Raw genomic sequence first — 229,022 nt, 5'->3', positions numbered from 1 at the left:
CACCGACTTCACCACACCCGGGGTCCTGGACCGGCAGCTCGAAGCCATTGCCCTGGCCGAAAAGCAGTCCGAGGCGGACGTGTGGGTTATGGCCCCGATGATTTCGACGGCGGAGGAAGCGGCCCGGTTCGCTTCCATGTGCTCCGACGCAGGCATCAAAACGCCCGGCGTCATGGTGGAGGTCCCCTCCGCCGCCCTGACCGCTGAGGCGATCCTGCGCGAGGTGGGCTTCGCCAGCCTGGGCACCAACGACCTCACCCAGTACGCCATGGCAGCGGACCGGCAGCTCGGGCCGCTGGCCAACCTCAACACCCCCTGGCAGCCCGCCGTCCTGCGGCTGGTGGGACTCACGGTTGAAGGCTCCCGGGCCGAGGGAAACGCCAAGCCTGTTGGCGTCTGCGGCGAGGCCGCTGCCGACCCGGCCCTCGCCGTCGTCCTCACCGGACTCGGCGTGACCACCCTGTCCATGACGGCCCGTTCGCTGGCCGCTGTTGCGGCAGTGCTCAAGACCGTGACCCTGGCCGAAGCGCAGGAACTTGCCAAGCTGGCTCTGTCGGCGCCGAGCGCCACCGAGGCGCGGAACTGGGTCCGGGAGAAGCTGCCGGTCCTGGCTGAGCTGGGCCTCTAAGCCACCGGGTGCTGCGGGTCAGGCGGTAACGCCGAAGCCGTCCGGGGCCCGCACCCAGCTGCTGATGGCTGCCGCGGCCACGCCGGCCGCCGTGTGCTGGAAGACGTGCCCCTGCCCGGCGACTTCGGCCACGGCGCCGTTCCGTGCCGCCGCAGCCAGCCGCCGGCACCACGGCAGCCGGGCCACCGGATCCCTGGCGCCGCGGAGCACCAGGACCGGCTGGGCCACGCCGGCCAGCCGGTCCTCCATCGCATAGGCCATCATGACCGGCAGCTCGGTGAGGTACCAGCGTGGCCCGGCCCGGAAGTAATCGGTGAACACGATGCTGTTGGCGCCGGGGGATTCACTGAACATGGCGTCCCTGGTCAGCGCGGCGGCCTGCCGGGGCACACTCCGCCGGGCCGCGTCCACCACCGGCCCCATCAGCACCACCGCCGTAACGCGGTCGGGTGCCTGCAGCGCCACCTCAACGGCGAACTGGCTGCCCATGGAATGGCCCACCACCACAAAGGTGCCGGGCCTTTCGGCGGCCATGGCTCCGAGCACAAAAGCGGCGTAGTCCGCCGCCTGCAGCTGCCGCGGCGGCCGTGGAGTCCCGCCGAAGCCCGGCAGGTCGAACGAGTAGACGTCCGCGTCCCGGGCCAGTTCGCGGTGCAGCCGGGACAGATACCGGTGCGAAACCCCAATACCGTGCAGCAACACGTAGGCAGGCCTTTGCCCACCGCCGGCCTGCGGGCCGGCCGTTGCGTACAGGGTGCCGTGCAGTCCGCCGGATTCCACGGCCCGGCCGCCACTTAACGTCATCGGCCGAGCATACCGCCGGGCCCGGAAGGACGCCGGTAGGCTGATCCCATGGCACTGATAGCTCCCAGGATGACCGGCGCCCTGCCCCGTGACGATGCCGAGCGCCTGGCCCGCGCGCTGGAGGGAAGCGAGGACATCACCGTCTTTGTGGACGGCACAGTCCATCGGCTTCCGCCAGTGGCGGCCGACGCGGTAGTGGACCTGCTCCGGCGTTTTGGCAGGAGCGAGGCGGTGACTGTCAGCAGCGTCGAGGAGATGCTCACTACCTCCAAGGCGGCCGAACTTGCCGGCATCTCACACACGTACCTGCGGAACATGACGGACCGCGGCGAGATTCCGGTGGAGTACCGCGGCACCCACCGCAGGATCCCGCTGGCGGCGATCCTGGCCTGGGTGGACCAGCAGAAGCGGGATGCCGCCGCGGGCCCGGCCGCCTAGATCCGGGGCCGGCCCGCCCAGCGCCGCATCTTCAGCGCCGCCGAGAGTTCCAGCCGGGGCATCCCCTTGAGCGGATCAACACCCAGCAGCCGGCGGATCCGGCCCAGCCGGTTGTAGATGCTGCTGCGGTGCAGGTGCAGCCTGGCCGCCACGTCCTGCACGGAGCCGTCGTTGTCATAAAGCAGCTCCAGCACCGGGATCAATTCGCCGTTACGGTCGTGGTCCTCAAGCATCCGGAAGTACACGGAACCGGAGTCCGCCCAGGCGCCCACACCACCGCCGGCGGAGGCCAGGAGCTGGTACACCCCGGTGGAGCGGCAGTCCACCAGTTCCCCCAGCTGCGGATCAACCGCAGCGGCCTGCGCCGCCAGCCGCGACTGGCGGTAGGCCTCGGCCAGCCCCCGGGTCCTGCCGAAGCCCTCGCTGATGCCTAAGATGATGCGGTGGACCGGCCGGCCCGAACGCTTGGCCAGCTCCAGCTGGTAGTGCACCAGCACCTGCGCATGGTTGGCCCGGCCCGTTGACTCGCGGAACAGCAGCACCGAATGCGTCTCGGTGCCGGCGCTGAACAGCGCGGCGTCCACCCCCACTGTTGCCTGCAGTGCTGTGGAGCGGTGGATCAGGGTGGAGGCCAAAGAATCCGGACCGCCGGCCCAGCCGTCAGCGTCCAGGACGGTCACCACCTGCCAGGGTCCGCGGCCCTGGACTTCCTTCCAGCCCGCCACGGCAGCGACGGCGTTGGGCTCCCCCGCGCAGGCAGCCAGGAATTCGCGTTCCCGGCCGCGGCGGAATTCCGATTCGGCGGTGTTGGATTCGAGCAGCAGCCCGGACAGCGACTCCAGCTCATGGTTGACGGCCGGCAACTGGGTGAGGATCGCCGTCGGGCTTTCCTCCACTGAGTCCTGCTGGACCCAGAGGTACCCCACCCGGAAGCCGCGGACCATCAGCGGGACGCAGATGCGGCCCAGCATGCCCAGCGCGCGGTTGGCAGGGACCACCACCGGACGCACCGCGGTGGCGATGCCGTGGGAGAGCTGCCAGGCGCTGACGTCCGCCGGCACTTTTTTGCTGAGCAGGAAGTTGACCCGGACACGGTCGGCGTGGGACTGGTTGGAGCTGTAGGCGAGCAGCAAACCGTCGAGGTCCTCCAGGGAGAGGCCGCGGCCCAGTTTCTGCGCCACCTGTTCCACGAGCTGTTCCACACCCTGCTGCTGCATGGGCCCACAGTACTGCCTGCCGGGCCGCCGCAACGAACGGACATGAGGCGACACTTGCCGCCCCGGACCTCGACATGTGTCGAGCACAGGCCATCGAAAGTCCCGGAATGGCGGGGAACCATGGCATCGGGCACTGATGGTCAATGTCGGCTGGCTCACAACCGGATTTATCGTGGAAGTACATCAAATATCAGTACTTTCCGGCGAATCCCGCCGAGAACCTGGAGCTTCCCGTGATCATCGGCGTCCCCAAAGAAATCAAGAACAACGAGTTCCGCGTAGCCATTACGGCCGCCGGTGTCCACGAATTCCAAAGCCACGGCCACACCGTCCTGGTGGAGCGCGGCGCGGGCCTCGGTTCCGGGATCACCGACGAGGAATACGCCATTGCGGGCGCCGAGATCGTCACCGACGCGGATGATGTGTGGGGCCGTGCGGACATGGTCATGAAGGTCAAGGAACCCATCGCCGCGGAGTACCACCGGTTCCGTAAGGGCCTGGTGCTTTTCACCTATCTGCACCTCGCCGCGGAGCCGGAACTGACCCGCGAACTGATCAATGCCGGCGTCACCGCCATCGCGTACGAAACCGTCCAGGACGGCCGGGCCCTGCCGCTGCTGGCCCCGATGTCCGAGGTCGCAGGCCGGCTCTCCGTCCAGGTGGGCGCCGCGTCCCTGATGGCACCCGCCGGCGGCAAGGGCGTCCTCCTGGGCGGCGTCCCGGGCGTCCGCCCCGCCAAGGTTGTGGTCCTCGGCGCCGGCGTCGCGGGCACCAACGCCGCCGCCATGGCCCTGGGCCTGGGTGCAGACGTCACCATCATGGACATCAACATCAACCGCCTGCGCGAACTGGACGCCCAGTACCAGGGCCGGCTCAAGACCGTGGCGTCGAACAAGTACGAAATCGAGAAGTCCGTCATCGACGCGGACCTGGTGATCGGCTCCGTGCTGATCCCCGGCGCCAAGGCACCCAAGCTTGTCACCAACGACCTCGTGGCCCGCATGAAGCCGGGCTCCGTCCTGGTGGACATCGCGGTGGACCAGGGCGGCTGCTTCGAAGATACCCGCCCCACCACGCACCAGGAACCCACGTACCGGGTCCACAACACCATCTTCTACTGCGTGGCCAACATGCCCGGCGCGGTCCCCAACACGTCCACCTACGCCCTGACCAACGTCACGCTCCGGTACGCCGTGTCGCTGGCCAACCTGGGCGTCAAGGCCGCGTTTGACCGTGACCCCGCCCTCGCTGCAGGCCTGAACATCGCTGCAGGCCACGTGGCACACCACTCCGTGTCCGAGGCCCACGGCCTGCCGCTTACGGCTGATTGGCACGAACTGGTTTCCGCCTAGCCTGCCGAACCGGCCAGCTCCCTGGCCGCTTCAATAATTTTCAAGGTTTCGACGGCGTCTTCCGGGTCCACCGGCAAAGGCGCCGTCGAAGCTGTGCCACCGCCGGCCAGCCGGTCCGCGAGGAGCCGGTAGAACTCGGGGTACGCACCCCGTTCGGTGGGCAGCGCGGCCAGGTGTCCGTCCCGGCCCAGCAGCCCGGCCCACTCCGGGGCTTCCACGCCGTATCCGGCGTCCAGTGGGCTGCCGCCTGCGGCGATATATGGTTCCTGCGGGTCCACGCCGTGTTTGGTGAAGCCACCCACCGAGCCCAGGATCCGGAACCGCGGGCCCTGCTGGGCGCAGAGCATGTTCATGCTGAGGTGGCTGGTCACTCCCGAGCGGTGCCGGAGTACCAGGAAAGCGTCGTCGTCGACGCGCTCGTCCGAACGGCGCGCCAGCAGCTCGGCGTGGACCACCCTGGCCGGGCCGAAGAGTACCAGCGCCTGGTCGATCAGGTGGCTGCCAAGGTCAAAGAGCGTGCCGCCGCCATCCACCGCCGTGGCAGTGGCCTTCCAGGCCTTCGAAATGACGGGCTGCCACCGTTCGAAACGGGATTCGAAGCGGGTCACGGGACCCAGCGCCTCGGCTGCCAGGAGCTTCCGGACGGTCAGGAAGTCACCGTCCCAGCGCCGGTTCTGGAAGACCGTAAGGACCCGGCCCAGGCTGCGTGCCAGGTCCACCAGCTCCCGGCCTTCCGCGCTGGTGACCGCGAAAGGCTTATCCACCACCACGTCGAGCCCGGCCTCCAGCGCGGCCTTCGCGAGCGGGAAATGGGTGGCCGGCGGGGTGGCCAGGACCACCAGGTCCAGGTGGGCCGCACGCTCAAGGACCGCGCCGCCGTCGGCCACCACCTCCGCGGCCTGGAGCTGCCGCGCCGCAGCCTGCCGCTCCGGATCGGACGTGGCCACCACGGCCAGGGCGTACCTGGGGTCTGCGGCGATCAGCGGGGCGTGGAAAACGCTCCCGGAGAGGCCGTAGCCCACAATGGCAGTGCGGATGGGGCGGTCTTCGGGGATGCCGGTCATGGCCTCCACGCTACTCCCCCACGTTCCGGGCTTAAACGCAGACGCTCCCCCACTTCCAGCCCGTAAAGGCTGCGAGGTGGGGGAGCGTCGCGGAAAAACCCGGATCAGGTGGGGATTACTTCTTTTCCCAGCCCAGGGTGGTCCAGTCCGGAACCTGCGAGAGGCTCTGGAACAGGGACGGGCCGTAGTTGGCCAGGCCCGTGCGGACGAAGGAGATCTGCGGGCCGTTCATGACCACGCCCATGGAGAAGTACTTCGCCATGTGCTCCTTCTCAACTTCCATTGCCGCCTTGTTGCGCTCGGCGTTGTCCTCGATGGATGCGAGATCGGCGATCTTCTTGTCCAGCTCGGCGTCGCCCAGTTCGTTTTCGTTGGTCTTGGAGTCGTAGTACTGCTTGACGGCGTCCGTTGCGTCAGGACCCACGGTGTAGCCGGAGACGCTCATGTCGAACTCGCGGCCGCCAATGACCTTGCCAAAGTCGGCGGAGGCGCGCTGGTCGATGCCAACGTCCATGCCACCGGCCTGGAGCTGCTTCTGCAGGGTCTGGGTGAAGGCAAGCGTGGTGGGATCGTCGCCGAAGTTGCTGATCTTGAAGGCGGCGGGCTTGCCGTCCTTCTCCATGATGCCGTTGGCGTTGGGGGCGTAGCCTGCGTCGGTGAGCACCTTCTTGGCTGCGTCGGCGCCGGTTTCCTTGACGGGGTAGTTGTCCTGGTAGTACTCGGAGAACGGCAGCACCATCATGGAACCGGAGCTGGGCTCCTCCCAGTTCAGGCCGTTGAAGCGGACCTTGCGCAGTGCTTCGCGGTCGACGGCGGCGAAGACGGCCTTGCGGACGGCAACGTCGGTGATCCGCTGGGCGTTCATGTTCATGCCGCCGGCGAAGAGGCGCTGGCCGCGGCGGATGTCCGCGTCCTTGGTGCCCTCAAGCTGCTTGTACGGCGTGATGGTGTTGGCGGAGACGGCGTCGATTTCGCCGTTCTTGAAAGCGGCAATGGCTGCGCTGCTTTCCAGCTGGCGGAAGGTGACGTTGGCCAGGACCGGCTTGGCGCCCCACCATTTCTCGTTGGGGAGCAGGGTCACGGTCTTGGCCGCGGTGTCGTACTGGTCCAGCTTGAACGGGCCGGCCATCCACTCGGCGTGCATGTCGCCGTTGAAGCCTTCGTTGAAGATTTCCGGGGTATTCACGGCCGGGTGGATCAGGCCGAAGAAGAGCGAATCCACGGGGTAGACAGGCTGGGTCGTCTTGACGATGACTTCCTTGTCGCTGCTGCCGGCCTCGACGGACTCGACGAACTCGTACGCGCCGGAGCTGACGATGTCGTAGCCGGCGTCGGGGCTCTTGAGGATGTTCCAGGTGTTCTGGAACGCCTTGACGTCGATGGGGGTGCCGTCGTTGTAGGTGGCCTTGTCGTTGACCTTGATGGTGATGGTCTGCTTGCCGTCCTTCACCTCGCTGTCCACGGTCTCGCAGAAGTCGGTGTTGGGCGTGACCTTGCCCAGGAAGTCGACCTTCCAGCAGCCGCCGATGCCGCCGCTGTTCATGGCCACCGGGTTCATCGGGATCTGCAGGGCGGAGTTGTCCGCGCTGTTGCCGTTGTTGGAGAAACCGTTGAAGTCCGGGCCGATGTTGCCCAGCGGAAGGGTGACCTTGCCGCCCTGCTCAAGGTCTGCTGCCGGCTTCTCGTTGACGCTGATGAGCTTTGAGAGGTCGCTGCCCGACTCCTGCCCCTTGGCGGTTTCGGGGCCGGTGGACCCGCCGCCGTTGCCGCATGCCGTCAGCGTAAGAGCCGCAGCGATGGCTGCTGCTCCGCCGATCTTCGTCAGATTCCTCATGGTGTTCCCTTCGTTGGTGCGGGTGGTGATGCTGGTGATGGGTCGGAAAAATCTAGGGTGCATTGTGTTCCGCCGAATCGTGGACCACAAGCATTTCCTCGTCCAGTTCCCCGTCGGGGAAGAAGCAGGCGAAGCGCTGGTCGAGGGGTTCCGCGGAGCCGGCTTCCAGGACCTGGACGGCCGACGACGGCCCGGCGGCTTCCAGGGGCGGCTCCAGCGTGAGGCACTTTTCCTGCTTCGCCGCCGGCAACGCGGCAAAAACCGGGCAGCGGGTGGCGAAGTTGCAGCCCTTGGGGGCATCCAGGGGAGAGGGAAGGTCGCCCTTGAGGATGATGCGTTCCCTGGTGCGCTCCAGGTGCGGGTCCGGTACCGGGATGGCGGACAGGAGGGCCCTGGTGTAGGGGTGGCGGGGGTTATCGAACACGCGGTCCACCTCGCCCACTTCCACGATCTTGCCCAGGTACATCACGGCAACCCGGTTGGAGATGTGCCGGACCACCGAGAGGTCGTGGGCTACCAGCAGGTAGCTCAGCCCCAGTTCGGCCCGAAGCTTGTCCAGCAGGTTGATGACGCCGGCCTGGACGGAGACGTCCAGGGCGGAGACCGGTTCGTCCAGGACCACCAGTTTGGGGTTGACTGCCAGGGCCCGGGCGATGCCGATGCGCTGGCGCTGGCCCCCGGAGAACTGGTTGGGGAAGCGGTTCACGTGGTCCGGCTGCAGGCCCACGAGCTTCATCAGCTCCATGATCCGCTTCCGGATGGCGGGCTTGTCCATTCCCGCGTTCTGGAGGGGTTCGGCGAGGACCTCGTAGACGGTGAACCGGGGGTCAAGGGCGCCGGTGGGGTCCTGGAACACCATCTGCAGTTCCCGGCGCATGGCGCTCTTGGTCCGGGCATCAGTGGCTTTTTTGTTGCTGATGCCGCCGATCACCACCTCGCCGTCCTGGTCCTTATGGAACTCCATGATTTCCAGGAGCGTGGTGGTTTTGCCGGAGCCGGACTCCCCCACGATGGAGAAGCATTCGCCCTCGCGGATGTCGAAGCTCAGGCCGTCAACCGCTTTGACGGTGCCGATCCGCTTCTTCAGCAGTGCGCCCTTGGTCAGCGGGAAGTACTTGCGGACATCGTTGAGCTGGAGCACCGTGGCGCGTTCGTTGCGGGGAATCGCGTCGAAACGGGAAACGGGAACGGGCGGGGCGGAGAACACTTCGTGCCCGTCCACGTCCTGGCCAAGGGAGTCCGACTTGATGCAGGCGGCGCTGTGCGGGCCGCTGCCGGCCACGGGCAGCAGCGCCGGTTCGCCCTCGAGGCAGGCGTCGGTGGCCAGCGGGCAGCGGGGCGCGAAGGAGCAGCCGGTGGGGGCGTGGATGAGGTTCGGCGGGATGCCCTCGATGGGGATCAGGGATGATTTCTCCGAGACGTCCACGCGGGGCACGGCCCCCAGCAGGCCCAGGGTGTAGGGCATCCGCGGGTTGTAGTAGATCTCGTCCACCACGCCGGTCTCCACCGGCTTGCCGGCGTACATCACCATGATGTCGTCCGCCATGCCGGCCACCACCCCGAGGTCGTGGGTGATCATCACCACCGCCGCGCCCGTTTCCTCCTGGGCTTTGTGGAGCACTTCGAGGACCTGGGCCTGGATGGTGACGTCCAGGGCGGTAGTGGGTTCGTCGGCGATCAGCACGCGCGGGTTGTTCGCGATCGCGATCGCGATCATGACGCGCTGGCGCATGCCGCCGGAGAACTCGTGCGGGAAGGCCCGCAGCCGGTCCCTGGGGCTGGGGATGCCCACCATGGCCAGGAGCTCGACGGCGCGGGCCTCCTTGGCCTGCTTGCTCATGGCGGGGTTGTGGATGGTCAGCGCCTCGATGATCTGGGCGCCCACCGTGTATACGGGGGTCAGGGAGGAGAGCGGGTCCTGGAACACCATGGCGAGGTCGTTGCCGCGGTATGCGCACATGGCCTTGTCGCTGAGTCCCAGCAGTTCGCTGCCGTGGAGCCGGACGGAACCCGACACCTCGGCGGTGGGCGGCAGGAGGCCCATGATGGCCAGGGACGTGACCGATTTACCCGAACCGGACTCGCCCACAATGCCCAGGGTCTTGCCCGGCAGCAGGTCGAAGTCCACGCCGCGGACCGCATGGACCACACCGTTCTCGGAGTTGAACCGGACATTCAGGTCCCGGACGGACAGGACAGCGTCGGTGGGGGCGTGGAGGCCGGCCACATGCAGGCGCTCCACAGCGGACGGGGTGGGCTCGAAGGCTCCGGTGGTGGTTTCGCTGCTCATGGGGTCTTCATCTCCGCGCGGTTCTTCCTGGCAGTGGTCTTCCGGGCCTTGCCCACGGAACTGGAGCTGGGATCAAACGCGTCCCGCAGCCCGTCGTTCATCATGGCCAGCGACCCGGTGAGGAGGAACATCACTGCCAGGGGCACCCAGAACATCCAGGGGAAGGTCTGGACCTGTGAGGTGGCCGCGCCGATCAGCACACCGAGGCTGACGTCCGGGACCTTGATGCCGATGCCGATGAAGGAGAAGGCCACCTCGGCGAGGATGGCGCCGGTGACGCCGCGGGTGACGTCGAGGACCAGCAGCGAGCCGATGTTCGGCACCAGGTGCCGCCACACGATCCGCCCTGGCGGGACTCCCATGTACTGGGCGGCCTTGACGAAATCGCGCTGCATCAGGGACATGGACAGGGACCGGATGAGCCGGGCCGTTCCCATCCAGCTGAAGATCAGCAGGACGATGATCAGCAGCAGCCACGACGGCAGGTTCTGCTTGAAGTTGGCACCGCCGCCGCTGGTGGCCACGGCCACCACCAGCAGCGCGGGCATCATGATGAGCGCCTCCAGGACAAAGAGCATCACCTTGTCCACCTTGCCGCCAAAGTAGGCCATGGTGCAGCCGTACACGGCGGCGATCAGCACCGAGACCAGGCCAACGATCAAGCCGATCAGGATGGAGATCCGGGTCCCCTCCACGGTCATGGCGTAAAGGTCGATGCCGGCCTGCGAAGTGCCGAGGTAATGCTCCGCAGAAGGCGGCATGCCGATGTTGAAGGGGTCGATGGTCTCCTTGTCCCAGGTGGTGAAGAAGTTGCCCACAAAGGAGAACACCACCAAGGCCAGGAAGATCACCAGCCCGGCCACGGCCGTTTTGTTGCGCATAAAGCGGCGGAAGATGATGGTGGATTTGCCGATGACAACATCGGCGTTTTCCAGGTGTGCTTCCTCGGCAACTGCTGCGGGGTCTACGGCGTTAAGGTTGGTCATGGCTACTGCACCCGCACTCTCGGGTCTACAAGCGTGGTGGCGAAGTCCGCCAGGATGGCGCCCAGGGCGAAGATCACGGAGCCGTACGCAAGGGTGGCGGTGGCCGCGTTGACGTCCTGCAGCGAGATGGCGTCAATGCTCCAGGATCCGACGCCCGGCCAGGCGAAGATCTTTTCGGCGAAGAAGCCGCCGGCGAAGATGGCCGGGATGGTGAAGGCGATGCTTTGGGCCACGGGGATAAAGGACACGCGCAGGGCGTGCCGGCTGATGGCCTGGTTGCGGGTCAGCCCCTTGGCGCGCGCCGTTCGGACAAAGTCGGCGTTGACGTTGTCCAGAAGGTACTGGCGCTGGGCGATCTGGTAGGAGCCCCAGCCCACCAGGGTGATGGCCACCGTTGGTACTGCGTAGTGGCCCACCATGTCCACAAACTGCGCCCACCCGGGCTCCATGCCGGGGGTTGAGATGCCGGTGACGAAGAAGATGCGGTTGCCAACTGTTTCGTTGATGTTGATGGCGCCCAACTGCACCAGGAAGTAGGCGATGGGGGCCGGCACGATGTAGGCCAGGTAGCTGTATGACGTGATGACCCGGTCCTGGAACTTGTACTGGCGGGCGGCGGAGTACACACCCAGCGCGACGCCGATGATCAGGGTCAGCACAATCGAGGCGAGGAAAAGCCGGGTGGAGATCCACACGCGGTCCCCAAATTCGGCGTTGATGAAAGCGCCATTCGGGCTGCGGCCCCAGTCCCAGCGGGTCACGATGCCGGTGAGCCAGTCAACGTACCGCTCCCACGGGTTGAGGTCCGGGTCCAGGCCCTTGAGGCGCATGGAGTTGGCGACCTGCTCCGGGGTGGGGCGGGGGATGCGTTCCTGTTCCAGCAGCGCCGGTTTGAGGGAGCTGACGGCCAGGAAATATCCGGCGGAGGTGGTCAGGAAGATCATGACCAGGTAAGTGAAGCCGCGTTTGGCAAGGTAGCGGAGCATGGGGCGCTACTTCTGTTTCGCCGCCGGCCGTTGGACGGAAGGACACTGCGCGGGTGGCAGCTGGAGTGCCGGGATACGGGGCAAAACAACAATCACGTGCTGGATCCTTCCGTCATCCCCGGATGAGCGGGGGTTTGCTCCGCCTCACCGGGTTCTGTGCCAGCGGGTGGCTGGCGTCCCGCAGCCTTTGGGGCCGGTCCTGGTGGACTATGTTGCGGGTCACATTCCAGAGGAAACTATCACAGCCCGCGGCCCGGATTGCGCCGGGACGGCCCGAAAGCTACTGGCCCGTATCAGATTGTTATGAACATTCCTGTAAAGCTCATGTGACTGGACCGAGGGTCCGGAGCTGACGTAGCCTACGCCCCGCGTACGACGCGTGTGACAAGGTCCTGCCAGGAAGCCATCAGCCGTTCCGGCGCAACGCCGTGGACCCGGACCAGGTTCAGGAGCCGCTCAGGATCCAGGGTGGCAGCAAGGGAGCCGGCCATCAGGCCAGGCTCGGGGGCATAGCCTTCCTGCCGCAGCAGCATCTCAATATGCCGGTTCCACAGGGCTGCGGCGGGAACTTCAAAACGGCCCCGCGACGCCATTTCCGCAGCGAGAACCAGGTCCCCGAAATCCAGTACATACTGGATCCGCCCGATGCCGCAGGCGATCAGCCGCTCAAGGCCGGGCGCGCCCGGACCCAGGGGCGGCGGCCCGAACATAAACCGCGACTGAAAGTCGGTTTCTGAGTCGTTGAGCAGCGTCACCATCAGCCCGGCACGGCTGCCGAACCGCCGGAACACGGTGCCCTTGCCCACGCCGGCGTGCTCCGCCAGCCGGTCCATGGTTAGGCCGGCCACCCCGCCCTCCTCAATGAGTTCGCGGGCAGCCCTTAGGAGGCGCTCCCGGTTCCGGGCGGCGTCACTGCGCTCGGCAGCGGTGACCGGGGCCACTCCCGGCCGCATTGGGATGGAACTCACAGGTTCAGTCTAGTCCCCGGGAATATTAAACGGACTGTGGTCCGTTTACTCTGGATGAAGGCGTTCCGACGCCCCAGCTGTGCTGCGCCGCAACCCCCGCGGCCCGAACCCAAGGAGTCCCCATGTCCAAGAACACCGTCCTGACGCTCGTCGGCAGCCTCCGCGCCGAGTCCACCAACCAGATGCTGGCCGAAGCAATCCAACTCAACGCCCCGGAGCACGTCGCTGTTGTTATCCACGACAGCCTGGGCAACATCCCGTTCTACAACGAGGACATCGATGTAGAAGGTTCCGTTCCAGCCGCCGCCGCCGCGCTGCGTGCCGCTGCCGCAGAAGCCGGCGCCGTGCTGCTGGTGACCCCCGAGTACAACGGCACCATCCCGGCCCCGCTCAAGAACGCCATCGACTGGCTGTCCCGCCCGTTCGGCGCCGGCGCCCTGACCGGCAAACCCACCGCCGTCGTCGGAACCGCTTTTGGCCAGTTCGGCGGGGTTTGGGCCCAGGATGAGGCCCGCAAGGCTGCCGGCATCGCGGGCGCAAACGTCCTGGCGGACGCCAAGCTGGCTGTTCCCGGCTCGCTGGTCCGGTTCGCCGAACTGCACCCCAAGGACGACGCAGAGGTCGTGGAGCAGATCAAGGGCGTCTTCGATGCCCTTGACGCCGCAGTCGCAGCACCTGCCGCCTAGTACCTCGAGGCGGCAGCCCTGCTGTAACCAACTCTTGTCCCAACCGGTACCACCCGGAGATCCCCGGTCCCGCCGCCGGCCGTAACGTTAATCAACCGGAGCCGCCGCGCTGGACGGGCCGGAACGGAAAAGCGGTGCAGGATGCCAGGAACCGGGGGTGCCGGTCAGGGGAGGGGAACGCGGCAGTCGGCCGTCGCGGCCCTGGCGCTCTGCTGCTGGCTGGGCGCTTGCGCCCCGGCGCCGGGGGTTGTGCCTGCCCCCACCAACCCTGATGTTCCGGCCGGCCCGCCGGCGCCCGGGCCGCAGGCTCCGCCCTGGCCGCAGGCCCCAACCACATCCACGGCGGCGGCTGTTCCGTCCGCAGCTTCGGCGACGCCCGGCGCTCCTCCTGCCGCGCCTCCGGTCAGCCCGGCTCCTGCGCCCGGCACTGGCGGGTCCAGTCCCCCACCGGCGGCCACCCCTGGTGCCGCCGCCACCCCCTCCTCGGCGCCCCCTTCGGCCCCCGTCGCTGCACCCGTCCCCGGTCCCATACCGGCCTCCGGCACCAGTGCGCCTTCCGGACTGCGTACCGTCACCACGTACTACGTGCTGCTGGACGACGGCGGCCGGAACGGCGTCCGCTTCGGCTGCAATGACAGCCTGGTGGGCCTTTCCCGGCAGCTGCCGGCCGCCACTGCCGCGGCGCCGCTGCGTGCTGCACTGGGCCCCCTCCTCGGACCAGCGGAATCCACTGATGTTGGGGCAGCGTTGCCTGCGGGCACCTACAACGCCCTGGCAGGTGCCACCCTGACGCTCCTGTCCGGCCGCTTCGACGGAACCACCGTCACGGTGTACCTGGCGGGCGGGCTCAACCCCGGTGGCGTCTGCGACCTGCCCAGGCTGGAAATGCAGCTGACCCAGACAGCCGTGGCCGCCGTGGGTGCCGTCCGGGCCGAGATCTACATCAATGGCGTGCCCTTGGGGCAGGCGCTCCGCCTGGACCAAGGGGACGGAACCGCCGGAACGCCGCCACCGGGTGAATCATGATTCAACAGCTGTTACTTTTCAGGCAACACCCGGTTGTATCCTGAGGATGTGAGCCACGAAACACTTGATACCGCCGCGGGTGCGCTGCCGGCCGAAGCCATTGATGCCATCGAACGGGCCGCGACATCAGCCCACCGCCACCAGGAGCTGTTCTCTGAGCGGGCCGCCCACATCCGGCAGTCAGCAGTCCGGGACGTTTTTGATATCTCGCTCCGCGAGGGCCTGGTCTCGCTGGCGGGGGGCAGCCCCTACCTGCAGTCACTGCCGCTGGACCGGCTGGCCGCCACAGCGGCACGGATCATCGCCGAAGAGGGCCTCACCGCGCTGCAGTATGGTGCAGGCCAGGGCACTGCCGAACTCCGGGCCCAGATCTGCGAAGTCATGGCCGCCGAAGGCATCACCGACGCCCGCCCCGAAAACGTGGTGGTCACCGCCGGCTCCCAGTCGGCGCAGGACGTGGCCACCAAGGTGTTTTGTGACCCGGGGGACGTGGTCCTGGTTGAGGACCCCACCTACGTGGGCGCCCTGAACACCTTCGAGGCCTACCAGGTCCAGGTGGAAACCGTGCCAATGGATGAGCATGGCCTGGTGCCCGATCTCCTGGAGGCGCGCATCGCAGCCCTTCAGCTGGCAGGCAGGACCATCAAGTTCCTGTACACCATCCCCAACTTCAACAACCCGTCGGGCATCACCCTCGCGGCGGAACGCCGCCAGCAGATCGTCGATATATGCCGTAAAGCGAATATTCTGGTCCTGGAGGACAACCCCTACGGGCTGCTGCGGTTTGACGGCCGGCCACTGGCCCCGTTGCGGGCCGCTAACCCGGACGACGTCATCTACATGGGCTCCTTTTCGAAGATCTTCGCCCCCGGCCTCCGGATCGGCTGGGCCCTGGTGCCCGCCCACCTGCAGCGCCGGTACTACCTCGCGGCGGAGTCGGTGACCCTGTGCCCGCCGGCCTTGAACCAGATGCTCGTGTCCGCCTACCTGCGCGACTACGACTGGAAAGGCCAGATCGAGACCTACCGGGGGCTTTATGCCGAACGCTGCCGCGCCATGATCGAAGCCCTCGAGGAGCACTTGCCTGCAGGTGCCACCTGGACCTCGCCCGACGGGGGCTTCTTCGTGTGGGTCACCCTGCCGGCGGGCATAGACACCTACCCGCTGCTTTACAAAGCCATTGAGGCCGGTGTGGTGTTTATTCCGGGGGCCGCGTTCACGCCCTCGGATGAACCGTCCAACAAACTTCGCCTCGCATTCAGCGCCGTTCCCCCCGATGCCATTGCCGAAGGAGTACGCCGGCTGGCGCCGGTCCTTCAGGAAGCCATCGCGGCGCTGTAGCGTAGGCAGCACAAACCTGACACACCAAGCGAAGGAGCAAGGCGCATGAGCGGAATCATCGTTGTAGGGGTCGACGGCAGCGACACGGCCAAGCGGGCCGCAGAGTCCGCACGGGACCTGGCAGCCGCCCTGGGAGCCTCGCTGCACGTGGTGTCGGCTTTCGACAGCGACCGGACAGAGGTTTTCGGCAGCGGCAGCGACCAGTGGATCGTTTCCGACGCGGACGCCGCCGAACACGTGGCGCGGACCGTTGCGGACTCCCTGGGCAGCAGTGTCGCCGTGACCTACTCCGCAGCCCGGGGCAGGCCGGCAGATGCCCTTATTAAGGAAGCTGTGCGGCGGGAAGCACGCATCATCGTGGTGGGAAACCGGCGGATGCAGGGGATCGGCCGGGTGCTGGGCAGTGTGGCCAACAGCGTGGCCCACAACGCGCCGTGCGATGTGTACATCGCGAACACCTACGACGCCGACTAGCAGCATCCGCGGACGCTCCCCGCTGTGGCCATTGTCGCGGCGGGGGGTGTCCGTTCTCACGCCCGGATCGGGGTTTCCGCCCGGAGCGAACGATAAAATTGAAGCAGCCCCAATGGTGCGGACCAGACCACCAGCACCCGAAGGGGCATCCTTGATCACTCTCCAGCGCCGCCAGCTTGTAGGCCACGACATCCTCCTGGCCCGCCACGGCAACCACATCTGCTCCATGCGGGTGGACCGGAGCAACGGCACCGTGGTGGCGCTGCTCGACGACGGCAGCGTGGACACTGCCCCCAACACCATCTCGCCCGGCTTGCGGCTCCCCGAAACGGTGGGCAGCACCCTGCGGGACGACTGGAAGTTCCTGGCGGCCTGGGGTGCGGCAACTGCCGTCCTGGGAACGGTAATGACCATGGCGGCGGTGGCTATCGGCGCCACGCTGGATCCTTCGACGCTGGAGATGCTGGCCGCTTACCCGGCGTACTGATCCCGGCCGGGGCTGGCTAGCCCACCAACCAGCCCTGCAGGAGCCACCAGATCCCGGCCATCACCACACCGCCGAACAAGGTGCCCGCCACTACCTGCGCCAGGGTATGTGCCCGCAGGACCACCCGGGACCACCCCACGGCCGGGACCAGCAGCACGAGCGGCAGCCATGCCGGTCCCAGCATCAGCACGGCGATGACCGTGGACGAGGAAATTGCCGCCGCGTGGCCGCTGATTTTCCAGAAGGGGCTCACTGCCGCCAGGACCACCACGCCGCCCACCACGGCCAGGACCATGGCGGTGACACTGGGCGGAGCCCTGGTTGCGGCCAGCACCAACAGCCCCACCCCAATGGAGACCAGGGTCAGGACCAGCACGGGGGCGCGTTGCTTGCGGTTGCTGATGTGGTGGTCGCTGACACGTCCCAGCCGGACCAGGATGAGCAGCAGGCCCAGCGGAAGCAGGCAGACAAACACGGCCGCCAGCGCCCCGTAGCCCAGTGTTCCAGGCAAGCCCGGGGTGGTCAGCGGGCTCAGCAGAAGCTGTGCACTGACCACCACCGGCGGCTGGAGGATTTCGGTGATCCAGCGGGCAGCCCTGTTTTTTGCCCTGATGATTCCGGCGGCCGGCACCGCAGCTTCAGTCAAGGAGCAGCGCCGGCTCCTCCAGAATGGCGGCTACGTCCGCCATGAACCGGGCGGACAGGTCGCCGTCCACAACGCGGTGGTCGAAGGAACCACCCAGCGTGGTGATCCACCGGGGGATGACCTCGCCGTCCAGGACCCAGGGCTTCTGCTTGATGGTGCCGAAGGCTACGATCGCCACTTCGCCCGGGTTGATGATGGGAGTCCCCGTGTCGATGCCGAGGGCGCCGATGTTGGTCACTGTCAGGGTGCCGCCCTGCATTTCTGCGGGTTGGGTCTTGCCGGCCCGGGCGGTGGTGGCAAGGTTGTTCAACGCCAGCGCCAGTTCCTTCAGGGAAAGGTCCTGGGCGTTTTTGATGTTGGGCACCATCAGCCCGCGCGGGGTGGCGGCGGCGATTCCCAGGTTCATGTAGTGCTTGATCTGGATTTCGGCGGTGTCTGCCGCGCCGTTGTCCACCCAGGTGGCGTTGACGCTGGGGTTCCTGGCGGCGGCCCAGATGACAGCCTTGGCAAGGATCAGGAGCGGAGAAACCCTGACGCCCTCGAAGTCCCTGGATGCCTTGAGCCGCTTGACGAACTCCATGGTCCGGCTGGCGTCCACATCCACGAAGATACTCACGTGCGGGGCCGAGAACGCCGACTCCACCATGGCCCGGGCCGTGGCCTTGCGGACACCCTTGACGGGGATGGTTTCCACACGCTGGTCCTGCGGCTTGCCGGCCTTGCCCCAGAAGCCGTCTGCCTTGTCCAGCTCGGCATCGCGCTGCGACTGGTAGCTCACCAGGTCCTCCCTGGTGACCTCACCACGCAGCCCGGTGGCCACAACGTCCGCGAGGTCAATACCGAGGTCGCGGGCGATCTTGCGAACCGGGGGCTTGGCGAGGACACGGTTGACCAGGCCGGTGATGGTGCCACCAAGGGTGGGCCTGGTGTCCTCGGCTCCAGCGGGGGCGGCAGGCACCGCCACCGGGCCGGCCGCGGGCACGCTGGCCGGCGCCGGCGCAGTGGCGGGCGCGGGCGGGGCAGCGGGGCGTGCGGCCTGCGCAGGCGCCGCCGCTGTCTTGCGGGGGCGGCGCTTCACGGCGTCGGCCTTGGGGCCCGAACCCACCAGCGGACCGCCGGCCGGCCGCGCTCCCGGTGTTCCGGCGTCGTCCGCTGCTGCCGCGTCATCGCCGGCGTCCGCGGGCAAGGTGCCGTACATCAATTGGGCAGGAGCCTCGGGCGCACGGACATCGGCGGGGGTGGGGTCGCCTGCAACGTCATCGCTCACACTGATGATGGCGGTGCCAACATCGATGGTGACGCCTTCGGGCACCAGCAGTTCCCTGACGGTCCCGGCGAACGGGGACGGCAGCTCCACGATCGACTTGGCGGTTTCGATCTCGCAGATGACGTCGTTGACGGCCACGGTGTCGCCGGGCTTGACCTTCCAGGCGACGATTTCCGCCTCCGTGAGCCCCTCGCCGACGTCGGGCAGGTTGAACTTGTTTAAAGTCATGATGTCCTCAGTAGGAGAGGGCGCGGTCCAGCGCCTCCAGGATGCGGTCGATGTCCGGCAGGTAGTCTTCCTCCACCTTGGCCACCGGGTAAGGCATGTGGAAGCCGCCCACCCTGATGACCGGGGCTTCCAGCGAATGGAAGGCCCGTTCACTGATGCGGGCCGCGATTTCGCCGCCGATCCCGCCGAAGGTAGGTGCCTCGTGGGCCACAATGAGCCGGCCGGTCTTTTTGACCGATGCGGTGACAGTGTCGAAGTCGATCGGGGAGATGGAGCGGAGGTCGATCACTTCGACGCTGTGGCCGTCCTCTGCCGCCGCGTTGGCCGCTGCGAGTGCCACCGGGACCAGCGGGCCATACACCACCACCGTGGCGTCCGTACCCTCGCGGAGCACGTGCGCCTTGAACGGATCAGCGGAGGCGCCGGGAGACGTGGTGTCCACCTCACCCTTGAGCCAGTAGCGGCGCTTCGGTTCGAAGACAATCACCGGGTCCTGGCAGTCCACTGCCTGCTGGATCATCCAGTAGGCGTCGTGCGGGTTGGACGGGGTGATGATCCGCAGGCCGGCCGTGTGGGCAAACAACGCTTCCGGCGACTCTGAATGGTGCTCGATGGAGCCGATGCCACCGCCGTAGGGGATGCGGATCACCACGGGGACCGTTAGGTTCCCGTTGCTGCGCGAGTGCATCTTGGCCAGCTGCGTGGTGATCTGGTTGAAGCCGGGGAACACAAAGCCGTCAAACTGGATTTCGCAGACGGGCCGGTACCCGCTCAAGGCCAGCCCGATGGCGGTGCCGATGATGCCGGATTCCGCCAGGGGTGTGTCGACGACCCGGTCCGGGCCGAACTCGCCGATCAGGCCGTCAGTGACCCGGTAGACACCGCCCAGGGGCCCGATATCCTCGCCCATCAGCAGAGATTTGGGGTTCGCACCCAAAGTGGCGCGGAGGCCTTCGTTGATGGCCTTGGCGATGGTCATGGTGGTCATCAGTGGCCTGCCTTTGCTGCTGCCGGGCTGCCGGATTCGTCCGGGCCCGCGAACCCTGCACTGTATTCCTCGAACCAGGCCAGCTCCTCGGCCACCAGCGGGTGCGCCTCGACATAAGTGTTGGCGAAGGCGGTTCGGATGTCCGGCGTTTCCAGGTCGTGGGTGGTGCGCCGGACGTAGGCGGCGAGGTCGTCGCCGTCGGCCTTGACCTTGGCGAAGAAGTCGTCGTCCGCCATGCCCTCGGCGCGCAGGTGGATTTCCAGGCGGGCCAGGGGATCCTTGGCGCGCCAGGCGTCCTCCTCCGACGACGGCCGGTACTTTGTGGGGTCATCGGCGGTGGTGTGGGCGCCAACACGGTAGGTGAACGCTTCGATCAGGACGGGTCCGTGGCCCTGGCGGGCGTGTTCGAGCGCCCATTCCGTCACGGCGTGCACGGCGATGACATCGTTCCCGTCCACCCGGATGCCCGGGAATCCGTAGCCCTTGGCGCGGTTTGAGAGCGGCACCCGGGTCTGGACGTTGCTGGGCACGGAGATGGCCCAGTGGTTGTTCTGGCAGAAGAACACCACGGGGGCGTTGTACGAGGAGGCGAAGACCATCGATTCGTGCACATCGCCCTCGGAGCTGGCGCCGTCCCCGAAGTAGGCCATCACAGCCGCCTTGGGCAGCGCAGCCGCGTTCCCGGCGGCTGCCGCAAGCTTCTGGTCCCGCTGGATGCCCATGGCGTACCCCACGGCGTGCGGGGTCTGCGCCGCCAGGACCAGGGTGTAGAGGTGGAAGTTGGTGTCCTTGGGGTTCCAGCCGCCATTGGAGACGCCGCGGAACTGGCGCAGGAGCTCAGCCAGATCAACGTTACGGGTCAGTGCCACACCGTGTTCACGGTAGGTGGGGAAGATGTAATCCTGGGGCTGGCTGGCCCGGCCCGAGCCGATCTGCGCAGCTTCCTGGCCGGTGAGTGGCACCCACAGGGCCAGCTGGCCCTGCCGCTGCAGGGCGGTGGCCTCGACATCAAAGCGCCGAATGGCCGCCATGTCGGCGTACAGGCCGCGGAGCACGTCCGGCGTCAGTTTTGCCGCGTACTTGCTGAACACCGGGTCCGACCCGAGCGTTCCGTCGGGGCCCAGCAGCTGGACCATGTGCGCGGGGGGTGCACCCAGCACGGCTTCCGCATCAGCTTCGCGCTGATCGTCAACAGCTGTTCCGTCGAACTCGGTGGAAGGCAGATGTGTGCCCATACCGTCTCCTTGCTTGCCGCATCCAGGTTGGATGCAATGTCGCTGGGATATATGCCTTCACAGGAATACATTCCCGGTACGGCATATACATTGGCTTACTGATCCTAACTTTATCTTCAGTAGGTAGCGCCGCGGCCACTTGTTAAGCGCTAGGAACCCCGGGGCGCCTTTGTATAGTCCGCACAGAGCTGCAGGAAGCGGGTGTTGGCCTCGGCTTCACCGATGCTCACCCGGACACCCTCATCCGGAAACAACCGGACCGACAGTGCCCTTGCCGCCGCTTCCGCGGCGAAACCGGCACTGTCGGATCCCAAGGCCAGCCAGACGAAGTTGCCCTGGGCTTCCGGGACAGCCCAGTCCAGGTGCCGCAGCCCCGCAACCACACGGTCGCGTTCGTCCACCAGGGTTTGTACCCTTCCTACAACTTCGGGGAAATTCTGCAGTGAAACGACGGCTGCCTTTTCGGCGATCTGCGACACGGCAAACGGCGTGGCAGCCGCCCGGAGGTACTGCGTGATGCCGGGATTACTGACGCTGTAGCCCACCCTGAGTCCGGCCAGTCCATGGGCCTTCGAGAAGGTCCGCAGCACCACTACATTGGGATAGCCGCGGTAGAGGTCGATGCCGTCCACGGCCCCGTCCGACCGCACGAACTCCTGGTAGGCCTCATCGATGACCACCACCACGTCCGCAGGCACGGCACGGATGAATGACTCGGTTTCGGCTGCCTGGAGCGCCGGTCCTGTGGGGTTGTTGGGCGTGCAGAGCAGAATGACGCGGGTCCGGGCAGAAACGGCGGCCGCCATGGCCGCGAGGTCGTGCCGGCCGTCCGGGGTGACAGGGATGCGGACGCTTTCAGCACCGGCCAAACCAACACTGATGGGATAGGCCTCGAAGGAACGCCAGGCGTAGATCACTTCATCCGGCTTGCCGTCTTCGTTCCGGCCGGCAAAGGCGGCCAGGATCTGGTTCAGCGCTCCGAGGCTGCCTGCCCCGGTCACGATGTCGTCCGATGGGACGTCCAGGAAATCCGCGAGCTCCGAGCGCAGCCGGCTGCTCAGCGGATCAGGGTAACGGTTGACGTCCGATTGCTCCGCGATGGCCGCCAGGACGGCGGGCAACGGCGGCAACGGGTTCTCGTTCGACGAGAGTTTGTAGCTGTCCAGTCCTTCGACAACGGCCGGCGGTTTGCCGGCGGCGTAGCGGGGCAACCCGGCCACCACCGGACGCGGCGGGATAGCGCCGCCCAGGGACTCTGCTGAGGTCATGCCCTCCAGCCTACTTCTCCCACCGCCCCGGCCTGGGGCAATTGCTGCCCGGTCCAGCCCGTTTCCGTGCGGTGTGGAACCATGGAGGGCATGGGTTCCTTTCTCCTGCGGGTCATCGTCAACGCTGCGGCAATCTGGGTGGCCGGCTGGGTCCTTCCCGGCCTGGAGATCTCCAGCGGCGCGGCATCGGACGTCGTGGCAAAAACCGGCGTCACTGAAAACACCGACACCATCGGCATTGTCCTTGCCTATCTGTTCATCGGCGCCATCTTCGGGGTGGTCAACGCCTTTGTCCGGCCCTTGGTCCGCGTCCTGGCGCTCCCAATCACCATCCTGACCCTTGGCCTGTTCACCGTGGTGATCAACGCCGGCATGCTTTTCCTGACAGCCTGGATCAGCAGTTACACCCCGGTGCATTTCACCATTGACTCGTTTTTCTGGACGGCAGTCCTGGCAGCCATCATCATCTCGCTGGTCTCCCTTGTGGCGGGCATCCTGCCGGGCCTCAACCGGCGGTAAGATCCGGCCGGGTCCTTTCCTCACCTCCCACCCAGGCCACGCTCCCTGCTCCGCGGTTCCGTGGCCGGCGCCCGCCGCGGCAGCTCCCGGGACCGGGTGAGCTGGAACCTCGTAGCGGTGGCACTGCCGCCAGCTCCCAGCAGAACACCCAGCGCCGCAGTGGTGGACACCAGGGAAGGGTCGGAGCTGGCGGCGACCAGCCGCGCGCCGTTTTCGTAGCCGCTGAGGCTGTGGCCGGCACCCAGCCCGCCCTCCCCCGGGCCGGCAACGGGCGGGCTGCCAAGGGTTACGGTGACACGGTCCCGTGTGTCCGGGTTGGGGGTGCCGTCCGCGCCCGGCACCCAGTCTGCCCGGTGTTCCAGATGCAGGGACCCAACACCCGGCGGAGCGTTGATTCCCGCCACCGGAGACCCTGCCGTCAGCACGTAGCCGACGTTGTACTCGTGGCGGATCCGCGGGTCCGCCACGAGGTTCATGGCGTGGATGCCGCCCTGGCTGTAGCCTACGGCCACCACCGACGCGCCCGGTTCAGCGCCCGCCGCCCGGAGCGCCGACAGGATGGCGGCGTCGATTTCCGCCGAGCCGTAGAACATTCCTTCGGCTATGCCGGCCTCGTCGAACGGGTTCTCCCCTCCCATCCGGCTGCCGGCGGCCTGGGTGCCCGGAACCACCACCACGTACGTCTTGGCCGGACCGGCGCCCACGGCCAGGATCTCAATGAACCCGGCGCCGCGGGCGTCGATGAGCCGGACACGTTCCAGCAGCCCGGCCGGTGAGCTGTCCAGGGCCACGGACAGCGTTTCCTCCTGCCGGAGCTGCAGCGGCCTGGGCCGAAGGAAACCCATCAGCAGGTCCCGGAGCTGCGGTGCCCGGGCGATCCGGCGTCGGGTGTCCGCGGATTCCAGCCCCAGGGTGGACACCAGCCCTTCCACGGAGCTCCGGTCCGGTACTCCGGTGCCGGCCATGGTGGCCATCGAACCCCGGATGTCCGCAACGCCTGCGAACCCCAGGAACCGGACGGCGTCCGCCCGCCATTCCGCCAGTTCATACTCGCGCCGGCAGTCGCGGATGCGGGTACTGAGCTGCTGCATCTCCTGCCGGACAAGGCGGAGGCTCCACTGGCTGTTCCGCACCGCAGCGACATGCGGCGCCGCCGACCACGGCGCCGCACCAGCGATCACGCCCAGTTGCTCACCGATCCTGCCCACCTCCGTTTCCGCTGCCAGGAGGTCAGCTGCGAGGGAATCCAGCTTCTCCGCACCACCCGTCAGCTCCTCGAGCTGAACGGCTATCCCGCCGGCGCCGCCACGGATGGTCAGGTACCCGTCCCGGGCAGGGCCGGACAGGCCGATCCCGCCGCCCTCCGCCTGCGGGTAGCCGGACACATTGCCGGCGGCAAGCCTGCGCGCGGACATCACGGCCAGCCCGGGAACGCCTGGCCGGGGAGGCTTCCGCCGGCCAAAGTGGAGCTTCCGGACAACGGGACTTCCGGAACGAAGCGTGACACTGCCGCGCGGGCCTCCGCCAACCGTTCCAGGGACTGCGCCAGGGCGGCCGCCTGGATCGACACCGCCTCCCGGTACGCCTGTCCCGCCGGGGACTGCCACTCAAGCAGCTGGATATCCCGGCACCCGGCAAGGACCTGCTCAACACGCACCGAACAGCCCGCCAGCCGGGACACCAGGTGCCCCACCGCCTCCTGCGCGCCAGCTCCGGACCATGGGTCCGTCACCGCATCCGTGACCATTTTGTCCCTCCCTGCTCCGTACCCCACCTGCCTTGTGCGGCCTCGTACTGCCTGCTTTTTGACCCCTGCCTTGTGCCGCCGCCGCACTCTCTTTGCCGACAGGCACCACGCTACGAACGGCCGGCGCGCCGGCCAAGAACCGTTGCGGCCTATGTGGACAAGGTGCGAAGCCAGCAGCCACCCCTGACCGGGCAACCGCCCCTGCACGGGTAACAAGGAAGGCCGGCTTAAGCGCCGCACCAGGTTCGTGAAAGAATCAGCACATGCCTGAAACTGCCGCCACAGCTGACACCCGTACGCCCTCCGGACGACTCGCCCTCGCCGCGTCCCCGGAGCAGATCGCCCTGGGCCCGCTGGACGGCCGCTACCAGTCCGCCGTCGCGCCCCTCGTGGACTACCTGTCCGAGGCGGCCCTGAACCGTGACCGTGTAGCCGTTGAAGTTGAATGGCTCATCCACCTGACCAGCAACAACGTTCTTCCCGGCGCGGGTCCGCTGACGGCGGACCAGCAGGCAAAGCTCCGCGCCATCGTGACGGAGTTCAATGCCGCGTCAGTGGTTGAACTCGCTGAAATCGAGGCTGTCACGGTGCACGACGTCAAGGCCGTGGAGTACTACATCGGCCGCCGGCTGGACGGGATCGGCATCACCAACCTGACCGCCATGGTCCACTTCGGCTGCACGTCCGAGGACATCAACAACCTTTCGTACGCCCTGGGTGTCAAGGGCGCGGTGGAGGACGTGTGGCTCCCGGCCGCGCGCACGCTCGTGGCGCAGATCAGCCGGATGGCCGAGGAAAACCGGGCGGTCCCCATGCTGTCCCGCACCCACGGCCAGCCCGCCACCCCCACCACGCTGGGCAAGGAACTGGCCGTCATTGCGCACCGCCTCACCCGCCAGCTGGACCGCATTTCCAGCACTGAGTACCTGGGCAAGATCAACGGTGCCACCGGCACCTACGCGGCCCACGTCGCTTCCGTTCCGGGCGCCGACTGGCAGCAGGTGGCCAGGTCCTTCGTGGAAGGCCTGGGCCTGGCCTGGAACCCGCTCACCACCCAGATCGAAAGCCACGACTGGCAGGCTGAACTGTACGCCGACGTCGCACGCTTCAACCGCATCCTGCACAACGTCTGCACGGACATCTGGAGCTACATTTCCATCGGCTACTTCGCGCAGGTTCCCGTGGCAGGCGCCACCGGGTCCTCCACAATGCCGCACAAGGTCAACCCCATCCGCTTCGAAAACGCCGAGGCCAACCTGGAAATTTCCTCCGGGCTGCTGGACGTCCTGGGCTCCACCCTGGTCACGTCCCGCTGGCAGCGCGACCTGACCGACTCCTCCAGCCAGCGCAACATCGGTGTGGCCTTCGGCCACTCGCTGCTTGCCATCTCCAACGTGGCCAAAGGCCTGGAGCGCCTTGACGTGGCCGAGGACGTCCTTGCCGGCGATCTCGACACCAACTGGGAAGTGCTGGGCGAGGCCATCCAGATGGTGATGCGCGCAGAGGCGATCGCCGGCGTCGAGGGCATGGAGAACCCCTACGAGCGGCTGAAGGACCTCACCCGCGGACAGCGTGTGGACGGCGCCCGCATGCAGGAGTTCGTCCAGGGCCTTGGCCTGTCCGCTGACGCCGAAGCCCGCCTGCTGGCCCTTACGCCGGGCAAGTACACGGGTATCGCCGACCAGCTGGTAGACCACCTCAAGTAGGCTCCAGCGCCGGGGCAGTTGCCCGACGGCGGGACCGGACCTTTCGAAGGTCCGGTCCCGTTTTGCGTCCCAGTGCCAGACTGGAACCATGAAGCTGCTGCTGATCCGTCATGGCCAGACGCCCGGAAACGTCTTGGGCCAGCTGGACACCGCCCACCCCGGCCCCGGCCTTACCGAACTGGGCCAGCGCCAGGCCGAAGCCATGGCCCGGTCCCTGGCCAACGAGCCCATCGGGGCCCTGTATGCGTCCACCCTGGTGCGGACACAGCTGACGGCAGCACCCCTGGGCCACCGCCAGGGCCTGGATGTGACGGTGCTTGATGGCCTGCACGAGATCGAGGCCGGTGCCCTGGAGAAGCTGACCGACCACGAGTCCCACCTCCGCTACATCGGGACCGTGATTTCCTGGATCGCCGGGGACCTGGACCGCCGGATGCCTGCAGGCCCTGACGGCCACGCGTTTTTTGGGCGCTTTGATGCCGCAGTGGCGCATGTGGTCGACCTGGCGGAGCAGGCGGGCCACGGCACGGTGGCGATCGTCAGCCACGGCGCGGCCATCCGCACCTGGGCGGGCCGCCGGGTGTCGGGCGCCGGCCCCGACTTCGCCAACCGGCACGTCCTGGAAAACACCGGGATTGTGGCGGTGGAGGGCGGACCAGCGGACGGCTGGACGCTGGTCCATTGGGATGGCAGCCCGGTGGGCGGCCTGGCCCTGGCGGATCCCACTGCGGAGGATCCTACGGGCACCACCCTGGCCGGCGGCTAGGGAACAGCGCGGCCAAGCCGCGCCGCAGCGTCCGCGGCTTCCGCAGCCGTGGGCCGTGCGGCGCTGTCCATGGCGGTCAAAGACCTGAGGAATGCGCCCCATTCCGGGCCCAGGACGGCAGGGACCTCCGGGTCCCGGAGGGTCCTGGCAACGAGCGATTCGATGGCCGTACCGGGGAAGGCCTTGGTGCCGGTGAGGACTTCGAGCAGGACCAGCCCCATGGAATAGACATCCCAGGACGGCCGGGTGTTGGCCCCGGCGGCCTGTTCAGGACTCATGTAGTGGACCGTCCCGGACGAGATGCCGAGCTCCGCAGCGGAGCCCGCCGCCGCTGCGATGCCGAAGTCGATGATCCGGACCGGGCTCCGGCGCAGGCCACTCAGCATCAGGTTGGCAGGCTTGATGTCCCGGTGGACCAGGCCGCCCGCGTGCAGGTGGGCCAGGGCGCCGAACAGGTCCGCCGACCAACGGGCCACCTCGGCCGGGTGGTGGCCGCCGGCCTGCGCCGCCGCGGCCAGGCTGCTTCCATGGGCCAGCTCCTGCACCAGGAAAGGCCGCCCATGGTGGGGGCCGCCGCTGATGGTGCCTGCTGTAATAAAGCTGATGATGGCCGGGTGCTGCAGCGAGGCCAGGACGGCAGCCTCGTGCAGCAGGCGGTCCGGTTGCCCTTCGGGGCGGTGGAACCCGACCTTCACGGCCACATCCGGACCGCCCGCGGAGTCAACGGCCCGGTACACCTCAGCTGCCGCACCGCGGCCAAGCCGCTCGCGGAGGCCCAGGGTGGCGGGCAGGCCAGTTGATCGGCTGCCGGAGCTGCGGGGCTCTGCCGGCTGCAGCGGGACACGGGGCAGGGTCCTGCCAGGCCGGGCAGCCAGGGCGTAGGCAGGCAGGGCGGAGGCGCGCCGGCGGGCAGCCGGCACGGTGGTGCTCACGCGGACAGGGCGGTGGTGCGCCGGCGGGACGGGCCCGCAGACAACGTTTCCGGAGTGGCGGCGTCTCCACCAGGCAGCCGGGCATCCAGCTGGAACCCGCAGCTGCAGCGCCACACCGGGGGAAGGTGGACCGGGCCGCCGCCTGCAGGTCCAAAGGTGTAGTCCGCCGCTGTGGAGCGGGGCGTAAACAGGACCATGGCCGTACCGCAATGGACCGCTTCGCTGCCCGTCACCCCGCGGGGGCTCCAGGACCCGGTGATGTGACGGGGCGCAGGACGGCCGTTGTGCTGCATAACTTCCGGAAAGGCGACCAAGGTTTTCACAACTCCATCGGGAGGGATCCAGCATCTTGATCGTAAGCATACATATTACTAGCCAAACTAGCTAGTCGCTTCGGGGCCCTCCAGGGCTTCGGTCATCCGCTGCAGGAAGTCCACCACGATCCGGGCCTGGTCTGCGGTGAGGGTTTCCGCCACCGACATCATCCTGCGGTGCATGGCGCCGAGCGTATGCCGCACCTCCTGATCGGATTCACCCGTGGGAATGACAATGATGGAGCGTCGGTCCGAGGGGTGCGCCTCCCTGCGGACGTGCCCGCTGGCCACCAGGCGGTCGATCAGCGTTGTGGTGGACGCGCTGGTGATGCCCAGGAACAGGCTCAGGTCTTTGGGTACTGAGGATTTTCCCGCCGCCTGGGACCGGAGGAGGTACCGCAGGGCCAGGATGTCCGTCTCGCCCATTCCCATGGAGTCGCGGGTGGATTTGCGGACACCCGTTTCGGCTGTGCGATAGTCCCGCAGTGACTTCAGCACGGCAGCGCTGCTGTCCAGTTGCCCGTCGGGTCCGTACCAGTAGCCGGAGCCCTCATTACCCGCAGAAGCCATGCGAACATCTTAGTCCACCTGCTAACTAGGCAATCGAACAACAGGGACTTCGCGTTATCCGTCCGCTTACCCCCGTGAAACACCGGCGTAACCGCGCACTCGTAGCCTTGGTTTGCATAACCCTTTGGCGAATCGAGGCAGACATGCAGACCAACCCGCGGCTGAACATCAGGCAGGTGCCCTGGTCCAACCCCGTGGGTGCCGATCTGCGCCGGGCCCAGCAGGCGGAACTTGATGCCCGCTTCGGGACACCGGATCACGAACCCGGCCAGCCGCCGTCGGGCGCTGACTGTGCAGTTTTCCTGGTGGCCTACGACAAGGGTTCCGGGCAGCCCGTGGGCTGCGGCGGGCTGCGGATACTGGACACGCTGACGGCCGAAATCAAGCGGCTGTACGTCCTGCCGTACACGCGGGGCTCCGGAGTGGCCAGCTCAATCCTCGCCGCCCTGGAGGCGGAGGCGTTCAGGCAGGGCATCACGCGGATCAAGGCGGAAGCCGGATCGGCCCAGCCGGACGGGCGGAACTTCTACGAGAACAGCGGCTTCGAACCGGTCCCGAATTTCGGCGCCTACGCCGGCGTGGAGCACTCCTACTGCTACGCCAAGTCCATCAACGCCCGGAGCGCGGCGCACACCGCCATGGCCTGAGGCGGCGGCCAACGTCATAATGGGGGCCGCGCGGCGCCGTCAGCTACCCTCGCCGTATGGACCCCGCAGACATCACCTTCCGGACCCGCAAGTGGGTCCGGCCCGAAGACCTCAACGCCAACGGCACCCTGTTCGGTGGGAGCCTGCTCAAATGGATTGACGAGGAGGCGGCCATTTACGCCATCCTGCAACTGGGCAACGGCCGGGCGGTCACCAAGTACATTTCCGAGATCAACTTCGTCAGCTCTGCGGTCCAGGGCGACCTGATCGAAATGGGCCTGACGGCCACGCGCTTCGGCCGCACGTCACTGACCATGCGCGCGGAGGTCCGGAACATGATCACGCGGCACAGCATCCTCACCATCGAGGAAATCGTTTTTGTGAACCTCAGCCCCGCCGGCCGGCCCGAGCCGCACGGCTACACTGAAATCAAGTATGACCGGGACAGGATCCCCAACCACCACCTTACGGACACGCTCAGCCAGGACTGACGACGGCGGCCTGCCGCCTGCCATGGTGGGGGCGCCGGGGGCACTGTTGGGCGCCGGGGGCCGGCAGCCGCAGCCCCAGCCGTACCTGCTGAAAGGATCCTCTTTGTCCAAGCTTTACTTCCGCTATGGCGCCATGAACTCCGGAAAGTCCACCGGGCTGCTCCAGGCGGCGTTCAACTATGAGGAACGCGGCCAGCGTGTCCTCCTGGCCAAGCCGGACGTCGATACCAAGGGTGACACGGACATCGTGTCCCGGCTGGGGATGACCCGGTCCGTGGACTTCCTGATCACCCCGGGGGCGGACGTCCGCGCACTCTTCACAGCCCACGCTGCCGGCGACGATCCCGATGCCCTGCTCGAACACGTCGACCAGAAGCCTGTCGCGTGCCTGCTGGTGGACGAAGCGCAGTTCCTGAGCCCGGAACAGGTGGATGACCTGTTCCGGATTGCCATCCTGGACAGTGTTCCCGTGCTGGCCTACGGCATCCGGACGGATTTCCTTACCCACGCGTTTCCCGGGTCGCGGCGGCTCCTTGAAGTGGCCCACACGCTGGAGGAGCTCAAAACCATCTGCCGCTGTGGGCGGAAGGCTATTTTCAACACCCGGCGCGTGGGCAACGCGGTGGTGTTCGACGGCGACCAGGTAGCCATCGACGGCAAGGACGTCTGGTACGAGTCGCTCTGCGGCGCCTGCTACCTCGACGTGTCCGGCGGCCGGCTGGGTTCCTGACCTCCGCCGCCAACCCCGGTTTGCTATGTGGCCGACGGCCAGCCGGTGTAGGCCTCGGCCAGGTAGGCCAAGCCGTGCCGGGATGACACCACGGAGTTCAGCTCGCCAAGCTGGCGGGCCCGGGAGAAGTCGTCGGCATCCGCCGAAGTGTGCAGCATGGTGGTCATCCAGTAGGAGAACTGCTGCGCCTTCCACACCCGCTCCAGGGCCCGGTCACCATAGGAATCCAGGAGCAGCTCCGAGCGGGAGTTGTAGTGGCTGTCCAGGCCTTCGAATAGGACCTTGACGTCATGGATGGCAAGGTTCAGGCCCTTGGCGCCGGTGGGCGGGACCGTATGGGCGGCGTCGCCCACCAGGAACAGGTTCCCGTGGCGCATCGGAGCCTGGACGAAACTGCGGAAGGGCAGGACCATTTTGTCGATGACCGGCCCTTCGTTCAGCTCGAAGCCGTTGCCGTTGACCCGGCTGCGGAACTCGGCCCAGATCCTGTCGTCGTCCCAGTCCTGGACGTTCTCCCTGGGATCGCATTGGAAGTACATCCGCTGCACGGTTTCGGTGCGCTGGCTGATCAGGGCGAAGCCGTTGGCGGAATTGGCATAGATCAGTTCGTCGGAGCTGCGCGGCGCTTCGGCCAGGATGCCGAACCAGGCGAAGGGGTACTCGTGGAAGTAGCGGGTCCTGGCGGATTCCGGCACCAGGGATCGGCATTGGCTCCGCGAGCCGTCCGCGCCCACCACAAAGTCGGCCCGGAGTTCGTACTCCACGCCTTCCGCATCGGTGAAGTGGACCACCGGCTTGCCCTCGGGGTTGTGGACGGAGGTGTCCGTGACGCTGTAGCGGACGTCGCCGCCGTCGGCTTTCCGCCGTGCGGCCAGGTCAAGGAAGACGTCGGTCTGCGGGTACAGCCACACGGCCTCCCCCACGAGGTCCTTAAAATCGACGCGGTGGCTTTCGCCGTTGAAACGCAGCTCAATGCCATCGTGCCGGTCGCCCTCGCGCAGCACGCGGTCCGAAACCCCGCTGTCCACCAACAGGTTCACCGTCCCGTGTTCCAGGATTCCGGCCCGGACGGTCTCGGAGATGTCCCGGTGGCTGCGGACTTCGATGACGGTGGACTCAATACCGGTCTTCGCCAGCAGGTGCGAAAGCATCAGTCCGGCGGGGCCGGCCCCCATGATGGCCACCTGGGTGGTGATGATCGTGCGTGCTGCCATGGCTGTCTCGCTTCGCTGCGGGGCCCTTTGCCGGGGCCGGATGGGGGGCGTCTGGCTATCAGTGTGCCGCCGGAGGCGTGACTGCGGTAACACCTATTCCGTTCAACGGAACCAGGGTTCATCCCTTGCCAGCCGCCGGGCGATCCCCCTCGCGGCCGTCTGCAGCGCGGGAACCAGCGCCTGCAGCCGCATTTCCTGCAGCGGAACCACGATGCCAAGCGCGGCCACTGCGCGTTTTTTGCCGTCAATCACGGGCACGGCGATGCCCCACGTGTCCGGATCAACCACACCGGCGAGCTGCGCATAGCCCTGGTGTGCTGTTTCGCTGAGCAGCCCACGCATGGCGTCGACGGTTGTTTTCCCAGCGGGGTCCGCGAATTGGGCCAGGTAGTCGGCCTGCAGTGCCATGTCCTGGTGCGCCATCAGGGCAAGCCCGGCTGACGAGACGTGCACTGGCATCCTGCCGGCCACCTTGGCCCGGTTGGCCACTGATCCGCGGCGGGACAGCCGTTCCACAAAGAGCGCTTCCCAGCCGTCCAGGACCGCGAGGTTGACGTTCTGGTTCAGGACCTGCTGGATGTCCTCCATCAACGGCATGGCGGCCTGCCGGAGCGCCAGGGTGGGCGAATTCCGGTTCACCAGCTCCCACAGGCGCAGTCCCAGCCGGACCGTGCCGCCGGCGCCGGTTTCAAGCAGTCCGTGGGCCGCCAGCTGCCGGACCAGCCGGTGGGCGGTGGTGAGCGGAAGCCCGGCGCGGACGGCCAGGTCGGAGAGCTGGAGGCTGCTGGCACCCTCGGGGAAGGCGGCGATCACCCGCACCACCCGGTCCACCACCGAATCCCCCGAGACTGAATTGGCCATGGCCCATCGCTTCCATTGAATGGTAGAACTTGTTCCAGATTACACTCCCCGGTGATACAAATCTCACTAAGGGTTTGCACTGCCGCGCCCTCGGCCGTGCGCCGCCACCCTCCATTCACGATGTACCGAGGTTTGTAATGCCAATGACGCCAGCGCAACACCGATCGAAGTGGCCCGTCTGGCTGTGCTGGCTGGCGATGGTCCTGGACGGCTTTGACTTGGTGGTCCTGGGCACCGTCATCCCAACGCTGATCAAGACCCAGGACCTGGGGTTCGACGCCGTTGGCGCCACCTATGCCGCGACGATCTCGCTGGTGGGCGTGGGCATCGGGGCGCTCTTTATCGCACCGCTCTCTGACCGGTTTGGCCGGCGGCGGCTCCTGGTGGCCTGCGTGCTGTGGTTCTCCATTTTCACCATTGCTGTGGTGTTCGCCCCGAACGTGGCCGTCTTCGGCATTTTCCGCCTGCTGGCCGGCCTGGGCCTGGGTGCCTGCCTGCCCGCGGCCCTGGCGTATATGAATGACTATGCACCGGCTGGCACGGCCGGCAAGTCCACCACCCGCACCATGACCGGCTACCACGTGGGTGCCGTGGCCACAGCGTTCCTGGCCATCCTGGTGGTGCCGGACTGGCGGATCATGTTTGTGGTGGGTGGCCTCGCCGGTTTCGCTCTGGTGCCTTTCCTCTGGTTCAAGCTTCCGGAGACATTGCCTGCAGTCACCGTCGACGTCGGAGCCGGCTCCGGCGCTGCCGGTACCACCGGGAAAGCCGTGGAGGAACCGGCACCCACCACACCCGCAGCGCGCGCCAGCTTCCGGGACCTGGCCCGCAAGCCCTACCCGCTGGTGGCCCTGGCCATCGCTGTCGCGTCCTTTATGGGACTCCTGCTGGTGTACGGCCTGAACACCTGGCTGCCGCAGCTGATGGCCGCCGCAGGCTACACCGTCAGCACCGGCCTGGTGCTGCTCCTGGTCCTGAACGTGGGGGCCGTGGTCGGCCTGGTGGTGGCGGGCATCCTCGCCGACAAGCACGGCACCAAAAAGATCGTCCTGCTGTGGTTCGGGTTGTCCGCCGTGCTGCTGGCCATCCTCAGCGTCAAGATCCAGAGCGAGCTGCTGCTCAACGCCGCAGTGTTCGTCACGGGTGTCTTTGTGTTCAGCTCGCAGGTGCTTGTCTACGCCTGGGTCAGCCAGCTCTTCCCCGCCCGGCTGCGCGCAACTGCCCTGGGCTTCGCGGCGGGCGTGGGCCGGTTCGGCGCCATCATGGGCCCGGCCGTCACCGGAACACTGGTTGCGGCGGGGATCGCGTATCCGTGGGGCTTCTATGTCTTCGCGGCTGCCGCCGTCATCGCGGTGGTGGCGCTGGTGACCGTTCCGCACGCCATCGCACCGGCACCCGGCCGGGAAACCGTCGTCGGGCAGTCCCCAAACCAGCCGTAACCGGGCGCATCCGCCGGGGCACAAGTCCCGGCAGTCCTAGGCCCGGCGCAGGCGCCGCCACAGCGTGGGTGCCAGCACCACCGCAATGCCCACGGCCGCACCGATGATGGTTTCCACGATGCGGTCCCGGAGCAGGGTGGCCGGTGAGGCCGGGACCACCAGCAGGGTGGAGATCAGCGCCAGCGGAGTCACGAACAGCTGGGCCAGGAGGTACTGGCGGAGGATGAACATCTCCGCCCCGAACTGGCACAGCGCCATGACCAGGATCGTCTGCCATGGTTGCAGGTCCAGCAGTACAATCCCGGCCAGGAGCACCAGCCCCAGCCCGGTGCCGACAATACGCTGCACACCACGGCTGACGCGGTGCCGGGTGGTGTGCCCCACCAACGGGACCACGGCGGCCACCATGGCCCAGTAATTGTGGCCGAAGCCCAGCTGCGCCCCCACCCAGGTGGCCAGTGTCCCGGCCAGGCCGGCAGCCACCAGGTACCCCAGCCCTTCAAGCCAGGCAGCCCGTTTCTCCTCGGCGGTGCGGCGAAGGGGCCTGGGGCGGACCCACTGCGCGCGGTGGCCGGGCAGCGCGCGGGCCGAGAACCCGATCAGCAGGCAAAAGGCGGTGGTGAGGACGGCTACCAGCAGCCCCTGCCACAGCGGGGGCTGGTTGGGGATGGAGGCGATGGCCGCGAAGGCGAAGATGTGGAACAGCGACCCGGCCGGACGCAGCCGCTGCCAGGAGATGGCCACCGAGCAGGCTCCGGCAACCAGGGTGGTGGCCAGGACCAGGAGCCAGGTGGTGGTGGCCGCATCGAGGTTCCAGGCCGCGCCCATCCGCGCCGCGAGGGAGGCCAGGAGGATGACCACCAGCATCAGCCCGCCGGCCCGGAGCTGGAGGAAGAAACGGGTTCCGTGGGGTTCGCCGCGGCCGTAGATGCCGGTGAAGGCGCCGAACGAAGCGAAAATGGCCAGGTCCAGCCTGCCCAGGAGGACCAAAGTGAAGAGCGGAACGAAGACGCCTACCGCGCACCGGATGGCCGGGTGGTGGTCCTTGTTGCCGGGCGCGAGGCTGAACATTTCAGCGAGCATCTTCACGGGGAACAGCGCCTTTCCTGTGGGGCCGGGGGTGGTTTTTATGGGGGGCGGCCGCGCTGACGTTCCCTCAGCATCCTACGCCCGCACCCCCGGCCGGCGCCCGGCAAGGCTAACCTGCCGCCAGCATGCGGTGCAGGCTTCGCATGATCGGAACCGCCGGGCAACACCGCCGAAACAGCCCCCGGCAATCCTTGGACCATGGACATCCACGCTCGTCTTTCCCCTGCAGCTGCGCTCAGCTGCGAAGTCTGCGGCCTGATGCCCGAGCCGCCCAAGGCCCGCCTCACCCTCGCCAACGTGGCCATGATGCTTCCCATTGAACTGCTGGTCCATGCCCTGGTGGTGGGCACCCACCTGCCGTACCTGGCCAAGGTGCTGGTCCTGACCGTCACCGCCACAGTCCTGGTGATCTGGGTGGCGGAACCCTCCGCATCCCGGGTCCTGCGCAGCTGGCTGCACGCACCCGCACTTCGGCACCGGCGGCGGCTGGCCGCGGCACCAGCCCTGTGGCGGGCGCGGACCATGCTCCGGGATGAGCCTGGGGCCCTGCAGCGGGTCACCGCGGCATTGGCAGGACTGGATGCGAACATCCTCAGCATCCACGTCCATCCGGTGCCGTCCGGGGTCCTGGACGAGTTTGTCCTGTCTGCCCCCGGGGACATCGGCGAGCGCCAGCTGGTGGCGGCGCTGCAGGAGGCCGGCGGAATCAGTTCCCAGGCCTGGCCCACCACGTCCCTGGCGATGGCGGACGGGCAGACCCGCGCGCTGAGCCTCGCGGCCCGGATCGCCGGCGCCCCGGAAGAGCTGCCACTGGCGGTGGCGGAGCTGCTCCGGGCGCGGATCCTCACCCCTGCGGAAGCGCACCAGGGAACACCCGACGCCGGGACGCATCTGAAGATTCCCACCGCCTGGCACGGCCCCATTACGTTCGCCCGGCCCGGCGAACCCTTCACGCCCGCCGAATCGGCCCGGGCGCACCGCCTGGCTGAACTTGCCGAGACGGTGGCGCACCGGAACACCGCCTGCGTTCCCACGCCCAACTAGGTAGCAGCAAGTGTCGTTATGACGCCCCAAAACGACATCTTCTGCTACCTGGTTGGGGCGCGTGAGCCTACATCCGAATGGTCAGGGCACCCGGGTCCACTGTCATCAGGACGTGCTTGCCCTCGCCCTCGTGGTCGCCGTCCAGCTGGTAGTCCTCGTCGCTTTCCAGCAAAATTTCCACCGATTTGCCCTGGAAGTACTCCACTGCGGTGTCCTTGGTTTTTCCCTTGCCGATGATGCCGGCCAGGACGGAGAGCCAGCCGAGCTTGCCGTGGTGGGGCGCCAGGACCGCAATGTCCAGCAGCCCGTCGTCCACCTTGGCGTCCGGGAAGATCTCCAGGTTGCCCTGGACCTTGCCGCAGTTGCCCACCATGACGCTGCGGACCCCGCGCTGGGACACGGTCTTGCCGTCGATAACCACGCTGGCCTTGACCGGCTTGCCGGGGAGGTTGCGGATGCCGGCGTCCACATAGGCCAGCCAGCCCACCTTGTCCTTGAGGTCGGAATTGGTGTCCGCCATGATCGTGGCGTCGTAGCCCACTCCGGCCATGACCAGGAAGACCTGTTCCTTGTTGTCCCGCCGGGCCCGGACCACGTCGATTTTCCGTTCGGTGCCGGCCAGCGCACCTGCCATGGCGCCGTCGAAATCGGTCACGTCCATGCCCAGGTTCCGGGCCAGCAGGTTTCCCGTGCCCAGCGGCAGCAGACCCATGGGGGTCTCCCCGCCGGCCAGGACCTCGGCGACGCACCGCACGGTCCCGTCGCCGCCGGCGGCGATGACAATGTCCGCGCCCTTGGCGAGCGCTTCCTTGGCCTGGCCCACGCCGGGATCCTCCTTGGTGGTCTCCAGCCAGATGGGCTCACCCCAGCCGTTTTCCACGGAGTGCCTGGCTACCAGGCCTTTCACGTCGAAGTCCACCGGCTTTGAGGGGTTGACGATGATGGCGGCGCGCCTGGGGGAGGTGGTGCTGGATTCAGTCATGGTGTCCTCTGGGAGCGAAGGGAAGGGTGCTGCTGAAAGAACAGTAGCGCGGCCGGCCGGCTACAGCGCCTTTACCGCCCCCAGCACCTTGGCCAGGGATTCCTTGGCGTCGCCGAACAGCAGCGAGGTTTGCGGCTCGTAGAGCAGCTCGTTTTCGATCCCTGCGAAGCCCGGCCGCATGGAGCGCTTGAGGAACACCACCTGCCGGGCCGCCGCCACCTCCAGGATGGGCATGCCGTAGATCGGCGACCCAGGGGAGGTCCTGGCTGCCGGGTTCACCACATCGTTGGCACCCACCACCAGGGCGACGTCGGCGGTTTTGAACTCTCCGTTGATTTCGCCCATCTCCTTGAGCGATTCATAGGGGACATTGGCCTCGGCCAGCAGGACGTTCATATGCCCGGGCATCCGGCCGGCCACGGGGTGGATCGCGAATTCCACGGTGATGCCCCTGGCCTCCAGCGCCTGCGCCAGTTCCGCGGCGGTGTGCTGGCCCTGCGCCACGGCGAGGCCGTACCCCGGCACGATGATCACGTGCTGTGCGTACCCCAGCAGCACCGCCACGTCCTCTGGGCTGGAGGACCTGACCGGACGTTCGCTCACAACGGTGGATCCCGCCGTCGAGCCTCCCCGGAAGGCGCCGAACAGGATGCCCGCCACGCTGCGGCCCATCGCCGCGGCCATGGCACGGGTCAGGATGGTGCCCGACGCGCCCACCAGCGTGCCAGCCACCACCAGGAGCACATTGCCGAGCACCACACCGGACGCGGCGACGGCGAGGCCGGTGAACGCGTTCAGCAGGGAGATGACAATGGGCACGTCCGCGCCGCCCACGGGCAGCACCAGCAGGGTGCCCGCAGCCAGCCCGAGGACCAGCAGCGCTACCGCCAAGGCCGTTGATCCGGTGGCCATCACGACGGCGGCAGCAGCCACGGCGGCCACCAGCACCGCCGCCATCAGCACGGGCAGGCCCGGGAACAGGATGGGCCGGGTGGTGATCAGTTCCTGCAGCTTGGCGAACGTGACGGCGGACCCGGCGAAGGACACCGCTCCCACCAGGAGCGTAAACACGATGGCCAGCCGCAGCCAGGGGTCCGGGGCGTGGTCCAGCTCCAGGAAGGCCACCAGCGCGGCAGCACCGCCGCCCACCCCGTTGAACAGCGCCACCAGCTGCGGCATCTGGGTCATCTTCACCCGCCGGGCCACGGGCGCCGCCACGAGGGAACCCACCGCGATGGCGGCCAGGATCCAGGGGATGTTGGCCAGCCGGACGGACAGGAAAACGGTCACGACGGCGATCACGGCACCCAGCGCACCGATCAGGTTGCCGCGACGGGCCGACCTGGGCGAACTCAGGCCGCGGAGGGCAAGGATGAAGCACACCGAGGCGGCGAGGTACAGCAGGGAGGTCCACGCCGGAGACAGGAGGATCACGGCTGCTCCCCCTTCCGGCCGGCCCGGGCAGGACCTTTCCGGCCGAACATGTGCAGCATCCGGTCGGTGACCACAAAACCGCCCACCAGGTTGGCGGTGGCCAGGACCACGGCCAGCAGGGCCAGTGCCAGGAGCCAGGGCTCGGCGGCCTGGCCTGCCACGATGATGGCGCCAACCAGGATGATCCCGTGGATGGCGTTGGCGCCGGACATCAGGGGCGTGTGCAGGGTGCTGGAGACCTTGGAGACCACCTCAAAGCCGACAAACACGGCAAGGACCGTAACAGTCAGCAGGCTCATTCCGTCCATCACCGCTCCCCTTCCTGTCCGTTGCCGGTTTCCTGCCGGGCCGTACCCAGCAGGTCCGCCGTGGGCTGGTGCCGCACGGCGCCGCCCGAGGTCAGGCACGCCCCCGCCACCACCTCGTCGCCGAAATCAGGGGCCAAGGCACCGTCCCGGACCAGCAGGGCCACCAGGTTGGCGACGTTTTTGGCATAGAGGCGGGAAGAGTCTGCCGCCATGGCCGACGCCGGGTCCTTGAGGCCCACCAGCTGCACGTGGCCGGACCCGTCAGCGGTGGCGACTGCGGTGTCCTGCCCCGCCACCACCCCTTCGACGTTTCCGCCGGATTCGGCAGCCAGGTCCACCACCACGGAACCCGGCCGCATGCCCTGGACCATGTCCAGGGTCACCAGCAGCGGTGCGCGCCTGCCGGGGACGGCCGCCGTCGTGATCAGGACATCCGCATCCGCCACGTGGGGTGCCAGCAGCTGCCGCTGCCGGGTGCCGGCGTCGGAACTGAGCTGGCGGGCGTACCCGCCGGCGGCTTCCGCCGTTTCGAGGTCCAGCCTGATGAACGTGCCACCCAGCGATGCCACCTCGTCCGCTGAGGCAGGCCGGATGTCGTTGGCGAAAACGCGGGCGCCCAGGCGTTTAGCGGTGCCGATGGCCTGCAGCCCGGCCACTCCTGCGCCCAGCACCAGGACCCGAGCGGGCGGGACCGTTCCAGCGGCTGTCATATACAGGGGAAAAAACCGGGGCAGCCGGATCGCGGCTTCCAGGACGCAGCGGTAGCCGGCCACCAACGCCTGGGAGCTCAGCGCGTCCATGGACTGGGCCCGGGAGATGCGGGGCACCAGTTCCAGTGCGAAGCTGGTCACGCCAGCGTCCGCGAGCGCCCGGACGGTGGCCAGTTCCGAAGACGGCGAGGCAAAGCCCACGGTGATGGCCCCCGGCTTCAGGAGCCGGGCGGTGCCGGGCTCCAGGGGCCTGACGTGGGCCAGGAGGTCCAGGTCCGCCAGGTCGAGGTCCGGCACAATCCTGGCGCCGGCCTGTTCGTAGTCCCGGTCCGGGTGCCCCGCGGCCTCCCCGGCGCCGGCTTCCACCAGGACTTCGAACCCCAGTCCGGTCAGCTGCCTGGCGGTGTCCGGCGTTCCGGCGACGCGGCGTTCGCCGTCCCGGCGTTCGCGCGGTATGCCCAGTTGCACCGCAGCCTCCCTCGCTCAGTGGTGCTGCGGCGGGTCTGGCCAGGACCCGCCTGGAAGGCCGGGATCCGCGGCGGCGTCACTGCTGCACGTAGTTGGCTTGAGTCTAGGGCCAAGAAAGCCGCTGCGGGAGGCGTGCCGCCCCTGTGGCCTGCGGTTACTTTTGCGGGGCTACTTCCGGCGGGGCTGCTTTTCGCCTGCTTCCGGCTGCAGCCGGCCGCCGGCCAGCCGGAAGGAGTCCTGCAGCAGCTCTGCCAGCAGGGTGCCGTCCAGCCGTTCCAGCCGCACCAGGACCAGCTGCGGGGACCGGTCGTGGTGCGGCGTCCAGAAGAACGTGTCCGGGTCGGTGCCCGCCAGCGCTTCCCGCTCCGCCGTCTTGACGGTTAATACTCCGGGTTCCCAGAGCCGTGCCATCAGGGTCTTCGCGAACCAAGCGGGCTGGCCCCAGCTCAGCCGTTCGGTAATGCCGGGCAAGGCCAGTGCGGCCTTCCTGACGTGGTCTTCGGTCACCATTGACCGAGTCTGCCTGCGGGAGCGTCCGCCGCGCAAGGGCCCCCCGGGCTACCCTCGGGCGGTGAGGTCCGCTGAAACCCGCCGCGCGGTGGCGGTGATTTCCTCCGCCACCATGGCCAGGTAGGCGTCCGGATCCGGCCTGGCAGCGACAGACTGGGCCTGCAGCGAGACGTTGACGGCTGCCACCACTTTGGGCCCGTCAAGGACCGGCGCGGCCACGGACATCAGCCCGAGCTCCAGTTCCTGGTCCAGAACGCACCAGCCCTTGTCCCGGACGTCCGCCAGGACAGCCAGCAGCTCCGGGACCGTTCCCAGGGCGCGGGGGGTCAACGGGCTGATGTCGGCTGCAGCGAAGTATGCCTTGAGCTGGTCCGCCGGCAGGTGGGCCAGCAGCACCCGGCCCATGGACGTGGCGTAGGCCGGGAATCGGGTCCCCACCGTGATGCCGATGGTCATGATGCGCCGCGTGGACACCCGGGCCACGTAGGCGATGTCCGTCCCGTCCAGCACGGCCGCCGAGGTGGACTCCCCCAGCTTCAGGGACAGTTCCTCCAGGTGCGGCTGGGCCAGCTGCGGCAGGGACAGGCCGGACAGGTACGCGAAGCCCAGCTGCAGGACCTTGGCCGTGAGCGCAAAGGTTTTGCCGTCGGTCCGGATGTACCCCAGTTCCACCAGGGTGTGCAGGAACCGGCGCGCGGTGGCACGGGTCAGGTCGGTCCGCGCCGCCACCTCGGTGAGGGTCATCAGCGGGTGGTCGGGGCCGAACGCCCGGATCACCGCCAGCCCCCGCGCCAGCGACTGCACGTATTGGTCGCCGGCCTGCGGAGGAGGTGCTGCTGCGTCGGTCATGGTGTCCAATCCTATGCGTGCCGCCGGCGTGGTTTTCCGGTTCAAGGCACGGCGGCGGTGAGGGGTACGGGGACGAGTTCCTGGAGTTCGGCGAGGGTGCAGCCGAAGGTTTCGCGGACGGTGACGCCGTTGGGTCCGGTGAGGAACACGGCTTTGTCGGTGTACACCCGGGTCACGCAGCCCACACCTGTGAGCGGGTAGGTGCAGGCTTCCACGATTTTTGAGGCACCTTCGCGGGTCAGCAGGGTCATCATCACAAAGACGTCCTTGGCGCCGGTGGCGAGGTCCATCGCGCCGCCCACGGCGGGGATGGCGCCGGGCGCCCCGGTGTGCCAGTTGGCGAGGTCGCCGGTGGCCGAGACCTGGAACGCCCCGAGGACGCAGATGTCCAGGTGCCCGCCGCGCATGATCGCGAACGAATCGGCGTGATGGAAGTAGGACGCCCCCGGGAGTTCGGTGACGGGGATTTTTCCGGCGTTGATGAGGTCGCCGTCGATCGCGTCCCCTTCCGCTGCCGGGCCCATGCCCAGCATCCCGTTCTCCGTGTGGAGGGTGATGTTCTGCTCAGCCGTGAGGTAGTTCGAGACCAGCGTGGGCTGGCCAATGCCGAGGTTCACAAAGGAACCCGGCGCGATGTCCCGGGCCACCAGCCGGGCGAGGTCGTCCCGGCCCAGCGGTTCCGGAGCTGACTGCAGGGCCGCCGGCTGGTTGGTTTCGCTGCTCATGTTCAGGCCACCTTCACGATGCTGTTGACGTAGATGCCGGGGGTGACGATGTTTTCCGGGTCCAGCCCGCCGGTGGGAACAATATCGGAGACCTGGACGATGGTGTGTCTGGCCGCGGCGGCCATGATGGGCCCGAAGTTCCGGGCGGTTTTGCGGTAGACCAGGTTCCCCCGGCCGTCCGCGGTGAGGGCCTTGATCAGGGCCACGTCCGCGTGCAGCGGGGTTTCGAAGACCTGCCCGCGGCCGTCGATGATCCGGGTTTCCTTGCCCTCGGCCAGCATGGTGCCGTACCCGGTGGGAGTGAAGAACCCGCCGATCCCGGCACCGGCAGCCCGGATCCGTTCGGCCAGATTGCCTTGCGGGACCAGTTCCAGCTCGATTTCGCCGGCCTTGTACTTGGCATCGAAGTGCCAGGAGTCGGACTGCCGCGGGAAGGAGCAGATCATTTTCCGCACCCGGCTTTCCCGGATCAGCAGGGCCAGGCCCTGATCGCCCTGGCCCGCGTTGTTGTTCACCACCGTCAGGTCCGTGGCGCCGCAGTCCATCAGGGCGTCGATGAGTTCGAACGGCTGCCCGGCGTTGCCGAACCCGCCGATCATCACGGTGGACCCGTCCTTGATGCCGGCCACGGCATCCTGGACGGTGTTTACGAAGTTCAGCATTGCTTACGCCTTTCCAGCGGTAACGTTTTCCAGGACAACGGCCAGGCCCTGGCCCACACCGATGCAGATCGCCGCCACGCCCCACCGTTCGCCCGAGGCCTGCAGCGACCGGGCCAGGGTGCCCAGGATCCGGGTGCCGGAGGCACCCAGCGGGTGGCCCATCGCGATCGCGCCGCCGTGCCGGTTCACAATCGACGGGTCGATGTCCCAGGCGTTGATGCAGGCCAGGGACTGCGCGGCAAAGGCTTCGTTAAGTTCGACGGCGCCCACCTGGTCCCAGCCGATGCCCGCCTTCGCGAGGGCCTTGTTCGCCGCCTCCACCGGGGCGTAACCGAAGAACTGGGGATCGTTCCCGTGCGCGCCACGGCCCGCGATCCGGGCCAGCGGCTCCAACCCCAGCAGCCCGGCGGCAGCGTCGGAGCCGATCCAGGCCGCGGACGCACCGTCGGACAACGGGGAGGCGTTCCCCGCCGTCACCGTCCCGTTCTCAGACCGGAACACCGTCTTCAGGCCCGCAAGCTTCGCCGCCGAAGAACCGGCCCGGATGCCTTCATCCCGGACCAGGTCCGTGCCCGGCACCGGGGTGACGAGGTTGTCGTAGAACCCCTCGTCCCAGGCGGTGGCCGCCAGGTTGTGCGAGTCCGCGGCGAATTCGTCCTGCTGTTCCCGGGTCACGCCGTACTTCTCGCGGAGCCGTTCGGTGGCCTCGCCCAGCGAGATGGTCCACTCCTTCGGCATGGCCTTGTTCACCAGGCGCCAGCCAAGGGTGGTGGAGGCCAGCGTCATGTCCCCGGCCGGGTACGGCTTTTCCGTCTTGGGCAGCACCCACGGCGCGCGGGACATCGACTCGGCACCGCCCACCAGCATCAACTCCGCGTCCCCGGCATTGATCTGGCGCGAGGCGATGATCGCCGCGTCCAGCGAGGACCCGCACAACCGGTTGACCGAAGTCCCCGGAATCGAGACCGGCAACCCCGCCAGCAGGGAGCCCATCCGGGCAATGTTGCGGTTCTCCTCACCGGCGCCGTTGGCGTTGCCAAACACCACCTCATCGATCCGCTCCGGATCAAGTCCGGGGGCCCGCTGCACGGACTCCCGGATCACGTGCGCAGCCAGGTCATCAGGACGCACAGACGCCAAACCTGAGCCGAACTTGCCGAAAGGGGTGCGTACGGCGTCGTACACAAATGCCTGCTTCACGATGCTCCTCGAAAGATTCTGCGGGTGGTTTCCCAACTGGCTCGCAGTTGTTGTCGTTATGAGGGCTCAAAACGACAACAACTGCGAGTTAGTTGGGAAGGGGGTTAGTTGGGTGGGGTGGGCGCAGAGGGGTCCGTGGCCGTTTTGTCCATGTCGCGGAACACCTGCTGCGCCGTCTTGAAGGCGGTGTTTGCGGCGGGGACGCCGCAGTAAATGGCGGTTTGAAGCAGGATTTCCTTGATCTCGTCCCTGCTCAGGCCGTTGGTGAGGGCCGCGCGGATGTGCATGGCCAGCTCCTCCCAATGCCCGTGTGCCACCATCGCCGTGATGGTGACGGCGGAGCGCATCTGCCGGGACAGCCCCGGCCGGGTCCAGATCCCACCCCACGCGATCCGCGTGATCATGTCCTGGAAATCTTCGGTGAAACCGTCCTTGGCGGCGTTGGCGCGGTCCACATGGGCCGCGCCCAGCACCTCGCGCCGCACGGCCATGCCGCCGTCGTAAATTTCCTGGCTGGTGGCGTCCGGCTGCACCACGCCGGAGTGCTCCGGGCCCGCTGCGCCGCTCACTGGGCGCCGCCGCGGGATTCGGACCAGGTGATGAGGTTCCGCAGCAGCTCGGCGACGTGCCCCGGCGCCTCGGCGGGTGCCAGATGGCCCACGCCGCCCAGCGTCAGCGCACTGGCCGTTCCACCGCCGGCCGTGATGCCGGCCGCCACGTCTTCAGCGAACGACGGCGGCGCAACAGTATCCTCGGCACCCGCAACCGCCTGCGTGGGAACCGTGATGCTGCCCAGGTCGGCGCGGACGTCAAACGCGGCGAGGGCTTCGCAGCAGAAGGCGTAACTGAAGCGGTCGGCGTCGCGCAGGGCGTGCAGGAGCCTGCTGCTGAGCTCAGGCTGGCGGTCCATAAAGCCCGGGGCGAACCACCGCTCCGCGGAGCCTTGGATCATCACGGGTGTGCCCTGGCTGCGGACCGTGGCGGCGCGTTCCAGCCAGCCTTCCGGCGTGCCGAGTTTGGCGCCGCTGCACTGGACGGAAAGGCTTTTGAGCCGGCTGGCGTGCTTGATGCCGAGCTGCAGGCCCGTTGCTCCGCCCAGCGAGACGCCGGCGTAGTGGAAATCCTGGCCGGGGGCGATGGAATCGACCAGGCCCACCACGGCGTCCGCCAGCTCCGCCACGCTAAATGGTTCGGCGGCGGCGGGCGAGACCCCGTGCCCAGGGAGGTCCCAGGCCACCACATCCACGGTGGGTCCCAGCAGGGCGGCGGCGTCCGTCCACAGGACAGAGGACGTTCCCAGGGAGGAGCCCACCACCAGCAGCGGGTGCTCACCGAGGGGGCGCTGCGGAGAGAGCAGCACGGCTTTCAGGGTTGGTTCAGCCACGGGGGGCTCCAATCGCGTCGGGGTGGGGACGGTCTGTGCCGGCGAAATCCGGGTAGGCCGCCAGGATACGGTGGGCGATCCCGGCGGACTCGCCCAGGTAGCCGGCCGGATCCAGGAGCTCGGCCAGCCGGGAGTCCGGGAGGACGTCCTCGGGGACGGTTTCGCGCAGGTACCGGCGGTAGGCGGCAGCCTGGTCCGCCGCGGGAACCTGGAGGGTCCTGTCCACCACCGCCTGGAGCTGCTGTTTGCCGCCCAGGCCGTCCCGGTCCGCCAGCAGCGGCGCCACGGCAGCAGCCACACCTTCGGCCAGGAGCAGGGGCCCGGCGAGGTCGAGGTTGCGGCGCATGGCGGCAGGGAAGACCTGGAGTCCTCCGGCGAGTTCCTGCAGCTGGCCAACGGCGCCGAGGGCCAGCGCCAGCAGCTGCCGGAGCGCAGGCCATTCCGCGTGCCACGCGCCGTCGGGGCGTTCGTCGTTGAAATTGGCAGCGGCGAGATGGAGCTGGGCCGCCGGCTGCGGGGCCTGAAGGGCGGCGCTGCGCACCAGCACGGACAGGACGGGATTCTGCTTCTGCGGCATGGCCGAGGAAACGCCGCGGCCGGCGGCGCGGGGTTCGGCCACCTCCGCCACCTCGGGCCGGCTGAGGAACAGGACGTCCGCGGCGGTCTTGCCTGCGGCATCAAGCACCGCGGCCAGGGCGTTGCCCAGGGAGGTGACCGGCAGGCGGTTGGTGGGCCAGGGCGCGGCAGCCGGGGCCAGGCCCAGGTGCGCGGCGAGACTGTCCGCCAGGTTGAAGGGGGTGGCAGCGGAGTTGGCGGTCAACGCGGAACCGGCCGCGAGGGTACCCGCGGCACCGCCGAACTGGACGGGGAAGCCAAGGCCCGCGAGCTGCCGTCCCGCGGCGGCGAGACCGTGGAACCACTGTGCGGCCCGCAGCCCGAAGGTATAGGGCAGGGAGTGCTGCGTCAGGCTCCGGCCCACGCAGAGGGTGGTCGAATGCGCTGCCGACAGGTCCGCGAGGGCCGCTGTGGCCCGGCCCAGGTCAGCCAGCACGGCGCCGACGGCGTTGCGCGCCACCAGCATCAGGGCGGTATCCAACACGTCCTGGCTGGTGAGCGAGGCGTGCACGGCTGCCGCAGCGCCGACGCCATGGGTGTCCAGCGCTGTGACCTGGCGGCGGAGGTCCGCCAGCAGGGGGATGACGGGGTTGGCGCCGCCCTGGGCGCGCACCGCGATGTCCGCCACGTCGTAGCGTCCGGGTTCCGCTGCGGCAGCCACAACGGCGGATGAACCGGCGGGTGCCAGTCCCGCCTCTTCCAGGACCGCAGCCCAGCCGGCTTCGACGTCGAGGATCGCAGCGAGCACCGCCCGGTCCCCCGTCAGCGCCGCCACGGACGGCGCGGCGGAGACGGGGCTGAGCAGGCCTGCGTCGGCATCCAGGCTCACTGGAAGTCCAGGAAGACTGTCTCGTTGGCGCCCTGGAAGTGGATGTCCCAGGTGAGACCGCCGTCCGGGTCGCGGCGGGCGATCAGGGTGTCGCGGCGTTCCGGGTCAAGCGAGGCCAGCAGCGGATCGTTGGCCAGCGCGGCGGTGTCCTCCGGAAGGTAGATCCTGGTGAACAGCCGGTTGGTCAGGCCGCGGGCGAAGATGGCCACGGAGATGAAGGGCGCGGCACCGGGTTCGGTGGGGCCCGGGTTCACGGTGGTGAAGGTGAAGACGCCCGAGTAGCCCACGGAGCCGCGGCCCCAGCCGGTGAAGGTGTAGCCGTCACGCACCAGCGAACCGGTCTTCTGCACGATCCGGCCTTCGGCATCCGGCTGCCAGATTTCCAGGATGGCGTCAGGTACGGTCTCGCCGGCGCCGTCGTACACGGTGCCCTGGAGCCGGATGGAACCGGCGGAGCCGGGGGCGAGGAGTTCGTTGTCCTTCTCGAAGGGCAGGGCGTAGCCGTAGAACGGGCCCACGGTCTGGCCCGGGGTGGGGACCAGCGGGGTGGTGTGGTTGCTCATGAGTGTTATTCCTCGTCGCCTTCTGCGCCCAGCGCCTCGTTTTCGGTCCAGGTCCGCTTGGGTCCGGTCAGCACGATGTCCCAGTTGTAACCCAGCGCCCATTCGGGCTCGGTGAGGCTGTGGTCGTAGCTGGCCACCAGCCGGTCCCGGGCGTCCTGGTCCACGATGGTCTGGTAGATGGGGTCCAGTGGGAAGAGCTGGTCGCCGGGGAAGTACATCTGGGTGATGATGCGCTGGGTGAACTCCGTGCCGAACATGGAGAAGTGGATGTGCGCCGGCCGCCAGGCGTTCAGGTGGTTTTTCCACGGGTAGGCGCCGGGTTTGATGGTGGTGAAGCGGTAGGAGCCGTCCGGGCCGGTGATGCAGCGGCCGATGCCCGTGAAGTTGGGGTCCAGCGGGGCCGGGTGCTGGTCGCGCTTGTGGATGTAGCGGCCGGAGGCGTTGGCCTGCCAGATTTCCACCAGCTGGCCGGCCACGGGCCGGCCGTCGCCGTCCAGGACCTTGCCGGCAACAATGATCCGCTCGCCCTGGGGCTCGCCGTTGTGCTGGATGGTCAGGTCGGCTTCCAGCGCGTGCACGTCCTGGTGGCCGAAGGCCGGGGAGTACAGCTCGATGGTTTCCGGGTCCGCGTGGTGCAGGCTCTTAGTGGGGTGGCGCAGGATGCTGCTGCGGTACGGCGGGTAATCCAGCCGGGGCTGCGTCTCTGCGGGGGCCCCGTCCTTGAGCGCCTGCGCGTAGGCGCCGGCCAGGCCGTTGATCTCGGCGCTGAGATCCTGCTGGGTCTCCACGGCGCGGTCCGCCATGGTGTGTCCTGCCTTGGGTTCGGCAGCCGGGACAAGTTCGTCCGTTTCGGTGGTGGTGTGCGGCACGGCTGGCTCCTTTCTGGGTTGCGGATGGGGTGGTACGGGATGGGTGGGGACGGTCAGCTGCGGTGCAGGTGGTCGTACTGGACGGCATGCCGGACCGGGGCGTTGGGCGCCCCGTAACCGTCGTAGCCGCCGCGCCGTTCCACCATTTCGAAGAAGACGCTGCCAACGGTGGCCGTGTAGAAGTGCAGGAATTCGCCGTCGGCGTCCCGGTCGTAGAGCAGGTTCAGGTCCTGGAGGGTGGCCAGGAAGTCCGGGTCCAGGCCGAACCGGGCGTCGAGGTCCTCGTAATAGTTGGCCGGGATCTGCAGGAATTCCAGCCCCCTGCCGCGGGCGGCACGGGCGGTGCCCACCAGGTCGTCCACCGCGAAGGCGATGTGTTCCTGGTACGTGGTCCGGGCCCCGCCGCCTTCCTGCTGGATGAGGGGGGCCAGGTTCAGGACCAGGCGCACTGACCGGTCGGCGCTGAGCATGACCTGCGAGCGGACCAGTCCGGTGGGGCTGGGCACCTCGGCGAAGGGCTGCGGCTGCAGGGCCAGGGCGCTGGTATAGAAGAGGACAGCTTCATCGAAGTGCTGCCAGGGCTGGGCGAGGTTGATGTGGTCGATCACGGCCATGCTGCCGCCGGCCGGAACGTCCAGGCCTTCGCCGAATTCGCTGGTCCAGGCCGCTGTGCGGTCCGCACTGCCCTGGCAAAGGAACACCTCGGTGGAATCCGGCGCGGCGAAGCCCTGGAAGACCTCCTCGTTGGCCTGGCTCTTGCGGGGGACCGCGGGGGCCTTAAGCTGCTGGGCGCGGGCGGCGGCAATGACGGGGGAATCGACGTCGAACCCCAGGGCAGCAATGGCCGGTGCACTGCCTGCGGCCAGGTCCGGGGCTGCCTCGTTGATGACAACCCGCGCAGCACCCATGCTCCAGAGCTGCACGTCCTTGGTCCGGTGCCGGCCGTCGAAGCCGAAGCCCAACTGGCCCAGGACCGTCTCCAGTCCTGTGGTGTCAGCGGCGCGGACCTCGGCAAAGTTCCAGCCGGCGGGTTCGGCCACCTGCGGAAGGGTTGCCAGTTCCATGGGATAACGACGCCGGGGCACAGCCGGGGTGCCGGCATTGGCATCGAGCCACTTGGCGCCCTGCTCCTCGAGCCAGATGAGCGAGCGCATGCCGTCAACGGCGGTGCGTTCCACATCCGACTGGCGGAAGACGTCGTTGAAGATCTCCAGCGATACCGGGCCGGTGTACCCGGCACGGACCACGTGGCCCATGAACTTGGCCAGTTCGAACTGGCCTTCGCCCGGGAAGACCCGGTAGTGCCGGCTCCAGGACAGCACGTCCATGGCCAGCTTCGGGGCGTCGGCCACCTGGACAAAGAAGATTTTGGCAGGGTCCAGCGCCTCGATCGGGGCCGTGTCCCAGTTGCGGGACAGGATATGGAAGGAGTCCAGGCAGGTGCCCAGGTTGGGGTGGTCCACTGCCGTGACCAGCCGGTGCGCGTGTTCGTAGTCGCTGACGAACTTTCCCCAGGCCAGCGCCTCATACGCCACTTTGACGCCGTGGTCGCCGGCGAGCGCGGCCAGTTGGCCCAGCTGCTCCACCCGCAGGTCGTCGCTGTCGATGCTCGCCGTGGCCACGTTGGAGCAGACCAGGATGGTGTCCATGCCAAGCCGGGACATCAGCCTGAATTTAGCGCCCGCCCGGCGCAGGTTGGCGGCCAGCAGGTCCCCGGGGACACTGTCGAAGTCGCGGAACGGCTGATACAGGTCAAGGGTCAGGCCCAGGTCTGCGGCCATTTTCCGGATGTCCTCCGGCGGCAGCGGCGAGGTGACCAGGTCCTGCTCGAAGATTTCGATGCCGTCGAAGCCCGCGATGGCGCAGGCCTGCATCTTTTCCTTCAGGGTGCCGGAGAGGCACACAGTGGCAATTCCGGTGCGCATCAGGCAGCCACCTCCTCGGCGGCGACGAGCTGCAGGAAATGGCTGCGCATCCGGTCCGCGTCCGGTTCCAGGCCCGTGAAGATGCGGAAGGCGTCAGCCGCCTGGCCCACAGCCATCCGGCCGCCGTCCAGCACGGTGCAGCCCTTGGCGCGGGCGTCCCGGACCAGCTCGGTGTCGATGGGCCGGTAGACGATATCCGCCACCCAGTGCCGGGATTCCACCAATTCCAGGTCCAGCGGTGCGCCGGGGTGGGCCGCCATGCCCACGGGCGTGCAGTGCACCAGCCCGTCGGCGGCAGGCATCAGCTGCGGCAGCTCCGCCGTCATCCGGCCCGTGATGGTGCTGTCCGGGAAAAAGCCGGCCAGTTCCGCGGCGCGCTGGGCCGCGCGTTCCGGGTCGACGTCCACGAGGTCCAGGGTGCGGACGCCGGCGCTGAGCAGGGCGTATGCGACGGCGGAACCGGCACCGCCGGCGCCCAGCTGGACCACGTGTTCCAGGGCAGCGCCGGGGAGGCCCGCGGCCAGGGCGGCGGCGAAGCCGGACCAGTCGGTGTTGTGTCCCACGAACCGGCCGTCACGGATGACTACGGTGTTGACAGCGCCCAGGCGACGGGCATCGGGTGAGATCTCGTCCAGGTGCGCCAGGACCAGCTGCTTGCAGGGGTGGGTGATGTTCAGGCCGTTGAAGCCGAGGCTGCGGGCGCTCCGGAGCAGGCTGCCCACTGCTTCGCCGGCCAGGCCGAGTTCCAGGAGGTCGATGGGCCGGTAGAGGTAGCGGAGGCCCAGCAGATCGGCCTCGTGTTCGTGCATGGGCGGGGTGAGGGATGGCGTAACGCCATCGCCGACCAGTCCCACCAGGTAGGACTCGGTTCGAGAACTCATCCGTGCAGCTCCTTTGGTAACGACACCCGGTGCGCGGGCCGCTCAGCGGCCGGGACAGGGGGTGTAGGGATGACAGTACAGCATTTGTTCATTGGTCGCACTACTGTTCGAGATGCGAACTTCTAGGCCGGGGGTCAGCGTTGCGGAAGCCGGTCCGCGAGCTCCGCCGCGGCTTCCAGCAGCACCGGCAGGTGCGCCTCGAGCCCTTCGACGGTGAGCCTGAAAACGGGAGCTGCGGTGGCAAGGGATGCGAAGGCGTATCCCTGGGCGTTCAGCACTGGCACGGCCAGTGCCCGCATGCCGGCCTCGTTTTCCTCGTCCATCACGGCGTAGCCCCGGCGCCGGACCGCCTCGATCTCCGCCCGGAACGCGTCCCGGTCCACGATGGTCCGGTCCGTCAGCCGCTCCAGGGGAAGCTCTGCCAGCAGGTGCTCCCGTTCAGCATCCTCGGCAAATGCCACCAGCACCTTGCCGACGGCGGTCGCGGACAGGGAGCCCAGGTGGCCGGGGTCACTGGTGACCCGGAACGTCTGCGGGCCATCCACTTTGTTGACAGTGAGGTGGTGAATGCCGTCGCGGACGCTGAGGATGGTGGCTTCAGCCGTCCGGCCCGTCACCCGGCGCAGGATGGGCAGGGCGGTCCCGGCAAAGCCGTGGTGGTTGGATACCCGCTGCCCCAGCTGGAAGACCCGCAGGCCCAAGTGGTAGCGGCGGCCATCCGGCTCATAATCCACAAAGCCATCGCGGGTCAGTGACCCCAGGAGCCGGTAGGTGGTGCTGAAGGGAAGTCCGGCCCGGCGCGAGATGTCCGCAGCACTGGCCCCGCGGGGCTCATCGCCCAGCAGGACCAGGAGCCCCAGGGCCTTGCCCACCATGTCCGTGCCGCCCGGAACCCGGGCGCCGGCGGCCCCGGGGGGCTGGCCATCAGTGTCATCGCCGGCCAGCGGCTGGGCAGTTGTGGTTTGGTTCACACTCATAGGTCGATGTTGCCACAATGTGAGAGCTATTTCCAGAGTGTGATTATTTTTCTTGACAGGTAACGCAGCTCACAGCCATCATTGCTGTATCGCACCAGTAGCTCCCACCATGCGGCTACCACCTCCGGGATTTTCGGATTCCGGCCAGCACCTCGACGCGCCCGCACCAAGGCAGCGGCAAAATGCTTTTCACTTTTCCCCGACACTGTCGTCACACAAAGGAACGCCATGAGCCAGACACGCCCGTCCGCCGGAGAGGACACTGCCACCGCGCAGGGGACGCCCAAGAAGGCGGCCCTCGCCAGCTTCCTGGGCAGCGCCGTCGAATATTATGACTTCTTCATCTTCGGCTCGGCCGCCGCCCTGATCTTCCCCACCGTCTTTTTCCCGAGCGCGGACGCCAACGCCGCCATTATGTCGTTTGCCACCTTCGGCTTTGCCTACGTGGCCCGGCCCGTGGGCGCCGTCATCCTGGGCCACTTCGGGGACCGGGTGGGACGGCAGAAGGTCCTGATGTTCACCCTGGTCCTGATGGGGGCCTCGACGTTTGTGATCGGCTGCCTGCCGGACTTCAATACCGTGGGCTGGTGGGCGCCGGCACTGCTGGTGCTGGCCCGCCTCTGCCAGGGCCTGTCGGCCGCCGGCGAGCAGGCCGGAGCCTCGTCCATGACCCTGGAACACGCCCCGGACAACCGCAGGTCCTTCTTCACGTCCTGGACCCTCACCGGCACCCAGGGCGGCCAGATCCTGGCGGCACTCGTCTTTATCCCCGTCCTTGCACTCCCGGATGAGATCAAATTCGGCATCGGCTGGCGGATCCCGTTCTGGCTCAGCGCCATTGTGGTGCTGGTGGCCTTCTTCATCCGCCGCACCCTGCACGAACCGCCGGCCTTCGCCGAGGCGCAGAAGACGGCCCAGATCTCGAAGCTCCCGGTGGCCGACCTGCTCAGGGGCCACTGGCGCGATGTGCTCCGCGTGGTGTGCTGCGCGTTCATCGCAGCCGTCTCCACCGTGTTCGGCACCCTGGCCATCAGCTACGCCAAGACCGTTGCCGGCGTTGACGGCACCACCACGCTTTGGCTGGTGGTGGGCGCCAACTTCGTGGCCCTGGGAACGCAGCCCCTGTTCGGCCTGCTGGCGGACCGGATCGGCCGCAAGCCCATCTTTATCTACGGTGCAGTGGCCAGCGCCATCCTCACCCCGGTGTTCCTGCTCAGCCTCGAATCCGGAAGCGTCCCGCTGATGTTCCTCGCCGCCATCGGCTTCTTCTCCTTCGGATACGCCGCCTCCAACGCCGTCTGGCCCTCCTTCTACGCCGAAATGTTCAGCACCAAGGTCCGGTTCTCCGGCCTGGCCATCGGCACGCAGCTGGGCTTCCTGATGGCTGGCTTCGCTCCGGCGATAGTGGCGGCCATGGGCGGCATCAAGCCCGGCGGCTGGGTCCAGATCAGCATCTTCACCGCCGTGATCTGCGGTATCGCAGCGATTTCGGCCCTCACCGCAAAGGAGTCCTTCCGGACCCCCACCCGGCAGCTCGGCCTGAAATAGCCGTCCCACCGAACCGCCGCGGCTGCCCGTGGAGCCACCCTTGCATGGGGCGGATCCGCGGGCAGCGCCGGTTAGCGGGCCAGGACATGGATTCCCTAAAAGACAACAGGTGAGGCTAACCTAAGAAGTCTCCACTTTTTGCCGGGCCCCGCCGGCGTCACAGCAAGGCGGTTCCCCGTGCGCTCCTTCCCCCGTCCCCGCGTCCTCGTGGCCGCACTGGCCACCCTGGCCCTGGCCGGCTGCGGCTTCAGCGGCTCGCAACCGGGGCCGGACCAAGGCACGGCAACAGCAGACCCGGACCAGCGGATCGTTGTGGACAACTTCCGCGCCCCGGTGGCCAACTGGGCCCTGGAATCAGACGCCGCCTACATCCTGTCCCTGTCCGGCTGCCTTGAGACCCTGGCCAGGTACGACCAGGCGGAAGGCAAAGTGGTGCCGTCACTGGCCACCGAGTGGAAGCAGACCTCCCCGCTGGACTGGGACTTCACCATCCGGGAGGGCGTCTCCTTCCAGGACGGCACGGAGCTCAGCGCCGAGTCGATTGTGGCGGCACTGAACCACGTCCTGGACGCCAAGGTCCCCGCCCGCGCCTTCAACCGGACCATGATCAGCAGCGTCAGCGTTGTTGACGCCGGCACAGTCCGCGTCAGCACGCCAGCCGAAAACCCGCTGGTCCCGTACCGCCTGGCCAGCGTCAACACCGGCATCCTGGCTCCGGCCGCCTACAAGGAAACCGAGGTGGACCCGTTCGGCCACTGCACCGGACCGTTCACCCCAGTCTCCGAGAAGGCCAAGCAGTCGCTGACCCTGGACCGCAACGAGAACTACTGGGGCGGGGACGTCCAGCTCGCCGGCGCCGAAATCCGGTTCATCACCAATGGCGCTACCCGGGCGGCCCAAGTGCAGACCGGCGAAGCCGACATCTCCCTGTCCATCCCGGTCGCCAGCCTCGCCACCCTGAAGGGCGCTGCGGGCGTCACCGTGCTCGGCGCCGATTCGCCACGGACCGCCACCCTCTACATGAACAACGGGCGCGCCCCGCTGGACAACGTGGACGTCCGCAAGGCAATCCGGGATTCCCTGGACCTGGACGCCTTGGCCGCCAGCGTCTACGAAGGCGCAGCATTGCCAGCCACCGGGCCGTTCGCCCCCTCCGAACCCTGGGCAGGCGAAGGCCGGGAGCAGCAGAAACAGGACATCGAGTCAGCCAGGAAGCTGCTGGCCGGCGCCGGCTACACGGCAGACCGGCCGCTGGAGATCATCGCCATTGTGGAGCGCGCAGAATTCGCCGACGTCGCCGCGGTCATCCAGGAGAACCTGAAGAACATCGGCATCCCGCTCTCCATCCAGGCCAAGGAATACGCCTCGGCCGAACCGGACGTACTGGCCGGCAACTACGACATGCTGCTCAGCCAGCGGAACCGGCTGATCGACATCGCCGATCCCATCGGCTTCCTGACCGCCGACTACACCTGCAAGGGCACCTACAACCTGAGCCGCTTCTGCGACGCCGAGTACGACAGGATCATCGCGGACGCTGCCACAACCGTGGACACCACCGAACGGTACAAGCTGTACGCGGAAGCCGGCCGGATCCTCCAGGACAAGGCGGTGAACGCCTGGTTGGTCAACGAACAGGCCACCGACGCCGTCCGCACCAACGTCCTCTCCTACGTCCAGGACCCGCTGTCCCGCTATGTTCTGACGGCGAAGACGGCCAAGTCCGCCTCCTAGTCCTCCGGAACCGACCGAATGCTGCAGTTCATCACCAAACGAACGGCCACCTTGCTGGCCGCCGTTGCCGTGTCCTCCTTTGCGGTGTTCCTCATCCCCTACGTCACCCCGGGCGACCCGGTACGGAAAATCATCCGGTCCAGGGTCGCCGGGGACGCCATCGACGACTCGTCCGTCCAGGCCCTGGCCCAGAACCTGGGGCTAAACGAATCCCTGGCCACCCAGTACTTCCGCTGGCTTGGCAACTTCTTCAGTGGCGACATGGGCCTGTCCTACGTCAGCCGCACACCAGTGGTGGAGCAGGTCCTGCCCGCGTTGGCCGTCACCCTCAGCCTGGTGGCCATGTCGCTGGGGCTTGCGGCAGCCGTCGCCCTGCCGCTCGGCATCATTTCCGGTCTTCGCCCGGGGAGCATGCCGGACAAAGCCATCACGGGGGTCACCCAGGCGCTGATCGCCATGCCGGAGTACTGGGTGGCGCCTGTCCTGGTCCTGGTCTTCGCCCTCAAGCTGTCAGTGCTGCCCACGGCCGGCTGGAACGACCTGTCATCGGCAGTCCTTCCCGTCTTCACTCTTGCCCTGCGACCCATCAGTTTCTTCACCTCTGCGGTCCGCGCCGGCATCATCGACGCCGCGGCCGCAGACCATGTGCCGGCAGCCCGGGCGCGCGGCCTCAGCCACGCCCAGTCGATCATCCGGCACGTCATCCCGAACGGGATGGTTCCGCTCTCCACGCTGTTCGCCGTCTGGTTTGCCGGGCTGCTGGGCGGTTCCGTGATTGTGGAGGTGATCTTCGCCGTGCCGGGTATGGGCAGGCTGCTTTTCGACGCCGTCATCAACAGCGACATTCCGCTCGCGCAGGGCGGCGTGGTGGTTGTGGTGGCACTGGCCGTCGGCGTGACGACACTGGCCGACTTCGTCCATCGCCTTATCAGCCCCACGGTGGGAGGTTCCCTTGCGTAAACGGATGACGGTGACCACGGTTGCCGCGGCTGTCCTTGCCCTGATCGTCCTGGCCGTGCTGCTGGCGCCGTGGATTTCACCCTACCCGCCCGCAGAACAGCAGCTCGCGCAGTGGCTGGCGCCGCCGTCGGCGGATCACTGGCTGGGCACGGACAACCTGGGCCGGGACACGCTGAGCCGCATCCTGGAGGGCGGCCGGTTCTCCATGTCGGTCGCCGCGCTGGCGACGGTACTGACCTGCCTGGTGGGCGTCGCCGTCGGAATCATCAGCGCCCGCCGGCGTGGCTGGGTGGATGAATTCCTGACGCGCACCAACGATGTCCTGCTGGCCCTGCCGGAAATGGTGGTGGCGCTGTTCATCGTGGCCGCCCTCGGCACCGGGTTCTGGCCGCTCCTGCTGGCACTGACCGTCACCGGGTGGACGCCCTTCGCCAGGCTGGCCCGCACCCTTGCCTACGACGTTTCGGCACGGGGCTTCGTGGACGCGGCACGGGTGGTGGGCTGTTCGCCGTGGTTCATCATCTTCCGGCACGTCCTGCCGCACCTCGCCGCGCCCATCCTCGGCCAGGCGACGCTAAGATTCGGGCACCTGCTGATCAGCGTCGGCGCCCTCTCCTACCTGGGTCTGGGCGTCCAGCCGCCGCAGTCCGACTGGGGCTCCATGCTTGCCGCGGCCCAGCCGTTCGCAGACCGCGCACCGCTGGGAATCCTGGCGCCTGGCCTGGTCATCTTCACCGTGGCCCTCTGCGTGACGCTGCTGGGCCAGCGGGCCGCACACATGGCCGCGGCGCCGCTGCTCCTGCCCCAGGCGGCACATCAATGAGCGCACGCCTGGTCCTGGCCGACCTGGACGTGAGGCACGCGTCCGACGGCGGCCCGAACCCTCGGCGCCTGCTTTCCGGTGTCTCGCTCGCCGTTGAACCCGGCGAGTTTGTTGCGCTGGTGGGCAGTTCAGGTTCCGGCAAGACGCTGACCGCAATGTCCTGCCTGCGGCTGCTGCCGCCGAACCTTGAAATTGCCGGCGGATCCATCCGCTTGGGAGACCTTGACCTGACCCGGGCCACCGAAGCGGAGCTCAACAAGGTCCGCGGCGGCCGCTTGGGAATGCTGTTCCAACAGCCTAAACGGATGTTCAACCCCAACCGGACCATCGGCTCCCACCTCAAGGAGCCGCTGCGCCTCCATGCCGGGCTTCGCGGCGCCAAGGCCCGGGCCCGGGCTCTGGAACTGCTTGAGGAGGTTGGCTTCGCCGATCCGCTTCGCGGCATCCGTTCCCACCCGCACCAACTCTCGGGCGGGATGGCCCAACGCGCCATGACAGCCCTCGCGCTGGCCGGGCAGCCGGACATGCTGCTGGCCGATGAGCCGACTTCCGCCCTGGACAGGGTCCTGGAACGCCAGGTCCTGCAACTGCTGGACCGGGAACGGCGCGAGCGCGGACTGGGCATCCTGTACATCACCCACAACCTCGCCACCGTTGCCGCGTACGCGGACCGGGTCCTGGTCATGAACGCCGGCAGCATCGTGGAAGCCGGTCCGGCCGGCGAGCTGCTCACCCGGCCTGCGACGGACTACGCCCGCGACCTCCTGGCCGCAGCGCAGTTGGCACCGGTTTCCCGCCGTCGTCCGGCTTCGACAGAGCGTGAGGTCCTTGTTATGGATAAGGTGGGCAAGCACTTCGGGCCCAAGCGCGCCAGGTCCGCGCTTGAGGACGTTTCGCTTACCCTGCGGCGCGGCGAAATCCTGGGTGTCCTGGGCCAGTCGGGGTCCGGCAAAAGTACGCTGGCGAAAGCCATCGTGGGGCTTGAGGCACCCAGCACCGGGACCATCACGCGGCGGCTGGACGGCGCCGCCGCGCACCTGCCCACCGCCGTGCAGCTTGTCTTCCAGGAACCGCACAGCGCCTTCGACCCCCGGCTGACGCTGCGGGCCAGCCTGGCGGCCCCGCTCAGGCCGCACCGGTCACTGACGCCGGCCCAGCGGGATGAGCGCATTGCGACCGCCATAAAGGAAGTGGAACTGGACGCGGGCCTGCTGGACCGGCGTCCCGGCCAGTGCTCCGGCGGGCAGCTCCAGCGGGCCACCATCGCCCGGGCCCTCCTGCTCGAACCGCAGGTCCTGATCTGCGACGAAGCCACCTCCGCCCTGGACGCCCTCACCCAACGGACCATCTTGAACCTGCTGCTCCGCTTGCAGCGGGAGCACAACCTGTCCCTCATCGTCGTTTCCCACGACATGGATGTGGTGCGCTACATGTGCGACCGGGTGGCCGTGCTGCTGGCGGGCCGGGTGGTGGAAGTGGCCGAAACCCGCGACTTCTTCGCAGCTCCCCAGCATCCACACAGCCAGGCCTTGGTGGGGGCGTCCATTCCCTGCCGGGCCGACGGCCTGTGGACCATGCTGGATGCCAGGACCCACGCCGCCCGTGCCGGGCTCAGGGGCGAAGCCCCTGAGCGCTGACCGCCTACGGCCGCCCCGTCGCCAGCACCGCGGCCAGGTCGAAGCTGACGGGTTCCTCCAGCTGGGCATAGGTGCAGGAGGCGGGATCACGGTCCGGCCGCCAGCGGGAGAACTGTGCCGTGTGCCGGAACCTCTCCCCCTCCATGTGGTCATAGCGCACTTCCACCACCAGTTCCGGCCGGAGCGGCACAAAGGAGAGGTCCTTGCCCCCGCTCCACCGGCTGCCTTCCGCCTTGCGGGGCGTCCGCTCCCCTTCTTCCTGCCGGGCCCATGCCCACGGATGCTCCTCGAGGTCCGTGACCAAAGGCTGCAGCTCAGCAAACAGCTCCTGGCGCCGCTTCATCGGGAAGGCGCCGATCACGCCGACGCTCGCCAGCCCGCCGTCGTCCTTGTACAGGCCCAGCAGCAATGATCCGATGGCGTCCGGGCCGCTCTTGTGCACCCGGTAGCCGGCCACCACGCAGTCCGCGGTGCGTTCATGCTTGATCTTGAACATCACGCGTTTGTCCGGCTGGTAGGTTCCGGCAAGGGGTTTGGCCACGATCCCGTCCAGCCCTGCCCCCTCGAACTGCCGGAACCAGCTCCCGGCCGTGTCCTTGTCGGTGGTGGCGGCCGTGAGGTGGACCGGGGCGCGGCTGCCGGCGAGCGCCTCCTCCAGCGCCGCCCGGCGTTCGGCGAACGGCCGGCCGGTGAAGTCGTCGTCGCCGAGGGCCAGCAGGTCAAAGGCCACAAACGACGCCGGGGTCTCCCCTGCCAGGAGGTTCACCCGGCTCGCGGCGGGGTGGATGCGCTGCTGCAGGGCATCAAAGTCGAGGCGGTCCCCGGCGGCGCCCACCAGGACGATTTCGCCGTCCACCACGCACCGCGGCGGCAAGTTCTTCTTCAACGCGGCCACCAGTTCCGGAAAGTAGCGGGTCAGTGGTTTTTCGTTCCGGCTGCCGATCTCCAGGTCGTCCCCGTCGCGGAAGATGATGGACCGGAACCCGTCCCACTTGGGTTCGTAGCTCAGCTCCCCTTCCGGGATGCCGCTGACGGCTTTGGCGAGCATGGGCGGGACGGGCGGCATCACGGGGAGTTCCATGGACCCCATTCTGTCCCCGGACCGCGGCGGGCGGAACCCCGCCGCGGGGTGCGGGCGGCTACTTTTCGTCCGGCCCCAGGTCCGGTGCGGCGACGAACTGCACGGTCCGGGTGGTGCTGCCATGCAGTTCCAGGATGGCCAGTTCGTTGCGGCCCGGCTGCAGCAGCGGCCCCGGAACGTAGAGGGTCCGTTGCGGCCCCCGGCTCCAGTAGCGGCCCAGGTTGAAGCCGTTGACAAACGCGTTGCCCTTGGTCCAGCCGTCCAGCCGCAGGTAGCGGTCGGCAGGCTCGTCCACCTCGAAGTCCGCAAACGCAACGGACGGCCCCGGCACACCGGCATCCGCCGCAAGGTCCGTCGCGGCGGCGCGCAGGCTGCCCAGCTTTCCAACGTCCACCGCCTGGATGTCCCAGTCCAGCAGTTCGCCGCCGTTGAGCTTCACGGGCGCCATCAGGCCCTTGAATTCGCCGATCCGCCGGCCGTAGTTCACCCGGCCCTGGTCCTCCACCAGGACCTGGAGCAGCCCGCCGGACGGGATGGTGATGGCCCGTTCCCCCAGTTCGCGGCTGAGGACACCCACCGGCGAGCCGGCCAGGAAAAACTGCGCCCGGTCCCGGACCTCCGCCACGGTCAGGACGCCGCCGCGGTCCACTTCGGTGCTGTAGAGGGTGAAGCCGCGGTATTGCCCGGCGTCCTCGGTGGTGGGCGCCGGCCCGGCCAGGGTGCGGGGCCCGCCCAGCAGGTCCAGGGAGCCAAGCAAACCGGCGGCCGAGGTCACGGCCACCTCCGTTTCGGCGGCAGGGCGCCGTCGGGAGGGCATCTCCTCCGGGACGGGGAAGTGTTTGGCGATCACGTCCCGGAAGGCGAAGTATTTGTCCGTGGGGTAGCCGTCCTCGCTGAGCGGGGCGTCGTAGTCGTAGGAGGTGATGGTGGGCTCGTAGATGCCCTTGTCGTTGGCGCCATTGGTGAAGCCGAAGTTTGTGCCGCCGTGGAACATGTAGACGTTTACGGAGGCGCCGGCGCTGAGCAGGGCATCGAGTTCGGCGGCAGAGGCGGCAGCGTCGGTGGTGTGGTGGTGGGTGCCCCAGTTATCAAACCAGCCGTTCCAGAATTCGGCGCACATCAGCGGTCCGGTTGGCTGCCGTTCCCGGAGGAAGGCCAGCCGCTCCGCCGTCCGGGACCCGAACGTCCCGGTTTTGTGCAGGAACGGCAGCGAGCCGTCCTCGATCATGCTGCCGAAGGGCTGGTCGCAGGTGAACAGCGGCACGTCAACGCCGGCATTCAGCGCGAAATCGACGAGGTGCTGCAGGTAGGCCTTGTCGTTGCCGTAGGCGCCGTACTCGTTTTCGATCTGCAGCAGGATGACCGGCCCGCCCCGGCTGACCTGGCGTTCGACGACGATGGGCAGCAGGCCGGCCAGGAACCCATCCACGGCGGCCAGGAAGCCTGGTTCGCTGCTGCGGACGCCGATGGACGGGTCCGTGAACAGCCAGGCGGGCAGGCCGCCGTTGTCCCACTCGGCGCAGATGTACGGCCCCGGCCGGACAATGGCCTGCATCCCCTCCGCCTGGACCAGATCCAGGAACCGGGCCAGGTCCAGGCGCCCGTTGGTCAGGAACGTGCCGGGTTCCGGCGAGTGCTCGTTCCAGGGCACGTAGGTCTCGATGGTGTTCAGGCCCATCAGCCGGGCCTTGTGGATCCGGTCCGCCCACTGGTCGGGGTGGACCCGGAAGTAGTGGATGGCGCCGGAGAGGATGCGGAACGGTGCGCCGTCCAGCAGGAAATCCTCGGTGCCGATCTCGAAATGTCCCATCCGGGGTGCTCCTTCTTAAGTGGTTTTGGCGGGCTGCGGCCCGCGGGTTTGGTGCGGCCGGGGATCGGCCGGCAGTGCGGCGCCGGCGCGGGGCAAGGCGCCGCGGCTGGGCACTCCTGCCTGCTCAAGGAATCCCTCAAGCGCCAGGGTTGCCATGCCCAGGGTGACGGCGTTGCCGACGACGGTGGACAGTCCCACACGCACCACGCCCCCGGCGCTGGGCAGCATCTCCCGGGCCAGGTGTTTCTCCGTGGCCTGAAGCAGTTCGGGGCCGATGTTGGCCGCGGTCCAGCCCAGGATGCTGACGTGGTCCGGGTTGATGAAGTTGATGAGGTTGCCCAGGGCGGCGGCGAAGTACCGGCCCGTGACGTCCAGCAGTTCGGTGCAGTCGGGGTCTCCGGCGGCCAGGCCTTTGGCGACGGCGAGGACGAATTCCCGCTGCCGGTCCGCCGTGAGGAGGGGGTGGCCTGCGTTGATTTCCGCCATGGTCTGCTGCAGGCCGGGCACCCCCAGGTACGCCTCCACACAGCCGTGCCGGCCGCACCGGCAGAGCCGGCCGCCAAACATGAGGGTGGTGTGGCCCCATTCCCCGGCGGTGTTGCTGGCGCCCCGGACCAGCTCACCGTCCAGGGCAAGGCCGGCGCCCACACCGGTGCCCAGGTTCACGGCAGCGATGTTGGCCACCAGGCGGCCGGCGCCGAACCAGAGCTCGGACAGGGCGATCGCCCGCAGCGGGTTGTCAACGTCCACCGGCAGCCCGATCGCGTTGCTGAGCAGGGCCTGGATGTTGACCTCGTGCCAGTCCCAGTTCGGGGCGAAGACGGACACCCCCCGCTGGGGATCCACCTGGCCCGGGAGGCTGACGCCGACGCGCACCAGCGAGCTGCGGGCGATTCCGGCGTCTGCGGCGGCCTGGTTGATGACCCCTGCCACCCGGCGGACCAGGGCCGCCGGTTCGTTTTCCTCGATGCCCAGGGCACTTTCGGCCTTGCCGATTACACACAGGGAGAGGTCGTAGATGTCCACGTGGATGTACGTTTCCGCGATGTCCACCCCCACCAGGGTGCCGCGTTCGGGGGATATCTTCAGCCGGGTCACGGGCCGGCCGCCGCCGGAGTCCTCGCGCCCGGCCTCCACCAGCACCCCGGCCTCGATCAGCTCGCCCACAATGCTGGAGATGGTGGCGAAGCTCAGTCCCGTGGCGGAGGCCAACTCCTGGCGGGTGGCGGTGCGGAGGGCATAGAGGCCGCGGAGCAGCGCGAAGCGGCTTTCATTGCGGATGTCCCTGGACGTTCTTTTCGGCATTGGTGTGTTTTCGTTGTTGGTGCGGATCAGCTGGCGGCCGGACGGCACAGCAGGGAGTCGAGGGTGCCGGCCGCGGTGCCCCGGCATTCGAGCAGGAGCGTCAGCCTGGCGTCCGGTTTTATCATAGGGGCCGGCAACCAGATCACGCCGGGGTCGCCGCCGCGGAGCTCCAGGTCACTGCCGGACTCTTGCCCGCCGGGGAAGAACCGCCCCAGCCGCTGCCCGTCGAGCCACACGCTGGCCATCAGGCCTGACCCGGCCGCTGCCAGGAAATACCCGTGTCCCGGCTGCAGCGCTGCAGTGTCCGGGACCAGCCAAACTGGCTGGCCGGGGCGGACACCCACCGGCAGCGGTTCCGCCGCGGATTCAACCGCCGCGGTCCCGGCGGCAAGCGCCAGGGCGTCCAGGTGCTGTTGGGGCAGTGCCTGCACGTCCCAGTCCCGCAGCGGCGTTCCCGACAGCAGCGTCACGGCCACGGACGGGGCCGACGGGTCATGGGTCAGGCTGACCGCCACGTCCCAGCTGTCCGCACCGGCCGGCAGGGGCAGGTAGGGGTTTTCGGCGGGAACGGCCACGGAAGGACCGCCGTCCACCCGCACCTGCACGGGAGCGGCCAGCCCGGCAAAGTGCAGCCACGCCTCCCCCTGCAGGGGAGCCGGAATGGTTTTGCGGTATTCGATGCCGGCGCCCAGCCGTGTGCTGCTCCAGCCGCCGAACCTGCGGACGGCGCCGCCGGGTGCGGCCCATTGGTCCGGGCCGTGGACCCGCCACAGCCCGGAGACGTCTGTGGCGGCGATGACGGCCAGGACGGTCCCTACCCCGCGCAGCGAGCCGAGGGCCAGCGCGGGCAGCCGGACGTCGTCGAAATTTGCGTGGCCCCAGATTTCGACGTCGGCCACCACCTCGCCGCCGGCGGCGGGCAGTTCCACATCCATGCCGGCGCCGTAGGGAATCCTGGTGCCCAGAGGCACTGATCCGCCGGCCGGAGTGCTGTGGTGGGAAAAGTCCACGATGTCGGCGGCCCCGTGGATAAGAAGCCGGCGGCAGCCTGCGGGAACAGCGGCCCGGTACCGGGCCCGGCCGGCATACACATCGACTTCCTCCAGCGGCGGCGCCGCGGCGTGCCGGGTTGCCGGAATCCCGGTGAAGGGCCGGGCAGCAAGGGTGCGTCCGGTGGAAAGCCCGACGCCGGCACCCGGGCTGGCCACGGCGCCCGTCGTGGGTGCCGCGGACGTTGCCCACGCCAGCCGGGTGCCGTCGTCGAACGCCACCTCGCCGGGACCCGCCGCCACGTCCACGATGAGGAAGCTGCCGCTGTGGCCGGCGGTGCCGGACAGCACTGTGGTGTCCCGGTCCGTCGAGAGCACCAGCACCGCGCCCGGGGCGGGCGCAAACGTGAGGTTCAGGACGCCGGGGGCAGCGGCGCTGGCCGTCAGTTCGGCCGTGGCCAGTTCCAGCACGGCCGGCACGCCCCAGCCTGCCAGCGGCAGGCCGGCCAGGAGCAGCGGGCAGTGGCCGGCGGGAACCAGGGCCGTGGCGGTGGCCCCGGCATCGGTCTTGAGCTGCAGCATCCCGTCCGTGCCGGACAGGTTGGGCAGCCCGGCCAGGAACCCGCCGCCGTCGAGCGCCAGCACGGGCCGGACGCTGGACGTGGCGAAGTCGGGCACCAGTTCCAGCGGCGCGGCCAGGACGGGCGCCGCGCCTGCCAGCCGGACGCCCAACGCACCGATCACCGCCGCCAGCCGCTGGCCTTCGGCGTACTCCGGCCGGGTGGCGCCGTCGGCTGCCACGTAGCCGCCGAAGTCGTAGCTGTGGGTCATAAAGTTGCCGGGGTTTCCCCAGTTTCCGGCGGACGGGTTCAGGTCGAAATTCCAACCCGAGCTTTGCAGGTAGGGGGCCAGCAGGCGGGCACCCGAGAGGAGTCCGCGGCGCAGTGTCAGGTGGAGCCGGTTGGTTTCCGTGATAAGCAGCGGGATCCCCCGGGCGGCCAGTTCCTGCTGGTACGCCAGCACCTCGGCCTCAACGTCAGGGGAGGCGTCGTCCGGGTAGAAGTTTGCGGCCGGCACCACACCCCGGGCGTTGCCGGTGGCGCCGGCAAGGTCGCCCTGGCCGGCGCAGGCAATGATGGGAACCGTGATCCCGGCAGCCCTGGCCGCGTCCGCGAGGGCTTCCACGTAGCCGGTCCGGTCCTCGCAGTCGAAGAAATCCAGTTCGTTCTCCACCTGGACCAGGACCACGCTGCCGCCGTTGCCGTGCTGGCGTTCGGCGATCAGGGGCAGTACCTCCCGGTACCAGGCCAGCGCCTGGGACAGGAAGCGCGGCTCGTTCTGCCGGACCCGGAGTTCGGGATCCAGCCCCAGCCAGGCCGGCAGTCCTCCGCCGTCCACCTCGGAGCAGATGTACGGGCCGGGGCGGGCCATCACCAACAGGTCCTCCTCGGCGGCGAGGTCCAGGAACCGCGCGATGTCCCTGGCGCCGGTGAAGTCGAACGTGCCGGGCCGGAGCTCGTGGAAGTTCCAGGGAAAGTAGACGTCCACGGCGCGGTACCCTGATGCGCGGACCAGCCGGAGGCGTTCGCGCCACTGCTCCGGAGGAAGCCGGAAGTAGAACAGCGAGGAGCACAGCAATACCTCGGGGCCGCCGTCGATCAGCAGCCGGCCGTCCTCGAGGCGGACGCTGCCGCCGTCGGAATCCTGCATCATTTCACCCCTGCGCTGCCGGTGGTGATGTTCATTTCGTACATGTATTTCTGGCCGAAGTAGTAAATGATGATCATGGGCAGGGACAGGAACACGGTGCCCACCATGACCAGGTTCCACGGCGGTGTCTGCAGTTCCTGGCTGGTGCTGGTCAGCAGCTGGACGCCCAGCGCCAGCGGCATCTTGGTGTCGTCGTTGATGTAGATCAGTGGGCCCATGAAGTCGCCCCAGGTGAAGGTCAGGGTGAAGATGGCGATGGCCATCAGGACCGGGGTCATCATGGGCAGCACAATCCGGCGGAAGATGCCGAAGTAGCCCAGCCCATCCACCATGGCAGCCTCATCCATTTCCAGGGGCAGCCTGGAAACAAACTGCCGGATCAGGAAAATGTTGTAGGCGTTGCCGAAGAAGTTGGGGATGATCAGCGGCAGGAACGTGTTGATCCAGCCGAGCTCCTTGAACAGGATGAACTGCGGGATCATGGTGATCTGGGCAGGGATCATCATGGTGGCCAACACAATCATGAAGGTGATGTTTTTACCCTTGGCACGAAGCCGGGCGAAGGCGTAGCCCACCAGCGCGGAGGAGAACACTTGCCCCACGGTGGCGAACACCGAGATGATGACGGAGTTCAGCACAAAGTTGCCCACCGGCTGCTGGGTCTGGAAAATCCGCACGAAGTTGTCCCACTGGAATTCTGTGGGGATCAGTGAGAAGCTGCCGGATGCCACCGTCTGGTCGCTGCTGAGGGCGATGGAGACCACAAACACCAGCGGTGCGAAGAAGATGGCGGATGCCACCGTGAGCCACCCGTAGGTGAAGGCGGAACTTTTGTAGACCTTGAGGGCGGCCATCAGTTCTTGACCTCGGTTTCGTAGAAGACCCACTTGCGTGAGGTGGCGAAGGCCAGGACGGTCAGTGCCATGACGATGAGGAACAGCACCCAGGAGATGGCGGAGGCGTAGCCCATCCGGTAGTTCCGGAAGGCCTCGTTGAACAGCAGCGGGACCACCATCTGGCTGGCGTTGTCCGGCCCGCCCTGGGTCAGGATGTAGACCTGCGCAAACACCTGGAACGCACCGATGATGCCCATGATCAGGTTGAAGAAGATGATGGGGGTCAGCTGCGGAAAGGTGATGCTCCAGAACTGGCGGATCCCGGAGGCGCCATCGATTTCTGCCGCTTCGTAGAATTCCTGCGGGATGCCTTTCATACCGGCCAGCAGCAGCACGGTGGCACCGCCTGCCTGCCACAGGGACAGCAGGATGATCGCAGGCTTGACCCAGTCGCTCTCGAAGAGCCAGGCGGGACCGTCGATCCCGAACACGGCGAGGAACCTGTTGAGCGGGCCGGAATCGGGTGCCAGCACCATCTGGAAGATGAGGGCGACGGCGACGATCGGCACCAGGTGCGGCAGGTAGACCAGGGTGCGGAACAGCTTCCGCCCCTTCATCTGCTTGTTCAGCAGCGCGGCCAGGAACAGCGCGATGGCCATGCCCAGCGGCACGGAGAAGAACGCGAAATAGAACGTGTTCCAGAGGGATTTATGGAAGATCTCGTCTTCGGTGAAGAGCCGGACGTAGTTGGCAACGCCCACCCAGTTGGGGTCCGTGAAGGAGTCCCAGTCCGTGAAGGACAGGTAGATGGAGGCCAGCATGGGGCCGAGCAGGAACACCACAAATCCGATGATCCAGGGTGAGATGAAAAGCCAGAAGAACCTGGCTTCCTTGCGGCGCATGGCGCTGGGGCGGGCCTTGCGGGGGTTGGGCGCCTCCCGCGCCGGGGCGGGGCCCGGCGCGGAGGTGGGCTTCTGCAGGACTGACATGGCCGTCTGCCGCGCCTAGGCCTTGACGATGGACTCAAGCCGCTTCTGCAGGTCAGCGGCGCTGGCCTTGGCATCGGACTTGCCGAGCCAGAAGTCGGACAGCGCGTCAGTCATGGCCTTCTGCATTTCGTTCCACTCGGGGATGAACGGGGGTTTGAAGATGGACGGTGCGGAATCGGGGAACACCTGCATGTCCACGGTGGCGTCCAGCCAGGCCGGCTTGAGGAACTCCTGGCTGCTTTGCAGGTCCTGGCGGGCGGGGACGTCCTGGCCCAGGTCCATGATGGGTTTCTGGCCCTCGGCAGAAGTCATGAATTCGATGATCTTGAAGGCGTCGTCGGGGTTTTTGCTGCTCCGGGACACGGCAAGGCCGGAACCGAAGGCTGCGATGGCCTTCTCCTGGCCGCGCCAGACGGGCGCCACATCCCAGCTGATGGTCTTTTGTTTGGCCAGGCTGCCGATGTTCCAGAAGCCAGTGCTGTTCATCATCACTTTGCCCGACGCGAAGGCGGCGTCGCCGCCCACGCCGGCGCCCATGTTGGCGTAGTCAACCTTGGACGGGGCCACCTTGTGCTTAAAGACCAGGTCCTGGCAGAACTGCAGCGCCTCGATGACTTCAGGGGTGTTCACGGTGGGCCGGCCGCTGCCCGGATCGATGATCTGTCCGCCGTTCTGGTAGGCGAAGGACATCCAGATGGGCCACCATTCGGTGCCGCCGTAGCCGTAGACGCCGTCGCCGGTGAGCTCTTTGGCGGCCGAGAGCAGGTCGTCCCAGGTCCACTCCGCCGTGGGTGCCGGGATGCCCTTCTTCTCGAATTCGGCGGTGTTGTAATACATGATCATGGCTCCGGCGCGGTCCGGGATGGCGTAGGTCTTGTCCTTGTACTTCCAGTTCTCCGCCACGGGCCCGAAGGTCGCGGAGAGGTCCAGGGCGGACTTGCCGATCAGATCGTCCAGGGCCAGCAGCTGGTTCTTTGAGCTGTAGGCGTTGGCGTCTTCCGCGACCTGCATGATGTCCGGGCCGGTGCCGCCGGAGATCATGGTCTGGACCTTCTGGGCGTAGTCCTTGTTCGGAATCAGCTGGAGCGTGATGTTGTAGTCGGGGTATTTGGCCTTGGCGAGGTCCAGCCGGGCCTGGTATGCGGCCTTGTCCGGGTCCCCGCCCCAGACGGTCATCACGAAGTCCTTGCCGCCGGATGAGGAGGCGGTGCCGGACCCGCCGCAGGCGGTGAGGGTGATGATGCCCAGGGCTGAGGCGCCCAGGCCGGCCAGGACGTTGCGGCGCGAGACGGTGGTTTCAAGAAGCTTCATTGCTTTCCCTTCAGATGGCCCGGCGGTCATTGCCGGAAACTGTGTACCAAGAGCCTGGGCTGGCGCGGGTGTCCCCCGGATAGCCGGCAGACCCTTACGCTAGTGCTTATTCTAACCGTCGTCAATAGTTTTTTGTGATCGCTAACACATGATCCCCGGGGCAGCCGACGGGTCATCACGGGCGGTGGGGCGGCGGCTGTGAAATGATCAACCATGCGCGCCATGCAACACTCCAGCAAACTTCAGAACGTCCGGTACGAGTTGCGGGGCCCCATTCTCCAGGCAGCCAAAACCATGGAGGCGGAGGGGCACCGGATCCTCAAGATGAACCTGGGCGACACAGCCCCGTTCGGCATGGAAGCCCCCGAGTCCGTGGTGGTGGACATGATCCACCACCTCCGGGGCGCGCAGGGCTACAGCGACTCCAAGGGAATCTTCTCCGCCCGTACCGCCATCTCGCAGTACTACCAGACCCGCGGCCTGATGCAGATCGGCGTGGAAGACATCTTCATTGGCAACGGCGTCAGTGAACTCATCTCCATGTGCCTGCAGGCGTTTATGGAAAACGGCGACGAAATCCTGGTCCCGGCGCCCGATTATCCGCTGTGGACCGCCGCCGTGACCTTGACGGGCGGCAAGCCGGTGCACTACCTCTGCGAGGAAGCGGACAACTGGTGGCCGGACCTGGCCGATGTCGAGGCGAAAATCACCAGCCGGACCAAGGGGATTGTGATCATCAACCCCAACAACCCCACGGGCGCCGTCTACCCCCGCCACATCCTTGAGCAGTTCGCGTCGCTGGCCCGGAAGCACAACCTGGTCCTCTTTTCGGACGAAATCTACGAAAAGGTGCTCTACGCCGGCGCCGAGCACGTCCATACAGCGGCCGTCGCGGAGGATGTCTGCTGCCTGACGTTCAGCGGCCTGTCCAAGGCCTACCGGATGCCCGGCTACCGCGCCGGCTGGGTGGCCATCACCGGCCCGTTGGCCGCGACCGCCAGTTACCGCGAAGGCCTGGAGCTCCTCGCCTCCCTGCGCCTGTGCCCGAACGTTCCCGCCCAGCACGCCATCCAGACCTGCCTGGGCGGCTACCAAAGCATCGAGGCGCTGGTCCGGCCCGGCGGAAGGCTCCGGGAACAGCGGGATCTCGCCTACCAGTTGCTGACCGCCATCCCCGGTGTCACCTGCGTCCCGGCGGCGGGGGCCATGTACCTTTTCCCGCGCCTGGACCCGGACCTCTACCCCATCGCCAGCGACGAGCAGTTTGTCCTGGACCTGCTCCGGGACCAGAAAATCCTGGTTTCCCACGGCACGGCCTTCAACTGGCCTGCGCCGGACCATTTCCGGTTCGTCATCCTGCCCTCCGTCCTGGACATCGAGGAGGCCGTGGGCAGGATCGCCACGTTCCTGGCCGGCTACCGGGCGGCCGGCACGGAGTAGGGGCCGGCGGAAACAGCGCCGGCGCGCAGAACTAACCGGCAGCTAACGATGGTGAAACCGGCGCGCAACATTGCAGGGCCACACTGGAACTGCGGGCAAGGGCCCGTCCCAGCGCCAGGAGGCCCCCATGTTGACGAAAGCGACGCCGAATGTAACCAGAGTCCGCGCCCTGGACCAGCTCCACCGCGGTGATGAAATTGAAGCCAGGCTCTCTGTGGGCCCTTCCTACGACGACGTGGTCATCCGCCGCGGCAGTGTCCAGGAGACCGCGCCGGGCATCGGCGTCATCTGGATCGTCGACCGGCTTACCGGCCTGCGGAAGGCCATCAACGCTGACGAGTGCAGCATCTGGCGGGTGGCCTGAGCCGGACCGGGCACGGCAGTGCGGGCGCAGTCAGTATGGACTGCCCGCACGGCGCTGGACCCTTCCGCCTCAGCCGCCGGCCACGGATTGGATGACCAGTACTTCCTGGCCGGGCTCCACCTCGGTAGCCAGGCCCTGCAGGCGGCGGACCTCGTCGCCGTCCACATAAACATTGACGAACCGGCGCAAGGCACCCGTTTCGTCCCGCAACCGGCGGGCCAGGATGGCAAAGTCCGCCGTCACCGCATCCAGCACGCTCCCAACAGTCACCGCCGCGTCAGCGGGCGCAGTCAGAACGGACTGCCCGCCGGCCAGGGGCTGCAGCACGCTGGGCAGCACCACAGTGATGTCAGGCACCGGCCACCACTGCCGCCCGGACGCACAGGACATCCGGCAGGTGGGCAGCCACCTCGGTGAAGGTTTCCCCCTCGTCCGGGCTTGCGTAGACGGAGCCGCCACGGGTGCCGAAGTAGACGCCTGCCGGTTCGGCGCTATCCACTGCCGCGGCGTCGCGCAGGACGCTGTTGTATTCGTGGTCCGGCAGCCCGGTGGTGGATTTAAGCCAGGTGGCACCGGCGTCATCCGTCCGGTGCACCGCGAGTTCGGCATCCGGCGGAATCCGTTCGCCGTCGGCCTTCAGCGGAATGACCCAGGCGGTCCCTTCCCGCCGCGGATGCGCCAGCATCACAAAGCCGAAGTCTGCGGGAAGCCCATCAGCGATGGACGTCCAGGTGTCGGCGTTGTCGTCTGTCCGGTACACACCATGGTGGTTCTGGGCGTACAGCCTGCCTTCGATCCCGGCGTCCGCCGCAATCTTGTGCACACACTGGCCGAATTCCGGTTCGGCGTCCGGCATAAAGCCCGCAGAAATGCCGCGGTTCCGCGGCTCCCAGGAGGAGCCCCCGTCCAGGGAACGGTAGACGCCGCCGGTGCTCATGGCGATGTGGACGGTGTCACCGCCTGGCTGCACCACGATTGAATGCGCCGCCGCGCCGCCGTAGCCTGCCCCCCACTCGCTGCGGTGGGGGTGGTCCCACAGCCCCCGGTTCAGCTCGAAATGCTCTCCCCCGTCCGTTGATTTCCAGACCGAGATGGGCTGGGCACCCGCCCACACCACCCCGGGCCGGGATTCGGCGTCCGGATGGATCTGCCAGATCCGCTCCACCGCCGCCCCGGTGTCAGCGGGAAAAGTGATGGCGCCCTCCGCAGGCTCGGACCACGTGGCGCCAAGATCGTCGGAGTGTGCCACGGTGGGCCCCCAGTGCTCGCTGCGCACCCCCACCATGATCCGCGTCCGGCCTTCCCGCGTGTCGATCCCCACGCTGGGGATCTCGCTCATCAGGAAATGCGGGCCGGTAAAGGCCCAATTGCTCCGGTCCGGGCTGGTGGCCAGCCATAACCCTTTTTTGGTTCCGATCGCCAGGACATAACTCTCCGCGGTTGCCATGCGTTCCATGCAACCACCGGCGGCGGCGGGCCGCAACGGTTTTCTTTCCAACAACAGTTTGGCCGGCCTTTTTGTGGTGTGGAAAATTTTGTGGTGTGGAAAATAAAGCGAAAGTACTTATTCGCGGTGCTGGCGGACCGCCCTACCAGCCAGTAAGCTTAATTTCGCAAGCCCAAGTGAACCGCGGGCCTGCCCAAATGCTGCTCCGGAGTGCGTATCCCCCAATAACGCACTCCGGAGCTTTTTTGTGCCCGGCGAAGATCATGAGGCCCGCCACGGGAATACCCCCCAGGGGTACTTGCGCCATACCCCAAGGGGGTATAAGTTGGCGTTATGGACACTGCAGAACAGCCCACGCCGGAGCACACCCCCGCCGTCCACGGCTACACGGGCAACAAGGACGCCTACCTCCGCCGGCTCAAGCGCATCGAGGGCCAGGTCCGCGGCATCGCCCGCATGGTGGACGAGGACAAGTACTGCATCGATATCCTCACCCAGGTCTCGGCAGTCACGAAGGCCCTGCACGCCGTGAGCCTGGGCCTGGTAGAGGAACATATCGGCCATTGTGTGGTGGGCGCCGCCGCGGAGCCGGATCCGGAACTGCGCGCCGGGGCCATCGATGCAAAGGTCAAGGAAGCCACGGAAGCCATCGGCCGCCTGATCCGTTGAGGCAGCACCCGCCTGCGAACACCACCCACAACCCAAGGAGCCAGCCATGAGCACCACCTCACCCATCACCACCACCGTCAGCGTGTCCGGCATGACCTGCGGCCACTGCGTCTCGGCGGTCAGCGAAGAACTGGAGTCCCTGGCCGGGGTGGAAGCGGTCGCCGTAGACCTCAACGCCGGCGGCATCTCCACGGCCACCATTACCTCGAGCGGCGCCTTGCCGCCGTCGGACATCGGTGAAGCAGTGGCCGAGGCCGGTTACCTTGTCGTCGCCAACCAGGCCTGAACCCTTTTATCCCCTGACCAAGGAGGCGGACATGAGCCAGCACGGGCTCCTGCACCCATCGGACCACCGCACGGTTGACCTGGACATCACAGGCATGACCTGCGCGTCGTGCGTCAACCGCGTGGAAAGGAAGCTGGGCAAGCTCGAAGGCGTGGCAGCCACCGTCAACCTGCCCTTGGAATCCGCCCACGTGAGCGTTCCTGCCCACATCAGCGATGACCAGCTGGTGGCCACCGTCAACGCTGCCGGCTACACGGCCACCGTGCGGCCCGCCGCGGACCACGGCCACAGCCACGCGATGGACCCTGCCGGCGGGGACCACATGACCCACGGTGGTTCCGCCGCATCGCTGCGCCCCCGCCTCCTGGCCTCCGCAGCCCTCACGGTCCCCGTTTTCCTCATCTCCATGGTGACCGCCTTCCACTTCCCGCACTGGGGCTGGGCCGCCGCCGTCCTGGCCCTGCCCGTGGTGACCTGGGCCGCGTGGCCCTTCCACCGGGCCGCAGCCATCAACGCAAGGCACCTGGCCTCCACCATGGACACCCTGGTGTCCATCGGCGTTGGTGCCGCCTACCTGTTCTCCGCCTGGCAGCTGCTGGCGGATCCCCGCATGACCGAAAGCCCCGGAATGGAGGGCATGGCAGCCGGCGGGCTCTATTTCGAAGTGGCGGCAGTTGTCACCACTTTCCTGCTCCTGGGCAGGTTCCTGGAGGCCAACGCCAAGCAGAAGGCGGGCGATGCCTTGCAGGCCCTCCTGAACCTCGGCGCCAAGGCTGCCACTATCCTGCGGGAGGGAAACGAACTGTCGATCCCCGCTGACCGGCTGCAGGTGGATGACCTGCTGGTGGTCCGCCCCGGCGAAAAAATAGCCACGGACGGCGTGGTCACCGAGGGGACATCGGCCGTTGACGCATCCCTGGTCACCGGCGAATCCATGCCGGTGGACGTGGGTCCGGGCAGCCGGGTAACCGGCGCCACCATCAATACCTCAGGCCGGCTGCTGGTCCGGGCCACCCGCGTGGGGTCAGCCACCACGCTGGCCCAGATGGCCCGGCTGGTCTCCCAGGCCCAGACCGGCAAGGCGCCCATCGCCCGCCTCGCCGACCGCGTCAGCGCCGTGTTCGTACCGGTGGTGCTGGTCATTGCCGTGGCCACGTTCGGGCTCTGGCTCCTGGCTGCCGGGCCGGCCATCTCCGCCGGCGAGCTGAGTTCCGCGTTTACCGCTGCGGTGGCCGTGCTGGTCATCGCGTGTCCCTGTGCCCTGGGGCTGGCCACACCGGTTGGCCTGCTGGCGGGAACGGGACGCGGCGCCCAACTGGGCATCCTGATCAAGGGCCCGCAGGTCCTGGAGGACACCCGGACGGTGGACACCATCCTGCTGGACAAGACCGGTACCGTCACCACCGGCATCCTGTCTGTGGACGGCACCACGGCGCTGCCGGGCTTCACGGAAGCCGAAGTGCTGCGCCTGGCGGCGGCAGTCGAGACCGCGTCGGAACATCCAGTGGCCAGGGCCATCGCCGCGGCCGGGAAGAGCCGGGAAACGCACGACGGCGGCGCCTTGCCGCCCGTCCACGGGTTCCGTTCCGAGCCAGGCGGCGGAGTGCTGGGAACCGTGGAAGGCAGGCTGGTGGCCGCCGGCCGCACCGGCTGGCTGGAACAGTCAGGACTTGCCCTGGGCCCGGACCGGAAAGCCGCGTTGGCGGCTGCCGAAGCGGGGGGTGCCACCGCCGTCTGGGTGGCCGTGGACGGGGCACCGGCCGGCATCATCAGCCTCCGGGATGCCCCCAAGGCAGGCTCCGCGGACGCAGTGGGCGCGTTGAAGGAACTCGGACTGCGTCCCATCCTGTTGACCGGGGACAACGCCGCCGCGGCTGCAAAGGTGGCTGCCGCCGTCGGAATTGATCCTGCCGACGTGTTTTCCGGGGTCACTCCGGAAGGGAAAGTGGCGGCCGTCCGGACGCTCCAGGCTTCGGGCGCCACGGTGGCCATGGCGGGCGACGGCGTGAACGACGCCGCGGCACTGGCACAGGCGGACCTCGGCATCGCCATGGGCTCGGGCACGGACGTGGCCATCGAGGCAGCGGACCTGACGGTGATGGGAAACGACCTGGCCCAGGTAGTGCAGGCCATCCAGTTGTCCCGCAGGACCCTCGCCACCATCAAAACGAACCTGTTCTGGGCCTTCTTTTACAACGCGGTGGGTATCCCGGTGGCCGCCCTGGGCCTGCTCAACCCGATGTTGGCCGGCGCCGCGATGGCGGCGAGCTCGGTCCTGGTGGTGGCAAACTCGCTGCGGCTGCGGCGCTTCGGCAGGTAACCGGGGCCCGGTGGTCCGTCAGGCGGCGCCAAACCGCTCGGCGGACCTGGCTCTTGCCTTGGCCGCTTCAACCTCCCGGTCCTTGGGGGGCGCGACACTGACCAGGGCGTCCAGCAGATGTGCCGTGATGTGGGCAATCTCGTGGACGGCGTCGTCGAAGGCCTCCTGGTTGGCCTTGGACGGCTTGGTGCTGCCGCTGATCTTCCGCACATACTGCAGCGCTGCGGCATGCACCTCATCGCTGGTGGCATGCGGTTCGAAGTTGTGAAGGGTTCGGATGTTCCGGCACATACGCCCATGCTAGGCGCTGATCCAGCCGGGATCGAGCCCTTTTTCCTTGGCAGCCGCCCGTTCCGCGGGGTCCCCGCATGGGGAGTCCAGCATGGGCAGGGGTGCCCATCGACACTGTTTTCCGGGCCGGGGTAGGTTTGAACCAATGGATCTTCCGGATGAGCCGGGGGCCACTGGGGAGACCGGTTCAAGCCGGATCCACACTACACAAGGAGAAACTGATGGCTATTTGGGGTGCAGACGTCCAGGAACTTCGTCAGCTGGGCAGCAAGCTTCAGTCGGGTGCAGCGGAGATCGAGACGCAGAAGACCACTCTCACCAAGGTCCTGAGCAGCACGAACTGGGAAGGTCCGGACGCCCAGAAGTTCCGCAACGAATGGTCCGGCACGCACTCCGCCCTTCTCACCAAGGTTGCGGAAGCGCTGAAGGAAGCCGGCACGAAGGCTACCAAGAACGCCGAAGAGCAGGACCGGGCCTCCAACTGACCCTGACGGTTCAGCAGGCTTGCCGCGGCAGGGTCCGGACACCATGGGGTGTCCGGACCCTGTCCGGTTTAACCCCGCCCCGGTTCCACCTGCGGACAGGCCTGGGTTACGGGACGGGTTCGACGTCGTTCGCATGGTCCAGCGGACGGGCCCCCGCAGGTGCATCCGCGGCCGGCGGCGCACCGGTTTTCGCTGCGGCGCGGAGTTCGTCAAGCCGCACCAGGACCACGCCGCCCACAATCAGGACACCGCCCAGGAGCTGGATGGCACCCGGCAGTTCACCCAGCAGCAGCCAGGCCCAGGCCACGGCGAAGAGGACCTCGGTCAGCGACACAAACGATGCCACTTTGGAGCCCAGCGCCCTGGCCGCCATGATGCCCGAGACGTACGCCAGCACGGTGGCCAGCAGCACCAGGCCGGCCAGCGAAACCCACCACGGCGCCAGCCAGGGTCCCAGCTTGGTGTCAGCGGTGCTGAACGCCATGGGCAGCAGGCCGGTAGCGGCCGCCAGCCACATCACCGCAGCACCCACCATCAGCCCGCCGGACGCCAGGACGATGGGCGGCAGGGTGTCGTTTTCCTTGGCCGTGATCACAAAATAGATGGCGAGGCAGACCGCTGCGGCGATGCCCCACAGCACGCCCACCACGTCCACCTTGACAGCGCCGGTCAGGTCCAGGACCAGCACCAGGCCGGCCAGGGCGAGCAGCGTGCCGCCAAAGGTCAGGGCGCGCGGCGTTTTCCGGCTGGCCGCCCACAGCCAGAGCACAATCAGCACCGGCGCCAGGTACTCGAGCAGGAGGGCGACGCCCACTGACAGCCTGGCCACGGCATTGAAGTAGAACAGCTGGCAGGCTGCCACGCCCACCAGGCCAAACAGCACGATGGTGAGCCAGTTGCTGCGCAGCTGGTGCCACCGGCCGCGGAGGGCCGGAATGGCCGGGACGGCAAGGATCAGCGCGGCACCGGTCAGCCGGGCGGTCACCGCGGCGCCGGGGGTCCAGCCGGTTTCGAGCAGGGCCTTGGCAAAGGCGCCGGAGATGCCGAACACGGCGGAGGAAAAGAGGGCAATGCCGAGGCCCGGCGCCAGGAAGGCGCCGGCCGGTCCGCGGCGGTGGGTTTGTTTCACGGCAGGCACCAATGCCTTCTGTCAGGAGTAAAGTGAGGTGATGGTCATGACAGTACGCTTGCCCCACGTAAGGAGTCAAGATGGTTTTTGCCCCTGACACTGAGGTGGCCCTGCGCACCGTGGTCAACCTTGTTAACTCCGCAGCGAATGGCAGGGAAGGCCTGGCCACGCTGCAGGACCTGGATAAATTTCTCGCAGCCGAGGGTTTCACCGGATCCCGGGTCCGGGACGCCCGGGAACTGGCCAGCGTCCACGCTCTCCGCGGTGAGCTTGCGGCGCTTTGGACGGCCGGTGAAGACGCGGCCGTGACGACGGTGAACCGGCTGCTCCGGGAAGCCCGGGCTTTGCCGCAGCTGGTGAAGCATGATGGTTGGGACTGGCACCTGCACGCCACCCTGCCGGCCGCGCCGCTGGCGGACCGGATGAGCACGGAGGCGGCCATGGCGCTGGCTGACGTCATCCGCAGCAAGGAGATGGACCGGCTGCGCGCCTGCGAGGCCGCGGACTGCGATGCGGCCGTGCTTGACCTCAGCCGCAACAGGTCAAAACGGTACTGCGATACCGGAAACTGCGCAAACCGGGCGCACGTGGCGGCGTACCGGGCACGGCAGGCAGCGACCGGTTGATCCGGAAAGCCGCCGGCCGGACCAACGGCTAGGGGCCGGCGTGCCGGCGGTCAGGTGCCGGGGGTGCCGTCGGTGCCGTCACCGGCAGCCGGGGCCTGGCCACCGGATTTTTGGCCGCCGAATCCGTGGCCCTGGTTTCCCGCGGAGCTGAGGTTGACGCCCGAGCCCTTGCCCAGGTGTTCGGCGTTGTCCTTATGGCTCATGGACAACATGGCGGCGATGACCAGGGTGACGATGAAGGCGATTCCCGCGGCGGTGAACGCGAGGTCGAAACGGGGCGCGCGGGCGCTGCCGCCGGAGGCGAAGATCAGCACTGCGCCAAAGGCCACTACCGCCCAGAACGCGGAAAACATCAGCGGCCCTTTCACCGAGGTCCGCAGCTTGCGCGGTTTGCCTGGATGCTGGTCTGCCACGATGATTCCTCCCTGCAGGCGGCGCGCCGGCCGGCCTGGTGTTAATGCTTCGATGGTGTGCCCGGCATATTTCTACAGGAAGTAGAACCGTGCGTAACCAGTTTACGGGTTGCCGGCCCCGCTGCGGGCATCGTGCCGGAGCGTCAGGCCCGACAGGACCCAGAGCACCCCGGAAATGATGGCGCCGCCGCCGGCAACCCCCAGCAGGGCGTGGGCGCCCAGGCCGGCGAAGAGCGGGAGGGCGGCCGCGGTTCCCAGCCCGATCACGCCGGACGCAATCCAGTCCCGGGCCAGGACGTGCCGGCCCCTGTACTGCAGCCCGCACGCAAGTTCCAGGGCACCGGCGGCTCCCAGCCCCAGGGCTGCGATCACAGCGAACAGGGTGTCGCCGTGCAGGAGGAGCACCGCAAAGCCCGCGCCCGCCAGCACTGATCCGGCGCCGGACAGGAGCTTGCCCGGACCGGACGTGCGCTCCCATCCCGTGGCGGGGATGCCGCGCAGCAGCACCAGCCCGGTGGCCAGCAGGTAGAGGCCGCCAGTCCAGCCCATGACTTCAATGGACGGCGCCGGCCAGAAAATGGTGATGGCGCCGAAGGCCAGGGCCGCCGCCGCGCGCACCAGGACCGGGCGCCAGAGATCGGGCCGGGGGCTGGTTTCGGGGGCGGTTCCGGCGGGGGTCATGGATTGGCTCACCGGTCCAGTTTAGTGGCGGGCGGTGCTACGCCGAACCGAGGACCATCCACCGGTCGGACCGGGAACGCAGGCCCAGCGTCACGGCCCGGGCAGCCATGTAGGCCAGGGCGAAGGCTGCCCAGAGCCACCCGAGGCCCGCGGCGCCTTGCAGGCCGGTGCCGGCAACCCACGCGAGCAGCGGCGCGTAGACGGCAAGGTTTGCCAGTCCCGCCAGTGCCAGGTAGCGGGCATCGCCGGCGCCGATCAGCACACCGTCCAGCACAAACACGTAGCCGGCAAGGGGCTGGCCTGCCGCCAGGACCCACAGCGCCGTTGCAAGGACGGCGCCCACCTCGGGGTCGGGCGTGAACAGGGCCCCCAGCCAGGGTGCCGCGAGGGCCAGCAGGGCTCCCGTGAGCACGCCGAAGCCAATCCCCCACCGTGTCATGGTCCGGGTCAGCTGGCGGGCCTCCCGCGGGTTGCCGGCGCCCAGCTCCTTGCCGATCAGGGCCTGCGCCGCGATGGCCAGGGCATCCAGGGCAAAGGCCAGGAAGGAGAAGATCGTCATTGCCAGTTGGTGGGCCGCCAGGTTCACGGCCCCCTGGGCGGTGACCACCAGCACGGTGGCCAGGATCGCAACGCGCAGGCTCAGGGTCCGCAGCATCAGCCACGATCCCACCCGGGCCAGGCCCCGGATACCCTGCCACGTCGGGAGGAGGCCCACGCCGTGCCGGCGGGCATTCCGTCCCACCATCACCACGTAGACGGCAGCCATAGCCCACTGGGCCACGCTGGTTCCGGCGGCTGAGCCGGCCACGGACCACCCCAGTCCGTACACCAGCCAAAGGTTAAGGACGATGTTCAGCGCGAAGCCTGCAGTGGCCACCACCAGCGGTGTTTTTGTGTCCTGCAGGCCGCGCAGCACTCCCGTTCCGGCAAAGACCAGCAGCATGGCCACCAGCCCCGGCATGGACCAGCGCAGATAATCCACCGCATACTGCCGCACGGCACCTTCCGCGCCCAGCAGGCCCACCAGGGGTTCCGCCAACAGGAAACCTGCCGCGGCCAGCACCAGGCCCAGCAGCAGGGCGAGCCAGACGCCATCCCGTCCGGCAGCCAGGGCCTTTCCCAGCCGGCCGTCGCCCATGGCGCGCGCCACGGCGGGCGTGGTGGAGTAGGCCAGGAAAACCATCAGGCCGACTGCGGTGTGCAGCACTGCCGAGGCAAGGCCGACGCCCGCCAGTTGCGCCACCCCGAGGTGGCCCACAATCGCGGAATCGGCAAGCAGGAACAGTGGCTCCGCAACCAATGCGCCGAAGGCAGGGACCGCCAGGTGCAGGATCTGGCGGGAACGGCTTCGTTCGGGACGGGTGGTTGCGGGCAGGACAGGTTGAGGCACGGTGCCAGCTTAACGGGGAGGCAGAGATGTCGCGGAAGCATGACAAAACCCACATCGGGGTCAATTTTATTGACACTTCAACAAATGATCCGGAAGACTCGAAGCATGAACCAGTCACATCTCACCACCACGGCCATTACCGCCCTGCGCATTGTCCTGGGCTTCATCTTCGCCGCCCACGGCTGGCAGAAATTCAATGAATGGACCATCGCCGGCACGCAGGCATCCTTCGGCAAGATGGGTGTCCCCGCAGCTGAGATCGCCGCTCCCGCCGTCGCAGTCCTCGAACTTGCGGGCGGCATCGCCCTGATTCTGGGCATCCTGACCCGCCTGGTGGCAGCATTGCTGGTGATCGACATGCTGGGTGCTCTGTTCCTGGTGCACGCATCAGCCGGCGTTTTTGCTGCCAACGGCGGCTACGAGCTGGTCCTGCTGCTGGCCGCGGCCGCCTTCACCCTCGCCCTCACCGGGCCGGGGCGCGTTTCCCTGGACAGGGCCCTGTTTGGCCGGAAAAACTCCAGGCTTGCCGCCTTCGCCTGACCCAACCCGTCCCGCGCATCACGGCGGCCCGGCACCCACGTGCCGGGCCGCCGTCGTAGGCCAGGCGGCCCACCGGGACCGTCCATGACGGCCGCATGTCAGCCCAACCGGCCGGTAACCGCTGGCCCTCAGTATGATCGCTGCATGACGCAGACCGGCAGGCAAAACTCCGTGACCCTCCGCTTCCTGGCAGCACCCATGGACGTGGGCCACAGCGGCTCGGTGGATGCCGGAACCGTCCTGGAGTGGGTGGACAAGGCCGCTTACGCCGCCGCGGTGGGCTGGGCCAAGTCCTACTGCGTCACCGCCTACGTGGGCAACATCCACTTCGCCGACCCGGTCAACAGCGGCGACATGGTGGAGGTGGAGGCCACGATCGTCTACACCGGCAGGTCTTCCATGCACATCCGCACGGTGGTCTCGTCCGGGGATCCGCGTGGCGGACAAGCCACCATGCGCAGCCAGTGCATCGTGATTTTTGTGGCTGTGGGCCCGGACGGCCGGCCCATCCCCGTACCGCAGTTCGAGCCCGTAACGGCGGCCGAAACCGAGCAGCGGGACCACGCCCTGGCCCGGATCAAGGTGCGCGAACAAATCGTCGAAGCCATGAACCATCAGGAATATACAGATGCCGGGACCGCCGAGCGGGTGACGCTCCGCTTTATGGCGGCCCCGACGGATGTGAACTGGGGCGGGAAGGTCCATGGCGGCACCGTGATGAAGTGGATCGACGAGGCGGCATATGTCTGCGCGTCCCGCTACGCCGGCAAGGACACCGTGGCGGTTTTCTCCGGCGGCGTGCGCTTCTACCGGCCGCTGCGGATCGGCCACCTCGTGGAGGTGGAGGCCAGGCTGGTCTACACCGGCACCAAAGGCATGCACGTCGCCGTCCACGTCCGCTCCGGCGACCCCAAGGACGGCGGCCTGGAGCTCACCACCTACTGCCTCACCGTCATGGTGGCCCGGGACACCGAAGGAACATCGGTGCCGATCCCGGCCTGGGACCCGGTGAGCGACGAGGACCGGCGGCTGCACGCCCATGCCCGGGACCTGCTGGAGATCCGGGGCACCGCGCCGGGGAACCGGCTGCCCAACCATCTGCTGGCCGCCGGCCCCGCGGGTTCAGCAACGGGCCGGCCGGCGGAAAGCGTCAGCGGCTAGAAGCCGCCGCCGCCAGCGTCCGCTGCCATATTGGCAAAGCGGGAGTAATGACCCTGGAACGCAACCACAATGTCCTTGGTGGGCCCGTTGCGGTGCTTGGCGATCAGGATGTCCGCCTCACCGGCACGCGGCGATTCCTTGTCGTAGACATCCTCGCGGTGCAGCAGGATCACCATGTCGGCATCCTGCTCGATGGAACCCGATTCACGGAGGTCCGAGACCATGGGCCGCTTGTCCTGGCGCTGCTCGGAACCACGGTTCAACTGGGACAGCGCGATGACCGGAACCTGGAGCTCCTTGGCCAGCAGCTTGAGCGCCCTGGAGAATTCCGACACTTCCTGCTGGCGGGACTCGACTTTTTTGCCGGAGCTCATCAGCTGGAGGTAGTCAAGGATCACGAGTTTGAGGTCGTGCTGCTGCTTCAGGCGCCGGCATTTGGCACGGATTTCCATCAGCGACATGTTGGGGCTGTCGTCAATGAACAGCGGGGCATCGTTCATCCGGCCCATGGTGGTGGCGATCTTGGACCACTGATCATCTTTGATGGTGCCCTTGCGCAGGTCCTGGAGGCCGATGGTGGCCTCTGCGGAGAGGAGGCGCATGGCGATCTCATTCCGGCCCATTTCGAGCGAGAACATCACAGTGGCCAGGTTGTTCTTGATGGCGGCGGACCGGGCGAAGTCCAGGGCGAAGGTGGACTTACCCACGGCGGGGCGGGCGGCGATGACAATCATCTGGCCGGGGTGCAGCCCGTGGGTGAGCTCGTCGAGTTCGTAAAACCCGGTGGGCACACCCGTCATGCCTTCTCCGCGGTGGCCGGAGGCCTCAATTTCGTCAACGGTGGATTCCATGACGTCCTTGAGCACCACGTAGTCCTCGGCCGTCCGGCGCTCCGCGACGGCGTAGACCTCCGCCTGGGCCTGGTTGACCAGGTCCTCCACCTCGCCGTCCGAGCCGTAGCCCAACTGGACGATCTTGGTCCCGGCGTTCACCAGGCGCCGGAGGACGGCCCGCTCCGCTACGATCTCCGCGTAGTACCCGGCGTTGGCAGCCGTGGGGACGGTCTGGATCAGCTCATGCAGGTAGGCCGGGCCACCGATCCGGTTGATTTCGGCCCGCTTGGTCAGCTCATCGGAGACTGTGACGGCGTCGGCGGGTTCGCCACGGCCATACAGGTCGATGATCGCTTCGTAGATGGTTTCGTGGGCGGGGCGGTAGAAGTCCTGCCCGCGGAGGATTTCCACCACATCCGCGATGGCGTCCTTGGACAGCATCATGCCGCCCAGCACCGACTGTTCAGCGGGAATGTCCTGCGGCGGTTTCCGGCTCGCGTCTGATCCGCGGGTGGTCTCTGCGGTGTCCAGGTGCGCGATTGACAAAACTGCCGTCCTTCATAGGTGCCGGTGCATAAGATGCCCGGCAGGTGTGCGTCCCGCCAGGGGTGCGCGGGGAATTTCGCTCCGCCGCCTGGTAATGGTCTACCCGGAGGGTCCGACATAAGGCCTTGGCGCCCGCCTGCGCGCGGGGAACACAGTTATCCCCACTTTCCACAGGTTTTCCACAGCCACCTCCGGCTTGGGTCCTTCGGAGCCAGTGAAGCTGTGGTCCACCGGCACCTCCGGAGACCGGGGCGACAGGAAAAACAGGTACTCCGCTACGCTAGCCGCCTGCGGGCCAGCCGCAAAGCCAAGGGACCCGGGTGGGTGTGGATAACCTGTGCACTAAGCGGCATAGATTGTGCACAGCCTGTGGGAAAGGTTGTGGAAAGAAAAATTCTTTTCCCTACCTAAAGGCTCTGACCTGCGAAAACACTACTTTTGAGGTGTGGAGAAAATATTTCTTTGCCGGAATTTCATCCACAGCCGCAGCGCGGCACCGGAGCCGCCGGTTACAGCTTCCGGGCAGGTGATGCAGTTCATTCCACCCGCGGCGCGCCGCATATATTCCCGTCCGGTGCACCCGCGCCCGGCCGGGTACGCATCCATGCGCAGGGGCGAATATTGCTGTGGATAACGTGCATCTGGCATAAGCTCTTGGTATGGGCGAACTTCTGCTGGTACTCCTGCCATCGATCATTCTGGTGGCGCTCCTGTGGGGGCTCGCCACGGCATTCAAACCACGGGATACCGGCCTGTCTGACGCCGAAAAGTACCAGCGGGACCTTGCCCTCCGTTCGGCCCGGCACAACGCCGAACAGGTCCAGGCCGCGTCAGCTGCGCGTGCCCGGTTTGAAGCCACAACCCGGCCGTCACAGAACGAGCAACAGCATGCACAGCAGCAGGAGTACCACCCCGCCCAGCCGCAGCTCCGGCCTCGCGGCTGAATTGTCACAGAACGGCTTTTGAAAGATGGAATCGCTTGTGATCCCTGTCCTCATCCTCCTGGCAGTCCTGGCAGGCATCCTGCTGGCCGTCAGGGCCATGGGCCGGCGGAAGTCCCCCGGGGCGGAGCCGCTCCCGGCGGCCGGCAGTGCCGACCTGGCGCGGACGGCCTCGGCCAGGCTCTCGGAGGATGAGCACCGCCGGATCTACGCCCTCATAGCGCAGGGCCAGGCCATGGCGGCCATCAAACTGTTTTACGAATCGACAGGGGACGGCCTCCGGGCATCCCGCGACGCCGTGGGCGCCCTCGCCACCCACCCCCAGCCGTACCGGAGCGCCGAGGTGCCGGCGCCCGCCCCGGAGGAGGCTGGTGAGCCGGAACGCTTCCCCTACCGGTACCGGGCCATCGCCAGCAAGGGTGAGGTTACGCGTGAGGTCAGCAGCAACATGCTCAACGATGAGATCTACGGCCGGATCCGGACCCTTGCCCGAAGTGGGGAAACCGAGGCCGCCGCCACGGCGCTGACCAGGCACTCCGATGTCTCCCTGGACCAGGCCCGCGAGTTCATTGCACTCCTGGACGACTGACCCGGTGCACGGGCCTTAGTGGCTGGCGGAGATCCCCGCCAGCAGCTGTTCGAACGGAAGGGACTCCAGCGTCGCCGGAGCCTGGCCGGGCTGGGGACCCGTCAGGAGGGCTGCAAACTCTGCGGCTGCCCTGTCGGTCCGCTCCGACAGGGGCGACGCTCCGTCGTCGGCCGAACCCCAGTCCTGCGGTCCGGCGAAGACGGCGGTGGCAGCCGTTCGGGTGCGCAGGTAGCTGAACAGCGGGCGCATGGCGTAATCCAGGACCATCTGGTGCCTGTCAGTTCCGCCCGTGGCGCCCAGCAGGACGGCCTTCCCGGTAAGGGATTTCGGGTCCAGGACATCGATGAATGACTTGAAGAGGCCGCTGTAGGAAGCACTGAACACCGGTGTCACGGCAATGATGCCGGTCGAGGCATCCACGCCGGCGATAACCTCAGCGAGCTTCGGCGCGGCGTAGCCGGTGACAAAGTTGTTGGCGATGTCCACGGCAAGGTCCCGAAGTTCCACAAAGTCCACCACGACGTTGTAGCCTGCCGACTCCAGCTGGCGTTTAGTTGACGCGGCGAGCTGGTCGGCGAGCAGCCTGCTCGACGACGGTACTCCCAGGCCCGCGGACAGGACGGTGATGCGGCGGGTTTCCATGGCGTTCTCCTCTTGGTTCTTACCAACAGCATATATGCATATGCATCTACATGGGGAACAGCGGGTCCCGTCTGGGTATTCCCGCGGCCGACCGGTCCTTCCGGTTACAGCAGGACAGTCCCCCGGATGCAGGTGGTGCTGTTTCCGCCCACCCAGATTCCGTCGTCCCGGGCACTGATATGCAGCCGGCCTGCCCGGCCGAGGACCGTGCCCTGCGCGGCCACATAGCGTGCAGGAGCGCGGCCGCTGTCGATCAGCCACTTCGCGGCGCCCGCATTAAAGCTTCCCGTTACCGGATCCTCCATCATGGCGTCCCCCGGAACAAAGGTCCGTACCTCGAAGTCGGCATCGCCGCCTGCGGTGTGCGGGCCGATGACCCCCACCTTCAGGTCCCCCATGGCCACAGGATCCGGCTGGATGGACAGCACCTCCCCAGCCGACGCCAGCAGGACACCCACCCAGGACGGGCCGTTGACCAGCCAGGAAGCATCCAGGATGGCTGATTCGGGCAGCCTAAGGCCGGCAGCGAGGGTGCGCCGGACGGCCGCGTCCACGGGCCCGAAGCGGGTCAGCGGGGGCGCCGCGAAAGCCAGGCGGCCGGCGTCGTGCCTGATCTTTACCAGCCCCGCCCCGCACTCCTGTACCAGCTCCCCCAAAGTGTGCGGAACGCCACCGGCCTCAAGCCAGGTGTGGGCCGACCCGAGCGTTGGATGTCCCGCGAAGGGGAACTCCTCGCTTCCGGTGAAGATCCGGACCCGGTAGTCAGCGCGGGGATCCGTGGGCGGCAGCAGGAACGTGGTCTCGGACAGGTTGGTCCAGTTGGCGAAGTGCTGCATCATGCCGGAGCTGAGGCCATCGGCGTCAAGGACAACAGCGAGGGGATTGCCACGGTACGGCTCGGCGGCAAAAACATCCACTTGGTGGAAAGGGCGGTTCCGGGGTTCGGGGTTCACCGCAGAAGGCTACCACCGGCGCTGGCAGCGCCACCGCTGGTCTGCAAGACTTCGTCCATGGCAACGAACAAGACCCAGCCCACAACGGTGTCGGTGGCCGGCTTCCTGGCGTCGGTGGAGCACCCCGGCCGCCGGGCCGACAGCTTGGAACTGGCCGACCTGATGGCGGGCATCACGGGCCAGGAGGCAGTTATGTGGGGACCCACGATCGTGGGGTTCGGCGCATACCACTACCGGTATGAAACCGGCCGGGAAGGCGACGCGGCGGCGGTCGGGTTCTCGCCCCGCAAGGCAAACCTGGTCCTTTACGGACTGACCTATGGTCCGGACGCGGACCGGCTGTTGCCGGACCTTGGCAAGCACCGGGCCGGGGCGGGATGCCTCTATGTCAATCGGCTGGCGGACGTGGACCGGGACGTCCTGGCGGAGCTGGTCAGCACCGGGTACCGGCACACCATGGCGGAACTTCACAAACCCTGACCGCAAAAGACCCCCGCCGCCGGAACCGGCAACGGGGGTCTTAGTGCAGTCAGATGACCGGGATGCTGCTACTTGCCTGCAACGACGTCGAGTTCGACGACGGCTGCAACGTCAGCGTGAAGGCGGACGTTGGCCTGGTAGGAGCCAACCGACTTGATGTGAGCCGGCAGTTCAACCTTGCGCTTGTCGATCTTGCCAAGGCCAGCGGCCTCAACAGCATCGGCGACGTCGGCCTGCTTGACGGTGCCGAACAGGCGTCCGGTCTCGCCGGCCTTGACGACCAGCTTGACCGGCTTGGAGGACAGTGCAGCGGCCTGCTTCTGAGCATCTTCCAGGGAAGCGTGCTCGCGGGCGGCGCGGGCAGCCTTGATGGACTCAACCTGCTTCTCGCCACCCTTGGACCAGGTCAGGGCGAAGTTGCGGGGCAGCAGGTAGTTACGTGCGTAACCGTCCTTGACCTCGACAACGTCGCCAGCAGCACCGAGACCGGTTACTTCGTGGGTCAGAATGAGCTTTGCCATGTTAGTTAGTCCCTTTCCTTAGCCGCGGCCAGCGCCGGAGTAAGGCAGCAGTGCAACTTCGCGGGCGTTCTTGATTGCCTGGGCGATTTTGCGCTGTTCCTGGACCGTAACGCCGGTGACGCGACGGGCGCGGATCTTTCCGCGGTCGGAGATGAACTTGCGCAGCAATGCTACGTCCTTGTAGTCGATGACAGTGATGTCAGCGGCCTTCAAGGGGTTGGACTTTGGTTTGGGCTTACGGAGTTCAGCCTTAGCCATCGTGGAGCTCCTATTCTAGGGAGCCCGTGGATATTGATCCACGGGATGGTGGTGGCCAGGCGCCGGCATCCGCAGCGGTGCGCAATGGCACCCCTGGCGGTCCCGGCGTCGGGCCGTTATTGGTTGTTAGAAGGGAGGTTCGGAATCGGGGCCGTTGCCCCAGCCGCCTGCGTTGGAGACACCGGGCGTTGCCCAGGGATCCTCCTGTGCAGCCTGCTGGTTGCCGCCGCCCCAGTTTCCGCCGGAGTTGCCACCCTGGTTTCCACCGGAGTTGCCACCTCCGAAGTTGCCGCCGCCGCCGGCGTTTCCGCCGCCGAAGCCACCCTGGCCACCCTGACCGCCGGAGCGCTGGGTGCGGTTGACCTTGGCATTGGCGTAACGCAGGCTGGGGCCGATTTCGTCGACCTCAAGCTCGATGACGGTGCGCTTTTCGCCTTCTTTTGTTTCGTAGGAACGGCTCTTCAGACGGCCGTTGACGATCACACGCATACCCTTGGTCAGGGATTCGGCGACGTTTTCGGCTGCTTCACGCCAGACGGCGGCGCGGAGGAACAGGGTTTCCCCGTCCTTCCACTCGTTGGACTGGCGATCAAAGGTGCGGGGGGTGGAAGCGATGGTGAAGTTCGCTACTGCCGAACCTGACGGTGTGAACCGCAATTCCGGGTCATTGGTGAGGTTACCGATGACCGTAATGGTGGTCTCGCCTGCCATCTACTGCCTCCTTGTTCGATCCTGGGTGAAGAGTGCGTTTCCTGCTGGGTGAAGAATGAAGCTGGTGCGGGAAATTACTCCGCAACGACCTTCTGCTCTTCGGGGCGGGTGATCTTGGTGCGCATGATGGTCTCGTTAAGAGACAACTGGCGGTCAAGTTCCTTGGCGGTGTCCGGCTTGGCGGTGAAGTTCACCACGGCGTAGATACCTTCGGACTTCTTCTTGATGTCGTAAGCCAGTCGGCGACGGCCCCAGATGTCAACCTTTTCGATGGTTCCACCATCGTTGGTGATGACGTTCAGGAACTTCTGAAGCGACGGCTCAACGGTACGCTCTTCGACCTCGGGGTCGATGATTACCATCAATTCGTAAGGACGCATATGTGAACCCACCTCCTTTGGGCTAAGCGGTTACGGCATTTCCGTAACAGGAGGTTCATTTGCGGTGCCGTGCGGCGCCAGCTTCCGGAACGGAGGCAGGGCGCAGCACAGACTTTTCAATCTTAGTGCATGCGGTGCGGATAGGCGATTCGCGCCTTGGAGCAGCCGTGTTCCCCCAGCGTAGGGCGGTTCCACCCCGGATATCGGGGCTGGTCACCGTATGTGGAAAACCGTCCGCCCGGCGGCCATGGCGGCGCGCCGGGCGGACGGCAGGAGAAGCAGATGCGGCAGGTTTACGACGCCGGCGGGGCGCCTGCGGCTGCAGGTTCGGTTGTGTCGGCAGCAGCATTGGCCGGGCCCGCCGGTCCGCCCTTGCGGTAACGGAACACACCGATACCCACCACAACAGCGGCAAGGGCAACGGACAGCAGCAGCGATTCGCGGGTCGAATCCAGGATGACCATGCCGATCAGCAGGGCAACGATGCTGCCGATGGCCAACCAGGTGAGGTACGGGAACAGCCACATTTTCAGTTCAAGGTCCTTGGCCCGGGCACCCATGCGCTTGCGCAGGATCAGCTGCGAGGAGGCGATGACCAGCCAGACAAAGAGGGCAATGGCACCGGAGGTGTTGACCAGGAAGAGGAAAACGGTGTCCGGGGCGATGTAATTCAGGCCAACGGTGACGAACCCCACCACGGTGGAGGCGAGCACAGCGGACGCGGGGACGCCGCGGCGGGAGATCCTGGTCCATGACTTGGGTGCGTCGCCCCGCTTGGACAGCGAGAACAGCATGCGGCTGGCGGTGTAAAGCCCGGAGTTCAGGCAGGAAAGCACTGACGTGAGGACTACAACGTCCATGATGGTGCCCGCCCCGGGGATGCCGAAGAGTTCAATCACCGCCACGTATGGGCTCTTGGCGACGCTGGCGTCGTTCCACGGCAGGAGGGTCACCACAACGGCGATCGAGCCGATGTAGAACACCAGGATCCGCCACACGGTGGACCGGACTGCCTTCTTGACGGCGTCGACGGGATTCTCGGATTCGCCGGCCGCGATGGTGGCGATTTCCGCGCCGAAGAACGAGAAGACCACCACCAGGATGCCGGCCAGCACGGCGCCTGGTCCGTTGGGGAAGAACCCGCCGTTGTTGACCAGGTTGTCCAGGCCGGGGGCCGGGACGCCCGGCACCAGGCCCAGGATGGCTGCAGCTCCGAACAGCAGGAACAGGGCGATGGCTGTGACCTTGATGGAGGCGAACCAGAATTCGAATTCGCCGAAGGATTTTACGGATCCCAGGTTGGTCAGGGTCAGCAGCACCATGAGGAGCAGCGCCCAGACCCACTGGTCGACACCGGGGACCCAACGGTGCATGATGGCGGCCCCGGCCGTCGCTTCAATGCCCAGCACGATGATCCAGAACCAGGCATACAGCCAGCCGATGCTGAATCCTGCCCAGCGGCCCAGCGCCTTATCGGCATAGGTGGAGAAGGAGCCGGTTTCCGGGTTTGCCGCTGCCATTTCGCCCAGCATCCGCATCACCAGGATGACGACGATGCCCGCGGCCATGTAGGCCACCAGGATCCCCGGGCCGGCCTGCTGGATCGCCGCGCCGGAGCCCACAAAGAGCCCCGCGCCGATCACACCGGCGATCGCGATCATGGAGAGGTGCCGCGGCTTGAGCGACTTGGCTAACTGTTGGTCAGCAGGCATGGAGCGCCGTCCTTAGGGTCTTTCAGTGCGGGTTGGGGCGCCGGACGGGTCTCCGGGACGCCACTGCGGGGTACGCAGGGGCCGCAGCGAGTGCGGCGGGTCACAATGTTTCTCCCACCCTAGACTCCGACTCCGGGGGGGCATTATGTGCAGTGGCACAGATCGTCGGGTGCGAAATCGGATGATCCCACAGGCATGAGGACCACGAGGAATCAACAGATTCCCTGTGGTCAACGCGGTAATCTTGAGGAAACGCGTGGGCAATCTTGATCCAATCCAGTGACTAATCGGTGGAAACGCTTGCATCTGCGGCGCTATATTCCTTCTACGGCTGGGAACCGTGCCGGCAGCACCTCGTTTGCCGGCATGTTGCACTGTTGGCCAGCCAGCTGGCCGGTGTGCGGCAAACCACATTGGCATCAATAACGCAGAGGACGCGGTCTCACCTTTGATGGGTGGGGACCGTATGTCGCTTATAGGCCGCAGCAAAGAGTTGGACCGGATCCTTTCTGTGATCCGGGGGCCCAAGGATTCCGCCCTTGCCGTGATCGGCCGGCGCGGATCGGGCAAGTCTGCCTTGCTGTCCGAGATTCCCACTCTTTCCGAGTACCGGACCGTTTTCCTGCAGGCCAGCGCCGCCGAATCGGATTGGCCGCTGTCCGGGCTGACCGCGCTGCTCAACGGCATCGACGACCCGGTCCTGAACCGCATCGCAGATGAACTCCTCCGCGATACAGCCGGCACCATGAACGTCCCCATCGTCTCCGCGATGCTCTTGAACGGCCTGCAGCAGCGTTCCTCAGCCCGGACAGTGATTGTGATCGATGACGCGGACCAGCTGGATTCCAGCAGCCAGGCCGTCATCGGGTTCCTTTCCCGCCGGTTGGCCGCAACGGACATCGCCCTCTTCGTCAGCGTCCGTGAAGAAGTGCCGGACAGCCCCTTCACCGGTCTTGCCGTCCTGCCGTTGGGTCCCCTCAGCTACAGCGACACCGTCAGGTTGCTGGAGGCCATTCCGGCGAAGCAAACCACGACGGCGGCCGCCCACACGGTTGCCGCGGCTACAGGCGGGAACCCGCTCGCCGCCGTCGAGCTTTACCGCCGGCTGCTGGAACGGCAGGCGGAAGGCAAGCACGCGCTGCCGGTCCCGCTGCCCTGCAAAGGCAGCTTCGAGGCGGAGTTCGCCGCCGTCGTCGGCGGGATCAGCCGCAGCGCGCGCAACGTGCTGGACCTGCTGTCCCTCTCCTACCGCAGCGATATCCCCAGCCTGGAAAAGGTCAGCCCTGATATTTGGGCCGGGGTGGATGAGCTCCTCGCCAGCGGCCTGGTGAACCGTTCCGGGCACCACCTGCGCATCCGGGACCAGCTGCTGCGCGGCTTCGTTTTCTCAGCCATGACCCCCGCTGTCCGCACGGCAAGCCACCGGACCCTGGCCGAAGCGTCGGAGGCCACCGATCCCTACGCCCGGCGGTGGCACCTCAGCTTCACCGCCCTGGAGCGCCAGACCCCGTTCGGCCTGTTGCGCCACGCCGTGGACCTGATCCGGGGCGGGGAGATCTCCTTCGCCGTCGAATACATCGAGCGGGCCCTCACCATCAACCCGTGGGAGGCCGAAACAGCCTCGCGCCTTGCCACCGTCGCCGAACTGCTGTTTAACCGCGGCGAATTTGTTTATGCCAAGCGCTACCTCGAGTGGGCCCAACGGGTCACCCGCAATCCCGCGCTGATCCTGCGGCTCACCGGCCTGTCCTTCCAGATCCAGTTCATCCAGGGCGCGGCGGTGCGCTCCAGCATGGTGCTGCGGCTGGTGAGGGAATTCGGCCGCCACGATCCGGGATACGCCGCCAGCCTGCTGGCCGTTGGCGCCCTGTACTACGCCGAACGCTGGGAACTCCGCGACGCCGCCGAACTCCTCCGGCAAGGCGCCGAGTTCCAGGACTCGGCATCCGCCGGGGTGCTTGCCATTTCGGAGCGGGCGAGGATGCTGGCAGACTCCATCAGCGGCAATACCGGGACGCTGAGCCGGAAGCACGAACCGGCGGGCAGCGCCCGGATGGCAAGCCTGCTGATCCAGGGCCGCGCCCTGAGCTACGCAGAACGGTACGACCACGCGCAGGAAGCCTTCGCCATGGTCCGCAGTTCCGTTGAGGCAAGCAACACCAACTGGCGGGAAACCGCAGCGTTCCTTGCGGTGGACAACGAAATCCGGGCCGGCAACATCCGCGCCGCCATCAAGCTCATCGACGACATCGAACGCCACGAACCTGAAGTGAAGTTCCACCGTGGCCTGCGGCACCTCTACCGCGAGTGGCGGGCCCACGCGCTGGGCGACGAGGCCCTGGCCCATGTCCACGCCGCCGAGGCACAGCGCTACGCCGGTTCGGAAAGCCACGCTGCGACCACCGCTCAGCTCGCCTCGGTCCGCGGCCATTTTGCCCTGCTCCGCGGCGACCTGGCGGAGGCTTTTGCCCAGTTATCCCGCGCTACGGAAATCGGCCTGGGGTTCGGGAATCCAACATTGCTCCGGTGTGAGGCTGACCTGGTGGAAGTCCTCATCCGCATGGGCCGCCACCGCGAGGCCACGCACGCGCTGATGATCCTGGAAGGCCGTTCCGTGGGCCTGCGGTCGCCCTGGCTGGCGATCGCTGTGGCCCGCAGCCGCGCCATGCTTGCCGACGGCGAGCAGTCACTGAATCTTTTTACCCAGGCGCTCGAAGGCCGGGCCGCGCTTGAATCCGTGCTCGAATGCGCCCGGACCCTGATGTGCTACGCCGAAAGGCTGAGCGCTTTCGGCCGGTTGCGGGATGCCCGCGACGCCCTGCTGCGCGCCAAGGTGATGTTCGATGAGGCCGGGGCCGACGCCTGGACCCAGCATGTGGACGCGCTGCTGCTCGACGAACGGGTGGAGCCGGCCAAACCGCAGGGCAACCCGGCCATGAGGCTGCTCGCGGACCACGAACGCGCCCTGGCGAAAATGGTGGCGCGCGGGATGCGGAACAAGGAGATAGCGGCCACGTTGTACGTGTCGGTCCGGACCGTGGAGGTGCGCCTCACGGCCATCTACCGCAAGCTCGGCGTGGAGTCGCGCGCCCAGCTGACAGCCCTGGCCGCCGGCAAGGAAAACCTTGCGCCGGAGCCGTACGTCCTGCCCGTCCTCTAGGCCTTTTTCCGGCCGTTTTGCAGGTACCCGCAGTATCCACAGCGTTACCTCCCGGGACCCACAAAAGCCTCCTTGAACCCGCGTTTCCCCAGGCTTTTCCCAGCTAATTTTTCCTCATGGCCAACTCAAAAGGCGGATACGCCGGAAAGGTTCACTATGGCAGAAATACCAGTAGCCCGAACCGGACGTGCAGCTTTTAGCTGGCCTGTTGCGTCGGTTGCTGCACAGCGGACGTCAACTCCGCGGTTGGCGGCGGCGGAAACCGCAGGAACCCGGATTCTGCGGCCGCCAACCAGCGGTCCCGCCCTCGGCGTGGCGAAGGCCACCGGACGGAAAGCTGCAGCAGCGTGGATCTCGACGCACCTGAACCTGATCCGCGGCGCCGACACGGTCCTGGTGGTGGCCGCCGTCTACCTCGGCTACGTGGTGACGGGCGCGGCGCCGGACAGCCTGGCGAACCGGGCCGCCACCGTGACGGCCATGGGTGTGGCGGTGGCCTGGCTGGTGGCGCTGGAAATGTACCGGACCAGGGACTCCAAGGTCCTGGGCATCGGTGCCGACGAATACAAGCGGGTTGCCTCGGCCACTGTGCGGATCTTCGGCCTGATGGCCATCGCAGCCGTGGTTTTCTCCGTCGACGGGGCCGACGCCTTCGTCACCGTTTCCCTGCCGCTGGGGCTCGCCGCCCTGACCCTGAACCGGTGGGTGTTCCGCCGCAGGCTCACGGCAGAAAAGGCCAAGGGCCGGCATCTTTCCCGGGCCATCGTTGTGGGGGACCCCGAGGACGTCCGCTACGTGGTGCAGCAGGTCCGCAGGAAGTCCGGAGCCGTTTACGACATCCTGGGTGTCTGCCTCCCCGGGGCCCGCCGTGGCGGGATCTTCCGGGTCGAGGACAGCACGGTCCCGGTCCTTTCCTCGACCGATGACATTGCCCGGACGGTCCGGCTGTCCGACGCGGACTCGGTGATTGTCGCCGGTCCCCTGCCGGGCGGCAACCGGTTCATCCGTGAACTGGGTTGGAAGCTTGAGGAGTCATCAGCGGAGCTGATCCTCGCGGCAACCCTGACCAACGTTGCGGGCCCCCGCATCCACTGGCGGCCCGTCGAGGGACTGCCCCTGATGCACGTGGACATCCCGCAGTATTCCGGGGCCAAGCATGTGCTCAAGCGGGCCATGGACGCCGCCGCCGCGCTGGGCGCCCTCCTGGCCCTCTCCCCCATCCTGCTGGCACTGGCACTTATTGTGCGGTTGGACAGCCCCGGGCCGGTGCTGTTCCGACAGGAGCGGATCGGCAAGGACGGCAAGGTGTTCGGCATGTTCAAGTTCCGCTCCATGGTGGTGGACGCCGAGGCCCGGCTGGCTGACCTTGGCCAGCAGAACGAGGGTGCGGGTGTGCTGTTCAAGATGCGGGACGATCCCCGGGTGACCCGTTGCGGACGGTGGATGCGCAAGTACTCGCTGGACGAGCTGCCGCAGCTGTGGAACGTGGTGCTCGGCGACATGAGCATGGTGGGTCCCCGCCCGCCGCTGGACCGGGAAGTAGGGGCCTACGAGCACCACACCCGGCGCCGGCTGCTGATCAAGCCCGGCATCACCGGCCTGTGGCAGATCAACGGACGCTCGGACCTCGCCTGGGATGAAGCCGTCCGGCTTGACCTGTACTACGTCGAAAACTGGTCCATCGCCGGTGACCTCCTTATTCTTTGGCGGACTTTCCGGGCAGTGATCCGGCCGTCCGGCGCTTACTAACAATCCATCTCCGGGAAAGAAACCGCCATGACCGCAGCTGCTACCCCATCACCAGCCCCCGCCCACCGGCAGCAGGGCAGGAAACTCCGGATCGCCGTCGTTGGCGCCGGCTACTGGGGACCGAACCTGGCCCGCAACCTGCAGGCGAGCCCCGACTGGGACCTGGTGGCCATCTGCGACCTGGACCTTGCGCGGGCCCGGAAACTCGCCGCGTCGCTGGGCGAGATCCCCGTGGTGGAAAGCCTGGACGAGCTGCTGGACACATTCGACGTGGATGCCGTGGCCATCGCGACGCCGGCGCGCACCCACTATGGGACCGTGATGACGGCGCTGCGGGCCGGCAAGCACGTCCTGGTGGAAAAGCCCCTCGCGGACAGCCGGGCCCACGGGGTGGAAATGGTGGAGACCGCGGAGGCGAACGGCCTGGTGCTGATGGCCGACCACACCTATTGCTACACACCTGCCGTGCTTAAGATGCAGGAACTGGTGCAGAGCGGCTCCCTGGGGGACATCCTGTACGTGGATTCCACGCGCATCAATCTGGGACTGGTCCAGCCGGACGTGGACGTGTTCTGGGACCTGGCGCCGCATGACCTGTCCATCCTGGACTTCATCCTGCCGGGCGGACTGAACCCCAGTGAAGTCTCGGCGTTCGGAGCCGATCCGCTGGGCACCGGCCGTGACTGCGTGGGACACCTGAACTTCCGCCTCGCCAATGATGCCACCGCCCACGTGCACGTCAATTGGCTCAGCCCCACCAAGATCCGGCAAATGGTGATTGGCGGCTCCCAGCGCACGCTGGTCTGGGACGACCTCAACCCGCAGCAGCGGCTCAGTGTCTATGACCGCGGCGTAAGCCTTGACCGGCAGCCGCAGTCCATCGGTGAAAAAACGTCCACGGCGGTATCCTACCGGCTCGGTGACACCTGGTCCCCGGCGCTTCCGGAGCGCGAAGCCCTCTCGCAGGTGGTGGAGGAACTTGCCACCTGCATCCGCAGCGGCCGCCCGGCCCGCACCGGCGGCGCCTCCGGGCTCCGGGTCCTGTCCGTACTCGAAGCGGTAACCAGGAGCCTGAGCCGGTCCGGCCAGGCATCACAGGTTGAGGGGTCCGCCCTGGCGGATGCCGGCGCGGAGCGTGCCCGGTGACCAATCTTGAGGGTGCGGATGTCCTGGTGACAGGCGGCGCGGGCACCATCGGATCAACCCTGGTGGACCAGCTGCTGGCGGCCGGGGTGGGCCGGGTGGACGTTCTGGACAACCTGGTGCGCGGCCGCCGGGCCAACCTCTCCGGCGCCTTGTCCTCCGGCCAGGTGGAGCTCGTGGAGGGCACTATCTCGGACCGGGACCTGGTGCATGACCTGAGCCGGGGCAAGGACCTGGTGTTCCATCAGGCCGCCATCCGGATCACGCAGTGTGCCGAGGAGCCGCGCCTGGCCCTGGAAGTCCTGGTGGACGGCTCCTTCAACGTGATGGAGGCCGCCGCGGAACACAAGGTGGACAAACTCGTGGCCGCCTCCAGTGCTTCCGTCTACGGGATGGCGGAGGAGTTCCCCACCACCGAACGGCACCACCACGCCAACAACGACACGTTCTACGGTGCCGCCAAATCCTTCAACGAGGGCATGGCCAGGAGCTTCAGCGCCATGACCGGACTGAACTGCGTGATGCTTCGCTACTTCAACGTCTACGGCCCCCGAATGGACGTCCACGGCCTGTACACGGAGGTCCTGGTGCGTTGGATGGAGCGGATCAAGGACGGCAGGCCGCCGCTGATTTTCGGCGACGGCCAACAGACCATGGACTTCATCCACACCGCGGACGTGGCCCGGGCCAACGTTCTAGCGGCCGGAAGCGGCGTCACCACCGGCGTCTACAACGTGGCGAGCGGAACTGAAACGAGCCTCCTGGAAATGGCCCAGGCGCTGCTGCGGGCCATGGACTCCGGCCTGGCCGTGGAACATGGCCCCGAACGCCAGGTCAACGGCGTGGTGCGCCGGCTGGCCGACACGACAGCCGCAGCACGCGACCTGGGCTTCAAAGCCGAAGTGGAGCTGGAAGAGGGCCTTCGCGGCCTGGTCGCGTGGTGGGCCCCGCTCCGGGACGAAATCGCCGCAGCAAGGAAGGCAGGGTTGTCATGAGCCAGGAAGCAGTCCTCGCGCGGATCAACGTGATGAAGCCCCTGCTGGGCGAAGAGGAAGCGAAGGCCCTGGCCGACGTGGTGGCATCCGGCTGGGTGGCCCAGGGACCCAAAGTCAAGGAGTTCGAAACCCTTTTCGCTGCCGGGCAAAGCGTCCGCCATGCGGTGGCAACCTCCAGCTGCACCACGGCGCTGCACCTGGCCCTGGTCGTGGCCGGGATCGGGCCGGGCGACGATGTCCTGGTCCCGTCACTGTCCTTCATTGCCACCGCGAACGCCGTCACGTATGTGGGAGCGCGGCCGGTCTTTTGTGACGTTGATCCGGCCACAGGCAACGTCACGGCCGAAACCATCCACGCCGCCCTCACCCTGGACACCCGCGCGGTGATTGTGGTGGACCAGGGTGGGGTACCACTGGACCTTGACCCCATCAGGGAGCTCTGCGACAGGCACGAAATCACCGTCATCGAGGACGCAGCCTGCGCGGTGGGTTCCACGTACAAGGGAAAACCCGTGGGCACCCGCGCGGACATCGCGGTGTGGTCGTTCCATCCCCGGAAAATCCTCACTACCGGCGAGGGTGGCATGCTGACCACCAACCGGGCCGACTGGGCGGCCAGGGCACGGACCCTGCGGGAGCATTCCATGAGCGTGTCCGCCACCGACCGGCACGGCTCCGTCCTGGCCCCGCCGGAGGTTTACCTTGAAGTGGGCTTCAACTACAGGATGACGGACCTGCAGGCGGCCGTCGGCATCGTCCAACTCGGCCGGCTGCCCGAAATCCTGCAGCGGCGCCGTGACATCGCTTCCCGTTACGTGGCCGGGCTGGCGGGCCTGCGGGGACTGCGGCTGGTCTCCGATCCGCCCTACGGCACCACTAATTACCAGTCCTTCTGGATCGAGGTCCTGCCCTCCTTCGCCACCAGCCGGGAGGGGCTGATGGAAAAGCTGGCTGATGCCGGGATTTCTGCACGGCGCGGCATCATGGCCGCGCACCGCCAGCCGGCCTACCGCTGGCGGGACGGAGGCAACGCCAGCCTGCAGCACACGGAACGGCTAAATGACAGGACACTGATCCTGCCTGTCTTCCATGACCTCAGCGACGAAGGACTCGGCCGCATTATCAGCACCATCCGGGCGGCGGCCACATGAGCGAGCTGATTCTGATCGCTGCCAGCGGCCTGGCCCGGGAGGTCCTGGCCATGGTGCGCAGCAGCGGGCAGTACGACGTCGTTGGGCTCCTGGACGATGACCGGGAAATGGCGGGCGTTACCGTGGATGGCGCGCCGGTCCTTGGAACCATCGACGAGGCAGCAAAATACACCCATGCCTTTGTGCTGGTGTGCATCGGTTCGGGAAGGGCCAGGGAGGCGGTGGTGGACCGGCTTACCGCCATGGGCCTCAACGAGGCCCGCTACGCCACCGCCATCGACCCGTCGGTGCAGTATCCCGAAGACTGCAGGATCGGCCGGGGCAGCATTTTGCTGCGCAACGTCACCCTCACCGCCGCTGTCACCCTGGGTTCACATGTGGTGGTGATGCCGTCTGTGACGTTTACGCACGACGACGACGTGGCAGACTTCGCCACGTTTGCCGCCGGCGTGTCCCTGGGCGGCGGCGTCCGGGTGGGCCGGGCAGCCTACCTCGGTATGAATTCCAGCGTCCGGGAACGGGTTTCCGTGGGTGCGTACGCAACTGTGGGGATGGGCGCCGCTGTCCTCAGCAACGTACCCGACGGCGAAACGTGGGTGGGTGTGCCCGCCCGGGAAATCGACAAGGACAGTTTCCTGTTCAAGGGGGCACCGTGAGCGCGGGATTGGAAGTCTCGGCGCCGGCAATCGTTCCGTTGGTGGACCTGGCCGCGCAGCAGGCGGAGGTCCACGACGTCGTAATGGCCGAACTGGCCGGGGTGTTTGCGACGGCCGCGTTTGTGGGCGGCACAGCCGTGGCGGACTTTGAGTCCGGCTACGCCCGATTTACGGGTGCCCGGCACTGCGTAGGCGTCGCCAACGGCACCGAGGCCCTTGAGCTGGCCCTGCGGGCAGGTGGCGTGGGGCCAGGCGGCGAAGTCATCCTGCCGGCCAATACGTTCATTGCCACAGCGGAGGCTGTCAGCAGGATCGGGGCGGTTCCCGTCCCCGTGGATGTGGACGCCCGCTACCTCCTGATGGACCCGGCCGCCGCGGCTGCCGCCGTGACGGGACGCACCCAGGCCATCGTCCCTGTCCATCTCTTCGGGCAGACGGCGTTTGTGGAACAGCTGCTTCCCGTCGCCGCGTCGTGCGGGGCGGTGATCATTGAGGACGCCGCCCAGGCCCAGGGCGCCACCCGGTTCGGCCGCTCCGCCGGCACGTTGGGGCTGGCCGCGGGCACAAGTTTCTATCCGGGAAAGAACCTCGGCGCTGCGGGTGACGCAGGCGGGGTCCTGACCAACGATCCGGACGTGGCCGCGCATGTCCGGCTGCTGGGCGCTCATGGAAGCTCCGTCAAGTACCGCCACGACGTGGTGGGGATCAACTCCCGCCTGGACACCGTCCAGGCGGTGGTGTTGAAAGCGAAACTGGCCCGGCTGCAGGAGTGGAACCTCCTGCGGCGTGCTGCAGCCGAGCGGTACGCGTGCCTGCTGGCCGACATCCCGGGTGTGGAACTGCCCGCGGAAGCGCCCGGCAACACCGACGTCTGGCATCTTTATGTGGTCCGGGTCCCGGACCGGGATACCGTGCTTGCCGGCCTGCTCGCCCGGGGGATCCAGGCCGGCATCCACTATCCCGTTCCCGTTCACTTGAGCGGTGCGTACGCGGGCGATGGCCGGGGGCCGGGGTCCTTTCCTGTCGCCGAGGAAGCCGCCGGCCGGATCCTGTCCCTCCCCCTGTTCCCGCACATCACGCCGGACCAGCAGGAGCGGGTGGCCGACGCCCTGAAAGCAGTCCGGAGCAGTCTATGACCGCCCCGGTGCAAGGGCCGGGAACGGCTTCGCCGGTTACCGCCAAAGCACCGGGAGCCTCTGCGGCCCTGGCGTGGAGCCTGCTCAATACCGGCGTTGCCAAGTTGGGAACCCTGGGGATCGGAATCCTGCTTGCCCGGATCCTTGGTCCGGATTCCTACGGCACTTTCGCGGTCGCCATGGTCGCGCTGCTTGCAGTCCTGACATTCAATGAGCTCGGCGTTAGCCTGGCGATCGTCCGCTGGCCGGGTGATCCCGCCGATATCGCACCTACGGTGACCACAATTTCAATCCTGAGCAGTTGCCTCTTTTGCCTGGCAGGGCTGTGGGCGGCACCCTGGTTTGCGGCTGCCATGGGCGATCCGGATGCCGCCGGCGTCGTTCGCCTGATGGTCTGCTGCGTCCCCATCAGTGGCGTCGTCGCAACACCTGCCGCTCTCCTGCAGCGCAGCTTTGACCAGAAAACAAAAATGGCCATCGACCAGGTGAATGTCTGGCTGGGCGCCGTTATATCCATCGTTCTCGCACTCGCGGGATTCGGGGCCATGAGCCTGGCCATCGGACGCCTGGCCGGAACTGTGGTTTCCGGCATCATGTTTGTGGTCAAGTCACCGCTGCCACTGCGTGCAGGCCTCGACAGGAAGCTTCTGAAGCCCCTGCTCGGGTTCGGCCTGCCGCTTGCCGGCACCAGCATCATCGTCTTTTGCCTGGGCTATTTTGATCAGCTGGTGATCGGCAATCTCCTCGGCCCCACCATGCTGGGCCTTTATGTCCTCGCCTTCAACCTGGCCAGCTGGCCGGTCTCCGTCCTGTCACAGCCGCTGCGAAGTGTTGCACCCGCTGCCCTGGCCCGGCTCCAGCACGACCCGCCGAGGATGCGGGCGACAGTCACCGCCCTGACAGGTGTCCTGACGGCCGTAACCTTCCCGGCCGTTACCCTGCTCGCAATCCAGGCCGGGCCCATTGTCCAGTTTGTGTATGGCGACGCCTGGGCAGGAGCCGCGGCCGCCCTTACCTGGCTCGCCATGTTGGCGGGCCTGCGTATTTTCTTTGAATTGATTTATGACTACCTGGTGGTGGTGGGTCTCACCGGTTCCATCCTCACTATCCAGGTGTGCTGGCTCGTGGCCCTGGTGCCGGCCCTCCTCCTGGGCGCTGCTGACGGGATTGCCGGGATTGCCAGGGCACAGTTCCTGGTTGCGGCAGCCGTGGTGCTTCCCATCTATCTGTGGCGGTTGCGGACGGCCGGTATCGGACCCGCCAGGATGCTGCGCCAAGGCTGGCTTCCGGCGCTTTGTTCAGCCTTGCTGTCCGGCTTCGCCATACTTGTGGACAGGGCCGGACTGCAACCGCCGTTCGCCCAACTCATTTCAGCGGCTGCGGCCATCGCTATGATGGCTGGCCTGCTGTGGATCAAACGTGCCGATATTTCGATGCTCAAGGCGATGGGACGGAGCGGGGGCCTTGACGACGACTAGTCAGAACAGGGAAACCTTCTGCCAGCTCGTTCGCAGCGCGGCAGCATTTGCGGATTCCGGAGCCTGGGAGCGCGCGGCAGTCCAGGCGCAGCTGGCTGCCCGCTTCGCGTGGACCGACCATGCAGGACTTTTCGCCAGCAAGGAACTTGAAGACCTCATCAGCCGGATCAGAACCTCCGTTCCGGCCGCGGTTGGGCGGCCGGAATCAGCGGCCCCGGGCCGGCAGGTGATTGTTCACGTGGCCACCCAGCTCTACGGCACGGGTGGCCATACCCAGTCCATCGCACGCTGGATTCGTGAAGATCCGCTGTCAAGCCACAAGCTGGTGCTCACGCGGCAGGGAATGGCGCAGATACCGGCCAAAGTCACGGCTCATCTCCCCGATTCCAGCGATGTGCTCCTGCTGGACCGTCGACCCGGGGGCCTGCTTAGACGGGCAGCGGCCCTGCGCCGGTTCGTCCGTGCCGCCGACGTGGTCATAGTCCACGCCCATCCGTACGATGTGGTGCCCGCCCTCGCCCTCGGGCTCGAGGGATCGCCGCCCGCGGTTTACGTGAACCACGCAGACCACGTCTTCTGGGTTGGTACATCCGCCGCCACCGTGACAATGAATCTGCGCCAAAGCGGCCGGGACCTGAGCGTCAGCCGGAGGGGAATAGCCCCTGAGCGGTGCATGGTGGCGAACCGGCCGCTTGAGCTGTCCCCTGCCGGGGGGCTTGACGGCTTCCAACGCTCGGCAGCCCGGTTGCGGCTTGGCGTGGCGGACGGCGAACTGCTGGTTGTTTCAGCGGCAGCAGGCAGTAAATACAGTGCGGTGGGCCAGGAATCCCTGATCGGGCTCTTCTCCGCCCTGATTCGGCACCGCCCCGAAATGCGGCTCCTGGTTGCCGGTCCGGCCGCCGAAGGCCAATGGTTGGAGGCTGCGGGGGCAAGCGGTGGCCGGATCCGGGCCCTCGGCCGGCTTCCCGAGGTGCAGGGCCTCCTGTCCGTTGCGGACGTTTACCTTGATTCCTATCCGTTTTCGTCGCTGACCTCCCTGCTGGAGGCCGGCGCGCATGGCCTGCCGCTGGTGACCTTCCGGGGCCACCCGGAAGAGTGTGCGGTACTTGGCTCCGATTCGCCCGGCATGGTCAAGGAGCTGTTCAGCCCGGCAACCGAGCAGGAGTTCATTGAGACCTTTGCGGCGCTGGCCGACTCTCCCGCGTTAAGGGCCGCCCGGGGTACAGCGAGCCGGGAGGCGGTTCTTGCCGGCCACAGTCCAGCTGCCTGGGCGGAGACGGTATCCGCCATCTACACCAAAGCCCGGGCTGCCGGTACGTCCGTCGTGACGGGGGCGACGCCTTGGCAGGACGGACCATTGGATCAGCTGGTAGGCATGATCCAAAGCAGGACAGGTTTTTCGGGCGTTGGAGCCGCAGCGGCCGACGTTCTCACCCTGCGCGGGCCTGCCGGGCGGATCCGGCACTGGTTGGCATTGCGGAAGTCCCAGCAGTTGGGGCCCTGGCGGCTGCTGCCGGAATGGGTCCGTGCCGGGATCGCAGATACCCGGCGCCGGCTCAGCCCGCCCGCATGGCAAACGGCGTTGCCCGCCGTCCACGATAGCCTGCTACCGCTGCGTCGACGCCAGGTCCGGTAAGAAGCCACGCACCGATGTCACCGTCGAACCCGAGAAGGACCTTCCGGCCGGCCAACGCACCTGCAACCTCGCCCACAGCGGCAAAGCCCGCATTTGTCACAACGACTGTACGGTCCAGTGGTTGTGATGCAACCAGCGGGACCAGTGACGCCTGATCCGCGGTCTCGAACCTGAACGTCACATTCCTGCGGGGCAGCTCCACGGCACAGCTGATGGCGGAAAGGCCTGCCCCAGCGGGCACTGCACTGATGACATACGCCTCGGCAAGATCCGCCGCGGAACAGATGGAATCGATGTCCCAGCGGATGTCGCCAAGTACAGTCGGGGCATCCGCCGGCGCACCGTTGCGGAGCCGGTGGGCGGCCAGTGATTCCCGAAGCCATCGATACCGCCATTTCTGGGTGCCCACCATACGTGCAAGGACTCCGGGGGCCTTCATCCGCGCCTGGACGGTGCCGCACGTGGTAACCACCGGCAACTGCTCCGGGTAAGCCTTGGCGATCCAGTCATGCGCTTCGGCCAGCAGGTCCACGTTGGTGGAGAGGCTGTTGTGGGTCAATGGAATCGGGGCCGCCGACACCCTCAGTCCCAGGGACCGCATGCGGACGCAGTACTCCACCGCATAGGCGTGCCATGAAAGGTCACGGACTTCAGCGAGCGGGTGGCGGAGGATTTGTTGCCGCCGGGCCATAAAAAGTACCTCGTCAAGGGTGTCCACATCGGTCAACCCCGAGAGGGGTTCGCCGGAAAAGACCACGCGGTCGCGGATCAGTCCAAGCTGCCTGCCGTCACGTGTTACTCCTGTTGCGCCGGCAATGCCCGTCGAGGTGTCACGCATAAGGAGCCCCGCCGCGGCCTCCAGAGCAACAAGGGAGTGGAGGAAGACGTCTTGGTGCACAAAGACCACCACGTCGTTGGCCGCCAGGCGCGCACCGTGATTGAGGGCGGCGCCGGCGGAAGGAAATTGACCGGCCGTATTGTCAACCGGCAGGTACTCGGTATCCGGCGCCGCAGGCAATCCCGAGTGCACAGACGCCGTCAGGCATTCCCTGAGCACGTCCGGACTATTGAAGACACAAATAATGGATACCGGTGTGCGTACTCCCACTTCAGTGCTTGGCAACATCAAGATCTCGCTCCTCATCCGGGTTTAGGGGTGCATCACCCGGAAGCGGCCATACCGGCCGCCGCTCAGGGATCGGGTCTGTTCGTGGGAGCTGCAGTACCACGGTTGAGGCTTTCTCATTCCTCGCAATGCGCCACAAAGCACCGGCGATGCCAAGCATCAGGAACAGGAATGCGCCGGCCATGGGAAAGCTCAAAGCGTCAAAGAAGGCAAACATCACTCCGGCAGCAGTGAGTGCTGAGGCTACAGCGATACTCAGCCTGGAAAGCAGCGGGTCCGTCAGGAGCGCCCGGGCGCGGAAACAGCAATAGAGGCCGCTGAGCATAAACAGCAGGAAGGTGAACAGCCCCAGGAAGCCGGAATCAATCAGCATAAGCAGGTACTCATTATCAAGGATCCTGTACTTGGGCAGGAACGTACCGAAACCGCGCCCCAGAATCCCGTTCCTGATGGCCAGTTCCAGCACAACTCCATAACTGTCAGTTCTGGATTGGGTACTTGAATCTCCGGAGAGCCCCTCGAACAGGCCGCGCACCGTTCCCACCATGCCCGGCACCAGGAAGTACACGGCGACGCCGGCGAACATGAACACAAGAAGTGCCCGGAGGCGTAAGGTCCTGGACCAACTCGGGAGCAGCACGATCAGAACAACGGCAACGCCTATGAACGTCGAACGTGAAACCGAAAGGGCAACTGCCGCCAGAATTATTCCCACACAGATCCAGCGGAAGATGCTCCTGCCTTTAAGTTCGTTCAGGGCAAGAGTCACGGCGATGGGAAGGGACATGCACAGCACCACGCCGTACTCGAGCGGGTGGGTCGCTGTACCGGCGGCGCGCAGGAAACCCGCCCTGAGATGGATGCTGTCAGCGGCAACTCCTTCGCTGAAGCCAGGGATGGAAATGGCGGAGACAAAAGACTGTCCTGTCACGAACTGGACAAGTCCCAGTGTGGCCATCGCCGTTCCCAGCAGCACAACCCGGTCCAGCAGGACCAGGAGTTTTCCGCGGTCAATCACTCCGTCGTTGGCTAGAAGGAAGAGACCGGCCCAACTCAGTGCCCGCAGCAACCCGGTGTCAGCAGCACGCGCCTCATCGGGGGCCAACCCGGCAAAGTTAGCGACGGCATAAGTGACCGCAACGGCACACAGGAACATAAACAGTGAACGGCGGGCCGGCTGACTTCCGCCAAAAAGCGGAAAGGGCCGCTGTACTTGTTGCCATCCCCACCACAACAGCGCTCCAAGAAACCACAAAAGACCGGGTCTGCCGATTGAACCAAGTGCCGAGATGGTCAGGTTGGACGGAATGGCGCAGCTCAGGATCATGCCAATCGTCAGCACATCCACTGCATCAAACCGCGCCGGGGGCCGGAGCGTAAGCCCCTGCCCGCGCGGGGTGCGCCGCCGGCCGTGCTGTTGACCGCTCATGGGTGTCTCCAGCGCGGTTTGTAAGCCGTGAGCCAGCGGTCAATCCGGCTGGCGGAAAATGCGGTGAGGGTCAGTCCCAGCAGTCCGATAACCAGGGCTGCCTTGGTGCGGCCCAGCTTGGTGCTTCCAAGGTCGACAACTACCGGGGCCGCCGGCGATGGTGTGACCTGGATGTAGCCTCCCGGTGGTACCCCCTTGCCCCCCTGCAGCCCCTGTGCTTCCAGTTCAACCGAGGTCATCACCTGGTCCAGGGTCTGGCGGACCTGCTGGGGGCTGGGTCCGACCACCTGGACGGCCAGCACCGGGCGGGAGAAGCTGACAGCCCATTGTGTTCCGGTATTCGGGAGGGTGATGGAGTATCCATTGCGGACACCGCTGCCGTAGAGCGTTGCGGTGGACGAGGGCAGCTCAACGGCGCTGCCCTCCTCCGAAATCCTTTGCTGGACAATTCCGGCGAAGTCAACGAGGGACGGAAGCGCCGCATCCGAACCACTGACGACAGAACCCCTGCCGGGTTCGACAAAAAGCAGCTCCACTGTTGTTCCGTAGGTTCGCCCAACTCCGGCGAGCAGAAACGCCGACATCGCCGTCAGGGACAGGCCCAAGACAACGACCGCCCATTTCCGCAAAGAGACCAGGCCCAGGACCCCGCCAATTGAGGCCGAAACCCGCGGGATCTCATTTGTCCTCACCCGTTGGTCCTAACCTTTGGCGTCGACCGTCAAACGGTCCTCGACCGGGGGGATGGCCGGTGGCGTGCGCGTGCCCGGTCCAGGTACGGCAGCGTCCACATGTTTGTGATTTCGTGCGCGTCGCAAGGTTCGCAGATCGGAAGCTGAGCCGTCCTTGACCGGCGCGCCGCGTCGCTCATCGCGGGCCAGCATCCGGCCATCAATAAAACCCGTCAGCAGGATGCTCAGTGCAAACCCGCCCGCCGCTGCGGTGGCCACTGACAGCGACTTCGATTTGGCGTCTTCCGTCGGAGTCTCATCCATCACCAACGTCATCAAACCAACACGCGACGGGGTTGGTACCCGCTGCTCATCCTGCATGGCTGTCAGCGTCTTTGGAACCAGAGCAACAACGTCTTCCAGGGCGGGAATGACCTGGCTCGGGTCATCCCCCTCCACTGTGACACGGATGATGGAGCCGCTGCTGCCCCGGTCTGGTTCGGTTACGAACGACATGCCAGGGTATAACTGGCCAAACGGCGGGGCAGTATCCGCTGTGGATACTTCAACTGCGAGGATGTCGAGTATCTGCCCCATCCCTGTCAAAAACAGGAATGGGTTCCCCTCAGGGCCCACCGTGGAAGTTGGCGGCATCAGGACCAGGCTCGCGTGGGCCCGGTATGTTGAAGGAAACGACTGCTTGACCACCAAGCAAAGCCCAACAGTCAACAGCAACAGTGCAGCAATGACGTACCATCGCCGCAACAGGCTCGAGATCATGTCGCGCAACCACATTATCCAATACCGCTTTCGATTAGATTTCCATTTGAAACGCAGCGATTGATCACCTGGCTCCAGCCGGCTAGGAATTTCTCCGGAGCAGGACCCGTGAACGAACACCGTCCGTAAGGGTTGCCCGCCAGACCCTGAGGCCATCGAGCCGCGACCGGCCGGAGGTGCCCTGGATTACTGTCTTGGCCAACCGGCGCAAGGATTCACGGATTTTCCGTCCCGGTGCGGAAATCGCGCGGTCCGCCAAAAGCTGGATTGGGGTGGGAATTTTTGCATCCTGACCCAGGACCGGAAATCGGTCCAGAAACCCTGTGGGTGAGATGCGTCGTCCGTGCACCCGGTTGCTGACATTGGTCCCATGGATCACCTGCAGCCAGGCAGGGTCACCCCGAAGGCGGACCACGGGCATGGAATATTTGAGGTGATTATGCCAATCCTCCCAACAGGTCCTGGCATCAGGCCAAGGCGCCAGCACGGAGCAGAATGCATTGTCCCGGTCTTCGTGCAGGTAGATTCCTTTGCTTGCGCTGATCAATCCCCGGGTGAGATAGATCGCCGTTGCACGATCAACCGGGCCCACCGCCTGAAGCCGCTCTACAAAATCGCATGCCAGTCCGTCATCGTTGTCCAGGTTTGTGGTTAGAAGCAGTTCTTTCGGTGATCCCAAGACTCCGGCAATATCGGACAGCAACTCACTTCGCGAGACTTCGCTCCGGAATATCGGCGAAAACACCGTGTCGGCGTTCAACTGCTTCATGCGGTCGATCAGCCACACGGGACTCGCGGGATCAAGATAGATAATCCATGCGGAGGGTTTTCGGCTTTGTCCACTCACCGAGGGCAGGCAATACTTTTCAAAGAGATCAGCACGCTCCAGGAGCCATCCACTCCTGGCTCGAACAATGCCCTCGTAGCCTTTTGACGGCAGATTAAAACGCGTGAGAAGAACGTGATCGACGTCCGGAGATCCAACCAGGTCCATACTTCACCGCAATTCGAGTTCCGCTGTGGCACAAATGGGTAACTCCCTGATTTGTTAAGCTATCGTTCAGGGATTGGACCCACCAGATCCGCGGGCTGGAAATGTGGGTAGCCACAGCAACACTGTCGCGTGCTGCCCTGTCCCAGGGTGCCCCTGCCGTTCATTGAACGGCGAAGGAGTCACTGCCTTCGAGGGCCCGGCGCACTGCGGGCACGTCGTCAATGTCGCCCAGGGTAAGCCGGGGGCTCTCTGCCAGCCGGCGCCACAGGAAATAGGTCCGGAAACCCACGCCCTTTCGTTCGTGCCGCGACTTGATGACATCCCGCCAGGTGCTGTACCCGAGCTTGAGCGTTGCAGCCAGGCCGCCAAACTGGCTGCACCGGAACACGAGCAGAGCCAAATGGCTGCCCAGCACAGGTATTAGAAGCAATGCCGGCGTATGGCAGTACTTGAACCGGAATTCACTCCGCCACCTGAGTTGACGCCGCAGCAGCGGTTTACGGTCCGCGTTGGGGCAGTGTGTGACCGGATCGGCGGAGCCGTGCCTGACAACCAGTCCAGCCGCCAGGAACCGAATGGCCAGGTCTGATTCCTCGCAGTAGAAGCCGTAGGATTCACGCAGGCCGCCGCAGGCGAGGACCGCATCCCGCCGGACAGCATGCGCGGCGCCGATGAAGGACCTGGCCAGTCCAATCGAGGGTCCGGCTGTTTCACCCTGCATAAGCACGCCATTCTCGGTGAATGGGACGGCAACAGCCCCGATCCGTTCGGAGCTGAAGTCATCGAGAGTTTGTTGAACCGTTTTCGGGGAAGTAAAAAAGGCATCATCGTCCAGGATAATAACAAAAGGAGTGGATGCCTCCCGGATGCAGATATTCCGGGCGGCTATAAGTCCAACATTGTTTTTTCCCGCAACGACCCTGACTGTCGGAAACTGCATTCGAACAATTTCCGCGGTCGCATCCGAGGATGCATCATCATAAACAATAATGGGAACTTTCGGCACCTGCATGAGTGCGCTTGAAATCAACCGGGTCAGGTCATCAACACGATTATATGTAGAAATACATAAACTTATGCTGTTCACGTAGTCCTCCAATCCAATATCGTCGGATATTTGCCGGGATTCTTCTCACCTGCCGGGAATCGTCAGAATCCGTCGGGGCTTTGTAGCCGCCAGGGTCTCAGTATTTTCCCGGATCTGCTCTACGAAGTCCTCGAGCCTATGGTTTGCTTCGACGTAAGCCCTTGCCCTGCGCCCTAGGACGGCCGCCGCTGCCGGGTCGTTGAGGACGTACTCGATGCCGGCCCTGAGGGCGGCAACATCGCCGGGCGGAACCAGAAGTCCGTTCTCTCCGTCCCGGATCACATCAATTTGGCCTCGTGTCCTGGACGCGATGACCGGGCGCCCAGCGGCCATCCCTTCGAGGATTACGTTCACCCCTGCATCGATGTCGGAGGGGAGCAAGGGCACAACCACCACTTTCGCCGCCGCATAGGATGCCCGGAGCTCGGCCGGTGTCAGGGGTCCAACCTCCAGATCCGCCAAATCTCCCAACTGACCACGGACGTCCTTCGTGGCCGTCCGGAGTCCGTCGTGGGTAACCACCAGGGATGCTGCAATTCGAACCGGAATTTTGAGTCCCCGGGCAGCCTCAACGAGCGTCTGGAAATCGCGCTCAGTGGACCCTGCCGAAAAGATGATGGTTTGCTCATCGCTGCCCGGATGATAGAACTCCTGGTCAACGGGGTGGTGGACCAGGACGATATCCTCCGGACTGAAACCGGAGTTTTCGATGGCGAGGGAGCGCTGGAGGGAACTCCAGGTGATGATGCGGTCGACGCCGGAGCGAAAGATCCTGAGCGGGATACGGACGGAAGGTTTCGACATCCAGAACATCAGTGCAAGGTGCGGGGTCCGCACCCGGAAGCAGGCAAAGAGGGCTGCAACGGCCACCGTATGCCGCTCGGACCACGTCACCACCACGTCATAAGACCTGCTCCGAAGAGCTGCCTCCATCGCCTGGGCCACAAAATATGGGAGGAACTTGTAGACGCGCCCACGCCAGCCCGCCATACCGGTCACCTCGAACTCGTCCAGAACGTCGCAGCCGAGGACCTCTTCCAGAAGCAGGCTGCGGGGCTCCTCGCCAGCCCGCTGCCGGATTGCCCGCTCCGCGTTGTCCGTGCGGGACCGTCCCCGGCTTTTCACCAGCAGGACCCTGGGAGCCTGCCCGGCTTCGTCTTTGCGCGGCCCGCTCGTCCCGTCCCGCGGCATCAGGAAGCCCTGCTGCTTTCATCGCGATGCCACCGCACGGCCCGTGAAGACCGTGGTTCCCCTCGTCCGGCCAGCGCAAAACAGGTGTAGACCAGTGCGTCCGCGGCCGATATCGGCCCACGGATGGAGCGGAGCAGTCCCTTCATCGTGTCCCGCGCACCGGACGGACCGGCTCCGGCCTGCTCGCTGTTCCCCCGGTAGACCCGCCGGAGGGTCCCCACGAGGGCCTTTGTGGACCGCGGCGTCCGAACGAGTACCGGATCGCAGTCGAGGACGCGTTTCTCGTCCGCCCGATATAGCCGGTCGATGTAATAGTCGTCGCCTGTGACCGCAGGAAACTCGCCGAGGACATCGTGTCCGCGTTCGCTGAGGCCGTAAACGCCCGCCCCCCAAAGCGCCGCCGACGTGCCGGGGATCCGGCTCCTCGCGCGATAGTAGGACCGCACAGCGTGGCTCGCTTCCCTGAAGTCGTATCGGAATGCCGGCCTGGCCGCGAACGGTGCGTCCTCGGAGGAAAGCTCCTCAAACGTAAGCCGGAGGGCTTCCTCGGAGATTTCTATGTCAGCGTCCAGGTAGATCCGTGGCCACAGCGTCGCCGCCCGGTCGCCGGCGTTGAGGGCCGCCACCTTCGACGGTTCCTGCACGCGGATGACTTCCACACCCGGAACGGATGATGCTGCAGCTTCGGTGCCATCGACGCAGCCGTTGCAGGCCACAATGACCTGGACGTTCCCGGTCCCGAGGGGCCGGGCAAGGCATGCCAACGTCCGCCTGATGACTGCCACTTCATTATGGGCGGGAATGATAACGGCGCCGCAGGGAAAATTTTCCGGCAGTCCGGGATCAGGGTACTGAACGGCGTGCGGAAGCATGGCCCATGTCCGTGAACGCAGAACAGCGTGCAAGGCCCGCCTGTGCGCAGGTTGCCAGGCCCTGGCAAGCTCCGCAAAGCCCACTATGACGTGAACGGAGGTCGAATACATTCCGTGCCCGTACTTCCGTGCGTACCGGACCCGGTTGACTGCCAGCAAGGCCGTGAGTGCTGGGGAACTTCCGGAGCCTCCCTCCCTGTGGCGCATTCGGGCGGCCGGTTCGAACCAGACCCCCGCACGACCGAGCCGAACGCGACGGAAAAAATCCGTTTCCTCCGAATAGAGGAAAAATTGTTCGTCCCAGCGTCCGACCAAAGCCGCCACGTCGGGCCTTATCAGCAAAGCCGCCCCGGTCGCCCAGTCCACGGGATGCGGATGAGTGTAACTGCCGTCGTCGTAAACAGTCTCTGACAGCCACCCGGGCCGGCCCTGGAACCTGCTGCCCAGCAAGGCATCACCCAGGGAGCGAAGCAGGCCCGGCTCCCTCCGCAGGGAACGGTGCAGCTCACCGGTTGCGTCAAGGAGTGCGGGGACCACAACGCCGGCCCCCGAGTCAGTCAGGCGTTGCCGCAGGGTCTTGATCGAACCCCGTTCCACCCAGAGATCCGGATTCAAAACGAGAATGCTGCCGGCTTCGCCAACCAACTCCATGGCCCGGTTGATGCCTCCGGCGTAGCCCAGATTGCCGCCCGTTGAAAACGAAAGCACGTCACTTTGAAGGGAGAGCACGTCCAATGTGGCAGGCGCCGGTGAGTTGTCCGCGACGATGACCTTGATGGACTGGTCCTCAGTCTCGCAGCGAAGGCTTGCCAGCAGCTGTGGCACGTCGGATTCGTTGTTGAACGTCACCACGATGACAGCAACGTCCGCATAGTCCGTCGCCGGTGTGAAACCGGGCAACCCGTTGTGTCCGGTCAGCGCGGGCCGATCCGGCTTCGTATTCCGGCTGGGCGGTTCACCGTGTGCAGACTTCATGTTTTGCTCCAAGCGCGCGGCACAATCACCTTCCGGCCTTACCTGGCGTCTGCACTGCCTGGCCGAAGGTGCCGGCTGCCCGGCACGTGGTTGTGGTGTTTGGATATTCTGTTACTGATGGCCGGCCGGGGATGGAACCGCGGCCCCGAACCCGGGGCAGCGTTCCGGCTAGCATCTGTAGTTCCCAACCGTAGGCTCGGCTACCCGCGTTCACTAGCCATGCAGGCCGACATTGTGGGAGTCCGCCTGAGCTTTGTGGTGCGGAGCTGCCGGAACAGCGGTTCTCTTTGCCTGCCCCTTGCCCCGGTAGCGGAAACTTCGAAGCTGGCTCTCCAGGACCGGCAAGGGCGGAAGTTCCCGGGCAGCTTCCAGTTCTTCCTGCCGGAGGGGCTCCCACTGGGCTATCTGTTGCAGGGCGCCGCCCGCATCACCGGACAACGGCAGAATCCTGCCTAAGCCGCGGCGCAGGATTTCCCGGGCAAAGTGTTCCTGGTGATCATCCACGTGCTCCCCTTGTCGAGCGGAACGCACCGCCAGCAAAGGAACGGCGCCGTTATCCAGCGCCTGCAGAACCGATCCGACCCCGGCGTGGCAGACAAACGCGTCAGAGTCCCGGATGAGCTGCCCCATCTGTTCCCAAGGCAACTCGCTGTGCGTTGTTCCAGGCACGTCGGCGCGCGAGGTCGCCCCAAGCTGCCACGTTACGGAGCAATCGTCGGGCAACACCGCCCTGACCGCATCGACCGCCCGGTCGAACCGGTAGGGCTGGATGGTCCCCAAACTGACAAACACGTTCCTGACGGCGGTGCGCCGCCCGCGTAACCGGGTGTCCCAGTTGTCCAGCACAGATCCAGAGTATTTCCACCTGTCATTCGCCCATCGTTCATACTGGGTATAGGTCTGGACGCCCGGAAAAAGTCGCAGGAGCCGCCCGGTGGCGGACGGGGCATGAGTTCTCGCGAGGCTCTCCACGTACAGGGCCTGGACTCCCATCCAGGCAGCGAGCGGCAGGAAGGAAACTGCCACGGCCGCCCCGGTGCTCACTACGTAGTGGTACGAACCACTGCGAAGAATCCTGTATGCGGCCAGGATCGTGTGCAACGTCCCCCATGCATCCCGGGTGCCTATTGACGGGATGAACTGCACATTGCGGCCTGACAGCATGGACCGGGCCTGGGGAGTATTGAAGGTGACCCACATGGACCTTGAGTCAAGCTCGGGATAGAGGTCTGCCATCTTTTTGAGTTCGGCCAGGTGCCCGCCACACGAGGAGACCCACAGAACACGCTTGTCAGGCGGGATCAGGTCGCCCAGGGTCCCGGTCATCGCCTTGCCAGCCCGGGACGTGGTGGAATAAACCGGGAAAATTTTCCGGGTGCAGACTTCATTTTCGGCTCCATTGTCGCGGTACAACCACGCAGCGGCGGGAATCGGGGTCTGCACTGCCCTTGTCCTGCCATCAGCACCGGCTCGCCGGTGCCTGTCTGTCGCGTTCAGGTAGTTGTTACCGGCGTCCCGCGGGTGGCGTATCCACCGTCATGCGGCCCGGAACCGGGAACCGCATGCCCTCAGGGCATCCGTACTTTTTAACCGTAGGCACCGTGATCCGGCGTTCCTAGCCGGAATCACGGTGCGTGTGGGTATCCGCACCATCTTTGTGGAGCGCCTGAAGTGGCCGTCCGTCCCCTAGGCTGCAGTGCCGAAGAAACGCTCCGCAACGGCAGCCAGCCGGTGGGGGTCCTCGACGCCGCACAGTTCGCGCGCCGAGTGCATGGAGAGAAGCGGCACCCCCACGTCCACCGTGCGGATTCCCAGCCGGGTGGCAGTCAGCGGACCGATCGTGGACCCGCAGGGCATCACGTTATTGGACACAAATTCCTGGTAGGGAACGCTGGATTCGGCGCAGAGCCGGGCCCAGAAGGCGGCCCCCGCAGCGTCAGTGGCGTACCGCTGGTTGGCGTTGATTTTCAGGAGCGGGCCGCCGTTGAGGACAGGGTGGTTGGCGGGGTCGTGCCGTTCGGCGTAGTTGGGGTGGACTGCATGGCCGGCGTCGGCCGAGACGCAGAACGATGCCGCCAGTGCCTGCCGGCGCTGGCTGACGGTGGCCCCGAGGCCGTCGGAGATGCGCACCAGCACGTCCTCGAGGATGGGTCCACAGGCACCCGAACGGGAGTTGGACCCGATTTCCTCATGATCGAAGGCGGCCAGGACGGCGATCGGAGCGCCGGGGACGGCAGCGGCCGCGGCGTGTGCCATCAGCGCCGCCAGACCCGCGTGCGTGGCGGACAGGTTGTCCAGCCGGCCGGAGGCAAAGAATTCACTGTTGACGCCGAAAACCGCGGGCGCCTGCGTGTCTGCAATAACGACGTCGTACCCGCCAATGGCAGCAGGGTCCACCGAACCACCGCCGGCGCGGGCGGCGAGGACGCCGAGGAGGTCAACGTCGCCGGGGGCGCCCAGGCCCCAGACCGGGTTCATGTGGCGCTGCTTGTCCAGGGTGAGCCCGTCATTGACGGCCCGGTCCAGGTGGATGGCCAGTTGCGGGAACCGGAGCATGGGGCCGGTGGCGGTGAGGTGTTCGGTGCCGTCCAGCATCACCAGCCGGCCGGCGAGCTGCAGTTCCCGGTCAAGCCAGGAGTTCAGCAGCGGCCCGCCGTAAACTTCCACGCCCGCCTGCAGCCAGCCGTGGGCGCCCGTTGTGGGTTTGGGCTTGAGCTTGAAGGACGGCGAATCCGTGTGCGCCCCCAGGATGTTGAACCCGGTGGTGGGTCCGGCGTTCCCGGGGACCACCCAGGCAATCAGTGCCCCGTCCCGGATGATGAAAAAGGAGCCGGCACCCCCGTCCCACGGCTCAAGCTCATCCAGCCGGGCGAAACCCGCAGCTTCAAGCCGCCGGCCCGCCTCGTGCACGGCGTGGAAGCTCGACGGCGAGGCGCTGACGTAGGCGCCAAGGTCCTGGATGTGCTCTGTAGCGGAGGAAAAGATAGCCATCTACCGAGTCTAGGGGGTGCCGTTACCCTCAGTAGTCGGGGTTGCTCGGGACCACCAGTCCGGTCTCATAGGCATAAACCACTGCCTGCACCCGGTCCCGGAGGTGGAGTTTTGTGAGGATCCGGCGCACGTGGGTCTTCACCGTGGCCTCCGAAAGGTAGTAGCGGTGGGCGATCTCGGCGTTGGAGAGGCCTTCCGCCATGGCCTCGAGCATCTCGGTCTCCCGCGGCGTGAGGTCGGCCAGGAGCGGATCGGGAGCCGCTGCCGCCGGCGCCGGCCGGGCAGCGCCACGCACATACGTCTCCAGCAGCCGCTGCGTGACCCGGGGCGCCACCACCGCGTCCCCGCTGGCCACCACCCGCACGGCGTGGATGAGTTCTTCCGGCGCGGCGTCCTTGAGGAGGAACGCCGACGCTCCGGCCTGCAGCCCGGCAAAGGCGTACTCGTCCACATCGAACGTGGTCAGGATGATGATCCGGGCGCAGGAGCCTGCAGCCGTGATGGCGCGGGTGGCCTCGATGCCGTCAAGGACGGGCATCCGCACGTCCATGAGCACCACATCCGGGTTCAACTCCTGAACCCGGCGGATCGCTTCGGCGCCGTCGGAGGCTTCGCCCACAATATGCAGGTCGTCCTCGCCCTCAAGGATGAGGCGGAACCCCATCCTCAGCAGCGGCTGGTCATCCACCAGCAGGACGGAGATAAGGGCGTTGTCAGTCATGCTTTGCCTTGCAGTTCAGAGGGACGGCTCGTCAGTTCGGGATGCTCTCCGGGCCAGGACAACACGGCGTGCACCCGCCAGCCGCGGCTGCTGCGGCCGGCTTCAACGGTGCCCGCATAGATCCGTGCCCGCTCCGCCATGCCCGCCAGGCCCTGCCCCGAACCGAACGAACCGGCGGACAGCCCAGGCTCGTTGGCGGGCTGGGCGACGGCGCCGTCGTCGAGCACGTCAATGGTAACCGTGCCACCGGACCGGACGATGTTGACCTCCACCCGCCCCAGCGACCTGCCGTACCGCAACACGTTGGTGAGGGATTCCTGCACAATCCTGTACACGGTGAGCTGGAAGGCGGCATCTGCGGGCAGTGCGGGGCCCGTGTGGGAAAAGTGCAGCGGCAGGCCTGCCGTCCGGAAGCCGTCCAGCAGTTTGGCAAGGCTGTCGCCGGATGCCAGCGGCTGCCGGGGCGCTGCCTTGCCGGCGTCGTCCCGGAGGACACCAAGCACCCGGCGCATATCCGCCAGTGCTGTTCGTCCGGTCCTGGACAACTCCCCCAGCACGTCGCCGGCGCGGGCAGGATCCTTCCGGACCACAACGGCGGCCCCGTCCGACAGGCTGACCATCACCGTCAGGGAGTGGGCAACAACGTCGTGCATCTCGCGTGCGATCCGGTTCCGTTCGTTGACGGAGGCCAGCTGCGCGGCCCGCGCGGCCCAGGCAGCCACTTCCTGTTCGTGTTCGCGCCGCTGCCGGACGCCGATGCCGATGCCGGTGGCAATGACGTTGGACAGTGCAATGGTGGCGCCGGTGGCAATGCTGGTGATCAGCTGGAAGTCACCGGACGCGGCAGCAGCCGCCGGTACCAGGCGTTCCTCGATGGGTCCAACGGCGGCCAGGAGGTAAAGCAGGGCCAGCGGCGCTGTGGCAACGGCCATCGTGATGAGTGCGAACCTCCGGCTGTGAACCACAGCAACGGCGTACAGCGAGAACCAGAGCCCCGCTGAAACGTTGGAGCCCCACGGATGCAGCATCGTGACGGCAACCTCCACCACCGCCACCAGCGCCACCAGCGCCACAGGGTAGCGGCGGCGCAGGAGCATGGCCCCGCTCACCCCCACCAGCAGGGCCGCCGCGAGCCAGTTGCCGGACCGGACGGCATCCACCACGGTGGGGGCCACCACCAGGGTGTAGCTGGCGGAAACCACAGCATCCATGGCTCTGGGCCGGCGGTACAGGAAGCCGCGGATGCGTCCCCGCCGCCTGGCGGTAAGCTCGGCAAAGGACGCGTCAGCCTGGCTGGCCGGCGCGTCCTTTGCGGGTCCTGCGGTGTTCACGGTGCGGTGCCGGTCAGACGTCGCGCTTCTTGAGGACCAGCAGTGCCGGGACCAGGAACAGCAGCACATAGCCGAGGAAGATCAGGCCGCCCTGCCAGGGATCGATGTAGGCATCGATCTCGCCGATGGCCAGGAAGCGGCCGCCGGCTTCACTGGGGATGTACTGGGGAACGTATTTCCAGAAGTCCCCCGGGACCAGCGAAGCGAAGCCTGAGGCAATGGGAATAACAAAGAAAATCCCCACCAGGACGGTGATGCCGCCGGCGGAGTTGCGCAGCAGGGTACCGAGTGACAGTCCGATCAAAGCGACGCCCGCCACGTAGAGGCCCCCGGTGAAGACGCTGTAGATCACACCGTCCGTGGACCAGGACAGATCCACCCCCAGGCCCTGGAACATCGGCAGGGACAGCAGGAAGGTGACCGCGCCGGCCACCGTGGTGATGACATAGGAAACCACGGCAAGGATGATTGCCTTGGCCAGGAACGCCGGAGTGCGGCGCGGTACGGCGCTCATGGTGGAGCGGATCATTCCGGTGGCGTATTCAGAGGCCATGAACAGGACGGCAAGGGCCCCGAAGATCAGGATGCCGACCTGCAGGCCGGCGTTGGGCAGGTTGTACAGGTCCAGCCCTGATCCCGGCGGCATTGACTGCTCCAGCATGTCCGACGACGGCTCAATCCCCTGTTCCCGGGCGCCGGCCACCATGGAATCAAGGATGTTGTAACGGACCCAGGCGGTCAGGACACCGACGCCGATGGTGGCCACCAGGGTCAGCAGGATCAGGATGCGGGTGGACATCAGGCTCCACAGCTTGATCCATTCGGAGCGGAGCACGCCGCCGAAGGTCAGGCCGTGCCGGGCGGCGGCCGCCGAGCGCGTGGGGGCCGGGGAAGTTTGTGTGGTGGTGCTCATCGTGGCTACTTTCCTGCCGTGGCCGGAACGGCCGCTGCGGGCCCCCCGGTCAGATGCGAGTGGTATTCCACTTCGTCCTTGGTGAGGTCGAAGTAGGCGTCTTCCAGGGACGAAACCTGTGGGGTGAGCTCGTAGATGAGGACGCCGTTATCGAGCGCCAGCTTGGCGATGCGGCGCGGCTCAAGACCGGTGACGGTAAGTGTCTCCGGCTCGCTTTGGTCAACGGTGACGCCGTTGCCCGCGAGGAGCGCGGAGAGCTGGTGCGACTCGCCGGTCCGCACCAGGGTCCGGGTCTGCCGGGTCCCGGCGATGATGTCCTTGACGGGTGCGTCTGCGATGATGCGGCCGCGGCCAATGACCACCAGGTGGTCGGCGGTCTGTGCCATCTCGCTCATCAGGTGGGAGGAGAGGAACACGGTTTTGCCCTGGGAGGCGAGGTAGCGGACCAGGTTGCGGACCCACAACACACCCTCCGGGTCCAGCCCGTTGACCGGCTCGTCCAGGATGAGGGTCTGGGGGTCGCCCAGCAGGGCGGCGGCAATGCCCAGGCGTTGCCCCATGCCGAGGGAGAATCCGCCGGCCTTTTTGCGGGCTACGGCGTCCAATCCGGTCATCTCGATGACTTCGCGGACCCTGGACTTGGCAATACCGTGCGTTGCGGCCATGGCCAGGAGGTGGTTGTAGGCGCTGCGGCTGGTGTGGACGGCCTTGGCGTCCAGCAGCGCACCGACCTCGTGCAGGGGCGCCTTGTGCTGCGCATACGGCAGGCCGTTCACGGTGACGGAGCCGGACGTGGGTCGGTCCAGCCCCATGATCATGCGCATCGTGGTGGATTTGCCTGCGCCGTTCGGTCCCAGGAATCCGGTGACCTGCCCGGCCCTGACGGTGAAACTGACCCCACCCACGGCAGTCTTGCTGCCATAGGTCTTGGTCAGGTCGTGTGCCTCTATCATGGTTCCTCCGGCCGGCAGCGGGGCTGCCGGATTCGTGTGAAGACGGTGGTGTGGTTCCTACGCTACCGACGCCCGCCCGCTTTCGCGCCGGTCTCAGGGATGATTCAGGGCCGAATCAGGGTACTCCGCTTGGATGAGGATGCCGCCGGAGCCGGCAGCATGGGGGATTACGGCTGCGGCGAATAGTACGTCAGGGCGCGTGGCCGGACGCTGTAGGCCACTGCGCGCACGCCCGCCAGCGCCTCACCGTCCACCGCCAGGGCCATGGGTGCACCCCCGGCATCGATGTGCACCTCCGTGGCCTCCTGCAGGTGCGTGATCCGGGAGCCTGCAACGGTTCCGGTCAGCACCGACCACAGGAGCCGGAGCCGGGCGAAGGACTCATCTGCGGTGATAAGTCGGAGGTCCAGCACGCCGTCATCGAGCACCGGCCGGACCAGGGGCGCGTGGTCGCGGGGGTAGAACCTGCCCCTGCCCACATAGGCAATCCACACCTTGTGCCGGATGCCATCAACCGTCAGGGTGGTGGGGGTCCCGGCCGCGAAGGTCCGGAACATGGCAACCACGCCGGCCAGCGGCTTTCCCAATGCCGGCTGCAGTTGCTCGCGCCGCCGCACAAGGTTGGGATAGAGGCCCACACTCGAGGTGTTCAGCATGGTCAGCCGGATCACCTCCGGGTCTGTCGCGAGGCCGCGCTCGGCCGTAACCAATCCCACGTCTGCCAGGGCCGCGTGGCCTTCCGTTGCCGCTGCCAGCGCATCCCGGAGGCTGCCGATGCCGGCGTCGCGGGCAAAATGGTTCAGGGTTCCGCCGGGCAGGGCCAGGAGCGGGAGGCCCCGTTCGACGGCGGCTGCGGCCGCAGTGCCGACGGTTCCGTCTCCGCCCCACACCCCGAGAGCCAGGGTTCCGGGGTTGTCGGCCGCAGCAGCGATTTGCTCCGCCAGGTCCTGCCCGCTTTCAACGGTCACTATATGCGCATTAGGGAATACTTCGTGGAGCGCGCCTGCTGTTTCCGCAGTAAACGATCCGCCCAACGTGTTGACCACGATGCTGAGGCCTTCGCCGGCGGGCAGCCTGGGGGCCGGGGCCGCCGTCCTGGTGAGGGCGGGGATGGGCGGGCGCACCGGCCACCACCGCCGGGTTGCCATGGCTGCGGCAGCGCCGATCGCGGAGCCAAACACCACGTCCGACGGCCAGTGCGCGCCGGTGTGCACCCGTGAGTAGGCGACGCCAACCGCTGCTGGAGCCAGCGCGGCACCAAGCCCCGGTTTGACCAGTCCTGCGCCGACCGCGAACGCCACCGCTGAGGCGGAGTGCCCGGAGGGCATTGACGAACTGGTGGGCTGGGGGTGGACGAACCGGAACACCGGCAGGTGTTCCGGTAATGGCCGGCTCCGCGGCAAAAGGGTTTTGAAGACAATATTGGTGACGCCCGATGCCACGCCCTGGGCGATGAGTCCATGGAGGGCGGCACGCCGCGGGCGGCCTGGGAAGGCTGCCATCACGGCTGCGGCGCCCATCCAGAGCTTGCCGTTGTTGGCGGCAGCGGAGAGCCTACGGAAGAACGCGTCATGGTTTCCGCCGGGCAGGTCCGAAACATGCCGGACAAGGTATCTATCCAGCCGGCTGATCCACCGGTGCCCGGCCCGCGCTTTGCTCTGCATTTCTTCACCCTACCGCCGCGTCCCCGGCTGCCGGGAAGGCAACGGGGCACGCGCGGCTGGCGTGGCTAGCTGGTGGGTGTTCCCGGCTCAATCTTGAGGGGCTTGGCAGCCTTGGCCAAAACAAGGGCAACCAGGATCGGGATGAGGATGGCAAGCAGCGCCCGGTGGATTCCCGTGACGTCACCCAGGTAGCCGAGCAGCGGGGGGCCTGCCAGGAAGGAGACGTAGCCCAGGGTTGACACCACTGACACCCGGGCTGCCGCCCGGCGGGGATCGTCCGCGGCCGCCGACATCCCCATGGGGAAGGCGAGTGCCGCGCCTACGCCCCACAGGGCGGCACCTGCTGCCGCGAGCCAGATGTTCCCGGCGAGGACAAAGAGGCAAAGGCCCGCCGCAGCGGCCGCCATGCTGGCGCGCAGGACGGCCACCCGGCCGTACGTGTCGATCACGCGGCCGCCCAGGAAGCGCATGGCGGTCATGGCCAGCACAAAGAGCGCAAACATCAATGCGCCGGTGGACTCCGAGGTGCCCAGTCCATCAACGGAGGCCTTGGCGATCCAGTCATTGCCTGCACCTTCGGTCAGGGTGGCGCCGAGAACCACCACACCGATGAGCAGGGTGCGGCTGTCACGCCAGGCGGAAGGGCCCTTGGCGGGCTTCGGCTCACCGACGGGAGTCGCGGTGCTGATGTGCGGCAGGAAGTAACGTGGAGCGACCATGGTGACCACCAGCACCACAGCCACGATCACCAGCAGGTGCAGCGGAAGGTCCACACCGATGGTCGAAAGCCCTGCACCGACCAGGGCCCCAATAAATGCCCCGCCGCTGAAGGCCGCGTGCAGTTGGGGCATCACGGTGCGCCGGAGCCGGTGCTCAACATCGGCGCCTTCAATGTTTTGGGCAACATCCCAGAGCCCTACGGCTATGCCGAAGAAAAACAGGGAGACGGCGGTGCCTGGAATCGAGGCAGCGGACAGCGAGAAGGCGATCCCGGTTCCGGCGAGGGCGGCCACCAGGCCGCCCACACGGACTGTGTTGGCTGTGCCGATCCGGCCCACCACCAGCCCGGCCGTGGGCAGCGCCAGCAGCGAGCCAACGGCGGTGCACAAGAGCAGGGTTCCCATCTGCCCGGAGGTGATCTGGAGGGTTTGGGTGACGGCCGGGATTCTGGCAGCCCAGCTGGCAAACACCAGGCCGTTGATTCCGAACACCACGAAGGTGGCCAGCGCGGCCGCCTTCACCGCAGCATCCGGGGAGTCGTTTGTCTTGGTGCTCATACGTTCACTACTTCCACTGGATATCCGTCGAGTTGTGCGCGTTCCGCCGCGCTGAATGTCCGGTCCGTGACCACCACGTCCACCTGCTGGAGGCCGGCGACCAGGACCCTTGCCGAGGCGTGCCATTTGGCTGCACTGGCCGCGAGGATGATCCGGGCCGCAGAGTCGATGCCTGCCCGTTTGACGGCGGCATCCTCAAGGTCGTGGGCCAACAGGCCATCCTGGAAATCCACGGAACAGGGGGTGAGGACGGCGGTGTCGAACCGCAGCGACCTGATATTGGCTTCGGCCATGGGACCACGGAAGCCGAGCTCTCCTGGCACCAGGCTCCCACCTGGCAGGAGCAACCCGGTGCGGGAAACCGCCGCACCCTCCGCCAAAGCAACAGCATTGAGTGCCTGCAGGCCCATGGGCATCACCGTTATTTCACGCCCGGCCAGGGCACGGGCCACCTCCGTGGCGGTGCTGCCACTGTCCAGCCAGAGGTGCTCCCTGTCCCGGATCAAATCCGCCACTGCAGCGCCGATGCGCCGCTTTGCGTCGTGGTCCTCAAGTTCGCGCTGGCCGTAGCCGGGGTTCTCGCCATGGCCGATCAGGCTCCTTGCCCCGCCGTGGATCCGTTTGAGGACACCATTCGCGGCCAGGACGTCGAGGTCCCTGCGGATCGTGGCGCCGGACGCCGCGCAGGCCGTCGTTAGCTCCTCAACACTTATTTCCACCCGCTGCCGAAGGAGCGCAGCGATTGCCCGGTGCCGCTCTTCCGTCTTCATGATCAAATGATATCAATTTTTGATCGTTTGGCGTTTTAGCCCGTGCGCACCGGTCAGCGGACCCGCTGGACCCGCTTCTCGTCCCAGACCGGCTCCGGGGACTCGTAGACCTTGCCGTCGGAACCAAACACCATAAACCGGTCGAACGTCCGCGCGAACCAGCGATCGTGGGTGACAGCCAGGACCGTTCCTTCAAAGTGGTCGATGGCCCGCTCCAGGGCCTCAGCGGAGTGCAGGTCGAGGTTGTCGGTTGGTTCATCCAGCAGAAGCAGCGTGGCGCCGCTGAGCTGGAGCAGCAGGATCTGGAACCGGGCCTGCTGGCCGCCTGAGAGCGACTCGTACTTCTGCTCCGACTGCGTCGCCAGCCCGTAGCCGTCCAGTGCCCCTGCAGCGGCTTCGCGGCCCAGCCCGGACCGGTGCTCGTCGCCGCGGTGCAGGATTTCCAGCAGCGTCTTGCCCAGCAGGTCCGGGCGGACGTGGGTCTGGGCGAAGAATCCGGGGCGGATGCGGGCACCGAGCTTGACTGTGCCTTCGTGGGGTACCTCGGCAATCTCAACGTCCGACACCGGCAGGTGTTCACGTTCCGGATCGGTGCCACCGGTGGCCAGCAGGCGAAGGAAATGGCTTTTGCCAGAGCCGTTGGAGCCCAGGACGCCGACGCGGTCACCAAACCACACCTCGGTGGAGAACGCCTTCATGAGTCCTGTCAGCTCCAGGCGCTCGGCCACGATGGCCCGCTTCGCGGTCCGCCCGCCCTTCAGCCTCATCTGGACGTTCTGCTCGATGGGCAGCGCCTCAGGCGGCCCGGCCTCAAGGAACTTCGCCAGGCGCGTTTGGGCTGCGTGGTAGCGGTTGGCCATGTCCGAGCGGAAAGCGGCCTTGTTTTTGTACATGTTGACGAGTTCCTTGAGCTTTACGTGCTCCTCGTCCCAGCGCTTGCGCAGTTCCTCAAACCGGGCGTTCCTGTCCGCGCGGGCGTCAACGTAGGAACCGAACCCGCCGCCGTGGATCCAGGCACCGGCGCCGTTGATGCCGGGCTCCAGGGTGACGATGCGGCCTGCGGCGTTGTTGAGCAGTTCGCGGTCGTGGCTGATGAAGAAGACAGTCTTCCGGGAACCGTTAAGTTTGTCCTCCAGCCAGCGCTTCCCCGGAACGTCAAGGTAGTTGTCCGGTTCGTCCAGGAGCAGCAGTTCGTCAGGGCCGGCGAAAAGCGCTTCCAGCACCAGCCGCTTCTGCTCGCCGCCGGAAAGGGTAGACGCCGGTCGGTGCTGGGCGCGGTCGAAGGGCAGTCCCAGGGCGGCCATGCAAACCTCGTCCCAGACCGTCTCGACGTCGTATCCGCCGGCGTCGCCCCAGTCAACGATGGCCTGTGCGTACCGCATCTGGCTGGGTTCGTCGTCGTGCTCCACCATGGCGAGTTCCGCGGCGTCCACCTCACGCGCGGCGGCTGCCAGTGCCGGCTGGGCAGCGGAAACCAGCAGGTCACGGACAGTGGATCCGTCCCTGACCTGGCCCACGAACTGGCGCATGATGCCCATGGTGCCGGACCGGCCGATGACGCCTTCGTCCGGAACCAGGTCCCCGGCGATGATCCGGAAGAGCGTGGTCTTACCGGTGCCGTTGGGCCCGATCAGCGCTGTTTTGGTGCCGTCCGGGACCTTGAAGGTCACGCCGTTCAGCAGTTGGGTGCCGTCGGAGAGGAAGTAATCGATACCGGAAACGTCAATATGGGCCACGTACTCCATCTTCCCACGCCGGCAATGCCTACCCTGCGGCCGTGAGGAACTCCTTCAGGAGGGGCCCGGAGGTGGTGGCGCCCAGGCCGCCGTCCTCCACAAAGACGGCAACGGCCAGGTCACCGTGGACGGCCACAATCCAGGCGTGGGTTTTGGGCGGTGTTTCGTTGCCGAACTCCGCCGTACCGGTCTTGGCGCCGACGGGTGCGCCCGGGACGGAGGAAAGGAAACCTGCGTGACCGGACGTGACCACTGCCCGCATCATGTCGGACAACGAGGCGGCTTCGGCGGCAGTGATGGGCTGGCCGGATGCTGAGGCCGGGGCCTCGCCGGTGGCCGTGGCGGAAGGCTGGGCCGCCGGTGCGGTGGACCCGTTGGCAGTTCCGGCGGCGGGAGCCCCGGCGTCGGGATTGAGGACAAGCTGCGGTGCGACGGGAGCACCCTTGGCAACAGAGCCGGCCATCATGGCGGCTGACAAGGGGGAGAGCAGCACCTTGCCCTGCCCGATCATGGACGCTGCGTGTTCGGTTCCTGCGGCCTCGCCGGGAACTGAACCGAGGAAGGCCTCTGCGCCCAGGGTGGGGGCCTCAACCGCCAGGCCCATGGCCATGGCCGCAGCTTCGAGCTGGGCTTGGGATACGGAGTCCCTGGCGGCGATGAAGGCGGTGTTGCAGGAGTGGGCGAACGCGTCACGGAGGGTCACGGATCCCAAAGAACTTTCCGGATAACCTTCAGAGTTTTTGAAGGTCCTTCCGTCCACCGCCAGGGTGGGCGTGCAGGCGACCTTGGAGTCAGGGGTGAGCCCGTTGCGGAACATGGCCAGGGAATCGACCATTTTGAAGATGGAGCCGGGCGCGTACTGTCCGAGCATGGCGGTGTTGTAGCCGTTGCTGCCGGGGCCGGACGCCGCGGCCAGGACTGCGCCGGAGGAGGGTCGGAGGGCCACGATGGCCGAGGCCGGTCCGACGTCGGCCAGCGTGGTCTCGGCCAGTGCCTGCAACCGCTGGTCCAGGGTGGTTTTCAACGGCGTCCCCGGGGCGGGGGCCACTTCGAACAGGGTCCGCCGCGGGTCTGTTGCCGCGGCCTGGATCTGCTCCCGGGTGAGGTCGGCGCGTTGGGCGCGGATGATCAGCGCTTCGGTTCCCCGGAGCTGCTTGTCGTATTGCTGCTGCAGACCCCCGAGTCCTGTCACATCCCCTGCGGTCAGTGACCCCCCGGATGCTTCGATCTGTTCGGCAGTGGCCTCGCCGACGGCGCCCAGTACCGGGCGGGCAAAGGTGCGGGTAGGAGCAAGCGGGACCGATGCGGGAATGGCGCGGGCACCTGGAACCGCCGCGATCTGATCATTGGTGACGGTGCGGCCTTCTTCGCGCAGGGTGATGGCGCGGACAAAGGCTTCCGGTCCGGCAGCCTTGACCTGGTCGGCGTAGGCCGCCGGGTCCACCCCCACCAGCGTCGCGAGCTTCGAGGCTGCTGCTGCGGGATCCGCTGCGCCCAACTGGGGCTTGTCGATGCCCACGTCCACCACGGGACGGTAGGTGACCAACGGAACGTCGCCGGCACCGAGGATGTCCGCCCGCGGCGGCGATTGTGATCCCTTGCTGAGGATTTCGGAGTCAGCGAGGCCTGGGACCAAAGTGGCTGGGTCCCAGACAGCAAGCCATTCGCCGCCCGACTTCTTGAATTTGGCCGATGCAGCGTACTTCCATTCGGAGTCCCCGAACGTCCAGGTGTAGTTCAAGGGTGCGGAGGCATTATCGCCGTCGAGGGTCAGATCGCCAGGCTGCACTGCCGGCTTTTGGGGGTCCAGGGCAGCGAACACGTTCCGGAGCTGCTCATTTGCGCTGGCGGAATCCTTGCCCTCGAAGGCTACGGAGCCAACGTCCAGGGCCGAGACTGCGCTGGCCAGGTCCTTGACAGCTGATTCTGCTCCGCTCCGCCCATCGTCGCATCCAACGAGGGAGGTCCCCAGGACGAGCGAGGCCATGGCAAGTGACAGCTTTGTTTTTTTCCCCATTTCGCCATTATGCCCGTTTTTCCGATGCCATTATGCCCGAGGGGGACCGCTTAAGCCCGGCCGGCGCCGTCCCGTCCCAGGGCCGGGACGGGAAGCCCGAAGATGTCCCGGAGAGCATATGTTGCGGCGTGCAGGCCGGGCATGCCGGTGACCCCCGGACCCGGCGGTGTTGAGGAAGAGCATATGTACACCCCGCGCAGCGGTGTGCGCCACGGGACCCGGGAAACCACGGGGCGCTGGATCAGGCCGCGGAGGTCCATGGTGCCGGCGCTGAAGTCCCCGCCAACGTAGTTTCGGTTGTATTCCCCCAGCTGCGCCGCCGTGACGGCCTGCGACTGGACCACCAGGTCCCGGAAGCCGGGCGCAAAGCGCTCGAGCTGGCCGGTGATGGCAGCCGTCATATCGACGGTGGATCCGGCAGGGACGTGGCAGTACGTCCAGAGGGTGTGCCTGCCGGCGGGGGCCCGGCCGGCATCGAATGGCGAGGGCTGGGCCACCAGGACATAAGGCTTTTCGGGGTGGCGGCCGCTGGCCACTTGGTTTTCGGCGTGGGCCAGCTCCGCCCTGGTCCCGCCCACGTGTACGGTTCCGGCCGCTGCCAGGGACCGGGCCGCCCACGGCACGGGGCCGGACAGGATGTAGTCCACCTTGCAGGAACCGTTCCCGTAGCGAAAAGCCTCCAGTGACCTCCGGTAACCGGCCGGCAATGAACTTCCTGCCAGGTTTGCCAGTCCCTGCGGCGCGACGTCCAGGAGCGTGACGCGCGACGGCGGCAAGGCAGCCAGGCTGTCCACTGCGGAGCCGGTGTGGATGACGCCGCCGTGGGCGCTGAGGTCCCCGGCCAACGCCCCGGCGATGGACGCCGAACCGCCGACGGGGAATGGCCAGCCGTCCCGGTGACCCAATGCGGCCAGCAACAGCCCCGCCCCGGCCGCAGCCAGGGATGGAAGGTGGGAGACGGCGTGGGCGGCAACACCACTCAGCAACGATGGTGCAAGGTCTTCGCGGAACCTGGTATTCCAGAGCCGGGAACCCTGCTCCAGCGTGCGCAGACCGAAGAGGGCAGCGACGAAGGGATGCCGGGGAATGCGCAGCAGTTGGTTCTGGGTGAACTCAATGACCTCGTCACGGTGCTGGACCAACGGGCCCATCAGCTGACGGTAAGCCCGCCCGTCGCGTCCCAGTTCAGCAGCCGTCCGGTCCAGCGACCGGTACGCCAGCGCTGCCCGGCCACCGTCCAGGGGTGAGCCGAAGGATATGTCCGGTGTGGCAAAACGGATCCGCTCCGACAGTTCAAAGGCGCGGAAGAACGGCGACGCCAGTGCCATTGGATGCACGGCAGAGCATACGTCGTGGAAATGCCCTGGCTGCATCAGCTCGGCCGTACGTGTCCCGCCGCCAACGGCCTGGGCCGCTTCGAACACCTCGACTGACAGCCCCGCTCTGGCCATGATTACCGCCGCTGCGAGCCCATTGGGTCCCGCACCCACCACATTGACGTCAGCCATCGGATAAAGCCTTCCTGACGGGGGAGCCGGTGAGGGCTCCCGCGGCCGTCCGCAGCCGGTCAGGCGCCCCGTCGAAAGGTCCGCCGTGCGGATCGTCGGCGTGTTGGCGGCGGACCGGGTCCAGATTGGGGTCGTAGATGTCCCAGATGACCCGAATCATCAGATATGCCACAGCAAGCATATGAATGACGACGGCCAGGACGTAGTACGGCATGTCGAGGTTGTGCTGCGGGGGCCCACCGCTGGTGACCTGGCCAAGGTACAGCCAAATAGCGGCCCAATGCAGGCCTTCGATTCCCTGCCACACCAGGAAGTCGCGCCAGCGCGGACGTGCCAGCGCGAAGAGCGGGATCAGCCAAATGACGTACTGCGGCGAATACACCTTGTTGGTGAGGATAAAGGCGGCAACAATCAGGAACGCCAGCTGGGCCAGGCGCGGCCTGCGGGCCGAGCTGAGGGCCACCGCGGCGATGCCGGCGCAGGCCAGCAGAAAGAGTCCAATGGACAGCAGGTCCACGGCCGTGCCATCCAGCCCGGCCATTCCGATCCTTGCGGCCACAAGGTTGTAGATGAACCACGGCGAGCTGTAGCCCGCGTCGCGGTCCGCGCTGAACTGGAAAAAGTAAGCCCAGCCGGCGGGGTTGGCGGCCGCAAACGGCAGGTTGACTGCAGCCCACGAGGCCGCAGCCGCGGCAGCTGCTATCAGCATCGGCCTGAACCTGCCGGTCCGGACGGCCAGCAGGACAATCGCGCCGAGGATCAGCAGGGGGTACAGCTTCGTTGCCGCAGCCAGCCCGATCAGGATGCCGGCGGCCAGTGGCCTGTGCCGGGCGAAGAAGTACATGCCTGGGGCCAGCAGCGCGGCAGCCCAGAGGTCCCAGTTGATGGTCCCGGCCAACACGATCCCCGGGGCTACTGCGATCATCGCGGCATCCCAGGGGCGCCGGCCGGCCAAGCGCGCCGTAGCCAGGACGGTCACCAGCGCCGCAAATGCCAGCAGGGCCGCATTGATGTCGAAGTAGCTCAGGACGCGTGCGTCCGATACACCGGTTCCGGGCACCAGCCAGGCGGTGATTCCCGCGATGACACCGATCAGGACCGGATATTCGAACTGGCTTCCGCTGCCGGCGATGGGGAACAGTCCGTCCGCCAGGCCCCGGTTGCGGAAGAGTTCGGGGAAGTCCGAATAGCAGGTCGCATAGAACTGGGTGGGGGTCTCCCACCCGTTGACCCGGCAGTAGCCTTTCAGGACCACCCCGACCAGGGCGGCAGCGACCGTGAGGAGGATCAGGACCCGGTCAACCGTAAAGATCCCCGGTGTGATCACCCCCGGTTCCGACCTGGCACCCAGCGGCCCCCCGGCGATCTCCGTGAAGTTCCTGAGGGTCAGGTCGCTGCGGGTGGGAACCACCAGACGGGACCGGCCGCGGCGTTCCGGGGGCGTGGTCTCCTGCATGCACCGAGCTTACCGCCGGGTCTTCGGTTGGGCGCCGCCGATCCGCCGGCAGGTATGGTCATGGGGTGGAAACCCAGAACGCCGGAGCCAAAATTGCCGGGCGCCGCCGTGCCTTGACCACTGAACGGCCGTGGCTTGCACCCGTCGGCATCGGACTCCTCGCCTTCTGCGCGGCGTTTGTCGGCTCCTGGGTCCCGTCGTTCTGGGATGACGAAATTGCCACCATTTCGGCTGCTGGACGGTCGCCGGCAGAACTCCTGCTCCTGTTGCAGTCCGTGGACGCCGTCCACGGCATCTACTACTTCCTGATGCACCTGTGGACCGCTGTTTTCGGTTTCTCCGAGGTGGCGCTGCGGTTTCCTTCCGCCTTGGCCGTTGGTGCTGCGGCAGGCCTGACAGTGGTCCTGGGGCGCAGGCTGGGATCCGCACCCCTGGGGGTGGCGGCCGGGCTGGTGTTGGCGCTCCTGCCCCGCATGGTGTGGGCAGGCACGGAGTCACGCCAGTCTGCACTGACAACCGTGCTGGCCGTTCTCCTGACGCTGCTGCTGTTGCGGGCCTGGGAATCTAACCGGCCGCTGGACTGGGTGCTGTACAGCTTGTGCGCGGTGGTGGGAGTCGGCGTTTTTATGTTCTTTGCGCTGGCCATCGTGGCCCATGCGGTGGCCGCCGTTATCCTCCGGCGCAGGATCGTGGCCACGTTGGCGGCCAGTGCCGTTGCAGGCGTGGCCGCCCTGCCCTTCCTGGTGTTTGCCTTGGGACAAAAGGCACAGGTGGAGTGGATCCAGAACCGTTCGCTGACGGAGCATCTGGTGACGGCAGTGGTGAAGCAGTACTTCTACGGCGATGACAGGCCAACAGGGAACCTCCCGCCGCAGTGGGTGCTGGCGTTTATGGTGGTTCTGGGCCTGCTGCAAGGCGCACTGGTGGTCCGGGGCGTGTGGGCGGCCCGGCTGGACGCGCAGCTCCGCCAAGCAATGGTCCTGGGACTGGCCGGCGTGCTGGTCCCTGTGGGTGGGCTGCTCCTGGCCAGCCTGATCACCCAACCTGTTTATGTGGCGCGGTACCTGACGTTCACGGCGCCGGCGTTCGCCCTGCTGGTCGGTATGGGCCTGATCAGCCTGCCGCGGAGGCGCGTAGGGTTCCGATTCCTGGTGGCGGGGCTGGTCCTCTGCAGCCTCGTCCCGCAGCTCACGCTTAAGAGCCTGGTCAATGAGCCGCCGGACACCGAGCGGCGTATCGCTGCCCTGGTGGACCAGGAGCCCGAACGCCCGGCGGCAGTGGTGTTCGGAGCTCCGTACCTGCGGGACATGGTGCTGGCCTACCCGGACGATTTCGCCGGCATCGCCGACCTGTCCCTGGCCGCCAGTCCGGCCACTTCCGGCTCGCTGTGGGGTGTTGATGCCCCGGTTGCCCCGGACCAGTTGACCGGAAAGGGTGAGGTCCTGTTTGTCGGCACAGGCGGCGGCACTCCCGGCGATACGTCGGCATTTGGGGCCGCGGGTTGCCGGGAGACAGGGAACCAGCCCTTCCAGCGCCTGGTGCTGATCTCCTTCGACTGCCCCTGAACACTGTTCCTGAGCCGCAGCAAAAGCCCACCGGCACCCGGCGGCGCCGCCGGAACGGCAAAGAGCCCACGCACCAGTGCGTGGGCTCTTTGCCGTTCATGGGGCTGGACGGAAATCATCGGCCCTCCTTTCCTGGACGGTGTGGACCTCAGCGCAGGCCCGACATCTGCTGGTGCAGGACGGCGAACACTTCTTCTCGGCGTTGCTCCAACAGTGCACTGTTGAACGAACCACGGCCGCGTACTGGCCGGGAACGGGCGAGCAGCAAGCGTTTGAGTCTTTTCATCACGGAAATCACCTCCCGGGTTTTATCGTGAATTTGGGCATGACAATTAGAGTCCAATTTGCTGATGCAAAAGAGGACTAATTTGGGCATTACGGGGCCTTGCCGGAAATGCACCGAATTTCCCCACGGCAGGATATTGCCGGCGGTACAGCACCGTCCCAAGGGGAAGCTGGTTCCGATTCAGGGAGGGCGGATGGTACCGCCGCCACGCGCCAGAGTCAGCGGGACTGCGTCAGCAGAACCGGGTCTGCGATCTGGCGTGGGGAAAGTCAGGCGTCCGGGACGGCCTGCAACGGGTGCCGCGGCTTTCCAGCCAAGCGGCAGGGAACGGGCCTAGGCGCCGAAGTATCCCGCAAAAGCGCGCGCGTGGACAGCAGGGGCCGGGTCATTGGTGATGGTCATCTTCCATCCGCCAGTCAAAGTATTCATTTTCCCAACCTCCTTTTCAGCTATCCGTTGCACCATTACCGGGTGCTACGCGGGCGAACGTCCGGGCAGAACGCCCTGGGACTAGGAATAAAAATACACCACAATTTGCGCTGTGACTACCAATTGCCGGTACTTTCAGGAAATTGGTTGAAAAGAAAGTCCTCAGAGTCCCCAGCGGACAATTGCCGGTGTTCTTTTGTCCCAGCCGAGTGTGCAGACTTTCGCGGTTCCCAAAACAAAATGCCGGCCTTCCACGGCCGGCAATTCAAGCCACCGGGCCGTCAGGATCCGGGAAAAATGACCGTGGGCCACAATCAGGACGTTATCCATTCCGGATTCGAGTACGCGGGCGATGATCTTGTCGGCCCGGGCCGCCACCTCATCCAGCGCTTCGCCGTTGGGGACGCCGTCCGTCCAGATCAGGTAGTCCGGATTGTCCTTGCGGATGAGGTCCGAACTGATGCCCTCGTAGTCGCCGTAATTCCACTCCACGGCCAGGGGCTCGTGCTGCGCGTCCGGGTAACCCGCCAATTCGGCGGTCCGCCGCGCACGCCGGAGCGGCGAGGTCAGCACCAGGTCGAAGTCAACGCCGTCGAGGACCTTGCGGGCCTCCACCGCCTGTTGTTCGCCTTCGACGGTCAGGGGGAGGTCTGTGAGGCCTGTGTACTGGCCGCTCTTGGACCATTCCGTTTCGCCGTGGCGCAGGATCCAGAGCTGGGGGCGGGGGGCAAACGCGGGAACTGTCACTGGGACTCCTCTGAGGGGGAAAGGTCGACGCCGGCGGAAGGGTTTCCTTCCGCCGGTTCGGCAGGTGCTGATTCGGGCTGCCCCGCCCACCATTGGAGCAGCCGCGCCTCCGCGACGTCCGCAGGAAGGGGGCCGTGGTCCATCCGCTCATTCAGCAGGAACTTATAGGCCCGGCCCACGACTGGGCCCGGCCTGATCCCAAGCAGTGCCATGATCCGGGCGCCGTCCAGGTCCGGCCGGACGGCGTCGAGCGATTCCTGCTCCCTCAGCGCCGCGATGCGGTCCTCAAGGTCGTCGTAGGCAAACGCCAGGCGTTCGGCCTTGCGCTGGTTGCGGGTGGTGACATCGGAGCGGGTCAGCCGGTGCAGGCGATCCAGCAGGGGACCGGCATCGGTGACGTACCGCCGGACTGCGGAATCGCTCCAGCCCGCATCACCGTACCCGTAGAACCGCATGTGGAGTTCCACCAGGCGGGCGACGGCCTTAATGGTGTCGTTGTCGAAACGCAATGCCTTCATGCGCTTCGTGGTGAGTTTGGCACCCACCATGTCGTGATGGCGGAAACTCACCGCACCGCCCGGTTCGAAGCGGCGCGTAGCCGGCTTCCCGGCGTCGTGCATCAGCGCGGCGAACCGAAGGACAAAGTCCGGGCCGGGAACGGCTCCGTCCGCAGCCGTTTCCAGGGCCGCCGCCTGCTCCAGCACCTGCAGGGAATGCTGGTAGACGTCCTTGTGCCGGTGGTGTTCATCCGATTCCAGCCGCAACGCGGAGACTTCGGGCAGGACGTGGTCGGCCAGCCCGGTGTCCACCAGGAGGTCCACGCCCACCCGTGGACTGTCCCCGCAGATGAGCTTCACCAGCTCGTCCCGTACGCGCTCCGCCGAGATGATGGCGATCCTGTCAGCCATGTCCGTCATGGCCCGGCGGACGTCGCGGTGGACCGACACCCCCAGTTGGGCAGCGAACCTGGCAGCCCGCATCATCCGCAGCGGGTCATCCGAAAAGGACGACTCGGGGGACCCCGGCGTGGCAAGGACGGACGCGTGCAGGTCCCGGACGCCGCCGAACGGGTCCACCAGCTCCAGGGAGGGCAGCCTGAGGGCCATTGCATTGATGGTGAAGTCACGGCGCTGCAGGTCATCCGTCAACGACGTACCGAACGCCACCACTGGTTTGCGCGAGTCGGGATCGTAGGCCTCGGCCCGGTACGTGGTGACCTCGATCTGGAACCCGTCCTTGCGCATCCCGATGGTGCCGAACGCGCGCCCGATCTCCCAGTAGTTGTCCGCCCATTTTTTAATCAGGGCCAAGGTCTGGTCAGGGGTGGCGTCGGTGGTGAAGTCCAGGTCCGGCGACGTCCGGCCCAGGAAGAGGTCACGCACCGGACCGCCCACCAGCGACAATTCGTGTCCGGCGGCCACGAAGCGACGGCCGAGCTCCAGAACCACCGGGTCCACCCGGAAATCGACGGTGTGGGAATCAATCTTGTGATGTGCGTGCGCCATAGTTACTTAAGCTTGTCAGAAACCAGCGCCGCGGCAGGCCAATATTCCGTCAAGATCACGGATGATTCCGTGTATCGCCACCAAACGGCGTCATATCCCGTCCATATAGGTGTCATGTTCCGGTCATCACGATCGGGCAACTGTCGTTAGAGTGGACTCCATGGCCCATCCAGTACCGAGCGCTCCCGGCAGGAGGACAAACGCACCATTGCCGTCGGCAATCGGTGCGCACGTTGCCCCTGCCCAGCATTCGGCGCCGGCTTCGCTTCCCACGGTGGAGGAAGTTTCCGCCGGGGGCGTTGTGGTGGACACGTCCGACGCCGAACTTCGGGTGGCGATCATCGCCCGCCTTAACCGCGGCGGACGGCTGGAGTGGTGCCTTCCCAAGGGCCACCCGGAGGGCAAGGAAAACAACGAAGAAGCCGCGGTCCGCGAGATTGCCGAGGAAACCGGCATCGAAGGCATCATCCTGGCGCCGCTGGGCAGCATCGACTACTGGTTCACCGTCAGCGGGCACCGGGTTCACAAAACGGTGCACCATTACCTCCTGCGCGCCACCGGCGGTGAACTCACCATCGAAAATGATCCGGACCAGGAAGCCGTGGACGTGGCATGGGTCCCCATCGCCGAACTCGCCCGGAAACTGTCGTTCCCCAACGAGCGGCGCATTGCCGATCTGGCCCGCGAAGTCCTGCCCACCCACCTCTGAGGTTCGCGGCACCGGCCGCTGTTGTAGTGCGGCGTTATGGGGCCCCGGGTGAGACGATGAAGGCGATGTCAGCTACCAATTTTCCTTCTGAGAAGCCCACCCGGCCACCTGCAACCACCTTGGCCGGCCCCGCGGACAGCTCCGGCAACAGCGTTCCAGCGGAGCCCCGGGGCACCGGTGGGGAGCCTTCCGGGGCACCTTCGGGGGCCAGCGAAACGCGGTCCAGCGCCATCATGGCCGCCGGAACGCTCGTCTCCCGGTTCCTGGGCTTCGGCAAGACCTGGATGCTGGGCACCGCCCTGGGGCTTGGCTCCACCGTCAATGACACGTTCATCAACGCCAACAACCTGCCCAACCTGATTTTCCTGCTGGTGGCCGGTGGCGTCTTCAACGCCGTACTGGTGCCCCAGATCATCAAGGCGAGCAAGGCCCCGGACAGGGGAGCGGACTACATCAGCAGGCTGCTGACCCTGGCGGTCCTGCTGCTGCTCGGGCTGACCGCTTTGGTGACCCTTGCCGCGCCGTGGGTCATCGACCTGACGACGCAGGGGTACAACGAGCAGCAGAAGGCGCTGGCTGTCACTTTTGCGTTCTGGTGCCTGCCGCAGATCTTCTTTTACGGGCTTTACGCCCTGCTCACCCAGATCCTGAATGCCAACGGCGCCTTTGGCCCGGCCATGTGGGCCCCCATCCTGAACAACCTGGTGGCCATCGGCGGGCTGGGGATGTTCATTTGGCTCTTCGGCACCAACGAATTCAGCCCGCATACGCTCGCCAACTGGGGTCCCCAGCAGACGCTGCTTGTGGCCGGTTTCTCCACCATCGGGGTGGTGGCCCAAACGGCCATCCTCCTGATCCCCGTGATCCGGCTGAAGCTCGGGCTGCGGCCGCGCTTCGGCTGGCGCGGTGTGGGCCTGGGGCAGGCCGCGAAGCTGAGCGTGTGGACGCTGCTGACGGCCGCCGTCGGGCAGCTTGCCTTCCTGTACGTCATGCGGATCGCCACCATCCCCGGCGCCGAGCGCATCCGCCTCACGGAGGCGGGAGACCCAGCCGCTGCGGCGCTGCCGGGCAACGCCGTCCTGGAAGTAGCCAGCCAGCTGTACCTCCTGCCGCACTCGATCATCGCCCTCTCGCTGGCCACGGTGCTCTTCAACCGGATGACGCGGGCCTCCCAGGCGGGGAACCGCACGGAGTTGCGGGACGCACTCTCGCACGGCTTGCGGACCATGGCCGTGGCCACCGTTTTCGGAGCCCTGGCGCTCTTTGCGCTGGCTGGTCCGCTGGGGATGTTCTTCTCCGGCGGTTCCCGGCAGGACGGCGTGATGCTGGCCCAGACGCTGACCATACTGGCGCTGAGCACCCCCTTCCTGAGCGCAAATTTCATGATGTCGCGGGTCTTTTACGCGAACGAGGATGCCCGGACGCCGTTTTACGTCCAGCTGCTGCTGGCGGTGGTCTACGTGGCAGGGGCCTTCGCCATCCAGTTCCTGCCGGTGGGCCAGATCATTTACGCGATCGCCATCCTCTATATGGTGGGCAACATCCTGTCCGTGGTGATCAGCGCCGTCTTCCTCCGCCGGCTCCTGGGCCACCTGGACGGGCCCCGGATCGCTAATTCGTACATCCGGATGGGCTACGCGGCGCTCGGTTCAGCCCTTGCCGGTGCCGGTGCGCTGTGGCTGATGGGCAGCTACAACGTTGATGGCTTCGCCTGGGCCGACCGTTTGACGGCGCTCATCACCGTTGCCGTGGTGGGTCCGGTCATGCTTGCGGTGTACCTGGTGTTGTTGAAGCTCTTCCGCGTGAGCGAATTGACTGACCTGCTCCGTCCGTTGCTGGGCCGGTTGGGCCGCGGCGGGCGGAACGACCCCCCTGCCGGGGACCCGCCGTCGGACGCTTCCAAGGTGCCGCCCACAACAGGCGGGCCTGCCGCAGATTCCCCCCAACGGGCCACGACGTCCGTGGATACCGGACTGATTCCGCGCATCTCCGGCGAGTTCGACGCCGTGTCCTTCCGGGCCGGCCCGGTGCCGGAGCAGCTGCCCGAGGCGTACGACGGCGGCACCCGGGAAACACCGCACGGCGGCTACCTCCCTGGCGAGGATCAGCCCGGCACGGCCAGGGCAGGCTTCCTGCGGGAGAGCATCCCCCTGCCGGGCAGGCGGACCTTCCAGGGTAAAGCCGGGGAGAACCCGTATTTCAAGCCGCGGACCACCCGGAAAAAGTAGGACGCCGGGTATTTCCGGCATCTTTTCTCCACGGCCCAACCGATGCCATCCGCTAGGATCGGAAGGGTATGGGGACCGAAATTCCGGGGGAGAGCCGCCAGGCTTCCGCCGCGAGCAGCGGTTGCATCGCTTGAGCCGGCACCGCCGGACAATCTAGGAGGAACACGTGTCCAACCCGATCGATGTCGGATCAGTACTGGGCGGCCGTTACAAGGTCACAGCCACAGTCCTGACCTCGCACGACCACGATCTGGTGCTGGACGGTGTGGATCAGGTCCTGAACCGGCCGGTCAGCATCCTGGTTGCCGGCCCCGAAAACACGGAACAGGTTGCCCAAAGCGCCCGCGAAGTGGCTACGGGAGAACGCCCGGGGACTGTCCAGGTCCTTGATTTGGGCGTGACGGAAGCGGCCACGTACCTGATTACCAACCACGCGTCCGCGGCGGACCTGCTGGACCTGGTGGTGGCCTCCAACCCTCCCTACGTTGAGCCGTTCTTCACGGACACCCTGGGCAGTGAAATTTTTGGCCAGGCACGGTCCAATGAGCCCGAACCCTATGACGACGACGAGGACGACGTCGACGCCGGGTACATCAACTATGCCGAAACGCACCCAAGCCAGGTGGATCCTTACCCCACCGCGCCTGTGATGCCGGCCAAGCCGCCGGCCCGCCCCGCAGCCGCCGCGGCCACTGCCGCCGCCGCACCCTCCTCTACTGGTGATGCTGACGCCACAGCGGCCCACCCCGTCCAGCCTCCGCAGGACGCGGATGCCGGCAGCAGCCAGGCGACCGACAACGCGCAGGGCACCGGAAAGCCCAAGGTTTCGTTGTGGTCCGAGGACGACTACGCCCAGGCCGACACGGAATCTTATGCAGAGACGCCGGAAGAGAACGCCGGCCCGGCTGTCCGGAAGCCCTCCCGCTTTGCCCATGCTGCTGCCCCGGCAGCCGCCGGGGGAGGCATTGCGGCAACAGCCGGCAGCACGGATACCGAGGTCGACGAGGAACGGGACGAAACCGAGCGCGAACCCCGGTCCATGCGTTGGCTGGTGGGTGGCCTGCTGGCGGTTGTCCTCATTGGCGGGTTGATCTTTGCTGTCTCGAATCTGGGCAACCTCATCCCCTCCGGCCCGCAGGCCAACACCACGGCGCCCCAGGCCACGGGTGGTTCCACGGTGGAGCCCACTCCCTCAGCAGCCCCCAGCTCTGCGGCGCCGGCGGCGCCTCCGGTGATCGCCAATGTCAGCCGGCTGGGTTCCTTCGATTTCGCCGCCACTTTCGACGGTGACCTGGTCAAGGCCTTTGATGGCAACGCTGCCAGCTACTGGTCCGATATGGAGTTCGCAACGGAAAACTGGGGCGGACTGGCTCCGGAAGGCGTGCCGCTGGCAATCGAGCTCAAGGAACCGGCAAAAGTATCCTCCATCACCCTGCAGCAGCTGGGCGGTTCCGGCGGCAACATCACGGTGTACACCAACGACAAGCCGTCCCTGGACGGTGCCAAGTCCGTGGGTACCAACAGCTTCACCTCCGGAGACCTTAACATTCCGTTGGCTGAACCGGCTGAGTCGAAGTACGTGATTGTGGCCATCAACTCCCTGCCCAAGCTGGCAGCCCCGAAAACGCGCTACGGTTTCGGGCTTCGACTGGCTGAAATCAAGGTCCAGTAGCCTACCGACCGGGCCGGCAGCATTGTGACTGCGTTTGCTTCCCAGCCGCTGGCCCGGTGGCTGATGCCGGATAGGGGACGGTAATCTTGTGGGTGCCGGTCTGTGTGCCCGGCTCCGGGCGGGACCGCCCTCGCAGCGCAGGCAGCGGAATATTCAGCACCAAGTATCAGTTGTGCCATGTGGCCGGCCTCCGCAGGGGGCGCGTCAATCAAGGAAGAGGTTCACAGTTCAGTGACCATCGCAGAAAACACGGCGTCAGACGTCCGTGACGTCATCATTGTCGGCTCGGGCCCCGCTGGATACACCGCAGCGGTCTACACCGCGCGCGCAAACCTGAAGCCGCTGCTGATCGCAGGATCGGTGACTGCAGGTGGTGAACTGATGAACACCACTGATGTGGAGAACTACCCGGGTTTCCCGGACGGCATCATGGGACCGGACCTGATGGAGAACTTCGAGAAGCAGGCTGCCCGGTTCGGCACCGAAATCCAGTTCGAGGACGTCACCGCGTTGGACCTCACCGGTCCGATCAAAACGGTCACCATTGCCACGGGTGATAGCTTCCAGGCACGCGCTGTCATCCTGTCGACAGGATCCGCATACCGCGAGCTTGGTCTCCCGAATGAAAAGCGGCTCTCCGGGCACGGTGTCAGCTGGTGTGCAACCTGCGATGGTTTCTTTTTCAAGGACCAGGACATTGCAGTGATCGGCGGGGGAGACTCCGCCATGGAGGAAGCCCTGTTCCTCACCAAGTTCGCCAAGTCCGTCACTGTAATCCACCGCAGGGACACATTGAAGGCCTCCAAGATCATGGCCGACCGCGCCCTGGCCCACGAGAAGATTAATTTCATCTGGAACACCGCCGTTGAAGATGTCGTGGGAGACGCCAAGGTGGCGGGCTTGAAGCTGAAGAACCTGATCGACGGTACGGTGTCCGACCTGGCCGTGACGGGTGTCTTCGTGGCGATCGGCAACGATCCGCGGACCGACTTGGTGAAGGACGTCCTCGCCTTGGCACCGGAGGGCACCATCGCGGTGGAGGGCCGCAGTTCCAGGACCAGCATTGCCGGCGTCTTCGCTGCCGGCGACGTCGTTGATCCCACCTACCGCCAGGCCATCACTGCATCCGGATCCGGTTGCGTTGCGGCCCTTGATGTTGAACACTACCTGGCCGACCTGTCTGCCTAATAAACGTACCGATATTTCACGAAAGAAGGACTAGTTATGAGCAACGCCAAAGATGTAACTGATGCAAGCTTCGGTGCGGATGTACTGTCTTCCGAGAAGCCGGTAATTGTTGATTTCTGGGCAGAGTGGTGCGGTCCCTGCCGCAAACTGGGCCCTATCCTCGATGAGATCTCCGTCGAGTACAGCGAGAAGGTTGACGTTGTAAAGGTGAACGTCGATGACAACCCGGCCATTGCAGCCGAGTACGGCATCACGTCGATCCCCGCTGTTTACCTCTTCCAAGGCGGCGAAGTGAAGAGCACTGTGATCGGCGCGAAGCCGAAGCAGTTCTTTGAGAAGGAATTTGCGGACGTCCTGTCCTAAGGACTCCACATAGGTACGGTCACCGCCGTCCGAAAGGAGTGGCTCCGGCTTTCAGCCGGGGCCACTCCTTTTAGTGCGTGTTTCACGTGAAACATTTACGTCGGGCACATGCGATGGGAGGCGATGTGGTCTACTCCACGCTCAGGAAGCTCGGCGTAGCCATGAATGACCCGACTAATCAGCAAGCTCCAGCCCAGCGGGCATGTTTCACGTGAAACACAGAGATGTAGCAAATCTTCGAAGTAGACAGCTTGTTCCAACAAGCGAGTACGTCACCGAAGCGAACAATGGTGCGCTTAGATCAGTTCCTAGAAAAAACCGCCGGATCCCATTCCATCGACTGCATCCGTGTTTCACGTGAAACATATGTGCGGTGTTCTTTAGGCATTGACTCTGAGTGTCTGCGATGATTCGTCCATCAAGTTGTCTGGGACGTTCCTGGAACAACAAGGCCGGGCCGGCTGAGGTCGGTTCTTCGGTCTGCCACGACGGAGCAAACACACAGCATCCAGCAGGGCTGCCGAACATGAACTCGTCATCGGCTGGCTAGGCTGGGAGGTGTTCCGATAACGATAGGGCCTGTTGCAGGTATCCTCAGCACACGGTCCCCATCCTGGCGATGACGGATCGGATGTTTCACGTGAAACATCCGCCAATAGTCGGTGCTTGGCCATCCGGCTAAATTGCAGGCGGTTCCAATCGATTGATAGGAAACGTGGGCAGTCAGCCCATTTCAGTTTCCATCATTTAGCAGCACAGCGATCCTAGGTCTTAGAAGGAACCCAGAGGCGTCGATAATCGCTCGCTCACCCGGAAGAGGGTCCACCGCCCAGCGTACGGATCAAACCGCAGTGTAGCTCCTGAAATGGGGCGAAAAGGGAGATGAAGACTCTCATCGCAGATACGGCCACACTTTCCGCTACGGAAACACGCAATTCAGCGTAATGGTGCAAATGGATCCACCCGAGGCAGTCCCAAACGTTGCGCAATCATTTAGCAGGGAAACCGCCAAGGCACTCCTCAGGGATTGCGACTATCAGGGCTACGGCCTCCGTCCCGCTGGTTTCCGCTGCGAGCACCGAAGTGCCGGGTGAAGCGGTCACCAGGTACCATGTGGCCGAAGGAATTCCGAGGGCCTGAGGGTCTGAGGGCCTGCAGCGGTAGCACCATCCCCATGCCTCTAGTGACCTCGCAGGGGCTTCCCTGCCCCTCGCCATCCTGTCCCCGCAGAGACTCATCGCCGCGGCGGCTAAAACTCGTCTAGATACGTCATCCAGGGTTGAGCACGCCCTGCGTGACAACGATTGGTGTGCTGACATCGGAAGCCAAGACCTGGATCACGGGAAATAGGAGCCAGGAAAGAACCGCAACGGCCCAGATGCTCCGGAGCAAGCCTCTCCCAAGCCGGAATTCTTGGCTGTAGCGTGGCCTACCTGCTCTGAGTCGGTCGATCCTATTCATCTCTACCAAAACTGACTATCCGAAATGATGACTCATGGTAGCCAGCTACTCGGTAACGTATGGCCCTGGAGCCATTCTGCTCGTGAGTATGTTTCACGTGAAACACCACCTGAAGACGACATTCCGTGAATGCACGCAGCGGGCGGTCGGGTAGGCACAAGGCGTTCTTCACGGCGCCACCGCTCCCACCATGCCTGGCTGTTGGGCTGGCTGTCCGGTTATCGCCCCGTACGGCTCACCGCGGCCCGGGGGAGCCGTACGGCGCCAGTGCCAGTTGGTTCGGTTCTGTGGGGCGCAAGTTGACTGGCAAGAACCAATAGGAGACTCGTGGCCCGGGTGTATGCCGTTGGTTCCGGAGTTATGGCAACTGCAAATCGTCTTGGACAACTTCGCAGACTTGGGGCAATTCCGCAACCTGGGCAGCTGCATATCCGTGAGCGAATACACACGTTGTCCACACTAGCGCGGCCAGCTTATCCACACCTTTATTCACAGCCATCGTCTCAGTGAGGATGCTGCCCCATGGAGCGTACGGTTTCGTCGTCTCCCACCCGGGTAAGTCCCGCTGCGCAGTTTCACCCACTTATCGGCGCAACAAATAGGCAGAGGAGCCCAAAATAGCGGAATAATCAGCCTTTTGTGGCTTAGACTGGTCGTTCTGCGCCTGAGTCTTGGATTGCCTATAAAGGAAGGCGCATGTTTCACGTGAAACATGACATGTCTTGGAGCCCAACCAAGATAACCTTGCGCGCCTTTTGCTCCGCCGCCTGCTGCCAGCTGGCTAAAGTTAGCCACAACCAGCAACTAGATATCCACACCGTTATCCACAGCCTGATCAACGAGTGATATCCGCCAGTGAAATCCATGGAGCCGGTTGATGACAAACACTGGAGATGGTGACTGCAGTTCAATGTGGGGTGGGCCGGGACCAGCATCAATCGCTCAGCCCACCAACCGGAAACCCTCGTGGTCACCCACGGTGCCAGCTGGTCACGAACTGCGCAGCGGGCTCTTTCTAGAGCACATCGGTGGGATTCCTAACGGCGAGGTCTGGTCGACTGACCCGTCGATGGATGCCACCGCCAGTCCTGGCAAAGAAGTCCGCAGAACTCCATGTGCAGAAGTGAATATTCAGCGAAGCGGGCGCCGCGGCCCGAGTGGCTCGCCTCGGTCCGGCGAATGAACTATGTCTCGACCGAAGTTGATACTGGCGCGGGATCGGTGCCTTGTCCTCCGGGCGCCAAAGGTCGAAGCGACGACACAACCGGGATGGCCGACGCCAAACTGAAGGGTTAAAGAACGTAGCGTCGTCGCCATCCCTGGGGGAGTGCAACGGTGTCGGCGCGCATCGGCGTCTGCACTCAATCAAGATTGTCCGCCGAGGAATGGGAAGGACAACAAACGTTGCTACAGGGACCACACCCAGGCATGTGTTGGCGGTCTACTCATCAAGCCCAATGCTGTCAGGTGCTCCGTCTCCGCACACCTCACGATGGGAGGGCGGCCGATAATCCCGCTGAAGACTGTGCTTGCGTACTTTGGTCTTGTGGCGGCGACGGTGACGAAGCAGTTGACGGGAACAAGAACCAGTAGATCACGGCATTGGTTAGGCAATGAGCGTCGCGTTCCGTAGTTGCACCGGGCCGGAGACGACGGCAACGTAAGTGGGTGTGGACCCATATGGATGCCACGTCCACATCTGCGCCTACATCATCTTCGTTACAGCGGCGACCTACTGAGATAGAAGTGCCGTGGACTCGGGAGTTCGCCGTGGCGGTCGGGGCCGGCTCGTCACGGATGTAGGCCCCCTCGCCGGTCTTGCTGCCTGGCGCTGAGCCGACGGGGTCCACCAACCCGTCGAAATCATGGTCCCTTTCCGTGTTCGGACCCGGGTTCGAGTCGATGTCCCCGTCCTTACCAATGTCCAGGTTCGCTTTTGCGGCCGGCAAGGGACTCAATCTGCTGACCCTTACTGGAGGTTTCACGTGAAACACAAAACCAGACACCTGCGGCAGACAGCTTCCAGGTAGTCCATTCGGCGAACCGAAGTTCTCCTGGCAGGCAAGCCAAACGAGGTAGCGTCTTTCGCATCAGTATTGCCCGATCGCCTGATAGCGATATTTCCGAGTGGCCGATGCCTAGACTGCGGAAGTATGTAGTGCGGTTGGATTTGCAGCTTCGCTAACGGCCGCCTGGATACAGCACATGCAAGGAATAGTCCGATGTTCCATCCAAACAGCCATTCCTTTAGCGTTTCACGTGAAACATCAGTCTGACTGAGAATGATCGGGGGTGCTTGGGTTGATGCCTCGGTCTTGATCTGTCGCACACGAAGCGCGCCTGTAGCGGGCGATTTCGTACCCTGGTCCCATCCTTCTCAGAAGCTGAGTCACCTACTGACACGCTAAGACGGCATAGGAAGATTTCATCAGTCTTGCAGAGCCGCCAGTGCCGACCAGTCAAGACACATCCGGGCGCTCCATCAAAAGGAGGAGAGGGGGACAATCCTCGTACCCCGTCCAAGTCAACTGTTCGGTCTCTCATCCTGAAGTGCCCGCCAAGCGGAGTGAGCGCTCTGAGGTCCCATGTCCCTCACGTTTCACGTGAAACATTTTGTGAATCATTAGTACGAGCACCACCGTTCTCATCCCGATGGAGCTTCTCTCACTCGGTCGCCACGACGGACATTCGCTTTTTGAGTACTATCAAACTTGCCTTTATGACCATGCCAGAGGGGTTGCCGATGACAGCAGAGTGAATCAGCTAATCGTGGCACGCAACACTCGCGTCCTGCAGCGAATCAGGGCGACTGAAGGACAACCGGTGGCTGGCCTCCCTGGTCGAAAATGGAACCTGCCAACTCGAAAGACGACCAGCCTACCGGCCATTTCCTCCGGCACCCTGGCGGTGGGGCCCGCCTGGTAGTCCCGCATTCATAAGCCGCCAACGCCCCATCAGGGGAGTGGGATGCAGCGCGCACCCATCAGTAGCCGCTGAAGGCATTCAAGGCGCTCAAACAGCCACCAAGCAGCCCAGCGCCAGTCAATTTGATGCTCTGCCCATCCAGGACATCAAGGGATAGGCCTTCCGTGGGGAGCCATCGCATACCACGCTTCCCGGAAACAGGAAAAGGCCCCGTCCACAGACGGGGCCTTGCCAAAGAGAGTGGCTTCAAACTGTCAGTTCGCAGAACCCGGACTCAGGACATCCATGATGCGATTCAGATCCTCAACGCTGGCAAACTCAATGCTTACCTTGCCCTTACGGACACCAAGCGAAATCTTGACATTTGTGTCCAGCCGGTCCGAAAGGGATGACGCGAGATAATCCAAACGCTCATGCCTGGCACCGGGGCGGGGAATGTTGTTTTTTGCGGGCTTTGCGGGATCCTGGTGCAGGGTTACCGCCTCTTCGGTTGCCCGGACAGACATTCCCTCGGCCACAATCTTCTGCGCCAGCCGCTCCATTGCTGCCGCATCGGGAAGGGAAAGGAGGGCCCGTGCATGGCCGGCCGAAAGAACTCCAGCGGCAACCCGACGCTGTACCAGGGCCGGAAGCTTCAGCAGGCGAAGCGTATTGGACACCTGTGGCCTGGACCGGCCGATCCGGTCAGCCAACTGTTCGTGGGTAGTGCCAAAGTCCTCAAGGAGCTGCTGGTACGCTGCTGCTTCTTCCAGCGGGTTCAGCTGGCTGCGGTGCAGGTTTTCCAGCAGGGCATCCCGCAGAAGGTCATCATCGGTGGTGTCACGGATGATCGCGGGTACCGTTTCGAGGCCTGCGGCCTGTACTGCCCTCCACCGGCGCTCACCCATAACGAGCTCATAAGGCTCGCCATCGGTTTCGGTTGATTTACGCACCACAATTGGCTGGAGAACGCCGATTTCGCGGACCGAGTGGACAAGCTCTGCCATGTCGTCTTCATCGAAGACGCTGCGGGGTTGTTTGCGGTTGGGATGAATGTCCAGCACCGGGATTTCAGCGAACCGGGCACCGGGCACTTCAACAAGTTCTACCGCCGGCGCCGGACGTCCCGTCCTGGTGCCGGCAGGAACTTTGGCCGTCGTCGGAGCATCGGATGTCTTCGCAGCCGTCGCCTCCGCGTCGGAAGCGGAGACCGGAGACTTCCGCGAGCTGGAACCGGCAGCAGCCGCAGGCGCCGGCTTTTCGGGAACGGAGCCCGAAGCATCAGCTGCTTTGCCGGAAGCTGGTTTCCGGCCGGGCTTGACTGTCTCATCGCCGGTGCCGGCCGCGGCAACGGTTTCCTCGACAGGCTCAGTCTTCCGCCGCCCTTCAGGGAAAAAGAGATCCACCGGACGCGAAACGGAAGTGCTGTTGCCTGATTCGCCGGCGCCAGCCGAGCTGGGAATCAGCGCGCCAAGTCCGCGGCCTAAGCCCCGTCGCTTCTCGCTCATGGGTATGTCCCTCCAGTGGTCCGGGTTGCAGCCCGGGTCCAGTCGTTGCAGTTTCGAAAGATTCTAGCGTTCCGCGATTTCAGCAGCGGCTTCCAGGTAGGACAGTGCTCCTGTGGAGGAGGGGTCGTAAGTCATGACCGTCTGCTGGTAGCTGGGCGCTTCAGAAATCCGCACCGAGCGGGGAACAACCGCAGAGAGTACCTTCTCAGGGAAATGCTGGCGCACCTCCGCTGCCACCTGGGCGGCCAGGTTGGTGCGGCCGTCGTACATGGTCAACAGGATGGTGGATACTTCCAGATCAGCATTCAGGTGCTTCTGGATCATTTCGATGTTCTTCAGCAACTGACTCAGTCCCTCGAGGGCGTAGTACTCGCACTGGATGGGGATCAGTACCTCGCCGGCTGCACAGAAAGCGTTGACCGTCAGCAAACCCAGGCTGGGCGGGCAGTCAATAAAAATGTAGTCGAGGCGCTCTTCGCCGTTCTTCTCACGGGTCTTCGCATAAAGGTCGATGGCCCTGCGCAGCCGCTGCTCGCGGGCCACGAGTGAAACGAGTTCAATCTCTGCGCCGGCCAGGTGGATGGTGGCGGGTGCACAGATGAGGTTCTTGATGTCCGGGCACTGGGCCACAACATCCGCCAGGGCCACATCGTTGATCAGCACATCGTAGATGCTGTCGACGTCGGCGTGGTGTTCAATGCCGAGGGCTGTGGACGCATTTCCCTGCGGGTCAATGTCGATGACCAGGACATTAAGTCCGGCAGCTGCAAGGGCCGCGGCGATGTTCACGGTGGTGGTGGTTTTACCCACACCACCCTTCTGGTTGGAGACGGTGAAGATTCGTGTCTTTTCGGGGCGGGGCAAGGGACGCCCCAGAAGCTTCTCCCGGCGCTTGGTTTCATGCGCCAGTTCCTTCGCGATGGGACTTGAGTCATCCATCGCATCCATAACGTTGCTTTTACCGCCGGCGGTTGTTTCACGTGAAACGGCCGCAGTTGAAGCTGCTGCTACTACCTGTTTCGGGTGATTACCACCGCGGTCAGGGGCAGAGACTGGGCCCGCGACAGACCGCGCCGACCCCAAAGACACAAACGGGGGGATCCGTTGCGTGGAGGCTTCGCTACTGCTCAATGGGCACACTCACTCTCGTTCAGCCAATACTGCTGCCGTGGACTAGCCTATCCGCTCAACCCGGCGAACCTGGGCCGCCGGGCTCGCCTAGGCCTTCTTTTGGGACTTGTTTACAACAATGCGGACCACGGTGGTGGGTTCCGCCAGGAGGGTCTCGCCAACGGTGACCACGGAGGTGGAAACGCCGCCCAGCCTGCGGATGGTTTTCGCGGCTTTCTCGATTTCCTCACCGGCGCTGCGGCCCTTGATGGCCACTACTTCCCCTTTGCCCGCCAGCAGGGGAATGGTGAGTCCCGCCAGGTTTGTCAGCGCCGAGACAGCGCGGGCCGTCACCACGTCCGCTTCGACGTGGCCCACCGCGAGTTCGGCGCGGGTCCGCATCACCGTGACGTTGTCCAGCCCCAGGTCATCAACTACTTCCTGCAGCCAGATCACCCGGCGCTCCAAGGGTTCGATCAGCGTCAATTCGAGGTCGGGACGGGCAATCGCCAGGCAGAGTCCCGGCAGCCCGGCCCCGCTGCCGACGTCGGCCACCTGGCTTCCCTGCGCAATCTCACTTTCGATGACGGCGCAATTGAGCACATGCCGGCTCCAGAGGCGGGGTACTTCCCTCGGCCCGATAAGGCCACGTTCGGTACCCGAGGTGGCGAGGTGCTCGACATAGCGCTTCGCAAGCTCCAGCCTGTCGCCGAAGATCTTTTCAGCGGCCACGAGCTCAGCTGCCGTGATTTCAACCATGGTTAGCGGGTCAGCAATTCTCTAGTCTGCGGATACAACAATGTGGCGGCCGGCGCCTTCGCCCTCGGACTCGCTGACAAGTCCCAGATCGGCTACGGCGTCATGGACGATCTTCCGCTCGTAGGCGCTCATGGGCTCCAGGGCCACGGGCTGGCCGGTCTCCTTGACTGCTGCTGCGGCATCCTCAGCCACCTTCTGCAGGTGACCGGTCCGCTCCTGGCGGTAGCCGTTGATGTCCAGGACAAGGCGCGAGCGGCTGTCCGTCGCGGACAGCACGGCAAGCCGCGTCAGTTCCTGGAGGGCTTCCAGGACTTCGCCGTCCTCACCCACCAGGTGGTCCAGGTTATCCGTCTCTTCTTCGGCCACGATCGAGATGTACGTGCGGCCGTTCCGGACCTCAATGTCGATGTCGCCGTCAATGTCCGCAATGTCCAGCAGCTCTTCGAGGTAGTCCGCCGCGATGTCGCCTTCTTCTTCGAGGCGGCTGACGGAGGAGACCTTTGCCGGGGAGTCATCGCCGGCAACGACGTCGTCCCGGCCGTTGATGCCGTCTTCCGTAAGGGCGTGTTCGGTGCTCTCGGCTGACATTACTTCTTCTTCCTGTTCTTGCGCTGGGGCTGGACACGCTGGATCTTGGGCTCAAGGGCGGCGGCAGCAGCGGCGTCGGCCTCTTCGTCCTTTTTGCCCGTAAGGATGGACAGGGCCGGCAGGCCCTTGGCGGCGCGGCGCTCCGCCAGGGCCTTCGCTGCGGGGGAACCCGGGGTGGGCATCCGGCGGATCACAAAGAACTGCTGGGCCATGGTCCAAAGGTTGGTGGTGGTCCAGTAGATGAGGACACCGATGGGGAAGTTGATGCCACCCACGCCGAAGACCACCGGCAGGATGTACAGCATCATCTTCTGCTGCCGCATAAACGGGCTGGCCATGGCTTCTTCTGACATGTTCTTCGCCATGATCTGCTTCTGCGTGATGAACTGCGAGGCGGTCATGGCGAGGATCATCACGATGGAAAGAATCCATGTGGCCGTGACGTTGCCGCCGGCCGGTGTGCCGTGCAGCAAGGTGGCTGAGAGCGGGGCACCGAAGATGCTGGACTGGTCAAACTGAACGACCTGTTCGTGGCTCATGGCGCCAACGCCTTCGCCTTCACGGGCGTTGGTGCTGATGCCGGAAAGCACCTGGAACAGCGCGAAGAAGAACGGCATCTGGATCAGCATGGGAAGGCAGGCCGAGAACGGGTTGGTCCCGTGCTTCTTGTACATGGCCATCTGCTCCTGCGCCATGGCCTGGCGCGAGAGCTGGTCGGTTTTGCCCTTGTACTTGGTCTGCAGCTTCTTCAGGTCGGGCTGCAGGAGCTGCATTCCGCGCTGGGCCTTGATCTGTTTGACGAAAACAGGGATCAGGGCGGCACGGATCACCAGCACCAGCCCGATGATGGACAGGGTCCACGTCCACCCGTTGGCAGCGGGCAGGCCAATGATCGTCAGTCCCTCATGAAAACCCACCATGATGATGGACACGAGCCATTTGAATGGAAACATGATTGTTTCAAAGAAGTCCATACTTATCCCTATTCGTCAGGCCGCACTGCGGCCTTCTTCATCAGTCCGAGCAGCCAGGTACTTGTCCGGGTTGTTCAGCACAACAATTGTGGGGGTCCGGCCTGCAGGCCATTCCCGGCTCCCGGCGGGGACGTGGTCCACACCGCCGGCGTTCCAAGGGTGGCAGCGGCCAAGGCGCCGGGCTGCCAGCCACGTACCCTTCACGGCACCGTGGACGGTGACCGCTTCGAGGGCGTAGGCAGAACATGATGGGAAAAAACGGCAGACGGGACCGTACAAGGGGGAAATCACCTTGCGGTAGGCCATCAGCAGGAGGATGAGGATGTTGCGGGGAAGCGTCCAGATGAACTTCCCGACGGCGGCGGCCACGGAAGGGCGGACGACGGCGGTGGCGTTAGGCACGCGGTGTCCCCTCCTGTGTTGTACCGGCAGAACCGCTGGGGGCGCCTTTGAGGGCGCGGCCCGCCAGTCGGTTCAGCGTCGATTCGAGTGCAGCGTTGTAGTCCGAAAGGAGCTGGTCCCAGCTCGCCGATGCGGACGCGGGCAGCGCCCGCACCACTATGGCGAATCCGGTGCCGTGCTCGCGCAGCGAGACGGCTCCTGCTTCCCTCAGTCTCCTCTTAACGAGGTTCCTGACCACAGCGTTCCCTACACTCTTGGAAACGATGAACCCGATCCGGCTGGGTTCGTCAGCAGCTAGTGCTGCCGCATATAACACTACGTTCCGGCGTCCATTGCGGACACCGGAACGTACGGTTGTTGAAAAATCGGTCGCAGTCCTCAGGCGGTTGCGGGCGGCAAGCACCTCTAAACTCGCAGGGAAATGTCTACCGACAAGTCAGTGTTTAGGCCGACAGTTCGGTGCGGCCCTTGCCACGACGGGCTGCCAGGATGGCGCGGCCGGCACGGGTACGCATACGAAGGCGGAAGCCGTGCTTCTTGGCTCGACGGCGGTTATTCGGCTGAAAAGTCCGCTTGCTCACGTTAGTTACTCCAGTGGATCAAAGGTGCGCCCACCCGATCAGAAAAAGGGGGAAGAACTGGCCGACGCTAAGTTTTGTATGTGCACACGCTTTCCCCCTACTACCCGGACGCGTTGCGGCTGGGAGATTTCGATGGGGCTAAAAAGCGGACACAAAGGACTTCACAACGTTAGGGCCTTTTGTGCCCCGGAGTCAAACCGGGAGCCATGCCGGCGGCTATCCCCAGCTGTGGCTAACCTGCCTGCCGGGCCTGTGGATGAAGTGTCCCGGGGGCCCGTTTTTCGAACGACACCCGTGTAATTATCCACAAGCCGATTGCCAGCTATCTTCTAGGCTTTTCATCCCCTAGAGTGGCTCAGTAGCCGATTATCCACGGACTGTGCATAACCCTGTGGATACAGCTGGGCCAGCCCCCTGGATTCCGGACTGGCTGCTGGCAATGCAGGCAAAGCAAGTTTTAGGGAACCGATTGATGACAGTAGACGAATCCAACCACGCCAATACTGTCGGAAGTTCCTGGCGGCGCGTTATCACCCTGCTGGAGCAGGACCACCGCGTTTCGCCCCGCCAGCGTGGTTTCGTCATTCTGGCCCAGGCCCAAGGCCTGATCGGATCCACCCTCCTGGTGGCCGTTCCCAATGAGCTCACCCGCGAAGTTCTGCAGACCCAGGTCAAGGACGCCTTGGACGACGCCCTGCATAACGTCTTTTCCGAGGACATCCGGTGCGCCATCGACGTGGACACCGATCTGGTTCCCCTGCACGCGGAGCCCGAACCCGTCGTCGAGCCTTCCTTCACTGCCGACCAGCTGATCGAGCAGAAGCCGCAGCCCATGCTGCCCAGCACCTCCCACGAGTTCGGCCGGCTCAACCCGAAGTATGTATTTGACACTTTTGTGATCGGCTCGTCGAACCGGTTTGCCCACGCCGCCGCAGTGGCCGTCGCCGAAGCCCCTGCCAAGGCCTACAACCCGCTTTTCATCTATGGCGATTCGGGCCTGGGCAAAACACACCTGCTGCACGCGATCGGGCATTATGCCCGCCGGCTGTACAGCGGCATCCGGGTCCGGTACGTCAACTCGGAGGAATTCACCAACGACTTCATCAACTCCATCCGGGATGACGAAGGCGCCAGCTTCAAGACCACGTACCGCAACGTGGATGTGCTCCTGATCGATGACATCCAGTTCCTGGCCGGCAAGGACCGGACGCTGGAGGAGTTCTTCCACACGTTCAACTCCCTGCATAACAACAACAAGCAGGTGGTCATCACCTCGGACCTGCCGCCCAAGCAGCTGGCAGGTTTCGAAGACCGGATGAAGTCACGCTTCGAATGGGGCCTCCTGACGGACATCCAGCCCCCGGAACTGGAAACCCGCATCGCCATCCTCCGGAAGAAGGCCCTTAGCGAAGGGCTCTCCGCTCCGGACGACGCGCTGGAATACATCGCTTCCAAGATTTCCAGCAACATCCGCGAACTTGAGGGCGCCCTCATCCGGGTCACGGCCTTCGCCAGCCTGAACCGGCAGCCGGTCGATGTGGCACTCGCTGAGATGGTACTCAAGGACCTCATCACCGATGACGGGGCCCAGGAGATCACCTCGGCCCAGATCCTGCAGCAGACAGCTGAGTACTTCAAGCTCAGCATGGAAGAGCTGTGCAGCAAGTCCCGCACCCGGACCCTCGTCACGGCGCGCCAGATCGCCATGTACCTCTGCCGCGAGCTGACGGACATGTCATTGCCCAAGATCGGGCAGGAGCTCGGCGGCCGTGACCACACCACGGTGATCCACGCGGACCGGAAAATCCGTGAGCTGATGGCCGAACGCCGTGTGATCTACAACCAGGTGACAGAGCTGACCAACCGGATCAAGCAGCAGCAGCGCGACTCCTGACCGCGCTTCTCTTACCTTATTAACAGGCGCATGTGGATAAGCCTGTGGATAGTTAAGGGGACAACCGCGCTTAATGGGCTTAAAACCCTTAAGCCGCCTGTGGATCAGCAAACCGGGCAAAATTCTTATCCCCATCCACACCCTGTTTAAAACCTGCTCCACCCACAATCCGTGAACAGGGCTTAACCGCTGGAACCCGCGGCCAGCAGGGGTTATCCACAGTTTCCACAGCAGTTATTAACACTACTAATCCCAAAAAATTGAAATCCCTCAAACAACAAGTTCGTTCCCAGCGCTTCGACCGTCCGGACCTGGCGGTCCAAACAGCTGGGTGGGAGACCCGGGGATGGGTTAATCCCGGATCTTCCGGCTAAGCTGTCAGCAGCGCTCCCATCCTTAGGTTTTCTTGTGGTTTCCGTCTGTGCGGACCATGCACGTCCGGGATGTGGGCTCGACATTTTTTGGGACCACCCCGGGGTGGTTTCGGGTTTCCAATGCAGCAGCAATGAAAGGCGGCACCCTTCCGTGAAGTTCAGAGTCGATCGGGACGTCCTGGCAGAAGCCGTCACCTGGACAGCCCGGTCGTTGTCTCCGCGGCCACCCGTACCCGTCCTGTCCGGCCTGCTCCTCAAGGCGGAGGCCGGCACTGTCAGTCTGTCGAGCTTCGATTACGAGACGTCAGCGCGGCTTGAAATTGCAGCGGACATCCGCGAAGAAGGCACCATCCTGGTGTCCGGACGGTTGCTGGCTGATATTTGCCGGAGCCTTCCGTCCGCGCCGGTGGATGTCGAAACGGATGGCAACAAAGTCACGCTGACCTGCCGCCGAAGCAGCTTCCACCTGGCCACCATGCCGGAGGCGGAATACCCGCCGCTGCCCGCTTTGCCCACCATCAGCGGTACGGTCCCGGGCGATGCCTTTGCCCAGGCTGTCTCGCAGGTCATTATCGCGGCGAGCAAGGATGACACCCTGCCCATCCTCACCGGCGTGCGGATGGAGATCGAGGATGACCTGATCACCCTGCTGGCCACCGACCGCTACCGGCTGGCCATGCGTGAAGTGCCGTGGAAGCCTGTCACTCCCGGCATCTCCACCAGCGCACTGGTGAAAGCGAAGACCCTGAACGAAGTTGCGAAGACGCTGGGCAACAGCGGCGACATCAACCTCGCCCTCGCCGACGACGACACCCGCCTGATCGGTTTCGAAAGCGGTGGCCGCACCACCACGTCGCTGCTGGTGGACGGCGACTACCCCAAGATCCGCTCGCTCTTCCCGGAATCGACGCCTATCCACGCGACCGTCCAGACCCAGGAGCTCGTCGAAGCAGTCCGTCGCGTGTCCCTGGTTGCCGAGCGCAACACTCCGGTCCGGCTTGCCTTCACCGAAGGGCAACTGAACCTTGATGCAGGCACCGGCGAGGACGCCCAGGCTTCCGAGGAACTTGAGGCCCAGCTTTCCGGTGAGGACATCACCGTGGCGTTCAACCCGCACTACCTGGTGGAAGGCCTGAGCGTCATTGAAACCAAGTTCGTCAGGTTCTCCTTCACCTCGGCGCCCAAGCCCGCGATGATCACCGCGCAGGCAGAGGCCGACGGCGACGACCAGGACGACTACCGCTACCTGGTTATGCCCGTCCGCCTGCCCAACTAGGCCCCATCGGATCCCAGCCTTCGCAAGCTCAGGCCGGGGCCCGCGCCGATGGGCCCCACCCACTGCACTTTGCGGTGGGCCCGGACTCCTGGTGCCAAACGACAACCCATCCCTAGCTCAGAAAAGAGTTCCACCTTGCACATTGGACTGATCGGCCTTGGCAAAATGGGTTTCAACATGCGCGAGCGGCTGCGCGTGGGTGGCATCGAGGTCACCGGTTTCGACCGGAACCCGGACGTCACCGATGTTGCCTCCGTCGAGGACCTCCTGGCAGCCGTCCCCACGCCCAGGATCATCTGGGTCATGGTTCCCTCCGGAGCCATCACCGATGCGGTCATCACCGAACTCGGGGACAAGCTTGACCAGGGCGACCTGGTAATCGACGGCGGGAATTCCCGCTTCACCGAGGACCAGAGGCATGGCGAAATTCTTGCCGCCAAAGGCATCCGGTTCGCTGACTGTGGTGTTTCCGGTGGCGTCTGGGGCCTGCAGAACGGCTACGGACTGATGGCCGGCGGCGCAGTCGAGGACATCCAACGCGCCATGCCGGTCTTTGATGCACTCCGTCCCGAAGGCGACCGCGCGGACAGCTTCGTCCATGTTGGCGACGTCGGTGCCGGACACTACGCCAAAATGGTGCACAACGGAATCGAATACGGGCTGATGCAGGCCTACGCCGAAGGCTACGAGCTCCTCGCCGCGAAGGACATCATCACCGACCTGCCGGGAACCTTCCGGGCCTGGCAGAAGGGCACCGTGGTCCGGTCCTGGCTGCTGGACCTCATGGTCAAGGCCCTGGACGAGGACCCTGGCCTGGAAACGATCGATGACTACGTGGAGGATTCCGGCGAAGGCCGCTGGACCGTGGAGGAAGCCATCGCCAACGCCGTGCCGGCGCCGGCCATCACGGCAGCACTCTTCGCCAGGTTTGCCTCCCGCGAAGATACCTCGCCGGCCATGAAGATGGTCTCCGCACTCCGCCACCAGTTCGGCGGGCACGCCACCCGTCCAGCCAAGTAAGACCCAGCGGGGACCTCCGGGTCCCGGAATTGTCGAAGCCCGCGTGTACCTGGAACACCTTTCCCTGACCGATTTCCGCAGCTACGCGCAGGTTGACCTTGCCCTGCAACCCGGCGTCACCGTGCTGGTGGGGTCCAACGGGATCGGCAAAACCAATCTGATGGAAGCCATTGGGTACCTGGCAACCCTCAGCTCCCACCGGGTCAGCTCGGACGCCCCGCTGCTGCGGTTCGGGACCGAACGGGCCCTGGTCCGGGCCCGGCTGGTCCGCGGGGACCAAACCACCGTGCTGGAACTGGAAATCAACGCCGGCCGCGCCAACCGGGGCCGGATCAACCGGAGCAACCCGGTCCGGGCGCGGGACCTGTTGGGAATCTGCCAGACGGTCCTCTTTGCGCCCGAGGACCTGGCGTTGGTCAAGGGCGATCCGGCCAACCGGCGCCGGTTCCTCGATGAGTTGCTGGCCAGCCTCATTCCGCACCACGCCGCGACACGCAGCGACTATGACAGGGTGCTGAAACAACGCAACGCCCTGCTGAAATCCGCCCGCGCCGGCAGGTTCACGGCCGGCCACGAAGCCACCTTGGACGTTTGGGACCAGCACATGGCCGCCGCAGGAGCCGCCTTGCTGCACGCCCGGCTCGAACTCGTTGAACGCCTGCGTCCGCATCTGTCCCGCGCCTACGCGCAGCTGACGGACGAATCCAAGCCGGCCGATGCCATTTACCGTTCCTCGCTGCAGAACCAGATGGACGACGACGGCGCAACGGCTTCCGGAGTCCCAGGCCAGAACGGTCCGGCCGGGGCAGCCGGGGCCGAGGACCTGCGGCAGCTCACCGTCGGGCAGCTCACTGAACGCTATGTGCAGGCCTTCCGGGAGTCCCGGAAGAAGGAACTTGAACGGGGGATTTCCCTGGTGGGCCCGCACCGGGACGAACTGGACCTGATCCTGGGCCAGGCCCCCGCCAAGGGCTACGCGTCCCACGGCGAAACCTGGTCCATGTGCCTGTCGCTGCGGCTGGCTTCGTATTACGTGATGCTCGATGACGCCCGGACCGGCGGCTCCGCACCCGTCCTGATCCTTGACGACGTGTTTGCCGAGCTGGACGTGCAGCGGCGGCGTAAACTTGCTGCAATAGTCGCCGGCGCCGAACAGGTCCTGGTGACTGCCGCCGTCGACGCCGACATCCCGGAAGAGCTGTCCGGCCGGCGGGTGACGGTCATCCCGGGAGGCATCGATGAGCAGGAGCAGTGAATCCGGCGGTGGGCTGCAGCCCGGCCGCGACCCGGATAACATCGACGCCCCGCAGGCTGCGCTGAACAGGATGCGCGAAGCCGCGGCCGCCCGCGGCGAAATCCGCCGGGCTGCGCCACGGGCCGGAGCCAAAAAAGCCAAAAGCGGCATCCGCGACACCCGGGGCTTCAGCCAGTTCCACTCAACGGGCCGGGATCCGCTGGGCCTGGGCAAAGTTGTGGGCAGGCTCGTCGCCGAGCGCGGCTGGACCTCCCCAGTGGCGGTGGGGTCGGTCATGGCCGAATGGGCCACCCTGGTGGGTCCCGAAATTTCGGCCCACTGCACGCCGGAGAGCTTCACCGACACCACCCTCCATGTCCGTTGCGATTCCACTGCGTGGGCTACCCAGCTTCGCCTTCTCAGCATCAGCCTGCTGGAAAAATTCCGGCGGGAGCTGGGTGACGGTGTGGTGACCAGCATCCAGGTGTTGGGCCCGTCGGCGCCGAGTTGGCGCAAGGGCGGTCGGACCGTCAACGGCCGGGGCCCCCGCGATACGTACGGGTAGGCGGCGGTGCAACTCTTGATTGTCCGCCCTGCGGCGTGTAGAGCCACCAGCGGGTCAATGGGCGTATAGGCACCCAAAGGCAGGACCGCGAGGGCGCCCAAGGCGCGATCAACGGCCGCGCAGCGCCACATCAGCCGCCAGCCACGGCCCCGGAATGCGGGGAAACGCCCTACTTCGCGGTAGAATTACGGGAGAAAACTGGGCGCGGGTGAACGTTGACTGGGTCCGGACTCCGCGCATGTCCAGAATGCGGAGTACGGACCGCACCGTCGGCAGGCCACCGCGCCATCAGTTTGTGCCTGCTGGCAGGTCCCTCCCTGGTTGGGAGCGGACCATCCGGCCATCATCGAAAACAGAGGAGTCGACACCGCCTGTGGCTAACGACAATACCGAAATCCTGGCAGTTGACCCCGAGTTCGAGGATGCCCCCACACCGGATACCCCCGCGGAAGCCGTGACACCCCGCGAGTATGGTGCCAGCGACATCACGGTCCTTGAAGGACTTGAAGCCGTCCGGAAACGGCCGGGCATGTACATTGGCTCCACCGGTCCCCGCGGCCTGCACCACCTGGTCTACGAAGTGGTGGACAACTCCGTGGATGAGGCGCTGGCCGGCTACTGCTCGCACATCGAGATTGTCCTGCAGGCCGACGGCGGCGTGAAGGTCGTTGACGACGGCCGTGGCATTCCCGTTGACATGCACCCCACCGAACACAAACCCACCGTCGAGGTGGTGATGACCATCCTGCACGCCGGCGGCAAGTTCGGTGGCGGCGGCTACGCCGTCTCCGGCGGGCTGCACGGGGTGGGTATCTCCGTGGTCAACGCGCTTTCCCATCGGGTTGACACCGAGGTCCGCCGGCAGGGCCACGTCTGGCGGATGTCCTTCGCCGACGGCGGCAAGCCGCAGGGCGGACTGGTCCAGGGCGAGGAAACCGACCGGACGGGAACCACCCAGACGTTCTATGCGGACCCGGCCATCTTCGAAAGCACGGACTTCGACTTCGAAACCCTCCGTGCCCGGTTCCAGCAGATGGCCTTCCTCAACAAGGGCCTGCGCATCACGCTCACGGACGAGCGTGCCGCCGAAACCGCGGAGCCCGACGTCGACCTTGACCTGGATGCCGTGGCCACGGAAGGCGAAGTCAGCGCCGAGCACCGCACGGTGGTCTACCAGTACGACGACGGACTGCTGGACTATGTCAAGCACCTGAACTCAGGCAAAAAGGTGGACGTGGTCCACGAGGACGTCATCGCCTTCGAAACCGAGGACAAGGAACGCCACATCGCCCTGGAAATGGCGATGCAGTGGACCAATGCGTACTCCGAGAGCGTCCACACCTACGCCAACACCATCAACACCCATGAGGGCGGCACCCACGAAGAGGGCTTCCGCGCCGCCATGACGTCCCTGATCAACCGCTATGCGCGGGAGAAGGGCATCATCAAGGAAAAAGACGACAACCTCACCGGTGATGACATCCGCGAAGGACTCACCGCCGTGATTTCGGTCAAGCTCGCCGAACCGCAGTTCGAAGGACAGACCAAAACCAAGCTGGGCAACTCCGAGGTTAAGGGCTTTGTGCAGCGCGTGGTCACGGACGGCCTGGGCGACTGGCTCGAGCGCAACCCCGGCCCTGCCCGCGACGTCATCCGCAAGGCCATCTCGGCCGCCCAGGCCCGCATGGCCGCCCGGAAGGCGAGGGACAATGCCCGCCGCAAGAGCCCGCTGGAATCGTTTGGCATGCCCGGGAAGCTGTCCGACTGCTCCTCCAAGAACCCGGAAAAGTGCGAGGTCTACATCGTGGAGGGCGACTCCGCCGGTGGCTCCGCCAAGCGCGGCCGCAACCCCGAGACCCAGGCGATCCTGCCGCTCCGCGGCAAGATCCTGAATGTTGAGCGGGCGCGCCTGGACAAGGCCCTGGGAAACGCCGAAGTGCAGTCGATGATCACGGCCTTCGGAACCGGCATCGGTGAGGACTTCGACCTCTCAAAGCTCCGGTACCACAAGATTGTCCTGATGGCCGATGCCGACGTGGACGGACAGCACATCACCACGCTGTTGATGACGCTGCTGTTCCGCTACATGCGTCCGCTGATCGAACACGGTTACGTGTACCTGGCCCAGCCGCCGCTGTACAGGATCAAGTGGTCCAATGCGGCCCACGACTACGTCTACAGCGACCGGGAACGCGACGCCAAGCTGGTGTCCGGACAGGCTGCCGGCCGCCGGATCCCGAAAGACAATGGAATCCAGCGCTACAAGGGCCTTGGTGAGATGGACTACACCGAGCTTTGGGACACCACCATGGACCCGGATAACCGCACCTTGCTGCAGGTGACCATGGACGACGCCCTTGCGGCGGATCAGATCTTCTCAGTCCTGATGGGCGAGGACGTGGAATCACGCCGAAACTTCATCCAGCAGAACGCCAAGGACGTCAGGTTCCTGGATATCTAGGGCAAACCCCCTTACATATCCTCGACCCGACATATACCTGAAACGGAAAATATAAGATGAGCGACGAAACACCCGAGAACCCGGCCGCCGACGCCGGCACTCCGGATACCGTTCCCGCAGGCGACCTTGTGCTGGTGGACCGTGTGGAGCAGGTGGACCTGCAGACGGAAATGCAGCGCTCCTACCTGGATTACGCCATGGCCGTCATTGTGGGCCGCGCGCTGCCTGACGTCCGGGACGGCCTGAAGCCCGTCCACCGTCGTGTGCTGTACGCCATGTTCGACGGCGGCTACCGGCCGGAGCGTTCCTTTAACAAGTGCGCCCGCGTGGTGGGCGAGGTCATGGGCCAGTACCACCCCCACGGCGACACCGCGATCTACGATGCCCTGGTCCGCCTGATCCAGGACTGGACCATGCGCTACCCGCTGGCCCTGGGCCAGGGAAACTTCGGTTCGCCCGGCAATGACGGCGCCGCTGCCCCCCGGTACACCGAAACGAAGATGGCCCATTTGGCCATGGAAATGGTTCGGGACATCGACGAGGAAACCGTCGACTTCCAGGACAACTACGACGGCAAGAACCAGGAACCCACCATCCTGCCGGCGCGGTTCCCCAACCTCCTGGTCAACGGTTCTTCCGGCATCGCCGTGGGTATGGCCACGAACATTCCGCCGCACAACCTCCGAGAGGTTGCCGACGGCGTCCAGTGGTACCTCGCCAACCCCGGAGCCAGCCGCGAAGAGCTCCTCGAAGAGCTCCTGCTGCGGGTCAAGGGACCCGATTTCCCCACCGGTGCCACGATCCTGGGCCACAAGGGCATCGAGGACGCCTACCGGACCGGCCGCGGTTCCGTCACCATGCGTGCCGTGGTCAACGTCGAGGAGCTCCAGGGCCGCACGTGCCTGGTGGTCACCGAACTGCCCTACCAGGCCAACCCGGACAACCTGGCCATCAAGATTGCCGAACTGGTCAAAGACGGCAAGATCTCCGGCATCGCGGACCTCCGCGATGAAACTTCGGGCCGCACCGGCCAGCGCCTGGTCATTGTGCTCAAACGTGACGCCGTGGCCAAGGTGGTCCTGAACAACCTTTACAAGCACACGGAGCTGCAGAGCAACTTCTCCGCCAACATGCTTGCGATTGTTGACGGCGTTCCGCGGACTTTGAGCCTGGATGCCTTCATCCGGCACTGGGTCACCCACCAGATGGACGTCATCGCACGCCGCACCCGGTACCGCCTGCGCAAGGCCGAAGAGGAAGCACACATCCTCCGCGCGCTGCTGAAAGCCCTGGACATGCTGGACGAGGTCATTGCCCTCATCCGCGCGTCCAACACCACCGAAGCGGCCCGCGACGGCCTGATGGAACTCCTGGATATCGACGAACTGCAGGCCCGGGCCATCCTGGACATGCAGCTGCGCCGCCTCGCCGCCCTGGAACGCCAGAAGATCCAGGACCGGCACTCCGAACTCGAAGCCCTGATCGCCGAGTACAACTCGATTCTGGCCTCCGAGGAGCGCCAGCGCGAAATCATCAGCACCGAACTCGCGGAAATCGTGAACAAGCACGGCGATGACCGGCGGACCCGGATCCTGATGGGCTTCGACGGCGACATGTCCATGGAAGACCTCATCCCCGAAGAGGAGATGGTGGTCACCATCACCCGCGGCGGCTACGTCAAGCGGACCCGCAGCGACAACTACCGCTCCCAGCAGCGCGGCGGCAAGGGCATCAAGGGCGCGCAGCTGCGCGGCGACGACGTTGTGGAGCACTTCTTTGTAACCACCACCCACCATTGGCTGCTGTTCTTCACCAACCTGGGCCGGGTCTACCGGGCCAAGGCCTATGAACTGGTGGAGGCGGGCCGCGACGCCAAGGGCCAGCACGTGGCCAACCTGATGGCCTTCCAGCCGGACGAACACATCGCGCAGGTCCTTGACCTCCGCGACTACCAACAGGCGCCCTACCTGGTGCTCGCCACCAAGCGGGGCCTGGTCAAAAAGACCCGGCTTGAGGACTATGACACCAACCGGTCCGCCGGCGTCATCGCCATCAACCTGCGGGACAACGACGAACTGGTCTCGGCCCAGCTCGTGTCCGAGACCGACGACCTCCTGCTGGTGTCGCGCAAGGGCCAGTCGATCCGCTTCACCGCCACCGAGGATGCCCTGCGTCCCATGGGACGCGCCACCTCCGGCGTGACCGGCATGAAGTTCCGCGAAGAGGATGAACTGCTGGCCGCCAACGTCATCACCGACGGTTCGTTCGTTTTCATCGTGACCGAGGGCGGCTACGCCAAGCGGACCGCCGTCGAGGAATACCGCCTGCAGGGCCGTGGCGGCCTGGGCATCAAGGTGGCCAAGCTGGCGGAGGAACGCGGCGACCTGGTAGGTGCCCTGATCGTCCAGGAAGAGGATGAGGTCCTGGTGGTCATGGAAGGCGGCAAGGTGGTCCGCTCCTCCGTTTCAGGAGTCCCGGCCAAGGGCCGCGACACCATGGGTGTCATCTTCGCCAAACCGGACAAGAACGACCGGATCATCGAAGTGGCGCGCAACAGCGAACGTGGTCTCGAGGGCGAGGAATCGCCGGAGGATGACGTAACGTTGGCTGAAGATGGCGGGCCCGCCGGGGACGTCGCCGCGCAAGCATTGGCAGAAGAAGCACCGGCCGTTGAGTCTGAAGACTCCTCCGGCGACGAGCCGAACGAAGACAACACGGAGGTAACGAGTGAGTAATTCCGACTCATTTCCCAAGCCGAGCAGTTCTGCTCCCGATGGAAACCGGCCTTCGTCGGCTCCGCGGGTGAACGCCCCCCTCCGCCCGCAGCAGCGGCCGGCGGCTCCGGCGTCGGCCCCGGGCCAACGCCCCCAGGGTGCCCCGGGTGCCGGCGGCCAGCAGCGCCCCCAGCAGCCGTCCGGACAGGGCCAGCGGCCTTCACCGGGTGCCGGCCAGCGGCCCGCATCCGCAGGGCAGGGCCAGGGTAATCCCGGGCTGGTCAAGCCCGCTCCCAAGGCCAAAGTCCGCCGGGCCAGGCTCCTGGTCAGCAAGGTGGATCCCTGGTCCGTCCTGAAGATGGCGTTCCTGCTGTCCGTTGCCTTGGGAATTGTCACGGTGGTGGCAGCGATCGTGCTGTGGACCGTCCTGGACCTCACGGGCATCTTCGACCAGGTGGACAGCCTGCTGGGCACCCTGGCCGGGTCCGAAGGCGGCGGCTTCGAGCTGAAGAAGGTGGCTTCGCTGGGGCAGGTGGCGTCCTTTGCCACCATCATCGCCGTCGTCAACGTTGTGCTGCTGACAGCCCTGTCGATGCTGTCGGCCATTCTGTACAACATCTCCGCCACTTTGGTGGGCGGCATCGGCGTGACCCTTACCGACGACTAGAACCCCCCTTTGCGCCGGTCCCGGGCCGGCGCAAAGACCCGATTTGGGATCGGGCCGGGATGTGCTGTACAGTCATATCTCGGCCCGATGAGGCATCGGGGCGTATAGCTCAGGCGGTTAGAGCGCTTCGCTGATAACGAAGAGGTCCCAGGTTCAAGTCCTGGTACGCCCACGGAACCTGTGCAGGTTCAAGCGGAGGCTTGGTTGTGGTAACGCAATCAGGCCGGGATGGGGAGCATGTGAAGAAGTTGCTGGTTCTGGCAGCCGCAATCGCAGCCGCCCTTCTTTACCGCAAGGCACAGGTTTCCGAAGCCCGGAAAACAGTCTGGAGCCAGTCAACCGACACGGTCGACTAGCCCCGGAACCGGAACAGAAGCTGGTCAACAGTCTGCTGGTTCTGGGATATGATTATCGGGTTGCCACTTACGGGGGCATGGCGCAATTGGTAGCGCACCTGCTTTGCAAGCAGGGGGTTCGGGGTTCGAGTCCCCGTGCCTCCACCGTAAAAAAAGTCCCGGCCCGCAGAAATGCGGACCGGGACTTTTTGTTGTGCCGGGAAGGTTCCGATTCCTGCCGGCCCCGGCACACTAGTGTGGTGCAGTGACCTTCCTTCTTGCCACCCTGGGTGTCCTCGGTGTTGCCTCCTCCGGGCCGCTGATGGCCGCCACAATGGGTGCCACCAGCGTCAGCGCCCTGGCCATTGCCTTTTGGCGCAACGCCATCGGTGCGGCCGTGATGGCCACCCCCACCCTGGTCCGCACACCGCGCCAGTTTGGTCGGATCACCGGGCGCGAATTCCGGTGGTCGCTGGTGGCCGCTGCTGCGCTGGCGCTGCACTTCGCGTGCTTCATCACGTCACTGCAGCTCACATCGGTGGCGGCCGCCACGGCGCTGGTCTGCCTGCAGTCCGCCTGGATTGCCGTCTTCCAGCTGTTCCGTGGAACCCGGCACCGCTGGCAGGTGCTGGCCGGCCTGGGCGTGGCCTTCGGCGGGGTGGTGGCAATAACCGGCTTCGACATGGGTTCCTCGCCTGGGGCGCTGCTGGGTGACGTGCTGGCGGTGGCAGGAGGGGCGCTGGCCGGCGTCTACACGCTGGCTGGTGGTCAAGCCCGGCAGAGCATGACCACGGGAACCTATACAACGCTGTGCTACGGGATGTGCGCGGCCTTGGTGGCGGGCATGATGCTGATTTCCGGGCAGCCTCTCGCAGGCTTCGAAGCAACTGGCTGGCTGGGAATCGTTGCCATCACCGTATGCGCCCAGCTGGTGGGCCACACGGCCTTCAACCACCTGCTGGCCACGATGAGCCCGCTGCTGGTATCCATGATCATCCTGCTGGAAATCCCGGGAGCCGCCCTGCTGGCCGCGGTTTTCCTCAGCGAGCAGCTTCCCGCGGGAACGTATGCCGGGCTGGCCCTGATTATGGTGGGGCTTGCCATTGTGGTGCTGGGCCAGAAGTCCAGCCGGAACACGGGCAAAACCGATCAGGAGCCGGGCCAGGCGCTGCCGAGGCTTGGCACGGACTGACCGGTGTTACTGCCCGCCGCGGCGGGCGGGCTGCGCGGTGTTGACCGTGTGGATGGCACGGAGGATCTTTGCGGGGAAGTAGACCGAGAAGAACACCACCATGGGGGCTTTCAGTGCCATCTTCTTGACGTTGTGGGCCTTGTAGGTCCGGTCAAAGCGGGTGACGTAGTAGCGGTAGTCCCGGGGTGAGTCCTCCAGACGCCGTGCGGACATCCCGGAGACCATTTGCGGCCAGTACTGGACCTTGAGCCCGTGGTCGGCGAGATGCAGGGACAGGTCGATGTCCTCATGCATCTCGTCCTTCTCGTCCCGGCAGGTCTCGCTGCGGATGGTTTCCCAGGCCGTCGCACGGAGCGCCATGTTGGATCCGAAGAGGAAATGGTACTGCTGCTTGGCCAGCTTCAGCATCAGCTGGCGCATTTTGTCGTCCGCTTTCAGGCCGAACCTGCGCATGGGCATGTCGTAATACACCACAGGCCCGGTGGCTGCCTGGACCGACGGATCATGAAAGGCCCGCTGGACCTGTTCCACCCAGTCGGGCTCCACCACCGAATCGGCGTCGATCCGGCCCAGAATGTCACCCGTGGCGTGGTTCAGGCCGAAGTTCCGGGTGGGGATCAGGCCCTGGTCAGTGTCCTGGCTCAGGAGAATCACGCAACTCTCCGGGTATTCAAGCTGCATCTGCTGCACAATCGCGGCTGTCCGGTCAGTGGAGAGATTGTCCACCACGATGATCTCGTGGGCCGGCACGGACTGGTAGACGGCAGCAATGAGGCACTGCCGGATGACGCTCTCCTCGTTGTAGGCCGGGATAACGATGGACACGCGGGGCAGCACGGCTGCGTCGTTCAAGGCATCCCCAGAGGATTGATCGGCTGACATCAGCTTCAATGTAGCACCGTTCCCGTCCACGCCTGCCGGGGGCACCGGGCGTGGACCACAAAGGGCCCCGTCCGTGGACGGGGCCCTTTGTGTCATCGGTGGGGACAGTTAGTTGGTGCCCTTGTCCGTGTGGCCGATGTTGGCGGCGATGTTCTTCGTGGCCGTCTTGGCGTCCGTGGCAACCTTGGCGGCTGCATCAGCGGCGTCACCGGCAACGTGCTTGGCCTTATCTGCGGCGTCGTCGACGCCGTCCTTGACGTCCCCTGCAACGTCCGCTGCCTTGTCCTTGGCCGCGGCCACGGCGGAGGAAGCTGCGCCGGCTGCGTTCTCTGCAGCGTCAGCGGTGTTTTCCTTTACGTCGTTGACCGTGGTGGCGGGAACGGGGGCGGGCGTGGGCTTCACGGGTGAAGGCGTCTTCCATGGATCCTCCACCGGCTTGGAGGCCTTCCATGCGGCAACACCGGCGGCGACCGCTGCTGCCACAATGCCGAAGACCAGCCAACCGCGCTTCTTAGGCTTTGGCTGGGCCACTTGGATTCCTACAGCCTTCCCGGCCCCGGCCGCTGCGGCCTTCAGCTGGCTGCCTGCCGCATGGGCCTGGTCCTGGAACGAGTGGACGATCCCGGCGTCACCGAGGCGCTGGGCTACGGCATCAACGCGTGCCGGCGCACCTTCAAGGGTGCGGTGCACAGCCTCGGAGGCGTTGCCGATCTGGTCCGACAGGCGGGGCAGGTAGTCAACAACCACCCGGTCGCGGGCGTTCAGCACCACGGGGGCCGCCTTGTCGAGGGCCTCATGCAGGCGGGGCGAGGCATTGTCCACAACGTCGCTGATCCGGGGGGCAAGGTGCGCCAAGCCATCCTGGATCCGCGGCGTAACTGTTGCAACGCCGTCGGCCAGGTTGTGGGCAGCGGACTTCAGGCCCTCCTGGATCTTGGGAGACGCAGTGTCCAGGCTGTGCTGGAGGCGGGGTACCGCCCAATCCACAGCTGCTTCCACGCGGGGGGTGGCCCAATCCCGGGCATTCTCCACTGCGCTGGTGACTGACTGCTCGAGGTCACGGGCAATTCGGTCCGACTTCTTCACAACTACCTCCCGATTAATGTGACGGTTCTGTGGTTAGCCTACGTGCCCAGCTCTTCACCGGCTATTCACTCTGCGGATTTTAGGCATATTTCACCCAGCGCGGAACTGCCGGTGCTGCAGGCACTCCCCCAGGGTGGCATGGGAGAATGGGGGCCATGACTGCCATCGCAACTGCAAAAGCAACCATCCACACGAGCCTCGGCGACATCGTGGTTAACCTCTTCGGTAACCACGCGCCCAAGACAGTGAAGAACTTCGTGGGCCTCGCCACCGGCGAGCAGGACTGGACCCACCCGGAAACCGGTGAGGCCAAGTCCGGCACGCCGCTGTATGACGGAACCATCTTCCACCGCATCATCAAGGACTTCATGATCCAGGCCGGCGATCCGCTGGGCCGCGGTACCGGCGGACCGGGCTACCGCTTCGACGACGAAATCCACCCCGAACTCAGCTTCAACCAGCCCTACAAGCTGGCCATGGCGAACGCCGGCATCCAGATGGGCCAGGGAACCAACGGTTCGCAGTTCTTCATCACCACCATCCCCACCGACTGGCTGCAGGGCAAGCACAGCATCTTCGGCGAGGTGGCGGACGATGAGTCCCGCAAGGTAGTGGACGCGATCGAGGGCGTTCGCACCGGCATGGGTGACCGTCCGGTGGAGGATGTCACCATCAACAGCATCGACATCGAACAGCTGTAACACCGCACCATGAGTTACGGAATTCCTTCGGCTGAGCCGTCCGCCCAGGCTCCGGTGTGCCCACGGCACCCGGACAGGCCCTCCTACGTCAGCTGCCAACGCTGCGGGCGGCCTGCCTGCCCGGAGTGCCAGCGGGCGGCCGCCGTTGGATTCCAATGCGTTGACTGCGTCAACGAAGCAAAACGTTCGACGCCGGAAGTACGGTCTGTTTACGGCGGCGCCGTAGCAACGGGCAAACCTTTGGTGACGTTCGTGCTTATCGCCGCCTGCGCCCTCCTGTATGTCCTGCAGTGGTTGGTGCCCAACGATGCCATCTACCAGGCCCTCGGCTTCGCGAACATTTACGCGGAACCCCAATACGGCGAGTTTGAGCCGTGGCGGATGGTTACCTCCGCTTTCCTGCATTCGCAGGGTTTTGTCCTGCATATCGCCCTGAACATGTACATGCTCTGGATTTTTGGCCAGGCGCTCGAGCCGCTGCTGGGCCGCGTCCGTTTCCTTGCCCTTTACCTGCTCTCGGCCTTTGGCGGGTCCGTAGGCTACCTCCTGCTGACCTCCCTCTACAGTCCAGGCCAGCCGCTGTACGGGGTGGTGGGTGCCTCGGGTGCCATCTTCGGCCTGTTCGGCGCCATGCTGCTGGTCCAGCGCCAGCGCGGCGGGGACACGAGGCAGCTGTGGATCCTGATCGCCATCAATGGTGTCATCGGCTTCCTGGTGCCGCAGATCGCCTGGCAGGCCCACCTGGGCGGCCTGGTCACGGGTGCACTGGCAGCAGCCGTTATCGCCTACACCCCCCGCGGGCCCCGGCAGGGACTGATCCAGGCCGCAGGGCTGGTGGCTCTCCTGCTCCTGCTGTCGGTGGCCGCCTGGGTACGGGTGAGCCTCTGACAGCCCTCAGCTTCCAACGGAACCCCCAACGCCACCCGGCGTTGGGGGTTTTTGTTATCCACAGGGATTATCCACAGTGTTGGTAACTTACACGCATGTAGTTCAAGCAGGCCATCGGCCTCTGGAGCGCCCTGCCGGGCTTTTGTTACCGAACGGTACAGCGGAATCCACAGCTGTGGATAACTCTTGGGGATACCAGTGTGTGTATGTGGAAAACCGGGCTGCAAATGCTCCAAATGTGGATAAACCACGCAAAGATTGCCATGGCTGCGTGCGGTCCCAGGCCAGCCGGCCTGCTTTCAACAGGCTTTTGCACACTGTTAATAAGTGACATCGGTGTAGTTAAGCCATAAAAACAGGGCACGATCGCCCCCATTCCGGTGATTTTCGCGAATCGGGCCGCCCCTGTATCCACAGTTGTGGATAACTTGTGGGTATCCCGGTGTTGGTAAGTGGATAAGTACGCCGCAGGCTTGCAGGCGGACAGCCAGCCGGGGAGCGGGTCAATCGGTGCGCTGTTTAATGAAGGTGCTTCAAACGCGGCGCATCGGCTCCACGAGCCCCGGTGCCGTTGTGGGAATGCCCGGATTTATCCACAGGCAATCCACACTGTTAATAACCGTCACCTGGCCACGGAACGGGCCCACTGCCGCCATTGGGGGCCTGTGGGCCGGGCGCACCCGGCAGCACCGGACGTTATCCACACTGTGGATAACTTTCCCAACAGTTGGGGAAAAGCTGAAGACCTATGCAGGGCCCAGCGCAGGCCAGATTCCCGATGAGCCGCGCCTGTGGCTGTCCATGAGGTGGGTATCCACCATGCCGATAGCCTCCATCAGGGCGAACATGGTGGTGGGTCCCACGAAGGAGAACCCTTTACCGCGCAGGGCCTTGGAAAGGGCCGCGGATTCAGGAGAGCTGGTGGGTATGTCTGAGTGACGGGCAGGGGTGGGCGTGCTGGCCGGTTGGAACTGCCAGACGAAGTCCACCAGTCCACCGTCACCCCGCAATGAGAGGGTAGCCTGCGCGTTCCTGATGGTCGCCTGGATTTTGAGGCGGTTGCGGACAATGCCCGGATCCTGCAGCAGGCGCTCCACGTCGTGGTCGGTGAACAAGGCGACGGCCTCTGGGTCGAAGCCGGCGAAGGCAGCCCGGAAGGCGGGCCGCTTCCGCAGTATCGTGGCCCAGGACAGGCCGGCCTGGAACCCCTCGAGGCAGATGCGTTCGTAGAGCCCCTGCTCGTCCCTGACAGGCAGGCCCCACTCGTGGTCGTAATAGTCCTGCATCAGCGGGTTGGTGGCGGCCCAGGCAGGCCGGGACAACCCGTCCGGTCCGGTGACGACGCCGGCAGTGTCCGGTTCCACGGCTGGCGCTAGGAGCGCCACCGCGTGGTCATCAGGAAGCCGACGATGGCGATGCCAAAACCGGCCACAATGTTCCACGATCCCCAGGCCTGGACCGGGAACCGGCCCTCGCTGATGTAAAAAGTGATGATCCAGAACAGGCCAATAAGCATCAGGCCGAACATTACGGGCTTGAACCAGACCGGATTCGGTTTGTACGCCTGGGACGACGCCTGCTGCGGGGCGCTGGCAGTCTTCTTGCGCGGTTTCGACTCGGGCACTGGGTCTCCTTGGCGGGCTGGGACAAGTTCGGCAACCTGGCCTTGATATCCTGCAAGAAGGAAATAGCCAGTGGTCTGCACGATCTTGGTCAAATCTGGATTCTTACTAGCAGCCAATTCTAGCTGTAGTTCCTGGGCCGCCTGCGTCCAGTGGAGCCGCCAAGGAGAACGAGTGGTATTGCAGCAGAGGGCCCGACGCGCGGCCGCTCCTCCTCCCCGCGGCAACGTCGTGCGCCGCGTGGTCGGCGTTGCCGGGGAGTTGCTCATTACGGCGGGCGTCATCCTGCTGCTTTTTGTCGCCTGGCAGCTCTGGTGGACCAATGTGGAATCAGACGCCGCGCAGTCCCGGGTGATCAAGGAATTCGCGCGGGACCTTGGCGGGTCAGCGGATCCCTCCGCAAACCCGGCGGCGGCAGCACCGCCGTCGGCCGCTGACGACTTTGGCGCCCCCGTGGTGGGCGTAGCTCCAGGCCACGCCGGAACCATCGGCATCATGTACATCCCCAGGTTCGGCGCGGATTACACCCGCCCCATCGTGCAGGGAACAACAGGGGATGTCCTGGACACCCTGGGGCTGGGACACTACGCCAACACGGCCATGCCGGGAGCGGTGGGCAATTTTGCCGTCGCCGGCCACCGGCAAACCCACGGCGCGGTCCTGGACAACATCCATACCCTGGTCCCGGGTGACAAAATCTATGTCCAGACCAAAGACGGTTTCTACGTCTACGTATTCCGCAACAACCAGATTGTGATGCCCTCGCGAACGGACGTCCTGGAGCCCGTTCCCACCCGGCCCGGCGTTGAACCCACCGAAAGCTACCTGACCATGACCAGCTGCAACCCGCGCTTCGGCGCCGAAGAGCGCATCATCGCGTACGCCCTGCTGGACGAGTGGCGTCCCGCCGCTGCAGGACCGCCCGCGGAAATAGCAGGCCAGGTAGCGGCCGCCATGGGACAGGGGTAGGCATGTACAGCTGGCTGTTCCACCACCTTCCGGGTCCGTTGTGGCTGCGGATCGCCATCTCGCTGGTGCTGATTGGCGTGGCACTGGTATTGATGGTTTTGTACCTTTTCCCGTGGATGTCCCAGTACACCCAGTTCACCGACTCAACGATTGGTTCCCAAAGCCAGCCATGACCACAGCCAAGATCCTCGTAGTGGATAACTACGACAGTTTCGTCTACACCCTGGTGGGCTACCTCCAGGAGCTCGGCGCCGAAACCACAGTGGTGCGCAACGACGACGTGACCCTAGCAGAGGCCATTGAACTGGCCAGCACCCGCGACGGTGTCCTGATCTCCCCCGGCCCCGGCAACCCGGCCGAGGCCGGCGTCTGCATCGAGCTGATCAAATGGTGCGGGCAGAACAGCAGCCCGATGTTTGGTGTTTGCCTTGGACACCAGGCACTGGCTGAGGCCTTCGGAGGGACCGTCACGCACGCCCCGGAACTTATGCACGGCAAGACGTCCCTGGTGGAGCACACGGGCACCAGCGTCTTCGCCGGGTTGCCGTCGCCGGTGACGGCTACCCGCTACCACTCGCTGGCAGCGGTCCGCGAAACCATTCCGGAGGTCCTGGAAATCACGGCCCAGACAGCGTCAGGGGTGGTGATGGGGCTCCAGCACCGGACAGCACCGCTGTGCGGCGTCCAGTTCCACCCCGAATCGGTCCTCACCGAGGGCGGCTACCAGATGCTGGGCAACTGGCTGGAATCGCTCGGCATGGCGGGTGCCGCGGCCAAAGCGGCTACGCTCAGCCCCCTCATCCAGCACTGACCCCGCGGTCCTGGCTCCTGTTACTTCTTTTTGGTCGCTGTCGGCGTTGGAGTCGGCGTGGGTGTGGGTGGCGGCGGCGGAGCTTTGGCCACCACGATGTTCACGGTGCTGCCCTGTTCCAGCGTGGCATTGACGGGCGCTGACTGGTCGGTCACCCGGCCGGCTTCGACCTCGGAATTTTCAACCTCCGCCACCACCGGAACCAGGCTCAGCGCCTTGAGGGCAGTCTCGGCTTCTTCGCGTGTCCGGCCGCGCAGCTCGGGAACCGCCACCTTCCCGGTGGAGACCACCAGCTCAACAGTGGACCCGACGCCCACCGACTGGCCGGGCGCGGGGCTGGAGGTGATGACAATGCCGGCCGGGACCGTTGCGCTGTTGGCCGTTGTAGTGGTGGGCGCACCCACCAGGCCCATCTGCCGCAGGATGTCACGCGCAGCCGCCTCAGTGGCGCCTGGCAGGCTGTCGGGGATCTTCACTGCGCTGGGTCCCTCGGAGATGTTCAGCAGGATTTCAGCGCCGGGATCCAGCTCCGTGCCGGTGGTGGGGTCGGTCCCCAGCGCGGTGCCCTTGGCCACCGAGTCGCTGGCCTGCCTGACAATTTTGGGCCGCAAATCGGCGTTGTAGAGCTCCTGCAGAGCCGCCGATTCAGTCATGGTGGAGACCGAAGGCACCTGCACCTTCGGTGCGGCGGGAGCGGGCCTGTTGACGGAGTTGTACAGCCATAGGCCGCCTCCCGCCAGTATCAGCAGCGTGAAGACCACCAGCGTGGCAATCCACGCACGACGGCGTGACTTCTGTCCTGCAGTCCGGTCGCGTTCGGGGGTGAGGCCCAGCGGCAGCGCATCGGCGGGCGGCGGATCAAATTTGCCGGCGTCGCTGTTGCCCCAGGACTCAGTGGCTGCATCGCGGGTCGATGCGAACGAGCTGGCGGCCATGATCCCGGTTGGCGCATCGTCAGCCCGTCCTGTCCCCGCAAGGGCGAAAGCCTCGGTGGGAGGCGCCGCGGGGGCGGGAACATGGTCGTTGGGGTCGGTGGGGGCTTCCGAGGCGGCAACGGCAGGCACGGGAATGCCGGACCGGGCTGCCCGGAGCGCCCGGCGGAAAGCCGCTGCGTCCTGGAAACGGTCGTCCCTGTTTTTCTGCAGCGCCTTGGCCAGGACCGTATCCAGGGCGGGCGTCACGTCCGGATTGATGCTGCTGGCCGGTTCCGGTATTTCACGGACGTGCTGGTAGGCCACGGACACCGGGCTGTCACCGATGAAGGGCGGCCGGGAGGTCAGCATTTCGTACAGCAGGCAGGCCGCGGAGTACAGGTCGCTGCGGGCATCCACGGACTCTCCCCGTGCCTGCTCAGGAGAGAGGTACTGGGCGGTACCCACTACCGCCTGCGTCTGCGTCATGGTGGCCGAGGAATCGGCAATGGCACGGGCGATGCCGAAGTCCATGACCTTCACCGTGTTGGGCCCGGCGCAGTACATCACGTTGGCCGGCTTGATGTCCCGGTGGACGATCCCTGCTTTGTGGCTGTATTCGAGGGCACCCAGGACACCGAGGCAGTATTCGATGGCCTGGGGAATCGTGACGTCCTTGGCCCGGATGAGGTCGCGGAGGGTCTGTCCGTCCACGAACTCCATCACGATGTAGGGCACCTTGACGGTCTCTTCCGATCCGTCATGGACCAGGTGTTCGCCGGTGTCATAAATCGCCACGATGGACGGGTGGTTGAGGGCCGCTACGGCTTGGGCCTCGCGCTTGAACCGGGCCTGGAACTGCGGGTCCCGGGCAAGGTCGGGCCGGAGCAGCTTGATGGCAACGGTCCGTCCCAGCCGGGTGTCGAGGCCCCTGTGGACATCGGCCATGCCCCCGCGGCCGATCAGTTCACCCAGTTCGTAGCGTTCGCTCAGGACGCGCCGGATATCCACCGGGAGGTTGTCCTCCCGGTGCATCGGGGTGCGCGATGGGTCCGTCACTGGTTGTTCCGTTGCTTACGGTTTACAGGTTGCCTGCGCTCCCGGCAGCTGGCCGGTGGCGCAATCGGTGACGGTCGGAGCGGACGGAGCGGTCGTGGGAGCCTCCTTGGTGGGTGCTGCCGTAGTGGGTGCCGGCGGCTCGGTGGTCTGCGGGGCGACTGCGTAGGTGACAGTGATTGTTGAGCCCGGGGGGACGGGACCCGACGGATTCACATCCAGGACGGTGCCAGGTTCAGCGTCATCGGTGACTTGGGTGACGCCGTTGACTCCGAGCCCGAGGTTGACCAGGTCGGTGCGCACCTGCTGGTACGACCTGCCCAAGTAGGCCGCCGGAATGATGTCCACAGTCTCCGGCGCTTCGCTGGTGGTCGGCGGCGGGGTGGTGACCGGCTCAGTGGTGGGCGGCGCTGATGAGGGCGGCGCGGACCGGGTGGGGCTGGCGCTGGTGGCCTGCGGGCTGCTGGACGTGGGTCCGGCAGTGGTGTCGTCGGACGGGGAAAACAGTCCCTGCTGGTTGAGGAAGACCCCCACGAGCACAAACAGCCCCAGCAGGATCAGTGCCACCAACGGCCAGGTCCAAGGGCTGCGGCCCTTGCGTTTGGGCTGGTCGGCGGGCTCGTCGTCGTACGCTGGCTCGTCCTGGCTCCAGCTCCGCTCCGCGGCCAGCGCGTTGGCCCGGGCCAGCGTTCCCTGGGGCGCGTCGGCGTCCTGGGCGGCGGCGGCCCCTGCACCGGCTGCCGCACCCGCTGCTGCCGCACCCACGGCGGGCAATGCCGAGGTGTGCGTTGGAGCGTCCCGCTGGGTGCCCACCACGCTGGTGGGCGCAGTGGCCGTGTCCACCGGCGCGGTGACGGGGCCCGTGCCGGAATCGAAAAGGAGCATGCCCGGCACTGCCGCGCGGGCGGCGCTGATGTCCCCGTTGCGGATGGCCTCGGCGGCTTCCGACAGCTTGATGGCGTTGGCGGGACGGTTCTTGGGGTCCTTGGCCAGCATGGACATCAGGAGGGCGCGTACGGGAGTGGGCAGGGTTTCGGGCAGCGGCGGCGGCGCATCGTTGACCTGGGCCAGCGCGATGGCAATCTGCGATTCCCCGGAGAACGGGCGGTGGCCGGTGAGGCATTCGTAGCCGATGACGCCCAGCGAATAGATGTCGGAGGAACCGGTGGCGGTCTGGCCGGTGGCCTGCTCCGGAGCCAGGTATTGGGCCGTTCCCATGACTTGCCCGGTTTGGGTCAGCGGCACCTGGTCGGCGAGCCTGGCGATGCCGAAGTCAGTGACCTTAACCCGGCCGTCAGGGGTGATCAGGAGGTTTCCGGGCTTGATGTCCCGGTGCACCAGGCCCTGGGCGTGGGCCACGGACAGGGCCCGGGCAGTCTGGGCAATCATGGACAGGGTACGGTCCGGGGACAGCACCTGTTCGTGCTCGATGATGCTGCTCAGCGGCTGGCCGGGCACCAGTTCCATCACCAGGTAGGCGGAGCCCTCCTCCTCGCCGTAGTCGAAGACGTTGGCGATGCCCACGTGGTTGAGCAGGGCGGTGTGGCGGGCCTCAGCGCGGAAGCGCTGGAGGAAGCCCGGATCCCCGGTGTATTCCTCTTTCAGCACCTTGATGGCGACGATGCGGCCAAGGACCAGGTCCTTGGCTTTCCAGACCTCCCCCATCCCGCCGATCGCAATCCGCGTGGTCAGCTGGAATCTGCCGCCGAGGGTGATTCCGGTTGTAGGCCTCACTTATTCAACACCGCCTCAAAAATCTTCTTCGCGTTCGGACTGGTTAGCTGTGCGCCGGTAACAACGTCTACGTCTTCCATCACGATGGTGACGGCCACCTGAGGGTTGCCTGCTGGAGCAAAACCCGTAAACCAGGAATTGTTGGTGCCGCCGGCGTTCCCGAGCTCTGCGGTGCCGGTCTTGCCGGCGACTTCCACACCCGGTACAGCGGCGCCACGGGCAATGCCCTGGCTTACCGCGCTTTCCATCCACTCGGTAATCTGGTTGGCAATCTCGGGAGTTGTGGAGGTCCGCAACTGTTCAGGCTGTGGTTCGTCGATGACCCGCAGGTCAGGTGAGCGCAGGGTTTTGATCAGGCTGGGAGCCATCTGGACGCCGTCGTTGGCGATCGCTGCCGTCATCATGTTGATCTGCAGGGGAGTTGCCCGGACATCCTTCTGCCCCACTGAGGACTGCGCCAGCCCCGGACCGTCAAGGTCGTCGGGGAAGCTGTTGTCCGTGGCGTGGGCCAGCTTCAGCTGGTCGCCCACGTCCTCGCCGATGCCGAATTTTTTTGCCTGCTCGGCGATCGCGTCCCGGCCCAGGTCCAGGGCGATGCTGGCGAAGGGTGTATTGCAGGATTGCTGCAGGGCGAAGGCGAAACTGGCCTCGGTGCGGGTATAGCAGTTTCCGCCGGCGTAGTTGGGCAGGCTGTAATCGATGCCGTCGAAGGGCAGCTGCGCCGGGTTGGGCAACACACTGTCCTTGTTGTACTTCCCCGAGGCGAGGGCCGCTGCGGTGTCCACCAGCTTAAAGACGGATCCCGGGGCCAGGAGCTCGCCTGTGGGTCCGCTGACATTCTGGTTCAGGTTGATCCCGGGAACCTTGATCAGCTGATCCATCGCTGCCTGCTCAGCCGTGCGGTCCTGCGTGGCCACGGTGTTGGGGTCGTACGAAGGCTTGGACACCATGGCCAGGATGGCCCCGGTCTTCGGGTCGGTGACCACAATCGAGCCGCGCTGGCCGTCCGGTATCAGGCTGTAAGCCAGTTTCTGCAGTTCCGGGTCGATGGTCAGTTCCACGGAGGCACCCTTGGGCTGGCTGCCCAGGAACAACTGGCCGATCCGGTCCAGGAACAGCTGGTCCGAATTCCCGGCCAGGACCTCGCCCATGGACTGTTCCAGGCCGGTGGCGCCATAGCTTTGCGAGAAGTACCCGGTGAGGCCCGCGTACAGATCCCCCTGGGGATAGGTGCGCTGGAAGGCACACACTTCGGAGGTGCCTTCCACGGACTCCGCAACGGGATCGCCGCCCACAATGATGGCACCGCGGTCGTTGCAGAAGTTCTGCAGGACGGCCCGTTGGTTCAGCGGGTTGGCCTTAAGGTCGTCGGCGCCCACCACCTGCACAAAGCTGATTGCGCCAAAAATGAGGGCGAACATGGCAACTGCTGCCACCCAGGAGTTACGGATTGCCTGGTTCATGCCTGTTTCACCGCCTGGGTGGGAGTATCGATGCCGGTGGATTCCGCTGCGCCGGCGGGAGGCAGCGGTGTGGTGTCCACCGGGCCGCGGGCGGTGTGCGAGATCAATAGGAGCAGGCCCACAATGATCCAGTTGGCCAGCAGCGATGAACCGCCGGCCGCGAGGAACGGTGTGGTCAGGCCCGTGAGCGGGATCAGCCGGGTGACCCCGCCGATGACCACAAAGCACTGCAGGGCGACGGCGAAGGACAAGCCGCATGCCAGCAGCTTCCCGAAGGCGTCGCGGGTGCCCAGTGCTGCCCGGAAGCCGCGGGTGAAGAGCAGCAGATACAGCAGGACAACGGCGAACAGGCCGATGAGTCCGAGCTCCTCGCCGATGGACGCGATGATCATGTCGCTGTTGGCGAAGGGGACCAGGTCTGGCCGCCCCTGGCCCAGGCCGGTACCCACCAGGCCGCCGTTGGCCATCCCGAACAGTCCTTCGATGACCTGCCGGCTTCCGTCCCGGTATACGTCCGGGCTGAAGGCATTGAGCCACCCATAGATCCGCTGTTCCACGTGGGAGAAGACCTGGGCGGCAACAAAGCCGCCGCCCAGGATCAGCGCCAGGCCGATCACCACCCAGCTGATCCGGCTGGTGGCCACGTAGATCATCACGATGAACAGTCCGAAGAAGAGCACCGACGAGCCGAGGTCGCGCTGGAAGATCAGCACGCCGATGCTGACCAGCCACGCCGTGATCATGGGGCCCATGTCCTTGAACCGCGGAAACTGCAGGGGACCGACTTTGCGGCCGGCCAGCAGGATCAGGTCGCGGTTTGAGGAAAGATACCCGGCAAAGAATATTGCAAGCGTGATCTTGGCTACTTCGCCGGGCTGGAACGTCATGGGCCCGATCTGGATCCACACCCTGGCGCCGAGGATTTCACCGGCGCTGATCCCGGGGATGAGCGGCAGCAGGAGGAGCAAGGCGCTGGCAGCCAGTGAAATGAACGTGAACCGGCGGAGTACGCGGTGATCGCGGAGGAACCAGATCACGGCAATGGCCACGGCCATGGCGATCAGGGTCCACCGCAGCTGGTTGTTGCCGGTGTCCTGGTTTGGAGCGTCCAGGCGGTGGATGATGGCCAGGCCGAGACCGTTGAGGGCCACCACGATCGGAAGTATTACTGGATCGGCATATTTAGCGCGGAGCCGGAGGACCACATGGAAAACCAGGGCCGCCACGGCCAGGAGGCTCGACTGGAACCAGAAGTCGGAGTCGAACGCCTTCTCCTGATCCACACCCACCAGCATGTTGGCACCGATCCCCACGGCAAGGGCCAGGACCAGCAAGGCCAGTTCGACGTTCCGGCGGGGTTTTGGCATGGTGCTCAGCTGGCTCATCGTGCGGCCTCGCAGGTAACGGTGGGACTTGGCGTGGGTGTGGGGCTGCCCGGCGCCGGCGTGGCTGGAGCTGTCGCCGTTCCTGTGGGGGCGGGGGTGGGCGACGCGGTCTGGGTGGGGGCGGCCGAAGCCGTCACGCAGTCCTCCTCGGGTGAGGGGGAGCCGGTCAGTTCAAGGTTTTTTACGATCCGCTGCGCGTCGTAGAGGTCGTTGGCGGGCACTGTCTGGCGGACGCGCTGCTGGGAGAACTGCGGCAGGGAGTCCATCCGGATGTCGGTGACGGCCTCCAGCGTGGACAGCTGGATGGGGCCAAGGCGCTGCGAAACGCCATTGTAGATAGCCACGCGCGAGTCGAATTCGCCCACGTAGTAGCGGGTCTGGGTCCAGGCGTAGCCCAGCCACAGGCCGGCGGTGAGGAACACCAGTACGGCTGCAGCGATGGACCAGGTGATCCACCGGCGGGTCTTCAGCGGGACCGGGACGTCATCGGCGTCGCTGCCTTGCCCCTCTGCCTTGTGGGTCAGCAGGGTTGCCGCCCGGCGGGCGACAGTACGGCCCGCGATGGTGGGGATTGACCCTGATTCGGCGGCCAGCGCCGCAGAGCCCACCAATTCGTGGGGGCGGGACGAGAGCTCCTCGCGCAGCACCTCCGCCGACAGGTGTTCGCCCAGGTGGGGGTCGGTGGCACCGGAATCCGGCGGGTGCCCGGCAGCAGTGCCGGCAGCGTCGGGTGTTGCCGGTTCGGCCCCTGGACCGGCCGCGGCCGGACTGGACGCCGGTTCCTTGGCGGCAGGGGCGGACCCGGCCGGCTGCTGCTGGATCACTTCCACGGCGGCCGTGTGGACGTCGTCGGGCGTTTCCTCCACGATGTCCACCACCACCACGGTGACGTTGTCCGGGGAACCTGCCTCCAGGGTGAGGTCCACCAGGATCCCGGCGCACTCGTGGAGGTCCTTCGTCTCGCGGACAGTCCTCTCCACGGCATGCCCGGCAACATAGTTCAGGCCATCGGAGCACAGCAGCCAGCGGTCGCCCGGCAGGACATCCAGGGTGTCCAGGTCAAGTTCGGGACTGGCATCCACATCGCCCAGCACACGCATCAGAACGTTTTTATGCGGGTGGGTTTCGGCTTCTTCGGGCCGCAGCCTGCCTTCGTCAATGAGCCGCTGGACGAAGGTGTGGTCAACGCTGACCTGCTCGAATGTCCCGGCCCGCAGGCGGTACGCGCGGGAGTCCCCGATATGGGCGAAGTGCAGCCGGCCGCCGGCCAGCAGGAGGGCCGTGACGGTGGTGCCCATTCCCGCGAGTTTGGGATTGATGTGCACCAGTTCGGAAAGCAGTGAATTGGCGGTCTGGATTTCATCGGCCAGGATGGTGCCGGCGTCATCGTTGTAGTCTGCGCGGTCCAGGTGGATCATGTCCAGGACAGTGGCGGCGGAGGCGACGTCGCCGCCCGCGTGCCCGCCCATGCCGTCCGCCACCACGGCCAGATGCCGGCCGGCGTAAGCGGAATCGTCATTCTTGGAGCGGATCCGGCCCACGTCGGACTGCGCCGCGAAGCGCATGATGAGGGGCCGCTGCGCGGGCAGGTGCCCGGTGGCGGGGTTTTCGGGAGCAGCCACGGCTACGGCCTCAATTCGATGACCGTCTTGCCGATTCTCACGGGAACGCCTGGTTCAACGGGCAGCGCCCGGGTGAGTTGCTGGTCTGCCAGGTAGGTTCCGTTGGTGGAACCCAGGTCCTCGATGAACCAGCGGCTGCCCTGCGGGAACAGGCGCGCGTGGCGGCCTGAAGCGTAATCGTCCTCAAGCACCAGGGTGGCTTCCTGGGCGCGGCCCAGCAGGATGGGGCTCGCGGCCAGCGGAATGGTAGTGCCCTTCAATGGCCCTTCGACCACCACCAACTGGTGGGCCTGCAGCTTGACGGGCTGCGGGGGAGCCTCGGCAAGTTCGGGGTTGCGGCGGACTTCGCGGGCGGTGGGGGCGCCGGAAGCGGCTTTCCGTCCCACCATAAGGTCCCGGCGCATGGCCGAGACAATGCTGAAGATGAGGACCCACAGCAGCAGCAGGAAGCCGAACCGCAGCACTGTGATGGTGAGATCGCTCATGTCATTCATGCGGAACCACCGGGTCCGGCGGGAAGCAGGCGGAAGATGATCTTTGTCCGTCCCATCGTGATGGTGGAGCCGTCTGTGAGTTCGGTGCTGCCGGCCACGCGCTGCCCGTTGACGTAGCTGCCGTTGGTGGAACCCATGTCCACGGCGCTGGTCACGCCGTTGGCGGTGCGGATCTCCAGGTGCCGGCGTGAAACGCCGGTGTCCTCCACCAGGATGTCAGCCTCGGAGGACCTGCCCAGCACGATGGACGGCGCGTTCAGTGAGTACCTTTGCCCGTCAATGTCCAGCACGGGCTGCAGGCGCACGGGCTGGCGGCTGGGGGCGGCCGGCACGTTGGGGCGTGCCGGTGCCGCGGCCGCGGCACCGTTCTGCTTTTCCGTGGCCGAAGCAATTTCGAAGTCCCCGGCGCGGAGTTCCGCGTCCCGGCGGAAGGAGATCCGGACCGGGCCCTGCAGGGTGTAACCCTGGCTGCGGACGTGGTTGATCACCACGTCACACAGTTCTTCGGCCAGCGGGGTACCCCATTCCTGGGCCCGGGCAAAGTCCTCGTTGCTCAGCTCAACGTCGAAAACGTTGGCAGCCAGCGTCCGGCCGGCCGAAACCGTCAGCGCCTTGTTGTCGAGTTCGCGGCGGAGCCTGCTGGCGATCTCCACGGGCTCAACCTGTGCTTTGGAGCCGGTGGAGAAGACGCCCCGGACGGCTTTTTCGATGCCGCGTTCCACTTTATCCAGCAGACCCATAGGTCCTTCTCCTTTCCCCCCGGCTGCGGGGCAATAGTCCTTGGCAGGAACGCCGCGTGACGGTCCGTCACCAGGCGTTGTGACTGCGCGCGGCAGTCACGTCCAGAACCGATACTACTGGGCAGGGCTGGGAATGACCTTAATCCGCAACGGCCGGGCTGGCGTAAAAGTTCAGCCACCGGACGCTGCCGTGGGGCTCCTGGAGGGCTGTGGAAAGGCCATTTCGTCCCGTGTTCCGGGGGTTTTGGCACGGCTGGTGGAGGGGCCGCCAGGCTCAATTGGTATTTTCCGGCATATGTCCGTTATGCTTGATCTCGCTGCTTTCGCAAGTCCGCATAACCGGGAAACCGGGAGCGGAAATGGGAAAGAAGTTGCGCGCGAGTGGCGGAACGGCAGACGCGCTGGCTTCAGGTGCCAGTGTCCGAAAGGGCGTGGGGGTTCAAATCCCCCCTCGCGCACGCAAATGGATGGGCCCCGGTCTTAGGATCGGGGCCCATCCTGTTTTAACTGTTGGCGGCTGCCTGCTCCGCACGCCACGCTACGGACGCGCGGAAGCCTGGAACCGGCGTCGTGAGTTGGCAAGGTGGCTGCGCATGGCAGCTGCGGCCGCGGATCCGTCGCCGTCAGCGATGGCATCGGCAATGGACCGGTGTTCGTGCACCACCTGGTCGAAGTGGTCCCGGGCATAATGTTCGACGCCGGTCATCAGCCGGGTGCGGGGCATGGCGATCATCGTCTGCCCCAAGGCGGTCAGGCAGTCGGAGTAGTACGGGTTGCCGGATGCGGCGGCCACTGCCCGGTGGAATTCGAAGTCCGCCTTCATGGCGTGCGCGGGGTGGCCCGTGCTGGCCGTAAATTCTTCCAGGGCGGCTGTGACGGCACGCAACTGGCGGTCGGTGCGGTTTCGGGCGGCCAGGGCCGCTGCCTCCGATTCCACGCCGAGCCGGAAGTCCAGCAGGTGGAGGCGGTCCTCCGTACTGGCCACGGGCCGCGTCCCCGGCGCTGCCGGGGACGCCTCTGAGGGCGGGGTGAGGGCAAAGCTGCCCCTGCCCCGTTCCGTTTCCACCAGTCCCTCGGCCTGCAGCCGGGTCAGGGCCGCGCGAACCACCGTACGGCTGACGCCGAAATCGCTGATCAGCGTGTTCTCGCTGGGCAGTTTCCCGCCCGGCTGGATGACGCCGTCCACAATCCGGGTGCGGAGGTCGGCGGTGAGGTCCGCGGTGAGGTTTCGGCTCATGGGATCAAGGTTACGCGCCGAACTCCACGGAGTCGGTGGTCCAGGCGCGTGCCTGGCCGCTCAGGGTGACGCCCAGTCCCGGCCGGTCCGGGACAATCATGCGGCCGTTCTTGGTTTCCAGGCGTTCCTCGAAGAGCGGGTCGAGCCAGTCGAAGTGCTCCACCCACGGTTCCCGCGGGTAGGCCGCCGCCAGGTGCAGGTGGATTTCCATGGCGAAGTGGGGTGCCAGGCCAAGGCCGCGTTCGTCGGCCAGGGCCGCGAGGCGGAGGAATTGGGTGATGCCGCCCACCCGGGGGGCGTCCGGCTGGATGATGTCGCAGCTGTTGGCGTTGATGAGGCCCTTGTGTTCGGCCACGGAGGCCAGCATTTCGCCGGTGGCGATGGGTGTGTCCAGGACGTGGGCCAGGTGCGCGTGTCCCTCGAAGTCGTAGGCGTCCAGGGGCTCCTCGATCCAGATGAGGTTGTACTGCTCCAGCTGCCGGCCCATCCGCAGTGCCGTGGCACGGTCCCACTGCTGGTTGGCATCCACCATCAGCGGCACGTCCCAGCCGATGTGCTCCCGGACGCCCGCCACACGGCGCAGGTCTTCCGAGGAGTCCGGCAGGCCAACCTTGATCTTGATGCCGCCGATGCCTTCCGCCAGGAGTTGGGTGGCACGGGCCTTGACCTCGTCCAGGCTTGCGTTCAGGAATCCGCCCGATGTGTTGTAGGTCTGGACGGAATCGCGGTAAGCACCCAGGAGCTTGGCCAGCGGCAGCCCGGCCCGCTTTGCTTTCAGGTCATACAAGGCGATGTCGATGGCCGCGAGGGCCTGGGTGGCCACCCCGGAGCGGCCAACGGAGGCGCCGGCCCAGAGGAGCTTGGTGTAGATCCGGCCGATGTCGTTGGGGTCTTCCCCGATGATGCCTTCCGCCACTTCCTTGGCGTGGGCGTACTGTGCCGGGCCGCCGGCCCGCTTGGAGTAACTGAAACCCAGTCCGGTGTGGCCCTGTTCCGTGGTGATCTCGGCAAACAGGAACACCACCTCGGTCATGGGCTTCTGCCGCCCGGTGAAGACCTTCGCGTCGCTGATGGGGACGCTGAGCGGCAGCGTGGCGGTGGACAGCTTGACGTGGCGGATGAGATCGACGGGACTCATGGGTTCTCCTAGGTGGCGGGGCATCTTTGCCTACACTTAGGATACAAGTTTACAACTTGTAGTACAAGACTTACCTGTTCCGGAGGGCGTCGAAGCCTGTGATCAGGGCTTCCAGGCCCAAGCCGAAGGCCACGTCGGCCGGCCGCGGGTGCTGCTCGGCTGCCAGCCGGTCGACGGCGGCCGTGAAGTTGGGAGTCTGCGCGGCGAGGGTGCCGGCGTCGAAAATGTCCGCCGGGGCCGTGACGTCGTACGCGGCGCCGAAGACAAACGCCTCCAGGGCGACGATGGCGGAGATCGTTTTCTCCGCGGGGAACCCCGCAGCCCCGAAGCCGGCCGTTACCGCCTCATACATGGCGAGTGTTTTGGGCGCATTGGCGACCGGCAGCACCGCGATAATGGGGATCAGGGGTGTGTGCTGGGCAAACACCTCGCGGTAGGACCAGGCCCACCGGCGCACGGCGGCATCCCACGGGCCGGCGCCGAAACCCGACACGTCCACCATCTCCACCAGGTGGTCCTCAACAAGGAGCAGCACATCATCCTTGGAGGACACATGGTTGTAGAGGGCCGACGGCGCCACGTCCAGCGACCGGGCCAGCGCGGCCATGGTCAATCCGTCGTAGCCCTTCCTGCTGATCAGCGCCAGGGCTGCGACGGTGATGCCCGCCTTGTCCAGTACGGCTGCCGACGGCCTCCCGGCGCGCCTTCTGGCTGCCGGGTCCTTCCCCGCGGATCGTCCCTGTGTGGCTGATACTGCCGGCATTGCTGCCCCTTCTGTCATGGTCTCCAGCATTATTCCATCCGCGCACTTCCGGTCCCGCCCGGCAGCCGCTATAGTTGATGCTAAATGAACGTCATTCATTTAGTGCTCCCCGTCACTTTGCGGGCCGCAGAGAGGACATCATGCTGAACCTGAACCGCGACGTTGCAGTGGTGGGAGCCGGCCCGTCCGGCCTGACCGCAGCCCGTGAACTGAAGAAGGCCGGTTTCACCGTCGCCGTCATCGAGGCCCGTGACAGGGTGGGTGGCCGCACCTGGACCGACACCATCGACGGGGCCATGCTGGAAATCGGCGGCCAGTGGGTCTCGCCGGACCAAACGGTGCTCCTGGACCTGCTCGCGGAGCTCGGCCTGCAGACCTACTCCCGCTACCGGGAGGGAAAATCCGTCTATATCGGCGCGGACGGCGCTCCCGTGACCTATACGGGCGACTCCTTTCCCGTGGCGCCGGGCACCGCCGCCGAAATGGACCGGCTGATTGAACTGCTTGACGGCCTGGCGGAGGAGATCGGTGCCACCGAGCCCTGGGCGCATCCCAAGGCACGTGAACTGGACACCATCTCATTCCACCATTGGCTGCGGCAGAATTCCGCTGACGAGGAAGCCTGCAACAACATTGGCCTCTTCATCGCCGGCGGCATGCTGACCAAGCCGGCGCACGCCTTTTCCGCCCTGCAGGCGGTCCTGATGGCCGCCTCCGCCGGCTCCTTCACGCACCTCACGGATGAGGATTTCATCCTGGACAAGCGTGTGGTGGGCGGAATGCAGCAGGTTTCGCAGCTGATGGCCGCAGGCCTGGAGGGTGACGTGGTGCTGGACAGCCCGGTCCGCAGCATTAACTGGACTGCCGACAGTGCGGTGGTTGTCTCGGAGCGCGCAACAGTGAATGCGAGGTTTGTAGTCATGGCGGTTCCGCCGAACCTCTACTCCCGGGTGTCCTTTAACCCGCCGCTGCCCCGCCGCCAGCACCAGATGCACCAGCACCAGTCGCTGGGCCTGGTCATCAAGGTGCACGCCGTCTACAAAACCCCGTTCTGGCGTGCGGCCGGCCTGTCGGGCACCGGCTTCGGCGCCGGCGCCCTGGTGCAGGAGGTCTACGACAACACCAACCACGGCGACACCCGCGGCACTCTGGTGGGCTTCATCTCCGACGAGAAAGCCGACGCCGTCTTCGAGCTCAGCCCGGCGGACCGCAAAAAGGCCGTCCTGGAATCCATCGCCGCCTTTTTGGGTGACGCTGCCCTGGCGCCGGAAGTGTATTACGAATCCGACTGGGGCTCTGAGGAGTGGACGCGCGGTGCCTACGCTGCCAGCTATGACCTGGGTGGCCTGCACCGCTATGGCAAGGACCAGCTGGCTCCCGTGGGGCCCATCCACTGGTCCTCGTCAGACCTGGCCGCCGAGGGGTACCAGCACGTTGACGGGGCCATCAGGATGGGGCGCCGGACGGCACAGCTGATCGCAGAAAAAGCGAAGGTGCAGGTTGCGGCCGGCTGGTAAATAAGCATGCTTACCAATAGGCTGGCCGAAGGGGAGCGACCCCGACAGCAGACGAAGAGGTGAGGCATGACTGACGCACAGAGCATCAGCAAAGTAACCGACATCATCAACGGGTCCCACATCGGGATGTTGACCACCATCAACGGGGAGGGTGCCCTCGTCAGCCGCCCGCTGGCCGTCCAGGAAGTGCTGGACGACGGCGACATGTGGTTTTTCACGGGCCTGAACACCTCACAGGTAACGCACGTCCGGGCCGACTCCCGCGTCAACGTCTCGTTCGGAAAAAACACCGAATGGGTGTCTGTGGCAGGGACCGCCGAGGTTGTCACGGACCGCGCCAAAATCCGCGAAATGTGGAACCAGGCGGTGGAGGCGTGGTTTCCGGACGGCCCGGATACCCCTGAGGTGTGCCTGCTGCGGGTCGATTCCGATTCGGCCGAGTACTGGACCAGCCCGGGAGGCACGGCGGCCACTGTCCTGCAGTGGGTCAAGGCCAAAGTCACCAACAGCCGGATGAGCGTTGGCGAGAGCGGCACCGTGGATCTCTGAGTCCCCGCAAAAGGTGGAGCAGCGCAGGCTGCTCCACCTTTTGTCGTTTAACCGCCGGTTCAGCCGTTCGGGGAAAGAGCGGCGAGGACTGCAGGAAGGAGGACATCGTTCCGGCCCCAGACGGGGTCCAGGATTTCGACGTACCAGGAGTCGGCCAGCAGTAGGGCCAAAGCATCGTTGGTTTCCTCCGCCCAATCCCGGATCTGGTCCTCGGTGACGGGGTTTTCGCTGGAACCGAGGACGGTGGCCACATCATCGCCTGCCAGCGTGACGGGAATGGCGGCGTTGCTTGAATCGCCCGGGGCGTGCGCCACGGTAATGAATTCGCTGCGGGTGGACAGCGCCAGCAGGTCTCCAGCCGCGGCGGGGCTGCAGAACCCGGTAACGTACTGCCGCTGGGCCAGGGCGGCGCCGCTGATTCCCGGCTGGGATTCCTTCGTGAAAAGGCCGCTGCGGTTCAGGCGGGCGAGTTCCGGGGCGAGTGCGATGGTTTCAGGATCGAAGCCTGCCGCGAAGTGGCCCGGCTGGTATTTGCTGCCGCCTTCAAGCCACCGGGCCGTGAGCTCGCCAGCCCCGGCCAGGGTGGTGGCCTGGCGCCACACGCCGCGGTCCTCCAGCAGGCGGCCGAAGCGGTCATGGACTGGCATTTCCTCTGGCTTCATCCTTTGGATGCTATCCGCCCTGACGCAGCCTGATCCAGTGGCACCGACACAGCACTTAACGTCAGGCTGCGCCGGCCTGGTTCGTAGGAAGTCCGGCAGCGCGCTCCGCTGCAGCCAGCGACAACGCCAATCCGGTTACTGCGGCCGGGTAGTCGCGGTGCGGCTGTGCGCGCAATTGTTCGGCCGTCCGCATGGCCTTGATCAGTGCCGACGTTTCCGGCAACCGGACATCGGTGAGGGCCGGGTAGTCGATGCTGCAGGCGGGGTCCAGCTCATACCTGCGCCAGCGGGCCATCAGTTCATCGTGCTGGACCCTGGCGGCCTGGTTGGCGGACACCTGCAGCCTCGAGTCCCGCCGGCCGGCCCGCCAGGCCAGCAAGCGGGGGCTGAGGCGGTAGGCGGCGACGGCGGCCCCAACACCGGCGGCACCGAGGATCAGGCCGGCCCACGGCCAGGCCAGGGTGGGAATGACCAGTGCCGGAACGGCAACGGCGGCGCCCAGGAAGAGGTCCCAGAACAGCTGGTCGGAGCGCTCCGGACCGGTGCCTGCAGGGGCGAGGGACCGCCGCCGGACCAAATAGACAGTGCCCGCAACACTGACCACCAAAACCGCCCCGCAGAGGAGCAGGAGGAGTCCCTCGGAGAAGGCTTCCATCACGGCCGACATCCTGAACCTCCAGCGGTTACCGCCCGGGCCAAGGTTTCCCAGGCTTGTCTTCCCATTAAATTGGGTTCCGGCGCCGGGGTCAATGCCGCGTACCGTGGGGTCATGAGACTGAAAATGTGCAGCATCCATGTGCAGGACCCGGCGACGGCCCACACCTTTTACACGGACACCCTGGGTTTCGAAACCCTGATGGCCATGCCCGAATACAACCTGTTCATCGTCAAGGATCCCGGTGCCGGCGCAGGCGCCGCCGGGCTGCTGCTGGAACCCAGCGACAACCCGATCGGCGCCAATTACATGAACGCCCTGCACAACGCCGGCCTGCCGGCAATTGTCTTCGGCGTCCCCGACGTCCAGGCCGAGTACCAGCGGCTGCTGGCGGCCGGGGTGAGCTTCCGCGGCGAACCCACCGAGGATCCCTCAGGCATCAGCGCCGTGTTCGACGACGGGTGCGGCAACTACGTGCAGTTGCACCAGGACTGAGCGGCCCGGAGGCGCTACTCCGCCTGGGCGCGGGCCTTCTTCGCGTCCTTCTTGGCGGCGTCGTCCTTGACCCGCTGGGCGTCGGCGCGGACGGCAGCGTGCGTGGCGCGCTCGGTGACCAGCCAGGCCGGCGGAGCCTGCAGCAGCGCGGTGATTTCCGCCGTCGTGAGCGCTTCTTCAACGCCGCCGCGGGCCAGGCCGCTGATGGAGACGTTCAGTTTCTGGGCCACCACGGGGCGCGGGTGCGGGCCGGTGCGGCGGAGCTCGGCCAGCCACTCCGGCGGGTTGGCCTGGAGCTCGGCGAAATCCGCGCGGGAGATGGTTGAATCCTGGAACTCCTGGGGTGTTGCAGGCAGGTAGATGCCAAGTTTCTTGGCAACGGTGGCCGGCTTCATGGACTGGGAGTTTGCAGAGGTCATGCTTCAAGGGTATCCGGGCGGGCGGTACTGTGAAGACGTGCCCACCGAGAACACCCCCCAGACAGACGCAGTCCCCGCCGATTCCGCGGAACAGGACGCGTCAGCGGAAGCGCCGCGGGAACTCCGGATCGCGTACGTGCCGGGAGTCACGCCGGGCAAATGGATCCGCCGCTGGGAAGAACGGATGCCCGGCGTACCGTTGCAGGCGTTTATGACCGACGGCGGTCCCGGCGGCCAGGCGGTCCGGGACGGGTCCGCGGACCTGGCCTTTGTCCGGCTGCCGGTGGACCGCGAAGGGTTCAACGTCATTTCCCTGTACGAGGAGCTGCCGGTGGTGGTGGCGCCGAAGGGGCACGAAATTTCGGTGTTCGACGAAGTGGCGCTGGCGGACCTGGACGCGGAAACCTTCCTGGACGTTGCGGCATTGGGCGGTGCCGAAGCGGCCCTGCAGGTGGTGGCTTCCGGCGCCGGCCTGGTGATCCTGCCCATGTCCGTGGCCCGTCACTTTAACGTCAAGGACACCGTGGCCCGGCGGCTCACCGGCGCCCCTGAATCGGGAATTGCCCTGGTCTGGCCCATCGACGGCACGGATCCGGTCATCGAGGAGTTCATCGGCATCGTCCGCGGGCGGACGGCGCAAAGCTCCCGCCAGCCCTCCGCCCAGCCCGTCAAGGAAAAGAAGGAGCCCAAACCGGACCGGCGCGGCACAGGTGCCAAAAAGGCCCCCAAGGTGGCCCAGCGGTACGCGCCAAACCCGGATAAGGGCCGCGGCAAGGGCTCGCGGAAAAAGGGCAAGCGGTAGATTCCGCTCATTCCGCCGCCGTGATGCGGTCCGCCGCGGCGAGGTTTGTGGCGCCGGCCCGGGGCAATGAGGGCCGTTCACTTGCATCATTGATGCTAAGCATGCTTATTGTGTAGGGGTAGCCATGCGTGACGGGTGACCCCCCGCGCTTCGCCACCTACAGGAAGGCGTGCCGATGACCAGCAACCTCGACCCGGATGCCCGGAGCAGTTACCGCCTGATCAGCCTGGCCGCCCGGATGGTGCAGCGACGCCAGGATGACGCGCTGGCTCCCTTGGGGCTGACCCGCGCCGCTGTCATCGCGCTTGAAGGACTGGCGGCCGGGCCGCTCAACCAGGAGCAGCTCGCGGATGCCATCCGCGTCCAGAGCCAGACCCTGGGCCGGGTCCTCAGCAGGCTGGAATCCACCGGCCACATTGTCCGGAACCGCCACGCCGCGGACCGGCGGCAGATGATTGTGGAGCTGACCGGGGCTGGCCGGGACGCCCTGGAATCTGCACGGGAAGCGGAAATAAACGCGTATCCCAACGATCCGGACATCGGCTGGAAGGTCCTGCACGCCGAGCTGGCTAAATTTGTCCGCGCCCTGCCAGCCGGCAGGGACCGTGAAGTGGTCCCGTTTACCGTTCCGGGGAACCGGAAGGATCACCGGGCCGGCGCTGAGCACCGCAACCCGCACCGGCCCGGCCGTGGCACCGGTCGTGATGCCGGCCGTAGCACCGGCGAGTGGGGGCCGGGCAGGCCGGGGGCCTGAGCGGGATTCCAGTTGCCCGAGCGCAGTTGCGGCCCTTCCGGGCTAGGCGCAGGCGTCCTGCAGCGCCTGGACGGACTCGGCCGGCACCTGGTCTCCGGCCTCCGCGATCCGGCCCAGCGGCGTCGTAATGTCCTCTGCCACTCCGGCAGACCGGGCAGCGGAAACCAGGCTGCCCAGCACTTCCCGGTCCTGGGCAGTGACCAGCCCGTCCTGGACCACGGCGCAGATCTGCCGGTTGACCTCCTCCGCGGCCGCCGAGGCCACCTGGGAAGCGGCATCGCTGGCAGCGTTTCCCGCGGCCTCCTCGACGGCGCCGCAACCGGCCACCAGGAGCAGCAGCGGGGTGGCGAGGAGGGCGGCGGCATGTCGGTTCATGCCTTCAGTTTAGGCGGGGGCGCCGGGCTGCCGCTTCCTAGCGTCCGCTGGCTGCCGGCACGCCAAGGACGCTGTCCAACAGGGTGTTGCGGAATTTTCCGTCGGGATCATGTGCTGCAGCCAGCGACCGGAACTCGGCAAACTTCGGATACAGGTCCTCCCAGTCATGGCTTGACGGCGTGAAGAGCTTGCCCCAGTGCGGCCTGGCGCCGAACGGGCGCAGCGCGTCTTCCAGGTCCGGCAGCAACGCCTCCACCTCCTGCTGCAGCGGTTTCCACGTGAAGTGCAGGGCAACGCTCCGCTGGCGGTAAAACGGGCTGAGCCAGAAGTCATCGGCCGCACCCGTGCGGATCTCGGAGACGAACAGCAGCGGTGCCAGCCGGCCGGCCAGGCCGCAGACGGCCTGCAGGGCGGCGGGTGCAAGCTCCAGCGGAAGGATGAATTCGCTCTGCAGTTCCTCGCCGTTGCTGGGCGTAAATTCGTGGCGGAAATGCGGGAGCCGGTCGAGCCAGGGCCCCGGTACGTCCAGCTGTTCCGTGCAGTTCTCCGCGGACATGTCGGGGAGGGGGTGCCGGGAGCGGGTGGCGGCAGTGGCGCCGAAGAGATCCGGCAACGGCGGCTCGGCGGCGAGGGCCTTGAGCCATACCTGGTTGATGGTCCCACCTGCGTAGTCGGTGAACAGGCTGACGCTGTAAGCGCTCGAGACGATGGCGGGGAACTCCGCCAGGGCCCGGTCCCACGGCAAGTCCTCCAGGACGCGCTGGCGCATCTGGTACGCCGGCCGGACGGACAGTTCCAGGCCCGTCACGATCCCCAAGGCGCCCAGGCCCACAACGCTGGCCATGAATTGGTCGCCGTCCGCCCTGGCAAGCGTGACCTGCTCGCCGGAGGGCCGCACCAGGTCGATGGACTCCACGGCGCCTGCCAGTGACTGGTTGTCCACCCCGGAGCCGTGCGTGCCTGTCTGCACTGCACCCGCCACGGAAATGTGGGGCAGGGACGCAAGGTTGTGGATGGCCGCGCCTGACTCCGCGAGAGTCCGGCACAGGGCGCCGTAGCTGACTCCGCCGCTGACGTGGACCGTGCCGCGCGCCGAGTCGAGCTCAATGTGCTGGGGCAGGGCGTCCAGGAGCACATGCACGCCGTCGGTGTCACCCACGCGGTTGAAGGAGTGCCGGGAACCCAGGGCCTTGATTTTGCCGGCCCGTCCCACCATGGCCGCCAGTTCCGCCACCGATTCCGGCCGGAGCACGTCCGCCGAGCCGTATTCGAGGTTCCCTGCCCAATTCTTCATATTGCGTGGCTTCCCGTCCGGGGTTGAATTCGTTTCCTCCACTGTCAGCGCTAACAAATTTGCTGTCAAGGCTCGTCCAGGGTGCAACCGCCCGTCAGGAAGCTGTTGCTGATGTGGGGTGGTGCCTTGATTTCCAACGTTATAGATTTGTCGGATGACACTTGCGCAGACGCCACCGATGGGCTGGAACAGCTGGGACTGCTTCGGCACGTCCGTCACCGAGGATGAGGTCCTGGCAAACGCGGCCTTTATGGCCGAACATCTTTTGCCGCACGGCTGGGACACCGTGGTGGTGGATATCCAGTGGTACGAACCGGCGGCCCGGGCGGGCGGCTACAACGACGGTGCCGTCCTGGAACTCGACGCCTACGGCCGGCAGCTTCCGGCCGTGAACAGGTTTCCTTCGTCCGCCGGCGGGCTGGGGTTCAAGCCGCTGGCGGACCGGATCCATGGCATGGGCCTCAAGTTTGGCCTGCACATTATGCGCGGCATCCCGCGGCAGGCCGTCCGGGACCGGCTCCCCGTTGAGGGAACGCAGGTCACGGCGGACCAGGTGGCCGACACGGGATCCTCTTGCGAATGGAACACCGACAACTTCGGCCTGGACCACGGCAAGCCGGGCGCCCAGGCCTACTACGACTCCCAACTGCGCCTTTTTGCCGCCTGGGGTGTGGACTTTGTTAAGGCCGACGACATGCTCGGCCCGTACTTTGCGGACGAAATCGCCGCGTACCAGCTGGCCATCGGGCGCAGCGGCCGGGATATGGTGCTGAGCCTTTCACCGGGCAAGGCGCTGTCGTTGGCGCGGCTGGAGCACCTGCGGGCCAACGCCCAGATGTGGCGGGTTTCCGACGATTTGTGGGACATCTGGGACGACGTCAAAGCCCAGTTCGCCCGGCTGGCGCGGTGGGCACCGCACCAGCAGCCCGGACATTGGGCGGATGCGGACATGCTGCCAGTAGGTAACATCGCGCTTCGCGCCGAGCGTGGCCAGGAACGGCTCAGCCGCCTGACGCGCGACGAACAGCGCACCATGCTCTCGCTCTGGTGCATTGCCCGCTCCCCGCTGATGCTGGGCTGCGACCTGCCGTCCTCGCCGCCGGAGACCCTGGAACTGCTGACCAACGCGGACCTCCTGGCCGCCCTCAAGGACAGCCACAACAACCGTGAACTGCTGCGGGACGGGGATCTGGTGGTCTGGGCGGCGGACAGCACGACGGCGGACGGCGGCTTTGTGGCGCTGTTCAACACCGGGACCGGCGCCGCGTCACACATCATGCTGCTGGCTGACCTGGGGCTTTCAGTCCTCCCGGATGCCGGCACATGGCGGCTCCGGGAGGCCTGGAGCGGGCAGGAGGCAGTCGCTGCCGCCGTGGACGGGATGCCCGCACTCGCGGTGGACCTGCCGCCGCACGGGGTGCAGTTCTTCAGCTGCTTCCGCGGCTAGGACAACCCGTCCGCCAGGGTGCTGTCGGGTTCTGCACCATCAATCGGCTCGGCCCGGCTGCCGGACCCGCACTTCCGGGGTGTGGCCACCGCGCCGGTTGGTTTGATGGTGCAAAACCCGCCAGGCGGAAGCTCTAGCTGGTGCGGGGCGGCGGTACCCTCCGGCTGCCGGTGGCCTCGAACGCGGCGGCCAGGTTCAGCAGGGCGTTGTCGGTGTAGGCGCGGCCGGCGAACGTGAGGCCCACCGGCATGGCGATGTCTGCAGCGAGGCCCATGGGCACGGTGACTGTTGGAATGCCAAGGTGCCGTGGCACCAGGTTCCCGTTGGCCACCCACACGCCGTTGCGCCAGGCCTGGTCGGCTGAGTCCTGGTTTATGTCGGCATCGGCCGGGCCCACATCCGCGACGGCGGGAAACACCACGGCGTCCAGGCCCAGGCCGTCCATCCACTCCTCCAGGTCAACGCGCCGGGTTTCCTCCAGTCCGGCCAGCCCGTCCGCGAGCTCCGGCATCCCGTCGAGGGTGGGAACCCCGTGGGCGCGGATCCAGGCAGGGTAGTCGCTGATATCGTCGTCGAACCCGTCGTAGCGGTCCGGGAGGGAGCCGTCCGGGGCGGGGAAGATCATGGCCCCGGCCACCTGCGCCAGCGTGTTGAGGCGCGGATCGGCGTTGGCCGCCAGGAAGTCGTGCCAGGCCCAGGCCGAAAGGTCCACGATCTCTCTGCGGAGGTAGGCGGCGGAGACCAGGCCCCGGGTGCCGAGCGTGGGGGCGCCGGGCCGGTCGCCCTCGTAGTTGGAGACCACCGGGAAGTCGACGTCCACAACCTCGGCCCCCGCGGCTTCCAGGCTTTTAAGGGCAGCGCTCCACAGGTCGATGATGGACTGCCGGGTGTGGATGCGTTGGCCGGTGGGGCCGCCGATGCCCGGCGCAGGTGCAGTGCCGGCGTCGGGATCCGCGTTGATGTACATCCGCGGGATGCCCAGCCGTTTACCGGCCAGGATCCCTGCCGCCGCGGCAGGGTCGGCAACGGCCAGGTCCGGGTATGACGGCGGCCGGACGGCAGATGCCGCGGGGATGGGGATCCATGGCTGGACGCGCCAGAAATCGCCGCGGGTGTTCGCATCGTCGGCCACCACCACGTCAAGGACCTCGAGGAGGTCGGCCATGGTCCGGGTGTGGGGGACCACCACATCCATGGTGGGGACCAGGGGCCAGTTGCCGCGCACGGAGATCACTCCCCGGGAGGGGGTGTAGGCGCACAGGCCACTGTTCGACGCCGGCGCGCGGCCGGATGACCAGGTTTCCTCGGCCAGCCCGAACGCCGCAAAGCAGGCGGCCGTTGCCGTGCCGGAACCGTTTGACGAGCCGGAGGCGAAAGCGGCCGGAAGGTAGTCGGCGTTGTAGGGGGACTCGGCCCGGCCGTAGACGCCGCGCTGCATACCGCCGTTGGCCATGGGCGGCATGTTGGTCAGGCCAATCAGGACGGCGCCCGCCGCCCGGAGCCGCTCGATGGTGAAGGCATCCTGTTGCGCCACGAGGTCCTTGAACGCCGGGGATCCGGCGGCCACGGTCAGGCCCTGAACCTTGTAGCTGTCCTTGGCGGTGTAGGGAATGCCGTCCAGTGGGCCCAACGTTTCCCCGGCTGCCCGGCGGGCATCCGACGCCCTGGCTTCCGCAACTGCTTCGGGGTTCAGCACCACCATGGCATTGAGGCGTATGCCTGAAGAGTCATATGTCTGAATTCGCTCAAGGTACTGCTGGACGAGGGCTTCGCTGGTGGTGGCGCCGGTCTCCAGGGCCTGCCGGAGCTCCCTGATTCCCGCTTCCACAACGGAGAACGCAGCTTCTTCGCCGTCCTTCCCGATGCTGGCCGGCGTCATGCCGATGGCTCCTGGGGTGCCGGCTGCTGCTGGGTGATGCAGTGGATGCCGCCGCCAAAAGCGAAGATGTCGCGCGCGTCCACCAGTTCCACTGCCCGTCCCGGGTAGGCGCGGGCCAGGATGCCGGCCGCGATGGAATCGTTGGCATCGTCGAACCCGCACAGGACCACTACTCCGTTCGCGACGTAGTGGTTGATGTACGACCAGTCCACAAAACCCTCGTCATCCGCGAGGACAGTGGGGGCCGGGACGTCAATGATGCGCAGCGGCCTGCCCTGGGCGTCCAGCTTCCCCGCAAGGGCGGCGCGGACTTCCTGGTACACGGCGTAATCAGGGTGGGAGGGATCCTGCTGCTGGTGCAGCAGTATGGTACCGGGGCCGGCGAAGGCAGCCACGATGTCCACGTGGCCGCGGGTGCCAAATTCGCCGTAGTCCCGGGTGAGGCCGCGGGGGAGCCAGATCGCCGTTGTGGTGCCCAGGGCCGCGTGGATTTCCGCCTCCACGGATTCCCGGGTGGCGCCAGGGTTCCGGTGCGGGTCCAGTTGGACGGTCTCGGTCAGCAGGACGGTCCCGGCGCCGTCCACGTGGAATCCGCCGCCCTCGTTGACCAGGGTGCTGCTGCGCACGGACGTGTCCGCGAAGCCGGCCACTGACCGGGCCACATGCTGGTCGTTGTCCCATGCTGCCCAGTGCTGGGCGCCCCAGCCGTTGAAAGTCCAGTCCACCGCGGCCAGGGAGCCGTCACCTTGGTGCACGAAACTGGGACCGCTGTCGCGGAGCCAGGCGTCATCCAGCTGGATTTCAACGACGTTGATGTCCGCGCCCAGCCATTCCCTCGCGGCCGTGGCGTCCCGCGGGTGTGCCACCACCGTGACCGGCTCATAGCGGGCGATGGTGTGGGCGACCGCGGTCCAGGCGGCCCTGGCTCGGTCCAGCGTGGCACTTCCGGCGGGTCCAAAAGTGTCGTTGGGGGGTGGGAATGCCATCCAGGTCCGTTGGTGGCGGGCCCACTCTGCGGGCATGAGGGTGGCTGGCTGAGCCGCGGCCGAAGGGGCGGATGGGAGGGTTGCAGTTTTCATGGCTTGGCGCAGGTCTTTCTGTGGTGGCCGTCAATAAATGAATGACATTCATTTATTATGGGGACGTCGACGTGCCCACGCAAGGGTTTAGCCAGAAGCGCTTCGGGAACCTGCATCCGTCAGCCGCGGATCAACCTAGCCGGCGCGGCCGTCCACAGACGCCAGAATGGCCTGCGCCAGTTCCCTCGGCCGGGTGAACTGCGGCCAGTGCCCGGTAGGCAGGTCGACATATTCCACCTCGCGCACAAGGGCCAGCTCCGCAACGAACGGATGCCCCGCCGCCATCCATTCGCGGAGCACCGCCGACGGGAACTCGCAGGCAATGACGGTCACGGGAACCTCGTAGCGCCGGTCATCGTGCAGGCGCTGCCGGCCAAATGCCACCCCTTTTGGCTGGGGGACGGCGCGCTCCCGGAAGCTGGCGCGGATCCGGTCATCGAGATCCACCAAATCCGCGTCCTCGAAAGCGTCCCAGGGCGGAAGGGGAACGTCCGGACCTTCGGATGGCAGTTCGTCATTGATCACGCCGCCCTCGCCGAGGGGCCCGCTGTCCACATAGATGGCCCGCGCCACCCGGTCCGGCCGGGCATCGACTGCCCCGTGGATGACAGCACCACCGCCGGAGTGGCCCACCAGCACCACCGGCCCGGACAAGGCGTCGATTGTTTCAACGACTGCATCCACGTGGTGGTGCAGTTCAATGCCCTCCCGGTTGGCGGAAGGTGATTCCAGGCCGGGCAGCGTGAGGGGGTGTGGACGGTGGCCGGCGGCCTCCAGGGCCGGTGTCACCTCGTCCCACGAGGAAGCGTCCAACCAGAATCCGGGAACCAGAATGATGTCCATGACCGAACCCTACTCCAGGCCGTTGACCAACTGGACGGACACAAGGCGTCCCGTGCGGAAGCCCGGGACGGCCGTAACGGTGAAGACGAGCCCGTCCCCGCTGCGTGCCACGCCGGTGATGTCGAAGTCGCTGGCCGGCGGGCCGCCGTCGTCGGGCCCTTGGGCCGGACCGGTCAGGAGCGCCCCGTTCAGCCGCAGGATGTGGTGGTGCGCGTCGCCGGGCAGGAAGCGGACCCGCAGGATTGTGGCCCGGTTCGCCGGATCGGTGAGGACATAGGAGAACCAGCCGCCGGCGTCCCGCCAATGGAGCCCTCCGGCGCCCCCGGCCATGGTGTCTTTCCCCGCGAATTTGTGGTCCGCCTCGGGCTGCTGCTCTCCGGCTGTAACGGCATCCACCACCCGGGCTGCCCCGGCGGCGGCCCGATCCAGGGCCTGCAGGCTGGTCCGCAGCTCTGCCGGTTCACCCGTAGGCCAGTACACGGTATAGCGGCAGCCGTGGATCCGGTGGAAGGGCTCCAGGATGACCGTGGCAGGCTGTCCTGCCGGATCGATGACGTCCAGCTCGGCCGCGAAGGATGGGGTGCGGCGCCGGGAGAGGGCCTCCGGATCCGGTACCACGGGCGTTCCGGCCAGTGGCTTCAACGTTCCCGCGGCGACATGTCCCATGCGCTGGTCAGCGGCCTCGAATCCGGGGACGCCATCAGTGCCGCCCCGGGCTGCCAGGACCATCGGGCCGTACCGGAAGGAAACCCAGGGGGACCCGTCCGGCAGCGCCTCCGCCTGGAATCCCGCGGTCAGCCGGATCCTGACCGTAGAGGTGCCGGCCCAGCGGCGGACAAGGCGGACGTCCCCGGCCTCGGCCGGAGGGGTGGCCTGGGTACTTCCCTGCCCGCCGCCGTCGACCGTCAATGCCGTGGCCCAGCCCGGCCTGCGCAGCCGGACGGTGGCGTCCACCGGAGCAGCAGCGGTGATGGTCAGCGTGACCAGGCCGGAACCCGGAAAGTCGGTTTCGAGCCGGACCTTAAGTCCGCGCTCTGTCCAGTCCAGCGTGGATGGGATGTAGAGGTTGACCAGGAGGTCGGTGTCTGTGTGGCTGTAGATCAGCTCGCCGTAGCGGGCATGGTTCTCCAACCCGGACCCCACACAGCACCACATCGATTCCTGCGCCTTCGAATATACGCGGTAGTGCCCGGGGCGCATGGGGGTGAAGTACACCAGGCCGCCGCTGGCAGGATGCTGCGAGGACAGGATGTGGTTGTACGTGGCGCGTTCATAGAAGTCGATGGCGGCCGGGTCGCCGGAGGCCTCGAACCGCAGCTGCGCCAGCTTCAGCATGTTGTAGGTGTTGCACGTCTCCGGTCCCTGCGGGTCCTGGACCATTGATGAGAAGTCGGCTGCCGGGTGGAAATGCTCGCGGACACTGTTCCCGCCCACGGAGACCGAACGCTTGGACACCACTGACTCCCAGAAGGTGTCCACGGCCCGGGCATACGCCGGATCGCCGGTGCCCGCGGCAAGCCGCGCGTACCCCACCACCTTGGGGATCTGGGTATTGGCGTGCAGCCCGTCCAGTCGGTCCTGGTACGCCGCCAGGGGATCCAGGATGCTGCGGTGCGCGAACCGGTGCGCCTCCGCCAGGTACCGGCCATCACCCGTGACGCCCCACAGCAGGGCGAAGGCGTCGTTCATTCCGCCGAACTCGGTCTGCAGGATCCGTTCGAAGGCAGGCTGGTCCAGCCGGGCTGAAACGCCCAGCCACCAGTCCGCCAGACCGGTGGCCACACCCAGGGCGCCTTCGAGGCCAGCAAACTGGTGGGCATCCAGCAGCCCGGCAAGAGTCTTGTGCAGGTTGTACAGCGGAACCCATCTGCCGTTGAGGGTGAACAGGTCCGCATCGACCTCACCACGGGACAGCTGGTTCCCCAGGTCCCGGCCGCCCGGGACGCCGCCCACGTAACCGTCCGTTGCCGCGGCTTGGCACCGGACCAGGACCCCGACCACGTATCTGGCATTGGCCAGCAGTTCCGGGTTGCCGGTGGCGGCGAACAGCTTGGCGCAGGCGGAGAGGTAGTGGCCGCCGATGTGGCCGCCCATGCCCTCCGACTCCCAGCTGCCGTAGGGGTGGGCCGGGCTTTCCAGGCCTGCTGCCAGGAGATACGGGGCGCAGAGCCGGTCCGCGTCGAGGGACAGGACGTAGCTGACAGAGGTCTCCTGGGCCGCTTTGAAGTCGCTGTCGAGGAGGCGGACCTGGTGCGGGGGGAAGGAGCCCGGACCGGTGCGTGTGGGCGTGCTGGTTGTGGTTTTGTGTTCCGGCCTGGTGGGCACAACAATCCTTCCGTGACGAACGCCCTGCCCGGCGGTCATGTGATTGGTTTCAAACCCAAATTTATAACGTTGTAATTAGTTGTCAACAGTGGCAGTCCTTGACGGTGGCTGCTGATCGCCTCACCGCCGCCCGCGGCGGTTCTTCCCGCTGGACCGTTCCTGTCTCTCCGCCAGCCCGCGTTCAGCCGAGCGCTGCGAGGTCCCGGCGGAAACCACCTTCTGGTGCCATTCCCGGTAATAGGCGCGTTGCGCCGCCACATCACTGCGGCGGGCCAGGGCCGCCAGCTCGCGCTGCATCTTCCCGTAGCTGAGCCAGCGGCGTTCGGCCAGGCTGCCGTCGGCAAGGGCGGCCTGCACAGCGCAGCCAGGCTCGGTCCGGTGGGCGCAGTCCGCAAACCGGCAGCTCCCAGCCAGCTCCGCCACGTCCCCGAACATTTCCCCTAATCCGTCGGCAGCGTCAAAAAGGCCGAAACCACGGACTCCGGGGGTGTCCATCAGGACGGCTCCGTTGGGCAGCGGGACCAGCTCCCGGGCCGTGGTGGTGTGCTTGCCCTTGAAATCCCCGGACCGCACCTCCCCGGTGTGCTGCACCTGGCTGCCTGCCAGGGCGTTGATGAGGGTCGACTTTCCGGCGCCCGAAGGCCCCAGGAGCACGATGGTGCGGCCCCCGGGCAGGTGGGACAGCAACGCGTCGATGCCGTCGCCATTTTCAGCGGAGGTGGTGACCACCTCCACGCCGGCGGCCTGGAGGATAACCTTCCCGACGACGTCGTCCGCCACATCGGAGAGGTCCGCTTTGGTGATGATCACGAGGGGAGTGGCCCCTGAATCCCAGGCGGCCACCAGGGTCCGCTCCAGCCGGTTGTGGGTCAGCGGACGGTCCACCGGCACCACCACGCCCACCACGTCCATGTTGGCGGCGAGGACCTGGGCCTCGGAGGAATCCTCGAAGGCGCGTTTCCGGCTGAGCTCTGTCAGGCGCGGCAGGACGCCGAGGATCTGGTGCTCGCCGGCCCGGTTGGGTCCGGTCCATACCCAGTCCCCGGTGACGGCGGTTTCCCCGGTCAGCGGGTAAGGCAGATGGGCGGTTCCGTCCGAAGACGCCACTAAGAGGAGTGTTCGGTCCACCCGGACCACCCGGCCGCGGCCGGTGGCACCCGGCAGCGGGTTGTTCTCGAAGTGGGCTGCGGCCCGGGGGCCATAGCCGTAGTCGATTGGGCCGCTGGAAAGTGGGGCGGCGGTGTTGCGCAAAGGGTTGTTCACGGTGGTTACCTTCGGAAAAAGGTCCCCTGGCACTGTCCGGCGTGGATGCCGCTGCGGGCGCCGCTCAGGCGGTGCAGGTGCGGGAGGGGAGGAAATGGTGGTTGATGGCGGGGCGCGCACGGCGCGCAACAACTGCAGTCATCAAAACCACCTCCCATCCTCGGGGCCTGTACGAGGCCCGTCCCTTTGTGTGCCCGCGCGGTGGCGGACGCTTTTCACTCTAGCGCCGCCCGCCGACGTCGGCCAGCCCCTGCGGCGAAAAATCTGAGTGCACAAACGGGTGGCGCGGTTGTCACCGCACCACCCGTTTGCGCAGGTCAGGCGCTGGTGGCGTCCTGGACTTCGCCCACCAGCTCCTCGATGATGTCCTCGAGGAACAGCACGCCGGTGGTCCGGCCCTGTGCGTCGAAGACACGGGCCACGTGCGCGCCTGTGCGCCGCATTGCGGCCAGGGCGTCCTCAAGTTCCGCCCCTGCGAACGCCGACGCCAGGCGCCGGATCCGCTTGGCCGGCACCGGCGCGTCGAACGTGCCGGGCGCCACCAGGTCCATGACGTCCTTGAGGTGCAGGTACCCGGCGGGTTCCTCGGCGCCGTCCGTGAGGATGTAGCGCGAGAAGCCGTGCCGGCCCACCGCCTGCTGGATGTCGAAGGGCGTGGCGGACTGCGGCAGGAGCACCATGTCCGCCAGCGGCACCTGGACGTCCGCCACGGTTTTGGCCGTGAACTCGAAGGCGTTGGTCAGGGCGCCCGTGGTGTCCTTCAACATGCCGTCCCGGGTGGACTGGGCCACGATGTTTGCCACCTCATCGAGGGTGTAGGCGCTGGTGGCCTCGTCCTTGGGCTCCACTTTGAACAGCCGCAGGATGGAGTTGGCAATGCCGTTCAGGGTCCAGATGACCGGTTTGAAGATCCGGGCCACCAGCACCAGCGGCGGCGCCAGGATCAGGGCCGCACGGGTGGGGACCGAGAACGAGATGTTTTTCGGCACCATCTCGCCCAGCACCACGTGCAGGAACGTGACCAGGAGCAGCGCTGCGATGAACGCGATGACGCCGATCGCTTCGCCGGAGAGCGTGGTCAGGCCCAGTGGTATCTCCAGCAGGTGGTGGATGGCAGGTTCGGAAACGTTGAGGATCACCAGGGAACAGACCGTGATGCCCAGCTGGCTCGTGGCCAGCATCAGGGTGGCGTGCTCCATGGCCCACAGCGTGGTTTTGGCGGCCTTGCTGCCGGCCTCGGCCTTGGGCTCGATCTGGGAGCGCCGCGCCGAAATGACGGCGAACTCGGCGCCCACAAAGAAGCCGTTCACCACGAGGAGGACAACAAGCCAGATGATGCCGGGAAGGTACTCACTCATGGGTCAGCTCCTGCGTGATGTCGTCGATGATTCTGTCGTGGGCGCTGCCGGCCGCTCCTGCGCCGGCCGGGGTGAAGCGGAGCCGTTCCACGTGCGTGCCCACTACCCGCTCCACCCGCAGCGTGCCGGCGTCGAGCTCCACTTCATCACCGAGCTCGGGGATGCGGTCCAGCCGGTCCGTGACGAAACCGGCCACAGTGTCGTACTCCCCGCCGTCCGGGACTTCAACCCCGGTCCGGTCCAGGAGCTCGTCGGGGCGCAGCGCCGCATCAAAGGTCAGCGAGCGGCCGGTGCGGACCACACCCACACGGGCACGGTCGTGTTCATCTTCCAGTTCGCCCACAATCTCTTCCACCAGGTCCTCCAGGGTGACGATCCCGGCGGTGCCGCCGTGTTCGTCCGACACGATGGCCACCTGCAGGCCCTGGCGCCGCAGCAGGCCCAGGAGTGTGTCCACGCCCATGGATTCGGGGACGCGGATGGGATCGATCATGAGTTGTTCAGCCCGGACGGCGGGCCGTTCGGCCAGCGCCACGGCGAAGGCCTGCTTGACGTGCAGCACCCCCACCACGTCGTCCCGGTCCCTGCCGATCACGGGGAAACGCGAGAATCCAGTGGCAGTGGCCAGGGCGACGATGTCCTCCGCCGAGTCCTGGATTCCGACGGCGGTCATCCGCACACGCGGGGTCATCACGTCCGCCGCGCTGTGCTCGGAGAACCGTAGCGTCCGGTGCAGGAGGGTTGCATGGTCCTGGTCCAGGACGCCCTCGACGGCGGAGCGGCGCACCAGGGAACTGAGCTCCTCGGCGCTCCGGGCGCCGGAGAGTTCCTCCTTGGGTTCGATGCCGAAGCTGCGGATGATGTTGTTCGCCGTGTTGTTGAACAGCAGGATCACCGGCTTGAACACGGTGGTGAACAGGGTCTGGAACGGCACCACCACCTTGGCGGTGGCCAGGGGCAGCGCAAGGGCGAAGTTCTTGGGGACCAGTTCGCCGATCACCATGGAGAAGATGGTGGCCAGGAAGATTCCGGCCACGGAGCCGACGGCCGGCACAATGGCCTCGGGTACGCCTGCCGACGTCAGGGGAGCGCTAAGCATCCGGCTGATGGCCGGTTCGAACGTGTAGCCCGTCAGCAGCGTGGTGAGCGTGATGCCCAGTTGCGCGCCGGACAGGTGCGTTGAGGTGATCCGGAGGGCTTTGATGGTGGGGCCCAGGCGTTTCTCGCCGCGGGTCTGCCGGGATTCGAGGTCGTGCCGGTCAAGGTTGACCAGCGCGAATTCCGAGGCAACGAAGAATCCGGTGCCGACAGTCAGGACGAGGCCGATGCCGAGCATGATCCATTCATACATTTCGGCGCCCCTCTCCCGTGGTGGCCGGTAATCCGGTCAGATGGCAGAGGGGCCAGGGCATGTGTGAAGGAGGGTCATCCATGCTGCTTTCAACGCCGGGTCCGGCGGAATGGTTCCCCGGCAGGCACAGCCTGCCGGACCAGCGTGCCGGAGCAGGCGCTGCTGCTCCCGGAACGTGTGCAGTGCCATACTGGGGGCACGGGCGGGCGGAGTTTGGGGGACCTCGAAGACATGGTTTTGGATACGGAGACCCTCCGGCTCTCATTCGGCATAATGGCGCTGGCCCTCGTTGTGCTTTTTTACTTCTCCGCCTACCGGGTGACGCGCTCGCCGTACAGTGGCTGGTGGTGCGTGGCCCTGCTGTTTTTCCTGGCGGGCTCGGCGTGCTTCCTGCTGGACGGCACCGCCCACCAGGTCTGGGCCAATCCGTTGGGCAACACCCTGCTGGTGCACGGCGGCGTGGCCGTGTGGGCCGGGGCCCGTTCGCTCCGGACAGCTGCCCCGAACAAGTGGGCCTTCGCGGCAATCCCCGTGGTCACCCTGGTGGCCTCCGTCCTGGACAACCCTGCCACCAACGTGTGGTCAGGCGGCCCCGTGTTCCTGTTTGCCATGGCCCTGACCATCGGCCTGGGCTCCCGCGAACTGTGGCGCCTTGAACCGGGCTACTCCCGCGTCCGGATCCCCATGGCCACGGCTGCGGGCGGGCTGGCGCTGTTTTACTTCCTCCGCTGGGTGGCCTTCCTGCTGGAAGGCCAGAACGGCCCCACCTTCACCACCATCTTCGGCTCAGCCGTGACCACCATGATCACCATGGTGCTCCTGGTGGTGGTCTCCTTCAGCATGGCCGCCCTCAGCAGCGAACAGCAGACCCGGGCCCTGCGCGTGGTGGCCACCCGCGACGACCTGACCGGCCTGTTGAACCGGAAGGCCTTCCTGGACCTGGCCGCTGAACAGCTGTCCGACCGGGCCATCACGGGGGGCTCCGGTGCCTTGATCCTGGCCGACCTGGACCACTTCAAAGCGGTCAACGACACCTTTGGGCACGCGGCCGGGGATGTCGCACTGAAGGCCTTCGCCACCGCCTGCACGGATACCGTGCGGACCACCGACCTGGCGGGGCGGTACGGCGGCGAGGAGTTTGTCATCCTTATCCCCGGTGCCAGCGCCGAACGGGCGGAGCTGATCGCCGGGGAAATCAGCCGCCGGCTGGCTGCCTCGCCCACGGTGGACGGCATGGTGATGCCCACCGTGAGCTACGGCATTTCAACGTACGACGCCGGTACCGCTGACATCGACGACGTGATCGTCACAGCGGACGCGGCGCTGTACACGGCCAAGTCGCTGGGCCGGAACCGGATTGCCCGCAGCGACCACCGCGGCCTCAGTTGACCGCAGGCTCCGGGACCGTCAAGGGAACCAGGGCTGGCCGCGCCGCGGTGCTTTCAATGGCAACGGTCCTGCCCGTCCCGGCGGCCACCAGGACCGACTCCATAACCTCCAGGACATGGTAGGCCAGCCGGCCGCCTGCCCGCGGCTCGCTGCCGGGCGGGGTGGCGGCGAGGTCCGCCAGGCCGGCGCCCCGTCCTGCGTCCACAAAGCCTGCTGACACCGGAAGTACCTCCCAGCCGGCGGCGCCCAGCGTGAAAAGCTCAACATCGCCGTCGAACCGGTTGGGATCCGGGACCACCAGCGAGCCGCGCTCGCCGTGGATTTCGAGGTTGGGCGCCTTGGTGCGCACGGCGTCGAAGCTCATCACCAGGGTGGAGATGGCACCATCGGCGTGGGTCAGCATGGCTGCGACGTGCGAGTCAACGGCCACCGGAATCACCTCGCCTTCGCGGGCGCCTGAGCCGATGATGCGCTCGGTCCGGGTCCGGCTGGCGGTGCCGGTCACTGACACCACCGGGCCCAGCAGGGTCACCAATGCACTGACGTAGTACGGGCCCATGTCCAGGAGCGGCCCGCCGCCGGGCTGGTAGTAGAAGTCCGGATTCGGATGCCAGGATTCGTGTCCCGGCGTTGCCATCATGGCCGTGGCCGATACCGGCCGGCCGATCAGGCCGTCGTCGATCGCTTTCCGCGCCGTCTGGATGCCCGTGCCGAGGACGGTGTCCGGCGCGCAGCCCACCACAACGCCGGCCGCATCTGCCGCGGCCAGGACATCCTTGGCCTCGGCCAGGGTTGCCGCCAGCGGCTTCTCGCCGTAGACGCCCTTACCGGCGGCAATGGCTTGGAGCGCCACCTCGGCGTGGACGGCGGGGATGGTCAGGTTCAGCACCACATCCACCGCGGGATCCGCCAGGAGTTCACCGACGCCGACGGCGCGGGCGCCCGGGTGGGCATCGGCCACCGCCTGTGCGCGGGCAGGATCGATGTCCGCCACGGCCACCAGGCGGATGGAGTCGTCCTTGGTGAAGGTGGCCAGGTACTGGGTGCTGATGGCGCCGCAGCCCACCATTCCGATGTTCAACGGCTTGCCCACAGCATGCCCCTTTCGACGATGGTCCGGACGTTGGTGTCCTGGAGGACTTCCACGCGGTGACCCGGTGTGCTGACGAAGATCCTGCCGGCACCCCATTGCCGGGTCCAGATGGCGGGGGAGGTCACTTCCCGCTGCCAAGGGTCCCAGGACCGGGCCTTCTGAGTGGTGGTGGCCAGGACGTCGATGTAATCGTCCGAGAGGACCCAGTACTGCTCGGTTTCGAGCTCAAAATCGGCGATGCCCTCGGTGATGGGGTGTCCAGCAGCCGCGGGGAGCATGTTCACCGTATACGGCACGTAATTGTCCGCCTGCTCACCCTTGAGTTCGTCGGCGTGCTTGCCAGGATGGCAGGCGAATTGGCCCCCGATCAGGTGCAGGTAGTCCGAGGTGTTCCGGTAGGAATCGGCGATGCCGCCGTGCCAGCCGGCCAGCCCGGTGCCGCTTTCGACGGCCGCCCGGAGTCCCCGAAACTCATCCTGCTCAATGGTGGACATGGTCATGCACTGGACGATCAGGTCCACCCCGGCCATGTATTCCGGATCGGCATATATTTTGGCGGATTCCTCCACGCGCACGGTGTAGCCGTTTTCTTTCAGGAACGGGATAAAGAGCTCCGTGGCTTCGACGGGCTGGTGGCCGTCCCAGCCGCCGCGGACCACAAGTGCATTTTTGCTGCCGGTCATTAATATTCCTCTAACTGCATGGATCTGTCGGGATTGCTGGTGGGCTGGTTCAGACGCTGTGCCATTGCGACGACGCCCCGGCGCTGGCCTCCACAGCCGCCAGGACGCGCTGCACCTGGAGTGCGTCCGCGAAGGAGGGCTCGGGCTGCTGGCCAGCCGCAAGGGCGGTGACCAGGTCCACCGCCTGGTGTGTGAAGCCGTGTTCGTAACCCAGCCCATGGCCCGTGGGCCACCAGTTCCCCACGTAAGGGTGCTCGGGCTCGGTAACGATGATCCGGCGGAACCCGGCATCCGGGCCTTCGGCGGCGTCGTAATAGGACAGGACGTTGTTGTCCTCGAAGTCGAAAGCCAACGAGCCCTTGGTGCCGTTGAATTCAATCCGCATCGCGTTCTTGCGGCCCAGTGCCATCCGGGAGGCCTCAAAGACGCCCACCGGCCCGCCGTCGAACCGTGCCGTGAAGATCGCGGCGTCGTCCACGGTGACGGTTCCCCGCGGTCCCTCGGCCGCCGTATTGCCATGGCCGCCGAGCCCCACGAAGTCTCCGCCGAGCGGACGGTCCGGGACGAACGTCTCCAGCAGCGCCGACACCCCGGTGATGTGGCGGCCCAGGATCCACTGCGCGGCGTCGACAATGTGGGCGCCGATGTCCCCGAGTGCGCCGGAGCCTGACTTCGACTTGTCCAGCCGCCAGGTCATGGGGGCGTTCGCATCGCTGAGCCAATCCTGAAGGTACTGCGCCCGGACGTGCCGGATGGTACCCAGCTTGCCCTCGGCCACCATACGCCGGGCCAGCGCGAGGGCAGGGGTCCTGCGGTAGGTGAACCCGCACATGGCGAAGATGCCGTTCCGGGCCGCGGCCGCAGCAGCCGCCGTCATTTGTTCAGCCTCGGCCACCGTATTGGCGAGGGGCTTCTCGCACAGCACGTGCTTGCCGGCGGACAGGGCGGCGATGGCAATCTCGGCGTGCGTATCGCCGGGGGTGCAGATATCGATCAGGTCTATGTCGTCGCGCTCCAGCAGCCGCTGCCAGTCAGTTTCCACCGAAGCCCAGCCCATTTTGGCTGCGGCGGCTTCGACCGAGGCTGCGCTCCGGCCGGCGACTGCTGTCAGTTCGGGCCGGAGTGGAAGGTCGAAAAAGCGGGGGGCGGTGCGCCAGGCGTGTGAGTGGGCGGCGCCCATAAAGGCGTAGCCCACCATGCCAACACGCAGCGGGGATGGAGTGGTCATAGGTCCTCGTTGACTCAGAGTTTCGAAATATTTCGGAAAGATGTACGCTCTTCTCTTATTGAAATCTATTACCGATACGCTGAACCGGTCAATGCCCCGGACGTTTTCTTCATTTGTGCAGCGAATGTTTTCGAAAGGTCGGTCATGGCGGAAGAGCCGGTGAAGTGGACCCTGGCGCAGCTGGCCCAGGAAGCCGGGGCGTCGGCGTCCACCGTCTCCAAAGTCATCAATGGCAGGCCTGACGTTTCCGCGAAAACCCGTGCCAGGGTCCTGGCGGTGCTGGACCGCACCGGCTACAGGTCTCCGCTGCAGCAGCGGCGCGCCCTGGCAGACGTTCCCGTGGTGGAAGTGGTGCTCGATTCGCTCAACTCCGCCTACACGGCTGAGGTGGTCACCGGCATCCTTGGCTACGCTGCGGACCAGGGTGTGGAGGTGCTGGTCACTGCCATCGGCGCCGGCGGCTCCCGGCCCTTGAATCCGGAACAGCGAGCCCAGCGCATTGTGGACCAGGGGCGGACCGGCCTGATCCTGGTGACGTCAGCCTTCGGCAACGGCCCGCTGGACGCATTCCACCGGCGCGGGGTTCCCGTAGTGGTCATCGATCCACTCAATCCGCCGCCGGACGAGGTGGTAAGCATCGGCTCGACTGACTGGACGGGAGCCAAGGATGCCACCAGCCACCTGCTGGGCCTGGGCCACCGGCGGATCGCCTTCCTCAGCGGTCCGGAATCCATGGAGTGCAACCAGGCCAGGCTGCACGGGTACCTGGCTGCCCTGCGGGCGGCCGGGGTGGCGGTGGATGGCCGCCTGATCATCCCCGGCAGCTTCAGGACCGACGACGGCGCCAGGCGGCTGGGTGAACTGCTCCGGCTGGAGCCACGCCCCACAGCCGTTTTCGCCGCCAGCGACACGATCGCCCTCGGAGTGATGTCTGAGGCGCTGCGCCGGCAACTCCGGGTGCCTGAGGACCTCAGCGTGGTGGGCTTTGACGGAATCCGCCAGGGCGCGGAGTCGGTACCGGCGCTGACCACCGTTGCCCAGCCCCTGCGCGAGATCGGCCGGGCCGCGCTCCGTGTGATCCTCCGCCAGGTCAAGGGCGAGGTCCCCGATTCGCGGCGGGTGGAGCTCGCCACCCGGCTGCTGGTCCGCGAATCCACCGCGGCCATCGAATAAACCTCAGTTTGTATACACAGGTGGCGTGATTGACGGGTTCCCTCGCTGCTGATGGCCGCTGTGTATACACTGAAGATATGCGTGCAAGTGAAAGGGCCTATACCGGCCTGCGCGGGGACATCCTCGACGGGCGGCTGCCTCCCGGTACCGTCCTCGCCGAGGTGGAGCAGGCCGAGCGTTTGGGCGTCTCCCGTACCCCGCTGCGCGAGGCGCTGCGCCGGTTGGCCGCCGAAGGCCTGGCCGCACCCGGCGGGCGGGGACTGGTGGTCACGGGCGTTCCGCTGGCGGCCATCGACGAACTCTTTGAGCTGCGCGAAACCCTTGAATGCCGGGCGGCGGCGCTTGCCGCCGAACGCGGGGATCCCGCCGTCTTCCGCGGCCTGCAGGAAGAACTGCTGGCCGCGCCACTGCTGATCTCCGGTGACGCGCTTGAGCTGGCCGGGTACTACACGTTGGTGGGCAGGCTGGATACCGCCATTGACGCCGCCATTGCCAACGCCTATTTGGCCCAGGCCATGCAGGGCCTTAGGGTCCACCTGGTCCGGATCCGCCGGCTCGCGGCCGACGACGCCGGCCGGCTGACCGCCGCCGCGGCGGAACACGCCGCCATTGCCGAGGCCATTGCGGACCGCAATGCGCACCTGGCCTCGGCAGCAGTAACACTTCATCTGCACCGCAGCCTTACGCACATCAAAGCAACCCACACGTCCTAGAAGGAGTCCCATGGTTCAGGAGCATCACGTCCGGGTTTACCGGAGCGAGGAAAGCCTTGCCCGCGAGGACCAGCTGGCGCACAAGATCGCCGTGGTTGCCGCTGATCCCGTCGAGGTAAGCGCGGAGGTGACGGAGATGGTGATCAACCGGATCATCGACAATGCCTCGGTGGCCATCGCGTCGCTGAACCGGGCCCCGATCGTCGCGGCCAGGGCGCAGGCGCTCACGCACGGCCCCAGTACGGGCGGGAAGGGTGCCAGGGTGTTTGGCATTGCGGAACGTGTTTCCCCGGAATGGGCGGCGTGGGCCAACGGCGTTGCGGTCCGCGAACTGGACTACCACGACACGTTCCTCGCAGCGGACTATTCCCACCCGGGGGACAACATCCCGCCGATCCTGGCCGTGGGCCAGCACGTGGGCTCCTCCGGCCGTGACCTGGTCAGGGCGATCGCCACCGGCTATGAGATCCAGGTGAACCTGGTGAAGGCCATTTGCCTGCACAAGCACAAGATCGACCACGTGGCGCACCTCGGCCCGTCGGCGGCCGCCGGGATCGGCACCCTCCTGGGCCTGGATGTGGAGACCATTTTCCAGTCCGTGGGGCAGGGCCTGCACACCACCACTGCCACCCGGCAATCCCGCAAGGGCGAAATTTCCACCTGGAAGGCGCACGCCCCGGCGTTCGCCGGCAAAATGGCCGTCGAGGCGGTGGACAGGTCCATGCGCGGCCAGACGTCGCCGGTGCCCATCTACGAGGGCGAGGACGGTGTGATCGCCTGGCTGCTGGACGGGCCGGACGCCTCCTACACGGTCCCGCTGCCGGTACCCGGAGAAGCGAAGCGCGCCATCCTGGATACTTACACCAAGGAACATTCCGCCGAGTACCAGGCCCAGGCCTGGATCGACCTTGCCCGGAAACTGAACCGCGAACACCCCGAGGCCACCGACCCCGCCAACGTGGCCTCCGTGCTCATCAAAACCAGCCACCACACGCACTACGTGATCGGCTCCGGCGCCAACGATCCCCAGAAGTACTCCCCAACGGCCTCGCGGGAAACCCTTGACCACTCCATCCCGTACATCTTCACTGTGGCCCTGCAGGACGGGTCCTGGCATCACGTTGATTCCTACGCCCCCGAACGCGCCGCCCGGCCGGACACCGTGGAACTCTGGCACAAGGTGTCCACCGAGGAAGACCCGGAGTGGACCCGGCGCTACCACTCGCTGGATATCAATGAGAAAGCCTTCGGCGGTTCCGTGGAGATCACCCTGAACGACGGCACGGTCATCACTGACCAGATCGCCGTGGCCGACGCCCACCCGCTCGGCGCCCGGCCGTTCGCCCGCGAGCAGTACGTGCACAAGTTCCGTACCCTTGCCGCCGGGCTCGTTGAGGAGGCCGAAATCGACAGGTTCCTCGCCGCCGTCGAACGCCTGCCCGAACTGGCCGCCGGCGAACTGGACCAGCTGAACATCGAGGCAGCACCGGGGATCATCAACCCCGCAGGCGCACCCAAGGGACTGTTCTAAATGCTGTACTCGGCTGTGACCCCCGAACAGAAACGGATCCGGTTCCGGGAGCTCCTCGCGGCGGATACCATCGCGCAGTTCCCCGGCGCGTTCAACCCGCTCTCGGCCAGGCTGATTGAAGAAAAGGGATTCGAGGGCGTCTACATCTCCGGGGCCGTCCTGGCCAACGACCTGGGCCTGCCGGACATCGGCCTGACCACCCTCACGGAAGTGGCCACGCGCGCCGGCCAGATTGCCCGGATGACGGACCTGCCCGCGATCGTGGACGCTGACACCGGCTTTGGTGAGCCCATGAACGTGGCCCGCACGGTCCAGGAAATCGAAAACGCCGGCCTGGCCGGACTGCACATCGAGGACCAGTTCAACCCCAAGCGCTGCGGGCACCTGGACGGGAAGAACGTGGTGGACCTGGACACCGCCGCCAAACGCATCCGGGCCGCGGCGGACTCCCGCCGGGACCCCAATTTCCTCATCATGGCCCGCACGGACATCCGGGCCGTTGATGGACTTGCGGCCGCACAGGACCGCGCCAAAGCCCTGGTGGACGCCGGTGCGGACGCGATCTTCCCCGAAGCGATGGCCACGCTGGCCGAGTTCCAGGCCATCCGGGACGCCGTGGACGTGCCCATCCTGGCCAACATGACCGAATTCGGCAAAAGCGAGCTCTTCACCACCACCCAGCTCCAGGGCGTGGGCGTGAACATGGTCATATATCCGGTGACCCTGCTCCGTAGTGCCATGGGCGCTGCCGAGCGTACGCTGGACTCGATCAAGGCGGACGGAACGCAGGAAGCACAGGTTGGCGCCATGCTGACCCGTGCACGGCTGTACGACCTCGTGGACTATGAGGGCTACAACCGGTTCGACTCGGGGGTCTTCAATTTCCAGGTGCCCGGGAAGCACTGACCCGCACCCACCGCCGGCCACGGCCGGCATCCGACAGGCGACAGGAACAAAGGAGTTTCAGCATGGCTGAACAGGACATCAAAAAAGGCCTCGCCGGCGTGGTGGTGGACTACACCTCCGTCTCTGCGGTCAACTCGGACACCAACTCGCTGCTGTACCGCGGGTACCCGGTCCAGGAACTCGCCGCCCGATGCAGTTTCGAGGAGGTGGCCTACCTGCTGTGGAACGGGGAACTGCCTAGCGCGGAGCAGCTGGCGCAGTTCACGGCGCGGGAGAAAGCAGGCCGGGCCCTGGACCCCGTGGTGAAGCAGGTGATCGACGCGTTGCCCGAATCGGCACACCCCATGGACGTCTGCCGGACGGCGGCTTCGGTCCTGGGCGCCCGCCACCCGCAGGCCGAGGACCAGTCCCGCGAGGCCAACATGGCCAAAGCGATCGACCTCTTCGCCGCCATGCCTGCGGTGGTGGCCTACGACCAGCGCCGCCGGCACGGCCAGGACGTGGTGGAACCGCGCGATGACCTGGGCTACTCCGCGAACTTCCTGTGGATGACCTTCGGCGAGGAAGCCGTCCCCGAAGTGGAGGAGGCGTTCAACGTCTCGATGATTCTTTACGCCGAGCACTCCTTCAACGCCTCCACCTTCACCGCCCGGGTGATCACCTCCACCCTCGCGGACCTGCATTCCGCCGTGACGGGTGCCATCGGGGCGCTGAAGGGCGCGCTGCACGGCGGCGCCAACGAGGCCGTGATGCACACCTTCGACGAGATCGGCATCCGCCCGGACGAACCCCTCGAGGAGGCTGCTGCCCGTGCCAAGGCATGGATGGAGGACGCCCTGGCCCAAAAAAAGAAGGTCATGGGCTTCGGCCACCGCGTCTACAAGCACGGGGACTCCCGCGTGCCCACCATGAAGACGGCCCTGGACAAAATGATCGCGCACTATGGCCGGCCCGAGCTGCTGGGGCTGTACCAGGGCCTGGAAACGGCAATGGACGAAGCCAAGGCGATCAAGCCGAACCTGGATTACCCGGCAGGGCCCACGTACCACCTCATGGGGTTCGACACCCACACCTTCACCCCGCTGTTTGTGGCCAGCAGGATCACCGGCTGGACCGCGCACATCATGGAGCAGCTCGAATCAAACTCGCTGATCCGGCCGCTGAGCGAATACAACGGCCCGGCGGAACGGCACCTTCCGTAGGGCCGCGCCGGCTGCGGGAGCCCGACGGCGGTGGGTCACCTTGGATGGTGGCCCGCCGCCGTCGTCGTGAGTCCTGCTACTGGGACAGGCTGAGGCTCAGGACCATCTGCTTCAGGTTCCGGTACTCGGCGGTGGCCATGTACGCGATTGCGTCGGCCATGGTCCGGAAGACCGGCTCATCGGGGGTGTTGTATGCCCGGTCGCCGAAGGTCAACGTACCACCCGGCGCCGCTGTGACCCCGGAGTACATCAGGCAGCTGGTGCTCAGCCGGCCGGTGTCCCTGTCAACCAGGCCCGCCTGGTAGGTGAGCCCGCCGCCAACTGACGTCCGGTCGAGGACGCGGTAGGAGAACCTGACCCCCGCGCCAGAGTCCCAGGCCGCGGCGTAGGGCGCGGAGTCCAATTCCGTGGCCGTATAGGCTTCGGGGCCGCAGGAACCCCCGCGGCCGCCTCCCACGCCGTAGTACAGGTCCGCCACCGTTTTTCCGGTTCCATCCCGCACCTGCACACCCGCTGCGGGGTAACCGGGGGCGCCGGCAGGCACATCCAAGGCAGTCCAGCCGGCCGGGACATCGAAGGACAGCCCGGCAGCGGGACTTGAGAACCTTCCCCAGGCAGCGGCGGGCGGCGTGGGTTCCGCGGCAGGGGAGGGCGCAGCGGTGCTGGGCGCAGGGGCCGGTTGGGACGATGATGCCGGCACTGTGGGTTCCGGGGGTGTGCTGGCCGTTGCACTGGCGCGGGGAGTCGCGGACGGGGTGGCGGCGGAGGTGTTTGCCGGCTCCGGTGCCGCCACGATGGGTCCGAGGTTCAGGGATAGCAGGACGCCGGCAGTTGCTGCCGCCGCGGCCATCGCAGCAAACCCGGTGATCCTGCCGCGGCGTTTCCGCCGCTCAGCCAGCGTTGGGATGTTGGGATACACGCGGTCGGGGGAAGCCTCAAGGCGCGACAACATGGAGCGCAGGGCGTCCTCAGGGTCCGGAGTGGCGGAGTCCTGGCCGAGGGGGTCAGCACCTGCAATGAGTTTCCTGATGTCATCCACGGCTAGGCACTCACTTTCTGTTCGAAGGTTCCCGCGAGGGCGGGCATAAGCCGGCGGAACGCTGCCCTTGCCCTGTGAAGCCGCACCTTGGCCGATGCCGGGGTGCACTGCAGAACCTGCGAAATTTCCGCCATGCTCAGCCCGTCCCAGTACGCCAGTTGGAGGATATCCCGGTCCTTTTCCCGCAGCGCTGCCAGGGCGTCCTCGACGGGCGTGCTGCCATCCTGATTCGTGAACGGTCCCGCGGCGGTGGCCATAAGCTTGCTCTGCAGAGCCTTCTGCCGGTCGCGTCCGCGGTATGCGTTGCCGATCAGGTTGCGGGCCACGCTGAAAAGCCACGGAATCTCCAGGCCGGCCTGCTCGTCCCACTTTTGCCAGGCGACCCGAAAAACGTCCGCCGCCAGCTCTTCGGCAAGCTCCGCTTCATCCACCCGCCTTAGGACGAATTGGTAAATCCTTGGATAGCTGTCCTTATACAAGGCGATAAACGCCAACTCGCGCTCTGAAAGCACGATCCCCCCTGAAGTTCACATTTTGGTTCTGCTTGCAACCGTATAGTTTCCGGCCGGACCGTTCCGGTTACAGTGCTCGGATTTCAATTCCGACGGATTCGAAAACGTCAGCCTGGGGCGCCGAGCGAGGCGTACCGTGCGTTCCTGAGGGCCAGCCCCGGCCCGTCGGAGACAAGGTTGATGGACTCCACGCCGGCCCCGGGAAACACCAGCGACGTCAGGGCCTGTTCGCCTCCGTTGACAAAGACCTCGACGGAGGAATGGTCCACAAAAACCGTCAGGTCCACGCTGCCGTCCCGGGCCGGTGCCCGGGCGGTCCGGCGTTCCGTGAACAGCCGGCCCAGGTTGGTCCCGTCGGCTGGCTGTTTCCGGCTGACGGAAGCCGTCCCCGCGGCGAAGTCGTAGCCGATGGTGGCGTAGACGGCCTCCCCGCGGCCAAGTTGGAGCAGTGCCGTGGCGTCGCCGGCACCCGTTTCGCGGCCGCCGTCGGCTTCCAGGGTCAGGTCCAACCGGTAGGCGCTGCCGTTCACGGCGGGCAGGCCGGCCGTTCCGTCCGGGGTGATGGCTGCCGGCCCCGACGTAACGGGAGGGCCCTCAAGCCCGGCCAGCGCCCGGGCCGGCGTGGAAACCAGAGTCGGTTTGCCCCTGACGGTTTTGAGCCGGAGGTCGCGGACTATGGAGTCCATTCCGCCGTGCCAGTCAGCGGTGGGCAGTTTCCGGGCGTAATCCCAGTTGTTGACCCAACCGATGGCCTGGCGGGACTGCATCCGCTGGCCTTCCGTCAGCCGGGGGTCGTCCCAGGTCACGGCCGCGTAGAAGTCGGAGCCGGCATCCAGCCACTGGTGCCCGTTGCCAGCGGGGGTGAAAGTGGTCCCGTCCCAGCCGCCGGTCCAGTAGGCCACGCCGGTGGTGCCGCCTTCTCCGGCGCCGTTGCCGCTGGCAGCCAGGACCCAGGTTCTTTTGGCTGGGTCGCCGTCGAGATCGAGCTGGAAAAGATCCGGGCATTCCAGCGTGCCCAGGCCGGGCAGTTCAACGCTGGAGGTGTACCGCCAGGACTTGAGGTCCGTCGAGGTGTAGATGCCCAGTTTTCCACCCTCGGCCAACGTCATCAGCCATTGCCCGTTGGCCTCGTCCCGGATGATTTTGGGATCCCGCCAGTGGGTTTCACCGGGATTTTCCATGACGGGATTGGCGTCAAAGGCGGTGAAGCTGTAGCCGCCGTCGGTTGAGTGGAACAGCGACTGCCGCTGGACGCCCTGGTCCTGCTGCGTCAGGACGGCGATCACGGCGCCCTCCCCGAACCCGGCGGTGTTGTTGTAATCCACCACCGTGCTGCCGGTCTCAATGTCGCCCAGTCCATTTTTGTACTTGGGGATGGCAACGCCCTCGTCCTGCCAGGTCACCAGGTCGGTGCTGGTGAGGTGGTACCACTCGGTGCCGTTGCCTTCCGGGTAGTCGGCGTTGTAGAGGTAGTAGTAATGCCAGCGCCCGGCCAGGAAAAAGGGCCGCTGGGGATCGTTCATCCAGTCCTGTCCGGGAGTGATGTGGTACGCCGGGCGGTGCGGGGACGCTCCGGCGGGACGCTCCGGAACAGCCGCGGGGGTGGCCGGTGGGTCCGTTTTGCCCAGATCGGCGAGCATCGCCGCCGTTGCCTCGGGGGTGATGCAGTCAGGCCTGCTGATCTCCCGTTCCCCTGCCTGGCGCGTTGTGCCGTCTTCGCTGGACCGTACAAAATACCTGCCGTTGGTCCGTGCCGCGGCGACCCAGCCGTCCGCGCAGCTGATGCTGCGCAGGTCCTCCGCGCCGGCCGGGTCGACGGGGCCGCCGGCCTCCAGGGTCCGGTCGCCGCCCGCCAGCCAGTACGTCCCGTAGGCGTCCCGGGAGGCTTTGAGGCCGGCCTGGGCTGCTGCGACACTCCCAAGGGCAGTTTCGGCGCTTTCCTGGCCGGCATCAGGTGTTCCGGTGCGGGGCAGGAATGCCAGCAGCCCCACCAGCAGGATGCTGAGGGACAGCGCCACGGCCAGCCAGGTGCTGCGCGTGGCGGTGGCGGGGGAGGGGAGCCAATTCTTGGGCATCGGGACCGTTCGGGGTGAGGCCGGTACCGGCAAAGGAGCGGGGCCGCCTTGAGGGGGTCCCCGCTCCTTCCGGTGTGCGGGCCGGTGCGTCAGGCAGCAGTCCGCCGGGCAGGCTTACTTGTAGAGGCCCTTGCCGCCGACTTTGAGGTTGGTGGGCAGGTAGCCGAAGGGGCCCAGGCCGTTTTTGCCGAAGCTGCGGTCCACTTGTGAGACGCCGTCACGGAAGTTGATCTTGACGGTGGGGGAGAGGGACCCGCCCCGCACGCCGTTGACGTTGTCGATGAACGACTGCACCAGGCCGCCGGGCTGGACGTAGTGCGAGTACGCCTGGAACTGCCGGCCGTTCTGGTTGGGCGTGGGAGCCTCGGGGGATTCCGACGGAAGGTTCAGGTCCGTGGGGGAGCCAAGCGCCAGGCCGCTGTTGTTCATTGGCTGGTAGTCGGAGCGGATGCCGTTGCCCACGAAGCCGTACACGCCGTCGGGGCCGCGCATTCCGGCTGCGTACGTGAACTGGTGGCTGATGGTGAAGAGGTAGTACTTGTTTTTCCCGCCTTCATTCTGGATGAAGATCTGGGGGCGCTCAGTCTGGTCGTTCACGCAGTTGGCGGACAGGATGGGCGGCAGGAACGACCACTTGGTGAGGTCCTTGTTATCCGCCACGGCCAGGCCCACATTGGCGGTCTGGAAGTAGGCGCCGGCGCTGTTGACTTCAGCCACCGATTCGGCCTGCGCGTCACCTGGGCGGTAGCCCAGGTCTTCAGCCTTGCACTTGTAGTCGCCGCGGGTGCCGCCGGTGTTTCCTTCGAACACCATAAACGTCTTGCCGGGGTGCGCCGGGTCGGCGAAGGTGTACGGGTCACGGAACGCGAAGCCGGGGTTCTGCGCCTTGTTCTGGTACATCTTGCCGTCCGGTTCCAGCAGCTTGGTGTGTTCAAAGCCGTCGAACGTGACGCCGTTCTTGTCGGCGTGAATTTTGCCCAGCGCCTTCGCGATCGCCGCATCCGGGGCGATGCCGCCGCCGCCCGCGTTGCGCTCGGCCACGTCGTAGAACGTGGTGGCGGTGTAGAAGACGTTGACCTGGTTGCCCTGCATCAGGCGGGTGGAGCCCGACCATTCGGTGTTGCCGATCGACGCGCCGTCAGCGAAGACGTGGCCGCCGTAGTTCCACTTTTCTGCCGGGTCGGCGTTGGTTTTGCGGAAGAAGTACCCGATCCGGGCGTTCCAGTGGCGCTGGTCGAAGCCGTACCCGGCGTGCCGGTCGGCCACCAGCGAGAAAATGACGTCCCAGCCCTTGTAGCTGATCTGGTTGGCGTTCTCGTCGGTCAGCGACCAGGTGTCCCACACCCAGACGTCGTCGTTCATGGTGGGGAAATCCTCGGGGATTTCCGGCATGGTCACGTCAGGGCTCATGGAGTTCACGCCGGGGGCAACCGCGGGGTCGCTTTGCGCCATGATCTGCTTGGCGTCGGCACGGGTCCACTTGGAGGTGAAGTCCGACGCCGGGTCGAACGCCTGCTGGGAATGCCCGGTGGGGAGGGGGAAGCCCGGCGCCGGGGCCGGCATCTGCTGGCTTGCCGGCGGGTCTGACGGCTCGTTGGCCTGGGCGGCCGGTACGGCGAGGAACGTGGTGACGGCGAAGGCCGCCACCAGTGTCGCTGCGGCTGACCGTTTCCGGAGCCGGTGGGGTTTGTTGGGGTGCGTAAGCATGATGCTCTTCTCGGGGGTTTGTTGCCATGGGTGGAAGAAGGGCTGGTGCCCGGTTCCAGAACTCCGGCATCCCCAAGACAAAGAGCTGCCGCCGGGACGCCTTCGTTGTGGGGTGAAGGGTCGTTGTGCCCTTCGCAGAGGCGGCTGGGGAATCCCTGTGCTGCGCCTGTCAACACCCTAGGCAGAGTTGCGGAAGGGGTTCAAACCTCTTTACCCGGCGGAATTCCGGCGTTAGCGATCACAAAATGTAAGCGCTTACATTAAAATCCTGCGCGCGTTGCATGAGCCGCCGGAAGGAGTCAAATATGTCAGGCATCTCCGGAAATTGGGGTCCGGACGGTCCGTTGCGGGTGGCGCAGGCTCAGCCGCCGAGCGCCTGCGCCGCGATCTCCGCTAGCCTGTGGTCCCGGGTTTCCTCGTGTGCGGTAATGGTGATGACGGCGTTCCGGGCTGCGTCCACGATGACGTACTGGCCGTACTTGCCGTCCAGCCGCCAGCTGCCGCCGGGGCCGTCCCAGACGGCCAGGCCGTACCGCTGGTAGGGCGGTCCGCCGCCGGTGTCCACCCAGTGGGAATGCATCCGTTCGATCCACGCGGAGCTGACCAGGTGGCGTCCGTCCCACCGGCCGCCGTCGCGGAGCAGCCGGGCGATCCGCGCGAGTTCTTCCGTGCGCAGTTCCAGTCCGGAACCGCCGACGATCCACCCCTTCGGACAGCGGTGCCACTGGGGGTTGTGGATGCCCAGCGGGTCAAACAGCCGCGGCTGGAGCCAGTCGCGGACATCGCCCACCACGGCGCCGAGCAGGCGCATTGCCACGTAGGTGCTGGCATCCGAGTACTGGAAGGCGGTTCCGGTTCCGGGGGCCGGCCTGCGCAGCATTTCCTGGCCGAGGTCCGGCCAGGGAGCGGGCTCGTGACCGAACCACGCGAAATCGATGCCGCTGGTCATTGTGAGCAGGTGCCCCACGGTGACGTGTTCGACGCCGGGCCCCAGGACCATGCCCGGCAGCAGTTCCGGCACCCGGGAATCCAGGGTCAGGAGGCCGCCGTCGACCGCCATGCCCACGGCCAGCGCGCACACTCCTTTTGACGCCGAGTAGATATTGACCCGGTCATCACTGCGCCACCGGTGCTGTGCCGCCTGGTCACCCACCAGGACGTGGACGCCGTAGGCACCCAGGCCTTCCGCGTCCACGGCGGCCACAACGGAGCCGAGGACTGCGGCGGCGGTTGGCATCTGGCTGGTCTCCTGTCCGGTCAGGCGTGGGCCTGCGCCCGCACCGAAGTGCGTTCCACCGGCGGGCAGTGGATCCTGGCCGGTGCCTCGGCCGGAGCTTCGTCGATGCCCAGCAGGATCCGCACGCCGGCGGCCCCCAGCTCGTAGTGGGGAAGGGACACCGTGGACAGCGGCGGGCGCAGGTGCGCGGCGATCACTTCCTGGTTGTCGAAACCAACCACTGCCATGTCGTCGGGGATGGACAGGCCGCGTTCGCGCAGCCCGTCATAGAGGCCCATGGCCATACGGTCGTTGTAGCAGTACACGGCCGTGACGCCCCGTGCCAGGAGCCCGGCCGTGGCGCGGTAGCCGCCCTCCTGGTCCGGGTAGGCCTCCAGCACCAGCTCGGGATCGAACGGGATGCCCGCAGCCGCCAGGGCATCGCGGTATCCCTTCAGCCGGCCGTCCTTGGCCGGAGCCGGGATGGTGGCGTTGATAAAGGCGATCCGGCGGTGGCCGTGGCCCACCAGGATGTCCGTGGCTGAGCGGCCGCCCTGCTCCTCGTCGGGGACCACCGCACGTGTGCCGGGTTCCTCCGAGAAGCAGTTGACCAGCACAAACTCCGCTTCGCGGAGCGATTCCGGGATGCTGGTGGCCCTGTGGAACCAGGTGGAGTAGAGGATGCCGCGCACCTTGTACTCAAGCATCATGGCGATTGCGTCCTGCTCAAGCTCGGTGTTGCCTTCGGTGTTGGCGATCAGCAACGCGTACCCGTGCTTCCAGGCCTCATCCTGGGCGCCGTGGATGATCTGGCCGGCGAACGGGGTGGTGGCGACGCCGTCCGCCACCAGGCCGATGAAGCGTGAGGTGCCGCTGACCAGGTTCTTGGCCATCGCGTTGGGGCGGTAGCCGAGCGCCCGGATGGCGTCCTTCACGCGCTGGCGGGTTTCTTCCGCGATCCGAGCCCCTTTTTTTCTGTTCACCACCAGGGAGACGGTGGCGGTGGAGACCCCGGCGGCCTCCGCGACTTCCCGGAGGGTTGCGGGGTGGCTGCGTTCCGGCGGCTGGACCGGGCGCGGCAAGGGGGCCGGCTCACCGGAACTTTTCGTCTCTGAAATCATCTGCCCTCCGTCAGGAGTATATCCGTCAGTTGTGGGACTCATCCCTTGTTCGCCCCGCTCTCCAGGCCCTGGATCATGGCCTTGTTCAGGACCAGGAACACCAGCAGCAGGGGGGTGATGGTGACGCAGACGGCGGCAAAGGTGGCAGTCCAGTCGACTTTGCCCATGGCCCCGATGTAGTTCTGCAGCCCCAGCGGAATGGTCTTGAGGTCCTCGGACAGGACAAAGGTGTTGGCGAAGATGAAGTCGTTCCAGATGAAGATGCTGTTGACCAGCACCACGGTGACCACAGTGTTTACGGACAGCGGCAGCGTGATGAGCCCGAAGATCCGGTACGGGCCGGCGCCGTCCAGGGACGCGGCCTCATAGGTTTCGCGGGGGATGTATTCGAAGAATGAGGAGAAGAGGTAGATGGACATGGGCAGGGAGAACCCGGCGAGCGGGATGATCATGGACTGGTAGGTGTCCAGCAGGTTCACGGCGGAGTAGTCGATGAACAGCGGCACCAGGGCAATCTGGACCGGGACGATGATTCCGACCATAAAGAGGCCCCGGATGATCCTGCTGTGCCGAAAACCGAGGACCTGGAGGGCGTAGGCGGCCATCATGCCGAACAGGACAATCAGGATGTTGGCGCCCATGGTGACAATGAAGCTGTTCAGGATGTTCCTGCCCAGGTCCCCTGTCTCGAATGCCCTGGCGTAGTTCTCCCAGGTCAGCGAGCTTGGCAAGGCGAACGGATCCCCGGAGGCGAAGTCCTGTTCGGTGCGCAGGCTGGTCAGGAACAGCCAGGCGAGGGGGTACACCTGGACGATGATGATGAGCATGATCAGCACGCGGGACAGGGTGCGGGAAAGGCTCGGTTTGCGGCGCCGGCGCACGGCGACGGGGCTGGGCGGCCGGATGGTGGGTGGGGCGGCCGGGCTGGTCTGGGCGATCATTAGTCTGCCTTCCGCTTGAGCAGGAAAAGGATGAGGCCGACGGCGACGAGGCACTCGATCACGATGAAGACGGAGATGGTGCTGGCATAGCCGAAGTCGGTGCTGGTGAACGCCGTTTTGTACATGTAGGTGGTCAACAGCTCGGAGGATTGGCCGGGCCCGCCGTTGGTCATCAGGTAAGGGATGTCGAAGCCGCGGAGCCCGTACGTGGTTGCCATGATGGTGGTGGTGATCCAGACGGGCCGGATGTACGGGAACCGGATTTTGGTGAACAGGGTCCACTTCGAGGCGCCGTCCAGGACGGCCGCTTCCTCGAGTTCCTTGGGGACGGCGATCAGCGCGGCGTAGATGATGAGCATGTACAGCCCGGTGAAGCGCCAACCCTCCGGTGCGGAGACGGCGGCCAGGACGGTGTTGACGTCCGAGAGCCAGGGCCGCTCTAGGCTGCCGAGCCCGATCCAGTGCAGCAGCTGGTTCAGCAGCCCCACGGGGTCGATCGAGTAGATCCGGACAAACAGGAAGGCGATGGCGACGGTGGAGATCACGGCGGGAAGCAGGTAGAGCGTTTTGATGAGCTCCCGGCCCCGTCGCAGGGACGTGAGCAGGCTGGCCACCACCAGGGCCCCGCCCAGCTGCAGGACCAGGCAGATGGCCAGGTAGACCAGGGCGTTGAGGAAAGCGCGCCAGAAGATATCGTCGGCGACGAACATCCGGACGTAGTTGTCCAGGCCAACGAATTCCATGTCGCTGATGCCGTTCCAGGAGAAGAAGCTCAGGAACAGGGACTGGAGGATGGGAAAAAGGACGGCTGCGCAGTAGAGCAGCAGGGGCGGGAGCAGGAAGACGAGGACCGAGGTCCGTGACCTGTTGGGAAGCATGGCGGGCCTTTCGGGCGGGGGACCAAATGATCCCCCGCCGCTGTGGTTACTTGAAGAACTTGGGGGCGTTCTGCCCGATTGCCTTGTCCATGGTTTCGGTGAACTGGGCGGGGGTGATGTCGCCCTGGACCAGGAGGACGAGTTCCTGCTGCAGCCTGCCGTTGGTGGTGGGGTCCAGCTGGGTGTCCCACGGCATGGCCTGCTTGGCGCCGAGGTTGTTGGCCTGCTCCAGCGCTTTTTTGTACAGCGGGGTGGCGTTGGCGGGAACGGCGGTTTCGACGTCGGTGGTGGGCGACAGTGCGCCGGTGGCGGCGTATTCGGCGGGGTACTTCTGCAGTGCGAATTTCAGGAAGTCGCTTACCAGCGGGTCGTAGGTCTTGGTGTTCACGGCCATGCCGATGCCGGAGGGGGAGACGAACTCGTTGGCCGCCGTCGCCGATCCGCTGGTGGTGGGCAGGGTGAAGAAGTCGATGTCGTCGCGGACTGCCGGGTTTAGCTTGTCCGTGGCGAGGCTGGGCAGCTCCCAGGTTCCGATGTTGTACATCGCCGCCTCACCGTTGGTGAACAGGTTCTGCGCGTCGGAGTAGCCCTGGGCGGAGAAGCCCTCCTGGAAGCAGTCCGCCTTGCCCAGGTCTGCCATCCAGTTGACGGTTTTCTGTCCGGCTGCATCCGCAAAGGCGGCGTCGCCCTTCTTCAGCTGCTGGACAAAGTCCGGTCCGGCTTCCCGGAACGGCTGGTACGCCACATAGCGCTCCAGCGGCCACTGGTCCTGGCCGTCAATGGCGATCGGGGTGATCCCCGCGCTGCGCAACGCGGTGCACATGGCCGGAATATCGTCCAGCGAGGTGGGCACGGAGACGCCCGCCTTTTGCAGCAGTGCCTTGTTGTACCAGATAAATTCGAGCTCGAACTGGAACGGGATCATAAAGAGGGAGCCGTCGTCGAACCGCTGGTAGTCCAGGGCGCCGGGGCGGTAGCTGTCGTAGAGGTCCAATGACTTCAGCAGCTTTTCGGCGTCGACCATCTTGCCCTGCCCGGCCAGCTGCTGGGCGAAGGGGGTGGCGTCGGTGTCGAACAATTCCGGGAGTTTGTTGGCTGCGGCCAGGGTTTCCAGTTTCTGGATGTAGGACGGCCGGTCCGGGGTGGTGATGAGGTTCAGCTCGAACCCCGGGTGGTCCTTGGCGTAGTCATCGGCGAGCTTCTTCATGATGTTGATGACGGCGCCATCGGCGGGCCGGGACAGCAGCCACGATATTTCGCGGGGTTTGATCTCACCGGTGGGCGCTACGTTGGCGGGGTCGGCGGAACTACCGCCACCCCCGCAGGCAGTCAGGGCCAGGGCGGTGGCGGCTGCGACGGCGGCAGCGCGGAACAGTTTCTTCATTGCGGCAATCTCCCTTGATTGGAACGGAGGGTGGGGTGGGGTGCGGGTCTTCAGTTGTTGGTGCGCCGGCGCACTTCAAAGTCGGTGACGGTGACGGAACCTTCGCCGGCAAACACGCCGATCCGTCCTGTGGGCAGGTCGTAGATTCTGGTGCTCAGGGCCACCTGGCCGTCCACGGTGGCCACGCAGAGGTCGCCATCAACAACCACCTCCAGGGTGTGGAGTCCGGCGCTGAGCCTGCAGGGTCGCTCCAGTTCCAGCGCGAAAGGCACGTCGCCCGAGACCTGCCATTGGGCGTCGCCGGTGCGGGTCCGCGGCCACCGGTCAAAGACCAGCCGGCCACGCTTCGGTTCCAGGCGCAGGACGTAGGAGTGGTCGCCGTCCGCGCCGGCCCGCAGCAGGAGGCCGCATTCGGTGGTGCCGGCGGCGATGTCCAGGACCGCCTTCGCGTAGAACTGGGCGGGCAGGTCCTGGCCCGAAACGAGCGCCTCGTAGCCGTCCGGTACGTCGAGCCGGGCTGGCAGCGCGCGGTCGAAAGTTACGGGGACCTCGTCCCAGAAGCTTTCCACCACCTCGTCGGCGAGGCCGAATCCCAGCGTCCCGTCGACGTTCTGGCGCATCTCCAGGACGGCCATGGTGCCCGCCCACTGCCAGGGTCCGGCGTCGTGGTTTCCTTCCTTGCTGGCGATCCAGCCGAAAAGGAATCGCCGGCCGTCCCGGGCCGCCGATTTTGAGGCGTAGAACGCGCGGCCGTCGATGCTGTCCTGCTCCGGCACGGTCCACGGACCGTCGGGGCTGGTGGCCATCCGGTACCGGGTGGTGAAGCTTTCGGAGAATTCGGAGTAGACCATGTACCACCAGCCGCCCCAGGCAAACACGTCGGGGCATTCGTGGGTGATGTAGCGGCGCGGGTCCCAGAACGGTTCGGTGTGCCGCCACGTGAGCAGGTCGTCGGAGACGCACTGGGCGATGACGCCGCGGCGGCGCCCGGGGCCGGACCCGTGCCGTGCTGCCAGCAGCATCCGCCACGGACCCTGGCTGCCGTCGCGGAACACAAAGGGATCGCGCCAGTCGCCGGGTTCATAGCCGGCAGGTGCCCCGAATGTCAGCTCCGGGTGCTTGACCCAGGTCCGCATTCCGTCAGTGCTGGTGGCGTGCATGGCCAGCTGCAGCGGCAGGCCGTCCGGTCCCAGGTTGTCCGGGTTCTGCCCGGTGTAAAAGACGTGGTGGACTCCCGCGTCGTCCAGCACGATGCTGCCGGTGTAGGCGTTGAAGTCCAGGTCCGTGCTGCTGCCATGGGGGAGCGATACGCCGTGGTCCTGGAACTGCGTAAGGTCCTTGGTGGTGACCAGGTGCCAGGCCGTCCCGGGCTTGGGATCGGTGCGGACCTCGTGAAGGTAAAAGAGCCAGAATTCGCCGTCCTTCTCGAACGGGATAAGGTCTCCCACCCATCCATCGGCGGGCTGGAAAAAGACTGGATGATTCATCGGCGCTGACGTCCATTCTGCTAAAGCGTTTGATCACTCAAAGGCTAGCGCCGGGCCCAAGTTTGATCAAGCGTTTTAGCAAATTTCTTTTGGGCCCTGAAGTCGGGCTGATTAAACGCTTGATCAAGACGCTGTCTGCGCAGCCGGGATCGGAGCCGCCACCCTCTCCTGGAACCGCCGTCCGGGAGTTCGCTCGGGGCTGGTGGTGTGGTGCGGGCGTGCTCGTTTACGGCCGGGCGCTGCTGCGGCAGGGCGGGCTGGCAGGGCCGCGGTCAGACTTCCAAGTGGCTGTAGTCCGGCAGCTCGATCTTGTCCGCAGGAGGCGTAAAGAGCCGGCTGCCCACCCTGCCTGCGAACGGAGTCGCGGCAATCTTCAGGGCCAGGCCAAACACGGCAATGCCCAGCCGGCTTTTTGGGTTGGCGGCGCGTGGCGTGCCCGGCGGCAACTGCTGCGCCTGATTCACGTACGGGCGCATGATCCGTTCGTACCCGGCGAACGCGTCCAGGTGGTGGCGGTGTGCTGCAAGTTCGCCCGCGAGGACGTAGGCCCCGGTGATCGCCAGGCTTGTCCCCATTCCGCTGACCGGTGAGGCGCAGTACGCCGCATCACCCAGCAAGGCCACCCGTCCGTTCGACCACCGTGGGGCGAGCACCTGGCCGACTGATTCAAAATACAGGTCATCGGCGTCGTCAAGCGCGGCAAGGATACGCCCCGTTTCCCAGCCGGCGTCGCCGAACTGCGCACGCAGCCTGGCTCGCTGCTGCTCCAGGGTGCGGGAGCCGGCTTCCCGGCGGCCCTTGTCGGTAATGCGGTTCAGAGTGGCGCGGATGGTGCCTTGGCTGTCAGGCCGTAAGGTGACGGACCGCCCGCCGGGGGCGTTGTACCAGCGCCACCAGTCGTCGTCGGCGGCGGTCCGCGGGATGGTGGCGTAGGTGATCTCCAGGCCCAGGGGGCGGATTTCGGCTTCGTCCCCGAACGCCAGCTGCCGGGTGCCGGAGCCGATGCCGTCAGCCGCGACCACCAGGTCGAATCGTTCGTCGGGGGAGTTTTCGAAGCTGACCGTGACGCCATCACCGTCGTCCCGGATGCCGGTGATGCTGTCGCGGAAGCGGTAGTCAGTGTTGGGTTGGGTGCAGTCGACGAGGATTTCCGCCAGGTCGCCGCGCAGGATTTCCAGTTCCGCCGTGGCGCCCCCTGAATCTGAGGTTCCGGCCGGGAACTCCGCCACTGTTTGCCCCCCGGGGCCCAGGAACCGCGTGCCCACTTCCCCGGTGGTTGCGGCCCGGATGCTGTCCTCGAGGCCCATGCGCCGCGAGACTTCCCGGCCGGCCCCGCGGACGTCGACGTTTTGCCCGCCCCGCCGCAGTTCCGGGGCGCGCTCCACAACTGTGGGCTCGAAGCCATACCGGTGCAGCCAAAACGCCAGCGCGGGTCCGGCAATGCTTGCTCCGGCGATCAGGACTCGTGGTCCGGGCATAATTCCTCGATTTTCAGGGGGAGGGGGGCGTGCGTGAATTGGATAAAGGCACGTGGACCGGAATCAATAAAGCGTATTCTCCGGCGGGTGGGCCACGAGGAACACATCCACGGCGTCCTCGCGCTCCAGTTCAAAACCGTGGCGCTCGTAGAGCCGCCGGGCCGGGCTGCCCTGCAGGACGTTGAGCCGGAACGGCCGGCCATCGGCGTGTGATTCCATCACGGCGGCCAGGACCGCGCCGCCCAGGCCCTTGCCCTGCTGGTCGGGGGCCAGGTAAAAATGCTCAACCCACAGCCCGTCGGGTTCGGGGCGGACGGCGATGGCACCCACGCCGGTTCCGTCCGCCTCGATCACGAAGGTGTGGCCGGGCACAAAGCCGGCCAGGAACCTTTGCCGCACCCGCACGGGATCGAACCGGCCCAGCCGCTCAAGGTCGGGGCGGAGCACCACGGCGCGGAGCCCGGCGATCCATTCGGCATCGGCGGGACGGCTGGGGCGGAGGGACCAGTCCGGAAGCATACGGCCATTCAACCGCAACAGACCGGCCTGGCCGAAACTCAGTTGAGCTTCCCGGCCAGCCGCTCCCGCATGGTGACGCTGGCGGAGTTCAGCCCGATCAGTTCCACCTCGCGGCCGTGCCGCCTGTATTTTTCGGTGACGGCATCAAGGACGGCGATGGTGGAGGCGTCCCACAGGTGGGAGGCGTGCAGGTCCACCACCACGCGGGCGATGTCCGGCGATGCGTCCAGGGCGTAGTCGAACTGTGTGTAGAGGTCGTTGGAGGAGGCGAAGAACAGCTCTCCGTCCACCGTGTAGGTGGCCACATTTTCGCCGTTGAGTTCCAGGACCGTCCGGTCGACAGTCACAAAGTGCGCCACCCGCCGGGCAAACATGGCCATGGCGGCGAGGACCCCTGCGCCCACGCCGATGGCGAGGTTGTGGGTGGCCACCACTACGGCCACGGTGATGACCATCACGGCGGTCTCCGACTTCGGCATCCGGCGCAGGGTCCGCGGCGCAATGGAGTGCCAGTCGAAGGTGATGGCGGAAATGAAGACCATCACGGCCACCAGCGCAGCCATGGGGATCAGCCCCACCACGTCGCCCAGGACCACCACCAGGACCAGCAGGAAGACGCCGGCCAGAAAGGTGGAGACCCGGCTCCTGGCCCCGGAGCCCTTCACGTTGATCATGGTCTGCCCAATCACGGCGCAGCCGCCCATCCCGCCGAAGAAGCCGGTGACGATATTGGCCACACCCTGGCCCCAGGACTCCCGGGTCTTGTTGGAGCGGGTGTCTGTGATGTCATCCACCAGCTTGGCCGTCATCAGGGATTCCAGCAGCCCCACCAGCGCCATGGACAACGCGAAGGGGGCGATGATCTGGAACGTTTCCCAGGTCAGGGGCACGTTGGGAACAAACAGGGACGGCAGGCTCTCCGGCAGCTGCCCCTTGTCCTGCACCGTGGGGACGTCGACGCCGGCCACCACGGCGAAGAGGGTGAGTACCACGATGGCCGCCAAAGGCGAGGGGACCGCCGTGGTGATCCGGGGCAGGCCCACCACGATCAGCAGGCCAGCCGCCACCAGCGGGTAAACCATCCACGGCACCCCGAAAAGCTCCGGCAGCTGTGCCATGAACACCAGGATGGCCAGCGCATTAACAAACCCCACCATCACCGAGCGGGGGATGAAGCGCATGAGTTT

At 66.1% G+C, this 229,022-nt stretch carries 211 protein-coding genes and 3 tRNA genes (2 of these 214 running past the window's edge); 78 read left to right on the top strand and 136 right to left on the bottom strand.

What is annotated here, in order from left to right; all coding sequences use genetic code 11:
• Window positions 1-628 carry the final stretch of a phosphoenolpyruvate--protein phosphotransferase gene (gene ptsP, locus QRN07_RS14150; protein WP_050683600.1) on the top strand. It extends 1,058 nt beyond the left edge of the window, so 628 of the gene's 1,686 nt are visible here — the last part of the coding sequence; the start codon falls outside the window, past its left edge; it ends in the stop codon at window positions 626-628.
• An 18-nt stretch (window positions 629-646) separates the two neighbouring features.
• Here the strand turns inward: ptsP and QRN07_RS14145 are convergent, their stop codons facing one another.
• On the bottom strand, window positions 647-1,432 hold the full coding sequence (locus QRN07_RS14145) for an alpha/beta fold hydrolase (RefSeq protein WP_285241342.1): 786 nt from the start codon (window positions 1,430-1,432) through the stop codon (window positions 647-649).
• 48 nt (window positions 1,433-1,480) lie between these two features.
• Here QRN07_RS14145 and QRN07_RS14140 point away from each other — a divergent pair, with 48 nt between their 5' ends.
• Complete coding sequence (locus tag QRN07_RS14140; protein ID WP_285241341.1) at window positions 1,481-1,870, top strand: helix-turn-helix domain-containing protein; 390 nt, start codon at window positions 1,481-1,483, stop codon at window positions 1,868-1,870.
• Here the strand turns inward: QRN07_RS14140 and QRN07_RS14135 are convergent.
• A complete protein-coding gene (locus QRN07_RS14135) occupies window positions 1,867-3,087 on the bottom strand; it encodes a PucR family transcriptional regulator (protein ID WP_050683603.1) in 1,221 nt (406 codons plus the stop codon). The genes QRN07_RS14140 and QRN07_RS14135 overlap by 4 nt on opposite strands.
• A gap of 233 nt (window positions 3,088-3,320) precedes the next feature.
• On the opposite strand from QRN07_RS14135, the gene ald reads away from it, so the two are divergent.
• Entirely contained in the window at window positions 3,321-4,439 is a 1,119-nt protein-coding gene (gene ald / locus QRN07_RS14130; RefSeq protein ID WP_050683604.1) for an alanine dehydrogenase, read from the top strand.
• Here ald and QRN07_RS14125 read toward each other — a convergent pair.
• The 6 genes from QRN07_RS14125 to QRN07_RS14100 all read right to left on the bottom strand — a co-directional run bounded on the left by QRN07_RS14125 (window position 4,436) and on the right by QRN07_RS14100 (window position 12,567).
• Complete coding sequence (locus QRN07_RS14125; protein ID WP_285241340.1) at window positions 4,436-5,503, bottom strand: Gfo/Idh/MocA family protein; 1,068 nt, start codon at window positions 5,501-5,503, stop codon at window positions 4,436-4,438. The two genes, ald and QRN07_RS14125, sit on opposite strands and share 4 nt — an antisense overlap.
• A 115-nt stretch (window positions 5,504-5,618) precedes the next feature.
• Window positions 5,619-7,337, bottom strand: a complete 1,719-nt coding sequence (locus tag QRN07_RS14120) for an ABC transporter family substrate-binding protein (protein WP_050683635.1) — start codon at window positions 7,335-7,337, stop codon at window positions 5,619-5,621.
• Window positions 7,338-7,389: 52 nt separating this feature from the next.
• Window positions 7,390-9,627 carry an ABC transporter ATP-binding protein gene (locus tag QRN07_RS14115; RefSeq protein WP_285241339.1) on the bottom strand — a complete coding sequence of 746 codons (2,238 nt, stop codon included), beginning with the start codon at window positions 9,625-9,627 and terminating at the stop codon, window positions 7,390-7,392.
• A complete protein-coding gene (locus tag QRN07_RS14110; protein ID WP_050683607.1) occupies window positions 9,624-10,613 on the bottom strand; it encodes an ABC transporter permease in 990 nt (329 codons plus the stop codon). The genes QRN07_RS14115 and QRN07_RS14110 overlap by 4 nt, the downstream gene beginning before the upstream one ends.
• A gap of 2 nt (window positions 10,614-10,615) precedes the next feature.
• Window positions 10,616-11,599: an ABC transporter permease gene (locus QRN07_RS14105; protein WP_050683608.1), complete on the bottom strand. Its 984-nt coding sequence runs from the start codon at window positions 11,597-11,599 to the stop codon at window positions 10,616-10,618.
• Window positions 11,600-11,958: 359 nt separating this feature from the next.
• Window positions 11,959-12,567, bottom strand: a complete 609-nt coding sequence (locus QRN07_RS14100; RefSeq protein ID WP_231685970.1) for a TetR/AcrR family transcriptional regulator — start codon at window positions 12,565-12,567, stop codon at window positions 11,959-11,961.
• 122 nt (window positions 12,568-12,689) lie between these two features.
• Between QRN07_RS14100 and QRN07_RS14095 the strand changes: the two genes are divergently transcribed.
• Window positions 12,690-13,253: an NAD(P)H-dependent oxidoreductase gene (locus QRN07_RS14095; RefSeq protein ID WP_050683610.1), complete on the top strand. Its 564-nt coding sequence runs from the start codon at window positions 12,690-12,692 to the stop codon at window positions 13,251-13,253.
• Between the two features lie 164 nt (window positions 13,254-13,417).
• On the opposite strand, the gene QRN07_RS14090 is transcribed toward QRN07_RS14095, so the two are convergent.
• Entirely contained in the window at window positions 13,418-13,828 is a 411-nt protein-coding gene (locus QRN07_RS14090) for a BatC protein (protein ID WP_197273487.1), read from the bottom strand.
• Window positions 13,829-13,838: 10 nt separating this feature from the next.
• Between QRN07_RS14090 and QRN07_RS14085 the strand changes: the two genes are divergently transcribed.
• The 4 genes from QRN07_RS14085 (at window position 13,839) to QRN07_RS14070 (ending at window position 16,581) form a co-directional block, all read left to right on the top strand.
• Window positions 13,839-14,279, top strand: a complete 441-nt coding sequence (locus QRN07_RS14085; protein ID WP_231685971.1) for a hypothetical protein — start codon at window positions 13,839-13,841, stop codon at window positions 14,277-14,279.
• 48 nt (window positions 14,280-14,327) lie between these two features.
• On the top strand, window positions 14,328-15,620 hold the full coding sequence (locus QRN07_RS14080; RefSeq protein ID WP_050683611.1) for an aminotransferase-like domain-containing protein: 1,293 nt from the start codon (window positions 14,328-14,330) through the stop codon (window positions 15,618-15,620).
• Window positions 15,621-15,665: 45 nt separating this feature from the next.
• Window positions 15,666-16,094 carry a universal stress protein gene (locus tag QRN07_RS14075; protein ID WP_050683612.1) on the top strand — a complete coding sequence of 143 codons (429 nt, stop codon included), beginning with the start codon at window positions 15,666-15,668 and terminating at the stop codon, window positions 16,092-16,094.
• Between the two features lie 151 nt (window positions 16,095-16,245).
• Entirely contained in the window at window positions 16,246-16,581 is a 336-nt protein-coding gene (locus tag QRN07_RS14070; RefSeq protein ID WP_285241338.1) for a hypothetical protein, read from the top strand.
• Between the two features lie 16 nt (window positions 16,582-16,597).
• Here QRN07_RS14070 and QRN07_RS14065 read toward each other — a convergent pair whose 3' ends face one another.
• The 5 genes from QRN07_RS14065 to QRN07_RS14045 all read right to left on the bottom strand — a co-directional run bounded on the left by QRN07_RS14065 (window position 16,598) and on the right by QRN07_RS14045 (window position 22,213).
• On the bottom strand, window positions 16,598-17,227 hold the full coding sequence (locus tag QRN07_RS14065; RefSeq protein ID WP_231685972.1) for a phosphatase PAP2 family protein: 630 nt from the start codon (window positions 17,225-17,227) through the stop codon (window positions 16,598-16,600).
• The gene (locus tag QRN07_RS14060) at window positions 17,220-18,722 is read right to left on the bottom strand and encodes a dihydrolipoamide acetyltransferase family protein (protein WP_285241337.1); all 1,503 of its coding nucleotides are present in this window, start codon (window positions 18,720-18,722) and stop codon (window positions 17,220-17,222) included. Before QRN07_RS14060 ends, QRN07_RS14065 begins: the two co-directional genes overlap by 8 nt.
• A 7-nt stretch (window positions 18,723-18,729) precedes the next feature.
• Window positions 18,730-19,710, bottom strand: a complete 981-nt coding sequence (locus QRN07_RS14055) for an alpha-ketoacid dehydrogenase subunit beta (protein ID WP_050683614.1) — start codon at window positions 19,708-19,710, stop codon at window positions 18,730-18,732.
• Window positions 19,710-20,945, bottom strand: coding sequence for a thiamine pyrophosphate-dependent dehydrogenase E1 component subunit alpha (locus QRN07_RS14050; RefSeq protein ID WP_050683615.1), 1,236 nt, complete (start codon window positions 20,943-20,945; stop codon window positions 19,710-19,712). Before QRN07_RS14050 ends, QRN07_RS14055 begins: the two co-directional genes overlap by 1 nt.
• 149 nt (window positions 20,946-21,094) lie before the next feature.
• The gene (locus tag QRN07_RS14045; RefSeq protein ID WP_082484234.1) at window positions 21,095-22,213 is read right to left on the bottom strand and encodes a histidinol-phosphate transaminase; all 1,119 of its coding nucleotides are present in this window, start codon (window positions 22,211-22,213) and stop codon (window positions 21,095-21,097) included.
• Between the two features lie 90 nt (window positions 22,214-22,303).
• On the opposite strand from QRN07_RS14045, the gene QRN07_RS14040 reads away from it, so the two are divergent.
• Window positions 22,304-22,732: a phage holin family protein gene (locus tag QRN07_RS14040; RefSeq protein WP_050683640.1), complete on the top strand. Its 429-nt coding sequence runs from the start codon at window positions 22,304-22,306 to the stop codon at window positions 22,730-22,732.
• A 20-nt stretch (window positions 22,733-22,752) separates the two neighbouring features.
• Here QRN07_RS14040 and QRN07_RS14035 read toward each other — a convergent pair whose 3' ends face one another.
• A complete protein-coding gene (locus QRN07_RS14035) occupies window positions 22,753-24,147 on the bottom strand; it encodes an alpha/beta hydrolase (RefSeq protein WP_285241336.1) in 1,395 nt (464 codons plus the stop codon).
• Window positions 24,147-24,479: a hypothetical protein gene (locus QRN07_RS14030; protein ID WP_200933648.1), complete on the bottom strand. Its 333-nt coding sequence runs from the start codon at window positions 24,477-24,479 to the stop codon at window positions 24,147-24,149. Before QRN07_RS14030 ends, QRN07_RS14035 begins: the two co-directional genes overlap by 1 nt.
• 263 nt (window positions 24,480-24,742) lie before the next feature.
• Between QRN07_RS14030 and purB the strand changes: the two genes are divergently transcribed.
• Together purB and QRN07_RS14020 are read left to right on the top strand one after the other, a co-directional pair.
• A complete protein-coding gene (purB, locus tag QRN07_RS14025) occupies window positions 24,743-26,185 on the top strand; it encodes an adenylosuccinate lyase (protein ID WP_050683617.1) in 1,443 nt (480 codons plus the stop codon).
• 88 nt (window positions 26,186-26,273) lie between these two features.
• Window positions 26,274-26,951 carry a histidine phosphatase family protein gene (locus tag QRN07_RS14020; RefSeq protein WP_050683618.1) on the top strand — a complete coding sequence of 226 codons (678 nt, stop codon included), beginning with the start codon at window positions 26,274-26,276 and terminating at the stop codon, window positions 26,949-26,951.
• On the opposite strand, the gene QRN07_RS14015 is transcribed toward QRN07_RS14020, so the two are convergent.
• Genes QRN07_RS14015 through QRN07_RS14005 form a run of 3 tightly spaced genes read right to left on the bottom strand, consistent with a single transcriptional unit; the run spans window position 26,948 to window position 28,767 of the window.
• Complete coding sequence (locus tag QRN07_RS14015) at window positions 26,948-27,883, bottom strand: serine/threonine-protein kinase (RefSeq protein ID WP_285241335.1); 936 nt, start codon at window positions 27,881-27,883, stop codon at window positions 26,948-26,950. The two genes, QRN07_RS14020 and QRN07_RS14015, sit on opposite strands and share 4 nt — an antisense overlap.
• Complete coding sequence (locus tag QRN07_RS14010) at window positions 27,880-28,206, bottom strand: hypothetical protein (RefSeq protein WP_050683619.1); 327 nt, start codon at window positions 28,204-28,206, stop codon at window positions 27,880-27,882. Before QRN07_RS14010 ends, QRN07_RS14015 begins: the two co-directional genes overlap by 4 nt.
• Before the next feature lie 57 nt (window positions 28,207-28,263).
• The gene (locus tag QRN07_RS14005; protein WP_056599212.1) at window positions 28,264-28,767 is read right to left on the bottom strand and encodes a MarR family winged helix-turn-helix transcriptional regulator; all 504 of its coding nucleotides are present in this window, start codon (window positions 28,765-28,767) and stop codon (window positions 28,264-28,266) included.
• A gap of 143 nt (window positions 28,768-28,910) precedes the next feature.
• Here QRN07_RS14005 and QRN07_RS14000 point away from each other — a divergent pair, with 143 nt between their 5' ends.
• The 3 genes from QRN07_RS14000 to QRN07_RS13990 all read left to right on the top strand — a co-directional run bounded on the left by QRN07_RS14000 (window position 28,911) and on the right by QRN07_RS13990 (window position 30,635).
• The gene (locus QRN07_RS14000) at window positions 28,911-29,414 is read left to right on the top strand and encodes a GNAT family N-acetyltransferase (protein ID WP_285241334.1); all 504 of its coding nucleotides are present in this window, start codon (window positions 28,911-28,913) and stop codon (window positions 29,412-29,414) included.
• A gap of 56 nt (window positions 29,415-29,470) precedes the next feature.
• Window positions 29,471-29,905 carry an acyl-CoA thioesterase gene (locus tag QRN07_RS13995; protein WP_285241333.1) on the top strand — a complete coding sequence of 145 codons (435 nt, stop codon included), beginning with the start codon at window positions 29,471-29,473 and terminating at the stop codon, window positions 29,903-29,905.
• A gap of 103 nt (window positions 29,906-30,008) precedes the next feature.
• The gene (locus QRN07_RS13990) at window positions 30,009-30,635 is read left to right on the top strand and encodes a thymidine kinase (RefSeq protein WP_285241332.1); all 627 of its coding nucleotides are present in this window, start codon (window positions 30,009-30,011) and stop codon (window positions 30,633-30,635) included.
• A gap of 23 nt (window positions 30,636-30,658) precedes the next feature.
• Here the strand turns inward: QRN07_RS13990 and QRN07_RS13985 are convergent, their stop codons facing one another.
• Together QRN07_RS13985 and QRN07_RS13980 are read right to left on the bottom strand one after the other, a co-directional pair.
• A complete protein-coding gene (locus QRN07_RS13985) occupies window positions 30,659-31,849 on the bottom strand; it encodes a 4-hydroxybenzoate 3-monooxygenase (protein ID WP_285241331.1) in 1,191 nt (396 codons plus the stop codon).
• 102 nt (window positions 31,850-31,951) lie between these two features.
• A complete protein-coding gene (locus QRN07_RS13980; RefSeq protein WP_285241330.1) occupies window positions 31,952-32,710 on the bottom strand; it encodes an IclR family transcriptional regulator in 759 nt (252 codons plus the stop codon).
• 137 nt (window positions 32,711-32,847) lie between these two features.
• On the opposite strand from QRN07_RS13980, the gene QRN07_RS13975 reads away from it, so the two are divergent.
• A complete protein-coding gene (locus QRN07_RS13975; protein ID WP_502934792.1) occupies window positions 32,848-34,149 on the top strand; it encodes an MFS transporter in 1,302 nt (433 codons plus the stop codon).
• Window positions 34,150-34,185: 36 nt separating this feature from the next.
• On the opposite strand, the gene QRN07_RS13970 is transcribed toward QRN07_RS13975, so the two are convergent.
• Entirely contained in the window at window positions 34,186-35,238 is a 1,053-nt protein-coding gene (locus QRN07_RS13970; RefSeq protein ID WP_285241328.1) for an FUSC family protein, read from the bottom strand.
• A gap of 198 nt (window positions 35,239-35,436) precedes the next feature.
• Here QRN07_RS13970 and QRN07_RS13965 point away from each other — a divergent pair, with 198 nt between their 5' ends.
• Window positions 35,437-36,282, top strand: coding sequence for an ACT domain-containing protein (locus QRN07_RS13965; protein WP_285241327.1), 846 nt, complete (start codon window positions 35,437-35,439; stop codon window positions 36,280-36,282).
• A gap of 67 nt (window positions 36,283-36,349) precedes the next feature.
• Here the strand turns inward: QRN07_RS13965 and QRN07_RS13960 are convergent, their stop codons facing one another.
• From QRN07_RS13960 to QRN07_RS13880, 17 genes are all read right to left on the bottom strand, one after another.
• Window positions 36,350-37,264 carry a diacylglycerol/lipid kinase family protein gene (locus QRN07_RS13960; RefSeq protein ID WP_285241326.1) on the bottom strand — a complete coding sequence of 305 codons (915 nt, stop codon included), beginning with the start codon at window positions 37,262-37,264 and terminating at the stop codon, window positions 36,350-36,352.
• A gap of 60 nt (window positions 37,265-37,324) precedes the next feature.
• The gene (locus tag QRN07_RS13955) at window positions 37,325-38,698 is read right to left on the bottom strand and encodes an NAD(P)(+) transhydrogenase (Re/Si-specific) subunit beta (protein WP_285241325.1); all 1,374 of its coding nucleotides are present in this window, start codon (window positions 38,696-38,698) and stop codon (window positions 37,325-37,327) included.
• A complete protein-coding gene (locus tag QRN07_RS13950; RefSeq protein WP_050683628.1) occupies window positions 38,695-39,006 on the bottom strand; it encodes an NAD(P) transhydrogenase subunit alpha part 2 in 312 nt (103 codons plus the stop codon). Before QRN07_RS13950 ends, QRN07_RS13955 begins: the two co-directional genes overlap by 4 nt.
• Window positions 39,006-40,184 carry a Re/Si-specific NAD(P)(+) transhydrogenase subunit alpha gene (locus tag QRN07_RS13945; RefSeq protein ID WP_285241324.1) on the bottom strand — a complete coding sequence of 393 codons (1,179 nt, stop codon included), beginning with the start codon at window positions 40,182-40,184 and terminating at the stop codon, window positions 39,006-39,008. Before QRN07_RS13945 ends, QRN07_RS13950 begins: the two co-directional genes overlap by 1 nt.
• A gap of 168 nt (window positions 40,185-40,352) precedes the next feature.
• Complete coding sequence (locus QRN07_RS13940; RefSeq protein ID WP_056599235.1) at window positions 40,353-40,694, bottom strand: MmcQ/YjbR family DNA-binding protein; 342 nt, start codon at window positions 40,692-40,694, stop codon at window positions 40,353-40,355.
• A 48-nt stretch (window positions 40,695-40,742) separates the two neighbouring features.
• Window positions 40,743-41,543 carry an IclR family transcriptional regulator domain-containing protein gene (locus QRN07_RS13935; RefSeq protein ID WP_285241323.1) on the bottom strand — a complete coding sequence of 267 codons (801 nt, stop codon included), beginning with the start codon at window positions 41,541-41,543 and terminating at the stop codon, window positions 40,743-40,745.
• A gap of 41 nt (window positions 41,544-41,584) precedes the next feature.
• Window positions 41,585-42,268 carry a 3-oxoacid CoA-transferase subunit B gene (locus QRN07_RS13930; protein WP_056599237.1) on the bottom strand — a complete coding sequence of 228 codons (684 nt, stop codon included), beginning with the start codon at window positions 42,266-42,268 and terminating at the stop codon, window positions 41,585-41,587.
• Window positions 42,269-42,270: 2 nt separating this feature from the next.
• Window positions 42,271-42,930: a 3-oxoacid CoA-transferase subunit A gene (locus QRN07_RS13925; protein WP_285241322.1), complete on the bottom strand. Its 660-nt coding sequence runs from the start codon at window positions 42,928-42,930 to the stop codon at window positions 42,271-42,273.
• A 3-nt stretch (window positions 42,931-42,933) separates the two neighbouring features.
• Complete coding sequence (locus tag QRN07_RS13920; RefSeq protein ID WP_285241321.1) at window positions 42,934-44,130, bottom strand: thiolase family protein; 1,197 nt, start codon at window positions 44,128-44,130, stop codon at window positions 42,934-42,936.
• 104 nt (window positions 44,131-44,234) lie between these two features.
• Window positions 44,235-44,699 (bottom strand): 4-carboxymuconolactone decarboxylase, encoded by a 465-nt coding sequence (gene pcaC / locus QRN07_RS13915; RefSeq protein WP_285241320.1) that lies wholly within the window; start codon window positions 44,697-44,699, stop codon window positions 44,235-44,237.
• Window positions 44,696-45,514, bottom strand: coding sequence for an alpha/beta fold hydrolase (locus QRN07_RS13910; RefSeq protein ID WP_050687552.1), 819 nt, complete (start codon window positions 45,512-45,514; stop codon window positions 44,696-44,698). The genes pcaC and QRN07_RS13910 overlap by 4 nt, the downstream gene beginning before the upstream one ends.
• Complete coding sequence (locus tag QRN07_RS13905; protein WP_285241319.1) at window positions 45,507-46,958, bottom strand: lyase family protein; 1,452 nt, start codon at window positions 46,956-46,958, stop codon at window positions 45,507-45,509. The genes QRN07_RS13910 and QRN07_RS13905 overlap by 8 nt, the downstream gene beginning before the upstream one ends.
• The gene (gene pcaG / locus QRN07_RS13900) at window positions 46,955-47,521 is read right to left on the bottom strand and encodes a protocatechuate 3,4-dioxygenase subunit alpha (protein ID WP_056599251.1); all 567 of its coding nucleotides are present in this window, start codon (window positions 47,519-47,521) and stop codon (window positions 46,955-46,957) included. The genes QRN07_RS13905 and pcaG overlap by 4 nt, the downstream gene beginning before the upstream one ends.
• Before the next feature lie 5 nt (window positions 47,522-47,526).
• Window positions 47,527-48,390: a protocatechuate 3,4-dioxygenase subunit beta gene (gene pcaH, locus QRN07_RS13895; protein ID WP_056599254.1), complete on the bottom strand. Its 864-nt coding sequence runs from the start codon at window positions 48,388-48,390 to the stop codon at window positions 47,527-47,529.
• 53 nt (window positions 48,391-48,443) lie between these two features.
• On the bottom strand, window positions 48,444-50,315 hold the full coding sequence (locus QRN07_RS13890; RefSeq protein WP_285241318.1) for a bifunctional sugar phosphate isomerase/epimerase/4-hydroxyphenylpyruvate dioxygenase family protein: 1,872 nt from the start codon (window positions 50,313-50,315) through the stop codon (window positions 48,444-48,446).
• The gene (locus QRN07_RS13885) at window positions 50,315-51,196 is read right to left on the bottom strand and encodes a shikimate dehydrogenase (RefSeq protein WP_285241317.1); all 882 of its coding nucleotides are present in this window, start codon (window positions 51,194-51,196) and stop codon (window positions 50,315-50,317) included. Before QRN07_RS13885 ends, QRN07_RS13890 begins: the two co-directional genes overlap by 1 nt.
• Window positions 51,197-51,330: 134 nt before the next feature.
• The gene (locus QRN07_RS13880; protein WP_285241367.1) at window positions 51,331-52,071 is read right to left on the bottom strand and encodes an IclR family transcriptional regulator; all 741 of its coding nucleotides are present in this window, start codon (window positions 52,069-52,071) and stop codon (window positions 51,331-51,333) included.
• Window positions 52,072-52,401: 330 nt separating this feature from the next.
• On the opposite strand from QRN07_RS13880, the gene QRN07_RS13875 reads away from it, so the two are divergent.
• The 5 genes from QRN07_RS13875 (at window position 52,402) to nikE (ending at window position 58,875) form a co-directional block, all read left to right on the top strand.
• Window positions 52,402-53,721, top strand: coding sequence for an MFS transporter (locus QRN07_RS13875; RefSeq protein WP_285241316.1), 1,320 nt, complete (start codon window positions 52,402-52,404; stop codon window positions 53,719-53,721).
• Between the two features lie 177 nt (window positions 53,722-53,898).
• Window positions 53,899-55,455, top strand: coding sequence for an ABC transporter substrate-binding protein (locus QRN07_RS13870; protein ID WP_285241315.1), 1,557 nt, complete (start codon window positions 53,899-53,901; stop codon window positions 55,453-55,455).
• A gap of 18 nt (window positions 55,456-55,473) precedes the next feature.
• The gene (locus QRN07_RS13865; RefSeq protein WP_285241314.1) at window positions 55,474-56,415 is read left to right on the top strand and encodes an ABC transporter permease; all 942 of its coding nucleotides are present in this window, start codon (window positions 55,474-55,476) and stop codon (window positions 56,413-56,415) included.
• A gap of 4 nt (window positions 56,416-56,419) precedes the next feature.
• Window positions 56,420-57,238 carry an ABC transporter permease gene (locus tag QRN07_RS13860; RefSeq protein ID WP_285241313.1) on the top strand — a complete coding sequence of 273 codons (819 nt, stop codon included), beginning with the start codon at window positions 56,420-56,422 and terminating at the stop codon, window positions 57,236-57,238.
• Window positions 57,235-58,875: a nickel ABC transporter ATP-binding protein NikE gene (gene nikE, locus QRN07_RS13855; RefSeq protein ID WP_285241312.1), complete on the top strand. Its 1,641-nt coding sequence runs from the start codon at window positions 57,235-57,237 to the stop codon at window positions 58,873-58,875. Before QRN07_RS13860 ends, nikE begins: the two co-directional genes overlap by 4 nt.
• A 4-nt stretch (window positions 58,876-58,879) precedes the next feature.
• Here nikE and QRN07_RS13850 read toward each other — a convergent pair whose 3' ends face one another.
• From QRN07_RS13850 to QRN07_RS13820, 7 genes are read right to left on the bottom strand one after another with little or no spacing between them, the layout of a single operon-like run.
• A complete protein-coding gene (locus tag QRN07_RS13850; protein WP_285241311.1) occupies window positions 58,880-59,956 on the bottom strand; it encodes an ATP-dependent DNA ligase in 1,077 nt (358 codons plus the stop codon).
• Between the two features lie 58 nt (window positions 59,957-60,014).
• Window positions 60,015-61,766, bottom strand: a complete 1,752-nt coding sequence (locus QRN07_RS13845) for a glycoside hydrolase family 35 protein (RefSeq protein ID WP_285241310.1) — start codon at window positions 61,764-61,766, stop codon at window positions 60,015-60,017.
• 15 nt (window positions 61,767-61,781) lie between these two features.
• Window positions 61,782-63,071, bottom strand: a complete 1,290-nt coding sequence (locus QRN07_RS13840; RefSeq protein ID WP_285241309.1) for an ROK family transcriptional regulator — start codon at window positions 63,069-63,071, stop codon at window positions 61,782-61,784.
• Between the two features lie 26 nt (window positions 63,072-63,097).
• Complete coding sequence (locus QRN07_RS13835; protein WP_285241308.1) at window positions 63,098-65,773, bottom strand: beta-galactosidase; 2,676 nt, start codon at window positions 65,771-65,773, stop codon at window positions 63,098-63,100.
• Window positions 65,770-66,624, bottom strand: coding sequence for a carbohydrate ABC transporter permease (locus QRN07_RS13830; RefSeq protein WP_050683819.1), 855 nt, complete (start codon window positions 66,622-66,624; stop codon window positions 65,770-65,772). The genes QRN07_RS13835 and QRN07_RS13830 overlap by 4 nt, the downstream gene beginning before the upstream one ends.
• Window positions 66,624-67,595: a carbohydrate ABC transporter permease gene (locus QRN07_RS13825; protein ID WP_200933649.1), complete on the bottom strand. Its 972-nt coding sequence runs from the start codon at window positions 67,593-67,595 to the stop codon at window positions 66,624-66,626. Before QRN07_RS13825 ends, QRN07_RS13830 begins: the two co-directional genes overlap by 1 nt.
• Window positions 67,596-67,610: 15 nt before the next feature.
• A complete protein-coding gene (locus QRN07_RS13820) occupies window positions 67,611-68,906 on the bottom strand; it encodes an ABC transporter substrate-binding protein (protein ID WP_285241307.1) in 1,296 nt (431 codons plus the stop codon).
• 213 nt (window positions 68,907-69,119) lie between these two features.
• Here QRN07_RS13820 and QRN07_RS13815 point away from each other — a divergent pair, with 213 nt between their 5' ends.
• Together QRN07_RS13815 and QRN07_RS13810 are read left to right on the top strand one after the other, a co-directional pair.
• The gene (locus QRN07_RS13815) at window positions 69,120-70,346 is read left to right on the top strand and encodes a pyridoxal phosphate-dependent aminotransferase (RefSeq protein WP_285241306.1); all 1,227 of its coding nucleotides are present in this window, start codon (window positions 69,120-69,122) and stop codon (window positions 70,344-70,346) included.
• A gap of 127 nt (window positions 70,347-70,473) precedes the next feature.
• Window positions 70,474-70,710: a hypothetical protein gene (locus QRN07_RS13810; RefSeq protein ID WP_050683816.1), complete on the top strand. Its 237-nt coding sequence runs from the start codon at window positions 70,474-70,476 to the stop codon at window positions 70,708-70,710.
• 69 nt (window positions 70,711-70,779) lie between these two features.
• Here the strand turns inward: QRN07_RS13810 and QRN07_RS13805 are convergent, their stop codons facing one another.
• Together QRN07_RS13805 and QRN07_RS13800 are read right to left on the bottom strand one after the other, a co-directional pair.
• The gene (locus QRN07_RS13805) at window positions 70,780-71,067 is read right to left on the bottom strand and encodes a MoaD/ThiS family protein (protein ID WP_050683815.1); all 288 of its coding nucleotides are present in this window, start codon (window positions 71,065-71,067) and stop codon (window positions 70,780-70,782) included.
• Window positions 71,060-72,166, bottom strand: coding sequence for a WD40/YVTN/BNR-like repeat-containing protein (locus tag QRN07_RS13800; RefSeq protein ID WP_285241305.1), 1,107 nt, complete (start codon window positions 72,164-72,166; stop codon window positions 71,060-71,062). Before QRN07_RS13800 ends, QRN07_RS13805 begins: the two co-directional genes overlap by 8 nt.
• A 324-nt stretch (window positions 72,167-72,490) precedes the next feature.
• On the opposite strand from QRN07_RS13800, the gene QRN07_RS13795 reads away from it, so the two are divergent.
• Genes QRN07_RS13795 through QRN07_RS13785 form a run of 3 tightly spaced genes read left to right on the top strand, consistent with a single transcriptional unit; the run spans window position 72,491 to window position 75,432 of the window.
• Window positions 72,491-72,826 (top strand): metal-sensitive transcriptional regulator, encoded by a 336-nt coding sequence (locus tag QRN07_RS13795; RefSeq protein ID WP_050683813.1) that lies wholly within the window; start codon window positions 72,491-72,493, stop codon window positions 72,824-72,826.
• A gap of 46 nt (window positions 72,827-72,872) precedes the next feature.
• Window positions 72,873-73,112, top strand: coding sequence for a heavy-metal-associated domain-containing protein (locus tag QRN07_RS13790; protein ID WP_285241304.1), 240 nt, complete (start codon window positions 72,873-72,875; stop codon window positions 73,110-73,112).
• A 31-nt stretch (window positions 73,113-73,143) separates the two neighbouring features.
• Complete coding sequence (locus QRN07_RS13785) at window positions 73,144-75,432, top strand: heavy metal translocating P-type ATPase (protein ID WP_285241303.1); 2,289 nt, start codon at window positions 73,144-73,146, stop codon at window positions 75,430-75,432.
• Window positions 75,433-75,450: 18 nt separating this feature from the next.
• Here QRN07_RS13785 and QRN07_RS13780 read toward each other — a convergent pair whose 3' ends face one another.
• Entirely contained in the window at window positions 75,451-75,723 is a 273-nt protein-coding gene (locus QRN07_RS13780) for a DUF2277 domain-containing protein (RefSeq protein ID WP_056599293.1), read from the bottom strand.
• A gap of 221 nt (window positions 75,724-75,944) precedes the next feature.
• Here QRN07_RS13780 and QRN07_RS13775 point away from each other — a divergent pair, with 221 nt between their 5' ends.
• Window positions 75,945-76,208, top strand: a complete 264-nt coding sequence (locus QRN07_RS13775) for a WXG100 family type VII secretion target (RefSeq protein WP_050683809.1) — start codon at window positions 75,945-75,947, stop codon at window positions 76,206-76,208.
• 106 nt (window positions 76,209-76,314) lie between these two features.
• Here the strand turns inward: QRN07_RS13775 and QRN07_RS13770 are convergent, their stop codons facing one another.
• Complete coding sequence (locus tag QRN07_RS13770; protein ID WP_050683835.1) at window positions 76,315-77,337, bottom strand: EamA family transporter; 1,023 nt, start codon at window positions 77,335-77,337, stop codon at window positions 76,315-76,317.
• 80 nt (window positions 77,338-77,417) lie between these two features.
• Between QRN07_RS13770 and QRN07_RS13765 the strand changes: the two genes are divergently transcribed.
• Window positions 77,418-77,963: a CGNR zinc finger domain-containing protein gene (locus tag QRN07_RS13765; RefSeq protein WP_285241302.1), complete on the top strand. Its 546-nt coding sequence runs from the start codon at window positions 77,418-77,420 to the stop codon at window positions 77,961-77,963.
• Window positions 77,964-78,013: 50 nt separating this feature from the next.
• Here the strand turns inward: QRN07_RS13765 and QRN07_RS13760 are convergent, their stop codons facing one another.
• From QRN07_RS13760 to QRN07_RS13750, 3 genes are all read right to left on the bottom strand, one after another.
• On the bottom strand, window positions 78,014-78,376 hold the full coding sequence (locus QRN07_RS13760) for a hypothetical protein (RefSeq protein ID WP_285241301.1): 363 nt from the start codon (window positions 78,374-78,376) through the stop codon (window positions 78,014-78,016).
• 102 nt (window positions 78,377-78,478) lie between these two features.
• The gene (locus QRN07_RS13755; RefSeq protein WP_285241300.1) at window positions 78,479-79,069 is read right to left on the bottom strand and encodes a hypothetical protein; all 591 of its coding nucleotides are present in this window, start codon (window positions 79,067-79,069) and stop codon (window positions 78,479-78,481) included.
• 25 nt (window positions 79,070-79,094) lie between these two features.
• On the bottom strand, window positions 79,095-80,447 hold the full coding sequence (locus QRN07_RS13750) for an MATE family efflux transporter (RefSeq protein ID WP_285241299.1): 1,353 nt from the start codon (window positions 80,445-80,447) through the stop codon (window positions 79,095-79,097).
• A 105-nt stretch (window positions 80,448-80,552) separates the two neighbouring features.
• On the opposite strand from QRN07_RS13750, the gene QRN07_RS13745 reads away from it, so the two are divergent.
• Both QRN07_RS13745 and QRN07_RS13740 read left to right on the top strand, forming a co-directional pair.
• A complete protein-coding gene (locus QRN07_RS13745) occupies window positions 80,553-80,987 on the top strand; it encodes a DoxX family protein (protein ID WP_285241298.1) in 435 nt (144 codons plus the stop codon).
• A gap of 144 nt (window positions 80,988-81,131) precedes the next feature.
• Window positions 81,132-82,148, top strand: a complete 1,017-nt coding sequence (locus tag QRN07_RS13740) for an acyl-CoA thioesterase (RefSeq protein WP_050683804.1) — start codon at window positions 81,132-81,134, stop codon at window positions 82,146-82,148.
• On the opposite strand, the gene dnaB is transcribed toward QRN07_RS13740, so the two are convergent.
• Window positions 82,145-83,527 (bottom strand): replicative DNA helicase, encoded by a 1,383-nt coding sequence (gene dnaB / locus QRN07_RS13735; protein ID WP_050683803.1) that lies wholly within the window; start codon window positions 83,525-83,527, stop codon window positions 82,145-82,147. The genes QRN07_RS13740 and dnaB overlap by 4 nt on opposite strands.
• 432 nt (window positions 83,528-83,959) lie before the next feature.
• Complete coding sequence (locus QRN07_RS13730; RefSeq protein WP_285241297.1) at window positions 83,960-84,175, bottom strand: hypothetical protein; 216 nt, start codon at window positions 84,173-84,175, stop codon at window positions 83,960-83,962.
• A gap of 11 nt (window positions 84,176-84,186) precedes the next feature.
• Between QRN07_RS13730 and QRN07_RS13725 the strand changes: the two genes are divergently transcribed.
• Both QRN07_RS13725 and QRN07_RS13720 read left to right on the top strand, forming a co-directional pair.
• Window positions 84,187-84,471, top strand: coding sequence for a hypothetical protein (locus tag QRN07_RS13725; RefSeq protein ID WP_050683802.1), 285 nt, complete (start codon window positions 84,187-84,189; stop codon window positions 84,469-84,471).
• A gap of 25 nt (window positions 84,472-84,496) precedes the next feature.
• Window positions 84,497-85,057: a hypothetical protein gene (locus QRN07_RS13720; RefSeq protein WP_285241296.1), complete on the top strand. Its 561-nt coding sequence runs from the start codon at window positions 84,497-84,499 to the stop codon at window positions 85,055-85,057.
• Window positions 85,058-85,072: 15 nt separating this feature from the next.
• Here QRN07_RS13720 and QRN07_RS13715 read toward each other — a convergent pair whose 3' ends face one another.
• Both QRN07_RS13715 and QRN07_RS13710 read right to left on the bottom strand, forming a co-directional pair.
• Window positions 85,073-85,699 (bottom strand): FMN reductase, encoded by a 627-nt coding sequence (locus QRN07_RS13715; RefSeq protein WP_285241295.1) that lies wholly within the window; start codon window positions 85,697-85,699, stop codon window positions 85,073-85,075.
• Window positions 85,700-85,803: 104 nt separating this feature from the next.
• Complete coding sequence (locus tag QRN07_RS13710) at window positions 85,804-86,652, bottom strand: PhzF family phenazine biosynthesis protein (protein ID WP_285241294.1); 849 nt, start codon at window positions 86,650-86,652, stop codon at window positions 85,804-85,806.
• Between the two features lie 57 nt (window positions 86,653-86,709).
• Between QRN07_RS13710 and QRN07_RS13705 the strand changes: the two genes are divergently transcribed.
• On the top strand, window positions 86,710-87,132 hold the full coding sequence (locus tag QRN07_RS13705) for a DUF1801 domain-containing protein (protein ID WP_285241293.1): 423 nt from the start codon (window positions 86,710-86,712) through the stop codon (window positions 87,130-87,132).
• Between the two features lie 68 nt (window positions 87,133-87,200).
• Here QRN07_RS13705 and rplI read toward each other — a convergent pair whose 3' ends face one another.
• The 5 genes from rplI to QRN07_RS13680 all read right to left on the bottom strand — a co-directional run bounded on the left by rplI (window position 87,201) and on the right by QRN07_RS13680 (window position 90,714).
• Window positions 87,201-87,653, bottom strand: coding sequence for a 50S ribosomal protein L9 (gene rplI / locus QRN07_RS13700; RefSeq protein ID WP_050683797.1), 453 nt, complete (start codon window positions 87,651-87,653; stop codon window positions 87,201-87,203).
• Window positions 87,654-87,671: 18 nt separating this feature from the next.
• A complete protein-coding gene (gene rpsR, locus QRN07_RS13695) occupies window positions 87,672-87,911 on the bottom strand; it encodes a 30S ribosomal protein S18 (protein WP_003800144.1) in 240 nt (79 codons plus the stop codon).
• A gap of 126 nt (window positions 87,912-88,037) precedes the next feature.
• Window positions 88,038-88,622, bottom strand: a complete 585-nt coding sequence (locus QRN07_RS13690) for a single-stranded DNA-binding protein (protein WP_056599327.1) — start codon at window positions 88,620-88,622, stop codon at window positions 88,038-88,040.
• A gap of 74 nt (window positions 88,623-88,696) precedes the next feature.
• Window positions 88,697-89,002: a 30S ribosomal protein S6 gene (gene rpsF / locus QRN07_RS13685; protein ID WP_050683795.1), complete on the bottom strand. Its 306-nt coding sequence runs from the start codon at window positions 89,000-89,002 to the stop codon at window positions 88,697-88,699.
• A gap of 293 nt (window positions 89,003-89,295) precedes the next feature.
• Complete coding sequence (locus QRN07_RS13680; protein ID WP_056599329.1) at window positions 89,296-90,714, bottom strand: amino acid permease; 1,419 nt, start codon at window positions 90,712-90,714, stop codon at window positions 89,296-89,298.
• A gap of 466 nt (window positions 90,715-91,180) precedes the next feature.
• On the opposite strand from QRN07_RS13680, the gene QRN07_RS13675 reads away from it, so the two are divergent.
• From QRN07_RS13675 to QRN07_RS13635, 9 genes are all read left to right on the top strand, one after another.
• Window positions 91,181-93,874: an AAA family ATPase gene (locus QRN07_RS13675; protein ID WP_056599332.1), complete on the top strand. Its 2,694-nt coding sequence runs from the start codon at window positions 91,181-91,183 to the stop codon at window positions 93,872-93,874.
• A 156-nt stretch (window positions 93,875-94,030) separates the two neighbouring features.
• Window positions 94,031-95,623: a sugar transferase gene (locus QRN07_RS13670; protein ID WP_082484244.1), complete on the top strand. Its 1,593-nt coding sequence runs from the start codon at window positions 94,031-94,033 to the stop codon at window positions 95,621-95,623.
• A gap of 27 nt (window positions 95,624-95,650) precedes the next feature.
• Window positions 95,651-96,769 (top strand): Gfo/Idh/MocA family protein, encoded by a 1,119-nt coding sequence (locus tag QRN07_RS13665; RefSeq protein WP_050683791.1) that lies wholly within the window; start codon window positions 95,651-95,653, stop codon window positions 96,767-96,769.
• Complete coding sequence (locus QRN07_RS13660) at window positions 96,766-97,761, top strand: NAD-dependent epimerase/dehydratase family protein (protein WP_050683790.1); 996 nt, start codon at window positions 96,766-96,768, stop codon at window positions 97,759-97,761. Before QRN07_RS13665 ends, QRN07_RS13660 begins: the two co-directional genes overlap by 4 nt.
• Window positions 97,758-98,912, top strand: a complete 1,155-nt coding sequence (locus tag QRN07_RS13655; RefSeq protein ID WP_050683789.1) for a DegT/DnrJ/EryC1/StrS family aminotransferase — start codon at window positions 97,758-97,760, stop codon at window positions 98,910-98,912. The genes QRN07_RS13660 and QRN07_RS13655 overlap by 4 nt, the downstream gene beginning before the upstream one ends.
• On the top strand, window positions 98,909-99,568 hold the full coding sequence (locus QRN07_RS13650; RefSeq protein WP_050683788.1) for an acetyltransferase: 660 nt from the start codon (window positions 98,909-98,911) through the stop codon (window positions 99,566-99,568). Before QRN07_RS13655 ends, QRN07_RS13650 begins: the two co-directional genes overlap by 4 nt.
• Entirely contained in the window at window positions 99,565-100,704 is a 1,140-nt protein-coding gene (locus QRN07_RS13645) for a DegT/DnrJ/EryC1/StrS family aminotransferase (RefSeq protein ID WP_056599341.1), read from the top strand. The genes QRN07_RS13650 and QRN07_RS13645 overlap by 4 nt, the downstream gene beginning before the upstream one ends.
• Window positions 100,701-102,182 (top strand): oligosaccharide flippase family protein, encoded by a 1,482-nt coding sequence (locus QRN07_RS13640; RefSeq protein WP_056599343.1) that lies wholly within the window; start codon window positions 100,701-100,703, stop codon window positions 102,180-102,182. The genes QRN07_RS13645 and QRN07_RS13640 overlap by 4 nt, the downstream gene beginning before the upstream one ends.
• On the top strand, window positions 102,169-103,818 hold the full coding sequence (locus QRN07_RS13635) for a glycosyltransferase (protein WP_050683785.1): 1,650 nt from the start codon (window positions 102,169-102,171) through the stop codon (window positions 103,816-103,818). The genes QRN07_RS13640 and QRN07_RS13635 overlap by 14 nt, the downstream gene beginning before the upstream one ends.
• Here QRN07_RS13635 and QRN07_RS13630 read toward each other — a convergent pair.
• The 21 genes from QRN07_RS13630 to QRN07_RS13530 form a co-directional block, all read right to left on the bottom strand.
• Window positions 103,739-104,875, bottom strand: a complete 1,137-nt coding sequence (locus QRN07_RS13630) for a glycosyltransferase family protein (protein WP_162242804.1) — start codon at window positions 104,873-104,875, stop codon at window positions 103,739-103,741. The two genes, QRN07_RS13635 and QRN07_RS13630, sit on opposite strands and share 80 nt — an antisense overlap.
• Before the next feature lie 52 nt (window positions 104,876-104,927).
• On the bottom strand, window positions 104,928-106,292 hold the full coding sequence (locus QRN07_RS13625; protein ID WP_162242805.1) for an O-antigen ligase family protein: 1,365 nt from the start codon (window positions 106,290-106,292) through the stop codon (window positions 104,928-104,930).
• 77 nt (window positions 106,293-106,369) lie between these two features.
• Window positions 106,370-107,065: a hypothetical protein gene (locus QRN07_RS13620; protein WP_157370975.1), complete on the bottom strand. Its 696-nt coding sequence runs from the start codon at window positions 107,063-107,065 to the stop codon at window positions 106,370-106,372.
• 9 nt (window positions 107,066-107,074) lie between these two features.
• Window positions 107,075-107,833, bottom strand: a complete 759-nt coding sequence (locus QRN07_RS13615) for a hypothetical protein (RefSeq protein WP_157370976.1) — start codon at window positions 107,831-107,833, stop codon at window positions 107,075-107,077.
• A gap of 73 nt (window positions 107,834-107,906) precedes the next feature.
• Window positions 107,907-108,818 carry a glycosyltransferase gene (locus QRN07_RS13610; protein WP_082178119.1) on the bottom strand — a complete coding sequence of 304 codons (912 nt, stop codon included), beginning with the start codon at window positions 108,816-108,818 and terminating at the stop codon, window positions 107,907-107,909.
• Between the two features lie 160 nt (window positions 108,819-108,978).
• Window positions 108,979-109,905: a glycosyltransferase family 2 protein gene (locus QRN07_RS13605; protein WP_285241292.1), complete on the bottom strand. Its 927-nt coding sequence runs from the start codon at window positions 109,903-109,905 to the stop codon at window positions 108,979-108,981.
• Between the two features lie 45 nt (window positions 109,906-109,950).
• On the bottom strand, window positions 109,951-111,030 hold the full coding sequence (locus QRN07_RS13600) for a glycosyltransferase family 4 protein (RefSeq protein WP_162242807.1): 1,080 nt from the start codon (window positions 111,028-111,030) through the stop codon (window positions 109,951-109,953).
• Between the two features lie 65 nt (window positions 111,031-111,095).
• Entirely contained in the window at window positions 111,096-112,943 is a 1,848-nt protein-coding gene (locus QRN07_RS13595) for a glycosyltransferase (protein ID WP_285241291.1), read from the bottom strand.
• Between the two features lie 213 nt (window positions 112,944-113,156).
• The gene (locus QRN07_RS13590) at window positions 113,157-114,143 is read right to left on the bottom strand and encodes a glycosyltransferase (protein WP_285241290.1); all 987 of its coding nucleotides are present in this window, start codon (window positions 114,141-114,143) and stop codon (window positions 113,157-113,159) included.
• Window positions 114,144-114,629: 486 nt separating this feature from the next.
• Entirely contained in the window at window positions 114,630-115,934 is a 1,305-nt protein-coding gene (locus QRN07_RS13585; protein ID WP_056599362.1) for a M18 family aminopeptidase, read from the bottom strand.
• Window positions 115,935-115,962: 28 nt separating this feature from the next.
• Entirely contained in the window at window positions 115,963-116,655 is a 693-nt protein-coding gene (locus QRN07_RS13580) for a response regulator (protein WP_050683776.1), read from the bottom strand.
• Complete coding sequence (locus QRN07_RS13575) at window positions 116,652-117,986, bottom strand: sensor histidine kinase (RefSeq protein ID WP_285241289.1); 1,335 nt, start codon at window positions 117,984-117,986, stop codon at window positions 116,652-116,654. Before QRN07_RS13575 ends, QRN07_RS13580 begins: the two co-directional genes overlap by 4 nt.
• Before the next feature lie 13 nt (window positions 117,987-117,999).
• A complete protein-coding gene (locus QRN07_RS13570; protein ID WP_050683774.1) occupies window positions 118,000-118,899 on the bottom strand; it encodes a DUF2705 family protein in 900 nt (299 codons plus the stop codon).
• Between the two features lie 5 nt (window positions 118,900-118,904).
• Entirely contained in the window at window positions 118,905-119,852 is a 948-nt protein-coding gene (locus tag QRN07_RS13565) for an ABC transporter ATP-binding protein (RefSeq protein ID WP_050683773.1), read from the bottom strand.
• A gap of 167 nt (window positions 119,853-120,019) precedes the next feature.
• Window positions 120,020-121,516 carry a bifunctional phosphatase PAP2/diacylglycerol kinase family protein gene (locus tag QRN07_RS13560; protein ID WP_285241288.1) on the bottom strand — a complete coding sequence of 499 codons (1,497 nt, stop codon included), beginning with the start codon at window positions 121,514-121,516 and terminating at the stop codon, window positions 120,020-120,022.
• Between the two features lie 65 nt (window positions 121,517-121,581).
• Window positions 121,582-122,793 (bottom strand): MFS transporter, encoded by a 1,212-nt coding sequence (locus QRN07_RS13555; protein WP_050683771.1) that lies wholly within the window; start codon window positions 122,791-122,793, stop codon window positions 121,582-121,584.
• Entirely contained in the window at window positions 122,790-123,563 is a 774-nt protein-coding gene (locus QRN07_RS13550; RefSeq protein WP_050683832.1) for a DeoR/GlpR family DNA-binding transcription regulator, read from the bottom strand. The genes QRN07_RS13555 and QRN07_RS13550 overlap by 4 nt, the downstream gene beginning before the upstream one ends.
• Before the next feature lie 53 nt (window positions 123,564-123,616).
• On the bottom strand, window positions 123,617-125,299 hold the full coding sequence (locus QRN07_RS13545; protein ID WP_050683831.1) for an ABC-F family ATP-binding cassette domain-containing protein: 1,683 nt from the start codon (window positions 125,297-125,299) through the stop codon (window positions 123,617-123,619).
• A 28-nt stretch (window positions 125,300-125,327) separates the two neighbouring features.
• Window positions 125,328-127,316, bottom strand: a complete 1,989-nt coding sequence (locus QRN07_RS13540; RefSeq protein ID WP_285241287.1) for a penicillin-binding transpeptidase domain-containing protein — start codon at window positions 127,314-127,316, stop codon at window positions 125,328-125,330.
• 50 nt (window positions 127,317-127,366) lie between these two features.
• Complete coding sequence (locus QRN07_RS13535; protein WP_285241286.1) at window positions 127,367-128,824, bottom strand: phytoene desaturase family protein; 1,458 nt, start codon at window positions 128,822-128,824, stop codon at window positions 127,367-127,369.
• Window positions 128,817-130,280, bottom strand: a complete 1,464-nt coding sequence (locus tag QRN07_RS13530) for a glycosyltransferase family 87 protein (protein ID WP_285241285.1) — start codon at window positions 130,278-130,280, stop codon at window positions 128,817-128,819. Before QRN07_RS13530 ends, QRN07_RS13535 begins: the two co-directional genes overlap by 8 nt.
• Window positions 130,281-130,345: 65 nt before the next feature.
• On the opposite strand from QRN07_RS13530, the gene QRN07_RS13525 reads away from it, so the two are divergent.
• Window positions 130,346-131,845, top strand: coding sequence for a glycosyltransferase family 39 protein (locus tag QRN07_RS13525; RefSeq protein ID WP_285241284.1), 1,500 nt, complete (start codon window positions 130,346-130,348; stop codon window positions 131,843-131,845).
• Between the two features lie 148 nt (window positions 131,846-131,993).
• On the opposite strand, the gene QRN07_RS13520 is transcribed toward QRN07_RS13525, so the two are convergent.
• The 3 genes from QRN07_RS13520 to QRN07_RS13510 form a co-directional block, all read right to left on the bottom strand.
• Window positions 131,994-132,221 carry a hypothetical protein gene (locus QRN07_RS13520; protein WP_285241283.1) on the bottom strand — a complete coding sequence of 76 codons (228 nt, stop codon included), beginning with the start codon at window positions 132,219-132,221 and terminating at the stop codon, window positions 131,994-131,996.
• A 501-nt stretch (window positions 132,222-132,722) separates the two neighbouring features.
• Window positions 132,723-133,307, bottom strand: a complete 585-nt coding sequence (locus tag QRN07_RS13515; RefSeq protein WP_050684538.1) for a histidine phosphatase family protein — start codon at window positions 133,305-133,307, stop codon at window positions 132,723-132,725.
• Complete coding sequence (locus QRN07_RS13510; protein ID WP_285241282.1) at window positions 133,304-134,812, bottom strand: CCA tRNA nucleotidyltransferase; 1,509 nt, start codon at window positions 134,810-134,812, stop codon at window positions 133,304-133,306. Before QRN07_RS13510 ends, QRN07_RS13515 begins: the two co-directional genes overlap by 4 nt.
• Before the next feature lie 160 nt (window positions 134,813-134,972).
• Between QRN07_RS13510 and QRN07_RS13505 the strand changes: the two genes are divergently transcribed.
• The 5 genes from QRN07_RS13505 to trxA all read left to right on the top strand — a co-directional run bounded on the left by QRN07_RS13505 (window position 134,973) and on the right by trxA (window position 140,972).
• Entirely contained in the window at window positions 134,973-135,521 is a 549-nt protein-coding gene (locus QRN07_RS13505) for an NUDIX hydrolase (protein WP_231686008.1), read from the top strand.
• Window positions 135,522-135,586: 65 nt separating this feature from the next.
• Window positions 135,587-137,749 (top strand): murein biosynthesis integral membrane protein MurJ, encoded by a 2,163-nt coding sequence (gene murJ / locus QRN07_RS13500; RefSeq protein WP_050684541.1) that lies wholly within the window; start codon window positions 135,587-135,589, stop codon window positions 137,747-137,749.
• Window positions 137,750-137,915: 166 nt separating this feature from the next.
• Window positions 137,916-139,421 (top strand): protein kinase family protein, encoded by a 1,506-nt coding sequence (locus QRN07_RS13495; RefSeq protein WP_285241281.1) that lies wholly within the window; start codon window positions 137,916-137,918, stop codon window positions 139,419-139,421.
• 231 nt (window positions 139,422-139,652) lie between these two features.
• Window positions 139,653-140,609 carry a thioredoxin-disulfide reductase gene (gene trxB, locus QRN07_RS13490; protein WP_050684543.1) on the top strand — a complete coding sequence of 319 codons (957 nt, stop codon included), beginning with the start codon at window positions 139,653-139,655 and terminating at the stop codon, window positions 140,607-140,609.
• 36 nt (window positions 140,610-140,645) lie between these two features.
• A complete protein-coding gene (trxA, locus tag QRN07_RS13485; protein ID WP_050684544.1) occupies window positions 140,646-140,972 on the top strand; it encodes a thioredoxin in 327 nt (108 codons plus the stop codon).
• Window positions 140,973-145,612: 4,640 nt separating this feature from the next.
• On the opposite strand, the gene QRN07_RS13480 is transcribed toward trxA, so the two are convergent.
• From QRN07_RS13480 to rpmH, 8 genes are all read right to left on the bottom strand, one after another.
• Window positions 145,613-146,845, bottom strand: coding sequence for a ParB/RepB/Spo0J family partition protein (locus QRN07_RS13480; RefSeq protein ID WP_285241280.1), 1,233 nt, complete (start codon window positions 146,843-146,845; stop codon window positions 145,613-145,615).
• A gap of 63 nt (window positions 146,846-146,908) precedes the next feature.
• Complete coding sequence (locus QRN07_RS13475) at window positions 146,909-147,976, bottom strand: ParA family protein (RefSeq protein WP_285241279.1); 1,068 nt, start codon at window positions 147,974-147,976, stop codon at window positions 146,909-146,911.
• Between the two features lie 87 nt (window positions 147,977-148,063).
• Window positions 148,064-148,714 (bottom strand): 16S rRNA (guanine(527)-N(7))-methyltransferase RsmG, encoded by a 651-nt coding sequence (rsmG, locus tag QRN07_RS13470; protein WP_056599388.1) that lies wholly within the window; start codon window positions 148,712-148,714, stop codon window positions 148,064-148,066.
• 21 nt (window positions 148,715-148,735) lie between these two features.
• Window positions 148,736-149,302 (bottom strand): Jag family protein, encoded by a 567-nt coding sequence (locus QRN07_RS13465; protein WP_050684547.1) that lies wholly within the window; start codon window positions 149,300-149,302, stop codon window positions 148,736-148,738.
• Entirely contained in the window at window positions 149,302-150,276 is a 975-nt protein-coding gene (gene yidC, locus QRN07_RS13460; protein ID WP_056599391.1) for a membrane protein insertase YidC, read from the bottom strand. Before yidC ends, QRN07_RS13465 begins: the two co-directional genes overlap by 1 nt.
• A 15-nt stretch (window positions 150,277-150,291) precedes the next feature.
• Window positions 150,292-150,678: a membrane protein insertion efficiency factor YidD gene (yidD, locus tag QRN07_RS13455; protein ID WP_050684549.1), complete on the bottom strand. Its 387-nt coding sequence runs from the start codon at window positions 150,676-150,678 to the stop codon at window positions 150,292-150,294.
• Window positions 150,671-151,081 carry a ribonuclease P protein component gene (rnpA, locus tag QRN07_RS13450; RefSeq protein WP_056599394.1) on the bottom strand — a complete coding sequence of 137 codons (411 nt, stop codon included), beginning with the start codon at window positions 151,079-151,081 and terminating at the stop codon, window positions 150,671-150,673. The genes yidD and rnpA overlap by 8 nt, the downstream gene beginning before the upstream one ends.
• A gap of 40 nt (window positions 151,082-151,121) precedes the next feature.
• Complete coding sequence (gene rpmH, locus QRN07_RS13445; RefSeq protein ID WP_003800212.1) at window positions 151,122-151,259, bottom strand: 50S ribosomal protein L34; 138 nt, start codon at window positions 151,257-151,259, stop codon at window positions 151,122-151,124.
• 472 nt (window positions 151,260-151,731) lie between these two features.
• Between rpmH and dnaA the strand changes: the two genes are divergently transcribed.
• The 12 genes from dnaA (at window position 151,732) to QRN07_RS13385 (ending at window position 164,991) form a co-directional block, all read left to right on the top strand.
• Complete coding sequence (gene dnaA / locus QRN07_RS13440) at window positions 151,732-153,153, top strand: chromosomal replication initiator protein DnaA (RefSeq protein WP_050684551.1); 1,422 nt, start codon at window positions 151,732-151,734, stop codon at window positions 153,151-153,153.
• Between the two features lie 525 nt (window positions 153,154-153,678).
• Entirely contained in the window at window positions 153,679-154,803 is a 1,125-nt protein-coding gene (gene dnaN, locus QRN07_RS13435; RefSeq protein ID WP_050684552.1) for a DNA polymerase III subunit beta, read from the top strand.
• A 135-nt stretch (window positions 154,804-154,938) separates the two neighbouring features.
• A complete protein-coding gene (gene gnd, locus QRN07_RS13430; protein WP_285241278.1) occupies window positions 154,939-155,823 on the top strand; it encodes a phosphogluconate dehydrogenase (NAD(+)-dependent, decarboxylating) in 885 nt (294 codons plus the stop codon).
• 43 nt (window positions 155,824-155,866) lie between these two features.
• On the top strand, window positions 155,867-157,078 hold the full coding sequence (recF, locus tag QRN07_RS13425) for a DNA replication/repair protein RecF (RefSeq protein ID WP_285241277.1): 1,212 nt from the start codon (window positions 155,867-155,869) through the stop codon (window positions 157,076-157,078).
• Window positions 157,062-157,622, top strand: a complete 561-nt coding sequence (locus QRN07_RS13420; protein ID WP_050684555.1) for a DciA family protein — start codon at window positions 157,062-157,064, stop codon at window positions 157,620-157,622. The genes recF and QRN07_RS13420 overlap by 17 nt, the downstream gene beginning before the upstream one ends.
• 373 nt (window positions 157,623-157,995) lie before the next feature.
• The gene (gene gyrB, locus QRN07_RS13415) at window positions 157,996-160,083 is read left to right on the top strand and encodes a DNA topoisomerase (ATP-hydrolyzing) subunit B (RefSeq protein ID WP_056599400.1); all 2,088 of its coding nucleotides are present in this window, start codon (window positions 157,996-157,998) and stop codon (window positions 160,081-160,083) included.
• Between the two features lie 56 nt (window positions 160,084-160,139).
• Window positions 160,140-162,818, top strand: coding sequence for a DNA gyrase subunit A (gene gyrA, locus QRN07_RS13410; RefSeq protein WP_050684557.1), 2,679 nt, complete (start codon window positions 160,140-160,142; stop codon window positions 162,816-162,818).
• Window positions 162,811-163,464: a DUF3566 domain-containing protein gene (locus QRN07_RS13405; RefSeq protein WP_050684558.1), complete on the top strand. Its 654-nt coding sequence runs from the start codon at window positions 162,811-162,813 to the stop codon at window positions 163,462-163,464. Before gyrA ends, QRN07_RS13405 begins: the two co-directional genes overlap by 8 nt.
• Before the next feature lie 98 nt (window positions 163,465-163,562).
• Window positions 163,563-163,636, top strand: a tRNA-Ile gene (locus QRN07_RS13400).
• A gap of 34 nt (window positions 163,637-163,670) precedes the next feature.
• Complete coding sequence (locus QRN07_RS13395) at window positions 163,671-163,820, top strand: DLW-39 family protein (RefSeq protein ID WP_350224288.1); 150 nt, start codon at window positions 163,671-163,673, stop codon at window positions 163,818-163,820.
• Between the two features lie 71 nt (window positions 163,821-163,891).
• Window positions 163,892-163,964 (top strand) — tRNA-Ala (locus QRN07_RS13390).
• Between the two features lie 100 nt (window positions 163,965-164,064).
• Entirely contained in the window at window positions 164,065-164,991 is a 927-nt protein-coding gene (locus QRN07_RS13385) for a DMT family transporter (RefSeq protein WP_285241276.1), read from the top strand.
• A gap of 6 nt (window positions 164,992-164,997) precedes the next feature.
• On the opposite strand, the gene QRN07_RS13380 is transcribed toward QRN07_RS13385, so the two are convergent.
• Together QRN07_RS13380 and QRN07_RS13375 are read right to left on the bottom strand one after the other, a co-directional pair.
• Window positions 164,998-165,873 (bottom strand): glycosyltransferase family 2 protein, encoded by an 876-nt coding sequence (locus QRN07_RS13380; RefSeq protein ID WP_050684560.1) that lies wholly within the window; start codon window positions 165,871-165,873, stop codon window positions 164,998-165,000.
• Between the two features lie 108 nt (window positions 165,874-165,981).
• Window positions 165,982-166,959 (bottom strand): hypothetical protein, encoded by a 978-nt coding sequence (locus QRN07_RS13375; protein WP_050684561.1) that lies wholly within the window; start codon window positions 166,957-166,959, stop codon window positions 165,982-165,984.
• Between the two features lie 155 nt (window positions 166,960-167,114).
• Here QRN07_RS13375 and QRN07_RS13370 point away from each other — a divergent pair, with 155 nt between their 5' ends.
• On the top strand, window positions 167,115-167,660 hold the full coding sequence (locus tag QRN07_RS13370) for a peptidylprolyl isomerase (protein ID WP_050684562.1): 546 nt from the start codon (window positions 167,115-167,117) through the stop codon (window positions 167,658-167,660).
• 9 nt (window positions 167,661-167,669) lie between these two features.
• Window positions 167,670-168,548, top strand: coding sequence for a rhomboid family intramembrane serine protease (locus tag QRN07_RS13365; protein WP_285241275.1), 879 nt, complete (start codon window positions 167,670-167,672; stop codon window positions 168,546-168,548).
• Window positions 168,549-169,294: 746 nt separating this feature from the next.
• Here QRN07_RS13365 and QRN07_RS13360 read toward each other — a convergent pair.
• Together QRN07_RS13360 and QRN07_RS13355 are read right to left on the bottom strand one after the other, a co-directional pair.
• Window positions 169,295-169,912, bottom strand: coding sequence for a DNA-3-methyladenine glycosylase I (locus QRN07_RS13360; protein WP_285241274.1), 618 nt, complete (start codon window positions 169,910-169,912; stop codon window positions 169,295-169,297).
• 8 nt (window positions 169,913-169,920) lie between these two features.
• The gene (locus tag QRN07_RS13355; RefSeq protein ID WP_050684564.1) at window positions 169,921-170,172 is read right to left on the bottom strand and encodes a cell division protein CrgA; all 252 of its coding nucleotides are present in this window, start codon (window positions 170,170-170,172) and stop codon (window positions 169,921-169,923) included.
• A 172-nt stretch (window positions 170,173-170,344) separates the two neighbouring features.
• On the opposite strand from QRN07_RS13355, the gene QRN07_RS13350 reads away from it, so the two are divergent.
• Genes QRN07_RS13350 through QRN07_RS13340 form a run of 3 tightly spaced genes read left to right on the top strand, consistent with a single transcriptional unit; the run spans window position 170,345 to window position 171,950 of the window.
• The gene (locus QRN07_RS13350) at window positions 170,345-171,139 is read left to right on the top strand and encodes a class E sortase (protein WP_050684565.1); all 795 of its coding nucleotides are present in this window, start codon (window positions 170,345-170,347) and stop codon (window positions 171,137-171,139) included.
• 2 nt (window positions 171,140-171,141) lie between these two features.
• The gene (locus QRN07_RS13345; RefSeq protein ID WP_164468850.1) at window positions 171,142-171,312 is read left to right on the top strand and encodes a hypothetical protein; all 171 of its coding nucleotides are present in this window, start codon (window positions 171,142-171,144) and stop codon (window positions 171,310-171,312) included.
• Window positions 171,309-171,950 carry an aminodeoxychorismate/anthranilate synthase component II gene (locus tag QRN07_RS13340; protein WP_050684566.1) on the top strand — a complete coding sequence of 214 codons (642 nt, stop codon included), beginning with the start codon at window positions 171,309-171,311 and terminating at the stop codon, window positions 171,948-171,950. The genes QRN07_RS13345 and QRN07_RS13340 overlap by 4 nt, the downstream gene beginning before the upstream one ends.
• 20 nt (window positions 171,951-171,970) lie before the next feature.
• On the opposite strand, the gene pknB is transcribed toward QRN07_RS13340, so the two are convergent.
• Genes pknB through QRN07_RS13305 form a run of 7 tightly spaced genes read right to left on the bottom strand, consistent with a single transcriptional unit; the run spans window position 171,971 to window position 181,355 of the window.
• Complete coding sequence (gene pknB / locus QRN07_RS13335) at window positions 171,971-173,896, bottom strand: Stk1 family PASTA domain-containing Ser/Thr kinase (RefSeq protein WP_056599424.1); 1,926 nt, start codon at window positions 173,894-173,896, stop codon at window positions 171,971-171,973.
• A gap of 39 nt (window positions 173,897-173,935) precedes the next feature.
• The gene (locus tag QRN07_RS13330; RefSeq protein ID WP_050684568.1) at window positions 173,936-175,651 is read right to left on the bottom strand and encodes a protein kinase domain-containing protein; all 1,716 of its coding nucleotides are present in this window, start codon (window positions 175,649-175,651) and stop codon (window positions 173,936-173,938) included.
• The gene (locus QRN07_RS13325; protein WP_056599427.1) at window positions 175,648-177,114 is read right to left on the bottom strand and encodes a peptidoglycan D,D-transpeptidase FtsI family protein; all 1,467 of its coding nucleotides are present in this window, start codon (window positions 177,112-177,114) and stop codon (window positions 175,648-175,650) included. The genes QRN07_RS13330 and QRN07_RS13325 overlap by 4 nt, the downstream gene beginning before the upstream one ends.
• Window positions 177,111-178,499 (bottom strand): FtsW/RodA/SpoVE family cell cycle protein, encoded by a 1,389-nt coding sequence (locus tag QRN07_RS13320; RefSeq protein ID WP_285241273.1) that lies wholly within the window; start codon window positions 178,497-178,499, stop codon window positions 177,111-177,113. Before QRN07_RS13320 ends, QRN07_RS13325 begins: the two co-directional genes overlap by 4 nt.
• Window positions 178,496-180,121 carry a PP2C family protein-serine/threonine phosphatase gene (locus tag QRN07_RS13315; RefSeq protein WP_285241272.1) on the bottom strand — a complete coding sequence of 542 codons (1,626 nt, stop codon included), beginning with the start codon at window positions 180,119-180,121 and terminating at the stop codon, window positions 178,496-178,498. The genes QRN07_RS13320 and QRN07_RS13315 overlap by 4 nt, the downstream gene beginning before the upstream one ends.
• Window positions 180,122-180,123: 2 nt before the next feature.
• Window positions 180,124-180,606, bottom strand: a complete 483-nt coding sequence (locus QRN07_RS13310) for an FHA domain-containing protein FhaB/FipA (protein ID WP_050684627.1) — start codon at window positions 180,604-180,606, stop codon at window positions 180,124-180,126.
• A gap of 5 nt (window positions 180,607-180,611) precedes the next feature.
• Window positions 180,612-181,355 carry an FHA domain-containing protein gene (locus QRN07_RS13305; protein ID WP_285241271.1) on the bottom strand — a complete coding sequence of 248 codons (744 nt, stop codon included), beginning with the start codon at window positions 181,353-181,355 and terminating at the stop codon, window positions 180,612-180,614.
• 375 nt (window positions 181,356-181,730) lie between these two features.
• Between QRN07_RS13305 and QRN07_RS13300 the strand changes: the two genes are divergently transcribed.
• Window positions 181,731-181,813, top strand: a tRNA-Leu gene (locus QRN07_RS13300).
• Between the two features lie 80 nt (window positions 181,814-181,893).
• Here QRN07_RS13300 and QRN07_RS13295 read toward each other — a convergent pair.
• From QRN07_RS13295 to QRN07_RS13285, 3 genes are all read right to left on the bottom strand, one after another.
• Window positions 181,894-182,592, bottom strand: coding sequence for a FadR/GntR family transcriptional regulator (locus QRN07_RS13295; protein ID WP_285241270.1), 699 nt, complete (start codon window positions 182,590-182,592; stop codon window positions 181,894-181,896).
• Between the two features lie 10 nt (window positions 182,593-182,602).
• On the bottom strand, window positions 182,603-183,730 hold the full coding sequence (locus QRN07_RS13290) for an L-talarate/galactarate dehydratase (protein ID WP_285241269.1): 1,128 nt from the start codon (window positions 183,728-183,730) through the stop codon (window positions 182,603-182,605).
• Between the two features lie 70 nt (window positions 183,731-183,800).
• Window positions 183,801-184,493 (bottom strand): TetR/AcrR family transcriptional regulator, encoded by a 693-nt coding sequence (locus QRN07_RS13285; RefSeq protein WP_285241268.1) that lies wholly within the window; start codon window positions 184,491-184,493, stop codon window positions 183,801-183,803.
• A 140-nt stretch (window positions 184,494-184,633) separates the two neighbouring features.
• On the opposite strand from QRN07_RS13285, the gene QRN07_RS13280 reads away from it, so the two are divergent.
• Both QRN07_RS13280 and QRN07_RS13275 read left to right on the top strand, forming a co-directional pair.
• On the top strand, window positions 184,634-186,010 hold the full coding sequence (locus tag QRN07_RS13280; RefSeq protein WP_285241267.1) for a flavin monoamine oxidase family protein: 1,377 nt from the start codon (window positions 184,634-184,636) through the stop codon (window positions 186,008-186,010).
• Window positions 186,011-186,076: 66 nt separating this feature from the next.
• Window positions 186,077-186,559 (top strand): pyridoxamine 5'-phosphate oxidase family protein, encoded by a 483-nt coding sequence (locus QRN07_RS13275; RefSeq protein WP_050684605.1) that lies wholly within the window; start codon window positions 186,077-186,079, stop codon window positions 186,557-186,559.
• 59 nt (window positions 186,560-186,618) lie between these two features.
• Here the strand turns inward: QRN07_RS13275 and QRN07_RS13270 are convergent, their stop codons facing one another.
• Together QRN07_RS13270 and QRN07_RS13265 are read right to left on the bottom strand one after the other, a co-directional pair.
• Entirely contained in the window at window positions 186,619-187,221 is a 603-nt protein-coding gene (locus QRN07_RS13270; protein ID WP_050684606.1) for a DUF6919 domain-containing protein, read from the bottom strand.
• 61 nt (window positions 187,222-187,282) lie between these two features.
• Entirely contained in the window at window positions 187,283-187,888 is a 606-nt protein-coding gene (locus QRN07_RS13265; protein ID WP_285241266.1) for a hypothetical protein, read from the bottom strand.
• Between the two features lie 102 nt (window positions 187,889-187,990).
• Between QRN07_RS13265 and QRN07_RS13260 the strand changes: the two genes are divergently transcribed.
• On the top strand, window positions 187,991-188,371 hold the full coding sequence (locus QRN07_RS13260; RefSeq protein WP_050684608.1) for a VOC family protein: 381 nt from the start codon (window positions 187,991-187,993) through the stop codon (window positions 188,369-188,371).
• A gap of 14 nt (window positions 188,372-188,385) precedes the next feature.
• Here QRN07_RS13260 and QRN07_RS13255 read toward each other — a convergent pair whose 3' ends face one another.
• Window positions 188,386-188,790 carry a DUF5997 family protein gene (locus QRN07_RS13255; protein WP_050684609.1) on the bottom strand — a complete coding sequence of 135 codons (405 nt, stop codon included), beginning with the start codon at window positions 188,788-188,790 and terminating at the stop codon, window positions 188,386-188,388.
• Between QRN07_RS13255 and QRN07_RS13250 the strand changes: the two genes are divergently transcribed.
• Both QRN07_RS13250 and QRN07_RS13245 read left to right on the top strand, forming a co-directional pair.
• A complete protein-coding gene (locus QRN07_RS13250; RefSeq protein ID WP_082178205.1) occupies window positions 188,789-189,592 on the top strand; it encodes a LysR substrate-binding domain-containing protein in 804 nt (267 codons plus the stop codon). The genes QRN07_RS13255 and QRN07_RS13250 overlap by 2 nt on opposite strands.
• 175 nt (window positions 189,593-189,767) lie before the next feature.
• The gene (locus QRN07_RS13245; protein WP_056599436.1) at window positions 189,768-190,346 is read left to right on the top strand and encodes a MarR family winged helix-turn-helix transcriptional regulator; all 579 of its coding nucleotides are present in this window, start codon (window positions 189,768-189,770) and stop codon (window positions 190,344-190,346) included.
• 42 nt (window positions 190,347-190,388) lie between these two features.
• On the opposite strand, the gene QRN07_RS13240 is transcribed toward QRN07_RS13245, so the two are convergent.
• Together QRN07_RS13240 and QRN07_RS13235 are read right to left on the bottom strand one after the other, a co-directional pair.
• Window positions 190,389-190,721 (bottom strand): hypothetical protein, encoded by a 333-nt coding sequence (locus tag QRN07_RS13240; protein WP_056599439.1) that lies wholly within the window; start codon window positions 190,719-190,721, stop codon window positions 190,389-190,391.
• A 37-nt stretch (window positions 190,722-190,758) separates the two neighbouring features.
• Window positions 190,759-192,015 (bottom strand): D-arabinono-1,4-lactone oxidase, encoded by a 1,257-nt coding sequence (locus tag QRN07_RS13235; RefSeq protein ID WP_285241265.1) that lies wholly within the window; start codon window positions 192,013-192,015, stop codon window positions 190,759-190,761.
• A gap of 154 nt (window positions 192,016-192,169) precedes the next feature.
• Between QRN07_RS13235 and QRN07_RS13230 the strand changes: the two genes are divergently transcribed.
• On the top strand, window positions 192,170-193,462 hold the full coding sequence (locus tag QRN07_RS13230) for a glycoside hydrolase family 27 protein (RefSeq protein ID WP_285241264.1): 1,293 nt from the start codon (window positions 192,170-192,172) through the stop codon (window positions 193,460-193,462).
• Between the two features lie 133 nt (window positions 193,463-193,595).
• Here QRN07_RS13230 and QRN07_RS13225 read toward each other — a convergent pair whose 3' ends face one another.
• The 7 genes from QRN07_RS13225 to QRN07_RS13195 all read right to left on the bottom strand — a co-directional run bounded on the left by QRN07_RS13225 (window position 193,596) and on the right by QRN07_RS13195 (window position 203,560).
• Window positions 193,596-195,341, bottom strand: coding sequence for an amidase (locus QRN07_RS13225; protein ID WP_285241263.1), 1,746 nt, complete (start codon window positions 195,339-195,341; stop codon window positions 193,596-193,598).
• Window positions 195,338-196,420 (bottom strand): agmatine deiminase family protein, encoded by a 1,083-nt coding sequence (locus tag QRN07_RS13220; protein WP_285241262.1) that lies wholly within the window; start codon window positions 196,418-196,420, stop codon window positions 195,338-195,340. The genes QRN07_RS13225 and QRN07_RS13220 overlap by 4 nt, the downstream gene beginning before the upstream one ends.
• A gap of 135 nt (window positions 196,421-196,555) precedes the next feature.
• Window positions 196,556-197,263 (bottom strand): alpha/beta fold hydrolase, encoded by a 708-nt coding sequence (locus QRN07_RS13215; protein ID WP_285241261.1) that lies wholly within the window; start codon window positions 197,261-197,263, stop codon window positions 196,556-196,558.
• Between the two features lie 9 nt (window positions 197,264-197,272).
• Window positions 197,273-199,588 (bottom strand): beta-L-arabinofuranosidase domain-containing protein, encoded by a 2,316-nt coding sequence (locus tag QRN07_RS13210; RefSeq protein WP_285241260.1) that lies wholly within the window; start codon window positions 199,586-199,588, stop codon window positions 197,273-197,275.
• A gap of 120 nt (window positions 199,589-199,708) precedes the next feature.
• Complete coding sequence (rsgA, locus tag QRN07_RS13205) at window positions 199,709-200,851, bottom strand: ribosome small subunit-dependent GTPase A (RefSeq protein ID WP_285241259.1); 1,143 nt, start codon at window positions 200,849-200,851, stop codon at window positions 199,709-199,711.
• A 317-nt stretch (window positions 200,852-201,168) separates the two neighbouring features.
• Window positions 201,169-202,209, bottom strand: a complete 1,041-nt coding sequence (locus QRN07_RS13200; RefSeq protein ID WP_050684624.1) for a hemolysin family protein — start codon at window positions 202,207-202,209, stop codon at window positions 201,169-201,171.
• On the bottom strand, window positions 202,202-203,560 hold the full coding sequence (locus tag QRN07_RS13195) for a hemolysin family protein (protein WP_056599461.1): 1,359 nt from the start codon (window positions 203,558-203,560) through the stop codon (window positions 202,202-202,204). Before QRN07_RS13195 ends, QRN07_RS13200 begins: the two co-directional genes overlap by 8 nt.
• A 231-nt stretch (window positions 203,561-203,791) precedes the next feature.
• On the opposite strand from QRN07_RS13195, the gene QRN07_RS13190 reads away from it, so the two are divergent.
• The gene (locus tag QRN07_RS13190; protein WP_050686901.1) at window positions 203,792-204,949 is read left to right on the top strand and encodes a GGDEF domain-containing protein; all 1,158 of its coding nucleotides are present in this window, start codon (window positions 203,792-203,794) and stop codon (window positions 204,947-204,949) included.
• Here the strand turns inward: QRN07_RS13190 and QRN07_RS13185 are convergent.
• The 3 genes from QRN07_RS13185 to QRN07_RS13175 are packed head-to-tail and all read right to left on the bottom strand — an operon-like array spanning window position 204,942 to window position 207,953.
• Window positions 204,942-206,042 carry a Gfo/Idh/MocA family protein gene (locus QRN07_RS13185; RefSeq protein ID WP_285241258.1) on the bottom strand — a complete coding sequence of 367 codons (1,101 nt, stop codon included), beginning with the start codon at window positions 206,040-206,042 and terminating at the stop codon, window positions 204,942-204,944. The genes QRN07_RS13190 and QRN07_RS13185 overlap by 8 nt on opposite strands.
• Window positions 206,027-206,725 (bottom strand): ThuA domain-containing protein, encoded by a 699-nt coding sequence (locus QRN07_RS13180; RefSeq protein WP_285241257.1) that lies wholly within the window; start codon window positions 206,723-206,725, stop codon window positions 206,027-206,029. The genes QRN07_RS13185 and QRN07_RS13180 overlap by 16 nt, the downstream gene beginning before the upstream one ends.
• Window positions 206,726-206,774: 49 nt before the next feature.
• Window positions 206,775-207,953: a Gfo/Idh/MocA family protein gene (locus QRN07_RS13175; RefSeq protein WP_285241256.1), complete on the bottom strand. Its 1,179-nt coding sequence runs from the start codon at window positions 207,951-207,953 to the stop codon at window positions 206,775-206,777.
• Window positions 207,954-208,097: 144 nt separating this feature from the next.
• Here QRN07_RS13175 and QRN07_RS13170 point away from each other — a divergent pair, with 144 nt between their 5' ends.
• The 5 genes from QRN07_RS13170 (at window position 208,098) to QRN07_RS13150 (ending at window position 213,478) form a co-directional block, all read left to right on the top strand.
• The gene (locus QRN07_RS13170; protein WP_285241255.1) at window positions 208,098-209,126 is read left to right on the top strand and encodes a LacI family DNA-binding transcriptional regulator; all 1,029 of its coding nucleotides are present in this window, start codon (window positions 208,098-208,100) and stop codon (window positions 209,124-209,126) included.
• Between the two features lie 77 nt (window positions 209,127-209,203).
• Window positions 209,204-209,839: a GntR family transcriptional regulator gene (locus tag QRN07_RS13165; RefSeq protein ID WP_285241254.1), complete on the top strand. Its 636-nt coding sequence runs from the start codon at window positions 209,204-209,206 to the stop codon at window positions 209,837-209,839.
• A gap of 10 nt (window positions 209,840-209,849) precedes the next feature.
• The gene (locus QRN07_RS13160; protein WP_285241253.1) at window positions 209,850-211,370 is read left to right on the top strand and encodes an MmgE/PrpD family protein; all 1,521 of its coding nucleotides are present in this window, start codon (window positions 209,850-209,852) and stop codon (window positions 211,368-211,370) included.
• A complete protein-coding gene (gene prpB, locus QRN07_RS13155) occupies window positions 211,371-212,276 on the top strand; it encodes a methylisocitrate lyase (RefSeq protein WP_056599477.1) in 906 nt (301 codons plus the stop codon).
• A 62-nt stretch (window positions 212,277-212,338) separates the two neighbouring features.
• Complete coding sequence (locus tag QRN07_RS13150; protein ID WP_056599480.1) at window positions 212,339-213,478, top strand: bifunctional 2-methylcitrate synthase/citrate synthase; 1,140 nt, start codon at window positions 212,339-212,341, stop codon at window positions 213,476-213,478.
• A 76-nt stretch (window positions 213,479-213,554) separates the two neighbouring features.
• On the opposite strand, the gene QRN07_RS13145 is transcribed toward QRN07_RS13150, so the two are convergent.
• From QRN07_RS13145 to QRN07_RS13085, 13 genes are all read right to left on the bottom strand, one after another.
• The gene (locus QRN07_RS13145; protein WP_056599483.1) at window positions 213,555-214,517 is read right to left on the bottom strand and encodes a hypothetical protein; all 963 of its coding nucleotides are present in this window, start codon (window positions 214,515-214,517) and stop codon (window positions 213,555-213,557) included.
• Between the two features lie 2 nt (window positions 214,518-214,519).
• A complete protein-coding gene (locus tag QRN07_RS13140) occupies window positions 214,520-215,029 on the bottom strand; it encodes an RNA polymerase sigma factor (protein WP_056599486.1) in 510 nt (169 codons plus the stop codon).
• 107 nt (window positions 215,030-215,136) lie between these two features.
• Window positions 215,137-217,104: a glycoside hydrolase family 32 protein gene (locus QRN07_RS13135; RefSeq protein ID WP_056599489.1), complete on the bottom strand. Its 1,968-nt coding sequence runs from the start codon at window positions 217,102-217,104 to the stop codon at window positions 215,137-215,139.
• A 114-nt stretch (window positions 217,105-217,218) separates the two neighbouring features.
• A complete protein-coding gene (locus QRN07_RS13130) occupies window positions 217,219-218,811 on the bottom strand; it encodes a glycoside hydrolase family 68 protein (protein ID WP_050686882.1) in 1,593 nt (530 codons plus the stop codon).
• Window positions 218,812-219,172: 361 nt separating this feature from the next.
• Window positions 219,173-220,048 (bottom strand): serine hydrolase domain-containing protein, encoded by an 876-nt coding sequence (locus tag QRN07_RS13125; RefSeq protein ID WP_285241252.1) that lies wholly within the window; start codon window positions 220,046-220,048, stop codon window positions 219,173-219,175.
• Window positions 220,049-220,068: 20 nt separating this feature from the next.
• On the bottom strand, window positions 220,069-221,148 hold the full coding sequence (locus QRN07_RS13120; RefSeq protein ID WP_285241251.1) for a LacI family DNA-binding transcriptional regulator: 1,080 nt from the start codon (window positions 221,146-221,148) through the stop codon (window positions 220,069-220,071).
• A 38-nt stretch (window positions 221,149-221,186) separates the two neighbouring features.
• A complete protein-coding gene (locus tag QRN07_RS13115) occupies window positions 221,187-222,089 on the bottom strand; it encodes a carbohydrate ABC transporter permease (RefSeq protein WP_285241250.1) in 903 nt (300 codons plus the stop codon).
• Window positions 222,089-222,967, bottom strand: a complete 879-nt coding sequence (locus QRN07_RS13110) for a carbohydrate ABC transporter permease (protein ID WP_050686875.1) — start codon at window positions 222,965-222,967, stop codon at window positions 222,089-222,091. The genes QRN07_RS13115 and QRN07_RS13110 overlap by 1 nt, the downstream gene beginning before the upstream one ends.
• Before the next feature lie 46 nt (window positions 222,968-223,013).
• Window positions 223,014-224,351 carry an ABC transporter substrate-binding protein gene (locus QRN07_RS13105; RefSeq protein ID WP_056599498.1) on the bottom strand — a complete coding sequence of 446 codons (1,338 nt, stop codon included), beginning with the start codon at window positions 224,349-224,351 and terminating at the stop codon, window positions 223,014-223,016.
• Window positions 224,352-224,401: 50 nt separating this feature from the next.
• Window positions 224,402-225,838 carry a GH32 C-terminal domain-containing protein gene (locus QRN07_RS13100; RefSeq protein WP_285241249.1) on the bottom strand — a complete coding sequence of 479 codons (1,437 nt, stop codon included), beginning with the start codon at window positions 225,836-225,838 and terminating at the stop codon, window positions 224,402-224,404.
• Window positions 225,839-226,110: 272 nt separating this feature from the next.
• Entirely contained in the window at window positions 226,111-227,316 is a 1,206-nt protein-coding gene (locus QRN07_RS13095) for an FAD-dependent monooxygenase (protein ID WP_050686870.1), read from the bottom strand.
• Between the two features lie 63 nt (window positions 227,317-227,379).
• Window positions 227,380-227,835, bottom strand: a complete 456-nt coding sequence (locus QRN07_RS13090) for a GNAT family N-acetyltransferase (protein WP_285241248.1) — start codon at window positions 227,833-227,835, stop codon at window positions 227,380-227,382.
• A 38-nt stretch (window positions 227,836-227,873) separates the two neighbouring features.
• On the bottom strand, window positions 227,874-229,022 hold the 3' portion of the coding sequence (locus QRN07_RS13085; RefSeq protein ID WP_285241247.1) for a SulP family inorganic anion transporter. 375 nt of this gene lie beyond the right edge of the window; only the last 1,149 of its 1,524 coding nucleotides appear in the window; its start codon lies off the right edge, out of view; it ends in the stop codon at window positions 227,874-227,876.

The organism is Pseudarthrobacter sp. MEB009, from assembly GCF_030208875.1.
GTDB lineage: Bacteria > Actinomycetota > Actinomycetes > Actinomycetales > Micrococcaceae > Arthrobacter.
Note: the sequence above shows the minus strand (reverse complement) of the source record. Positions and strands in the feature narration are given on the sequence as shown.

Bases quoted from the DNA above. Each gene is read 5' to 3' on its own strand.
- QRN07_RS13510 (WP_285241282.1), bottom strand. From the start codon at position 134,812: ATGGCGCACGCACATCACAAGATTGATTCCCACACCGTCGATTTCCGG.
- dnaA (WP_050684551.1), top strand. From the start codon at position 151,732: ATGACAGTAGACGAATCCAACCACGCCAATACTGTCGGAAGTTCCTGG.
- QRN07_RS13535 (WP_285241286.1), bottom strand. From the start codon at position 128,824: ATGGCTGACGTCAATGTGGTGGGTGCGGGACCCAATGGGCTCGCAGCG.
- QRN07_RS13830 (WP_050683819.1), bottom strand. From the start codon at position 66,624: ATGGCCGCCCTCAAGGTCTACAAAAGTTCCGCCTTCACCTACGGGTGG.
- gyrA (WP_050684557.1), top strand. From the start codon at position 160,140: ATGAGCGACGAAACACCCGAGAACCCGGCCGCCGACGCCGGCACTCCG.
- QRN07_RS13420 (WP_050684555.1), top strand. From the start codon at position 157,062: ATGAGCAGGAGCAGTGAATCCGGCGGTGGGCTGCAGCCCGGCCGCGAC.
- QRN07_RS13845 (WP_285241310.1), bottom strand. From the start codon at position 61,766: ATGGGACATTTCGAGATCGGCACCGAGGATTTCCTGCTGGACGGCGCA.
- QRN07_RS13875 (WP_285241316.1), top strand. From the start codon at position 52,402: ATGAGCCAGACACGCCCGTCCGCCGGAGAGGACACTGCCACCGCGCAG.
- QRN07_RS13255 (WP_050684609.1), bottom strand. From the start codon at position 188,790: ATGACCTCTGCAAACTCCCAGTCCATGAAGCCGGCCACCGTTGCCAAG.
- QRN07_RS13975 (WP_502934792.1), top strand. From the start codon at position 32,848: ATGCCAATGACGCCAGCGCAACACCGATCGAAGTGGCCCGTCTGGCTG.
- prpB (WP_056599477.1), top strand. From the start codon at position 211,371: ATGCTGTACTCGGCTGTGACCCCCGAACAGAAACGGATCCGGTTCCGG.
- QRN07_RS13550 (WP_050683832.1), bottom strand. From the start codon at position 123,563: ATGAAGACGGAAGAGCGGCACCGGGCAATCGCTGCGCTCCTTCGGCAG.
- nikE (WP_285241312.1), top strand. From the start codon at position 57,235: ATGAGCGCACGCCTGGTCCTGGCCGACCTGGACGTGAGGCACGCGTCC.
- QRN07_RS13170 (WP_285241255.1), top strand. From the start codon at position 208,098: ATGGCGGAAGAGCCGGTGAAGTGGACCCTGGCGCAGCTGGCCCAGGAA.
- QRN07_RS13175 (WP_285241256.1), bottom strand. From the start codon at position 207,953: ATGACCACTCCATCCCCGCTGCGTGTTGGCATGGTGGGCTACGCCTTT.
- QRN07_RS13590 (WP_285241290.1), bottom strand. From the start codon at position 114,143: ATGTGGGTCACCTTCAATACTCCCCAGGCCCGGTCCATGCTGTCAGGC.
- QRN07_RS13270 (WP_050684606.1), bottom strand. From the start codon at position 187,221: ATGAAGCCAGAGGAAATGCCAGTCCATGACCGCTTCGGCCGCCTGCTG.
- QRN07_RS13235 (WP_285241265.1), bottom strand. From the start codon at position 192,015: ATGAAGAATTGGGCAGGGAACCTCGAATACGGCTCGGCGGACGTGCTC.
- QRN07_RS13995 (WP_285241333.1), top strand. From the start codon at position 29,471: ATGGACCCCGCAGACATCACCTTCCGGACCCGCAAGTGGGTCCGGCCC.
- QRN07_RS13705 (WP_285241293.1), top strand. From the start codon at position 86,710: ATGGCAACGAACAAGACCCAGCCCACAACGGTGTCGGTGGCCGGCTTC.
- QRN07_RS13565 (WP_050683773.1), bottom strand. From the start codon at position 119,852: ATGATAGAGGCACACGACCTGACCAAGACCTATGGCAGCAAGACTGCC.
- QRN07_RS13610 (WP_082178119.1), bottom strand. From the start codon at position 108,818: ATGGACCTGGTTGGATCTCCGGACGTCGATCACGTTCTTCTCACGCGT.
- QRN07_RS13465 (WP_050684547.1), bottom strand. From the start codon at position 149,302: ATGTCAGCCGAGAGCACCGAACACGCCCTTACGGAAGACGGCATCAAC.
- QRN07_RS13115 (WP_285241250.1), bottom strand. From the start codon at position 222,089: ATGATCGCCCAGACCAGCCCGGCCGCCCCACCCACCATCCGGCCGCCC.
- QRN07_RS13720 (WP_285241296.1), top strand. From the start codon at position 84,497: ATGGAATCGCTTGTGATCCCTGTCCTCATCCTCCTGGCAGTCCTGGCA.
- QRN07_RS13930 (WP_056599237.1), bottom strand. From the start codon at position 42,268: ATGAGCAGCGAAACCAACCAGCCGGCGGCCCTGCAGTCAGCTCCGGAA.
- QRN07_RS13850 (WP_285241311.1), bottom strand. From the start codon at position 59,956: ATGGAACTCCCCGTGATGCCGCCCGTCCCGCCCATGCTCGCCAAAGCC.
- QRN07_RS13120 (WP_285241251.1), bottom strand. From the start codon at position 221,148: ATGATTTCAGAGACGAAAAGTTCCGGTGAGCCGGCCCCCTTGCCGCGC.
- QRN07_RS13285 (WP_285241268.1), bottom strand. From the start codon at position 184,493: ATGCCGGCAGTATCAGCCACACAGGGACGATCCGCGGGGAAGGACCCG.
- QRN07_RS14005 (WP_056599212.1), bottom strand. From the start codon at position 28,767: ATGGCTTCTGCGGGTAATGAGGGCTCCGGCTACTGGTACGGACCCGAC.
- QRN07_RS13165 (WP_285241254.1), top strand. From the start codon at position 209,204: ATGCGTGCAAGTGAAAGGGCCTATACCGGCCTGCGCGGGGACATCCTC.
- QRN07_RS13520 (WP_285241283.1), bottom strand. From the start codon at position 132,221: ATGCCCAAATTAGTCCTCTTTTGCATCAGCAAATTGGACTCTAATTGT.
- rpsR (WP_003800144.1), bottom strand. From the start codon at position 87,911: ATGGCTAAGGCTGAACTCCGTAAGCCCAAACCAAAGTCCAACCCCTTG.
- QRN07_RS13195 (WP_056599461.1), bottom strand. From the start codon at position 203,560: ATGTATGAATGGATCATGCTCGGCATCGGCCTCGTCCTGACTGTCGGC.
- QRN07_RS13890 (WP_285241318.1), bottom strand. From the start codon at position 50,315: ATGCGCACCGGAATTGCCACTGTGTGCCTCTCCGGCACCCTGAAGGAA.
- QRN07_RS13345 (WP_164468850.1), top strand. From the start codon at position 171,142: ATGTACAGCTGGCTGTTCCACCACCTTCCGGGTCCGTTGTGGCTGCGG.
- QRN07_RS13775 (WP_050683809.1), top strand. From the start codon at position 75,945: ATGGCTATTTGGGGTGCAGACGTCCAGGAACTTCGTCAGCTGGGCAGC.
- rsmG (WP_056599388.1), bottom strand. From the start codon at position 148,714: ATGGTTGAAATCACGGCAGCTGAGCTCGTGGCCGCTGAAAAGATCTTC.
- QRN07_RS13640 (WP_056599343.1), top strand. From the start codon at position 100,701: ATGACCGCCCCGGTGCAAGGGCCGGGAACGGCTTCGCCGGTTACCGCC.
- QRN07_RS13225 (WP_285241263.1), bottom strand. From the start codon at position 195,341: ATGACGCCGGCCAGCATCGGGAAGGACGGCGAAGAAGCTGCGTTCTCC.
- QRN07_RS13295 (WP_285241270.1), bottom strand. From the start codon at position 182,592: ATGAGCCGAAACCTCACCGCGGACCTCACCGCCGACCTCCGCACCCGG.
- QRN07_RS14135 (WP_050683603.1), bottom strand. From the start codon at position 3,087: ATGCAGCAGCAGGGTGTGGAACAGCTCGTGGAACAGGTGGCGCAGAAA.
- QRN07_RS13840 (WP_285241309.1), bottom strand. From the start codon at position 63,071: ATGCCGAAAAGAACGTCCAGGGACATCCGCAATGAAAGCCGCTTCGCG.
- QRN07_RS13290 (WP_285241269.1), bottom strand. From the start codon at position 183,730: ATGAGTCCCGTCGATCTCATCCGCCACGTCAAGCTGTCCACCGCCACG.
- QRN07_RS13370 (WP_050684562.1), top strand. From the start codon at position 167,115: ATGACTGCCATCGCAACTGCAAAAGCAACCATCCACACGAGCCTCGGC.
- QRN07_RS13715 (WP_285241295.1), bottom strand. From the start codon at position 85,699: ATGGAAACCCGCCGCATCACCGTCCTGTCCGCGGGCCTGGGAGTACCG.
- QRN07_RS13240 (WP_056599439.1), bottom strand. From the start codon at position 190,721: ATGAACCGACATGCCGCCGCCCTCCTCGCCACCCCGCTGCTGCTCCTG.
- QRN07_RS13780 (WP_056599293.1), bottom strand. From the start codon at position 75,723: ATGTGCCGGAACATCCGAACCCTTCACAACTTCGAACCGCATGCCACC.
- QRN07_RS13860 (WP_285241313.1), top strand. From the start codon at position 56,420: ATGACGGTGACCACGGTTGCCGCGGCTGTCCTTGCCCTGATCGTCCTG.
- QRN07_RS13095 (WP_050686870.1), bottom strand. From the start codon at position 227,316: ATGCCCGGACCACGAGTCCTGATCGCCGGAGCAAGCATTGCCGGACCC.
- QRN07_RS13260 (WP_050684608.1), top strand. From the start codon at position 187,991: ATGAGACTGAAAATGTGCAGCATCCATGTGCAGGACCCGGCGACGGCC.
- QRN07_RS13965 (WP_285241327.1), top strand. From the start codon at position 35,437: ATGGACATCCACGCTCGTCTTTCCCCTGCAGCTGCGCTCAGCTGCGAA.
- QRN07_RS13815 (WP_285241306.1), top strand. From the start codon at position 69,120: ATGCGCGCCATGCAACACTCCAGCAAACTTCAGAACGTCCGGTACGAG.
- QRN07_RS14050 (WP_050683615.1), bottom strand. From the start codon at position 20,945: ATGGGCACACATCTGCCTTCCACCGAGTTCGACGGAACAGCTGTTGAC.
- QRN07_RS14020 (WP_050683618.1), top strand. From the start codon at position 26,274: ATGAAGCTGCTGCTGATCCGTCATGGCCAGACGCCCGGAAACGTCTTG.
- QRN07_RS14030 (WP_200933648.1), bottom strand. From the start codon at position 24,479: ATGGTCACGGATGCGGTGACGGACCCATGGTCCGGAGCTGGCGCGCAG.
- murJ (WP_050684541.1), top strand. From the start codon at position 135,587: ATGTCAGCTACCAATTTTCCTTCTGAGAAGCCCACCCGGCCACCTGCA.
- QRN07_RS13800 (WP_285241305.1), bottom strand. From the start codon at position 72,166: ATGGAACGCATGGCAACCGCGGAGAGTTATGTCCTGGCGATCGGAACC.
- QRN07_RS13215 (WP_285241261.1), bottom strand. From the start codon at position 197,263: ATGGACATCATTCTGGTTCCCGGATTCTGGTTGGACGCTTCCTCGTGG.
- QRN07_RS13265 (WP_285241266.1), bottom strand. From the start codon at position 187,888: ATGTCGGCCGTGATGGAAGCCTTCTCCGAGGGACTCCTCCTGCTCCTC.
- QRN07_RS13570 (WP_050683774.1), bottom strand. From the start codon at position 118,899: ATGAGCACCACCACACAAACTTCCCCGGCCCCCACGCGCTCGGCGGCC.
- QRN07_RS13325 (WP_056599427.1), bottom strand. From the start codon at position 177,114: ATGAACCAGGCAATCCGTAACTCCTGGGTGGCAGCAGTTGCCATGTTC.
- QRN07_RS13305 (WP_285241271.1), bottom strand. From the start codon at position 181,355: ATGGGTCTGCTGGATAAAGTGGAACGCGGCATCGAAAAAGCCGTCCGG.
- QRN07_RS13785 (WP_285241303.1), top strand. From the start codon at position 73,144: ATGAGCCAGCACGGGCTCCTGCACCCATCGGACCACCGCACGGTTGAC.
- QRN07_RS13820 (WP_285241307.1), bottom strand. From the start codon at position 68,906: ATGAAGCTTCTTGAAACCACCGTCTCGCGCCGCAACGTCCTGGCCGGC.
- QRN07_RS13835 (WP_285241308.1), bottom strand. From the start codon at position 65,773: ATGATGCAGGATTCCGACGGCGGCAGCGTCCGCCTCGAGGACGGCCGG.
- QRN07_RS13190 (WP_050686901.1), top strand. From the start codon at position 203,792: ATGGTTTTGGATACGGAGACCCTCCGGCTCTCATTCGGCATAATGGCG.
- QRN07_RS14045 (WP_082484234.1), bottom strand. From the start codon at position 22,213: ATGACCTCAGCAGAGTCCCTGGGCGGCGCTATCCCGCCGCGTCCGGTG.
- QRN07_RS13220 (WP_285241262.1), bottom strand. From the start codon at position 196,420: ATGAAAACTGCAACCCTCCCATCCGCCCCTTCGGCCGCGGCTCAGCCA.
- QRN07_RS14105 (WP_050683608.1), bottom strand. From the start codon at position 11,599: ATGCTCCGCTACCTTGCCAAACGCGGCTTCACTTACCTGGTCATGATC.
- QRN07_RS13480 (WP_285241280.1), bottom strand. From the start codon at position 146,845: ATGAGCGAGAAGCGACGGGGCTTAGGCCGCGGACTTGGCGCGCTGATT.
- QRN07_RS14110 (WP_050683607.1), bottom strand. From the start codon at position 10,613: ATGACCAACCTTAACGCCGTAGACCCCGCAGCAGTTGCCGAGGAAGCA.
- QRN07_RS13100 (WP_285241249.1), bottom strand. From the start codon at position 225,838: ATGAATCATCCAGTCTTTTTCCAGCCCGCCGATGGATGGGTGGGAGAC.
- QRN07_RS13825 (WP_200933649.1), bottom strand. From the start codon at position 67,595: ATGTCAGTCCTGCAGAAGCCCACCTCCGCGCCGGGCCCCGCCCCGGCG.
- QRN07_RS13935 (WP_285241323.1), bottom strand. From the start codon at position 41,543: ATGACCGACGCAGCAGCACCTCCTCCGCAGGCCGGCGACCAATACGTG.
- QRN07_RS13585 (WP_056599362.1), bottom strand. From the start codon at position 115,934: ATGGCTATCTTTTCCTCCGCTACAGAGCACATCCAGGACCTTGGCGCC.
- QRN07_RS13985 (WP_285241331.1), bottom strand. From the start codon at position 31,849: ATGGCAGCACGCACGATCATCACCACCCAGGTGGCCATCATGGGGGCC.
- QRN07_RS13560 (WP_285241288.1), bottom strand. From the start codon at position 121,516: ATGCAGAGCAAAGCGCGGGCCGGGCACCGGTGGATCAGCCGGCTGGAT.
- QRN07_RS13725 (WP_050683802.1), top strand. From the start codon at position 84,187: ATGGGCGAACTTCTGCTGGTACTCCTGCCATCGATCATTCTGGTGGCG.
- QRN07_RS13200 (WP_050684624.1), bottom strand. From the start codon at position 202,209: ATGAGTGAGTACCTTCCCGGCATCATCTGGCTTGTTGTCCTCCTCGTG.
- pknB (WP_056599424.1), bottom strand. From the start codon at position 173,896: ATGCACCGGGAGGACAACCTCCCGGTGGATATCCGGCGCGTCCTGAGC.
- QRN07_RS13380 (WP_050684560.1), bottom strand. From the start codon at position 165,873: ATGTCAGCCGATCAATCCTCTGGGGATGCCTTGAACGACGCAGCCGTG.
- QRN07_RS13655 (WP_050683789.1), top strand. From the start codon at position 97,758: ATGAGCCAGGAAGCAGTCCTCGCGCGGATCAACGTGATGAAGCCCCTG.
- QRN07_RS13105 (WP_056599498.1), bottom strand. From the start codon at position 224,351: ATGAAGAAACTGTTCCGCGCTGCCGCCGTCGCAGCCGCCACCGCCCTG.
- QRN07_RS13880 (WP_285241367.1), bottom strand. From the start codon at position 52,071: ATGGTGGGCAAGGCCCTGGGGCTCCTGGTCCTGCTGGGCGATGAGCCC.
- QRN07_RS13505 (WP_231686008.1), top strand. From the start codon at position 134,973: ATGGCCCATCCAGTACCGAGCGCTCCCGGCAGGAGGACAAACGCACCA.
- rplI (WP_050683797.1), bottom strand. From the start codon at position 87,653: ATGGCAAAGCTCATTCTGACCCACGAAGTAACCGGTCTCGGTGCTGCT.
- QRN07_RS14145 (WP_285241342.1), bottom strand. From the start codon at position 1,432: ATGACGTTAAGTGGCGGCCGGGCCGTGGAATCCGGCGGACTGCACGGC.
- QRN07_RS13980 (WP_285241330.1), bottom strand. From the start codon at position 32,710: ATGGCCAATTCAGTCTCGGGGGATTCGGTGGTGGACCGGGTGGTGCGG.
- rpsF (WP_050683795.1), bottom strand. From the start codon at position 89,002: ATGCGTCCTTACGAATTGATGGTAATCATCGACCCCGAGGTCGAAGAG.
- QRN07_RS13250 (WP_082178205.1), top strand. From the start codon at position 188,789: ATGCTTCAAGGGTATCCGGGCGGGCGGTACTGTGAAGACGTGCCCACC.
- QRN07_RS13885 (WP_285241317.1), bottom strand. From the start codon at position 51,196: ATGAGTTCTCGAACCGAGTCCTACCTGGTGGGACTGGTCGGCGATGGC.
- trxA (WP_050684544.1), top strand. From the start codon at position 140,646: ATGAGCAACGCCAAAGATGTAACTGATGCAAGCTTCGGTGCGGATGTA.
- QRN07_RS14125 (WP_285241340.1), bottom strand. From the start codon at position 5,503: ATGACCGGCATCCCCGAAGACCGCCCCATCCGCACTGCCATTGTGGGC.
- QRN07_RS13730 (WP_285241297.1), bottom strand. From the start codon at position 84,175: ATGCCAGATGCACGTTATCCACAGCAATATTCGCCCCTGCGCATGGAT.
- QRN07_RS13090 (WP_285241248.1), bottom strand. From the start codon at position 227,835: ATGCTTCCGGACTGGTCCCTCCGCCCCAGCCGTCCCGCCGATGCCGAA.
- QRN07_RS13365 (WP_285241275.1), top strand. From the start codon at position 167,670: ATGAGTTACGGAATTCCTTCGGCTGAGCCGTCCGCCCAGGCTCCGGTG.
- QRN07_RS13810 (WP_050683816.1), top strand. From the start codon at position 70,474: ATGTTGACGAAAGCGACGCCGAATGTAACCAGAGTCCGCGCCCTGGAC.
- QRN07_RS13540 (WP_285241287.1), bottom strand. From the start codon at position 127,316: ATGGGGAAAAAAACAAAGCTGTCACTTGCCATGGCCTCGCTCGTCCTG.
- QRN07_RS13110 (WP_050686875.1), bottom strand. From the start codon at position 222,967: ATGCTTCCCAACAGGTCACGGACCTCGGTCCTCGTCTTCCTGCTCCCG.
- QRN07_RS13280 (WP_285241267.1), top strand. From the start codon at position 184,634: ATGCTGAACCTGAACCGCGACGTTGCAGTGGTGGGAGCCGGCCCGTCC.
- QRN07_RS13580 (WP_050683776.1), bottom strand. From the start codon at position 116,655: ATGACTGACAACGCCCTTATCTCCGTCCTGCTGGTGGATGACCAGCCG.
- QRN07_RS13765 (WP_285241302.1), top strand. From the start codon at position 77,418: ATGGTTTTTGCCCCTGACACTGAGGTGGCCCTGCGCACCGTGGTCAAC.
- QRN07_RS13310 (WP_050684627.1), bottom strand. From the start codon at position 180,606: ATGAGCGATCTCACCATCACAGTGCTGCGGTTCGGCTTCCTGCTGCTG.
- QRN07_RS13675 (WP_056599332.1), top strand. From the start codon at position 91,181: ATGTCGCTTATAGGCCGCAGCAAAGAGTTGGACCGGATCCTTTCTGTG.
- QRN07_RS13960 (WP_285241326.1), bottom strand. From the start codon at position 37,264: ATGACTGAATCCAGCACCACCTCCCCCAGGCGCGCCGCCATCATCGTC.
- QRN07_RS13650 (WP_050683788.1), top strand. From the start codon at position 98,909: ATGAGCGAGCTGATTCTGATCGCTGCCAGCGGCCTGGCCCGGGAGGTC.
- yidC (WP_056599391.1), bottom strand. From the start codon at position 150,276: ATGGACTTCTTTGAAACAATCATGTTTCCATTCAAATGGCTCGTGTCC.
- QRN07_RS13320 (WP_285241273.1), bottom strand. From the start codon at position 178,499: ATGAGCCAGCTGAGCACCATGCCAAAACCCCGCCGGAACGTCGAACTG.
- QRN07_RS13160 (WP_285241253.1), top strand. From the start codon at position 209,850: ATGGTTCAGGAGCATCACGTCCGGGTTTACCGGAGCGAGGAAAGCCTT.
- QRN07_RS13135 (WP_056599489.1), bottom strand. From the start codon at position 217,104: ATGCCCAAGAATTGGCTCCCCTCCCCCGCCACCGCCACGCGCAGCACC.
- QRN07_RS13865 (WP_285241314.1), top strand. From the start codon at position 55,474: ATGCTGCAGTTCATCACCAAACGAACGGCCACCTTGCTGGCCGCCGTT.
- QRN07_RS13950 (WP_050683628.1), bottom strand. From the start codon at position 39,006: ATGGACGGAATGAGCCTGCTGACTGTTACGGTCCTTGCCGTGTTTGTC.
- QRN07_RS13690 (WP_056599327.1), bottom strand. From the start codon at position 88,622: ATGGCAGGCGAGACCACCATTACGGTCATCGGTAACCTCACCAATGAC.
- QRN07_RS13340 (WP_050684566.1), top strand. From the start codon at position 171,309: ATGACCACAGCCAAGATCCTCGTAGTGGATAACTACGACAGTTTCGTC.
- QRN07_RS13940 (WP_056599235.1), bottom strand. From the start codon at position 40,694: ATGGTGACCGAAGACCACGTCAGGAAGGCCGCACTGGCCTTGCCCGGC.
- QRN07_RS13555 (WP_050683771.1), bottom strand. From the start codon at position 122,793: ATGAGCACCAAGACAAACGACTCCCCGGATGCTGCGGTGAAGGCGGCC.
- QRN07_RS13595 (WP_285241291.1), bottom strand. From the start codon at position 112,943: ATGAAGTCTGCACACGGTGAACCGCCCAGCCGGAATACGAAGCCGGAT.
- QRN07_RS13275 (WP_050684605.1), top strand. From the start codon at position 186,077: ATGACTGACGCACAGAGCATCAGCAAAGTAACCGACATCATCAACGGG.
- QRN07_RS13530 (WP_285241285.1), bottom strand. From the start codon at position 130,280: ATGCAGGAGACCACGCCCCCGGAACGCCGCGGCCGGTCCCGTCTGGTG.
- QRN07_RS14035 (WP_285241336.1), bottom strand. From the start codon at position 24,147: ATGTCCGCGCGCAGGCTTGCCGCCGGCAATGTGTCCGGCTACCCGCAG.
- QRN07_RS13925 (WP_285241322.1), bottom strand. From the start codon at position 42,930: ATGCTGAACTTCGTAAACACCGTCCAGGATGCCGTGGCCGGCATCAAG.
- QRN07_RS14120 (WP_050683635.1), bottom strand. From the start codon at position 7,337: ATGAGGAATCTGACGAAGATCGGCGGAGCAGCAGCCATCGCTGCGGCT.
- QRN07_RS14115 (WP_285241339.1), bottom strand. From the start codon at position 9,627: ATGAGCAGCGAAACCACCACCGGAGCCTTCGAGCCCACCCCGTCCGCT.
- pcaG (WP_056599251.1), bottom strand. From the start codon at position 47,521: ATGAGCAACCACACCACCCCGCTGGTCCCCACCCCGGGCCAGACCGTG.
- QRN07_RS13125 (WP_285241252.1), bottom strand. From the start codon at position 220,048: ATGCCAACCGCCGCCGCAGTCCTCGGCTCCGTTGTGGCCGCCGTGGAC.
- QRN07_RS14140 (WP_285241341.1), top strand. From the start codon at position 1,481: ATGGCACTGATAGCTCCCAGGATGACCGGCGCCCTGCCCCGTGACGAT.
- QRN07_RS14095 (WP_050683610.1), top strand. From the start codon at position 12,690: ATGTCCAAGAACACCGTCCTGACGCTCGTCGGCAGCCTCCGCGCCGAG.
- QRN07_RS13230 (WP_285241264.1), top strand. From the start codon at position 192,170: ATGACACTTGCGCAGACGCCACCGATGGGCTGGAACAGCTGGGACTGC.
- QRN07_RS14060 (WP_285241337.1), bottom strand. From the start codon at position 18,722: ATGACTTTAAACAAGTTCAACCTGCCCGACGTCGGCGAGGGGCTCACG.
- QRN07_RS13790 (WP_285241304.1), top strand. From the start codon at position 72,873: ATGAGCACCACCTCACCCATCACCACCACCGTCAGCGTGTCCGGCATG.
- QRN07_RS13180 (WP_285241257.1), bottom strand. From the start codon at position 206,725: ATGACCGGCAGCAAAAATGCACTTGTGGTCCGCGGCGGCTGGGACGGC.
- QRN07_RS13665 (WP_050683791.1), top strand. From the start codon at position 95,651: ATGACCGCAGCTGCTACCCCATCACCAGCCCCCGCCCACCGGCAGCAG.
- QRN07_RS13245 (WP_056599436.1), top strand. From the start codon at position 189,768: ATGACCAGCAACCTCGACCCGGATGCCCGGAGCAGTTACCGCCTGATC.
- QRN07_RS13740 (WP_050683804.1), top strand. From the start codon at position 81,132: ATGACGCAGACCGGCAGGCAAAACTCCGTGACCCTCCGCTTCCTGGCA.
- QRN07_RS13795 (WP_050683813.1), top strand. From the start codon at position 72,491: ATGGACACTGCAGAACAGCCCACGCCGGAGCACACCCCCGCCGTCCAC.
- QRN07_RS13130 (WP_050686882.1), bottom strand. From the start codon at position 218,811: ATGCTTACGCACCCCAACAAACCCCACCGGCTCCGGAAACGGTCAGCC.
- QRN07_RS14040 (WP_050683640.1), top strand. From the start codon at position 22,304: ATGGGTTCCTTTCTCCTGCGGGTCATCGTCAACGCTGCGGCAATCTGG.
- QRN07_RS13680 (WP_056599329.1), bottom strand. From the start codon at position 90,714: ATGCCTGCTGACCAACAGTTAGCCAAGTCGCTCAAGCCGCGGCACCTC.
- QRN07_RS13745 (WP_285241298.1), top strand. From the start codon at position 80,553: ATGAACCAGTCACATCTCACCACCACGGCCATTACCGCCCTGCGCATT.
- QRN07_RS13670 (WP_082484244.1), top strand. From the start codon at position 94,031: ATGGCAGAAATACCAGTAGCCCGAACCGGACGTGCAGCTTTTAGCTGG.
- QRN07_RS13150 (WP_056599480.1), top strand. From the start codon at position 212,339: ATGGCTGAACAGGACATCAAAAAAGGCCTCGCCGGCGTGGTGGTGGAC.
- QRN07_RS14075 (WP_050683612.1), top strand. From the start codon at position 15,666: ATGAGCGGAATCATCGTTGTAGGGGTCGACGGCAGCGACACGGCCAAG.
- QRN07_RS14000 (WP_285241334.1), top strand. From the start codon at position 28,911: ATGCAGACCAACCCGCGGCTGAACATCAGGCAGGTGCCCTGGTCCAAC.
- QRN07_RS14055 (WP_050683614.1), bottom strand. From the start codon at position 19,710: ATGACCACCATGACCATCGCCAAGGCCATCAACGAAGGCCTCCGCGCC.
- purB (WP_050683617.1), top strand. From the start codon at position 24,743: ATGCCTGAAACTGCCGCCACAGCTGACACCCGTACGCCCTCCGGACGA.